The sequence below is a fragment of the Billgrantia sp. C5P2 genome (assembly GCF_051062895.2).
On sequence record NZ_CM128542.1, the window covers coordinates 169,844 to 398,150 of the forward strand.

Genomic DNA, 228,307 nt, shown 5'->3' on the forward strand with positions numbered 1-228,307 from the left:
CATTACCGTCCTCCGGCGCTTCGCCAATTCCGCCGAGGAGAAGGCGCTCTCGCCACTGCCGTGCGCGGCACCGAATTCGCCGCATGCGACCGCGCCACGCCCCTGTCGCTAGCCTCACCGCTTTTCTTCCTCTCGAAACGGCCCGCTCGGCGGGCCGTTTCGCGCCGGGCCGCGATTTCTTTTTCCCTCCTCTGACATAAGTCAACTCCTGGATGCATCAATTGACAGTGGTCAAGTGAGGCGAAAGGCAAAGTTGCTACTAATGGCGACAGGTGGGGGGTGGCTTGAGGCCATGGTCGCTGAGCACGCAGAAGAACAGGTCATGCCGGGCACCCGCCAGCCACACCCGAAGGGGAAACCAAGCGAGGCACGATATGCAGATGAGAGCTTTGAGCAAGGGGATATTCGCCCTCAGCTTCCCGCTGACCGCCATGGTGGGCATGGCCCACGCCGCGGCCCCGGAGTTGACCGCCGAGGAGCAGGAACGCGCCAACACCATCTATTTCCAGCGCTGCGCCGGCTGCCACGGCACCACACGCAACGGCGCCACCGGTCCGAACCTGCTGCCCGACACCACCCAGGAGCTGGGCCAGCGCCGTCTGGAGAGCATCATCACGCTGGGTACCGAAGGCGGCATGAACAACTTCGATGGCATCCTCTCCGCGGATGACATCACGCTGATCTCCAAGTACATCCAGCACGATCCGGTCGATCCGCCCGAGATGTCGCTGGCCGACATGAAGGAGCGCTGGCAGGTCTTCATCGCGCCGGAAGACCTGCCCACCGAGCCCCAGCACGATCTGAACTGGGAAAACTTCATGGTCACCATCCTGCGTGACCGCGGCGCCATGGGCATCATCGACGCCGACACCAAGGAACTGGTCACCGAGGTCGAGACCGGCTATGCGGTGCACGTGGCCAAGGAGAGTTCCGACGGCCGTTTCTGGTACGTCCAGGGCCGTGACGGCCGTCTCTCCAAGATCGACCTGTGGATGGACCCGCCCCAGGTCACCGCCGAGGTCTTCATCGGCTACGACGCGCGCGACGTGGCGGTCTCACACTACGGCGAGTGGAAGGACAAGTACGTTATCGGCGGCTCCTACTGGCCGCCGCACTTCGTGATCGCCGACGCCGAGACCATGGAGCCGCTGAAGGTGGTCTCCACCCGCAGCTACGACACCCAGGGCAACTTCCGCAACGAGGCCCGCGTCGCGGCGCTCTACAACACCCCGCACGCGCCCACCTTCCTGGTCAACGTCAAGGAGTCCGGCCAGGTCTGGCAGGTCGACTACAGCGACATCGACAACCTGCGCATCGACCAGATGGAGACCGCCGAATTCCTGCACGACGGCTTCTTCGACCCCACCGGCCGCTACTTCCAGATCGCCGCCAACATGAGCGACAAGATGGTGTTCATCGACACCGAGACGCGCAAGTTGGTCAGCATGCTGGAGACCGGCACCAAGCCCCACCCGGGCCCGGGCGCCAACTGGATCGACCCCGAGTGCGGCCCCGTGGCCGGCACCACCCACCTGGGCGAAGGCCTGTTGACCTTCTGGGGCAACGATCCGGAAGGGCATCCCGACCAGGCCTGGCAGATCTGCGACCAGATCGAGACCGACGGACCGGGGCTCTTCGTGCGTACCCACCCCGATTCCGACAACGTCTGGATCGACCAGGCCATGCACCCCGAGCCCGACGTCAACCAGTGGGTCATGGTCATGAACAAGGAGACCCGCGAGCTGACGCCGATCCATGTCGCCGACCGTCCGTTGGAGCATGACGCCGTGGCGGTGCACATGGAGTACGACCAGACCGGTACCGAGGTGTGGGTCTCCATCTGGGCGCGTGGCGACGGCCACCAGAACGACGGCGCCATCGTCGTCTTCGACGACAAGACGCTGGAAGTGAAGGCGGTCGTCGAGGGCCTCAACACGCCGACCGGAAAGTTCAACGTCTACAACCGCAGGCATCACGTCGGCTGATCGCCACAGCCGCTACCGCCGGGGGGCCCTACGAGGCTACCCCGGCCCCTTCTCCAGCCACTTCGCGATGCCGAAGCGGCTGGAGAAGGGGCCGACACAACAACCATAAGCAGGGCGGCAGCAGTTCGAGGGCAAGCACTCGCGTCATGACATTTTGGGAGTAAGGATCATGGGGGAGCGTCCACGCAATTGGCGCAAGATCACCATCATGGGGGCATCGCTGGGTGCCGCCGTGTTCTTTTTCGTTGCCGGCATCATCTTCTGGGGCGGCTTCAATACCGTGATGGAAGCCACCAACAGCTACACGTTCTGCAGCACCTCCTGCCATGAGATGAGCTGGGTCCACGAGGAGTATCAGGATCGCCCGCACTACCAGAACGCCACCGGCGTGGGGGCGGCCTGCTCGGATTGCCACGTGCCCGATGCCTGGGGGCCCAAGATGATTCGCAAGATCCAGGCCAGCCGCGAGGTGTGGCACTGGATGCTGGGAACGATCGATACCCAGGAGGAATTCGAGGCCAAGCGTATCCACCTGGCCGAGAACGTATGGCGCTCGATGCTGCGTACCGACTCGCGCGAATGTCGCAACTGTCACGACTGGTCGGCAATGGATCTGGAGCAGCAGGCCGCTCGCGCCTCGCGCGAGCACGCCCGAGCCTTCGAGCAGGGCATGACCTGCATCGAATGTCACCAGGGCATCGCTCACCAGTTGCCCGAAGCGTGGGACGAATCGCCGGTATGGGCGGGTCGCTTCGAAGCCGTCAGCGAGGCGGAGGGTGCCGAGGAGGCCCCCGGCGTGCCGCTGGAGAGCGAGGATCTCGGCGAGGCCGCCACGGTCGAGGAGAACCTGGCCGCGTCGCTCGACTGGGACGCGGTGCCGGCCATCGACCTGACGCTCTTCCTGCCCGGCCAGGCCTCCATCGAATGGATCCAGGACGGCAGCGAGCATGGCGGCGGTCGCGCCTTCAGCTTCGGCGATCGCTGCATCTGGTGTCACCAGGGTGAAGAGGCGGACATCGGCGCGCTGGCCGTGGCCGGCGAGAAGATCGAGACCTTCGACCTGGGCGACAAGCGCGGCCACGTGCCGATGAGCGTCAGGGCCGCCTTCGACGACGACTACCTCTATATGCAGTTCCAGTGGGAGGCCGGCGAGCATGCGCCGTTGCCCTTCGTCGAAGGCGGCGTGATGGACCCGGACAATCCCTTCAAGCTGACCGTGAGCCTCTCCGACGAGCGCGTCGACATGGCCGACCGGGCGGGCTGCTGGGCGAGTTGCCATCATGATTCCGCCTACATGCCGGATGCCCCGGAAGCCGAAGCGCTGGCGGCGAGCGAGCTTGCCGAGCGGCTCGACCTGATGAGCGGCAACGGCGTCACCAAGTACCTCACCGAGAGCCGCACCGAGATCGAGATAAAAGGGCGTCGTGGCGCGGCGCGCGGCGGCTGGGACAAGCTCAAGGAGGAAGCCGAGATCCAGGAGCTCCTCGACGCCGGCGTCTATGTCGACCTGGCGCGCTACAACAGCGGCGACGGTTCGGTCGAGTCGGGCTACATCCTCGACGAGCGCCACTTCAGCGACAGCCAGGCCATCGCGTTCAGCGCCGCAGAGCAGGACGGGGTATGGACCGCCTATCTGACCCGTGCGCTCAAGACCGGCACGGAAGGCGACAAGCCGCTCGACCTGGGGCGCCTCTACAGCCTCAACGTGGCGCTGCACGACGACCATGCCGACTCGCGCTTCCACCACGTCTCCTTCCAGTACGGTCTGGCCTTCGGCGCCGAGACGCCGGAAGAGACCTTCGGCGAAGACATGGTGGAGATCAATGCAACGCGCGTCACCCGCTGACGCGACGACCGGGGAGGAGACGCTCATGAGACAGAGGATCGGACTGACATTCGGCGCGACCGCCCTGGCCACCCTGCTGCTGGGCGGGGTGGTGCAGGCCGGCGATGACGTGATCGAAGTGGAGATGCGCGACTACGGCTTTCACCCCGCCGAGCTCGAGGTAAAAGTCGGTACCACGGTGCGCTGGGTCAATGGCGAGAAGCGCACCAGTCACGACGTCTTCTTCGCCGATGAGGAGTTCGGTTCGGAGCGGCTGTTTCCCGAGGAGAGCTGGGAGCGCACCTTCGGCGAGCCCGGCAGCTATCCTTATCACTGCCGCCCTCATGAAAACCGCGACATGCGTGGCGTGATCGAGGTCGTGGGAGAGTGACCACCAAGCGCAGCAAGAGTGACCTGGAGGAAGGTTCATGATGACGATGCTTCGACCCGCAACGCTGTGTGGTGGGCTGCTGACCACGCTGGTGCTGGCCTGGGCGGGTAGTACCGCGGCGGCCCAGGGACCTAGCGGCTATCGCAGCGCCGAGTTCGGCATGTCCTCCGAGGAGGTGATGGCCGTTCTCGAGCGCGATGGCGTGATCGAGGTCGAGGTGCAGCAGACCGAGGAGGAAGACCTGATCGTCGACGGCGTGCTGCGGGCACCTGACGAGCCGGCGACGGACCTGCGCTATGTGTTCCCCGCTGGCAGTGACCAACTGGCGCTGGTGGTGGCCTTTCATCCCGAGGTGGAGGACTTCCAGGCCGTGAAGGGGCAGCTCGAGGACAAGTATGGCCAGCCGTGGGAGGAGGAGATGACCGAATGGTGGTTCGAGCAGCTCAAGGCGGGCATGCCGCAGGAGCCAAGCAGCCTGACCGTATGGGGCGGTGATGGCAGCGAGGATCGCGAACGCGGCCGCTTCGTTCGCCTGTGGTCGTTCGAGGATTACCTCACGGTGGAATATCTCGACACGCAGCTGTTCCCTAGATGAGCCCCAGGAAGGGCACCAGCGTCAGGGCCAGAATGGCCAGCACCGCCAATGCCACCAGCAGCATCTGAACGGGATGCTGCCACAGGCGCCGCCACAGGGTCGGCGCTTCTCCCTGCGCGACGCGGTCGGCATGCTCCTGCTGTACGCGCGCTTGTCGCTCGCCCTGGTAGCGCTCGAGTACCTCGCGCGCAGCCTCCAGCTGCGCGGGGTCACGCAGCCAGATGGCATCGACCCCCAGGCGCCAGAAGCCGGCCTGGGTCTCGTAGGTGTCGAAGCCGTGCTCGTCGAGCAGCCGGCGTACCTCCCAGGCTTCCTCCTCGGTGACGTTGGCCAGCCGAAACAGCAGCGTCGCCATCAGCCGGCCGCCTCGCACAGCCGTTCGGCACGGGCGATGGCCTCTCCGGCCCCCGCCAGCTCGAAGCTCATGAACCAGTAGTCCTCGTCGCCGCGATCGAAGCGCAGCCGCAGCGTCTCGCCGCTGCGCATCTCGTCGAGCAGGAGTGCCTGGGTGTCGAGGTAGAAATTGACGTAGAAGCCGCGGTCGCCGCGCTGGGTGATGAATTCCGCCATGCCGCTGTGGATGGTCTCGTGGTCGACCCGTAGGTCGCCGGGGACCAGGTTGGCCACGCGGCTCTCGGGCTGGTGCTCCTGCAGTTCGACGCGTACCTCGAGCCACGGCAGGTCGCACACGCCGGCGCTGTAGTTGACGCTCAGGATCGAGTCGCTGTAGCTGGTCTGCTCGAGGGCGCGGAAATGACGCTCCTTGCCCAGCGACAGCACCACGGAGTGCCAGCTGTCGTGCTGCTCGGCATCGCTGACGTTGTAGTTGGTGGCCGCGGCCGGCCCGGCCAATGCCAGGCCGATCAGGACGGGAGCGAGCAGGGCGGTGGAACGCATGCGGGGTCCTCGAAAATCGATGCGCCCGAGCCTAGCACGCCGTGCAACGGCTGTCCCGCTGGACTCAGTGGCCGCCGCCGGTGCCGTGGTCATCTCCGTGGCCGCTGCCATGGCCGGCCATGCCGCCCATCGCCTCACTGCCGCCCAGCTCGCCGCGGCTCAGCCGGGCCAGCAGGTCGAGATCGATGTCGTCGAAGGCATACAGCTCGCCGCCGTGGGTCTCGGCGAAGGCCTCGGCGTGGTGGCGCTCCCTGAACGAAGCCAGGGTGTGGCCCATGGATCCGCGCTGGTCGTGACCCGCCACGTACCACGCCTCGCTGGCGAGGATGAAGGCATCATTGGCCGGCTGGCTCCAGGGCGTAACGGCGACGTCGTGCACGTAGGCATGGGAGAGGCGGGTTTCGTTCTCCGGCTGGCGCAGGAAGGCGAACAGCTCCGCGGTGGAACAGAACTTCAGCGCCGAGCCCTGCTTGTCCAGGAAGGCTTGGCCCTTGGGGCCAGGGTGCTCGTCGATCAGCATGCCGCACACGTGGCAGCTGTCGCCGGACTCGATGGGCTCGGCGGCGGCCAGGGCGACGGGCTCCGATTCGCCGCACCCGGCAAGCAGCAGAGTCAGCAGAAGCAGGGAAAGTAGCAGGAAGCGAGGCATCGGGCACTCCGAAAAGAGAAAGCGGGGTCAGGCCGAGCGATGGCGGAAGCGCAGCAGCGCCAAACCCAGGGGGACCAGCACCCAGGCCATCAGCAGCGGTAGCAGCACGGCGGGGCGGAAGGCGCCGCCTGTGGCAATGGAAGTCAGGCCGGTATAGCTGCGCGCCGCCTCGAAGCCAGCCAGGTTGATCAGGCGGAACAGCTCGGTGGGATTGAGCAGCAGCAGCCAGGGCAGCCAGTCGCCACCCTGCTTGACGCTGACGAGCAGGGCCAGCAGGGCCAGGTCGAACACCAGCACGAACAGGAACCACACCACCAGCGCCAAGCCGGCGGCGCGAGCCTTCTCGCTCACCCACACGCTGATCAGGTAGGCGAAGGCGATGAACACCCAGCCCAGCAGCACGCTGCTGGCGATCAGCAGGCCCATGCCGGCGGCGAGCTCGCCCAGCGCCACGCCCTCGGCGCCCAGCGCGATCACCACGCCTGCAATGCCGAAGCCCAGCGCCGTGGCGCTGCCCAGTATCAAGCCGTGGCCGAGGAACTTGCCCAGCAGCAGCGAGCTGCGGCTGACGGGATAGGTGAGCAGCAGCAGCAATGTGCCCGCCTCCTGCTCGCCGACCACGGCGTCGTAGGCCAGCAGCAGGGCGATCAGCGGGATCAGGAACACCGCCAGGGTGGCCAGGCTCACCAGCGTGGTGGCCAGCGAGGTGAAGCCCAGTCCGCCGCTGGCGGCGGCGCCGAACCAGGCGATGCCCACGGCGAGCAGCGCCAGCACCAGGGTAATGGCCAGCACCCAGCGGTTGCGCATACCGTCGCGGAACTCCTTGCCGGCCAGGGTCAGGATGGCGTTCATTGGGCGTCTCCTCGTTCACGGGGCGCGAGCCCGGCGGAGAAATGGGTGTACAGGTGTTCCAGCGTGGGCGGCAGCAGTTCGACATCCTCGACACCGGGCTGGGCGGTGAGGTGGCGCAGCACGGCGAGCTTGGCATCGGCCGGTACCGAGAGCGACACCTCGTGGCCGTTGAGCGGACGCGCCTGGATGCGCGAGTCGTTCCAGGGCTGCTGCCAGTCGGCGCCTTCCAGCCGGCCGCGGGCGCGAATGGTCGTCGGCAGTGCGGCTTCGGCACGCAGGGTCTCGAGGCTGCCCAGTGCCAGGCGGCGGCCGCCGCCTAGGATCAGCGCGCGGTCGATGTAGGGCTCCACCCCCGGCAGCACGTGGGAGGAGAGCAGCACCGTGCAGCCGCGCTCGCGCAGGCTGCGCACCGTCTCGTAGAAATCTCGGGTGGCGGCGGGGTCGAGCCCGGTAGTGGGTTCGTCGAGCAGCAGCAGGCGCGGCTCGCCGAGCAGCGCCTGGGCCAGGCCGAGGCGCTGGCGCATGCCCTTGGAGTAGGTCTTCACCCGGCGTTTGGCCGCCGCGCCCAGGCCGACCTGCTCGAGCAGGTCGGCCACCTGTCGGCGGTCGACGCGCTTGAGCCGGGCAAAGAAATCCAGCACCTCGCGGCCGCTGAGCTGTTCGTAGAAGCTGACGTTCTCGGGCAGGTAGCCCAAGCGTCGGCGCAGCGTCTCGGCATGGGCACCGTCGGGGGCGCCGCCGAGTACGGAAATCGAACCCGCGCTGGGCGAGAGCAGCCCCAGGATCAGCTTCATGGTGGTGGTCTTGCCGGCGCCGTTGTGGCCGAGCAGGGCGAGCACCTCGCCCTCGCTGACCGTGAGGTCGAGGGCGTCGAGGCGTACCACGTCGCCGTCGCGCCGGGTCACGCCGTGGAATTCGATCACCGCGGTCATGTGTCGGTGTCTCCGAAGTCGGGTTCTGTCATCAGGGGGGCGCTGTCCTTCACGCCCTGGGGGCGGAAGACGGGAAACTGGCGCTGCACCCAGCGCAGGGTCAGCACCGCGGGGCTGTGCATCAGCAGCCGCGCGACGGGGTAGCGCCACAGCAGGCGGTCCATGGCGTCGTTGGGCTCGTAGGCCGTGTCGCCGGTACCGTCACCGGACAGGTCCCAGCCCAGGTAGTCGCTCCAGTAGTTGCCGCGGCCCTCCTCCGACCACTCCTGGGTGCGCGTGGCGACGTACATCACCTGCTGGCGGTTGTCGACGAAGGCGTTGCCTACCACCGTGTTGTCCTCGGAACCGGCGGTGAGGTGGATGCCGATGTCGCTGCCGGCCAGGCGGTTGCCCTCGAAGCGGTTGAACTGGGCGTTGTAGACGAACAGCGCCTTGCCTTCGGCGCCGCTGACCATACCCTCGCCACTGGCGTCCAGCGCTTGGCGTATGCCGCTGATGCGATTGCCGCGCAGCGTGGAGTAGGTGATGTTGTTCATCAGGATGCCGTAGTTGAGGTCGCCCTCGGAGCGGTTGTTCACTACCGTCAGGTGGCGTGACTGCATCAGCGCATAGCCGGTGCGGGTGTTGCGGGTCAGGTTCTCTTCCACGCGGTTGTCGTGGGCGTACATGTAGTGCACGCCATAGCGCAGGTCCTGCATCCGGTTGCCGCGCAGCAGGCTCTGGCTGCTGCTGTCGATGTAGATGCCGTCGCGCACCTCGCGGATGTCGTTGCCCTCGACCCGCGCGTCGCGCACGTTGTACAGGTGGATGCCGTTGCCACGATCCTGCGAGCGCAGCGAGGTGTCGCCGCGAATGACGTTGTCGAGCACTTCCACCTCATTGGCAGCATCGAGCCGGATGCCGAAGCCAGGACCCTCGAGGCGCGAACGGCGAATGACGCTGCCGGTAGCGGTGCGTTCCACCAGGATGCCGGTATCCATGGCGGTGAGGTCGCGGCCCCAGTTCTCGACGGTGAGGCCGTCGATCACGCTAGCGGGGGCGGCGACGATCACGCCATGGCCGTTGCCGCCGGCATCGATCACGGCGCCGGGCTCGGCCTCCACGCTCAGCGTGCGGTCGAGGGTGAGCGGGCCGGGATAGCGGCCCGCGGGCAGCAGCAGGCGATCGCCGTCACTGGCCCGTTCGACCAGCGGCTGCAGCGATTCGCCCGGACTGGCCTGCCAATCGGCGGCCAGCGCCCCGCCCGGCATCATCAGCCAGGCGGTCAGAATCAGGATCAGGACGCCGAGGATCGGTCGTCGGGTCATACGTTTCTCCGAAAACTCGGGGCCGGGCTTGCCCGGCCCCGAGGGCTATCAGGCCTTCTCGACCAGCATGCGGCCGGTCATTTCCATGTGCATGGCGTGACAGAACCAGTTGCAGTAGTACCAGAACACCCCGGGCTTATCGGCGACGAAGGTGACGCTGGCGGTCTGCTGCGGGCCGACTTCCATCTGCGCGCCGTGGTTGACCATGCAGAAACCGTGGGTCAGGTCCTCCACCCGGTCGAGGTTGGTGACCACCACGGTGACTTCGTCACCCTGCTTGACCTTGAACTCGGTCAGGCCGAACGTCGGCGCGACGGAGGTCATGTAGACGCGCACCTTGTTGCCATCGCGAATCACCTTGTTCTCGCGCTCGACATCGACGCCATCGGCCTGGGCCATGGCGATGGTATCGGCGAAGAAGGGGTCGTCACGCCGCCATACGCGCAGCGGGTCGATCTGGTCGGCGCGCACCAGGATGCAGTCGTGCGGCTCGGCGTAGGTCGGGCCGTCGTGCACCAGCTTCATCTCGTCGCCGCTGATGTCGATCAACTGGTCGTTCTCGGGGCGCAGCGGGCCCACCGGCAGGAAGCGGTCCTTGGAGAACTTGCACAGCACCACCAGCCACTTGCCGTCGGCATCGCGCGACTCGGTGAGGCTGGCGTGGTTGTGGCCGGGCTGGTAGTGCACGTCCAGCTTCTGGCGGATGTAGTTCACCTCTTCGCCGTTGTAGTGGCGAATGGCGTCCTCGATGTTCCACTTGGCCACCTGGCTGTCGATGAACAGCGTGGTGTAGGCATACCCGCGGCCGTCGAAGGTGGTGTGAAGCGGCCCCAGGCCCAGCTCGGGCTCGCCGACCACGGTATCGCGCGGCTCGATGGCGTCGTCAAACAGCTGCGGCAGCCTGTCGATCGCGATGATGGTCACGGTCGGCGACAGCTTGCCGTTGGCCATGAAGTACTTGCCGTCCGGCGAGGTGTTCAGGCCGTGCGGGTTCTTGGGCACCGGGATGTAGCGGGTCAACTGGGAGCCCTTGCGGCCGTCGAGTACCGGCACCGGGGAGTCTCCCAGGGTCTCGTACTGGCCGGCAGCGACGGCGGCTTCGATCGCGTCGACGTCGAACACCACGACCCAGTCACGCTCGGCGCGCATGGTGTCGGCGAGCGTCACGCCCTTCTCGGAGTTGTAGCAGGTCGCGGCGACGAAGCGGCCGGTGTAGTCGGCGTCGGTGTTGTCGAGGTTGCCATCGACGATCACCTGCCAGGCCACGTCCATGCTCTCCGCGTCCACCGCGTTGAACATGGTCCAGTAATTCTCGGGATTCTCCAGGTCGCGGCCGTCGTTGACCTGCGGAATCGGCATCTCGGCGTTGCAGAACACGTACTTGGTGTGCGGCACCTTCTGCAGGCGCAGGCCGTGGATCGCCTGGACGTTGGGGATGGTGGTGATCTTGTCCGTCTTCATGATGTCGAGACGGATGCGTGCCACGCGGGTATTGGCCTTGTCATTGATGAACAGGTACTTGCCGTCGTAGTGGCCGTCGGTCATCGAGACGTGGGGGTGGTGGCTGTCGCCGTTGAGGAAGCGTGCGGACTCGCCCAGGATGCGCTTGGACTCGTTGCTGATGCCCCAGCCAGTGGCACTGTCCGCATTGAACACCGGGATGCGCATCAGCTCGCGCATGGAGGGCACGCCCAGCACGCGCACTTCGCCTGAATGGCCGCCGCTCCAGAAACCGTAGTATTCGTCGAGTTCGCCCGGTGCCACGCTGCCCTCGGCGGCGCCGGCGGCCTGGGCCTGGCGGCTAGCCATCAGCGCGCTGGCGCCGAAGCCGCTGGCCAGGCCGGCCCCGGCAACGCCGGTCACCGCGCTGTTGCGCAGGAAGTGCCGGCGACCGAGGTTCTCGATCTGCTTCTTGTCACTCATGGTTCAGTCCTCTTGGTGGGTCGGAATACGCTGCAGCCGATCGACGGCATTGGCGGGTTCGTGAATCTCGACGCGGCCCTTGTCGCCCGATACGCGCGCCGCTTTCTCGTAGCGCTTGCGGCGCTTGATCATCGGTGGGCAGCGACGGTCGTCGTGGTAGGTGATCTGGCAGTCGAGGCAGTAGTGGCACTCGTTGGCGTTGATGCGGCCGTCGGGATGGATGGCGGCCACTTCGCATTCGTTGGCACAGATCTGGCAGGGCGTGCCGCAGCTGCCGCGATGACGCTTGAGCCAGTCGAACAGGCGCAGGCGGGCGGGGATGGCGAGTCCCGCGCCCAGCGGGCAGACGTAGCGGCAGTAGGCCTTGTGGGTGAAGGCCGAGATCGCGACCAGGCCCAGCGCGTAGAGCAGGAAGCCCCATTCGCGCTGGAAGCGCAGGGTGATGGCGGTCTTGAACGGCTCCACCTCGGCGTAGCGCTCGGCGGTGCCCAGCGAATGCAGCGAGACGGCGAACAGCGCCAGCAGGATGATGTACTTGATCGCCCACAGCCGTTCGTGCAGGCCGAAGGGCAATTCATACTGCCTGACGCCCAGCTTGCGTGCGGCCTTGTTGACCAGGTCCTGCAGTGCGCCGAAGGGGCACAGCCAGCCGCAGAACACACCGCGACCCCATAGCAGCAGGCTCACCGCCACGAACGACCAGAGGATGAACATCATCGGGTCGATCAGGAACGACCCCCAGCTGAAGCCGGTGATCAGCGAGTTGGTGAAGGTGAGCACATTGACGACGGAGAGCTGCGCCAGCGAGTACCAGCCGATGAATACCAGCGTGTAGACCAGGAAACCCAGGCGCAGCGGACGCATGATCCGCGGGTAGCGCACCAGCACGTCCTGGAACAGCATGATGCCGGTGAGTACCACCAGGCCGGCACCAAGGATGGCGATCTGGAACGCCTTGTCGCGCCACACCTGGACCCAGATCGGCTCCTCCTTGGGGGCCTCGGGCCGTTCGATGTAAGACTCGGGCACGCTGTAGTCGGCGCTGAAGCGGCTGAACTCGGTATCCAGCGGGCCGGAGGCGCGGCGCACCAGCAGCTCCAGCTGCCACGGCCGGCCGGGGTCGAAGGCGGCACCCTCGCGAATGATGAAGATGTCGCGCTCGGCGAAGTCGGGCGCGCCTTCGATGCCGAGGCTGCCCAGGCGGATGTGATCGCTGTCGTGGAAGCTGACGGTGGCGTTGCCCTGGCTGAGTTCGAGGCGGTCGAAGATGCCGCCGCGCACGTAACCCGAGCCCTTGAAGGAGTAGTCGCCGCGGCCCATCACGGCAATGGCGTGCTCGCCCTCGCCGAGCTCCGCCATCAGTCGCTCGTAGCCGGTGTCGCCCAGCAGGTTGCGGCCGGCGGTGGGCGGGTTGAGGTAGGTGTAGAACAGCTCGATGAAGGGGCGCTCAGCAGGCTGCGGCGTATGCAGGTAGTGTTCCGCGGGCGTACCGACGAAAGCCTCGTCCACTTCGCCATGAGTCAGTTGAAAACGACGGATGGTGCCGTCGCCGGTGAGCGTCTCCCAATCGGCGGGGGCATAGACGTCCGCGAGTACCCGAGCCACCGGCATGGCGGAGGGATCGGCGATCAGCCCCTGCTCGGCGGCGACCCTGCGCGCGGTGCGCAGGATGGTGTCGCTGACCACGATGACGGTAACGGTGGCGCCGGAGATGGCGTCCAGATTGTCGCCCACTTTCAGGCGGTCGTTGACGTGGGCGCCAACGTGCGCATCGGCGAACCCCTCCAGCTTCGTCTCGGGAATACCCACCAGCATGATGGGCTCCTCATGGGAGAGGATATCCGCCAGGACGATGCGGCCTTCCAGATCGATGCCTACCAGCAGGTTGACCGGCTTGCCCGAATAGGCGGGGATGGGGGCGATATCGACGCTCTCGAAGACGTAGCCCAGCGGCGCATTGGCATCATCCAGCACCGTCATGGTGGGAAGGGTGCCCTCGGCTTCGCTCAACCTGGTCGCCTCGGGAAAGCCGGGGCGAACCTGCTCCAGCTCGATGGCCATGGCCGGCAGGGTGAACAGCAGCATCAGCAGACCGATCAGCCAGGTGTGGGCCAGGGGAGACGGGGCGCTGCGCCGGGTAGGCATGGGCATTCCTTGTTTCCTTACCTGCAGGGCCTCGAAGAGGTGGCTCATTGAACAGGCATGTGAAATATGACTTTTGTTGCTGAGGCCTATCTTGCCAGCTGCTCCTGGCGCTGGAATTGACGTGGGTCATGGCCCGAGTGATGAAAGCCGAAGCTCTGTGGGTAGCCCTAAAGGGGTAGGCGGCGTGACGGAGCGAAAGGCACCGGAACCGGAAGAGCGGGGAGGAAGAGCGGAAGAGATGGCCGAAAAAAGACGGGGCGCCATGCCGCGAATGCGGCATGGCGCCCCTTTATCAGGCTTGCAAGACGCCGAGCCTGAGTGCGAATTGGCTTACAGCACCGGTTCGACCATGTAGTCGACTGCGGCCTGGACTTCCTCGTCGCTCAGGCCCATCTGGCCACCCTTGGGTGGCATGGCGCCGATGCCCTCGATGGCGTGGGTGTAGAGCGTGTCGATGCCCTGCTCCATGCGCGGTGCCCAGGCATCCGCGTCGCCGCGGATCGGGGCGCCGGCGGCGCCGGTCATGTGGCAGGCCATGCAAGCCTGGTTGTACACCGCCTCGCCGTCGGCTTCTGCCTGGGCGGTGGCGGCAAATACCAGGCTGGCGGCACCGGCGAGCAGGGCGGCAGTCAACTTCTTCATGGTTTTCTCCTGATGCTTTCTAGTTCACGGTTAAGCCAGTACAGAGCGAAAGGAGTCCGCTTGGCGTCTGGTCTCGATTTAGAGCCAAAGCTAATCTTGGCACAATCAGGCGGGGCTGGTGGCGATCTGCATCAAGCGGGCGAGCTGTGGCTGTCGCCTGCCGAGCATGTCGGCCAACGTATATTGATCGAGGACGCCCATGAAGGCATCCATGGCCTCATTGAGAATTGGCTTGAGTCGGCAGGCCGGGGTAATGACGCAGTCATTGCTGTCGCGGAAGCATTCCACCAGGCCGAGCTCGTGCTCGGTGTCCCTTACCAGTCCGCCGAGGGTGATCTCCTCAGGTCGGCGATTGAGCAGCAGCCCACCGTTCTTGCCGCGGATGGTGGTGATGTAGCCGCGGTGGCTGAGGTCCTGCACCACCTTCATCAGATGGTTGCGCGAGACACCGAAGCTCTCTGCGATTTCATGGATCGTGGAGCGTTCCTCGCCCTTGACGGCCAGGAAGATCAGCACGCGCAACGCATAGTCGGTATAGCGGGTCAGGTGCATGGCAAGTCCGTTATTGGCTTGATAAGCATCAATTTAAGTATGCTAAAACCTTCTTATCATAACAGTGCTGCTCGCCTCGTGGCGTCCGGCGCCCAGGGGTGTGGCATCGGGTCGCGTCCAGACGAAAGCGGCTACACAGCAGAAGATCGCTGCCGTCGCGCCCAGTACGTAGCCGGATGCGCCGCTCACCCATAGTATCAGCCAGCTCAGGGCCAGCAGTATCGCCGCCATGCGCTTGGCATGCCTGGGAACGGCACGCTGGAGCTGCCAGGCCTGCAGTATCGGCCCCAACCGCGGATGCTGCCACAGCCAGCGCGCCAGGCGCGGCGAGCCCTTGGGGGCCGCCCAAGCAGCGAGCAGCAGGAACGGCGTGGTCGGCAGCAGCGGGAGCACGGCCCCGACGGCTCCCAGGCCGATACAGCCGTAGGCCAGGGTGAGCCAGGCCAGGCGTGAAGCATTGTTCCTCATGGCTCCGTTTCTCATGGCTCCCTCGCGCCGGTTCCCAGCGACGGTACTAAGTAGTATTTTATATACATGTTTAAAGACATTGCCAAGCCCGGTGTCGATGCGACCGGCGCCAACTCTCTCCGGTTACCGGCCTGGCGCTGGCTATTTCCGCTGTCGGCGCTGCATGCCGCCCTGATGGTGCCGCTCTCCCTGCTGGCGCTGTATCACGGCTGGGCGCCGGTGCAGCTGGCGTCGCCGGCCGCCCACGCCCGCGAGATGCTGTTCGGTTTCGCCCTGGCGGTGATCGCGGGCTATTTGCTGGGCCCCGTTCCGCGGCGGCAACTCATCATGCTGGTGGTGCTGTGGCTGGTGGGCCGGCTGGGCGTGCTGGACTGGCCAGGGGCGGTAGTGGCCTCGTTGGCCGACGGGGTCTTCGCTCTGTGGGTGGCCGCACACCTGGTGCCGCGCTTCATCGCCGCCAAGAAGTGGCGCAACCGGCTGCTCTCGCCGCTGCTGGGCATGATCTGCCTGCTGGCCGTGGTGACCCTGACCTGGCGCTACTTCGACGACATGCCCACCACGGCGCCATTGATGCATCAGAGCGTGCTGTGGCTGGTGCTGCTGATGACCTTCATGGGCGGGCGCGTTATCGCGCCGGCGGTCAACGGCTACCTGATGCAGACCTCCCGACAGACTGGCGCCGGCGTGCAGCCGCGGACCGAGGCGGCCTTGATCGTACTGCTGGGGCTGGTGGCCTTCCTGGCGCCGTGGGAGCCGCTGCATCCCCTGGCTGCGGTGACGACGCTGGCGGCGGGACTCCTGTTGCTGTGGCGTATCCTGCGCTGGGAACCGGCGCGGTGCGTGGCGAGGCTCGACTTGCAGGTGTTGATGCTGGGCTACGCCTGGATTGCCATCGGGTTGCTGCTGCTGGCGCGCCGCTGGTGGGCGCCGGAGCACGCCAGCACGGCGCTGCACGCCTTTACCGTGGGGGCGTTGGGCACGCTTGCCAGCTGTATCATGCTGCGTCACGTCATCTCGCGGGCGAAACAGCGCCCCGAACGCGAGTGGGCACTGCTTCCCTTGGCCGGGCTGTTCGCCACCTCTGCCGCACTGCGGCTATGGGCGATCGAGGCGGGCAGCGCCTGGCTGACATTGCTGTGGTGCTCGGCAGCAGCCTGGAGCCTGGGCTGGCTGCTGGTGGCCTGGCGCCTGACCGTTTGGTTGAGCCGGATTCCCGAGCGATTGCCTGCCGGCAGACATGGCGCGGCGCATACACTTGGCCCGAGGCGCTAGACTTGACCCCGGACAATAGAAAGGTGAGCTGTCGAGACGTTGCCTCTCGCCGAATGTCATACTGTCGGGCATGAGGCATGGCTTGCCACGCCGACGTTTCAAGAGGCTGTTCCGATCATGCAAGACGACCTGCTGTTCAATCGCCCGCTGGTAGAGAAGTACGACCGTCCGGGCCCTCGCTATACGTCCTACCCGACGGCGCCCCAGTTCCATGCGGCCTTCGCCGAGGACGACTACCGTGCTGCCGCCGAGCGAAGCAACCGCGTCGCCACGCCCAAGCCGCTGTCGGTCTACGTACACATCCCGTTCTGCAAGAGCCTGTGCTACTACTGTGCCTGCAACAAGATCATCACCCACAACACCGAGCGGGCGGCCGAGTACCTCGAGTGGCTGAAGCAGGAAATCCGCGTGCAGGGCGCGCTGTTCGACGAGAGCCGGCGCATGACCCAGCTGCACCTGGGCGGCGGCACGCCCACCTACCTCAGCAATGCCCAACTCGGCGAGCTGATGATGGCCCTCGACGAGGCCTTTCACTTTGCCGAGGCCTCAGAGCGTGAGTTCTCGCTGGAGGTCGACCCGCGCACGGTCACGCCGCCCCAGATCCACGAGCTGCACGACCTCGGCTTCAACCGGCTGAGCTTCGGCGTTCAGGATTTCGACCCCGACGTGCAGAAGGCGGTCAATCGGGTGCAGAGCGAAGAGCAGGTGGTCGAGCTGGTGGCGGCGGCGCGTGAGGCCGGCTTCCAGTCGGTCAGCGTCGACTTGATCTACGGCCTGCCGCTGCAGACGGTGGCGAGCTTCGATACGACGCTCGACAAGATCATCGCCCTGCGCCCCGACCGCATCGCTGCCTACAGCTATGCCCATCTGCCGGAGCTGTTCAAGGCCCAGCGCCTGATCCGCCCTGAAGACATGCCGCCACCGGAGCGCAAGCTGGAGCTGCTCGAGCTGACCATTCGCCGCCTGACCGCGGCCGGCTACGTCTATATCGGCATGGACCACTTTGCCCTGCCCGAAGACGAGCTGACCCTGGCCATGGAGAACGGCACCCTGCAGCGCAACTTTCAGGGCTACTCCACCCACGCCGACTGCGACATGATCGGCCTGGGCATCACCTCCATCGGCAAGGTCGGCGACAGCTACAGCCAGAGCGTCAAGGAGACCGCCCAGTACCAGGCGCGCCTTGAGAGCGGGCGGCTGCCGGTGATGCGTGGCTACCGCCTCAACGACGACGACCGCCTGCGTCGCGACGTGATCAACGCCCTGATGTGCCACGGCCGCATCGACTTCGGCGCCATCGAAGCGCGCCACGACATCGCCTTCCGCGACTATTTCGCCGACGCCCTCGGCGAACTCGAGGAGATGCAGGCGGACGGCCTGCTGACGATCCGCGACGACGCCATCGAGGTTAAGCCCGCCGGGCGCCTGATGATGCGCAACATGGCGATGGCCTTCGATGCCTACCTCAAGCCCAACGAAGGCCGCTTCTCGCGCACGGTGTGATCCCCCGTTTTAATCCGTTCCGTAACGGGAAACGGCGCCCCGAGGGGCGCCGTTTTCGTCCGACGCGGGACTTAGACGACCCGCTCGAACAGCAGGTTGTTCTCCAGGTGGATGTGCTCCATCAGGTCCTCGCGGAACTCGCGCAGGCCGGTATAGAGAGCGCGCCAGGTGGTGCAGGCGCCTTTGGGCGGGGTGATGTCATTGGTGAGCCGCATCACTTGCTCGAGGTTCTCGCCGTGGTCGTCGTGCTCATGGCGCATCACCGCGATCGGCCCCTGGGCCTGGGCGCCCAGACCGCGGCGCAGCATGGGGAACAGGATCTGCTCCTCCTTCTGCATGTGGCTTTCCATCTCCTGGTAGATCACCAGCAGCAGGTCAGCCAGACCGCGAGGACAGCTGTCTCGCTCGCCATGAACCTGCTCGACCCGGCGCGCCATGCGGATCAGCTCGGGAAGTTGCTCGCGGTGCACGTCGTGATAACGGGTGAGGAGATGGTCGATCAACTCGTCGTTACTGGCCTCGCGCCAGTCGCGCTGTTCACTGCTGACGGCCGGTAGTGCCTCGAGTTCGGCGACCAGCTTGTCGGCAGGCAGGCCGGCTCGTTCGGCGGCCTGGCTCAGGCTGATGCGCCCGCCACAGCAGAAGTCGATATTGTGGACATGGAAAATTCGGGTAGCGCCGGGCAGCGACAGGGCGATGCGGCCGACGGTCTGTTCCAGCAGGCTCATGCGGTGTTCCTCATACGATGGGATGCCTTTCTGTCTGAGCAATCGTCGTGCCAACTCTATTATTTCAATTGGTTAAATCAGTCATGGTGAAAAGCACCCCGGCCAAGTAAGGTTGTTTTTACCTTTTAAGAGGTGATTTTCACCATGCTGGACCACTCGCTGCTTGCCGACCTGACCACCGAACTGCCCAGCGCCGTGCGCCTGCAGCGCCTGGTGCGCACCCTGCGCGAGGGTTTTCGCTGTGGTGCAGTGTGCCTTCTTCGCCTGCAGGACGAAGTCCTGGCCCCGGTGGCGGTGGACGGCCTGGTCCGCGAAGCGTTGGGCCGCCGTTTCGAGGTGGCCCGCCATCCACGCCTGGCCACTATCCTCACCAGCCGGCGCTCGACCCTGTTCCCACCCGATTCGTCCCTGCCCGATCCCTACGATGGCCTGATCGAGCAGCATCCCGGCGAGCCGCTCCACGTCCATGACTGCATGGGCATCAGCCTGCACGTGGAAGGCGAGCCCTGGGGCGTGCTGACGCTGGATGCGTTGCTGGCGGGGACCTTCGACGACGAGGACCGTCTCGCGCTGGAGCGCTATGCGTTACTCGCCGAGGCGGCGGTACGCATGACACGTCTGGAGCAGGAAGTGCGCGCGCTGCGCGTGGCGCGCCATGACGCCGTGGTCCAGGTGGAATCCGGCGATGGGGGCGAGATTCTCGGCCATAGCGCGGTGCTCCAGCGGCTGCTGCGGGAGCTCGACGTGGTGGCCGAGTCCGACCTGCCGGTGCTGCTCAGCGGCGAGACCGGCGTAGGCAAGGAGCTGTTTGCCCGTCGCCTGCACCAGCGCTCGCCGCGCCGTGAGCAGCCGCTGGTTCAGGTCAACTGCGCGGCGCTGCCGGAGACGCTGGCAGAGAGCGAACTGTTCGGTCACGTCAAGGGAGCCTTCTCGGGAGCCACGGCCGACCGGGCGGGGCGCTTCGAAGCCGCCGACGGTGGCACCCTGTTCCTCGATGAGGTGGGCGAATTGCCGTTGATCGTCCAGGCCAAACTGCTGCGCGCACTGCAGAACGGCGAGATCCAGCGCCTGGGCGAGGACACCCCGCGTCAGGTCGACGTGCGTATCATCGCCGCCACCAACCGGCACCTGGCCGACGGTGTGCGTGACGGTCACTTCCGCGCTGACCTCTACCACCGGTTGTCGGTCTATCCGGTGGCGATTCCACCGCTGCGCGAGCGCGACAGCGACGTGCTGGTACTCGCCGGCCACTTTCTCGAGATCAACCGAACGCGGCTGGGCGTGCGCAGCCTGCGCCTCGCGCCTGAGGCCGAGGCGGCACTGCTCGGCTACACCTGGCCGGGAAACGTCCGCGAGCTGGAGCACGTCATCAGCCGCGCAGCGATCAAGGCGCTGGGCCACGGCGCGCAGCGCGACGACATCGTCACCCTCGAGCCGGAGTGGCTCGATCTGCCCATCGGCCGGCAACCGGTTTTCGTGTCGGCGCCCGACGGGCCGCAGGAGACCGAGGCGGGGCCGGCGTTAAAAACGCAGGTGGCCGAGGCGCAGCGTCATGCCATTCGCCGGGCCCTGGCGGCCTGCGACGGCAACTGGGCGAAGGCCGCCCGGCAGCTCGACGTCGATCCCAGCAACCTGCACAAGCTGGCACGTCGGTTGGGAATAAAGTAGCCTTCGGCTTTTCAAGCTCGGAAAAATGGTTATATACTGAACTATCAAGTATTCCATTTTTGTATATATAGTTGTTCCGGACGCTCATATGCAGCTTCAGTTCGAACGGGTCACCAAGTCCTTCGGTGACTTGCGGGTGATCGACACCTTCGACACAACCATTCGCGACGGCGAGATCGTTGCCCTGGTCGGCCCGTCCGGCTGCGGCAAGTCGACCCTGTTGCATATGGTCGCGGGTCTGCAACATGCCACCGAGGGCCAGGTGAAGGCCGGCGGCCGTTCGGTCGAGCGTCCGGCGCCCGAGCGCACCCTGGTGTTCCAGGAGCATGCGCTCTACCCGTGGATGACGCTCAGGCAGAACGTCGCTCTGGCGCTGGAATTCCAGGGGCGGCCAGCGGGCGAGGCTCGCAAGCAGGCCGTGCAGTGGCTGGCTCGGGTCAAGCTCGATGGCTTCGAGGACTACTACCCGCATCAGGTCTCCGGCGGCATGCGTCAACGCTGCGCCCTGGCCAGGGCCTTTATCGCCCGGCCCAAGGTGCTGTTGCTCGACGAGCCCTTCGGCGCCCTCGACGCGCTGACCCGCCTGACGCTGCAGAGCGTGCTCAAGGATCTGATCGAGGAGGAGCGGCCCACCGTGGTGCTGGTCACCCACGACGTCGACGAGGCGCTCTATCTCGCCGACCGCGTACTGGTGTTCAGCCAGCGTCCGGCACGGGTGCTCGAGGAGTTCACGCTCGGTCATATCCCCAAGACCCATGACCTGTCCGCTTTCGCCGATGTTCGTCGGGAAGTGCTCTCGCTGCTCGGCATCGATACGCAGGTCCAGGAAACCGAACGTCAAACCGAGAAAGGAGACGTGCAATGACACGTTGGCTCATCGCTCCCCTGCTGTCACTGCTGCTTGCCGCCCCGCTGTTCGCCAACGAACCGTTCCGGGTCGGCTATGTGCGCGTAATGGACGACGCCCAGGTGATGCTCGCCCAGGAGGCCGGGCTCTACGAGAAGTACGGCCTCGATGCCGAGCTGATCGAGTTCAGCTCGGGCACCGACCTGATCAAGGGCATCGTCGGTGGCCAGCTCGACATCGGCGTGCTGGGCTTCTCCAACGCCTTCACCTGGGCCGACCGCGGTGCCGACCTGCGCATCGTCGGCGGCGCCCAGCGTGGCTACCATGCGCTGCTGGCTCGCGAGGACGCCGGCATCGACGAGGTGGCCGACCTGGCCGGCAAGAACCTGGCGTCGCAGAAGCAGGGCAGTACCGCGGACATCGTGCTCAAGGGCGTGACCCTGGCCGATGCCGGGCTGTCCCCTGACGACCTCAACATCATGGGCGTGGCACCCTCGGTGGCGATCCAGTCGCTGGCCGGCGGCCGCGTGGATGCCGCCTTCCTGTTCGAGCCCTACGCTCGTCTCGCCCAACTGCAAGCGCCGGTCAAGGAGATCTACGAAATCGGTGAGGTGTGGCCGTTCCCGTGCATGGTGGTGATCACTTCCGCCGAAACCCTGGAGAACCGCCGCGACGTGCTGTGGGCGGCGCTGGACGCCCAGCGCGAGGCGATCGACATGCTCGAGAACTCGCCGGAAGAGGCCGCTCCCTACATCACCCGTTATTTCGTCAACGACGATGTGATCGAGGCGCGTGACGGCAGCACCGTTCCCAGCGAAGAGGTCATCGCCCAGGCCATTGCCACTAATGACTTCAGCGCCGAACTCACCGAGGACGACATCGCACGCATGAAGGAGCTGGCCGAGATCATGCAGGCCCAGGGCATCCTCGATGGTGGGGCGGCCTTCGACGTGGATGCGCTGCTGGATCTCTCCTGGCAGGAAGAGCGCGAAATTTGAGCATGGGCAATACCACTACCGGCGTGGCCAGCAAGCGAGCCTATGTGCTGGCCATCGTCCTGATCCTGTTCTTCTGGCAGGTGGCCGCCTGGTTCCTGCCGAGCTTTCTGATGCCCGATGTCCACGTGGCGTTGATGCGCCTGTGGCGAGAGCTGGGCAGCGCCGAGTTCTACCATGGTCTCGGCAACAGCATGGGGCGGCTGGGGGCGGGCTACGGCGCGGCCCTGTTGGCCGGCATCGTGCTGGGGCTGGTAGGCGGTACGTTGAATGCGGTGCGCAGCACCCTCAAGGCGGCCATCATCATCCTGCAGTCGATCCCCTCGATCGCCTGGGTGCCGCTGTTCCTGATTCTGATGGGCTTCGGCAACCTGCCGATCATCGTGGTGGTGGCGGTGGGCGCCTTCTTCCCCACCGCGCTGAGCGTGATGAATGCCACCGAGAGCGTCGAGCGGGTGCATATCGACGCCGCGCGGGTGATGGGGGCGTCGCGCATGCAGATGCTCAAGCGCGTCTACTTTCCCGCGGTCACCCCGGAGCTGATCACCGGCGCACAGCTCGCCTTCGGCAACGCCTGGCGGGCACTGATCTCGGCAGAAATGATCGTCGGCTTCAGCGCCGGGCTCGGCAAGTCGCTGGCCTACTCGGGCGAGATCGCCGACATGACCGGCGTGATGACCAATATTCTGGTCATCGCCGTGCTCGCGGCGGTGATCGACCAGGTCATCCTCGAGCGCATCAAGTACCGCCTTCTTCGCTATCAGTACCTTTGATCAGTTACTGAGATAGAGTCTCTTGCTGGCACGTGCCGGAGCGTCGCATCGCAGCGCCCCGGCTGTTTTTTGTCGTCCCGGCATTTCTCGCGACCCTGCCTTTCGGCCACCTTCGTCAACGTTTCGCTGCCATCCTTGCCCATCGCCGTGCCAGCTTCCCGATACTGGCGCTTGGGGATCAGGCAGTTACCGAAATGCAAGCGCTACCGTTTAAAATAAAGTCTAGATGTGGTGCTTGATCCGTCAGGCTTGGCTATATATGGTAGCCAAGGCCCCGGTCGGGGCGCTGGCACTAGCTTGACGCATATCAGTGCAGACGGGCGGCGTCGGGCTTAGGATGAACGGTTTCGCGGCCTGTGGTCGCGCCGAATCCACTGGTTCGCTCCATCGGAGAGTCGCTATGTTTCCGCTGCCCCTGTCGCGTTTGCCACGTCCGCCCGCCCCGATCCGCCTGATTCGCGCCATCGACCCGCGCGTGCCGCTCACGCTGAAGCGCCATTTGATCGAGCCGCTGCTCAACCGCACCTTCGCCGAGCCCTTGGCCGAGGGCGAGTTCGATGCCCTCGAGGGGCGCCGGATCTCGCTGCATGTGGAGGATCTGGGCATGATCCTGACGCTGACCCTCGAAGGCGAGCATTTCAGGCTCATCCCGGAGACGGGCGAAGCCACCATTCGCGGCGGCTGGCGCGAGTTCCTGTGCCTGGCGACTCGGCGCGAGGATCCCGATGCGCTGTTCTTCCAGCGCCGGTTGGTGATCGAGGGCGACACCGAGCTCGGACTGATGGTCAAGAACCTGCTGGACGGCCGCGAGGAGGGCCTGGCCCAGGGGCGGCTGGGTGAATGGCTGGTGCGCTTCGAGCGTCTTGCGCGCCAGGAACGTTGAACGATTTGAACTTTTGACCCTTACTGGAGATCCCCTGCATGAGTACTTCCACCAAGGCCGTCAAGACATCCCTCGAGGTGCCTATGCAAGTGCCCTCACGCGATATCTGGGACTCCAAGTATCGTCTCAAGGATCGTCACGGACGCCCCGTCGACAAGGACGTGGCAGCGACCTGGGAGCGCGTCGCGCGTGCCCTGGCCGCGGTGGAGGGCGAGCGTGCCGAGGAGTGGCTGCCCAAGTTCCGCTGGGCGCTGGAGCACGGCGCCATTCCCGCCGGGCGCATCATGTCCAACGCCGGTGCCGAGGACTACAAGCCGGCGGTCAGCCTGATCAACTGCACCGTCTCGCGCACCATCCGCGACTCCATGCACGACATCCTCTCCTCGGTGGTGGATGCCGGCATGACGCTCAAGGCGGGCTGCGGCATCGGCTACGAGTTCTCGACCTTGCGCCACAAGGGCGCCTTCGTGTTCGGCGCCGGTGCCGGCACCAACGGCCCGCTGGCGTTCATGGATATCTACGACAAGATGTGCTTCACGGTGGCCTCGGCGGGCGGTCGCCGCGGTGCGCAGATGGGCACCTTCGACGTCGGCCACCCCGACGTGCGCAGCTTCATCGAGGCCAAGCGTGAAGCCGGCCGGCTGCGGCAGTTCAACCTCTCGCTGCTGATCACCGACGAGTTCATGGAAGCGGTGAAGAACGACGCCGACTGGCCGCTGGCCTTCCCACTGCACGCCGGCGAGAAGGATGACGTCAAGCCCGAGGACCTGATCTACCGCGACTGGCCGGTGGTCGAGGAGGGCTATAGCGTCGACGCCGAGGGACGCGTGGCCTGTCGCATCGTCGAGGTGATCAAGGCGCGCGAGCTGTGGGACACCATCATGAGCTCGACGTACGACTTCGCCGAGCCGGGGTTCATCCTGATCGATCAGGTCAACCGCATGAACAACAACTGGTTCTGCGAAGAGATCCGTGCCACCAACCCCTGCGGCGAGCAGCCCCTGCCGCCGGAAGGCGCCTGCCTGCTCGGCTCGGTCAACCTGACCCGCTTCGTCATCGACCCCTTCGGCAAGAAGCCGCGTTTCGACTGGGAGCGCTACCGCCAGGTGGTGGCGATCTTTACCCGCATGCTCGACAACGTGGTCGAGATCAGCAGCCTGCCGCTCGAGGGCCAGCGCCGCGAGATCGAGGCCAAGCGTCGTCACGGCATGGGCTTCCTCGGCCTCGGTTCGACCTTGACCATGCTCAAGATCCCCTACGGTTCGCCCGAGTCACTCGCCTTCACCGAGGAGGTGAGCCGCAACCTGGCAATCGAGGGCTGGAAGCAGGCACTGGAACTTTCCCGCGAGAAGGGCATGGCGCCGGTTCTGGCAGAGGATTTCGAGATCACGCCGAAGATGATGCGCGAGCGTCCCGAGCTGGCGAAGGACGGTTACGAGATCGGTGACAAGGTGCCCGGGCGCATCCTGCACGCGCGCTACAGCCGCTACATGCAGAAAGTCGCCGAGGTGGAGCCGGAGCTGGTCGCGGCACTGGCAGAGCACGGTGCGCGTTTCACCCACCACAGCTCCATCGCGCCGACCGGTACCATCTCGCTGTCGCTGGGTAACAACGCCTCCAACGGCATCGAGCCGTCGTTCTCGCACCGCTACTTCCGCAACGTGATCCAGTCGGGCAAGAAGACCAAGGAGCAGGTGGAGGTGGTCTCCTTCGAGCTCGCCGCCTACCGCCACTTCATCGCCAGCGACGCGGTGGAGAGCGACCTGCCCGACTACTTCATCACCGCCGATTCGGTGACCCCGACGCAGCATGTGGCGGTGCAGGCGGCGGCCCAGGCCTGGGTCGACTCGGCGATCTCCAAGACGGTCAACGTGCCCACCGAGTTCCCCTTCGAGCAGTTCAAGGACCTCTACCTGGATGCCTACCAGAGCAAGCTCAAGGGCTGCACCACCTTCCGCTTCAACCCGGAAGCGTTCCAGGGCGTGCTGGTGCGCGAGGACGACCTCAAGAACACCACCTATGTGTTCGAGCTGGAGAACGGCGAGACGCTGGAGCTTGCCGGCGACGAGAAGGTGGTCTACGACGGCGAAGAGCACAACGCGGCGAACCTGTATGACGCGCTGAAGGAAGGCACCTATGGGAAGTGGTAAGCCAGAGCACTTCCAACTGCCGGCAGCGAGGGGCGCCGGGAACACGTCGAAGAGGAGGTCCTACGCCATGGATGGCGTAGGTAGCGTACAGGGAAGTATTCACAGCGCCTCCTCGCAGATGTGTTGCCGGATTAGCCCCGAGCGAGTGGAGCTGCGCGCCTTTGAATCCTTTTCCGCAGGAGCCTGCTGATGGCCGTCGAAATCAAGTCCAAGATCGTTTCCTACAGCGTCAAGAAGGCGGTGCAAGAGGTGCCGCTGGCCGACGAGAACCCGCTCACGGTACGCATCCCCTCGCGCCCGGAAGGGACGCTGGAGGCCGTCTCCGAGAAGATCTCCTACGTCGGCGCCGAGGGCCGCAAGAAGGTCTACCTGCTGGTCTCCTTCATGCCGGTAGAGGGCGTACTCGACGGCAAGCGCGTGGTGATCGAGCGCCCGGTGGAGTTCTTCTTCCCCTCCGGCCAGCTCTCCAGCGAGCACCAGTGGATCACCGCCACCATGCGCAGCCTGTCGCTGGCCGCCCGCGGCGGCTACGTCACCCAGGCGGTGGCCGACCTGCGCAAGGTAGCCTGGGACAAGGGCCTGGTGCGCTGCGGCATGAACCGCTGGGGCAAGCCGATGTTCCACGATTCCGAGGTCGCCGCCATCGCCTGGTCGATCCAGCAGATCCTCTACCGCCGCGGTTTCCTCGACCAGGACGGCAACCAGGTGCCGGTGGAGGACCTGGTCAGCCGCTACGCCCATCGCCTGGCGCACGGCCACCCCTGGCAGCCACCCACCCTCGAGGAGGAGGCCCAGGCCGAGCAGCAGGCCCAGGCCCAAGCGTCGGAGGCGGACAAGGGCGACGGCCCCACGGTGGTCGGGCACTGCCCCGAGTGCCGCGGCGAGCTGATCATGATGGACGGCTGCCCCACCTGTTATGCAGGTTGCGGCTGGTCCAAGTGCGGCTAGGCTTGGATGAAAACTGGCTGCGCTCGGCCATACTGCGTTAAAAATCGGCTCAAGGTACTCATTTACAACACGTAAACTCCGTCCTTTCGCCGATTTTTGCCTTGTCTGACCTTCGCTCGCCGACTTTTCGTTTAAAGCCTAACTGGCTGCGCTCGGTCATATCTCCACCGAAGCCGGACTTGTTCCGGCTTCGGTGCGTCTGGGCGTCAGGCGGCGACGATTCTGGGGCCGCCGTTGGCCTGCGGCAGTGCCATGTCGCCGTCGGTGATCACCACGTCGAAGTCGTCGAGCCGGGCGAAGTAAGCGGGGCGCACCTGGCCGACCTTGCTCTCGTCGACCACCAGCAGGCGCTGCTCGGCACAGGCAATGGCGGCCTGCTTGGGGGCGACTTCGTGGAAGTGGAAGCAGCTCACGCCGCGTTCGGCGTGCACGCCGGCAGCCGAAATGAAGGCGCGATTGATGCCCAGGCGCTTGATCGCCGCGCTCATGTCGTCGCCGCCGAAGGACCGAGAGCTGGCATGATAAAGTCCACCGAGAAGTACCAGGCGCACCTCAGGCAACAGGCTGACAGCATTGGCCACATTGAGGGCATAGGTCACCACGGTGAGCCGCTCAAAGGCAGCGAGCCTGCCTACCAGGGGCAGCAGGGTGGTGCCGCAGTCCATGAACAGGGTGTCGCCGTTCTCGATGAAACCGGCGGCCCGCTCGCACAGCCGGCGCTTGGCCAGGGCGTGGCTATCCTTTTGCCGGTCTAGGTCGTAGGCAGACGAATAGTGAGGGTTGTTGGCCATCACCAGGCGTCCGCCGAGCAGGGTCATGGCACCATCGCTTGCGGCCACGTCGCGGCGAATGGTCATCTCCGATACACCGCAGAGGCGGGCGGCCTCGCGAAGATGGATGGTACCGGCGGCGACGAGCGCCTGCTGCAGGCGGGCCAGGCGCATGGCGCTGCGGTCATTCATTTACTGCTCCCCACCTTGTCATGGTTTCCAAGAACCTGGCTCGAAGATCACTTTGGCTGGCTCTATGCTGAGCCAGCCGATGCCGTTTTTCCACTCCGACCGAAAAGCGTTCGTCGCCCGGGCGTAGCGCCGTGTGACTTGCAGCGGGTCGGGCGGTGCCCGAATGGCGGTCAATGACTGAGGTCGCTCATTCTCGCCGGAGGCAGAGTCAGTTTTTTTCTTCAGCGCTTCTTGCTAGTCGATTTTCAGCACAACGCTGACGGCAAAATCAGGCAGCACGTCAACCCACCCAATGTAACCTGAACGTCCTTTGCCGAATTGACGTCTGCTGGAGCAGGGAATGATTTGGTATGCCTTTGATATCGGTAGTGATACCCGTCTATAACGAAGCGCAAAACCTGAAAACGTCCCTCCCGTCCCTGTTCCGCCAGGTGTTCAAGGGTTACGAGGTGATCGTGGTCGACGAGGGGTCCACGGATGGCTCCCTGGAACTCCTTCACCATCATGAGCGCGCGGGTCGGTTGCAGTTGTTGCACTCCTGTTATGACGAAGGTCCTCTCGTGGCGTGTAATGGCGGAGCGCAGGTCGCCATGGGTGGTTGGCTGATGTTTTTTAACGCCCGGGATCTGCTGCTCTTCGATCATTTGTCACGCATGGCCGAGGCAATAGCCCGTCATCCCGAGATAGAACTGTTCATCAATGCCTATCAGTGCATGAGTGAACAACGAGGCTTGATCAAGGTGGCCCCGCTCCCACAAGGCGTCCTGGGCCGACTGGATGCGCTAGCAGCCTATGCCCATGGAGATTTCATCCATCCCCATGCTGCGTGTCTGCGCCGGCAGCGTTTCCTTGCCATGGGCGGATTTCCCGAGCGGTACCCCTACGGGGGGGAAGACTATTTTTGGCTCAAGGCGCTCTGCGAAGTCGAAGCGATCCATTACGACGACACCGTAACCAGCTTGTGGCAGGAGCCCGAGGGAGACCCGGCCAGTGGCGATGTCCTGCCGCCACATCCGGCTCAGGATCTTCTCGACCCGTATCGGCAGCGACTTTCCCGCCGTGAGAGGCGTCAGCTTCTCGCGGCGGTGAATCGTAAGCTGCTCGAGTGGGGAATGGAGAACAAACGGCGAGGGCATCCCACGCGCCCCACGCTCGCGGCGCTGCGCCTCACGGGCATGACATCGGAACTCTTGCCATTACTGTTGCGCCTGGCCTTGCCGCAAGCCTGGTCCCGGCGGTTGCTGGACCGCTCGAAGTAAACTTCCGGCTGGAGAAGCCCAGTAGTTCTGGCACGTCTTCTGCGCATCGACGAAGCCGCCACGCCAACGCGTGGCGGCTTCGTTGTGTCTGGCGCCTGGATGTTGGAATTGTCACAATGGATGTTATAGATTTAACATTTCGCGTCACATCAGTGCATTTCCTACTATAACCAGGTGCGCCCCAGTCGCGGCCACCCAGCACGAACGGAAGGACCCTCCATGACTGCCATCATGAGCCTGGTCGGCATGGCGACGCTGATCGCCATCGCCCTCGTCTTTTCTACCAACCGGCGCGACATCCGCCTACGAACCGTGGGTGGGGCCTTCGCCATCCAGGCCGGTATCGGCGCCTTCGTGCTTTACGTGCCGTTCGGCCAGGCGGTGCTGCAGACAATCTCCGCCGGCGTCAGCCAGGTGGTGCTCTACGCCAACGACGGCATCGACTTTCTCTTCGGTGGTCTGGCCGATACCGGCAATGTCGGCTTCGTCTTCGCCATCAAGGTGCTGCCGGTCATCATCTTCTTCTCCTCGCTGATCGCCGTGCTCTACTACATCGGCATCATGCAGTGGGTGATCCGCATCCTCGGCGGCGCGCTGCAGAAGGCGCTGGGCACCTCGCGCACCGAATCGCTCTCGGCCACCGCCAACATCTTCGTCGGCCAGACCGAGGCGCCGCTGGTGGTGCGCCCCTTCATCGCCCGCATGACCCCCTCGCAGCTGTTCGCGGTGATGTGCGGCGGGCTGGCCTCGGTGGCCGGCTCGGTGCTGGCCGGCTACGCGGCACTGGGCATTCCCATGGAGTACCTCGTCGCGGCCTCGTTCATGGCCGCCCCCGGCGGGCTACTGTTCGCCAAGCTGATCATGCCCGAGACCCAGGAGCCGGTGGACGACACCGAGGAGGCCAACCAGGTCATCGAGGAGGAGGACAAGCCGGTCAACATCCTCGATGCGGCGGCGACCGGGGCCACCTCGGGGCTGCGCCTGGCGGCCAACGTGGGCGCCATGCTGCTCGCCTTCATCGGCCTGATCGCGCTGATCAACGGCATGCTCGGCGGCGTGGGCGGCTGGGTCGGCGTCGAGGAGCTGAGCCTGGAGCTGATCCTGGGCTGGCTGTTCGCGCCGCTCGCCTTCGTGCTCGGCGTGCCCTGGGCGGAAGCGACGCTGGCCGGCTCCTTCATCGGCCAGAAGCTGGTGGTCAACGAGTTCGTCGCCTACATCAACCTGGCGCCCTACATCGACGGCGATTCGCTGGTGGCGAATACAGGTCAGGTCATGAGCGGGCATACCGTGGCGATTCTCTCCTTCGCCCTGTGCGGCTTCGCCAACCTCTCGTCGATCGCCATCCTGCTCGGCGGCCTGGGCAGCATCGCTCCCAGCCGGCGCCACGACATCGCCCGCTTCGGAGTGAAGGCCGTGCTGGCGGGCACGCTCTCCAACCTGATGTCGGCGGCCATCGCCGGGTTCTTCCTCGCCTTGGGGGGAGTGATCTGATGGCTGCTGCCAACGACTTCCTGATTCGACAGGTAATACCATGACCGAACTGCAGCAGGCCGCACGCCAGGCCCTGGCGCTGATGGACCTCACCAGCCTCAACGACGACGACAGTGACGCCGTCATTCGTGAACTGTGTGCCCGTGCCAATACGCCTGCGGGTCATCCAGCGGCGGTGTGCATCTACCCCGCCTTCATCGCCACTGCGCGTGAGGCGCTGGACGGGCAGGGCCTGGCCGGCCAGGTCAAGATCGCCACGGTGACCAACTTCCCCCACGGCGAGGCCAACGTCGAGCGTGCCGCAGCCGAGACCCGCGCGGCCATCGCCGCGGGGGCCGACGAAGTCGACGTGGTGTTTCCCTATCGGGCGCTGATGGCGGGCGACGCCGAGGTCGGCCAAGAGCTGGTTGCCGCCTGCAAGCGCGAGTGCGGCGATGCCGTGCTCAAGGTGATCCTCGAGACAGGTGAGCTCAAGGACGCCGGGCTGATCGACCGTGCCGGCATGCTGGCCATCGACGGCGGCGCCGACTTCCTCAAGACCTCCACCGGCAAGGTGACGGTCAACGCCACCCTGGACGCCGCCAAGATCCTGCTCACCGCGATCAAGGCGAGCGGGCGCGACGTGGGCTTCAAGGCCGCCGGCGGTGTGCGCACCGCCGAGGACGCCGCCGCCTACCTGCAGCTTGCCGAGCAGGTAATGGGAGCGGATTGGATCACCCCGGCGCACTTCCGCTTCGGTGCTTCGGGCCTGCTCGGCAGCCTGCTGGAAACCTTGGGTGTCGGGGAAGACAAGGGCTCGACGGAGGGCTACTGATGCCGGCACGAGCACTGCCCCAGGAGTTGATCCGCGCCAAGCGCGACGGCGAGGCGCTCTCGCCCGAGGCGATCCGCGAGCTGGTGGGCGGCATCAGCGACGGCAGCCTCTCCGACGCCCAGGTTGGGGCGCTGGCCATGGTGATCTACCTCAACGGCATGAATGCCGCCGAGACGGTGGCGCTGACCGAGGCGGTGCGCGACTCCGGCGAGGTGCTGGCGTGGCGCGGCTTGGGCCCTGATCTGGACCTGCCGGGGCCGGTGCTGGACAAGCACTCCACCGGCGGCGTGGGCGATCTCGTCTCGCTGGTGCTGGGGCCATGGGTCGCTGCCTGCGGCGGCTTCGTGCCGATGGTCTCCGGCCGCGGCCTGGGCCACACCGGCGGCACCCTGGACAAGCTCGAGGCGATTCCCGGCTACGACATCGCGCCCTCGCGAGAGCGCTTCCGCACCCTGGTGCGCGAGGCGGGCGTGGCCATCGTCGGCCAGACCGCCGAGCTGGCGCCGGCCGACCGGCGGCTCTACGCCATCCGCGACGTCACCGCCACGGTGGAGTCGCTGCCGCTGATCGTGAGCTCGATACTGGGCAAGAAGCTCGCCTGCGGCCTCGACGCCCTGGTAATGGACGTCAAGACCGGCAGCGGCGCCTTTATGCCCACCCATGAGGCCTCGTTCGAACTGGCGAGTACCATCGCCGAGGTGGCGAGCCGTGCCGGTACGCCCACCACCGCGTTGCTCACCGACATGAGCCAGCCGCTGGCGCCCTGCGCCGGCAACGCCGTCGAAGTGCGCGAGGCCATTGACCTGCTCATCTGCAAAAAGCGGGGCGGCCGCCTGCTCGAGGTGACCCGTGAACTCGCCGCCGAGCTGCTGTTGGCCGTCCGGCTGGTCGAGAGCCGTGATGCAGCCCTGGCCCTGTTGGACGACCGGCTTGCCAGCGGCGCCGCCGCCGAGCGCTTCGCGCGCATGGTGGCGGGCCTGGGCGGCCCCGCCGACCTGCTTGAACGCCACGACCGCTATCTCCCCCAGGCGCCCATCGTGCACCCCGTGCATGCCGAGCGTAGCGGCCGCATCACGCGGATGGATACCCGCGCCCTGGGCCTCGCCGTGGTGGCGCTGGGCGGTGGGCGGCGTGCGCCGCAGGACGCCATCGACCCCGCGGTCGGGCTGACCGGTATCGCCGCTCTCGGCGAGGCGGTCGACGGCGAGCGACCGCTGGCCTGGGTGCATGCGGCAAGCGAAGCCGATGCCGAGCATGCTGCTGCCCAGCTCAAGGCGGCCATCGAAGTGAACGACGTCACCGCTGGCGACGTCCCATTGCCTACACTCATTCAAGACGTGATTCGTCGGGAGGCGCCATGACTCGCGCCATCGTGCTGGTACTCGACTCCTTCGGCATCGGCGGCGCGCCGGATGCGGTGGACTTCGGCGACGCCGGGGCCGACACCCTGGGCCATATCGCCGCCGCCTGCGCTCGCGGAGAGTGTGACGGTGCCGGTCGCCAGGGCTCGCTTGCCCTGCCCCACCTGGGCCGGCTGGGGCTGTTCCACGCCCACCGCGAAAGCACCGGCAGCTGGGCCAAGGGCGTTGACGTGCCAGCCGAGGTGATCGGCGCCTACGGCCATGCCCGCGGGATCTCCTCGGGCAAGGATACCCCCTCGGGCCACTGGGAGATCGCCGGCGTGCCGGTGCGCTTCGACTGGGGCTACTTCTTCGACCTGGAGGACAGCTTCCCGCCCGAGCTGCTCCAGGCGCTCGAGCGCGAAGCCGACCTGCCCGGCGTGCTGGGTAACTGCCACGCCTCGGGCACCGAGATCATCGCCCGACTCGGCGAGGAGCACGTGGCCAGCGGCAAGCCCATCGTCTATACCTCGGGCGACTCGGTGTTCCAGATCGCCGCCCACGAGGAGGCCTTCGGCCTCGAGCGGCTCTACGCGCTGTGCGAGACCGCCCGGCGACTGCTCGAGCCCTACAATATCGGTCGTGTGATCGCGCGGCCCTTCGTCGGACAGAGCGCGGCGGACTTCGCCCGCACCGCCAATCGCCGCGATTACAGCGTCGAGCCGCCCGCACCCACGGTGTTGCAGAAGCTCGAGAGTGACGGCGGAGAGGTGATCGCCATCGGCAAGATCGCCGATATCTATGCCCACTGCGGCATTACTCGAACGATCAAGGCCAGCGGTCACGACGCGCTGATGGACGCCACCCTGGCCGCGCTGGATGAGGCCGGCGAGCGCTCGCTGGTGATGACCAACTTCGTCGACTTCGACACCCTCTACGGCCACCGCCGCGACGTGGCCGGCTACGCCGCAGCTCTCGAAGCCTTCGATGCGCGACTACCCGAGCTGCTGGCCAAGTTGCGCGATGACGACCTGCTGATCCTTACCGCCGACCACGGCTGCGACCCCACCTGGCACGGCAGCGACCACACCCGCGAGCGGGTGCCGGTACTGGCGCTGGGCGTGGGACTCGAGCCCGGCTCGCTCGGCGCGCGCGACACCTTCGCCGATATCGGCCAGAGCCTGGCGGTGCATCTGGGGCTTGCGCCCATGGCCGATGGCACGAGTTTTCTGCCCGAGCCACTACCCACCGACCCTCTCGCTGCATAGGAGCCTCGACATGGCGACTCCCCATATCCAGGGCGAACGCGGCATCTTCGCCGACACCGTGCTGATGCCCGGCGACCCGCTGCGCGCCAAGTACATCGCCGAGACCTTCCTCGAAGAGGCGCGCGAGGTGAACAGCGTGCGCAACATGCTCGGCTTCACCGGCCGCTATCGCGGTCGCGAGATCTCGGTGATGGGACACGGCATGGGCATTCCCTCGGTCTCCATCTACGCCAAGGAACTGATCACCGACTATGGCGTGAAGCGTTTGATCCGGGTTGGTTCCTGCGGCGCGGTGCGCGACGACGTGGCGGTGCGCGACGTGGTGATCGGCCTCGGCGCGAGCACCGATTCGGCGGTCAACCGCACCCGCTTCATGGGCCACGACTTCGCCGCCATCGCCGACTTCGAGCTGACTCGCCACGCGACGGACGCCGCCACGGCCCAGGGCGTGGCGGTCAAGGTCGGCAACCTGTTCTCGGCGGATCTGTTCTACAACCCCCAGGCCGAGCTGTTCACGCTGATGAAGCGCTACGGCATCGTCGGCGTGGAGATGGAGGCGGCGGGGCTCTACGGCGTGGCGGCGGAGTTCGGCGGCCGGGCGATGACCATCTGCACGGTGTCGGACCATATTCTCAAGGGCGAGTCGCTGCCCAGCGAAGCCCGCGAGCGCAGCTTCAACGAGATGGTCGAGGTGGCCCTCGAAGCGGTGCTGCGCGACGACGCGGCGGGGGCGGCATGAGTGACATCGATCCGGCCATCGTCGCTGCGCTGATCGCGGCGCGTGGCAACGCCTACGCGCCCTATTCGCAGCATCCGGTAGGTGCCATGGTGGAAAGCGCGAGCGGGGCGCGCTACTTCGGCGCCAACGTCGAGGTGGCCCACTACAAGGGCTTGTGCGCCGAGGCCTCAGCCATCGCCGCCATGGTCAGCGCCGGCGAGCGGCACCTGCGCCACGTCTACGTCATCGGCCCCGGCGAGCACCTGTGCTCGCCCTGCGGCGACTGTCGCCAGCGCATCCGCGAATTCGCCGACGCCGAGACCCGCATTCACGTGGTGAACGCCGAGGGCAAGCTGCTCAAGCGCTACACCATGGAACAGCTCCTGCCCGATGCGTTCGGGCCGGAGAATCTCAGCCACTGATTCAATCGCGCAGCTCGATGCGTTCGAAATGAGGGGAAAGGCGCCTGACCAGCCCGGCGAGCATCGCCCGCGGCGGCGCGTTCTCCACCGGCTGACAGTAGGCCGGGTCGAGGCACTGTCGGGTGCGCGCCACCTGAATGGCGTAGCGGCGCACGCCGCAGTCGGCCAGGGTCAGCGCCAGGCGCTCCACGTCGGCCAGGTCGAAGTCGCGCCAGTGCACGGTGGTACGGCACTCGAAGTCGATGCCGCTGTCGAGCAGCGCCATCAGGCTCTGACTGTTGCGCTGCCAGATGCCGGGGCGCCCGCAGATACGGTCGAAGTCGCGCCCGCGCCCTTTCACGTCTAGCCCCACCCAGTCGAGATTCGGCAGCAGGCGAGAGAGCCGCGCCGGGTAAGGCCCGGCGGTGTGCAATCCCACCTTGAAACCCATCGCCTTCGCCTCGGCGACGGCGGCCGGCAGGGCGTTGTGCAGGGTCGGCTCGCCACCGCTGAACACCACCGCTTCGAGCAGCCCCCGGCGTTCCTCGAGAAACTCCCGAACCGCCTGCCACTCCCGCTCGTCGCCACGCCGTGGCGGCATCATGTGCCCGTTGTGGCAGTAGCCGCAGCGCAGCGGGCAGCCCTGCAGAAAGACTACGCAGGCCAGGTGATCCGGATAGTCCAGGGTGGTCATCTGGGTCATGCCGGCGATGGGTAGCCGGATACCGTCCAAGGGCGCGAAGGCGGGCGGGTCGAGATCGGTGGCGATCATCTGAAGGCTCCAGTGCCGGGCGCAGAGGCCCGGCAGCTCAGTCAGGCAGTGGCGTGTTTCAGGACGTCAGGGCGGCGGCCCGCTCGGTGAAATGACGTCGCTCGCGGTGCTCGGAACGCTTGCCGACGTTGAACTGGCTGACCGGGCGGTGGTAGCCCATCACGCGGGTCCACACCTCGCAGCGCTGGCGTTGTTCGGTGGGCAGGGTGTCGATGTTCGTCATCTTCTTGGCTCCTTCCAGTGGTGGGTAAAACAGCGGATTGAAAAGCAGAAAGTTGCAAAAACGCTCAGGCCGAAACGGCCGCGGCGCGTCTTGCCAGCAGTGCCTCGTCGCACTTCGGGCAGAACTCGTGTTCGCCGGCCAGGTAGCCGTGCACCGGGCAGATCGAGAAAGTCGGCGTCACGGTGATGTAGGGCAGGCGGAAGCGCGACAATGCGGTGTGCACCAGCTTGCGGCAGGCGGTGGCGCTGGAGAGCCGCTCGCGCATGTAGAGGTGCAGCACGGTGCCGCCGGTATAGCGGGTCTGCAGCGGGTCCTGGTGGATCAGCGCCTCGAAAGGATCGTCGGTATGCCCCACCGGCAGCTGGCTCGAGTTGGTGTAGTAGGGCGCTTCCGGCGTGCCGGCCTGCAGAATGCCGGGGAAGCGCTCGGCGTCGGCGCGGGCGAAGCGGTAGGTGGTGCCCTCCGCCGGGGTCGCCTCCAGGTTGTAGAGATGGCCGGTCTCGGTTTGGAATTCCTGCATTCTTGAACGTACGTGGTCGAGCACTTCCAGGGCGAGCTGGCGCCCCTCCGGGGCGGTGATGTCGTAGCGGTCGTCGGAGAAGTTGCGCACCATCTCGTTGAGCCCGTTCACCCCCAGCGTGGAGAAGTGGTTGCGCAGGGTGCCCAGGTAGCGCTGGGTGTAGGGGTAGAGCCCTTCGTCCATCCACTGCTGGATGCAGCTGCGCTTGAGCTCCAGGCTGTCGCGGCCCAGCGCCAGCAGGCGATCGAGCTCAGTGAACAGGCCCGCCCGGTCGCCGGCGAAGCGATGGCCGAGCCGCGCGCAGTTGAGCGTCACCACGCCCAGCGAGCCGGTCTGCTCGGCGCTGCCGAACAGGCCGTTGCCGCGCTTGAGCAGCTCGGTGAGGTCGAGCTGCAGGCGGCAGCACATGGAACGCACCATGTGCGGCTCCAGGTCGGAGTTGAGGAAGTTCTGGAAGTAGGGCAGGCCGTACTTGGCGGTCAGGGCGAACAGCCGCTCGGCGTTGTCGCTCTCCCAGTCGAAATCCGCGGTGATGTTGTAGGTGGGAATCGGGAAGGTGAATACCCGCCCCTGGCGGTCGCCGGCCTCCATCACCTCCAGGTAGGCGCGGTTGATCAGGTCCATCTCCGCCTGCAGCTCGCCGTAGGTGAAGGACTGCTCCTCGCCGCCGACGATTGGCACCTGGTCGCGCAGGTCCGCCGGGCACACCCAATCGAAGGTGAGGTTGGTGAAGGGCGTCTGGCTGCCCCAGCGCGACGGCACGTTGAGGTTGTAGATGAACTCCTGGATCGCCTGCTTCACCGCGGCAAAGTCGAGGGCGTCGCGGCGCACGTAGGGCGCGAGATAGGTATCGAAGGAGCTGAAGGCCTGGGCGCCGGCCCACTCGTTCTGCAGCGTGCCGAGGAAGTTGACCATCTGCCCCAGCGCGCTGGAGAGATGCCGCGGCGGATCGCTCTCGGCGCGCCTGGGCACGCCGTTGAAGCCTTCGATCAGCAGCTGGCGCAGCGACCAGCCGGCGCAGTAGCCGCACAGCATGTCGAGGTCATGGATGTGCAGGTCGCCCTCGCGGTGGGCGGCGCCGACCTCCGCCGGGTAGACCTCGTCGAGCCAGTAGTTGGCGATCAGCTTGCCCGAGACGTTGAGAATCAGCCCACCTAGGGAGTAGCCCTGGTTGGCGTTGGCGTGCACGCGCCAGTCGGCGCGTTCGAGGTATTCGTTGACGGTCGAGGCGACGTCGATGCGGCGCGGGCTGGCCTGGCGGGTGGGGGCGTTCACCGTTATCTCCCTATATGTGCTGCCAATTGGTGTTTCCATACACAACATATGGTGTGTAAAGGCTAGTGTCTTCGGCAGCGGGGGGAAATGACCCAGGTCAGAAAACGGCCATTTGGAACGCCGGGGAACGACGAACCCCGCCGGTCGGCGGGGCTCGAATACACAAGCTAAAGCGCTCATAGCGGGGGTCAGACGGGCAGCCGGGTGTTGTCCATGCCCGGGCGGCCGTGCCAGTAGCCGTCGCACACCTCGGCCTCGACCAGCGCCAGCGGGTCGGGGGCAGGCAGCTCGCCGCGGCGCGCGGCATCGAAGGCGGCGACCACCTCGGCCATGCCCTCGGCCCGCGGGCTCAGCCGCGCTACCGCCACGCCCATCGCGACCATGTCACCCACTTCGTAACGCAGATCCTGGCAGGCCCCCGAGAGGGTCTGGATGCCGTTGAGGGTGAACACCTCCTTCGACTCCTGCGAGCGCAGCGCCAGGCCCTCGGGGTACTTCTGGCAGACGAACTGGCAGCGGTCCTTGGGCTTCTGGTGACGCCGTGCGGTGAAGCAGCGCGACGACCAGGCCAGCGGCAGGTGGCCGTAGGCGAATACCTCGCAGGGCCGGTCGAGACCCTCGGCGGCGCAGTCGGCGAGCAGCCGGGCGAGATCGTCGCGCGACATCTCCACCGGCGCCTGCCAGCGGCGCATGCCGGCGCGGGCCATCACGCCGATGGCCGCCGGGTTATAGAGGTTGAGCGCGGCCCCGGCGACGAAGGGCAGGCCCGCGGCGGCGAGGCGTTGCAGCGCGCTCTGGTCGTTGGCCTCGACGGTGAACTCGCCGTTGTCGCACAGCTTTCGCAGGTCGCGCAGATCGGCTTCTGACTCGATCAACGTCTGGCTCGACAGCACCACCTGCTTGCCGCTCTGGGCCAGCTCGCGGCCGATGCCGAGCCAGTCGTCGAGCTTCATGTCGCGCCGTCGCGAGCAGACGGACTCGCCCAGATAGACGCTCTCCACCGGCCAGTCGGCGGCCTCGCGATAGAAGTCGGCGTAGCGCTCGCGGGTCCAGTAGAACAGCACCGGGCCCAGGGCGAGCTGCAGGGAATCGGATGACATACGGACTCCTATTTCCAGCGGCGCTCATAGGCGCCCAGGGTGGTAGTGGCGCCCTCGGAGACCTCGCCCAGGCCGGCCATCCAGGCGGGGTCGGGGTGGAAGCGCTCGGGTGCTCGCTCGAGGCGATCCAGTGCCTGGCGCCAGATGCCGGCCACCTTTGACACGTAGGCCGGGCTGCGCTGCCGGCCCTCGATCTTCACCGCGCTGATGCCCAGCTCGCGCAGCTCCGGCAGCAGCTCCAGGGTGTTGAGGCTGGTGGGCTCCTCGATGGCGTGGTAGGTCTCGCCGCCGACCTCGAAGCGCCCCTTGCACAGGGTGGGGTAGCCGGCGCGCTCGCCTTCGCCGTAGCGATCGATCAGCACGCCGTTCAAGCGCGACTCCAACCCCTGCGGCGTCTCCTCCCAGCGTACGTGGGCCGCCGGCGAGCAGACCCCGCGGGTGTTGGGCGACTCCCCGGTCAGGTAAGAGGAGAGGTAGCAGCGCCCCTCGGCCATGATGCACAGGCTGCCGAAGGCGAACACCTCGAGTTCCACCGGGCTCTGCTTGGCCAGGTCGCGGACCTGGGTGATGGAGAGCACCCGCGGCAGCACGGCGCGCTTGATGCCGAACTGGTCGTGATAGAAGCGCAAGGCCTCGTGGCTGGTGGCCGAGCCCTGCACCGAGAGGTGGCGGGCGAGATCCGGGTAGCGCCGCGCGGCGTAGTCGAGCAGCCCCATGTCGGCCATGATCAGGGCGTCGACGCCGAGCTCGGCGGCCTGGTCCACGGCGCGGGTCCACTGGGCCCAGCCGTCGGGCTGCGGGTAGGTGTTGATGGCGCAGAACACCCGCTTGCCGCGGGCATGGGCGTAGTCGATGCCTTCACGGGCGCGACTGTCGGTGAAGTTGAGGCCGGCGAACTGCCGGGCGTTGGTGGCGTTCTGGAAGCCGAAGTAGACGGCATCGGCGCCTTCATCCACCGCCCGCTTCAGGGCCGGCAGGTTGCCGGCCGGGCAGACGAGCTCCATGTCGCTCTCCTCGCAGTCTGGGTAAACCCGACCATGCTAGTCGACTAAGGAGAGGCGTCTTTTGATGAGGGTCATGGCGAGGTGGGTTAGTGCTGGCGGTACGAGAGAGTGCGGCATAAGATAGTAATCGATTACTATCTTTTGGAGTCGCTGATGTCGACCAAGCGCAATCTCACCGCCGAAGCGCGGCGTGAACTCACCGTCAAGGCGGTCATCGAGCTGAGCGCGGGCGACGATCCGGCGACGATCACCACGGGCGATATCGCCAAGCACATGGGGGTCACCCAGGGCGCGCTGTTTCGTCATTTCCCCAGCAAGGACGCTGTCTGGGAGGCGGTTATCGGCTGGGTGGGCGAGCGGGTGATGCAGCGACTGGACGCTGCGGCCGCCGAGGCCGACGGCCCCCTCGCCGCGCTGGAGGCGATGTTTCATGCGCATATCGCCTTCATCGTCGATCACCCCGGCGTGCCTCGGTTGATGATGGGGCAGTTGCAGCATGCCCGGCCGACCCCGGCCCGGCGACTGGTCCGCTCACTCCTGTTCCGTTACCGCGAACGGGTCGAGCTGCTGCTGAGCCAGGCCCAGGCCGCCGGTGAACTGCGCCAGGGTCTGAACATCGAGGCGGCAGCCACGCAGTTCATCGGCACCATCCAGGGGCTGGTCATGCAGTCGTTGATGATCGGCAACATGAACCATGTCGCCCAGCAGGCCCCGGGGGCATTCGAGCTTTACTGTCATGGCATCCACCCCGATGGCGAGGTGCGCCAATGATTCGTCCAACCCGGCGCCTGGGGCGCGCGCTAGTGGTGCTTGCCGGCGTGGCCGTGGGCGCGGCCCTGCTGGTGCTCTTCGTGGTCAACCGCCAGGCCCCCGAGCGTAGCGAGGCGGCGGTCACGCCAGCGCGCGTGGCGTTCATCGAAGCGCGCCCGCTGGCGTTTCGCCTCGAAGCGCGTGGACACGGCGTGGCGCGACCTGCCGAGACCTGGCAGGCGATAGCCAACGTGAGCGGGCGGGTCGTGGAGCGCCATCCCGGGCTGGAGAACGGCTCCCTGCTGGCCGAGGGGTCCCTGCTGGTGGCACTCGACCCGAGCCGCTACGAGCTGGCCATCGCCGAGGCCGAGGCGGAACTGGCCAGCCTGACGGCAGAACTCGATCAACTGGAGACCGAAGCGGACAACGCCCGCCGCTTGCTGGCGTTGGAGCGAGAGCGGCTGAGCCTTGCCGAGCGCGAGCTGGCGCGCATCGAGCGGCTGGCCGAGAGCGGTTCGGTCTCCACCTCGCAGCGCGACGAGCAGCGTCGCAGCACGCTGGCCCAGCGTCAGGCGGTGGCGTCGCTGGAGAATACCCTGGCATTGATGCCCTCGCGGAGCGACGTTCTCGCCGCCCAGCGCGAGCGAGCCGCTGCGCGCCTGGGTCAGGCCCGGCGCGATCTGGAGGACACTCGCTTTCTGGCGCCCTATGACCTGCGCCTGGGCGAGGTGGCCGTGGAGCAGCACCAGTTCGTGGCGACGGGGCAACGGCTCTTCGAAGCCGACAGCCTGGCGACGGCCGAGGTGGAGGCGCACATTCCCCTCGCCATGATGCGGCGCCTGTTGGCTGGCGTAGTGCCCGACGAGCCGCCCCGCAGCGCGCTGGAGCTGAGCGAGCGCCTGGAACTGGCGGATATAGAGGCCGAGGTCGCGCTGGTCGGCGCCGAGGGCGTGGGCTGGACGGGGCGGCTGGTGCGTGTCGCCAGCGGCCTGGACCCGGCCACGCGCACCGTGCGAGCGGTGGTCCGCGTCGCGGATCCTTATCAAGACGTTCTGCCGCCCGACCGGCCGCCGCTGCAGCGCGACATGTATACCCGCGTGCGCCTCTCCACGCCGAGCCGCGAGCCGTTGCTGGTGGTGCCGGCGAGCGCGGTGCATCAGGGCGAGCTGTACCTGGTGGACGACGAGGACCGCCTGGTACGCCGCGACGTTGACGTGAGCTTCGAGCAGGGCGGCATGGCGGTAATTGCCGCGGGCCTCGTGCCGGGCGAACGGGTGGTGGTAACCGGCCTCGCCAGCGCGATACAGGGCATGGCGCTGGCTCCCCGGCGTGACGCGGCGCTCGAGCGCCAGCTTGCCGAGCAGGCGGCGGGAGAGCGGCCATGATCCGCTGGTTCTCCGGCCACCCCACGGCGGCCAACCTGCTGCTGGTGCTGCTGATCGCCGCCGGCCTGTTCGCCTTGCCCCAGCTCAAGCGCGAGACGCTGCCTGACTATCGCGCGGTCGAGGGTAGCATCGAGGTGACCTACCGCGGGGCCAGTGCCGCCGACGTCGAGGACGCCGTCTGCCGACGCCTGCACGACGCGATCAAGGGCGTCGAGTATCTCGATGAGTTCGAGTGTATCGCCCAGGACAACCTGGCCAGTGCCACCGCCACCATGGCGGCGGGTGGTGACGCCATTCGTTTTCTCAACGAGCTCGAAACCGAGGTGGACGCGATCAGCGATCTGCCGTCGCGCGCCGAGCGGCCGGTGGTGCGCGAACGCCATCGCAGCGACCTGGTGGCCGCGGTGGCGGTCTCGGCCGACATGCCGGGGCGCCAGATCGAAGGCTATGCCCTGCGCCTGGAGGAGCGCCTGATGGCCCTGCCGGGCGTGGCGGACGTGACGATCCACGGCATGTCCCAGCGCCAGTGGCAGGTGGAAGTATCGCGCGAGATGCTGGGGCAGCACGGCTTCTCGGTACGCCAGCTTGCCGCCCGTATCGCCAGCCAGAGCCTCGACCTGCCGCTCGGCACCCTGGAGACTCGCGAGCGCGACATCCTGCTGCGCTTCAGCGATCAGCGCCGCTCGCTGGAGGAGCTCGCCTCGCTGGTGGTGCTTTCCGATCCCAAGGGCGGCGAACTGACCCTGGGTGAGATCGCCACCCTGCGCGAAGTGGGTGAGCGCCCCGAGGAGAAGATCCGCTTCGAAGGCGAGCCGGCGCTGGTCCTGGAGGTGAGCAAGTCGCTGCGTGCCGATGCGCTGTCGGTGAAGGATTCACTGGAACGCCTGCTGCAAGCGGAGCGACAGCGCTTCGACGGCCGGCTCTCGCTCACCCTGACCCAGGACATGACCGGCATCGTGCGTGATCGCCTGCGGATGCTGGTCGTCAACGGCATCATGGGCTTGGCACTGGTAGTACTGGTGATGAGCCCGTTCTTCCGACCCCGGCTGGCGCTGTGGGCGGTATTGGGGCTACCGGTGGCCTTCATGGGTGCTTTCGCGGTGATGGCGCTCCTCGGGCTGTCGCTCAACATGATCACCCTGGTGGCGCTGCTGATGGCCATCGGCATCGTCATGGACGACGCCATCGTCATCACCGACAACGTCGCCGCCCACGCCATGCAGGCGGCCACGCCGCTGGAAGCGGTGGTGACCGGCACGCGGCAGGTGCTGCCGGGGGTGTTCTCCTCCTTTCTCACCACGGTCGCGGTATTCGCGCCGCTGTCGTTCCTGGCAGGCGAACTGGGTGCTGTGCTGGAGGTCCTGCCGGTGGTGCTGATTGCGGCGCTGACGGCCAGCCTGGTGGAGGCGTTCTGGATCCTGCCGCATCATCTCAAGGGCAGTCTCAAGGGCGGCGCGTCGCGGTTGCACGAGCGGAACGACTCCCGTTTCCGGGCGGCCTTCGAGCGCGGCTTCGACACCTTTCGCGAGCGGGTCGGGAGGCTAGCCGACGGGGCGATCCGCCGGCGTCATGCGGTGCTGGGGGCAGTATTGACCGTGATGCTGGGTTCGCTCGGCTTCATGGCCGGTGGCCATATCGGCAGCGAGGCGATGCCCGATATCGACGGCGACGTGCTGGAGGCGCGCATCCTCATGCCCCAGGGCACGCCGCTGGCCCGCACCGAGGCCGTGGCCGAGCACGTCGAGGCGGCCATGCGCGAGCTGGACGCGCGCTATTCACCCGAGCAGCCCGACGGCGCCTCGCTGGTGGAGGCGATCCAGGTGCGCTTCAACCACAACGCCAGCGCCCGGGAAAGCGGCCCGCACGTGGCCACGGTAATGGTCGACCTGCTCACCGCCGAGCGACGCCGTGTCACCCTCGATACGCTGACCGAGGCGTGGCGCGAGGCGATCGGCCAGATCGAAGGTATCGAGCGGCTGATCATCCAGGAGCCGGGGCTCGGCCCCGCCGGCATGCCGATCGAGGTGAGGCTTGTCGGCGAAGAGCTGGATGCGCTGAAGGCGGCCGCCACGGAACTGGCCACCCAACTGGAGAGTTACGACGCCGTCTACAACGTCATCGACGACCTGCGCCTGGGCAAGCCGCAGCGTGCCTACACCCTGGCCGAGGGCGCCCACGGCCTCGGCCTGAACGCCGAGGAGGTGGCCGTCCAATTGCGTGCCGCCCTGCTTGGCGAAGTGGCCGATACCCAGCGCATCGGCGAGCTGGAGGTGGAAATCCTGGTGCGCCAGGCGCAAGCCGATCGCGACGATCTGAATGACCTGGCCGATCTGACGATCACCCTGCCCGACGGCAGACGGGTACCGCTGGAAGTGGTGGCGAACATGCACGAGCGGCGTGACTGGGCGCGCATCACGCGTATCGACGGGCGCCGTACGGTGAGGGTGGAGGCCAATGTCGACGCGCGCCACGCCAGCGCCCAGGCCATCGTCGACGACCTGCGCGGCGGCTGGCTGGACGACTTCGAGGCGCGCCATCCCGGCGTGACGGTCGCCTTCGAAGGGCAGGTGGCCAGCTCCGCCGAGACGGGCGGCTCGATTCGCCGCGGCCTGCTGATCGGCCTGCTGGGCATCTTCCTTATCTTGTCGTTCCAGTTCCGCAGTTACGTGGAGCCGCTGATCGTCATGCTGACGATCCCCCTGGCGTTCATCGGCGCGATCTGGGGTCATGTACTCATGGGCTACTACCTCTCCATGCCCTCGCTGATCGGGGCGGCGTCGCTGGCCGGTATCGTGGTCAACAACGCCATCCTCCTGATCCAGTTCATCAATACGCATCGCGAGTACGGCCTGGATGCCGCAGCGGCGGCGGGGCAGGCCAGCCGCGACCGGCTGCGTGCCATCCTCATCTCCTCGACGACGACCATCGCTGGGCTGCTGCCGCTGCTGGCGGAAACCAGCACCCAGGCGGCCACCATCAAGCCGCTGGTGATCTCGGTGGTATTCGGCCTGCTCAGCGCCACCGTGCTGGTGCTGGTGGTGATTCCGGCGCTCTACGTGCTGTTCGACGACTGGGGCTGGCTGCGTGGGAAGGGATCTACAGCGCCCACACCAACGCCAGCAGAACCCCCCAGGCCATGAGGCCGAAGGCGATGATCGTGTAGGTGGCGGACATGACCATGATGTCGTCTTCTTCGCGCTCGGCGAGCGCCTGCAGGCCGTGGTAGACCAGACCGCATGACAGCATCAGCGCCAACAGCACGCCGCAGACGATGAAGACCATGTCGGGAACGAACAAGGTCAGCGAGGAGAACCACAGCGGCAGCGGCACCATGGCGGCCAGGAAGTAGGCATCGCGATGGTTCAGGCGCAGGCGGTGGGCGTCCGCCACGCCGTGGATCAGCCAGCCCATCACCAGGAAGGTGAGTAGCTCGGCGGTGAACAGCGCCGGAGCGATGATGGCCCAGGGTCGTTCGGCCAGGCCCGGCAGCAGGGCATCGCCGTGGTGATGGATGGCGTAGTACAGCATCACCGGCGGCAGCAGCGACAGCGGCAGCACCACGCGCAGGATCAGCGCATTGAGGGAAGGCCGGCTCTGGCGTAGCTGCTGCCAACCGCCTTCATGTGTGAAGGGTAGTTGCAGGATATGATTGATATCCATCAAGAGGCTCTCGCGTCAGGGAAAAAATTATTGTTTTCCTTGATTTAGCCGCGAGGCGAGAGCCTGTCAAGAGTCCCATTCTACAACCCGATGCGATGCGCTCTGTTCGTGAAGAAAATCCCGCTGGGCGACTGCGCCGGCAGCCGCGCCAGCTCCTCGAAGGTGCGGGTGTCGTAGACCACGACCTGGTTGCTGTCCCGCGCCGAGATCCAGATGTGCTCGCCGCGGGGCGTGAACTCCTTGTGCAGGATCGACTCCCCCGGTGCCAGGGTCTCGATCACTTCGAGACTCTGGGTGTCGATCACCTGCACCCGGCCGTTGTCGGGGTGGGCGAAGGTGACCCACACCTGGCGCTCGTCGGGGCGGCTCATGACGAAGATCGGCTGGCCCTGCACCGGGATGCGCCCCACCAGCGACCAGTCGTCGCTGTCGGCGACCAGTACCTCGTGGCGCCCCACCGCGGGGAAGAAGGCCAGGTCGCCGGCCATCGCCCAGCCTTCCAGGTGCGGCATCTTGTAGACCGGCAGGCGCTCTTCGCCCTGGCCGTAATCGGGCAGGATGCGCTGCACGCCGTGCTCGGGATACCACAGGTCGAGCAGCGCCATGCCATCCTCGCCGAACAGCCCGGCGATGTAGTAGCGCCCGTTGGCGGTAATCAAGGCGTCGTACGGCTCGCGTCCCACGTCGCGATGCTTGTCGAGCACCGGTTCGTCGCCGCTCATGTCCAGGGTCCAGATCTCGCCGGCCTCGAACAGGCTGAAGACGAAGCGATTGCCGGGAGCATCGACCACGCCCACCACCTTGGCCTGGGTGATGGTGCCGTCGGCTTTCTCGTAGTCCGCGGGCACGTCGACCACCAGCTCCATGGTCTCGGTATCGAACACCTTCACCCCGCCCGGCTCGTAGTTGCCAACCGCCACGAAGCGGCCGTCCTGAGAGATGGCGCCGCCGATGCTGTTGCCCGATTGGACGACACGCCCGTCGATCTCGCCGGTGAGCAGGTCGAGCTTGGTCAGTCCGCCGTCGCGGCCGAAGACGAAGGCATGGCGCGCATCGCGGGTGAACTTCACCGAGGCGTGGGAGAGATCGCCGAAGCCTTCGACATGGCGCAGCACCGTCCTTGCCGTGGTGTCGACCAGCGCCACGCTGCCGGTAGCACGCTCGATGACTACGCCGAGGTCCCCGGTGCCGCGCAGTTCTCCATTCTGACCCGTCGTCTCGGCCAGGGCTTGCCCGGTGGAAAGTAGGGCCAGGGCGCCGGCGGCAAGCAGTGTCTTAAGCGGGTGAGCAATGGGCATGGCGGGTCTCCGGGGTCAGTCCTGCTGCAGCGATTCCAGGCGGTTGTCGGTACGCAGATGCTCGGCCAGCCAGCGCGCGTCCGCTTCGCTGAGCAGCGCCTTCCAGCCCGGCATGGCGCTGCCGGGAATGCCGTGCTGGATGATGTGGGCGAGCGCCTCGGTGCTGAAGCCTTCCATGCGGTCGCGGGGCAATGCCGGGCCGAGTCCGCCGCGCAGGGTCATGCCGTGGCAGGAACCGCAATCCTGGTAGAGCAGGGTTTCCAGCTCGGCCTTACGCTCGGGGTCGAGCGCGTCGCCGGTCGCCAGGGCCGGCAAGACCAGGGCAGCGCAGAACAGCGACCTCAGAACCGACGGTTTCATGGGAACCTCGTGCACAGCGTAACGGTGTGGCCCCACGGGGAGCGGGCCGTCACCGCAGTGTCCTGCCCCGGGCAGGGTGTCGCCTTGACCGTCATCAAGCTCTTGGCAAGTCGCCTGGGTCTTTTGACTTGCGTCAACGGCACGGCCGATGGCGGCTTGCAGGACTGATGTGGCATGTAAGATACCGCTTAAGATCATGCCTCCATCGACCTCCGGTGACTGCCCATGGCCGCACTCGACGAACTCGACCGCCGCCTCATCGACGCCTACCAGCGCGGCCTGCCGCTTTGCGAGCGCCCCTTTGCCGCCATGGCCGAGCGTCTTGGCGCGAACGAGTCCCAAGTGATCGAGCGCCTCCAGGCCTTGCAGCAGTGTGAGGTGCTCAGCCGGGTGGGGCCGGTATTCGACCACGCCCGCGCCGGTGCCAGCCTGCTGGCGGCGCTGGCGGTGCCCGAGGCCGAACGTGACGCGATGGCGGCGGCGATCAATCGCTCGCCAGGCGTCAATCACAACTACGCAAGAGAACACGACTACAACCTCTGGTTCGTGATGACGGCCGCCGACGAGGTGCAGCTCGAGGCGCGCCTGGAGGCACTGGAAGAGGAACTGGGCCGGCAGCTGCTGCGCCTGCCGATGGTCGAGGGCTACCACATCGACCTCGGCTTCCCCATTCCCTGGGCCGAGCTGGAGGCGTCATGAGCCTGACGCTTCCCCTTCCCGCGACCCATGGCGACGCTGCCGCGAAACGGCTGCGGGCCCTGCTCGAACGCGGCCTGCCGCTGACCGAACGGCCCTGGCAAGTGTTGGCCGTGCAGTGCGGCATGAGCGAGGCCGAAGTGCTGGCCTGGGTCGAGCGCTGGCAGCGCGAGGGGCTGATCAAGCGCATGGGCTTGGTCGTTCGCCATCACGCCCTGGGCATCCGCGCCAATGCCATGGTGGTGTGGGACCTGCCCGACACTGCCGTGGCCGAGGTCGGCAGGCGCCTGGCCGCGGAGCCCGCCGTGACGCTCTGCTACCGCCGTCGGCGTCAGCAGCCCGAGTGGCCCTACAACCTGTTCTGCATGATCCACGGTGCCCGGCGCGAGCGCGTGCTGGCCGCGCTCGACGACATTGTCGAGCGTCAGGCGCTGCAGGACATACCTCGCCGCGTGCTGTTCAGTCTCAAGGCCTACAAGCAGTGCGGTGGCCGCTATACCCGCGAGGATTCGCCATGAACGTTGCCCATGCCCACCGGCCCGAGCCGGCCGAACTGGACGCTGCCGACCGCCGCATCGTCAACCGCCTGCAGGAAGGGCTGCCGCTGGTGCCGTCGCCCTATGCCGTGGTGGCCGCCGAGCTCTCGCTCTCCGAAGGGGAGCTGCTCTATCGCCTCGAGCGGCTGCTGGAGGCCGGCGTGCTCAGCCGCTTCGGGCCCATGTACCACGCCGAGCGCCTGGGCGGCGGCCTGACCCTGGCGGCCCTCGAGGTGCCGGAAGCCGACTTCGACCGAGTGGCCGAGACGGTCAACGCCTTCCCCGAGGTGGCCCACAACTACCGCCGCGAGCATCGCCTCAACATGTGGTTCGTGCTGGCCACCGAAACCCCGCAGCGCATCGCCGAAGTGATCGAGGCGATCGAGGCCGCCACCGGCCTCGCCGTATTCAACATGCCCAAGCAGGAGGAATTCCATGTCCGCCTCTACCTGCACGCCTGAGCCGGTGCCCGCTACAGGCCTCGTGGATGGCCTGGATGCGCTCGACCGCGACATCGTCCTGGCCACCCAGGCCGGCCTGCCGCTGGTGCCGGACCCCTGGAGCGCGGTGGGCAAACCGCTTGGCCTTGCCGGAAACGAGGTGCGCGCCCGCATGCAGCGCATGATCGACAGCGGCGTGATTCGTCGTATCGCCGCGGTACCCAACCACTACCGCCTGGGCTACGTGGCCAACGGCATGACCGTATGGGACGTCGACGACGCCCATGTCGAGCGCCTGGGCCGCGAAGTGGCCGGGATCCCTGGCGTGAGCCACTGCTACCGGCGCCCGCGACACCTGCCCGAATGGCCCTACAACCTGTTCGTCATGCTCCACGGGCGCAGCCAGGGCGAAGTGGAGCAGCAGGCCGAGGCGCTGCGCGAGCGGCTCGGCGATGCCTGCCGCGACCATCGCATCCTTTACAGCTCACGCATTCTCAAGAAGACCGGCCTGCGGCTTGCCCGCTCGTCCGGCCGGCCGCGCTGAGGCTGGCGCCGCGCCCAGAGGAGGTTTCCATGTTCCGTGTCACCCGCTACGTCAAGTCGCTGCTCGACCCCGCACCTTCCGGTCATGAAACGCTGGGGCCGGCCCGCAAGCCCCCCGGCCCGGTGGTGATCTGGAACCTGATCCGGCGCTGCAACCTGACCTGCAAGCACTGCTACACGGTGTCGGCGGACATCGACTTCAAGGGCGAGCTTTCCACCGGGGAGGTCTTTACCGTCCTCGACGACCTCAAGCGGTTTCGGGTCCCGGCGCTGATCCTCTCCGGCGGCGAGCCGTTGATGCGACCCGATATCTTCGAGATATCCCGGCGTGCCAAGCAGCTCGGCATCTACACCGGTCTCTCCACCAACGGCACCCTGATCGACGAGAGCAACATCGCGCGCATCGCCGAGTGCGGCTACGACTACGTGGGTATCAGCATCGATGGCCTGGAAGCGACGCATGACGAGTTCCGCCGCCGCCAGGGGGCATTTCGCGAATCGATGCATGCCGTCAAGCTGTGCAAGCAGCACGGCATCAAGGTGGGGCTGCGCTTCACCCTGACCCAGCAGAACTACGAGCAGCTCGACGCCATCCTGGCGCTGATCGACGAGCACGACGTCGACAAGTTCTACCTCTCGCACCTCAACTACGGCGGGCGCGGCCACCGCCACCGCAAGCAGGACGCCTGGTACCAGATGACCCGTGACGCCATGACCCGGCTGTTCGACCACTGCCGGGCCGAGCTGGAACGCGGCGTCGAGCGCGAGTACGTCACCGGCAACAACGACGCCGACGGCCCCTTCCTGCTGATGTGGGCCCGCGAGCATTTCCCCGACCGCGCCGATGCGCTGGAACGGCGCCTGATCGACTGGGGCGGCAACGCCTCGGGGGAGTACATCGCCAATATCGACAACCTGGGCACGGTGCACCCGGACACCTTCTGGTGGGATCACGACCTCGGCAGCGTGCGCAACCGTCCGTTCTCGGAGATATGGCGCGACAGCCAGGACGAGCTGATGCAGGGCTTCCGCCAGCGCCCCAGGCCGCTCAAGGGCCGTTGCGCGGAGTGCCGCTTTCTCTCCATCTGCAACGGCAACACCCGCGTGCGGGCATGGAAGGTCACCGGCGACCCGTGGGAGGAGGACCCCGGCTGCTACCTCAGCAACGAAGAGATCGGCGTCGAAGCAGGCCGGCAGCGTCGCGTGGCCGCACCCTGCGCCATCCAGGCCATTGAGCTCTGATGCCGCAAAGCTCCGACAAGAAAGCTTAGCCACAGAAAAAGACTGCAAGAGCGCGTTGACGCTTCGGGGAGAGGCCGACCATGACCATACATAGCCATTCGCGACACCTTAGCTTCGCCCTCGACGAGGCGCCGCTGGCGCCCGGCGAGGTCGCCATCGTCGGCGCCGGCCCCGGCGACCCGGGCCTGCTGACCCTGCGTGCCCTGTCGCTGCTGCAGCAGGCCGACTGCCTGGTCTTCGACCGGCTGGTGTCACAGCAAGTGTTGGCCATGGCGCGTCCGGAGGCGAAGCGCTACTACGTGGGCAAGGCCTCGAGCCATCACTCGCTGCCCCAGGAGGAGACCAATGCCCTGCTGGCCAAGCTGGCCCGGGAAGGCCGGCGCGTACTGCGGCTCAAGGGCGGCGATCCCTACATCTTCGGGCGCGGCGGTGAGGAGGCCGAGCACCTGATCGAGTGCGGCATCGGCTTTCGCGTGGTGCCGGGCATCACCTCGGCTTCGGGCTGCTCGAGCTATGCGGGCTTCCCATTGACCCATCGCGACCACGCCCAGAGCGTGACCTTCGTCACCGGCCACGCCAAGGCCGACGGCGAGCTGGCGCTGAACTGGTCCGCGCTGGCGGTACCGCACCACACCGCGGTGTTCTACATGGGCCTGGCCAATGCCGCGCTGATCAGCCGCGAACTGCAGCGCCACGGACTGCCGGCGGAGCATCCGGTGGCGCTGGTGGAACGCGGTACCACCCCCGAGCAGCGTCATGTGCTGACCACACTGGGCGACCTGGAGGAGGCGATCGAGCGCGAAGCGCTCAAGCCGCCGACGCTGATTGTGGTAGGCGACGTGGTGCGCCTGGCCGATACCTTGGCACCGGGCATGACGCGGCTCACTCGCCACGATGCCGAAAGCCTCGACGCGAGGAGGCTGGCGCTGTGATGCGATCCGCTCTGTTGCTCGGTACTTTATTCGGTACTCTATTCGGTTCTCTGCGCCGTGTTCTACTCGCTACCCTGCTGGGTCTTGCTCCTCCGGCCTGGGCCGACGCTACCGACCCCGCCATGCTCTACAACCAGCACTGCTCGGCGTGCCATGGCGTCGGCCGGCTGGGTGGCATCGGCCCCGCGCTGCTGCCCGACAACCTCTCGCGCCTGAAGCAGGCCGAGGCCGTCGAGGTGATCCGCGACGGCCGCCCGGCCACCCAGATGCCGGCCTACGGCGAACTGCTCGGCGAGGCCGAGGTCGAGGCTCTGGCGGGGTGGATCTATGAACGCCCCGAAGTCGAGCCGAGCTGGACCGACGCGGACATCCTGGCCAGCCACATCGTTGATCACTATTACGGCGCGCTGCCCGACGAACCGGTGTTCGAGGTCGAGGACCTCAAGAACCTGTTCCTGGTGGTGGAGATCGGCGATCACCACGTCAGCCTGCTCGATGGCGACAAGTTCGAGCGCATCGCCCGCTTCCCCAGCCGCTACGCGCTGCACGGCGGGCCCAAGTACTCGCCGGATGGCCGCTACGTCTACTTCGGCTCCCGCGACGGCTGGGTGACCAAGTACGACATCTACAACCTCGAGGTCACCGCCGAGGTGCGCGCCGGTATCAACATGCGCAACATCGCCGTCTCCGCCGACGGGCGCTACGTGCTGGCCGGCAACTACCTGCCACACTCCGTCGTGCTGCTCGATGCACGCAACCTCGAATTGATCGCATCCATTCCGGTAGAGGGGCTCGACGGCGAGACCTCGCGGGTCAGCGCCGTGTATACCGCCCCCCCGCGCAACAGCTTCGTCGTCGCGCTCAAGGACATCCCCGAGGTGTGGGAGATTCGCTGGCCCGAGGCGCTGGCCGAGGGCGACGAGCCGCTGGTCGGCGACTTCGCCCTGCATCGCATGGCGGCGCCCGACTACCTCGACGACTTCTTCTTCGACCCCGAATACCGCTACCTGGTGGGCGCGGCCCGTGGCGGCCAGGGCGGGCAGGTGTTCGACCTGGACAGCGAAGCCAAGGTCGCCGACCTGCCGCTGGAGGGCATGCCGCACCTTGGGGCCGGCATCACCTGGGAGCTCGACGGACGCCGGGTGATGGCGATGCCGCATATCGACCGCGGCCTGGTATCGGTGTTCGACATGAGCGACTGGTCGCCGATCGCCCAGATCGAGACCGATGGCCCCGGCTTCTTCATGCGCAGCCATGCCAACTCGCCCTATGCCTGGGTGGATGTCTTCTTCGGCCCCAACCACGACCGCGTTCACGTGATCGACAAGCGGACCCTGGAGATCGTCGAGACGCTGATCCCCGAGCCCGGCAAGACCGCCGCCCACGTCGAGTTCGACCGCCGCGGCGAGACGCTGCTGCTGAGTATCTGGGACGACGACGGCTACCTGCTGTGGCTCGATGCCGATACGTTGGAGGAGCTGGGGCGGATGCCGATGAACAAGCCCTCGGGCAAGTACAATGTTTGGAACAAGACCCAGTACGAGGAAGGCACCAGCCACTAGTAATCATTGGCTTCGTGGCCATTAAAAAGAAGCATTCTTGATACGCGTCATGAAGCCGCCTGGTGTGAGCCCGCATAATGGCTTTGTCCAAGCATTCAAGTCGGGTATACGCCATGAACACTTCTCCTCCCGTCGACCGCCAGCCGCGACTGCCCATCGCCCGGCTGGCCTTTCGCCCGTTCTTCCTGCTGGCCTCGCTGTTCAGCGTGCTGGCGATGGTGGTGTGGTTCGCGTTCTGGCACGGCGATATCCTGCTGCGGCCCCACGGCGGGCTGATGTGGTGGCACCAGCACGAGATGATCTTCGGCTTCGGCGCCGCCGTGGTGGTCGGCTTCCTGCTGACCGCGGTGCAGAACTGGACCGGCCGCAAGAGTGTGAGTGGTGCACCGCTGCTCGGCCTGGTGGCGCTGTGGCTGGCGGCGCGGCTGCTGCTGGCGTATCCCTCAGGCCTGCCGGCTTGGCTATTGGCGACCGTTGACCTGGCGTTCCTGCCGCTGGCCGCGCTGATCATGGCGCGCCTGGTGGTAGCCGCGAAGCTGTGGCGCAACCTGATGTTCGTGCCGGTACTGCTGCTGCTGGCCACGGCCAACCTGGCGATGCATGTCGGCGTTGCGCAGGGCAAGGTCGAGCTGATCCGCGAGGGGGCCTACCTGGCTGTGCTGCTGATCGCCGTGCTGATGGTGCTGCTGGGCGGTCGGGTGATCCCTTTCTTCACTTCGCGCAAGTTGGGGCGGCCGCAGCCAGCACCCATCCCGAAGCTGGAGAAACTGACCCTGGCTTCGGTACTGGCGGTGGTGCTCTTGCAACTGCTGACGCTTGCCGGCGTGGCGGTGCCCGCCGCGCTGCTTGCGGCGGTGATGCTGGTGGCTGCGGTGGCTGGCTTCGTGCGGCTGGCGCGCTGGGAAGGGCATCGTACGCTGCACGAGCCGCTGCTGTGGGGGCTGCACCTCAGCTACGCCTTCGTCCCGGTCGGGTTGGCGATGTGGTCGATGGCGCTGCTGGGTGCCTTTCGCATCGAACTTGCCGTGCATGCGCTGGCCATCGGCGGCATCGGTTCCATGATGCTGGCGATGATGGCGCGAGTGTCGCTCGGCCATACGGGGCGCGTGATTCGTACTCTGCCGGGAATCGGCGTGGGCCTTGGCTTGATGTTCGCCGCCGCCCTGCTGCGCTCGCCGATACTTGCCCTCTTCCCGCAGATCACCCACTGGATCTACAACCTGAGCATCATCTTCTGGTGTATCGCCTATCTCATCTTCCTGTTTCACTATACGCTGCCGCTATTGAGTGCCCGCCCAGATGGCCAGGAGGGATAGGCGGGCGAAAGGGATAACCGGAGCCAGTCGATGATCGAACACTATGCACTGATCAAGCACCTGCACATGACCACCGCGGTGCTGAGCATCGCCTTCTTCATCGTGCGGGCCTGGTGGTCGGTGCGCGAGGTCACGTTGCTGCAGCGGCGCTGGGTCAGGATATTGCCCCACGTGAACGACACCCTGCTGCTGGTGCTCGGCCTCACGCTGATGATCATGCTCTCGATGTGGCCGCATCAGCACCCCTGGCTAGCCGCCAAGTTGCTGGGCCTGTTCGGCTACATCCTGCTGGGCACGGTGGCGATCAAGCGCGGGCGTACGCCTGTCACCCGCGCCCTGGCGGCCCTGGCCGCTGTAGTCGTGTTCTGCTACATGCTGGGTACGGCGCTGACAAAAGATCCTCTTTTCCTTTTGCCGACTTAGCGCATCCCATGCCACGAATGCCCCTTTCCCTGCCGCACTGAACTTCTATACTGAGGCGCACGTGTAGAAATTCAGCGATAAGAACGAGGAATGGCAGCATGGCCAATCAAGATCTCCCCTCCGGCGCCGGCAAGGTGGCCGATGACTATCCCGAGGTATGGCGGGCATACGCCTCGCTTGGCAAGGCGTGCGCCGAGTCCGGCCCGCTTGACGACCGCACGCGGCGCCTGGTCAAGCTGGCGCTGGCCGTGGGCGGCGGCTCCGAGGGGGCCGTGCATTCGCACATGCGCCGCGCGATGGAGGAGGGCATCGAGCCCGAGGCCTTGAAGCAGGTGGCCATGCTGGCGATCCCGACCTTGGGGTTGCCGGCCGGGGTGGCGGCACTGACCTGGATCGAGGATATCACCGACGCCAAGCGCTGATACCAACCCCGACTCACCCGGCGGGCGCCTCGGCCCGCCGTGCGACATTCCGACACAGGCTCGCCGAGCCCGCCATCTCTGCCGTTTTCCCCTCTCTTTACCCGCGTATTGACCGACATCAATGTTTGCAACGGCCCGCTGCTGCTAATCTAAACATGTATTGGAGATGCATCTTTATAAGGGGTGGGACGCCGACCTCGGTCGCAGGTCCCGTAGGCAAGCCAAAACTAGCAAGGGGGGATGGCCATGACCGAAGGCCTCACCAAGGCGGCGGCCCGTAATATCTTCTATGGCGGTTCGCTGTTCTTCTTCCTGTTGTTCACCGCACTGACGGCACATAGCCACTGGTACATGGTGACCAAGTCCACCGACAAAGGGGGGCTCACCGAGTCCGTCGAGCTCGGCAAGCACGTGTGGGAAGAGAACATGTGCATCAACTGCCACAGCATCATGGGCGAAGGCGCCTATTTCGCTCCCGAACTGGCCAACGTCTGGGAGCGCTATGGCGGCCATACCAACCCGGATGGCGCACGCATGGCAATAACTGCCTGGATGCGCGCCCAGCCGACCGGAGCACCAGGGCGTCGCCAGATGCCGTACTTCGATCTTACCGATGAGGAGATGACCGCGCTGATCGATTTCCTCGAGTGGACCGATTCCATCGACGACCAGAACTGGCCCCCGCACCCCGCCGGTTGATGCGGTGAATCCGGGATGAGGCAAGGAGAACGATACCGATGAAATACGAAACCCAGAAGGTGGCCCTGCCATTCTTCGCCGTGGCCATGGCGCTGTTCGCACTGCAGATCGTCTTCGGCCTGCTGGCGGCGACGGTCTATGTGTCCCCCCACTTCTTGGCCGAGCTGATGCCGTTCAACATCATGCGCGTCAGCCATACCAACCTGCTGATCGTGTGGCTGTTGATCGGCTTCATGGGCTGCACCTACTACCTGATGCCGGAAGAGGCCGAGCAGGAGATCCACAGCCCCGGCCTGGCCTACCTGCAGCTGGCCATCTTCGCCTTCGCCGGTGCGGCGGCCCTGGTGGGCTACCAGTTCGGCATCCACGAGGGCCGCGAGTTCCTCGAGCAGCCGTTCTGGGTCAAGGTGCTGATCACCATTTCGTACCTGATCTTCCTGTTCAACACCAGCATGACCCTGCTCAAAGGGCGCAAGACGGCCATCAACCTTGTGCTGATGCTGGGCCTGTGGCTGGCGGCGGTGTTCTGGCTGTTCGCCTTCTACAACCCCTCCAACCTGGCGGTGGACAAGCTCTACTGGTGGTGGGTCGTGCACCTGTGGGTCGAGGGCGTGTGGGAGCTGATCATGGCATCCCTGCTCGGCTACCTGTTGATCAAGATGTCCGGCGTCGACCGCGAAGTCATCGAGAAATGGCTCTACATCATCGTCGGCCTGTCGCTGTTCTCCGGCCTGCTGGGCACCGGCCACCACTACTACTGGATCGGCGCGCCGAGCTACTGGCAGCCCATCGGCAGCATCTTCTCGACGCTCGAGGTGATCCCGTTCTTCGCCATGGTGGTGTTCGCCTTCTACATGTTCTGGAAGGGCAGCCGTAACCATCCCAACAAGGCGGCCATGCTGTGGGCTCTGGGCTGCCCGACCATCGCCTTCTTCGGTGCCGGCGTGTGGGGCTTCATGCACACCCTGTCGTTCATCAACTACTACACCCACGGTACCCAGCTCACCGCCGCGCACGGCCACCTGGCCTTCTACGGCGCCTACGTGATGCTGATCCTCGGTGTGATCACCTACGCCATGCCGCAGATCCGCCGCAGCCAGCCCTACAACCAGGTGCTGAACATGTGGGGCTTCTGGATCATGACCTCGGCCATGTGCTTCATGACCTTCACCCTGACCTTCGCTGGCGTGGTACAGACGCACCTGCAGCGGGTGCTGGGCATGAACTACATGCAGGTGCAGAGCCAGCTCGACCTGTTCTACATCATGCGCCTGGGTACCGGCGTGGCCGTGACCGTTGCCGCGGTGATGCTGATCTACTCGTTCTTTGGTCCCGTACGCGAGCAAGTGCCCGCTTCCAGCCGGCCCCTGGCCGCCACTGAGTGACCGTTACTCGATGGGGCGTGCAAGCGCCCCATCGAGCCTTCCCCGGAGTGACGCCCATGTCCCATATCGCTACCGCTTCCGCCCAGCAATTCGAGCAGGAGCTGCCCTACTACGAGCCGGTCGGCAACGAGTGCGCCCTGTTCGAGCAGGCCTACCGGCAGCGCCTGCCGCTGCTGCTCAAGGGACCGACCGGCTGCGGCAAGACGCGCTTCGTCAGCCACATGGCGGCGAAGCTCGGCCGGCCGCTGTTCACCGTGTCATGCCACGACGACCTGACCGCCGCCGACCTCACCGGGCGCTACCTGCTGCAGGGCGGCGAGACCCGCTGGGTCGACGGCCCGCTGACCCGCGCCGTGCGCGAGGGCGGTATCTGCTATCTCGACGAGGTGGTCGAGGCGCGCAAGGACGTGACCGTGGTGCTGCATCCGCTGACCGACGACCGCCGGCTGCTGCCGCTGGAGCGTACCGGCGAGCTGCTCGAGGCACCCGACGATTTCATGCTGGTGGTCTCCTACAACCCCGGCTATCAGCACATTCTCAAGTCGCTCAAGCCGAGTACCCGCCAACGCTTCGTGGCGATGTCGTTCGATTTCCCGCCGCCCAAGGTGGAGTGCGAGATCGTCGCCCGCGAAAGCGGCCTGGCCTACGAGCGCTGCGCCGCGCTGGTCAACCTGGCCGCCAGCCTGCGCGCCATGAAGGGGCAGGACCTGGAGGAGGGCGTCTCCACGCGCCTGCTGGTCTACTGCGCCACGCTGATCAACGCCGGCATGCCGATTCTCGACGCCGCCTGCGCCACCCTGGTCGAGCCGCTGTCCGACGACCAGGACGTGCAGCAGGGGCTGATGGAAGCAATCAAGGCCACGTTTGGTTGAGGAAACCCTGACCTATTACTGCGCTCGTGACATGTGTCAGCGCTTCCTCCAAGGAGGACACCCATGCTGGACTTTCTTGAGGTCGAGGAGTTCGTCGGTCGCCGCTGGCATCGCTGGGCCTCCAGTGCAGTCAGCTACCCGGACCACCCCGAGGCAGCGGTACGCCTCGACGACCTGCGTGCCCTGCTTGGCGTGTTCTTCCGCTGCGGTGGCGGCGAGGCCGGCGTCGAGGTGGCAGCCATCGCCCGGCGCAACTCCAGCCACCGGCTGTCGCTGCGCCAGCGGTTGGGCCTGGACGAGGAGCCGCTGGACCAGGCCCGCCGCGACGAGGAGCACCTGCTGCTGCCGCCGCGCATCGCCCTGTTTCCCAGCGCCGAACTCAACCGCGACCTCTACCTGTGGCTGACCGCCTACCTCGCCCTGGGCGAGCTTCCGGCCAGGCTCGACGACCCGCTGCAGCGCGACCTGCAGGCGCTGCGCGTGTCCCGCCGCACCACCCAGGCGGTGCTCGAGCGCTTTCCGGGCCTGAGCGAACGCTATGCTCGCCTGTGCCGGGCGCTGCTTGAGGTTCGCCCGCAGCGCAAGCGCCTGCCGCCCATGGAGGCCGCCCTCGAATCGGCCCTGCTCGCCCAGCTCGGTGGCCCGACGCCCCAGGCGGGCTGGGCACTCGCCATGCACGACGCCATCCTCGACCCGGCGCTGCCGCTGGAGAACTTCCACGCCCCGCGCGGCTATCGCCCGCCGCTGCCGGTGCCGCTGTGGGGCGATGTGGTGGCGCTGGGCACCCGCGACGGTGAGCGCGAAGCCATCGACGACGATTCCGACGTCGCCGTGCGGCGCGACCAGCAGGCCGACGACGGCGGCAAGCGCAAGGCCGAACGCCGCGAGCAGGACCAGGCCGACCGCGACGACCCGCTGATGCTCAACGCCTCGGAGAAGATGCTCTCCTGGGCCGAGATGGTGAACCTCAACCGTCACGTCGAGGACGAGGAAGAAGAAACGGCCAAGGAGGCCGCCGACCAGATGGAAGAGATCGTGCTCAGCCCCAACCGCAAGCAGGCCGCCTCGCGGCTCAAGCTCGACCTCGACCTGGCGCCCGACGAGGCCTGCGGCGGGCGCCTGAGCGGCCGCCATACCTACCCCGAGTGGCACCATCGCAAGCAGATCTACCTGCCCGACCACTGCGTGGTATTGAGCGACGTGCAGAGCGAAGAGGGCGAGCAGTGGGAGCCCGACGAGGCCACGCGGCGCCGCATCCGCAAGGTGCGCCGCGAATTCGAGGCGCTGCGCCCTCGGCGCGAGATCCTGCGCGGCCAGCTCGATGGCACCGAGCTCGACATGGACGCGGTGATCCGCTCGCGCTGCGACCTGGCGGCCACCGGCGAATCCAGCGACCGGCTCTACATGGCGGCGCGCCAGCAGGCCCGCGACCTGGCGGTATCGATCCTGATCGACGTCTCGCTCTCCACCGAGGCCTGGCTCGAGGACCGGCGTGTCCTCGATGTCGAGAAAGAAGCGCTACTGGTGCTGGGGCATGGCCTGGCCGGCTGCGGCGACGACTATGCCATTCACTGCTTCACCTCGCACCGCCGCCACAAGGTGTGGGTCAATACGCTGAAGAGTTTCGACGAACCCATGGGCGACCGGGTGGGGCGGCGCATCGCCGCGCTCAAGCCGGGCCACTACACGCGCATGGGGCCGGCGATCCGCCACGTGACCCAGGAGCTCGCCAAGCGCCCCAACCGCCACCGGCTGCTGCTGGTGCTGACCGACGGCAAGCCCAACGACACCGACTACTACGAGGGGCGCTACGGCATCGAGGACACCCGCCGGGCCGTGCTCGAGGCGCGTCAGCAGGAGGTCCGAGTGTTCGGCGTCACCGTCGACAGCGAGGGGCACCGTTACGTGCCGCACCTGTTCGGCCGCGGCAGCTATGCCATCGTCAACCGGCCCGAGCACCTGTCGCTGGCGCTGCCGGGCATCTATCGTCAGATCATCGGTTCCTGAGGAGACTTGGCCATGACCAACCCGCGCCTCACCATCGCCGTCGCCGTTGGGCTCGCCATCGGGCTGGCGGTGGTGCTGCCGATCGCCTGGCTGATCAACAACCGCGACTGGGGGGTAGGGCTGATGCTGCTCGTCCCCTTCATCGTCTACGGGATGATGCGCCTGGCCCGGGTGCTCGAAGCCTGGGCGCGCAACCCGCCGCCGCTGCCGCACTCGTCGACTCGCGACCGGCCTCCCCGCTAGCTGCAAGCGAAAGCCAGTAACGCATCGCCCGGCCGAATGGCCGGGCGATTTCGTTCAGCTCCACTGCGGCTCAGATCAGTCGCGGCGCTGCATAACCGGTGCCGATCAGCGCCAGCGTCAGCAGCACCAGCCCCACGAAGGTGCCCTTCCAGGCCGGGGTCGCCGCGCGCAGGTTGAGATAGACCATCAGCAACCGCTGGGCCTTGAACCCGGTGGCGACGAGCACCAGCAGCGCCGAGGCCAGCGGCAGCGGCTCCCAACTGGCCTGGTCCAGGCGCGCGGAGAACATCGCCACCAGCGTCAGCGCCATCAGCGACAGCCAGGTGACGATCAAACGGTGGGTGCCGGGGAGTGCGGTCATGGTTACCTCAGGAGAGAGCCTTCAGCGTAAGAGATAGATCAAGGGATAGAGCAAGATCCAGATCAGGTCGACCATGTGCCAGAAGGCGGCCGCCGTCTCGACGTTCTCGGTCGAGGTGCGCCAGCTCACCAGCGCCAGCAGCCCCAGGCCGAACAGCACATGGGCGAAGTGAAAGGCGGTCAGTCCGTAGTAGTAGCCGAAGAAGAGATGGGTCTCCGGCGTGATGCCCACGGCGAACTTGCCGCCATATTCGACCACCTTGATGACGCAGAACAGCACCCCGAGCCCCATGCTCGCCGTCAGCCACTGACGTGCCCGGCGGCGACGGGAAGCACTGATCGCCTCCACGGCGAGCGCTACGCACAGCCCGCTGGTGAGCAACACCAGGGTGTTGAGCCCGCCCATCAGCGGGTCGAGCTCACGCTGGGCGGCGTTGAAGCCGGCGACGTCGCCGGCCCGATGCCAGGCATAGAGCGCGAAGAAGGCGGTGAAGACCACCACCTCGCTCAGGATCAGCACCCACATCAGCGGGTTGCCGGGCAGTGCGGAGAGCGGCCCCCAGCCCGGGTTGGGCAGGGGGCGGGAGGGGCTGGCTTCAGTCATGCAGGCTCACGCTGGCGCCGCCTAGCCATAGGCTGCGCGGGGCGTCGATGGGGCGACCCGCCATCAGCCGATGAATGCCCACGCCGCAGCGGCCCACCATCCAGATAAGGCAGGCGGTGAAGAAGGCGTAGCCGAGTGCCCACGGCGCCCAGGCGGACACACCGACCAGCCCCAGCACATGCCAGGCCGCCACAAAAAGCGCCGCACCGACGATACCGAGCCAGAAGGTGCGGATCTGGAACTGCAGATGGGTGGCGACCCAGTCGGCCACGCTGTGACGGCGCAGATGCGCCAGCAGCACGCCCACCGGGGCCGTGACCACGGCCAGCACGCTGCCGAGAAAGAGAACGTAGATCACCGCGGCGAGCTTGGTGCCACGCTCGTCGGCCTGGGCAGCGCTCGGGGGGAAGGTCGCGGTATTCGAGGTCATGGCCACCTCCTGGTGTGATTGGTTGGCCGGCGTATCGCTTCGCCCGCCTGGTCTGTTCCACTGTGCCGCACCCTGGCGAAAACATCCTTGTCGTAGATCAATGCCCGACCGTTTCGGTAGGGAATAGGGGCGGTGGAGTGTCGCAGGTGAGTGTACGCAAAAAAAGCGGCGACCGAAGTCGCCGCCCTTTGATGAAGCCCAGCCGGCTCAGCCTTGCTGCGGCTTGGCCTGGTTGGCGGCCAGTTCCTGCTCCTCGATGGCACGGTCGACGGAGGAGACGTAGTACTCCTCGTCGAACGCACCTTCCGGTTCCTTCAGCCACACCAGGCAGATCAGCCAGCTGAGGAAGGCGCCGGTGGCGATGATGTAGAAGAACTGGGTCGGTGTGACGAAGGTGAAGATGGTCAGGTAGACCACCGCCCCCACGTTGCCGTAGGCGCCGGCCATGCCCGAGATCTGGCCGGTGATGCGGCGCTTGATCGAGGGAATGATGCCGAAGGTGGCGCCTTCCGCCCCCTGCACGAAGAAGGAGGTGAAGATGGTGATGGCGATGGCGATGATCAGCGGCCAGTTGGAGTTGAGCATGCCCATCAGCACGAAGCCGATGCCGATGCCGAACATGTAGCTGAGCATCACGAAGCGGCGGTTGCCCATGCGGTCCGAGACCAGGCCGCCCATGGGGCGTGCCACCAAGTTGACGAAGGCGAACGAGGAGGCGATCAGGCCCGCGGCGGCGGCGGTGAGACCCCAGGTCTGTTCGAAGAACATCGGCAGCATGGAGACCACGGCCAGCTCGGCACCGAAGTTGGCGAAGTAGGTGCTGTTGAGCGCAGCCACGCTGTTGAACGAGTACTTGTCGTCCTCCGGCACGCCCTTCTTCAGGATCGGCACGTTGACCCGCAGGATCTGCACGACCTGATAGACCACCACGGCGGCGATGACCAGGTAGGCAATCATGGCGCCGGTAGTGGAGAGGTAGCCCAGGTTCTGGATGCGCCACACCAGGATGCCCAGCACGCCGACCAGCGGGATGGTCCACACGATCAGCTTGACCATGTCCGCCCAGCTGCTGACTTCCATGGCCATTGCCTTGCGCGCCTTGCGGTGGGCGCGGGCATCGGGGCCGTCGGTGATGGCGAACCAGTAGTAGACGCCGTAGGCGGCCATGACGATGGCGCTCTGGGCGATGGCCCAGCGCCAGCCGTCGGCGCCGCCGTACCAGGTGAGGGCGATGGTCGGCAGGGTCATGGCGGCGGCGGCGGAACCGAAGTTGCCCCAGCCTGCGTAGAAGCCCTCGGCGAAGCCGATGTGCTTGGGCTTGAACCACAGCGCGGTCATGTGGATGCCCACCACGAAGCTCGCGCCCACGGAGCTGAGCACCAGGCGGGCGACCAGCAGCTGGGTCATGGAGTCGCCGAAGGCGAACACCAGGGCGGGGATCGACATGGTCACCATCAGCACCGAGAACACCCGGCGCGGGCCGAAGCGGTCGAGCGCCATGCCGACGATGATGCGCGCGGGAATGGTCAGCGCCACGTTGCAGATGGCGAACAGCTTGAGATCTTCCGGTTTCAACCAGTCGACGCTCTTGAGCATGCTCGAGGCGAGCGGCGCCATGTTGAACCAGACGTAGAAGGTGATGAAGAACGCAATCCAGGTCAGGTGCAGCGCCCGGACCTCGGGAGTGCGGAACTTGAATAGGTCGGCGACTTTCATGGTCGTATCATCCTGAAGGAAGAACTGGGGCAGCCACGGGAAACGGGATCGCCGTTCATGGGCTTGGCAGGATCAGCAGTGGGCACTCGACGCGCCGGGCCAGGAAGGAGCTGACCTTGCCGAAGGTCATGTAGTCGAGTTCGTCGACGAAGTAGCTCAACGACTGCGCGATGATGCCGCCGTCGGGCTTGCTGCTGTGGCGGGCGATGACCAATACGTCCGGTTGGTGCTTCTGGGTGGCGTGCAGCAGCATCTTGCGCGCGTCGCCCTCGGCCAGTACCCAGTCCACCTCGAAGCCCTCCTGGTGGGCGAAATCGGCGCCCTCCTTGAGTGCCGCCTTCATCTCCTCGTACTCCTGCTGGAACAGCGTCTCGTTGGCGTCGGTGGCGTCGCCGGGGTTCTCGGCTACGCCGACCAGGACCAGCGTGGGTGCGTTGCAGCGAAACAGGCTGACGGTCTGGGCCAGGGCCAGCTTGGCGTTGCGCGAGCCGTCATAAGCGATCATGACTTTCATGACATCCCTCCGAAGAAGGCAAGGTAGTGGGGTGTGCTCTGGCTTCACGCCAGAGCACGGTCGACGGCATCAGGGGTTTTTGACGTAGGCATTGGGGCGCAGGTAGAACCACCAGTTGATCACCAGGCACACCGCGTAGAAGATCGCGAAGCCGTACATGGCGAGCTCGGGGGTACCGGCCTGGATCTGCTCGCCCATCACCCGCGGGGCGATGAAGGCGCCGTAGGCGGCCACGGCGGAGGTCCAGCCGAGTACCGGGCCCTTCTGGTGCTGGTCGAAGATCACGCCGATGGTGCGGAAGGTGGAGCCGTTGCCGATGCCGCTGGCGGCGAACAGGATCACGAACAGCAGCATGAAGATCGCGAAGTAGCTGTTGGGATCGGTGGAGTTGTAGGCCAGCATCATCACGTAGCCGGTCACCGCCGAGGCCACCACCATGACCACCGAGATCACCTGAGTAACGATGGAGCCGCCCACCTTGTCGGAGATCCAGCCGCCGATGGGTCGGATCAGCGCGCCGACGAAAGGCCCGATCCAGGCCCAGGTCAGGGCGCTGGGGCCGGCGGGGTTGGCCACGCGGGTGACGCTGCCGTCGGCGGCCACTTCCATCATGTTGCCGAAGATCACGTTGATCGAGAGCGGCAGGGCCGCGGAGAAGCCGATGAACGAGCCGAAGGTGAGGATGTAGAGCACGGTCATCGACCAGGTGTGCTTGTTCGAGAAGATGGCGAACTGCTTCTGGATGTTGGGCTTGATCTCGCCCGGCAGCAGGCGCATCAGCACCAGGGTCAGCACGATGGTCAGCGGAAGCGCGAGCCACATGCCGAGCAGATTGAGCGCGAACATGCCGGCGATGCTGGTGGCGGCGCCCACGGCGTAGAGGCCGAGGATCTTGCCGAAGGCCTGCATCGGCGTGCCCGGGTTGGGCGTGATGGTGCGCAGGTTGTTCATGCCGAACCAGCCGAGGAAGGCCAGCGGCACCAGGAAGACCAGCCACACGAAGCCGGCATTCTGGATCCAGGTCGGTGTACCCGCTTCGATGCGGCCGATCAGCGTGCCGCTGGCACTCTGCAGCTCCATCGGGGCGCCGGCGATGACGCCGAAGATTCCAATGGTCATCACCAGCGGAATCAGGATCTGCATGGTGGTGACGCCGAAGTTGCCCAGGCCGGCATTCATGCCCAGTGCGTAGCCCTGCTGCTTCTTGGGGAAGAAGGTCGAGATGTTGCTCATCGAGGCGGCGAAGTTACCGCCACCGATGCCCGAGAGCAGCGCCAGGGCCTGGAATACCCACAGCGGCGTGGCGGGGTTCATCAGCGCAAACCCCGTGCCGAAGGCGGGGATCATCAGCAGCGCCGTGGTGAGAAAGACGGTATTGCGCCCGCCGGCGATGCGAATCATGAACGAGGCGGGAATGCGCAGGGTGGCGCCGGAGAGCCCGGCCAGGGCGGTGAGGGTGAACAGCTCGCTCACCGAGAAGGGAAAGCCGAGGTTCTGCATCTGGGTGGTGATCATGCCCCACATCATCCACACCGCGAAGCCCATCAGCAGGCTGGGTATGGAGATCCACAGATTGCGCGAAGCGATGCGCTTGCCCGTTTGTTGCCAGAATTGGTCGTCTTCGACGTCCCAATGCTCGATGTCGGCATTCTTTGGTCTGCCGGCGCCGAGTTTGCCGATATCGGCACTCGTTTTAGCCATGACGTTTCCCCTTGTGGTTCGACTGATCCCGCCTTGCGACATCCGTCCTGACCGGGATCAATTCAGGTTCGGTTGAGGCAAAGATACGTCGGGTCGGTAACCGGGGAAACTGGCCAAAAATGCCGGGAAAACAGTGAAATACCTCTTGAGGGGTAGCAGGGGTATTAAGCTAACCCCTTGTTTTTCTGTGCTGGGTTACAAAGGCGGGGTATGAAAAAGGCGCCTTGCCGGCGCCTCGAAGTCTTTGGAGGTATCCACACAGAACCGCGGTTACCTATCCCCTCTTATCTGCCGTCAATTCCCTCTTGCACGGCCCAAACCGCCGCCTCTACTCGCGAGCGCAGGTTGAGCTTCTTCAGCAGATGCTTGACGTGCACCTTCACCGTGCCTTCGGAGATATCGAGCTTGCGCGCGATCAGCTTGTTGGAGAGCCCGGCGGCGAGTTCGCGCAGGATCTCGCGCTCGCGCTGGGTCAGGCTGTGGATGTCGGGCGTGGCCGGTGCCGCGCGCTGGTTGCGTAGCGCCTCGGCGAGCAGTGCGGTGAGGTTCTCGCTGACCACCATGCGGCCCAGAGCCGCCTGGCGCAGTTGGCGCACCATCTCCTCGGGTTCCATGTCCTTGAGCAGGTAGCCGTCGGCGCCGCCGCGCAGGGCCGCCAGCAGGTCCTCCTCGTGGTCGGAGACGGTGAACATCACGATGCGCCCGGCGAAGCCCGACTCGCGCAGCGCCTTGAGCGTCTGGATGCCGTCCATGCCCGGCATGTTGAGGTCGAGCAGGATCATATCCGGGTCGAGCTCGGCGGCCAGACGCACGCCCTGCTCCGGCTCGCCGGTGTCGCCGACAAGCTGGAGGTCGTCCTCCAGTTCGAGCAACTGGGCCACGCCGCGGCGCAGCAGCGGGTGGTCGTCGATGATCAGGATACTGGCGGGGGTCTCGCTGACTGACTGGCCCATGGTGTCTCAGTTTCCTTGGTCGTGAAGGGTGGATTCGATCGCCGGCTGGCGGGAGATCAGGCGCGCCATCTGCGGCGTGAAGACGACTTCCACGCAGGTGCCGCCCTCTGCTCGGTTGGCCAGGCGCAGTTCGCCTCCCAGGGTATGGGCGCGGTCGCGCATGATGATCAGGCCGTAGTGCATCGGCGGCGAGTCGTCGTTCTCGAGCCCGACGCCATCGTCCTCGATGCGCAGCACGATGCGCGCCTCCTGGAACTTCACCGTGACGGCGGCCCAGTGCGCTTCGGCATGCTTGTGAATATTGCTCAGCGCCTCGCGGGCGACCTGCAGGACGTGGATCTCCTCGTTGGGATTGAGCAGGTGGGGCGGCACGTCGTAGTGCAGCTCCACCGGCGCACCCATGCGCTCGGAGAACTCTTCGGTGGTTTGCAGCAGGGCGGTCTGCAGGCCGGGCCCCTCGAGCTTGAGGCGGAAGGTGGTGAGCAGTTCGCGCAGCTGACGGTAGGCGCTGTTGAGTCCGGTGCGCAGCTCGTCGAACACCGCCGCCTGCATTTCGCGGGGCGCCTCCTTGGCCTGCATGCGCTCCAGTCGCGCCACCTGCATCTTGAGGTAGGAGAGCGACTGGGCCAGCGAGTCGTGCAGCTCGCGGGCGATGATGGTGCGCTCGTTCATCAGCGAGACCTGCTGCTCCTCCTCGATGCGCTGCTGCAGGTAAACCGCGGTGGCCAGCTGGTCGGCCAGGGCGTTGAGCAGGCGCCGCACGCTGTCGGAGAGGCGTTCGTCTTTGGGATGCCACACTTCCAGCGTGCCCAGCATCTCGTCGCCCACGCTCACCGGCAGCAGCACGCAGTCGCCATCCTCGGTATCGGAGAGGCGCAAGGGGCGAGGGGCGATCAGGCAGGCGTGGCAGTCGTGGTCGCGGCAGTAGTCCGGCCGTCGTGCGGCGTGGGTAGCGAGAATCGGTACCTGGCGATCGGCGTGAGGGTCGTTGAGAGACAGCCGGATGGGGCCGATGTCCAGCAGCTCGGCCACCCGGCGCAGCATGGGCGCGGCGCTGGTGCACAGGTCGTTGCCACCGCCGTAGAGCGAACGGCTGCCGTCGTGGAGCACCTGCATCACCTGGCTACTGCGCTCGAGCTCCCGGGTCTTGCGCTTGACCCGCTCTTCCAGGTCCGCGTAGCTGGTGCCGAGTTCCTCGGCCATGGTGTCGAAGGTGTGGCCGAGCAGGGCCAGCTCGTCCTCTCCCTTGAGCCGGGTGCGAACGGTGAAATTGTGCCGCGCCGCTTCACCGGCCAGCACCATCAGCTGGCGCAGCGGTGCCACCAGGTTGTGGCGGATGTCGTAGAGCGCGATGGCTACCACCACCGCCGTCAGGCCCAGGAACAGGATCTGCAGCGCACTGAGCAGGCGGATCTTGGCCTCGCTGTTCTGCTCGAGCTGCTTGACCATGGTGTCGATGTCGGCGACCAGGCCGTCCAGCGTACGGTTGAGCGACTCGATGTTCACCGAACGGCTGTCGACGGCCTCGTTGACTTCGGGGGCCAGGTCGTTGTGCCAGCGCGACAGCACCAGGCGGTACTGGCGCCGCAGGTCGTGGGCTTCGGAAACGGGGATGGCGCCGGTCAGCTCCTCGCTCGCCAGGCGCTCCTCGAAGCGGCGCTTGAGTACGTGCACCGCCGCCTGATGCTCCATCGAGGGGACGCGTTCGTAGCGCTGCAGGGCGGCGACGATCTGGTAGGTATTCATGCGCAGCGAGCCGGCGACGTTGATCGCAGCGGCATCGCCGCGGCTGCCGCCGGCCACCGCCATGGTCACCACGATGCTGATCAGGGCCATGGCGCTGATCGCCAGCAGGGAGGCGACGATGCGGGCCACGAGGGAGCGTTGCAGCAGTTTCATCGGGGGTGGGCAACTCCAGCAGTGATGCGGGGCATAACGACACTATAAACCCTCGCCGACACTATACCCCAGCGAGTGGTGGCGCATCCTACCGGGAGATGCGGCAGGCTGCTACCAAAGAGGTACCTCGTATGCCCTTTTGACGCTGGTTGGTGGCTAATCGAGAATCACTTTTGACTACGCCACGAGACCCGCCGTCATGACGTCCGCCGAAACAGCCCCGGCCGCGGACCTGCAGGTCGACTATCGTTCGCTGGTGGTCGTGCTGCTGTCGCCGCTGGCCTTCGCCCTGGTATTTGCCAGCTGGACTATCTTTGCCGTGCTCGGCATCGAGCTGAAGCAGGGGCTGGGCTTCGGCGAGGTTCAGTTCGCCGTGCTGCTGGCCATGCCGATGTTTACCGGTGCACTGGCGGCGCTGCCGCTGGCGGCTTTGGCGCGCCTGGTGGGCGGCCGGCGGGTGATGATCGGCTGCCTGCTGTGGATCTGTCCTCTGCTGTGGGCCATCGCCCACGCCGACGATTACTGGGAATTCCTGCTCGCCGGCGCCGGCCTGGGAGTGGGGGCCGGCTCGCTGGCCGCGGGGCTGGTCTACGTGGCAGCGCTGTGTCCGCGGCGCCACGCCGGCCTGGCGCTGGGGCTCTACGGTGCCGGCATGCTCGGTGCGGGGCTGACCTATTTCCTGCTGCCGCTGATCAGCCAGGCCTACGGCTGGCCCATGGCGCCCAAGCTCTACCTGCTGCCGATCCTGCTGGTAACGTTGTTGCTGTGGCTGTTCGCCGAAGACGACCCGCTCCGGCGCGGCGGGCTTCGCGACGTGCCCGCCCAGTTGATGATGCGCTCCGGCGGGCTGCCGCCGCCCGCGGTGTGCCGCCTGGCGCTCTACTACAGCTTCTTCTATGGCGCCTTCGTGGCGCTGGCACTGTGGCTGCCCGCCTATCTCATGGCGCAGTACGGTCTTTCGCTGATGGCAGCCGCGCTGTGGGCGCTGGTCTTCACCCTACCCGGCGGGCTGGGGCAGATCCTCGGCGGGGCGCTGGCCGACCGGCGCGACTTCCGCGAGCTGCGCTGGTGGGTCAGCGCCTGCGTGATGGCCTGCCTGTTCCTGCTCTCCTACCCCGACTTCACCATGCAGATCCACGGCGTGTACGGCGATCTGACGCTGGATTTCTCCATGCCGCTGGCCGGCTTCGCCGCGCTTCTCGCGGTCATGGGCCTGTCCATGGGCATCGCCAAGGGCAGCCTGATGTGCTTGATCCACCGCGACCATGGCGACGACATGGTGCGCTCTGGTGGGCTGGCGCTGGCCCTCGGCGGGCTGTTCGCTGCTCTGCTGCCGCTGATGTTCGTGCTCGGCAACGAGTGGGTTGGCGTGCGCACCGCCGGCTTCATGTTCCTCTACGCCGCGCTGGCACTGTGCATGCTGGTGATGCTCTGGGAAGTAAGCAGCCGCGCCCGCTCGCGGCGCCTTGCCAAAGGGGATTAACCCCTTTCTTCGGGCCGCCTATCACCTTGTGGGTAGACGAGGTGTATATGGAGGTAACCGGGCAGTAATCCGCGTTTCGATCCTCCAGAATCCTTTTCAAGCACCTGCCTGACGATCGTGTCGAACACGTCGCGCGACACGGCAGGCGGGGTGGCCCGGGCGGCCACGCATCACATCAAGGAGCCTGGAGATCGACCATGAGTCACTTCTTAGATCGGCTGAATTTCTTCCGCAAGGCGCGCGAGCCCTTCGCCAATGGCCATGGCGAGACCCGCGAAGAATCCCGTGGCTGGGAGGACGGCTACCGTCAGCGCTGGCAGCACGACAAGATCGTGCGTTCCACCCACGGCGTGAACTGCACCGGCTCCTGCAGCTGGAAGATCTACGTCAAGAACGGCCTGGTCACCTGGGAGACCCAGCAGACCGACTATCCGCGCACCCGCCCGGACCTGCCCAACCATGAGCCGCGGGGCTGCCCGCGTGGCGCCAGCTACTCCTGGTACATGTACAGCGCCAACCGCCTCAAGTACCCGCTGATCCGCAAGCCGCTGCTCAAGCTGTGGCGCGAGGCCAAGCAGCAGCACGGCGACCCGGTCGATGCCTGGGCCTCCATTGTTTCCGACCCGGCCAAGACCAAGCAGTACAAGCGTGCCCGCGGCATGGGCGGCTTCGTGCGGGCCAACTGGGACGAGCTCAACGAGCTGATCGCCGCCTCCAACGTCTACACCGCCAAGCAGTACGGTCCGGACCGCATCATCGGCTTCTCGCCGATTCCCGCCATGTCGATGGTCAGCTACGCCGCGGGCAGTCGCTACCTGTCGCTGATCGGCGGCGTGTGCATGAGCTTCTACGACTGGTACTGCGACCTGCCGCCGGCCAGCCCACAGACCTGGGGCGAGCAGACCGACGTGCCGGAATCGGCCGACTGGTACAACTCCGGCTACATCATCGCCTGGGGTTCCAACGTGCCCCAGACCCGTACCCCGGACGCCCACTTCTTCACCGAAGTGCGCTACAAGGGCACCAAGACCGTCTCCATCACCCCGGACTACGCCGAGGTCTCCAAGCTCACCGACGAGTGGCTGTCGGTCAAGCAGGGCACCGACGCCGCGCTGGGCATGGCCATGGGCCACGTCATCCTCAAGGAGTTCCACCTCGACAAGCCCAGCACCTACTTCACCGAGTACGTGCGCAAGTACTCCGACATGCCCTTCCTGGTCGAGCTGGAAGCCCGTGAAGACGGCAGCTTCGTGCCCGGCAAGCAGCTGCGCACCAGCGACTTCGAAGGCAACCTGGGCCAGGACAACAATCCCGAGTGGAAGACCGTGGCGTGGGACGAGCTGTCCGACCGCCTCGTCGTGCCGAACGGCTCCATCGGTTTCCGCTGGGGTGAGAAGGAAGAGGTCCAGGGCAAGTGGAACCTCGAGGAGCGCGATGCCGACGGCTCGGAGATCAAGCCGCTGCTGACCCTGGCCGAGCACCACGACGACGTGGCCAAGGTGGCATTCCCCTACTTCGGCGGCATCGCCCACGAGCACTTCGACCACGTGGCCGGCAACGAGCTGCTGTTCCACAGCCTGCCCGCCAAGCGCCTGAAGAAGGCCGACGGCACCGAGGTGCTGGCCGTCACCGTCTTCGACCTGATGTGCGCCAACTACGGCATCGACCGCGGGTTTGGCAAAGAGGGCGAAGACGACGGCGCCACCTCCTACGACCAGGTCCGCCCCTACACCCCGGCCTGGCAGGAGAAGATCACCGGCGTGCCCGCCGAGCAGGTCGCCCGTATCGCCCGTGAGTTTGCCGACAACGCCGACAAGACCCGGGGTCGCTCCATGGTCATCGTGGGTGCCGCGATGAACCACTGGTACCACATGGACATGAACTACCGCGGCCTGATCAACATGCTGGTCATGTGCGGCTGTATCGGCCAGAGCGGCGGCGGCTGGGCCCACTATGTCGGCCAGGAGAAGCTGCGCCCGCAGACCGGCTGGACCCCGCTGGCCTTCGGTCTCGACTGGCAGCGCCCTCCGCGCCACATGAACTCCACCTCGTTCTTCTACAACCACTCCTCCCAGTGGCGCTACGAGAAGCTCGAGATCAAGGAAATCCTGTCTCCGCTGGCCAACCCGGCCGACTACAGCGGCAGCTTGATCGACTTCAACGTGCGCTCCGAACGCATGGGCTGGCTGCCCTCCGCGCCGCAGCTCAACGCCAACCCGCTGCGCCTGGCCGAAAAGGCCAAGGCCGCCGGCCTGTCCACCAAGGACTACGCCGTCCAGCAGCTCAAGAGCGGCGAGCTGGCGTTTGCTGCCGAGGACCCGGATAGCGAGCAGAACTTCCCGCGCAACATGTTCATCTGGCGCTCCAACCTGCTGGGCAGCTCCGGCAAGGGCCACGAGTACATGCTCAAGTACCTGCTGGGTACCCGCCACGGTATCCAGGGCAAGGACCTGGGCGAATTCGGCGGCCAGAAGCCGGAAGAGGTGAAGTGGCACGACGAGGCGCCGGAAGGCAAGCTCGACCTGGTGGTCACGCTCGACTTCCGCATGTCCTCCACCTGCCTCTACTCCGACGTGGTGTTGCCGACGGCCACCTGGTACGAGAAGAACGACCTCAACACCTCGGACATGCACCCGTTCATCCACCCGCTGACCGCGGCCACCGACCCGGCGTGGGAGTCGCGCAGCGACTGGGACATCTACAAGGGCATCGCCAAGGCGTTCTCCGAGGTGTGCGTGGGTCACCTGGGCGAGGAGACCGACCTGGTCACCCTGCCGCATCAGCACGACTCCCCGGCGGAGCTGGCCCAGCCCGAAGTGAAGGACTGGAAGAAGGGCGAGTGCGAGCCGATCCCCGGCAAGACCATGCCGGCGCTGATCGAGGTCAAGCGCAACTACCCGGAAACCTACGAGCGCTTCACCTCCATTGGGCCGCTGCTCGAGACCATCGGCAACGGCGGCAAGGGCATCGCCTGGAACACCGAGTCCGAGGTCGAGCTGCTCGGCAAGCTCAACTACCGCAAGACCGAAGGGCCGCACAAGGGCCGGCCGAAGATCGAGACGGCCATCGACGCCGCCGAGATGATCCTGACCCTGGCGCCGGAAACCAACGGCCAGGTGGCGGTCAAGGCGTGGGGTGCGCTGTCCAAGATCACCGGGCGCGACCACACCCACCTGGCGATCAACAAGGAAGAGGAGAAGATCCGCTTCCGCGACATCGTCGCCCAGCCGCGCAAGATCATCTCGAGCCCGACCTGGTCCGGCCTGGAGGACGAACACGTCTCCTACAACGCCGGCTACACCAACGTCCACGAGCTGATTCCGTGGCGCACCGTCAGCGGCCGCCAGCAGTTCTACCAGGATCACCCCTGGATGCGCGCCTTCGGCGAGAGCCTGCTGGTCTACCGTCCGCCGATCAACACCAAGACGATCACCGGCTTCACCATGCCGGAGGACAACGGTAACCCGACCAAGGCGCTGAACTGGATCACGCCGCACCAGAAGTGGGGCATCCACTCCACCTACAGCGACAACCTGCTGATGCTGACGCTCAACCGCGGCGGCCCGGTGGTGTGGATGTCGGAGACCGACGCCCAGGAGATCGGCATCGAGGACAATGACTGGATCGAGCTGTTCAACGCCAACGGTGCGATCACTGCGCGGGCCATCGTCAGCCAGCGGGTCAAGGCCGGCATGGTGATGATGTATCACGCCCAGGAGCGCCAGGTGAACGTGCCGGGCTCCGAGGTCACCAAGACCCGCGGCGGCATGCACAACTCCGTGACCCGGGTCTGCCCCAAGCCGACCCACATGATCGGCGGCTACGCCCAGCTCTCTTACAGCTTCAACTACTACGGAACCGTTGGCTCCAACCGCGATGAATTCGTCCTGATCCGCAAGATGAAGAGAATCGACTGGCTGGACGGCGAGGGCAACGACAGCGTTCAGGAGGCCGTGAAATGAAGATTCGTTCCCAGGTAGGCATGGTCCTCAACCTCGACAAGTGCATCGGGTGCCACACCTGCTCGGTCACCTGCAAGAACGTCTGGACCAGCCGTGAGGGTCTGGAGTACGCCTGGTTCAACAACGTCGAGACCAAGCCCGGCATCGGCTATCCCAAGGAGTGGGAGAACCAGGACAAGTGGAAGGGCGGCTGGATGCGCCGCCGCGACGGCAAGATCGAACCGCGTATCGGCGGCAAGTGGCGGGTGCTGGCGAACATCTTCGCCAACCCCGACCTGCCCGAGATCGACGACTATTACGAGCCGTTCGACTTCGACTACCAGCACCTGCACACCGCCAAGCAGGGCGACCACCAGCCGGTGGCGCGTCCTCGCTCGCTGGTCTCCGGCGAGCGCATGAACAAGATCGAGTGGGGCCCGAACTGGGAGGAGATCCTCGGTACCGAGTTCGCCAAGCGCCGCAAGGACAAGAACTTCGAGCAGGTCCAGGCCGACATCTACGGCCAGTTCGAGAACACCTTCATGATGTACCTGCCGCGCCTGTGCGAGCACTGCCTCAACCCGGCGTGCGTGGCCTCGTGCCCCAGCGGTGCGATCTACAAGCGCGAGGAGGACGGCATCGTCCTGATCGACCAGGACAAGTGCCGCGGCTGGCGGATGTGCATCTCCGGCTGCCCGTACAAGAAGATCTACTACAACTGGAAGACCGGCAAGTCCGAGAAGTGCATCTTCTGCTACCCGCGCATCGAGGCGGGCATGCCGACCGTGTGCTCCGAGACCTGTGTGGGCCGCATCCGCTACCTCGGCGTGCTGCTGTATGACGCCGACCGCATCGAGGAAGTGGCCAGCTCGCCCGACGTGCGCGACCTCTACCACCGCCAGCGCGAGATCTTCCTCGACCCGCACGACCCCGAGGTGATCGCCCAGGCCAAGCGTGACGGCATCGCCGACAACGTGATCGCCGCGGCCCAGGCCTCGCCGGTTTACAAGATGGCCATGGACTGGGGGCTGGCGCTGCCGCTGCACCCCGAGTACCGCACCCTGCCGATGGTCTGGTACGTGCCGCCGCTGTCGCCGATCCAGTCGGCCGCCGAGGCCGGCAAGGTCGAGTACGACGGCGTACTGCCCAAGATCGAGTCGCTGCGCATCCCGGTGCGCTACCTCGCCAACATGCTCACCGCCGGTGAGGAGGAGCCCGTGGTGCTGGCGCTCAAGCGGCTGATGGCGATGCGCGTGTTCATGCGCAACCGCCACGTCGAAGGCAAGCACGACACCGAGGTGCTCGACGCGGTGGGGCTCTCCGAGGCCCAGGTAGAGGAGATGTATCGGTATCTGGCCATCGCCAACTACGAGGATCGCTTCGTGGTACCGACCAGCCATCGCGAGATGGCCACCGAAGCCTTCCCCGAGCGCGGCGGCTGCGGCTTCAGCTTCGGCGACGGCTGCCACGGCGAGAGCAAGCCGAGCCTGTTCAACGGTCGCAAGCAGACCAGCGCGCTGGTCAAGCCGGTAGACGTCTTCGATCCGAAGACGGGCGCCAAGGAGACTCACCATGGCTGATGCAGCACTGCAAATGACACACGACGACGCGGTTCGTCCCGAGCTCGGCATGCGCAGCCTGCGCGTGCTGGCCCGGCTGCTCGACTACCCGACCGAGGCGCTGCAGGAGGCTGCGGCCGACCTGATCGAGGCGCTCGACGCCGAGCGCCGCCTGCCGGCGGCGCTGCGCGGCGACCTGATGAGCTGGTGCCAGCGCATCAGTGAGGCCGACCTGCTCGAGCTGCAGTCCGAGTACGTGGCGCTGTTCGACAAGGGCCGCGCCCACTCGCTGCTGCTGTTCGAACACGTGCACGGCGAATCGCGTGATCGCGGCCAGGCCATGGTCGACCTGATCGAGGAGTACAAGGCCGCGGGCTTCGAGCTGGATGCCCGCGAACTGCCCGACTACCTGCCGCTGTTCCTGGAGTACCTCTCCACGCGCAGCGACGAGGAGATCGGCCGCTGGCTGGGCGAGATCCGCCACATCCTGGCGCTGCTGACCGCGCGTCTGGAAGAGCGCGGTGCCGACCAGGCCCTGGTCACCCGTGCGCTGCTGGCGCTGATCGGCGCCGAAGACGACGTCGAGACGAAGCGGGAAGCCGTGGTCAGCGAGACACGCGACGACACCCCCGAAGCGCTGGACGCGGTATGGGAAGAGGAGGCGGTGCGCTTCTCCGCCAAGTCCGACGAGGACTGTGCCCTGCAGTCCGCCGAGGGCCGGCGCCTTGCCGAACGCAAGCGGGCGATCCAGGGTGAGGCGGTTCGCATCCTCGACCCTGTCGATGCCGCCAAGAAACACTAACGGAGACCTGTCATGAACTACATCGATTCCCTACTGTTCGGGCTCTACCCCTACTTGGCCGGCAGCGTCTTCCTGATCGGTAGCCTGATGCGCTACGACCACGGCCAGTACACCTGGAAGACCGGCTCCAGCCAGATGCTGACGTCGAAGAACATGCGCATGGCCAGCAACCTGTTTCACGTCGGCATCCTCGTGATCTTCTTCGGCCACCTGGTCGGCCTGCTGACGCCGCACTGGCTCTATGGCCCCTTCATCAGTGCCGGCACCAAGCAGGTGCTGGCGGTGGTGGTCGGTGGCATCGCCGGTGTCATGTGCCTGGTGGGCGGCGCCATGCTGTTCTACCGCCGCCTGACCAACCCGCGGGTGCGCGCTTCCTCCAGCGCCATGGACACCGTGATCATCGGCCTGCTGGTGCTGCAAGTGACGCTGGGGCTGCTCACCATCCTGCCCACCCTGGGCCACCTGGACGGCAGCGCGATGCTGCAGTTCTCCGGCTGGGCACAGTCCATCGTCTACTTCCAGGGCGGCGCCGCCGCGCACCTGGAAGGTGTGAACTGGATCTACAAGCTGCACATCCTGGTCGGCCTGACCATCGTGCTGGTGTTTCCCTTCACCCGCCTGGTGCACGTGTGGAGCGCGCCGATGGGCTATGTCACCAGGCGCTACCAGATCGTTCGCCGCCGGGCTTGAGGTAAAGCTGGCTGCGCTCGCTCGGCTTCACAACCTCGGTGCCAGCGTGAGGGGCGCCGGGGGCAGGCCGAAGAGGAGGTCTTTTGCCATGGATGGCAAAAGTAGCGCCCAGGGATGGGTTCACAGCGCCTCCTCGAAGGCCTGCCGACGGAACAGCCCCGAGCTTGTATAGCCGCTTATGTCATGTATTAGAGGATCAGCACCATGCAAATGATCGAGATCGAACAGCTGCCGGGCCGTGCCGTTCCGCCGCCCATCAAGGTCGGCGGCAAGGCCATCGACGAGGACAGCATCGCCCGCGAGATGCAGTACCACCCGGCGGCGACAGCCGGCGAGGCGCAGCTTTCTGCCGCCCGCGCCCTGGTGGTTCGCGAGCTGCTGCGCCAGCGCGCCGTCGAGCTCGGTCTGGTGGCCGATACCGACGACGAAGGCGACAACGATGCCGCCATCGCTGCCCTGCTGGAGCAAGAGTTGGACGTGCCGGAGCCGGAAGAGGCGGCCTGTCGCCGCTTCTTCGACGCCGAGCCCGAGCGCTTCAGCGAGCCGACCCGCATTGCCGTGCGTCATATCCTGCTCGCCGCCGCCCCCGACGATACCGAAGCGCGCGATGCCCAGTACCGCCTGGGCGAGACGCTGATCGAGGAACTCCAGAGCATTCCCGAGCGCTTCACCGAGTTTGCCATGCGCCACTCCGACTGCCCGTCGAAGAGCGAAGGCGGCGAGCTGGGCTGGCTGGCGCCGGGGCAGACCGTGGCTGAGCTCGACCGTGCCCTGCAGCACCTGCCGGAAGGCCTGCACGACCGTCCGCTGGCCTCGCGCTACGGCTGGCACCTGGTCAGCATCGACCAGCGCAGCGGCGGCCAGCGCCTGCCCTTCGAGCAGGTGGCCGAGCGTGTATTGCATACCCTGCGCGAACAGGCCACCCGCCGCGCGCTGCGCCACTACCTGCTGGCGCTGGAAGAAGAGATCGGCGTTGAGGGGCTCGAGCTCGATGACAATGCCGCCGGCAGTTTGATGCAGTAGAAATGCCTGCGCGGGCGAATCGCTGTGTTGCGCGGTGCTCGCACTCCTCACCTAGAACCCACTAGGCTCCGGGTGCTGCGCTCCGTGCGCCTTGCGCTTCATCCCGCTCGGCGATTTCTCCACGTTTAATACGCTGCCTGCATGGCGGCAGTGAGGAGAACATCATGTCCCATGTTCACGCCAACGCCCGCTTCGTGCCGCTCGGCATTGCCGTGCTGACCGTCTCCGATACCCGCGGCTTCGACCGCGACGGCAGCGGCGACCTGCTCAGCGAGCGTCTCTCCGAGGCCGGCCATGCGCTGGTGGAGCGGCGCATCGTGCCCGACGACATCTACCGCATCCGTGCGGTGGTCTCCAAGTGGGTGGTGCGCGACGACATCCAGGTGATCCTGGTCAACGGCGGTACCGGCTTCACCGTACGCGACACCACGCCCGAAGCGTTGATGCCGCTCTTCGATCGGGCGATCGATGGCTACGGCGAGCTGTTCCGCCAGCTCTCCTTCGACAGCATCGGTACCTCCACCGTGCAGTCGCGGGCGGTGGGCGGCGTGGCCAACCGCACCCTGATCTTCGCCATGCCCGGCTCGCCCAAGGCCTGTGCCACCGCCTGGGACGGCATCCTTGCCAGCCAGCTCGACGCGCGCACCCGGCCGTGCAACTTCGTTGCCATGGTCATGCCCGAGCAACAGGCATGCGACTCGCGTGAGGCGGCTAAGGTGCCTGATCACGGTCAAGGAGTGCATGCATGAGCTGTGGCACCCTGGCCAAGGGTCTGCTCGACATAGAGGTGGCGAGGGCGCGCATGATCGCAGCGGCCGAGCCGGTGCGGGGCGAAGAACCCATCGCCTTGGAACGGGCCGCCGGCCGGGTGCTGGCGCGGGACCTCGAGGCGAAGCTCGACATGCCCGGCGTCGACAACAGCGCGATGGACGGCTACGCCTTGCGGCTGGCGGAGCTCAGCGATACCGGCCTGCCCGTCGTCTTGCGAGTGCCGGCGGGGGCCGGTGTCGCGGTTCTACCCGAGGGCGGCTGTGCGCGGATCTTCACCGGCGCGCCGGTGCCCGAGGGCGCCGACTGCGTGGTGCCCCAGGAGCGGGTGCGGCTGGACGAGGCGGGACGCGTGCATGTCATCGGCGAAGCGAAGCTCGGTGCCAACATTCGCCGCTGTGGCGAGGAGTATCGCGCAGGCGATCCCCTGCTACCGGCGGGCTGGACATTGGATGCCGCAGCCTTGGCGCTGCTGTCGAGCCAGGGTATCGCCGAGGTTCCGGTACTGCCGCGCCTCAAGGTGGCGTTGATCTCCACCGGCGATGAACTGATCGAGCCGGGCGAGCCGTTCGCACCGGGGCTGGTGTACGACAGCAACCGGGTGATGCTGAAGGCGCTGCTTGAACAGGCCGACTGCGACGTGCTCGATCTGGGAGTCATCGCCGACGACCCCATGGCCCTGCGGGAGGCGTTCAGCGCCGCCCGCGACGGCGCCGACCTGGTGGTGTGCACCGGCGGCGTCTCGGTGGGCGAGGAGGACCATGTGCGGCCCGTGCTCGATGCGCTGGGTGGGCTCTGGTTCCATGGCGTGGCGATCAAGCCGGGCAAGCCGTTCGCCTTCGGCTACCTGGACGACGGCTCGCCCGAGGGCGTGCCGCTGATCGGCCTGCCGGGCAACCCCGTGGCCTCACTGGTGGGTTGGCACCTGCTGGCCAGGCCCTTCGTGCAGGGCTGCCAGGGTCGCAACGTCGGGCCGTTACAGCAATATCGCGTCCGCGCCGGTTTCTCGCGGCGGGGTAGTCCGGGGCGGCGCGAGCTGCTGCGTGTCGTCATCGACTGGCAGGCTGGTCAACCGCTGGCCCTGCTGTCCGGCGGGCAGGGCTCCCACATGCTGCATGCCGCCAGCCAAGCGCACGGCTATCTGATGATGGCCGCCGATACCGACGTGGAGGAAGGTCATGAATACCACTATCTGCCCGCCGGACAGTTTGTCGACTGACCTGCTGTTCAAGCCCAAGCAGCTCCGCGAGCTGGTTCACGGCGTGCCCTGGTTGGGCGAATTGAACGATGATGAAGTCACCGAGCTGCTCGAGGATACCGAACTCAAGACGCTCAAGACCCGAGAGTGGCTGTTCCGCCAGGACTCCCCGGCCCACTGGCTCTACATCGTCATCAACGGTGCGGTGCGCCTGGCGCGTGGTGCCGGCGACGGCCGCCTGGCCACCATTCGCTGCGTCGAGCGCGGCGGCACCCTGGGCGAGCTGAGCATGGTCTCCAGTGCCGGGGTTTATCTCTACTCCGCCGAGGCGCTGCGCCGCACCCACGTGCTGGCGATTCCCGCCAAGCGCTGCCGCGAGATCATGGACCGCCAGCCCGCCTGCCGCGCCGAGTTCATGAGCCGCCTGGCGCTGGAGCTCACCGAACGTCTCGAGGACCTGGCGCTGCTGACCCAGGCCGACGCCATGTCGCGGCTGGTCAGCTACATCCTGCGCCAGCTGCCGGCGGGGCGCAGCAAAAGCCCGCGGGTGGTGCGCCTGTCGATCCCCAAGCGCTGGCTCGCCGCCCAGCTCGCCATGACGCCCGAGACCCTGTCGCGGTTGCTGGCCAAGCTACGCGACGGCGGCGTGATCGGCATCGATCGCCAGCGCCTGACGGTACTCGACGAACAGAAGCTGCGCGACGCCATGCTGGCCGACGACTGAGCCAACGGCACGTCGCGCCGCCAAGTCGTACATAGGGAGGTTTCATGTCCCGAACCGCGAACAAACCGCGCACCCTGGTCTACTCCTGCTCCGGCTGCTCCGACGTGGCGCAGCTGGCCAACGACGTGGCGGTGAGGCTCGACCACACAGGTGTGGCCGAGATGTCCTGTATCGCCGGCGTAGGCGGCGGCGTGCCCGGCCTGGTGCGCACTGCCCGCTCCGGGCGACCCATCGTCGCCATCGATGGCTGCCAGATGCACTGCGTGACCCACTGCCTGGACAGGGCGGGCGTAGTCGCCACCGAACACGTCAAGCTCTACGAGCAGGGCTTTCGCAAGCGCCGTGGCCAGAGCTACGACGACGAAATCGTCCATGAGGTGGCCGAGCAGGTCGGCGAGCTGATCGCCCGGCTGCCGATGGATGCCGAGGAAAACGCATGAGCCTGATCGACGGCTTCGGCCGCACCGTGCGCTACGTTCGCCTGTCGGTCACCGACCGCTGCGACTTTCGCTGCGTCTACTGCATGGCCGAGGAGATGACCTTCCTGCCTCGCGCCAGGCTGCTCACCCTGGAAGAGATCGCCACGCTGTCGCGGGCCTTCGTCGAGCTGGGCGTGGAGAAGATCCGCCTCACCGGCGGCGAGCCGCTGGTACGCCGCGGCATCGAGGAGCTGGTGGCCGAACTCGGCGCGCTGCCGGGCCTGCGTGACTTTGGCATGACCACCAATGGTGCCGGGCTGGTCAAGCATGCCCGCGCCCTGCGCCAGGGCGGGCTCAAGCGGCTCAACGTCAGCCTGGATTCGCTGGTGTCCGAGCGCTTTCGCGCCCTGACCCGCACCGGCGACCTGGCCAAGGTCATCGACGGCATCCGCGCCGCTCATGACGCTGGCTTCGAGCGTATCAAGCTCAACGCGGTGATCCTCAAGGGACGCAACGACGACGAGGTGCTCGACCTGGTCGCGTTCGCCCGTAAGGAGCAGGTGGACATAAGCTTCATCGAGGAGATGCCGCTGGGCCAGAACATCGGCCACGACCGCGCCGAGACTTTTTGCTCCAGCGATGACGTGCGCGCCGCCATCGAGGCGCGCCACACGCTGCTGCCCACCACCGAGACTACCCTGGGGCCGTCGCGCTATTTTCGGATGGTTGACTCGGACATCCGGGTCGGCTTTATCTCGCCGCACAGCCACAACTTCTGTGCCGCCTGCAACCGCGTACGCGTCACCGCCGAAGGCCGCCTGCTGTTGTGCCTGGGCAACGAGCACTCGGTCGACCTGCGCGCCGTGATGCGCCGCCACCCCGGCGACCTCGAACGGCTCAAGGCCGCCATCGTCGTCGCCATGCAGAAGAAGCCCGAGCGGCACCACTTCACTACCGACGGCGACGTCCAAGTCGTTCGCTTCATGAACATGACCGGGGGCTGACGGCGACTGGCCCCGTCGGTTCGTTTTGCTGGCTTGACCAGCACGGGCGTCAAGGGCAATGTCGGGGTAGAGTATCGAGCCCTGCCCAAAGGTCGTTCCCCATGAACCCGGTCGCCCAGCAAGAGCCGCTCTCGGTCGGCTTCGTCCTGCTGCATCGCTTCACCCTGCTGCCCTTCGCGGCCTTCGTCGACTGCCTGCGCCTGGCGGCCGACGAGGGCGATCGCAGCCGTCAGTTGCGCTGCCACTGGACCTTCATGACCAGCACCGGGGAGCCGGCGGCCTCCAGCTGCGGGGCCTCCATCACGCCATGCCAACCCTTCCAGGACCCGCAGGAGTTCGACTACATCGTGGTGATCGGTGGCGTGCTGGACGATGCCGACCGGGCCGATACCACGGCGCTGGCCTACCTACGCCGGGCGGCGAATGCCCAGGTACCGCTGGTGGGGCTGTGTACCGGCGTTTTCGCCCTGATCCAGGCCGGCCTGATGAACGGGCGGCGCTGCTGTGTCAGCTGGTACCACCATCGCGACATGATCCAGCGCTTTCCCACCATCGAGCCGGTGGCCGACCGGCTGTTCGTCGACGATGGCGACCGCCTGACCTGCGCGGGTGGTTCGGCGGGGGCGGACCTGGCCGCCTATCTGGTCGAGCGGCACCTGGGCAAGGCCTGGGCGATGAAGAGCCTGCGCATCATGCTGCTCGATGAGGCGCGTATCGGTGCACACCCGCAGCCGCAGCCGGTGGTGTTCGGCAAGATCGAGGATCGCCTGGTGCGCCGCTCCATCGCCGTGCTCGAGCAGCATCTCGGCGAGCCGATATCCATGGAAACGCTGGCGGAGCGGGTCGGCACCTCGCGGCGCAACCTGGAGCGGCGGTTCCGCGAAACCCTGGGTGTCGGGCCGCAGAAGTTCGCGCGCGATCTGCGGCTGCGCTATGGGCTGTGGCTGCTGCACTACACCGGCAAGAGCGTCACCGAGATCGGCGAGCGCTGCGGCTTCGCCGACACGGCCCATTTCTCGCGTCATTTTCGCAGCGCCTTCGGCATGCCGCCGTCGGAGATGCGCAAGCGTGCCGAGGAGCCAGGCAGCGACCGGGTCGACCCTTTCTTCCTGCATATCGAGTCCCGGCCTGCGGTCTGATCGTCATGTCGCTATCTCCCGCCTCACGGGTGCTCTGGCCGTATGAGCGTCACCAGAAGGGTGGCGTTCGCCTAAAGTGGTAGGCCAACCCCGGCGGTGCCTGTCGTTCAGCAAAGCTGTCGCATTTATTCAATCTTTCTCTCTCTTGTGGGCCTTTAATCGGAGCATGAGCCGAAACCCTCCGCGCCCCCTGCGGGTAGCCGATAGATTCAACAGCCAGAACAACAGGAGCCAGTCATGAACCAAGCCGGACTCGCGTCATTCGATTCCCAGATCGCCGCCGCCATCGCCGAAGAGGTGGCGCGTCAGGAGGCGCACGTCGAGCTGATCGCCTCGGAAAACTATGCCAGCCGCGCGGTCATGGAGGCCCAGGGCACCCAACTGACCAACAAGTACGCCGAAGGCTACCCGGGCAAGCGCTACTACGGCGGCTGCGAGCACGTCGACGTGGTCGAGAAGCTCGCCATCGAGCGTGCCTGCGACTTGTTCGGTGCCGACTACGCCAACGTCCAGCCCCACTCCGGCGCTCAGGCCAACGCCGCCGCCTTCATGGCGTTGGTCAAGCCGGGCGACACCGTGCTCGGCATGAGCCTGGCCCACGGCGGCCACCTGACCCACGGTGCCGCGCCCAACTTCTCCGGCAAGCACTACCATGCGGTGCAGTACGGCCTGAACCCCGAGACGGGCGAGATCGACTACGAAGAGGTCGAGCGCCTGGCGCGTGGCCACAAGCCGAAGCTGATCATCGCCGGCTTCTCCGCCTACTCCCGTGTGGTCGACTGGCGGCGCTTCCGCTCCATTGCCGATGAAGTCGGCGCCTGGCTGATGGTCGACATGGCCCACGTAGCGGGCCTGGTCGCCGCCGGCCTCTACCCGAGCCCGATTGCTCACGCCCATGTGGTCACCACCACCACCCACAAGACCCTGCGCGGCCCGCGCGGTGGCCTGATCCTCTCGGCCCACGGCGACCCGGAGCTGTACAAGAAGCTCAACGGCGCGGTCTTCCCTGGCCAGCAGGGTGGCCCGTTGATGCACGTGATCGCGGCCAAGGCGGTGGCCTTCAAGGAGGCCATGAGCCAGAGCTTCGTGCAGTACCAGCAGCGAGTGATCGACAACGCCCGCACCATGGCCAAGGTGTTCTTGGACCGCGGTTACGACGTCGTCTCCGGCGGCACCGACGACCATCTGTTCCTGGTCTCGCTGATCCGCCAGGGCGTGACCGGCAAGGATGCCGATGCGGCGCTGGGCCGCTCGCACATCACCGTCAACAAGAACGCCGTGCCCAACGACCCGCAGAGCCCCTTCGTTACCTCCGGCCTGCGTATCGGCACCCCGGCGGTGACTTCGCGTGGCTTCGACGTGGCCGACTGCGAGGCGCTGGCCGGTTGGATCTGCGACATCCTCGACGTGCTGGCCGAGCAGGGCAACACCGATGCCGTGGAAGCCGAGGTGCGCGAGAAGGTCGCCGAGCTCTGCCTGCGGCACCCGGTCTACGGTGCCGCCCCGGCAGCGGCGCAAGAAACCGCTACCGCCTGAACCCGTATGGGCCGGCCCTGCCTGGCAGGGCCGGTCGAGGAGAGAGAAGATGCAACGCTATTCAGGTTTCGGGCTGGCCAAGCACGCCCTCAGTCACCACGAGAACTGGGAGCGCCAGTGGCGCAACCCCACTCCCAAGAAGCAGTACGACGTGATCATCGTCGGCGGCGGTGGCCACGGCCTGGCCACTGCCTACTACCTGGCGAAGGAGTTCGGCGTCAAGAACGTGGCGGTGATCGAAAAGGGCTGGCTGGGCGGCGGCAATACCGCTCGTAACACCACCATCGTGCGTTCCAACTACCTGTGGGACGAGGCGGCGGCCCTCTACGAGCACTCCATGAAGCTGTGGGAGGGGCTCTCCCAGGACCTGAACTACAACGTGATGTTCTCCCAGCGTGGGGTGCTCAACCTGGGCCACACCCTGCAGGACATGCGTGACATCCAGCGCCGGGTCAATGCCAACCGTCTGAACGGTATCGACGGCGAGGTGCTGGACGCCAAGGGCGTGCAGGAACTGGTGCCGATCATGGACTGCTCCAAGAATGCCCGCTACCCGGTGCTGGGAGCCTCCTGGCAGTCGCGCGCCGGTGTGGCCCGCCACGACGCCGTGGCCTGGGGCTATGCCCGCGGCGCCGACGCCCATGGCGTGGATATCCTCCAGCAGACCGAGGTCACCGGCTTCAAGATCCGCGACGGTCAGGTCTATGGCGTACACACCAACCGTGGCGACATCGAGGCCAAGACCGTGGGCTGCGTGGCCGCCGGTAACTCCGGTGTGCTGGCCAAGATGGCCGGCTTCCGCCTGCCGCTGGAATCGCACCCGCTGCAGGCCCTGGTCTCCGAGCCACTCAAGCCGATCCTCGACACCGTGGTGATGTCCAACCACGTGCATGGCTATATCAGCCAGTCGGACAAGGGCGACCTGGTGATCGGCGCCGGCATCGACGGCTACAACGGCTACGGCCAGCGCGGCAGCTACCCCACCGTGGAGCACACCCTGCAGGCCATCGTCGAGATGTTCCCGATCTTCTCCCGGGTGCGCATGAACCGCCAGTGGGGCGGCATCGTCGACACCTGCCCGGACGCCTGCCCGATCCTCTCCAAGACCCCGGTGAAGGGCCTGTTCTTCAACTGTGGCTGGGGCACCGGTGGCTTCAAGGCCACCCCGGGCTCGGGCCATGTGTTCGCCGCCAGCCTGGCCAAGGGCGAGATGCATCCCATCGCCGAGCCCTTCTCCATGTTCCGCTTCCATAGCGGGGCCCTGATCGACGAGCACGGCGCCGCCGGCGTGGCCCACTGAGGAGAATTCGCCATGTTCTATATCTACTGCCCCTACTGCGGCGAACACCGCGAGGAAGAGGAGTTTCACCCCAAGGGCCAGGCGCATATCGAGCGACCCAAGGACCCCGAGGCGTGCAGCGACGAGGAGTGGGGCGACTACCTCTTCTTCCGTGACAACCCCCGTGGTGTGCACCACGAGCTGTGGGTGCATGCGGTGGGCTGTCGCAAGTTCTTCAACGTCACCCGCCACACCGTGACCTACGAGATCCTCGAAACCTACAAGATGGGCGAACAGCCCCGTGTCACCGCCGAGAGCCAGCAAACGCAAGGCAACGTGCAGGTGGCCAGCGGCGGGCAACAGACCGTGGGTGCCACCAACGCCGCAGCGCCATCGGTCAAGGGAGAGCAGGTATGAGCCAGTCCAAGAAACAAGTGCACCGCCTGGCCAAGGGCGGTCGGATCGATCGCTCCCGCACCCTGAGCTTCACCTTCAATGGCCAGAGCTACCAGGGGCACCCGGGGGACACCCTGGCCTCGGCGCTGCTGGCCAACGGCGTGGACATCGTCAACCGCAGCTTCAAGTACTCGCGGCCCCGGGGCATCGTCGCCGCCGGCGCCGAGGAGCCCAATGCCGTCGTCCAGCTGGGCAGCACCGAGGCGGGCCAGGTGCCCAACGTGCGCGCCACCCAGCAGGCGCTGTTCGCCGGCCTGACCGCCCGCAGCACCAACGGCTGGCCCAATGTGCAGCGCGACCTGATGGGCCTGGTCGGCAAGGTGGGCGGCAAGTTCATGCCCCCGGGCTTCTACTACAAGACCTTCATGGCCCCGGCCTCCCTGTGGATGACCTACGAGAAGTACATCCGCAAGAGCGCCGGCCTGGGGCGCAGCCCCATGGAAGCCGACCCGGACACCTACGACCACCTGCACCAGCACTGCGACGTGCTGGTGGTGGGTGGCGGTGCCGCCGGCCTGGCCGCGGCCCTTGCCGCCGCGCGCAGCGGGGCCCGGGTGATCGTCGCCGACGAGCAGGAGGAGATGGGCGGCTCGCTGCTGGATAGCCGCGAGACCCTGGACGGCAAGCCGGCGGACCAGTGGGTGGCCCAGGTGCTCGAGGAGCTGGGCGGCTGCGAGAACGTTACCCTGCTGCCGCGCACCACCGCCAACGGCTACCACGACCATAACTTCGTCACCCTGCACGAGCGGCGCACCGAGCACCTCAGCGAAACCGCTCCGCTGGTGAACGGCCATCGTCCGGTCCGGTCGCGGATGCACCGCGTGCGTGCCGGCCAGGTGATCCTGGCTACCGGGGCTCACGAGCGTCCGCTGGTCTACGCCGGCAACGACGTGCCGGGTAACCTGCTGGCCGGCGCCGTCTCCACCTATATCCGCCGCTACGGCGTGGCACCTGGCAACAAGCTGGTGCTCTCCACCAGCAACGACTACGGATACCGCGCCGCCCTCGACTGGAAGGAGGCGGGTCGCGAGGTGGTGGCCATCGTCGATGCCCGCCAGGCTCCGGCCGGCGACTGGGTCGAGGCCGCCCGTGCCCAGGGCATTCGCATCATCGCCGGCAGCGCCGTGATCGAGGCCAAGGGCGGAAGCCGCGTCAGCGCGGCGCGGGTTGCCCAGATCGATATCGACGCCTTCAAGGTGACCGGCCAGGCCGAGACGCTGGCCTGCGACACCATCGCCAGCTCCGGCGGTTACAGCCCGGTCATTCACCTGGCCTCTCACACCGGCGCCCGGCCCACCTGGCGCGACGACCTCCTCGGCTTCGTGCCGAATCTGGTGAAGGGCGTGCAGGCCTGCGGCGGTGCCAATGGCACCTATGACCTGGGCAAGGTGCTCGCCGAGGGCGTGGAGGCTGGCGTCAAGGCTGCCGCCGCCACCGGTCATGCCGCCCCGGCGGTCAGCCTGCCCCAGGCCAAGACCTTCGAGCAGGGCCCGGCGGCACCGCTCTTCCAGGTGCCCCACGAGAAGCCGACCCTGCGCGCGCCCAAGCAGTTCGTCGACCTGCAGAACGACGTCACCGCGGCGGGCATCGAGCTGGCCACCCGCGAGGGCTTCGAGTCCATCGAGCACGTCAAGCGCTACACCGCCATGGGCTTCGGCACCGACCAGGGCAAGCTGGGCAACATCAACGGCATGGCCATTGCCGCTCGCTGCCTGGGCCGCTCGATCCCCGAGGTGGGTACCACGGTATTCCGCCCCAACTACACGCCGGTGACCTTTGGCGCCATCGTCGGCCGTCACTGCCGAGACCTCTTCGACCCCGAGCGTTACACCGCGCTGCACCAGTGGCACGTGGAAAATGGCGCCGAGTTCGAGGACGTGGGCCAGTGGAAGCGCCCCTGGTACTTCCCGCAGACGATCAACGGCAAGAAGGAGACCATGCACGAGGCTGTGGCCCGCGAGTGCCTGGCAGTGCGCGAGAAGATCGGTATCCTCGATGCCTCCACCTTGGGCAAGATCGACATCCAGGGGCCGGATGCCCGCGAGTTCCTCAACCGCATCTATACCAACAAGTGGTTGAAACTCGAGGTGGGCCGCGTGCGCTACGGCCTGATGTGCAAGGACGACGGCATGCTGATGGACGACGGTACCACCAGCTGCCTGGGCGAGAACCACTTCCTGATGACCACCACCACCGGTGGCGCCGCCGGCGTTCTGGAGTGGCTGGAACTGTGGCACCAGACCGAGTGGCCGGAACTGCAGGTCTATTTCACCTCGGTAACCGACCATTGGGCCACCATGACCATCACTGGCCCCGATGCACGCAAGCTGCTGGCCGAGATCACCGATATCGACCTCGATCGCGACACGTTCAAGTTCATGGACTGGCGCGCAGGCAAGGTGGCTGGCGTACCGGCGCGGGTGTTCCGCATCTCCTTCACCGGCGAGCTCGCCTACGAGATCAACGTCCAGGCCAACTACGCCATGCACGTCTGGAAGACCCTGTTCGAGCATGGCGACAAGTACGGCCTGACGCCCTACGGCACCGAGACCATGCACGTGCTGCGTGCCGAGAAGGGCTTCATCATCGCCGGTCAGGACAGCGATGGTTCGGTCACCCCCGAGGACCTGGGCATGCAGTGGGCAGTCGGCTACGACAAGCCCTACTCGTGGGTCGGCAAGCGGGCGCTGTCGCGCTCCGATACCCGCCGCACGGACCGCAAGCAGCTGGTGGGCCTCAAGCCGAAGGACCCCAAGGTGGTGCTGGAGGAGGGTGCGCAGATCGTCTTCGATCCCAAGCACGCCATTCCCATGCCGATGGTCGGGCACGTGACCTCGAGCTACTACAGCCCGACCCTGGACTCCGGCTTCGCCCTGGCGGTGGTCAAGGGTGGCCACAACAAGCTGGGCGAGACCGTCTACCTGCCCATGGGGGACGGCCGGACCCATGAGGCCGAAATCGTCAGTCCGATCTTCTACGACCCCAAGGGAGAGCGCCAGAATGTCTAACGCGGCTACCTTCGATACCCGTACCGATGGCGCCATCCCGGTGGAGTCATCGCTGGCCTACAGCTACCACCGCAGCGGTACCCCAAGGGTCGGCCCCCAGAGCCGCGTGATCCTGCGCGAGCGTGCCCTGCTGGGCCACCTGATCCTGCGCGGCGGTGCCATCGTCCTCGACGAGGCGGTACGCGAGGTGCTGGGCCTGGGCCTGCCCGGCCAGCCCCAGGGGCTGGTCGTGGATGTCAGCGGCGAACGCTCGATCCAGTGGCTCTCTCCGGACGAGTGGCTGGTGATCGTGCCCGGCGGCGAGGAGTTCGAGCTGGAGACCCGGCTGCGCGAGCACCTCGCGGATGCCCACTATGCCATCAGCGACGTCAGCGGCGGCCAGACCCTGTTGGAGCTTTCCGGCGAGGCGGCCCGTGAGCTGCTGATGAAGTCGGCGATCTACGACGTCCACCCCAGCCACTTCCCGGTGGGCAAGGGTGTGACCACGGTCTTCGCCAAGGCCACCGCCATCATCCGCCGCCCCTCCGAGGAGCGCTGGGAACTGGTGATACGCCGCAGCTTCGCCGATTATCTCTATCGTTGGCTGCTGGATGCCGGTGCAGAGTACGCCATCGGCGTGGAGAAGTGACTCGGCGTCTCGTTTGCCAGGCGCGTTTGGCCGGGGTTTCCCCGGCCTTTTTTCCATACGGGCCTTAATTGCGCTCGCCGCCGGAGGGGCAGCATGAACCGACACGATGACATCTGGATCATGGCCGCACAGTGTCCCAGCCGCCTGGGCACCGTGGACGTGGTGACTCGCTTTCTCAAGGAGCGGGGCTGCTACATCACCGAGCAGCAATCCTTCGACGACCGCCTGAGTGGCTGCTTCTTCATTCGCACCGAATTCCGTCCCGAGGAGGCCGGCTTCGATGCCGGCGCCTTCCAGACGGCCTTCGCCGAGCGCGCCGCCGAGTTCGAGATGAGCTTCGAGCTGACGCCGCCAGGGCGGCTGATGCCGGTAGTGATCATGGTCTCCAAGGCCGACCACTGCCTCAACGACCTGCTCTACCGCTATCGCACCGGCCAGCTACCGATCGAGATTCGCGCCATCGTCTCCAATCACCCCGACCTGGCGTCGCTGGCGGAGTGGCACGGCATTCCCTATCACCACTTCCCGATCACGCCGCAGACCAAGGCCGAGCAGGAAGCCCAGGTGCGGGAGGTAATCGATGCGAGCGGGGCGGAGCTGGTGATCCTGGCCCGCTACATGCAGGTGCTCTCGAGCGAGATGTGCACCAGGCTCTCCGGCCGCGCGATCAACATCCACCACTCGCTGCTGCCCGGCTTCAAGGGTGCGCGCCCTTACCATCAGGCCTACGAGAAGGGCGTAAAGCTGGTCGGCGCCACCGCCCACTACATCAACGACGACCTGGACGAGGGGCCGATCATCACGCAGGGCGTGGAGCCGGTCGGCCACGCCGACTACCCGGAGGATCTCGTTGCCAAGGGGCGCGACATCGAGTGCCTCACCCTCGCTCGTGCGGTGGCTCTGCACGTGCAGCGGCGCGTCTTCCTGAATGACAGCCGCACGGTCATCTTCGAGCGCTGATTTCCCCTCCGCGCTCGATACCATTGAGCCCGCAGCCGGGGCAGGCTAGCTTGGTGGGCAAACCACGCCCACCAGGAGATCCGCATGGCTGCCCCTCACGACGAACACGACCCCCATCTCTGGCTGGAAGAGGTCGAGGGCGAGCGTACCCTGGCCTGGGTAACGGAGCGCAACGCCGAGAGTCAGGCGCGGCTGGCCGATTCCCCGGGTTTTGTTGAGCTGCGCGATGACCTCCAGGCGATCCTCGAGGCCGACGACCGCATCCCCTTCGTGGTCAAGCGCGGCGAGCACTTCTACAACTTCTGGCAGGACCGCGACCACCCCCGCGGGCTGTGGCGGCGCACTACCCTCAAGGAATACCGCAAGGCGCGGCCCGAGTGGGAGGTGCTGATCGACCTCGACGCGCTCAACGCCGAGGAGGGCGAGAACTGGGTGTGGCACGGCGCCCACTGCCTGCGCCCCGCATCGCCCGGAGAGCCCTGGCGTCACTGCCTGGTGTCGCTCTCCCGCGGTGGTGCCGATGCCGACGTCACCCGCGAGTTCGACCTGGTCGAGAAGCGTTGGGTCGAAAACGGTTTCTTTCGCCCCGAGGCCAAGGGCAGCCTGGGCTGGATCGACCGCGACATGGTCTACGTCCAGACCGACTTCGGCGAGGGCTCGATGACCAGCTCCGGCTACCCGCGCATCGTCAAGCAGTGGCGGCGCGGTATGCCGATGGCCGAGGCCACGACGGTATTCGAGGGCGATCCCGACGACATGGCTGTGGGTGCCGGCCACGATTCCACGCCGGGCTTCGAACGCGACTTCGTCAGCCGCGCCCGGGCCTTCTACGACAATGAGCTCTACCTGCGCGAGGCCGACGGCAGCCTGCGCCGCATCGAGGTGCCCAACTCGGCGCACAAGCAGGTGCACCGCGAGTGGCTGATGGTCGAGCTGCGCGAACCCTGGGAAGTGGAGGGCACCACCCACCCTGCCGGCGCACTGCTGATCGCCGACTTCGACGCCTTCATGGCCGGTGAGCGCAACCTGCGCGTGCTGTTCACGCCCACCGAGCGCACCTCGCTCTCGGACGCCACCTGGACCCGCCACCACCTGATCCTCAACGTGCTCGACGACGTCAAGCACCGGCTCTACGTAATTACGCCGAGCGAGGGCCAGTGGCAGCACGAGCCGCTGGCGGGCGTGCCGACGATCGGCAGCGTCAGCGTGAGCGCGGTGGACGACGAGGAGAGCGACGACGTGTTCTTGATCGTCAGCGACTACCTGACGCCGACCACGCTGCTGCACGGTCGGGTCGGCGAGGCGCTGGAAACCCTCAAGCAGGCCCCGGCGCTGTTCGACGCCGAGGGCCTCGAGGTCTCCCAGCACTTCGCCACCAGCGAGGACGGCACGCCGGTGCCCTACTTCCAGGTGTCGCGGCGCGGCCTCGAGCCGAGCGGCGATCATCCGACCCTGCTCTACGGCTACGGCGGCTTCGAGGTACCACTGCTGCCTGGCTACAGCCCCGGCGTGGGGCGCGCCTGGCTCAGCCAGGGTGGCGTCTACGTGGTGGCCAACATCCGCGGCGGCGGCGAGTACGGCCCGCGCTGGCACCAGGCGGCGCTGCGCGAGAAGCGCCACAAGGCCTTCGAGGACTTCGCTGCGGTAGCAGAAGATCTGATCGAGCGCGGCGTCACCTCGCCGAAGCGGCTGGGCATCCAGGGCGGCTCCAACGGCGGCCTGCTGGTGGGTAACATGTTGACGCGCTACCCGCAGCTGCTGGGCGCGGTGGTGTGCCAGGTGCCGCTGCTCGACATGCGCCGCTACCACCTGCTGCTGGCCGGGGCCTCGTGGATGGCCGAGTACGGCGCCCCCGACGGCGACGACTGGGAATTCCTGCGCGATGTCTCGCCCTACCACAACCTCGACCCCGCGGCCGACTACCCGCCCATGCTGCTGATGACCAGCACCCGCGACGACCGCGTCCACCCGGGCCACGCACGCAAGATGATGGCACGCATGCACGAGCAGGGGCACCAAGTGCTCTATTACGAGAATATCGAAGGCGGCCACGGCGGCGCGGCTGACAACCGTCAACGCGCCCATATGCAGGCGCTGGCGTTCATCTTTCTGAGTCAGACTGTAATAGAGAAGACCACTGGTTCTTAGCCTGTAACTGATTTGTTCTAGTTGTTCTGTTCGGCATCTGAATGGCTGCGCCATGATGATGCCGAAAGCCCCTTGTTGCGCACTATGCGTGCGCAATGAGGCGGCTGGCGGTCGAGTGGTTTATCCAATTCGGGCTGTCCTTTCCCTTATTCGAATCATGCAGATGGACGGAAAGCCGTGCAGGATGGCACGCGCTCTGCAAATCAATGGGTGAAGGTAATGACCAGATAGTACAAGTACAACCCATTCTGACCGAAGGTGACTGGACATGAAGAACCGGAACCGATCTATAGCCCTTTGTTTATTCGGCTCACTGCTTCTTATGAGTGGCCACGCCCTGGCGGAGCGAATTTCCATCGGCATAGGCCACCAGAGCATGGTCACCAACACAGTGGCGGGCGGTATCGTGTTGGAAAAGCTTGGCCTCATCGAGAAGTATCTGCCGACGGAGGGCGACTATGCAGACGCCGAGTACGAGATCGTCTTTCGCGACTACGATTCTGGGCCGCCCATCACCAACCAGATGATGGCGGGCAACCTGGAGTTCGGCGTGATGGGCGACTATCCGCTGATCGTCAACGGCGCCAGCTTCCAGGCCACCGGACGCAACGAGACCCGCTTCATCGCCGTGACCGGCTACAACCGACAAGGGACCGGCAACGGCATCGTGGTGCCGGTGGCCTCCGACGTTTATTCCCTGGAGGAGTTGGCCGGCAAACGCATCTCCACGCCGGTGGGCAGCGCTTCCTGGGGCATGACGCTGAAGGCACTGCGCGATGCGGGGCTGGACGGTGAGATCGACATCGTCGACCAGAGCCCGCCCGTGGGCGTCGCCAACATCGCCGGCAACCGCATCGATGCCCATGCCGACTTCGGCCCATGGTCGGAGGTAATGGAGTTTCGTGGTACCGGGCGCAAGATCTTCGACGGCAGCGAGGCGGGCGTGCCGACGTTCCATGGCATCGTCGTGCGCAAGGACTTCGCCGACCGCTATCCCGAGGTAGTCGACGCTGTGCTGCAGGCCACGCTGGAGGCGCAGCAGTGGATCGAGGAAGACCCGATGCGTGCTGCCACCCAACTGAGCGAGTGGACCGGGGTGGCCAAGGAGGTGCTCTATCTTTATTTGGGAGAAGGGGGCATCAGCACCCTGGACGCCACCATCAAGCCCGAGTGGGTCGAAGCTTTGAAGTACGACCATGCTCTGCTGCAGGACGAACGCAACATACCCGATCTCGATTTCGAGGCCTGGATCGACGACAGCTACCTTAACCGTGCCTATGCCGCCTCCGGGCTGGATTATGCCGCCGACCTGGAGCGGATGGTCATCCCCATCGCCTCGAATCCCGAGCTCGAGCCGGCCCAGGTGTGGTTTGCCGACAATGGCATCGTCGGGTACGACAGCGTGGCCGAGATGATAGCGGCCTTTCGAGACGCCAGCGCTGAAGGACGGGAGATATACGCCACCTACGTCTATGACCAGTTGAGCGGCATCAAGATGTTCGGCAAGGCGGCGTTTCTTTCCGAAACCCCCGATGGCGAAGTGGTGGCCTTCATGAAGCGTGCCGACTCCGAAGCGTTCATTGCCGACAATGATGGCAGGATGATCGCTTTGTCCGCTTCCGACGAAGAAGCGCTTGCCATGAAGTGAGATAAGTCTTCGTATTCATCTGGCTTGCAATATCGAGGGGCGCGGTATTTTTTACCGTGCCCCTTTTTATTTGTTTCTTTTCTTGTTCTGTCGGCTCTTGCCCGATTTGTTCGCTAATGACTTGTTCTACTTGTCATAGAGGCTTCAGTTTCATGAACTGGAAAGTGCATCAGTGTGAGGCCTTTCAATGACTCCATGCACCATGCAGGCGCGCTGATTATTACCAAAGGAGTCCGTTGATGATGAGGAGAAAAGTGAAAAATACCCTTTCGGATTAAAGTCTTGAGAAATAAAAAAGGAAAATTGGCACGTCTGATGCAACTTACTGAGTAAAGGATATGACCTGATAGTACAAGTTTCGATTTAGACAACGCTTTCCATAACAAGACTGCCGGCAACAACGACACAACAAACGCCGGACTTCATTACCCATGGCATTGGCGCTGACTGCGCTCCCGTGACAAGAGGTGACACCATGAGCTTGAACCCCAGGCCCCGCCCTCCGCTCTCTGAGGCCGTCCTGTCCGGCCCGTTCGAAACTGCCGAGCGATCACTGGCCGAGGCCAGCCCCGCCACGGTGGTTCCTGCCGAGGTGGATCCCGGCGCACCTCGTCGCCTGCTGCCCGTGAACTGGGATCGCTACCTGGTGCGCGTCGGTGCCCTGCTGGTGGCGGCGCTGGGTTGGCATCTCGCCTCGACCTACGGTTTCGACTTCTTCGTGCGCTTCGACAACGTACCCGGCCCGCTGGTGGTGGGGGCAGAGTTCCTGGCCCAGGCTTCGAGCCAGCAGTTCTACCTGCACATCCTGCACAGCATGCAACGCATCGCCATCGCCTACGGGCTGGCCGTGGTGCTCGGTGTGGTGCTGGGCGTTCTCATGGGGCGCTCGCGCTTCGCCGAGGACGTGATCCTGCCCTACATCGAGATCCTGCGGCCGATCCCGGCGGTGGCCTGGATTCCGCTGGCGATCCTGATGATGCCCAGCGAGCAGTCGAGCATCGTCTTCATTACTTTCCTCGGTGCGCTGTTCCCCATCGTGATCAACACCGTGCACGGCGTCGAGCAGACCCCCAAGGTGCTGGTGCGCGCGGCGCGCAGCCTGGGCGCGAGCAACGCCGCCATCCTCTGGCACGTGGTGCTTCCCGGTGCGTTGCCAAGCATCGTCGCGGGGCTCGCCATCGGCATGGGCGTGGCCTGGTTCTCGCTGCTGGCCGGCGAGATCATCAGCGGCCAGTACGGCATCGGCTACTTCACCTGGTCGGCCTACACCCTGGTCGAATACCCCAAGATCATCATCGGCATGCTGGTCATCGGCGGGCTGGGCTCGCTGTGCACCCTGCTGGTCCGCAAGGCCTGCGCGCCCCTGCTGCGCTGGCAGGCCGAGGGGGGCAAGTCATGATGTCCGCTACTCGACCCAACCGTGCCGCCGTCGTCGAGCACCCGCACAGCTATCGCCCACGTACGGCGGGGGGCAAGGGCAGGATCAGCGTGCGCGGCCTCGACATCGTCTTCGCCACCGCCAGCGGCTCCCACCGTGCGGTGGAAGACGCCAGCCTCGAGATCCAGCCGGGTGAGTTCGTCTCGCTGCTGGGCCCCTCCGGCTGCGGCAAGTCGACCCTGATGAACAGCGTGGCCGGCTTCGTCGAGCCGACCCGGGGCGAGGTGCTGCTCGATGGCCTGGCGGTGAACAAGCCCGGCCCCGACCGCGGCATGGTGTTCCAGCAGCACTCGCTGTTCCCGTGGAAGACGGTGAAGCAGAACGTTGCCTTCGGCCCGCTGATGGCGGGCGTGGGCTCGCGGGAGGCCGACAGCGTGGCCAGCACCTTCCTTTCGCTGGTGGGGTTGTCGCGCTACGCCAACGCCTATCCCACCACGCTCTCCGGCGGCATGCAGCAGCGCGTGGGGATCGCCCGGGCGCTGGCCAACTACCCCAGCGTGCTGCTGATGGACGAGCCCTTCGGCGCCCTGGACGCCCAGACTCGCAGCATGATGCAGGAGAACCTGCTCGAGATCTGGAGCGAGTTCAAGAACACGGTGCTGTTCGTCACCCACGACATCGACGAGGCGGTGTTCCTCTCCGATCGCATCGTGGTCATGAGCGCGAGTCCGGGACGAATCATCGCCGACATACCCGTGCGGCTGGCGCGCCCGCGCACCCAGGAGCTGCTCACCACGCCTGAGTTCATGGCGCTCAAGCGCGAGTGTCTGGCCCTGATCCGCGAGCAGACCCTGCACGCCTTCGAGCAGCAGAACCAGGCGGGCTGAACCGATACCCGGCATGACCGTGCGGCTTCGAGTCGACATGACATGTCATGACAAGAGGTGACGACCATGAAGAGCCAGGAACTGAAGCTGCAGCCGGGCGACTCGCCGCAGCCGCTCTACGTGCAGATCCGCGACACCCTGCGGCGCAACATCCTCGAGGGCGGCTACTCGCCCCACGAGCGGTTGCCGTCCGAGAACGTGCTGATGAAGAGCTTCGGCGTGAGCCGCATCACCATCCGCCAGGCCCTGCGTGACCTGCACAACGAGGGGCTGGTGTTTTCCGCCCAGGGCAAGGGCACCTTCGTCAGCAAGCCCAAGGCGGTGCAGAACGTGCAGCGCCTGCAGGGCTTCGGCGAGGCCATGGCGGCGCAGGGCTACGAGGCCACCGCGCGGCTGCTGTCGATCCAGGAGTGCAAGCCGGGCAAGGCCGTGGTCGCCGCCCTCGGGCTGCGCTCCGGCGATGCCGTGGTGGAGGTGAAGCGGGTGCGCTACCTCAACCGCGAACCGGTCTCGCTGGAGAGCAGCTATTTCCCCATCGACATCGGCCGGCGACTGTTCGGCCAGGACCTCTCCGGCGACATCTTCCCGATGCTGGAGAACCGCTTCGCCATCCCGCTGGGCGCGGCGAACATCGCTATCGATTCCACCCTCTGCGACGAGGAGACCCGGCAACACCTCAACCTCGGGATGGGCGAGCCCATTCTGCGGGTCGAGCGGCTGACCTACGACCGGGCGGGTCGGCCGGTCGACTTCGAGTACCTCTGCTTCCGCGGGGACGCCTTCAAATACCAATTCCGAGTGGATCGGAAATCGGAGGAATCATGAACGCAAGCGACATTCCCGTCATCGACACCGACGTGCTGGTCATCGGCGGCGGAACCGCCGGCCCCATGGCGGCCGTGACCGCCAAGGAGCAGGACCCGAGTCTCAAGGTGATGCTGCTGGAGAAGGCCAACGTCAAGCGTAGCGGGGCCATTTCCATGGGCATGGATGGGCTCAACAACGCCATCGTACCCGGCCATTCGACCCCCGAGCAGTACGTCAAGGAGATCACCATCGCCAACGACGGCATCGTCCACCAGCCGGCACTGATGGCCTATGCCCAGCGCTCCTTCCCGATGATCGAGAAGCTCGACTCCTGGGGCGTGCACTTCCAGAAGGACGAGACCGGCGACTACGACATGAAGAAGGTCCACCACCTCGGCACCTACGTGCTGCCGATGCCGGAGGGCCACAACGTCAAGAAGATCCTCTATCGCCGCCTGCGCCGCAACCGGGTGCAGATCGAGAACCGCTACCAGGCTACCCGCCTGCTCAAGGACGCCGATGGGCGTATCGCCGGCATGATCGGCGTCAACACGCGTACCGCCGAGCCGATCATCATTCGCGCCAAGGCGGTGATCATGGCCACCGGCGCTGCCGGGCGCATCGGCCTGCCGACCTCGGGCTACCTGTTCGGCACCTACGAGAACCCGGCCAACAACGGCGACGGCCACGCCATGGCCTACCACGTGGGGGCGGACCTGGCGAACCTCGAGTGCTTCCAGATCAACCCGCTGCTCAAGGACTACAACGGCCCCGCCTGCGCCTACGTCACCGGTCCGCTCGGCGGCTTCACCGCCAACTCCCAGGGCGAGCGCTTCATCGAGTGCGACTACTGGTCGGGCCAGATGATGCTGGAATTCTTCAAGGAGCTGGAGGGCGGCAACGGCCCGGTGTTCCTCAAGCTCGACCACCTGGCCGAAGAGACCATCCAGGAGATCGAGACCGTCCTGCACACCAATGAGCGGCCCTCGCGCGGTCGTTTCCACGACGGCCGCGAGACCGACTATCGCCAGCACATGGTGGAGATGCACATCTCCGAGGTCGGCTTCTGCTCGGGACACTCCGCCTCGGGGGTGTGGGTCGACGAGACCGGCGCCACCACCGTGCCGGGCCTGTATGGCGCCGGCGACATGGCCTCGGTAGCCCACTCCTACATGCTCGGTGCCTTCGTCTACGGCCAGATCTGCGGCGAGAGCGCAGCCGCCTTCGCCAAGGAGCGCAGCGAGATGCCGAGCCTCGACGAGGCCTTCATCGCCGCCGAGCTCGAGCGCATCCAGGCGCCGCTCAAGGTGGCCGATGGCATCCCACCGTCGCAGATGGAGTACAAGGTGCGCCGCCTGGTCAACGACTACCTGCAGCCACCCAAGGTGACCAAGAAGATGGAGATCGGCCTCGAGCGCATCCTCGCCGTGCGCGAGGACCTGCCCCGGCTCGCGGCCGCCGACCCCCACGAGCTGCTGCGCGCGCTGGAAGTGCAGTCGATCATCGACTGCGCCGAGATGGCCGCCCGCGCCTCGCTCTACCGCACCGAGTCGCGCTGGGGGCTCTACCACTATCGCGTCGATTGTCCCGAACAGAACGATGCCGACTGGTTCTGCCACACCCGCCTGTACAAGGACGAGAACGGCAACATGGCCCACGGCAAGCGCCCGGTGGCGCCCTATCTCGTCGAACTCGGCGAGGAGAAGGACGCCTACCAGAAGCTGCGTGTGCAGAAGGCCGCCAACGCCTGAGCCCAGGTGAGACGAGAGAATTCGAGGAGAGAGACCATGCCGACTGCAACACAACGCACCAGCGTCCCGGTGATCGTCGACGAGGACAAGTGCATCGCCGACAAGGGCTGCACCGTGTGCATCGACGTCTGCCCGCTCGACGTGCTGTGGATCAATCCCGACACCGGCAAGGCGCACATGCGCTACGACGAGTGCTGGTACTGCATGCCCTGCGAGGCCGACTGCCCCACGGATGCCGTGAAGGTCGAAATCCCCTACCTACTCCGCTGAGGTGCGCCCCATGAAGCATTACGACGACCCCGAGCTGCAGGACATCGCCGAAAAGCTCGCCGACCCGGACCCCGGCATTCGCCGCGTCGCGGTGCTGGCGCTGGTCGATTCGGGCGAGCCGGAAGCGGCCGAGCTGCTGATCCAGGCACTCAAGGACGAGGACCCCGCGGTGCGCCAGGAGGCGGCCAAGGTGGTCGATGAGTTCGACGCCGAAGATATCGCCGACTCGCTGCTGGCGGCATTGAGCGATGGCGACGAGGTGGTGCGCAACGCCGCCGCCCACGCCCTGGCCGACCTCAAGGATCCCAGCGTCGCACCGCCGCTGCTCGCCGCACTGGAGCGCAGCGACGATCCATTCGTGGTGGCCGGCATCCTGCGCGCGCTCAAGCCGCTTCGCGTGGCCGCAGCGCAGACCCCGGCGCTACAGCGCCTGAGCGATGAGGATGCCCGCGTTCGCCGCGAGGCGGTGGGCGTGCTCGGCTGGCTCAAGGCCGAGGAGAACCTGCCGGCGCTGATCGATCGCGCCAAGGGTGACGCCGACCCCGAGGTGCGTCGTGCCGCTGCCGGTGCCCTGGTCTATGCCGCGCGTGAGCGGGTGGGGCCGCCGCTGGTGGCGATCCTTGGCGACCCGCACTGGCAGGTGCGCTGCGAGGCCGCCACCGGCATCGGCAAGCTCGACTACCAGGCCGGGCTCGAGTCGCTGATCGTTGCCAGCCGCGACGCTACCTGGCAGGTGCGTGAGAAAGCCGCCGAGGCCATGGGCAAGCTGCGCGTGGCGGCGGCGGTGCCGGCGCTGGGTGAGTGCGCCCGGGACCCGATGAGCAATTTGCGCAAGGCGGCCATCGGCGCGCTCGGCGCCATCGCCGAGCCGGAGTGCCGCCCGTTCATCGAGCGGGCTCTCGACGATCCCGACCCGGACGTGCGCAAGCTGGCGCGCTGGGCGCAGTCGCAGCTCGACAACGCCGCCTAGCAACCCGTCTACAAGCGTCTCGCTCGATTGTAGACGGGTTCTGTGACCGAACCCTGTAGAGGCATACGACCATGACATACGTCGTCACCGAAAACTGCATCCGCTGCAAGTACACCGACTGCGTCGAGGTGTGCCCGGTGGACTGCTTCCACGAAGGGCCCAACTTCCTCGTCATCGACCCGGTGGAGTGCATCGACTGCTCGCTGTGCGCTCCCGAGTGCCCGGCGGATGCGATCTATGCCGACGACAAATTGCCGCCCGACCAGGCGCACTTCCTCGAGATCAACGCCGAACTCGCCCAGGTGTGGCCGGTGATCAGCGAGACCCGGCTGCCGCTGGGCGAGGCCGATCTCTGGGTCGACCAAGGCGAGAAGCTGCAGTATCTGGAGCGCTGAGGCATGCGCCAACTTGTCATGACGAGTTGCCGTGCACGCTTCGCGCTGCTGGCCGTCGTGCTGGGTGCCAGCGTCAGCGACAGCGCCCGGCCGATGGTCGACGTGGCCGTGCCCGCCCCGTTCCCGGAAGTGCCGATGCTGTGCCTGCGGGACCGGCTGCCCAACGACTCACGAACCTGATCGCCAGGAGGTTGCCATGATCGCCACCACCGACCCACGCGAGCATTTGCGCCATACCATCGCCCCGCCCGACGGCGTGCACTTGAACCGAAGCACGCGGGAGGTGGAGATCCGCTGGCCGGATGGCCGCACGGACACGCTATCCTGTCTCGCGCTGCGGGCCGCCTGTGCCTGCTCCAGCTGCCTGCATGCCAAGCGCAGCGGCCGCCTGGCGCTGTACGACGCCGACATCACCGTGGTCGACGCCAAGCCCTTCGGCGTCAGCGGCTTGCAGCTGTTCTTCTCCGACGGCCACAGCCGCGGCGTCTTCCCCTGGGCCTATCTGCGCGAGCTGGGCGAGACGCCGTGATGAACGCGCCGCTCCCTCTCGCCCTGGCGCCTTCCTGGGAAAGGCTCAAGCGCTTCTATCCCGGCGTGGCGCTGTGCACGGTGCTGGCGCTGGCCGGCAGCTTCCTGGCCGAGCACTACGGTGCCCCGGCACTGCTGCTCGCGCTGCTGCTGGGCTTCGGCTTTGCCAGCCAGGCCGGTGAGGTGCGCATGCAGGCGGGCGTCGGCTTCTGCGCCCGCCGCGTGCTGCGCGTCGGGGTGGCCCTGCTCGGCGCGCGTATCGGCCTGGACCAGTTGCTGGCCGTAGGCTGGCTGCCGCTGGCGGTGGTACTGATCAGCGTGCCGCTGACCATCGGCGCGGCGCTGTGGCTGGGCCGCTGGCTGGGGCTGCCGACGTTGCACAGCCTGGTGGCCGGCGCGGCGGTGGCGATCTGCGGTGTGTCGGCGGCAGTGGCGGTGGCCGCCGTGCTGCCGGCCGGGCGCTTGGAGGAGCGGCGCCTGCTCGGCGTGGTGGTGTGCGTCACCGCGCTGGGCACCGTGGCCATGCTCGGCTTGCCGCCGCTCACCGCGCTGCTCGGCTACGGCGACATCGCCAGCGGCCTGTTCCTTGGCGCCACCATCCACGACGTGGCCCAGGCGGCAGGGGCGGGCTATCTCGTCTCGGATGCCGCCGGCGACGTGGCCACGCTGACCAAGCTGCTGCGCGTGGCCCTGCTCGTGCCGCTGGTGTTGCTGCTCGGCGTGCTGCTGCGGCGAGGCGAGAGCGGCAGCGGCGAGTTTCCCTGGTTCCTGCTCGGCTTCGTGGCGCTGTTTGCTGCCAACAGCCTGGGGTTGATGACCCCGGGTCTACGCGAACTGCTGGTAAGCGCCTCTCAGTGGTGCCTGCTGGTGACCATGGCGGCACTGGGCATGCGTACCTCGGTGCGCGACCTGCTGGGCCAGGGTTGGCGCCCACTGTCGCTGCTGTGTGCCCTGAGCGCGGGGCTGGCACTGACGGTCATGGGCCTGCTGGCGCTGCTGCCGGTGGCCTGAAGTCAACGACAAGCGTTTTATCCCCGCATCGCTCGCGATGCCTGACTGGAGGAAAACCCATGGCTGCTGCTATCGGAACCGCCGACGTACTGAGCGTTCACCACTGGAACGACACCCTGTTCAGCTTTCGCACCACCCGCGACCAGGCGCTGCGCTTCGAGAATGGCCATTTCGTGATGATCGGCCTCGAGGTCGCGGGCAAGCCGCTGATGCGTGCCTACAGCATCGTCAGCGCCAACCACGACGACTACCTCGAGTTCCTCAGCATCAAGGTACCCGACGGCCCGCTCACCTCGCGCCTGCAGCATCTCCAGGTGGGCGACCAGATAATGGTCAGTCGCAAGCCGGTGGGCACCCTGGTGGTTCACGACCTGACCCCGGCCAAGCATCTCTACCTGCTCAGCACCGGCACTGGCCTGGCGCCGTTCATGAGCATCATAAAGGACCCGGAGGTCTACGAGCGCTTCGACAAGGTCGTGCTGGTGCATTGCGTGCGCTACGTCAGCGAGCTGGCCTATCACGACCACATCACACGGGAGCTTCCCGAGCATGAATTTCTCGGCGAGGAGATCCGCGACAAGCTGATCTACTACCCCACGGTGACCCGCGAGCCGTTCCGCAACGAAGGGCGCATCACCACGCTGATCGAGAGCGGCAAGCTGTGCGCCGACATCGGTCTGCCGCAGCTCAACCGCGAGACCGACCGGGTGATGCTGTGCGGCAGCCCCGGCATGCTCGTCGACCTCACCGCCATGCTCGACGACCTGGGCTTCGAGGCCAGCCCGCAGCAGGGCGAGCCGGGGGACTATGTGATCGAGCGGGCCTTCGTCGAGAAGTGAATGGCAGCCAGGAGAGAACCATGAAGATCCTCGTCGCGGTCAAACGCGTCATCGACTACAACGTCAAGATCCGCGTCAAGGCGGATCACTCCGACGTCGACCTCACCAACGTCAAGATGGCCATGAACCCCTTCTGCGAGATCGCCGTGGAAGAGGCGGTGCGGCTGAAGGAGAAAGGCGTGGCCACCGAGGTCGTCGCCGTGACCGTCGGCCCCAAGGCCGCCCAGGAGCAGCTGCGCACCGCGCTGGCGCTGGGCGCCGACCGGGCGATTCATGTCGAGACCGAGGAGCGCGTCGAGTCGCTGGCCGCGGCCAAGCTGCTGGCCAAGGTGGTGGAAGAGGAGCAGCCGGGGCTGGTGATCCTCGGCAAGCAGGCCATCGACACCGACAACAACCAGACCGGCCAGATGCTCGCCGCCCTCGCCGGCCTGCCCCAGGGCACCTTCGCCTCCGAGGTCGTGGTCGACGGAGACAAGGTCCAGGTCACCCGCGAGATCGACGGCGGCCTGCAGACCGTCGAACTGACCCTGCCGGCCATCGTCACCACCGACCTGCGCTTGAACGAGCCGCGCTACGCCAAGCTGCCCGACATCATGAAGGCCAAGAAGAAGCCGCTCGACGTCAAGTCGCCAGCCGACCTCGGCGTCGACGTCGCCAGCAAGCTCACGCTGCTCAAGGTCGAATCGCCGGCCGAGCGCAAGGGCGGCATCAAGGTGGGCTCCGTCGACGAGCTCGTGGACAAACTCAAGAACGAAGCCAAAGTGCTTTGAAGGGAGCCGATTTCATGAGCATCCTGGTTTTAGCCGAACATCACGATGGCCAGCTCGCCGGCGCCACCGCCCACGTGGTCGCCGCGGCCCAGAAAGTGAAAGAGACCATCGGTGGCGACATCGACATCCTGGTCGCGGGGGAAAACGTCGGCGCCGTGGCCGACGCCGCGGCCAAGCTCGACGGCGTGAGCAAGGTCCGGGTGGCCGACCATGCCGTCTACGCCCACCAGCTGGCCGAGCCCCTGGGCGCGCTGCTGGTCGAGCTCGCCGGCGACTACAGCCACGTGCTCGCCGCTGCCTCCACCACCGGCAAGAACGTGCTGCCGCGCCTCGCCGCGCTGAAGGACGTCAGCCAGATCTCCGAGATCGTCGAAGTGGTCGACGCCGACACCTTCAAGCGCCCCATCTACGCCGGCAACGCCATCGCCACGGTCAAGAGCGCCGACAGCCTCAAGGTGATCACCGTGCGCAGCACCGGCTTCGATGCGGTGGGCGAAGGAAACAGTGCCGCCATCGAGAGCGTCGATACGGTCGTCGAGAACAGCCAGTCCACCTTCATCAAGCAGGAGCTGGCCCAGAGCGACCGCCCCGAGCTGGCCGCCGCCAAGGTGGTGATCTCCGGCGGCCGCGGCATGGGCAGCGGCGAGAACTTCAAGCTGCTCGACGGCATCGCCGACAAGCTGGATGCGGCCATCGGCGCCTCGCGCGCCGCGGTGGACGCCGGCTTCGTGCCCAACGACATGCAGGTGGGGCAGACCGGCAAGATCGTCGCCCCCGAGCTCTACATCGCCGTGGGCATCAGCGGGGCGATCCAGCACCTGGCCGGCATGAAGGACTCCAAGGTGATCGTGGCGATCAACAAGGACGAGGAGGCGCCGATCTTCCAGGTCGCCGACTATGGTCTCGTCGGCGACCTGTTCGAGGTGGTGCCGGAACTGGAGAGGAGGCTGGATCAGTGACCCGCAGTGCCTGACGCCGCTTGGGTGCCTTCCCGCGTATAGCCATGCCGGGCCTGGAAGCGCTGCAGCTCTCGGGCTTGCGGCGCCTGGCCGGTGAAGATCTCGACATAGGCGGGGATGCGCCGCATGCGGACCTCGAGCGCTTCCTGGGTCTTCATCGAGATGTAGCCGATCTGGGTGAGGTAGATGGTGCGGCCACGCACGTTGGCCGCCAGCGGCTCATAGCCGAAGCGTTCGAACATGCGCGTCAGCGCCTCGATGCGCGCCTCGTCGGCGGTATCGATCTCCTTCGCCACCTCTTCCGACTGAAGTGCCCAGCTGCGCATCGCGAACTCCAACTGGGAGTCGAACAGCTCGGGGTCCAGCCAGCAGTCGAAGACGTTGAGAATCGCCTCGACGATGGTCTCGGCATAGGCCTGGGTCTGCCGCACCAGGCCCTGGGTATTCTTCTCCCGCCAGCGCTCGACCAGGGCCTCCAGCAGCGCTTCGCGATCCTTGAAGAACCAGTAGAAACTGGTGCGCGAGACGTCGAGCCGCTTGGCCAGCGGCAGGATCCGCACGCTATCCACACCGGAGTCGAGCAGCAGGTCGAAGGCGGCGTCGAGCCAGGCTTCGCGGGAGCCTTTCCATTTGGTGTCGCTGTTACTACCTGTCGGCATCAAGAGGGTCTCGCTGTTTCGGGGGCTCGGCCACTATATATCCTTCACCAGCCGCAGGGCGTCATAGATCGCCGCATGGGTATTGCGCGACTCGACGGCATCGCCGATCCGGAATAGCTGGAAGTTGCCGTCCGGCTTACGGACAACCGCCTGGGGCCGGCCGGCGATCAGCTCGTCGTAGTCTACTTCGCCGCCATTGCTCGAGTGCGGCTTGAGCGCGAAATAGACGTCGGCCATCGGTGTGATGCCGTAGTTGACCACTACCTGATCGATGCGCCGTTCGTGGTTGAGATCCAGATAGTCGCTGGTGATAGTGGCGAGCAGTTCGCCGCCTTCCCGCCGCACGGACTTCAGTCGGTAGGTGGGGGTGAAGGTGACGTTGGGGCGCTGCAGGGCGCGCATGTAGGGCACCAGGTTCATGGCCATGATCTCCGCCGAGAAGGTGCGGTCCGGCGTCATGATTTCCAGTTCGGCCCCGGTGGCGGCAATGATCTCCGCCGCCTGCATGGCGGCATGGTCGCCGGCATCATCGAACAGTAGCACGCGCTTGCCCGGCGCCACGTGCCCGGAGAGGATGTCCCAGGTATTGACCACCAGCTCGTGCCCGACCTCGGGCTGATCCTCCATGGGGTAGCCGCCGGTGGCCACGATCACCACGTCCGGCTTTTCGGCGAGTACGTCCTCCACCTCGGCCCAGACGTTGTAGCGAATCTCGACGCCGAGCGCCTCGCAGCGCGCCAGGCGCCAGTCGATGATGCCCATCATCTCGCGGCGCCGCTCGCTCTGCGCCGTGAGGCGCACCTGGCCACCGGCATCGCTGGCGGCTTCCAGCACCACCACGGAATGGCCCCGTTCGCCGGCGACCCGGGCGGCTTCGAGCCCCGCGGGTCCGGCGCCGACGATCACCACCCGACGCTGCTGCGCGGCCCTGGGAATGGTGTGGGGCATGGTAGTTTCCCGCCCGGTGGCGGCGTTGTGGATGCAGTAGGCGGCGCCACCCTGGTAGATGCGGTCGAGGCAGTAGTTGGCGCCGACGCAGGGGCGAATCTCCTCCTCGCGACCTTCCATGATCTTGCGCACGATGTGCGGGTCGGCCATGTGGGCGCGGGTCATGCCGATCATGTCGACCTTGCCCGAGGCGATGGCATGGCGGGCGGTAGCCACGTCCTGGATCTTGGCCCCATGGAAGGTGGGGAAGTCCACCTGGCGCTTGATCTCGCCGGCGAAGTCCAGGTGCGGGGCGCTGGGCATGCCCTGGATGGGAATCACGTCGGTGAGCCCGGCGTCGGTATCGATATGCCCGCGCACCACGTTGAGGAAATCGACCAGGCCGCTCTCCTTCAGGCGCCGTGAGATCTCCATGCCGTCGCTGGCCGTCAGCCCGCCCGGCAGCATCTCGTCGCCGGTGTAGCGCACGCCGACGATGAATGCCTCGCCGACTCGCTGACGGATGGCGCGCAGCACGTCGAAAGTGAAACGCAGCCGGTTGTCGAGATCGCCCCCGTAGGGCCCCTCGAGGGTATTGGTCAGCGGCGACCAGAACTGATCCATCAGGTGGCCGTAGGCCTGCAGCTCGATGCCGTCGAGGCCGGCGGCATGCATGCGTTCGGCGGCGTCGGCGTAGTCGCGGATCAGGCGCTCGATGTCCCACTCCTCGACCTGTTTGGGGAAAGCCCGGTGAGACGCCTCGCGACGATGAGAGGGCGATACCGCCGGCAGCCAGTCGCCCTTGTCCCAGCGGGTACGCCGGCCCAGGTGGGTCAGCTGGATCATTACCGCGGTGCCGTGTTCGTGGCAGGCGTCGGTGAGCTCATGCATCCAGGGCACCACCTCGTCCTTGTAGGCCAGGATGTTGTTGAACACTGGCGGGCTGTCCTTGGCCACCGCTGCTGATCCGGCGGTCATGGTCAGACCCAGGCCGGCCCGGGCTCGCTCGACGTGATATTCACGATAAAGCGCCTTGGGCATGCCGTCCTCCGGGTAGGCAGGCTCGTGGGAGGTCATCATGAGCCGGTTCTTGAGGGTGAGATGCTTGAGCTGGAAAGGCTGCAGCAGCGGGTCGTTGGCCATGATCGGGGCTCGCTCTTGTTATATGTTTGTCAAAGACAGTCGTGTATGTACATGGTAGTCATTGCAATGTACAAGAGTGTACATGAATGGCAAGGTTTTCCGATGCGAGGTTGATCAGGACTCCTCGACGGCGAGGCGTCGGCCTGACAAGAGGAGGTGGAAACATGTCGCAAGATGCTGTGATCGGCATCATCGGCGGGCAGGGGTGGATGGGGCGTGCGCTGGGAATGGCTCTGCTGGAGCAGGGTATCGTGACCGCCAGCCAATTGGTCATCTCCGCGCGCTCCCGAAGCCACCAGGCCTACCGCGACTGGCCCGAGGTGCGCTGCGTCAAGGACAACCGTGAGCTGGTCTCCCAGGCGGATGTCGTCGTGCTCTCCGTGCGCCCGGAGGATCTCGCCGGCATCGATATAGACGCGGACGACAAGCTGGTCATCTCCCTGCTGGCGATGGCTTCTTCGCAGGAAATCGCCCACCAGGTGGGAAGCCGTCGGGTGGTTCGGGCCATGCCCAACGCCGCGGCGGAGATCCGCCGAGCCTATTTCCCATGGTTCGCCTCATCGCAAGTCACTCGAGAGGACAAGCAGCTCGTCCAGACCCTGCTGGCGAGCTGTGGTACGGCCCGGGAGCTTCCCAGCGAGCGCGATCTCGATTACCTGACGGCTCTGAGCGGCGCCGGGCCCGCCTACCCAGCGTTGCTGGCCCAATCGATGCTGGAACATGCCAAAGGAGCGGGACTCTCTGACGAGATTGCCCGCGAGGCCGTCATGCTGACCCTGGTGGGTGGCAGCCTGCTGCTGGAAAAACTGGGAACCGACCCCGGTGACATGGTGGAGCGGCTGGTCGCCTATGACGGCACCACGGCCAAGGGACTGAGAACCATGATGGACGAGGGCATCGGCCAGGCGATTCATCGCGGGCTCGATGCGGCTCACCGCGCAGCAAGCGGCTCACGGTAGGGAGCGGGGAATGCCGATACGCCGGCCGGCAGCCTGGGGCCAGTCGCCTTCTTCTGCGTGGGGCAGGGCATCGATGGCCTCGATCACGGCGGGCGGAAACGGGGCGGGGCGGTGACTTCGCGTGTCGATGCCCATCAGCATCTGTTCGCTGGTGGCAAGCAACTCGCCGGCCTCATCACGCATCGTGAAGAAGACGTGCAGCCGCTTGGCGTCGCGGTCGAGCAGCAGCACCTCGACCGCCAGCGCCTGCCCCTGGTGGGCCTCGCGCCGGTAGCAGAGATGGGTCTCCAAGGTGAAGAGGGTATACGCCAGGCTCTTGCGCCCCTCGGCATCGAGCTCGATCCGCTCCATCAGCGTATCCACCGCCAGCGAGAAGACCCTGGCGTATTCGGCATCGTTCATATGGCCGTTGTAGTCGACCCACTCCGGGGCGACCCGGGTCGTCAGCAGTGTCATGGGTGTCTTTCCCCTTGATTCGGTATTTGCGTCTATTGTCAACGAAGCGAAACCGACCGAGCGGTTTCCCAAGAATCGGTTTCAATACAATAAATGCAACTGCCCATAGTCGAAATATCGCTGAAAAGCATTCCTAAGGTAATTCTGGCTTTCTTGGCTAAGGTATGGGAGAACCCTCTCCAGGGCGCATGCCCATCAAACGCTTGATTGAGGACATAACAAGATGCTACCCAAGAAGACCCTTCTGGCCACCGCCGTGATCGGCGTCATGCTGGCCACCGCCGCGAATGCCGAAACCCTGCGCTGGACCCGCTCCGCGGACAGCCTGACCATGGACCCCCACTCCCAGAACGAGGGGCCGACCCACTCGGTCAACCACCAGATCTTCGATACTCTGCTGTTCCAGGACATGGACGTGGAGTATCAGCCGGGCCTGGCCACCGAGTGGCATGTGAAGGAAGACGATCCCACCGTCTGGGTGTTCAAGATCCGCGAGGGGGTGACCTTCCACGAAGGCCAATCGTTGACCGCCGACGACGTAGTGTTCTCGATCGACCGCGCTCGCCGCGAGCCGGCCGACATGCGCGGCCTGCTCACCTCGATTTCCGAGGTGCGTGCCGTCGACGACTACACCGTCGAGATCGAGACCCACGAGCCCAACCCGCTGCTGCCGAACAACTTCACCAACCTGTTCATCATGAGCCGCGAGTGGGCGGAAGAGCACGGGGTGGAAGAGGCACAGAACTACTCTGCCGGCGAGGAAACTTACGCCGTGCGTAATGCCAACGGTACCGGCCCGTTCCGTGTCGAGAGCCGCGAGCCGGACGTGCGTACCGTGTTCGTGCGCAACGACGACTACTGGGGCATCGACGAGTACCCGATGGAGATCACCCGCCTGGTCTTCACGCCCATCGAGTCTGCCTCCACCCGCGTGGCGGCGCTGCTTTCCGGCGAGGTCGACTTCCTGCAGGAAACCCCGGTCCAGGACATCGAACGCCTGGCCAACGCCGAGGGAATCAAGAACGAGCAGGGCGCCGAGAACCGCACCATCTTCCTCGGCATGGACATGGCCTCGGCCCAGCTGCGTACCGCCGATACCGACGATAATCCCTTCGCCGACCGCCGCGTGCGCGAGGCGATCAACCTGGCGGTGGATGCCAACACCATCCAGCGCGCGGTGATGCGCGGTAACTCGCAGCCGGCCGGCATGATCGCGCCGCCGTTCGTCAACGGCTACAGCGAGGAGATGGATGAGGTCCTCGAGGCCGATACCGAGCGCGCCCAGGAGCTTATGGAGGAGGCCGGCTACGGCGATGGCTTCCGCGTCACCCTGAATTGCCCCAACGACCGCTACGTCAACGACGAGCAGATCTGCCAGGCGGTAGTCAGCATGCTGGCGCGCATCGGCATCACCGTGGATTTGGTAGCCCAGACCCGCTCGCTGCACTTCGCCGAGCTGGCGCGTGAAGAGTATGACTTCTACCTGCTGGGCTGGGGCGTGCCCACCATGGATTCGGAGTACATCTTCAACTACCTCTACCACACCAAGGACGGGAACCACGGCACCTGGAATTTCACCGGCTATTCCGACGAGCGGGTGGACGAGCTGACCGTGGCCATGGGCCAGGAGGTCGACGAAGAAGCGCGCAACGAGATGATCGCGGAAGCGTGGGATATCGTTCACGACGAGATCCTCTACATCCCGATCCACCACCAGATGCTGACCTGGTCGATGCGCGACGATATCGACTTCAAGGTGCAGAGCGAGAATACACCGCACTTCAAATATATGAAGTTCAACAAGTAAGCGTCAGGCTCTGTCCGGAAGTCGGCAAGTGCAGACACTTTCCGGGCAGGCCTGAAGACCCGGCTCCCGGCTGCCACAAGCAGCCGGGGGCATCGTCGTATTTGGTGATCCCATGCTAGCGTTCCTCATCCAGCGCGTGCTGCAGGCCATCTTCGTGATGTTCGTGGTCGCGCTCATTTCCTTCTCGCTGTTCCACTACGTCGGCGACCCGGTACTCAACATGCTGGGGCAGGAGGCCACCGAGGCCGACCGCGCCGCGTTGCGTGCCCAGTTGGGCCTCGACCAGCCGGTGGTGGTGCAGTTCTGGAATTTCATTGTCAATGCCGCCCAGTTCGAGTTCGGCATTTCCTATCGTTCGGCCCGCCCGGTAACCGACCTGATCCTGGAGCGGCTGCCCGCCACCCTGGAGCTGGCCATCATCTCGGCAATCTTCGCTGTGGTCATGGGCATCGTGCTGGGCATCTACACCGCGCTGCGCCGGCGCAGTTGGCTGGCCAACTTCATCATGACCGCCTCGCTGATCGGCGTATCGCTGCCAACCTTCCTGATCGGGGTATTGCTGATCTACATCTTCGCCGTGGAGCTGGGCATTCTGCCGGCCTTCGGTCGAGGCGAGACGGTGCGCATCGGCGACTGGTGGTCCACCGGCCTGTTGACGGCAAGCGGCTTGCGCTCGCTGATCCTGCCGGCGATCACACTGGGGCTGTTCCAGCTCACGCTGATCATGCGACTGGTGCGCGCCGAGATGCTCGAGGTGCTCAGCACCGACTACATCAAGTTCGCGCGGGCACGAGGCTTGTCGAAGCGGGTGGTGAATCTGCGCCATGCGCTGAAGAACACCATGATCCCGGTCATCACCATCATCGGCCTGCAGCTCGGCACCATCATCGCCTTCGCCATCATCACCGAGACGGTGTTCCAGTGGCCCGGCGTCGGGGCGCTGTTCATCACTGCCGTGCGCTTCGTCGACGTGCCGGTGATGGCCGCCTACCTGATGATGATTGCGCTGGTGTTCGTGATCATCAATCTGGTAGTGGATCTGCTCTACTACGCCGTCGACCCACGGCTGCGCGCACAGGGAGGTGGCAAATGAGTCAGGACATCCAGACCCGGGAGGGCACCGCACCCGTGGTGGTGCGCAGGCCAGGCAAGTGGCGCACCTTCCTCGAGAGCGACATCGTCTACTCGTGGAAGCGTCAGCCCGTGGTGATACTCGCCACCCTGGTCACGCTGATCATGTTCGCCGCGGCGCTGTTCGCCCCGTGGATCGCGCCGCAGAACCCGTTCGACCCGCGTCAGTTGGAGCTGATCGACGCCTTCGCACCGCCGCTGACCACCTCGGATTTCACCGGCAACTTCTACCTGCTGGGCAGCGATAGCCAGGGCCGCGACGTCTTCTCGGCGATTCTCTACGGCTCGCGCATCTCGCTGCTGGTGGGCTTCGCCGCGGTGATCTTCGCCCTGGTGATGGGCACGGCCCTGGGCTTGATGGCGGGTTTTCGCGGCGGCTGGCGCGACGCGCTGATCATGCGCATTGCCGACGTGCAGCTCACCTTCCCGTCGATCCTGATGGCACTGCTGATATTCGGTGTGATCCGCGGCTTCCTGCCGCGCTCGATGCATGCCGAGGTGGCGATCATCGTGCTGATCATCGCCATCGGCCTTTCCGACTGGGTGCAGTACGCCCGCGCCGTGCGCGGTGCCACCATGGTGGAGAAGAGCAAGGAGTACGTGCAGGCGGCGCGGGTGATCGGCCTGCCGGCGCGCAAGATCCTGTTCCAGCACATCCTGCCCAACGTGCTGCGACCGGTGCTCGTCATCGGCACCATCGGCCTGGCTCTCGCCATCATCGCCGAGGCCACGCTGTCGTTCCTGGGGGTCGGCATGCCGGCCACCCAGCCGAGCCTGGGCACCCTTATCCGGGTGGGCCAGGATTACATGTTCTCGGGAGAGTGGTGGATCCTGCTCTTCCCCGGGGCGGCGCTGCTGATACTGGCGCTCTCCGTCAATCTACTGGGAGACTGGTTGCGTGATGTCCTCAACCCCAAGCTCCGATAACAAGAGCTCCGTTAACGACGGCGTCGGCCACGAGCCCATCGCCGCGGCGCAGGAGCCTGTACTCTCCGTGCGCCACCTGCGGGTGGAGTTCCCCACCCGCCATGGCACCCTGGTGGCGCTGGACGACGTCTCCTTCGATATCGCCCCCGGCGAGGTGCTGGGCGTGGTCGGCGAGTCCGGCGCCGGCAAGTCGATGACCGGCAACGCCGTGATTCAACTGCTGGAGCCGCCTGGGCGCATCGCCGCGGGCGAGGTGTACCTCTCGGGCAAGCGCATCGACGACTTGCCGGAAGAGCGCTTCGTGCCGCTGCGTGGGCGCCATATCGGCATGATCTTCCAGGACCCGCTGACCAGCCTCAACCCGCTGTTTTCGATTGGCGACCAGCTGATCGAGACGATCCGCGCGCACCTGCCGATGAACGAGCGCGAAGCCCGCGAGGAGGCACTCAAGCTGCTGCGCGAAGTGGGCATTCCCGCGCCCGAGAACCGCCTCGACAGCTACCCGCACCAGTTCTCGGGCGGTATGCGCCAGCGCGTGGTGATCGCCCTGGCGCTCGCCGCGCGGCCTGAGTTCATCATCGCCGACGAGCCCACCACCGCGCTGGACGTCTCGGTGCAGGCGCAGATACTGGCCCTGCTCAAGCGGCTGTGTGCCGACCACGGCACCGCAGTGATGCTGGTGACCCACGACATGGGCGTGATCGCCGAAACCGCCGACCGGGTGGCGGTGATGTACGCCGGCAGGCTGATCGAGATCGGCCCGGTCGATGAGGTGGTGCGAAACCCTCAGCATCCCTACACCAAGGGATTGATGGCCTCGATTCCCGGCATTACGAAGAAGCTCGAGCGGCTCTACCAGATAGAAGGCTCCATGCCGCGGTTGGCAGCGATTCCCGAGGGCTGCGCCTTCAACCCGCGTTGCCCTCATGCCCAGCAGCGCTGTCGCGAAGAACGACCGGACCTGCTGCCGGCCGAGGGCAGCCGCGCGGCATGCTGGCTGCACGACCCGGTGGATCCGCTGCCGCCAAGGCAAGACGTAGAGGGACAGGAGATGAGCCATGTGCGCTGATACGGCACTGAAATCGACAGGCCCGGCCCCGGCGGCGCAGGGCGACATCCTGCTGGAAGCCCATGACCTAGCGCGCTACTTCGACGTCTCCAAGCCTTGGCTCAACCGGGTGATCGAGCGTAGCGAGCGGCTCACGCTCAAGGCGGTGGACGGCGTGGGCTTCTCCATCCGCCGCGGCGAGACGCTCTCGCTGGTGGGCGAATCCGGCTGCGGCAAGTCGACGGTGGCACGCCTGGTGGTGGGGCTCTACGGGCTTACCCGTGGCAGGCTGGTGTTCGACGGCGAGGACATCAGCAACCTGTCGAACCGCACCGGGCGCCAGGCCGCCAGCGTGCGCAAGCGCTTCCAGATGATCTTTCAGGACCCCTACGCCAGCCTCAATCCGCTGTGGCGAGTGGGTACCATCATCGGCGAGCCGCTGCGCTTCTTCCGCCCCGAGATGAGCGCGACCGACCGCCGCCGCCGGGTGGGTGAACTGCTCGAACAGGTGGGCATGTCGCCCATGGACGCCAACCGCTACCCGCACGAGTTCTCCGGCGGCCAGCGCCAGCGCATCTCGATCGCACGCGCCTTGGCCAACGAGCCGGAGTTCATGATCTGCGACGAGCCGACCTCGGCGCTGGACGTCTCGGTGCAGGCGCAGATCCTCAACCTGATGCGCGACCTGCAGGACGAGTACGGGCTGACCTATCTCTTCATCAGCCACGACATGGCGGTGGTCAAGCACATGTCGGACCGCATCGCGGTGATGTACCTGGGGCGCATCGCCGAGATCGCCCCGGCCGACCAGCTCTTCGATAACCCGCACCATCCCTATTCGAAGATGCTGCTGGCCGCGGTGCCGTCTCTGGAGGGCGTGGGCAAGGAGCGCACGGTGATCCAGGGCGAAGTGCCCAACCCGGTGCATCCGCCCTCGGGCTGCGCCTTCCACCCCCGCTGCCCGCATGCCAACGAGCGCTGCAAGGCCGAGGTGCCGAGGCTGATCGCCCGAAGCGACGGCAGCGAAGTGGCGTGCCACGGCGTCGAGGAGGGCAGGCTGGCGTGAGGCACCGTACCAGGCACAGTATCAGGCAATACGACTGATGCTGGAGCTGCTCTCGCCGCTGTCAGCCGGGGTCAACCTGGGCCTGGTGCTGCTCTCGGTGGTGACCTCGGCGCTCTCCGCGGCGGCGGGCATCGGTGGGGGCACGCTGCTGATCATCGCCATGGCCCAGGTGATGCCGGCCACGGCGCTGATCCCGGTGCACGGCATGGTGCAGCTCGGCTCCAACGGCGGCCGCGCGGTGTTGACCTGGCGTCACGTGCGCCGCGACATCGTCGCGGCCTTCCTGCCTGGCGTCGTCGTTGGCGCCCTGGTAGCGGCCTGGCTGTTGATCCGCCTACCCTACGGCGTGCTGGAGCTGTGCATCGCCGCCTTCGTGCTCTACTCCTGCTGGGGGCCGGGACTGCCTCAGCGGGCGGTGGGACGCACCGGCACCGTGATCGCCGGTGCCGTCACCACGCTGCTCTCCAGCCTGGTAGGGGCCAGCGGCCCCATGGTGGCCTCGTTCATCAAGCTTGGCATGAGCGAACGGTTGCCGCGGGTGGCCACCTTCGCCACCTGCATGACGCTGCAGCACCTGACCAAGGCGTTCATCTTCGGTTTCGCCGGCTTCGTTTTCCGCGACTGGCTGGGGCTGATGCTGGTCATGGTAGCGGCGGGCTTCGTCGGCACCTGGTTGGGCTTGCGCCTGCTGCACCGGGTCAGCGACCACCGCTTCGACTTCCTCTTCAAGTGGGCGCTGACGCTGCTGGCGCTGCGCCTGATCTGGCTGGGCGCGGAACGGCTGTTGGGGTTAGGCTGAAGGGAGTAGGGCTGGCTTATCCAGAAAGGAGTCTGTCATGAAGCGCTTGGTGTCCTCTCTGCCATTGATCCTGTTGCTGATACTGGCCGGCTGTGCCGGCACGGGCGATCCACGGGATCGCGCCACCGAGCTGGTACCCGGTCATCCGTCCGAGGTCATGACACCCGGGCATCGCTACTTCACCTTTACCCTGGATGCTCCCGCCCGCGTGGTACTGGAGAGCCATACCTTCCCCGGGGATACGGGCGTTGTAGCACCCGCGGGGCAGTTGCTCGATGCCGATGGGCAGCTCGTGGAGCGCGATTGGAACAGCGGGCTCAACAGTAATTTCAGGATCGAGCGTCAGCTCGAAGCGGGTACTTGGTACCTGCGAGTGACCACGCCGCATGCGAGCCTCGGTTCCTTCGGCATGATGGAGCGCGACTACCGCTACTCGGTGACGCTAAGGGTTGATAGGAATCGCTGAGCTGACGGATAGAAAAGCCCCGGCAAGCCGGACCTTTCCGGTTGCGCAGCGTCGGTCCTGTTCTGTCTCCTTGCTTGTTCCAACGCCGGGTCAGCGCTTGCCCAGGTGGCCGCCAGGGCAGGCGGCCAGCGGCTAGCTCGATAAAGCCGACAGGGAGGTAGGTTTGCCGTGCGGCCAAGGTTTACCGTGTGCCGTCGTTTTGCGATGAAGCGTCTTGCTGCGGCTCGCTGGGTGTGGCTTCGGGGCGCTTGACGAAACTATCCGACTTGCCGGGGAAGCGGCCGTAGGCGTTGACGTCCTTGGGCTCCGCCGTATAGCTATCGCCATAGCCCGGCACGGACTGAGCCATCAAGTCAGGGCGGCTACCCCAGGGGGCGGCATCCACTACCTTGCGGTGCTCTTCTCGCAGTTGCTTCAGTTCCTTCTCGCTGGCCTTGGCATACAGATCGCGCCAGTAGGTTGCCGGGCGGCCGCGCTGGCCGGCCTCATCGAAGGCCTTAGTGGTAGGGTCGAGATGCCGGAAGGGCTCCAGGCAGGGAATATCCGGCAAGGGCTGGCTGACATCCATATAGCGGCATAGCATATCCCACAGCGCATAACGCTCGGCGATGCTGCCACCGGTGACGAAGCTGAACTCGAGCAGGTGCTTGACGCCCGGGTTCGGGTGTTTACTGTGCTGCGGGTAGCGGTGGCGCACCTTGAGAGTGTGGTACTGGCTGCCCTTCATGTCGGCGCTCATCTCAATAACGGCATCGAACTCGTAGAAGGGAAATTCGCCACGAAAGGTCTTGACCATACCTGTGCGCCTGCAGAAGGCGATATCATCCGACCAGTTCCGGTTGCTTTTATAGAAGCGGATATTGTACTTACCATGAAAATGTCTAAAAATCGTTGCCAAGCCACAAAAAGCAAACACCACAAGCGGTACGGCAAGAGCATCGAAGGGAAATGTCTCGCTAGGATCGAACAACTCAGCTCCGAGAAGAAAAAGCAATAAGAATAAGGCTATCGCAGAAAAAAAATACCCCCCCCCCCCGCCAATAAAGCTAAAGCCATAGGAGCAGATTACAAAAATAGAGCGAAAAAAACGATACAGTAGGCTAATATCCTCGTCGACGAATTGCGACCAACGCATTTCATTGATCATCGTGTAATCATGGTAGTCTTCTTCCATATATTGGTAGTTAAAAAACCATGCCTCGTCGACCTCGTATTCGGTGGGATTGATCCCAATATAGTGGCCCCAAGGCAGCCGGGCTACGTCGAAGGCACTGCCCAGCTTGCCGAAAAAGCTCTTATCCGGTGGCGGAGCCTGATGCGGAATGGCGTCGGCGCGAAACGCGGTCTCGGCATAGTAGGATGCTGCCTCTTCCTGCTGACTCATGCTAAGGCTCCTTGTTTCACATTCCATACCCAAGTCAGCATCGACGGTTGAGATTTGAAGGAAACGTTGTCTTCCACTCGTCGGTAGCCTCTCTCGATTGGATCCCAGTATTCGGCATTGCCGGAGCCTTCCAGGTCCCCCAGGCTGACACGGACCAGGTGCCCGCCCTGGTGATATTCACGCTGAAAATCCGGCTCGTGGCGGAAACGTCATTCTGCTCGGCGGCTTGCAGATACTAATTCATAAATTTGGGAACAACCACGATTCAGCAGGCGAGTGGCTTCGCCAAGGTAGTACATGGCCTCTACGTCACCGGCTTCGGCAGCCGGCTCCAGGTAGGGCAGCATCTCGATCCAGTCATAAATGTCCCATAGCCGCATCCCTTCATCCTTGGCGGCCTGCACCTCGGGCTCCAGGGCCCAGGCGCCTATCGGCTGTGCCAGCAGAGCGCTGGCCAACAGTCTTGCCATACGCCTAAGCATGACGGATCAGTAGCCAAAGCGTGGCGGAAAATTCGCAGAGCGAAGGTGAGCAAGCGTAGCATAGGCGTCAGCATGCTTGATCAATAGCCAAAGCGTGCCGGGAAGTTTGAGAGTTGTAGTTCTTTTTCTCGCCAGCTTTCTACTAGAGACTTCGCCTCCTCATGTTGCTCTATAGCTAGCGAGTTCTCATTTTCTTTCATAAATGAATCGAGAAGAGAATTGTTCGTTTTTTCCGCCAAGATGCTCAGCATGGCCCAGCCTTTAACGGGATCCCCTTCTGGTGGACATCTCTCTTCTATTTCAGGATCAAAGTAACACCACCCAACACTTAAGAATCGATCCGCATGACCAGCCTCTGCCGCTTTTAGCAACCAATCCCAAGAAGACGAGTAATTATTCTGTTCATTTAGCACCCTGGCTAGCCCACTCATCCCAGGCACATGTCCTTGCTCCGCTGCTTTGCGGAACCATGACTCGGCGGCACTGAGCCGGCGGCCATTGGTCAGGTACCAGCCGCGCCCATCGAGGATTTGGTTGCCCAGAATGGTTTGGGCCTCGGGCTGGCCCGCCTCGGCAGCCCGCTCGAGCCAGTCGCCGGCCCGGCGCGGCTGGTCGAACATTCGATAGATATCGAACATTGCCAGCATGGCAGCGGGATCACCAGCCTCCGCCTGGGGCTGGGTCACGTCCAGGGCGGCATGATGCCAATCCTCATGCCCATCGGGGCAATGGTCACCGGCGGTGCAGGCACCACCCTGAAACAGGCGCAGCATGGCATGCACATCACCCTGCTCCGCAGCCTGCAGATACCACGCCATAGCCCTTTGGGACAGACCGCGATCCAGCAAGCGAGTGGCTTCGCCAAGGTAGTACATTGCCTCCACGTCCCCGGCTTCGGCAGCCAGTTCCAGGTAGGGCTGCATCTCGATCCACTCGGAAATGCCCCATAGCCTCATCCCCTCGTCCTTGGCGGCTTGCACCTCGGGCTCCAGAGCCCAGAGAGCACTGGGAAAGCTTAAAACCGCCATCAGTAGGCTGGCTTTCACTGTCTGGTGCATGAGTTCAACTGTCCGCATTTGCATAAACGACATAAGTCCCTCTGGGCGATGTACGTAGCTGGCAGGAATTGTCGACCTCTGAACCTAACCGGTTAGCCACTAATAGATACTGCTCACGTGCAAGTCGTGCTGCACCTGAATCGGTTAGTGAGCGTGCCATAAACTGATCCAGCCGATAGCGATTCTGGCAGTAAGCCACACCCCAGCTACGCGTCTCGTCGTAGGTACCGTCAAGAGACATCCGCGCCACCGCGCGCTCGAATAGTTGTTGGGCCTTGGCGAGGTCGTAGTGGCCGCTGGTGGTATATCCCACCTCAAGCCAGTCCAGGCATTTGGCGATGGCGATTTGCTGGAGGTCGGTGCCCTGGCCCCGGTCTAAGCGCACGCCATCGATGGTATAGCCGCGCCAGCCGGGTGGGAATGCTAGGGTATTGAGTAGCGGCCCTAGGGCTTCCGGAGACAAATGTTGTATCCACGCGCGCATTTCATCATCCCGGGGGTCATTGACGATGGCATGGGCAACCATCCCCGCCCGCTCGCTCTGAGTCATCAGGTCGTAGAGGCGCTGGATGCCGTCCAGGCCCCGGGCGGCGAGCAGGCTGACGTCGAGCAGGGTGGTGGCGGCCAAGTAGGCCAGCCGGCTCATGCCCTCGAAGGCATCGCGATCGACCCAGTCGACGAAGCCATAGTCGTTGTCGCGCAGCGCCTGGCTGAGCATCATGAGCCACAAATTCAGTTGCTTGAGGTCCAGTTCCATGGCGATCTGCCCGCCCACACCCTTGCCTGCCACGACCTTGCCCTTGAAGTAGGCGACGAACTTGCCCTGGTGAATGCCCAGGCGCAGGCCGAGCTCGCCGCCGATACCACCGGCCGCTTCCAGGCCCAGCACGGCATGCCCGAGGGTGCGCCACGCGTTGAGTTCGGCCTGCTGACTGCTCAGGGTGAGCCAGTCGCGATCGGCCAATTGGGGCAGTTGTTGGGTGATGTCGGCAGGTGGCTCCCAGCGCATGCTGCAGCGTGTATTGACACCTACTGTGGCGCCGGCAAAGGCCTTCAGGGTGGCCCCTTCGGCCTCGCGCTGAGCCCACTCGAGACCGGTGAGCTTGAGCCCATCGTGATCGAAACCCAGCCCGGCCTCGGCGGTCAGCGCTAAGGAGGCGCCGGCAAACCCCTTGGCAACCGCTGATACCTGCAGTGAGTAACGGCCAAGATTACGTATCTCATTCTGGCGCTGCGTCAGAACCGCTTCAAACGGTAGAGCATCGCTTTCGCTGGGCAACTGCAGCGTACCCAAGCTGATCTCACCGCGAGCCAGGCTGTACGTGCCTTTCAGTTCCAACTGGTACTTGGCGCCAGCTTCAAAGCTCGTGCCGTTATCTCCCTCCGTAGCCTGCCAGGGGCCGCGTCGAGGGCCGCCAAGGTTGCTCTCGTTCGTCGCTTCCCGACGGTGCTTCACTTCCTGCGTTACCGATCCGCCTGCCTCGGTCTCTTGCTCCCATTCGAAGAATGCCAGAGAGGCTTCGCGTTCGACGAGGGTGACCGGCTCGTCGAGGTGAGTACCCAGCGCCTCGTTCAAGGCGGCGTGGGGCATGCCCACCAAGCGTAGCATTTGGGCCTGGGCGCTGGCATCGAACAGGCGCAGGCGCTCCCGGCTGGGGCCGGTGAATAGGATGCGCTGTAGTGTCTCCGCCCAAGCGCTCTTGGCGCTCTCTTGCTGGAGAGACTGCACCTCATACCCTTGAGCATCGAGATAGTCGAAGAATGCGTCGGGAATGAAGAGACCCAGGTGCTCCTCGAACCAGTCGGTGCGCCGTTCGATGCGTTCGCAGCCGCGTCGCGCCAGCCAATTGGAGAGGGCGGTTTCGTTGGCCTCCCACATTGTGGCGGGCAGCACGCCATCCTGTTCGAGGTCGCGCAGCAGCGCTCGGTGGTCCGCTTCACGTACGTCGCGCAGCAGGTGGCGAAGACTGACATGGCTCAACGCCTGCTCGGCACGGGGCGAACTGAACTCGCGCAGCGGAAAGTCCTTGCGGACCAATACGTCGATCGTTTGGCGACGATAGCCCAGGGCATGGCGCTGGTCGTTGATGTCCGCCTGCCAGAACAGCACCCGCTGGGGGCGCATACTTGCCACCTGCGTCTCGGCCAGTTGATAGAGCACATCCAACTGCGCTACCAGCCGGTTGAAGGCCTCGCGCTCTTCCTGGAAGAGGTGAATGGGGAGTGTCGAGCGACGTGCAGTGGCCGTCGCCCACTGGTTGAGCTTGGCCTCTACAGCTTCGAACAGCGTCGAGGCCTGCTGTAGCACACGGTTGTAATGGTCGAACGCCTCGACACCTCGCTCCAGTCCCGCGGGGGATCCGCTCAGCGGTGCACTGGCCAGGGCCCACTCCGGTGTGGCGACGCCCAGGGTGGCGAGGGCGAGAATGCTGTCGCAATAGGCTCGAAGGTCAGCATCGAGCCGTTCAGCTTCGCGACTAACGAAATCGCCAATGACGGCACAGCGTGAGGAGTCTTTGGGCGACATCGATTCACAGTCGGCAAGGAAAGCCTGGTACTCCACCAGGGCCTGTCGTACCGGCAGCAAGGCGCCCGGCTGGTCGACGGAAACATGCTTCTGGATGATGGCGGCCCGGCACTGTCGATAGGTTTCCAGAGCCCGCTCGATCTCCGCCTCCCAAGGGCCGTAGTAGCTATTACCTTCGATCACGTACTCCTCTGCCTTGGCGCGCTCAATGCCCTGGCGATACAATCCGTGGAGTTCTTCTAGCAGGCGGGTTTCCTCGGCATTCCAGACCCGATTCCAGAGACGAGGGGCACCGACAATAAGGGGAGAAACCCAGAACCATGGGTCTTCACTCAGCGGAGTATGATTGCTGACACGTTGAGCCGGATCCGCTTCTTCGTCGCCTCGTTCTCGCATCAGTTCGGCTAGTCGCTTCAGTTTTTCCTTAGCCTGCTCTCGCTCGGCCTCATCTAAGAAATTTTCCGGCCGCGCCGGCAGGAAGCACTCCAACAGCCCGGCGTCCGTATTGAGATGCTCTAGACGCTGGACGGGGTCTTCCACTTTCACCCAGCCGGCAAGCTCCTCGGCGGCATCATGCAGGGCCTTGGCCACCTCCTCGGTGAGCAGCCAGAACGTGCCGGTACCGGTGAGATAAAGAATGTCGGCCCAAGGGGCTGCTTCGCAGGCCATCGGCGTGGGGGCTTCTTGGCCCCCTTCGTAAGGAGGCAACTGGAACTGGGGCAGAAACAACGGAGAATCCAGACTTCCGGGCCGTGAGTTCGAGGTCATGAATGGCGCTCCAGTTCGCTGATTTTCTGCGCTTCGGTGAGGCTCGTATCTAACAGAATGGGTTGTGCGTTATGCCAGGTGGCATCGTCGGCATGGCGAATCAGCGGCAGTAGTCGCTGCCTACCCCGCCAGCTGGAGATGCCGCCTTCGGCGAGCCGCCCAAGCCGCACCAGCCACTCCGGCGGCAGTGCCTGCAGCGGCGTATCGGTTGCCCGGCTCAGCCACCAGGCGCGTGGACTCTCCTTGAGGGCCTGTTCCAGTTCGTGGGACAGGGAGAGTGCCTCGGCGTCGCCAGTGGCTTCGGCAGGCTGCCACGCCTGCCAGTGTGGCAGCGGCGTGGGCGTGACGACCTTCCCCAGGGGCCCGATGAGCTGGGCGTAGGCGGTGGCGCTGCCGGCGGCGAGCATGGCCGTCCAGGCGGTGGGGTCCTGCACGTTGACCAGTGACTGGCCGCCGTGGGGATCGTCGAGCACGAACAGCTGGCGGAGGTGATCGGACAGGCCATCCAGCCGGGCGTCCTGCGCCGGTTGAAAGGCCCAGCCGATACGCTGCTCTTGGCACAGCGCGGTGGCGGCCTGCCAGGCCTGGCTGCCCATTCTGAGTTCGATCAGCCAGGGGCTTGCTTCCAACAAAGGTGCCAAGGGCGTGCCGGCGAACAGGGTCAGGTAATCGTGCCAGCCGGGCTGGCCGACGAGCGCGGCGCAGCGTTCTGGGGCACGGCGCTGATCAAGTACCAGGTAAGCGGGACGATGGGCGGCGAAGCCGCTTGCCAGGGTGTCGACTCGCTGGCTGCGCTCGCCGATACGGGTCAGCCAGCCAGGCATGGGCAATCCCCCCGGCTGCAGGTGGTCTCGCTGAGCTTGCCGCACAGCGGCATCAGCGTCGCTTCGGAGAGCTGGTAGTCCTTGAGCTTGGGCAGGGAGGTGGGCTCTATCGCTTCATGCACCTCCGGCACTGCCCGGCCCGGCAGCAGCGGCGCTTCCACCGCCTGGCCGGAACCGGAGCCGGGGCTGCCGCCGGCGTTGACTTTCACCGTGGGCCCGACCAGGGTCACGCCGCCGCCGTCGAGCTTGAGGAAGCTGCCGCCGGCGTTCAGCGTCATTTCGCTGCCGGCTTCGAGCACCACCTTGTGGCCGGCCTTGATGTGCAGTTCGCGGCCGCATTCGCTGAGCCAGGCCTGACCGGCCTTGACGTGCAGCGTGCCTTGAACCGTGAGGTGCTGGTTGCCGTCGGTCTGCTCATGGCGGTTGCCGCGCACGGTGTGGTGCTCGTCGGCGTCGATCTCGCCGATGCGGTCGTGATGCACGGTGAGGAAGCTGTCGTTGCCGATCTCTTCGGTGCGGTCGTTGTTGGTGAGCAGTTCCAGGTCCTTCTGGGCGTGCAACCAGATCTGCTCTTCGCCGGCCTGGTCTTCAAAGCGAAGTTCGTTGAACCCTTCGCCCTGGTGGCTCTGGGTGCGGATGACGGTACGCGTCTTGTGCGCCGGCAGCGCGTAGGGCGGCGTGTTGACGGCATGGTAGGTGCGCCCGGTGATCAGCGGCTGATCGGGGTCGCCCTCCAGGTAGCTGACGACCACCTCATGGCCGATCCGCGGAATGGCGATGCTGCCGTAGCCGCCGCCGGCCCAGCCTTGGGACACCCGTACCCAGGCACTGGCGGTTTCATTGGGTTCGGCGTAGCGGTCCCAGGGGAATTGCACCTTGACCCGGCCATGCTCGTCGCAATAGATCTCCTCGCCCTCGGGGCCGACGACGAAGGCGATCTGCGGGCCGTCGACGCAGGGCTTGGCGTTGGGCTTGGGGCGCCAGGCGCGGTCGGCGGGGGTCAGCACCAGGGTGTTGTCGAACTTGGTCATCTGCCCTAGCCCTGCCGCATCACCTTGAGTGAAGCCGTCCTCCTCCAGCGCCTGGGGCTGGCTGCCGTGATGGGTGACCTCCACCACCTGCCAGTCGCGGTTGAGCTCACTGAGGTCGTGGTCAGTGAGGGTGAAGCGGCTGCCCGGGGCAAGCTCGGGCAGGTCGCTTTCGGCACGGCAGGTCAGGGCGTCGTTGCGCAGGTGCTCGAGGCGAATGCGGGTGAAGGCCTCGCCGGAGGCGTCGGCCTTGTAGCGGCCGGGGTAGTCGTAGTGCTCATAGTCGTCTCTCTGACCATGGGCCTCGAGCTCATCTCCCGCATGCTCATGCAGTTGGGCGTAGGCCGGGTTCTTGAACGAGTAGTCCTTGAGCGTGACCGAGGCCGGGGCGACCCGGGCGAGCTGTTCGAGCTTGCGCACATGGCGCTGGGGCGGGGTGCCGCCGGCCCGGCCGTGGTAGCTGCGCTCGCCCAGGTGGGCCAGCGCCTGGGGCGCGTCGGCGAACACCAGGCGGTGGGCGGCGCTGGGGGTGTCGCCGTCGGTCTCGAAGAACTCGTGGAAGTAGAACAGTCCCTCCTCGGCGGCCAGGCGCTGGAGGAAGGCGAGGTCCGTTTCGCGGTACTGCGTGAGGTACTCCCTTTCCTGCGGTTCCCGGGTGGCGGCGAAGGCCACGTCGGTGAGGCTGCGCTCGTCGCACAGGGTGTTGATGACCGTGAGCGGCGAGACCTGCTGGAAGATGCGCGAGTTCTGGCGCAGGCCGAGGCGCCACAGCGCCGGGCGGGCGACCAGCGAGTACATCGTGCGGCGGTGGCCGCGGTCGCCGCGGCCGAACTCGCTGACGATGGCGTTGACCCGGCGCAGCACCTCGCCGTCCTGCCAGATCGTCAGGGTCACCGGGCGATCGAGCAGCGCGCTGGCGGAGAGGCTGCCGTCGCGGCTGGCGAAGCGCACCGTAAGGGTGAAGGGCGCCGAGAGCGCTTCTTCCAGGGAGAAGTCGACCACCGCCAGGTCGGCCGAGTCAGCCCCGGCAAGTTCGAGGGTGAATTGGAGTCCGGTTTCAGCGGCCATGCTTCCCTCCTGGAAGACGAATATGCGGTGAGCCACCGCCACGGCGAAAGGTGCCGCGAGGGTAGGTTACGTGCCGTATCCGACAAGACAAGAGCGAAACGGCACGAAAGGGCAATGGCTGACAGCAATTGTCAGCGATGTCTTACACGCCGCGACGCCAGCGCTCGAAGGGAACGCTGGCGTCGCGGTGCGAACCGTCGCCCCCGCCCGGCGAGCCGAGTAGCGGGAGCGAGGACGAAGCGATCAGGCTTCGGACGGGGCGCGCCAGTCGTCGGAACCGGAGGTGCCGGCGACGGTGTGTTCCCAGTCGATCTTGCGGTAGGCCAGGGAGACGTCCATCAGCTGAGTGAACTCGGCCTTGGTGGCGTCCTGGGCATGGGGCATGCGCAGGTTGATGTCGACGATGGTGGCGTCGGTCAGGGTGGTGGTGAAGAAGTGCTCCTGCTTGCCCTCGACGGAGGTGCGGTACCACTTCAGCTCGACGTTGGGCAGCATTTCACCGGACGCCAGGGCGTTGTACATCAGCGGCACGGCCTTGTTCAGGGCCACGGTGAAGACGAACGGCTTGTGGGCGCGCTGGCCGGAAGGCTGGCCGGACTGCGGGTCGGTCGGCACGGTCACGACGTGCTTGAACTCCTGAACCAGCATCTCGTCTTCGTGGCCTTCCACGTAGATGTTGCCGACGGAATCCGGAGTGAAGGCACCCGCGGTGATGTTGCCCTGGGTCTGGCCTTCGATGCTGATATAGCAGGGAGTTGGCATGGTCTGCTCCTTGACGATGTGAATGAATGTCCCGATGGACAGTCCAGTAAGAGCAGGAAACGTGCCTGGAGCTAAAAGTCATAATAAATTCAAATGCTTGTGTTTTTCTTGGCCTCAAGAGTTAATTAGAATTAGGCAAGGTATTGCCCAGGGCGGGCAAGATCTTGCCCGCTGGGCAAGAAGTTGCCTGATTGTAAGGGGGCTTGGAGCTCGGCCAGCTTGGGCATGCTCTTGACGGAAGCGATGCCTCGGCTTTGAAAGAGTTGCTTCGAGGCTTGAATGTTATGTTATAACGTATGTTTTTCAGGAGCCCGTTTCTAGGAGAGAAAGCGCCCATGCAGGCCGACCCCGAGGCGCAGCGTCTGCTGGCCATGCCCGAAGAGACATACATGAACGACGAGCAGTTGGCCTTCTTCCAGGCTCGCCTGCTGGCGGAGCAAGCCGAAGTGGAGGCGCACCTCGCAGAAGTGCGCCAGGCCATTGCCGACAACGAGCACAGTGGCGACGAGCTTGATCGTGCCGCGGTAGAAGAGGAGCTGCGGCTGTTGCTGCGCCAGGCCGATCGCGAGACGCGCCTGCTGCGCAAGATTCGCCAGGCGCTGCGGCGCATCGAAGAAGGCGACTACGGCTACTGCGCCGAAACCGGCCAGCCCATTGGGTTGGCACGGCTGATGCTGCGGCCCACCGCTGAGCTGTGCCTGGAGGCCAAGGAGCGCCAGGAGAAGCGCGAACACCATTACAGCAAGCTACGAGGAGACCAGTGATGCCCCACAATGCCTTGCCCGTTACCGTTCTGTCCGGCTTTCTCGGGGCCGGCAAGACCACCCTGCTCAACCATATCCTGGCCAACCGAGAGGGTCGTCGCGTGGCGGTGATCGTCAACGACATGAGCGAGGTGAACATCGATGCCGCCCTGGTGCGGGGTGGTCCGGGCAGCCAGGAGGGCGAGGTGGCCCTCAACCGGGCAGAGGAGCGCCTGGTGGAGATGAGCAACGGCTGCATCTGCTGCACCCTGCGCGAGGATCTGCTGGTAGAAGTGAGCCGGCTGGCACAGGAAGGGCGCTTCGACTACCTGGTGATCGAATCCACCGGCATCTCCGAGCCGCTGCCGGTAGCGGAAACCTTCACCTTCGAGGACGAGGAGGGGAAGAGCCTTTCCAGCGTCGCCCGGCTGGATACCCTGGTCACGGTGGTCGATGGCGCCAACTTCCTCGAGCAGTACCACGAGGCGAAATCACTGGCGGAAGCGGGCGAGAGCCTCGGTGAGGAGGACCTGCGCAACGTGGCCGACCTGCTGGTCGACCAGATCGAGTTCTGCAACGTGTTATTGATCAGCAAGACCGATTTGATCGACGAGGCGCAGCTGGCCGAGGTGAAGGCTGTGCTGCGCGCGCTCAATCCCGCTGCCGAGCTGATCCCCATGGCCAATGGCCAGGTGCCGCTCGACGCGGTGCTCGACACCGGTCGCTTCAGCTTCGAGCAAGCTCAGCTTTCCCCGGGCTGGCTCAAGGAATTGCGTGGCGAACACGTTCCCGAGACCGAGGAGTACGGTATTTCGAATTTCGTCTACCGGGCCCGGCGCCCCTTTCACCCGCAGAAATTCCACGAGCTGTTGCACGGAAACTGGTTTGGCGGCAAGCTGCTGCGCTCGAAGGGGTTCTTCTGGCTGGCAACGCGACCGGAGTTCGCCGGGCAGTGGAGCCAGGCGGGCGGCATCGCGCATTATGGCTTCGCCGGCATGTTCTGGAAGGCCGTGCCCGAGTCGCGCTGGCCCAAGGATCCGGAGAGTCGCGGCTATATCATGGAACAGTGGGAAGAACCGTTTGGCGACATGCGCCAGGAGCTTGTTTTCATCGGGCAGAACCTCGACGAGGCAAAGATACGCCAAGCGTTGGATGCCTGTTTGATCGGCGATGCCGAACTGGCGGATGGTCCCCAGGCCTGGGTCTCGCTGCCCGATCCCTTCCCGGTCTGGGAGTCGCCTGGCTGAGCGAGGGAGACTCGTTGCCGTTATTCCAGTTGATTAATAAACGAAAGCTTGATGGAAGCAGCCGGTATATCGGTAAAAAAACTCGCTATTCCGGCTGTAAACCGCTCCGTTAGCGGCCATACTGGATTCAGGTCCGCTTTAGAATCGGGCCACAGGGAATTACAAGGGAACCAGAGGTCTTCGTCATGCACACCTACAACCGACATTACCTCGGTGTGGCCATCTTTCTTTTATTCTGCATTCAGCTGTTGTCGATCGGTACGGCGCAGGCCAACCCCCGTTATGCGGCCATCGTCATCGATGTCGAGAGCGGCGACGTGTTGCACGCTGCCAATGCGGACGCCACCCGATATCCTGCTTCACTGACCAAGATGATGACCCTCTACATGCTGTTCGAGGCACTCGAGAACGGCAGCATGCACATGAGTCAGTCATTGCCGGTATCGTCCCATGCCGCTTCCATGCCTGCTTCCAAGCTGTGGCTTTCGGCGGGCAGCAGCATCACGGTGGAAGAGGCCATCAAGGCCCTGGTGGTGCGCTCCGCCAACGACGTTGCCGTGGTGGTGGCCGAGGCGCTGGGCAGCACGGAGTCCGGCTTCGCGCGCATGATGACCCAGCGCGCCAGTGAACTGGGCATGCCCAATACCGTGTTCCGCAACGCATCGGGACTGCCGGACAACGCCCAGGTTACCACGGCGCGAGACATGGCCACCCTGTCAATTCGCTTGATGCAGGATTACCCGCAGTACTACCACTACTTTTCGACGCAGAGCTTCACCTATCGCGGTACCACCCATACCAGCCACAACCGACTGGTGCGCAACTATCCCGGTGCCGATGGCCTCAAGACCGGCTTCATCCGGGCCTCGGGTTTCAACGTGGCGACCTCGGCGATCCGCGACAACCGCCGTATCGTCTCGGTGGTAATGGGCGGCTTCACTGCCGCTTCGCGCGATACCCACATGAGCGACCTGCTCGACCGCGGCTTTGCTCGGCTTTCCATGCTGCAGCGTGGCGACTGGATCGCCCGGGCCGACGTGTTGGGCGACCGCATGGAGCTGCCGGAGAGCCCGCCGGCCTCGTCGCAACAGCTGGCGTCAGCGCCGCAGGCGACCTCCATGCCTGAGGTATCCGACACAGAGCGCCGCCTTTCCTTCCAGTCCGAGATGGACATCGAGATGGGTTCCGCCGACGACCCGATTCGCGCCTTGATTGCCCAGGCCGATGCGCCACGCGCTTCCAGCGGCAACTGGGCGGTACAGGTTGGTGCCTTCAACGACGCCGATCAGGCGCGACACTTGGCGACGCGCGCCGCCGATCAGTTGGCCAGCCTGTTGAACGACGTGCGCGTGTCGGTGGCGGAATCGGGCGGCGAACGGCGTGTCTTCCGCGCCCGCCTGGTCGACCTGCAGGAGAACGACGCCCACTCCGCCTGCAACAGCCTGCGTGCCCAGGGCATGGATTGCATGGTCGTTGCCCATTACTGAGCTATTTTTGGTCAGCTTGTTTTGACAGCTGCAAGAACGACGCCCCGCATATGCGGGGCGTCGTTCGTTTGGGCTTGCTTGCATGACGGCGTTTCAGGCCATGGCAGGATCCAGCACCCGTTCTGCCATGCTGGCAGTGACTCCAAGTGAGATCCGCTTGTCGCAGATCCGCTCGATCAGCGCCGGGTCGTGGCTCACCAGCATCACCCCACAGCGCCGCTCACGGGCCAGCTCCACCAGCAGCTCGAGCGTCTGTCGCTGGGTGATGGGGTCGAGTCGTGAGGTGGGCTCGTCGGCGAACAGGAAGCACGGCTCGAGCAGCAGCACGCGCAGGATGGCGAAGCGCTGCAGCTCGCCGCCCGAGATCTCGCCGGGGCGCCGCCCCAGCAGATTCTCGTCGAGCCCCAGGCGCGCCATCAGCGGCGGGATGGCGGCGCGATCCAGGCGATGGCGGCGCACCAGGTCATCGAGCAGGCGGGAGAGTCGCCAATGCGGTGAGAAAGCCGCCGGCGGGTCCTGGTAGAGCTTCTGAAAGCCCAGCGGGTGTCCTTGGGCACGGTGAATCTCGCCACTATCGGTGCGCGTCACGCCCAGCAGCATGTCGCCCAGGGTGCTCTTGCCACAGCCGGAGGGGCCGACCACGCCGACGATCTCGCCGGGGCTGACCGAGAGCGAAAGGTCGCGGAACAGCTCGCGCCCGCCACGGCGCTTGGCCAGGCCGCTGGCGCTTACCACCGCCGCCTGGCGCTCGCCCAGCGGCTGTGGTCGCGGCCAGCGACTGGGTTCGGCGGCCAGCAGTCGTTGGCCGTACTCACTCTGCGGGTCAGTGAGCACTTGCTGGGCCGGGCCGCGCTCGACCACCTGGCCCTGGCGCAGGATGACCACCTCGCCACCCAACCGGCGGGCCACGTCGATATCGTGGGTAATGGTGAGCAGGGCGCCGGCGGCTTCGGGGGTGCGCGCCAGCAGTTCGACCACCGCGTCCCGGCGCGGCGCATCGAGCCCCTTGGTGGGCTCATCGGCGATCACGATGGGAGCGCCGCCGGCACTGGCGGCGGCAAAGGCCACGCGCTGAGCCATGCCGCCGGAGAGTTCGCCGGGCAGCTTGCTGCCCGCGTCAACCAGGCCCAGCTCGGCCAGGTCGGCCCAGGCGGCCTGATGCGCGGCGCGGCGGTCACGCCCGGCCACGTGGCGGTGGCTCTCGGCGACCTGCGAAACGGCACGCATGGTCGGGTCCAGTGCATGCCAGGGCTCCTGGGGCAGCAGCGCCAGGCGATGGCCCCACAATACGCGACGCGACGTGTTGTCGGCGGCGTCGAACTCCTCGCCATCGATGACGAGCTGGCCCTGGGCAACAAGCCCGCGCGGCAGCGTGCCCATGATGGCCTGGGCGATCAGGCTCTTGCCCGAGCCGGTTTCGCCGAGCAGGGTCAGGCGGCCGCCGGGCACGAGCGAACAGGAGAAGGGCGCGATCGTGACGCCCTCGCCCCGGATCGTCAGGCCCTCAGCTTGAAGTAAGTAGGTACTCATCGTGGATCCCTTCCGGCCAGCAGGTTCAGGCTCAACACCAGCACGAACAGCACGACGATCGGCTGGGCCATGGCCCAGGGCGCCTCGTGATAGTAGGGCAGCAACTCGATCATCATCAGTCCCAGCTCGGCGGTGGGCGGGCGCAGACCGACGCTGACGAAGCCCAGCGCGGCCATGGCGAGTATCGCACTGGCGGCGCCGAAGGCGGCCAGTGTCAGCACCTGCGGGGCGAGCTCCGGCCACAGGTGGCGACGGAACAGGTAGAGTGGGCCGAAGCCGAGCAGGCGGCTCGCCTCGAGCTGGGGGGTGGCGACCAGTATTCGCGTGCGGGCCCTGACCACGCGAAAGTACTCGATCCACAGTACCAGCGAGATGCCGACGTAAAGCGCCCAGAAGTTGCCCGGGGCAATGGCGACCAGCAGCAGCACCAGCAGCAGGCCGGGCAGGGCCAGGCAGGCATCGGCCAGGCTGCCCAGCACGCGATCGAGCCAGCCGCCGCGCCAGCCGGCGATCACGCCGAGGATCACGCCCGGCACGGCGGCACTGGCCACGCTGAGTAGCGCCATGCCGAAAGAGAGTTGTACGGCGGACGCCAGCCGGGCCAGCAGGCTGCGGCCCAGGTGGTCGGTGCCGAGCGGCTCGGCAAGCGACGGCAGCTGCAGGATGCGGGTGAGCTGCTGGCGCGCGGGGTCGGCATCGAAGAGCCAGGGCACCAGCCAGGCGAAGGCGAGCAGCAGGACGAGCAGCGTGGCGCCGAGCCGCTGGCGGCCGTTGAGTGCAGGCAGCGTCCAGCGCCGAGCGGGAGACAGGGTAAGCGTGTTCATGCGCTGCGCCTCCTGGGGTCGAGCCAGTGGCAGAGCAGGTCCACCACGGTATTGAGGGCGACGAACATCAGCCCCATGACCAGGGCGGTGCCCTGGATCATCGGCACGTCGCGGGCGACGATGGCGTGTACCAGGGCATGGCCGATGCCGGGCCAGGCGAACAGGGTTTCGACCACCACCACGCCCTCGATCAGGTAGACGAACTGCACGCCGAGGTAGGCAACCACCGGCACCGCGGCGTTGCGCAGGCCGTGGCGCAGGAAACTGAGGCGCTCGTTCAACCCCTTGGTGCGCGAGAAGGCGTAGTAGGCCGACTGCGACACGTCTGCCATGGCGTTGCGCGCTACCCGGCTGGAGATGGCGGCCAGCGCCAGCGCCAGGGTCAGCGCCGGGAGTACGCCATGCGCGCTGCGGCCATGGCCGGCGGCGGGTAGCCAGCCGAGCGACACCGAGAAGATCAGGATCAGTAGCAGGCCCACGGCGAAGGGCGGCAGGGCGCGCAGAACGCTGGCCGCCACTTCGCTCACGCGGTCAAGCACGCCATTGGGCTTGAGCCCGGCGATCAGCCCCAGCGGTGGACCCAGCAGCAGCGAGAGCAGCACGGCCATCGCCGCCAGGCCCAGGGAGTGGCCGAGCTGATGCCACAGCTCGGCCATCACCGGCTCGCCGCTGACCAGCGAGCGGCCCAGGTCGAACTGCACCAGGTCCCACAGCCAGCCGAAGTAGGCGCTCAGCGCCGGCTGGTCCAGCGCCAGCTCGGCGCGCACTGCCTCGGCGGCATTGGTATTGACCATGTCGTGACCGTAACGCCCGGCGGCGATGCGGTAGGCCATGTCGCCGGGCAGCGAGCGGGTCAGCACGAAGGTCAGGGTGCCGACCATCCAGGCCACCAGCCCGGCCTGGAACAGGCGTTGCAGCAGCAGGCCGCCGAGGCCTGCCGTCCAGTGCGGGGTCGTCCGTGAGGCCAGTGCTACGCTCATTCGCTCCACCTCAGCTCGTCGATGCGGTAGCTGCGCTCCAGCGGGTCGATGGAGAAGCCTTCCAGCTCGGCATTGACCGCGGCGGTCTGCTGGTACCAGGCCACGGGCACGACCGGCATGGCTTCGTTCAGGCGGCGTGCCACCTGGCCCGCCAGCTCGGTACGGGCCTCGGGATCGGCTTCCTGGCGCAGGGTGTCGAGCCAGCCGGCCAGGTCGGCGTCATGCCAGCCCATGGCGCCCCAGTCGCCGCCCATGGACTCGGGGTCGGTGCCGAAGTCGTCGAGCAAGGTGCCGAGCGGGTCGGGCACCAGGCCGTAGTTGCGTGCCATCAGCCCTAGCTCCAGGCTGCCGTCGCGGTGGCCGGAGGGGATCTCGCTGGCGTTGCCCACGGCAACCTCCAGCGCCACGCCGATCTCACGCCACTGATCCTGCAGGGCGGTGGCCACCAGCGGCAGCTCGGGGCGGTCGGAGAAGGTACGCAGGGTCAGCTCGAAAGGCTCGCCGTCGCGTTCCAGCACGCCGCTGCCGTTGGCTTCCCAACCCATCTCGGCGAGCAGCTCGCGGGCCCGCTCCACGTCCTGCGCCTCATCGGCTTCGAGGCCGAGGTGCCAGGGGCCGAGGCTGGCCGGGAACAGCTCGGGCGCGGCGGCTTCGGGATCACGCAGCAGGCCGGCGGCAATGCCTTCACGGTCGATGGCCAGGCTTAGTGCCTGGCGAGCGCGAGCATCTTCAAGCAAGGGATGTTCGGCATTGACCTTGAACACGATGGTGCGCGGTAGCGGTTCGGCATGCATTGCCAGGCGGTCATTGCGCGCCAGCCGCGCGCGGCTCGCCGGATCGAGGGTGAAGACCACGTCGGCATCCCCGCTCTCGGCCATCAGCGCGCGGGTCTCGCCCCGGCCCACCGCCAGGTAGCTGGCGCTGTCGATGGAGGGGGCTTCGCCCCAGTAGTCGTCGAAGCGCTCCACACCGAGCCGCTGCGGCGGCGCCACGCTCTCTACCCGGTAGGGGCCGGTACCGATCACCTGGGTGACTCGCCCTTCGTCGTCGAAGGCACCCGGGGCGAGGATCAGGGTGGTGGAGTGGGCCAGCAGGGCCGGCAGCGGCGCGAAGGGGCTTTCGAGCTGGATTACCACCTCGTTGCCCTCGGCCTCGATGCCGGCGATGGGCGCCGAATCGAGAATGCCCGGCTTGGCCTGGGCATGCTGCAGGCTCGTGGCTGCGGCCTCCGCCGTCAGCGGGCTGCCGTCGTGGAAGCTGACGTCTTCGCGCAGGGCGAAGCGCCAGGTCAGGCCATCTTCGCTGGGTTGCCAGGATGCCGCCAGCCCCGGTGCGGGCTGACCGTCGGCATCGGTGTCGACCAGTGTCTCGGCGACCCGCATGCGGGCGTAGACATAGCCCGAGGTCGACGGGTCGGCGCCGGTGATCTCCCAGGGAGCAACCACCGAGAGCGGCCGATCGGCGGCGGCTGACAGGGGCAGCAGGGCAAGGCCAAGCAGCAGGGAACGATGGGGCAGGGATCGAGAGGGCAGTAGCATTGCAGGATCTTCCTTGCAAAGTTTGATGAAACGGTCAATGGGCGGGGCAGTCGTTTCAGCCCGGGTCCAGCGCCAGCAGCAGGCGGCGCTCACCCGGTGCGGGCTGGGGGCTGCGGTGTATCAGTCCACGCTCTTCGTTGCCGACCCAGCCACAGCCCTTCAGCAGGGCCAGGTCGCCCACGCCGAGCTGCTGGATGGCGCCAGGGGCGGCAACGATATCGGGCTTGTCCGGATGCGGGGCGCCAAGCCCGGCTCGGTTGGCGGCATGTTCGGGTAGCCACTCGCTGGCCGGGCCGGCGTAGGTACTCACGAGACGCACCGGCAGGTTGTCGACGTGGAAGCGCGGGCACATGGCGCCTTCCAGCGTGCGCAGGCGAATGCCGATGGTCTCGGTCGAGAAGAGATAAGCCATGGCTTCGGCGATGGTGCCGATGTCTTCTATCAGCGCTTCACCTGCCTCGGGAGCGGGCAGTCGGCGCGCCAGGTCCTCCTGCATTGCCTGGCCGGGGGCGCCGCGCCAGTGCCACTCGAGGCCGCGCTGGCAGCCGAGCTGTGCCTGGATGGCCAGGGTCAGGGCCGAGTCGAGCCGGCGCTCCATCACCGCCAGGGTAATCTCGTCGTCGAAGATGCGAGGCAGCACCTCGATGTTCTGGCCGAACGCCCAGTGGGCTGGCATTGGCACGCCAAACGGCGTAGTCACCCGAGAGCGGGGAGTCGAGATAGCGGGCATGACGGTAACCTTGATGAGGCAGCATGGCTTAAAAAAGAGACTATATAACATAACGCATGCAGGGCTTGGCAAATCATCTATCCCATGTGCCGAGAAGTGGCGGCTAGGCTCGGCTCCGGTGCGACAGGATCAGGCAATGATTCGCCATTAATGGGCTAATCCGTATGGAAGCGGCCTTTCTATACTCAGGCGTAGCCTCGAGTATCGAGGCGGCAGAGGTGAGGTGGCGCATCGCCACCCAGCATCGTTGCCTATAACCAAGAAAGTATGAGGAATCCCATGGCGACCCTGACCATCAATGGTGAATCCAATCAGCTCGACGTACCCGATGACATGCCGCTGCTCTGGGCGTTGCGGGATGTCGTGAACCTGACCGGGACCAAGTACGGTTGCGGCATGTCCCTGTGCGGCGCCTGTACCGTGCATCTCGACGGAGAAGCGATTCGCTCGTGCGTCACGCCCGTTTCCGCTGCCGCCGGCAAGGAGGTGACGACCATCGAGGCGATCGGTGAAGACCGCATCGGCAAGGTCGTGCAGGAGGCATGGCGCCAGCACGACGTGGTGCAGTGCGGATATTGCCAATCGGGCCAGATCATGTCGGCCGTGGCCCTGCTACGTGACAATGCCGACCCCAGCGACGACGACATCGATTCCGCCATGAGCGGCAATATCTGTCGATGTGCCACCTACGTCCGCATTCGTGCCGCGATCCATGACGCCGCCGAGCACCTGGCCTAAGGAGTGTTGTGATGGGAATTCTCAAGCATGTGCCAGCGCCCGAGCAGACAGCCGGGGGTGTCGTCAACGTCAGCAGGCGTCGTTTCCTGCAGGGTTCTGCCGGCCTGGTGTTGGGACTTTACCTGTCGCCGCTGGTCCTGAACGGTAGCCGGGCCGAGGCGCAAGAAGGTACGGAAGACGATTTCGAGCCCAATGCCTTCGTGCGGATTGCCGCTGACGGCACCGTCGTTGTCCTGGCCAAGCATCTGGAGATGGGGCAGGGCACCTATACCGGACTCGCCACCCTCGTGGCGGAGGAGCTGGATGCGGACTGGAGCCGCGTGAGAGTGGAAGGCGCCCCCGCGGATACCGAGCGCTACAAGAACCTGGCCTTCGGCCTGCAGGGCACCGGCGGCAGCACGGCCATTGCCAACTCCTACGAGCAGATGCGTACGGCCGGCGCCACGGCCCGCGCCATGCTGGTGGCGGCCGCCGCCGAACGCTGGGGCGTCTCCGCTGAGGAGATCAGCGTTACCAAGGGCGTGGTGCGGCATGACGCATCAGGACGCGAGGCGGGCTTCGGTGAGCTTGCCGAGGCCGCTGCCGAGCTGCCGGTACCGCAGGAGGTGACGCTCAAGGATCCCGAGGATTTCACCTTGATCGGGTCGTTGAACACGCCGCGCACGGACAGTGCCGGCAAGACTGATGGCAGCGCCGTCTTTACCCAGGACTTCACCCGACCCGGCATGCTGGTGGCCGTGGCGGCCCACCCGCGTCGCTTCGGTGCCCGTGTCTCTAGCTTCGACGACACCAAGGCCAGGGAGGTACCCGGCGTCGTCGCTGTGGTGCAGTTCGCCGGCGGCCCACATCGCTTCGAGGGCGTGGCGGTGCTGGCGGAAAACACCTGGGCGGCGAGCCGGGGGCGCGATGCGCTGGAGATCGAGTGGGACGATAGCCAGGCCTTTTCGTTGGGCAGCGACGAGATCATGGCGCGCTACCGCGAACTGGCCGGACAGGAAGGGGCAATGGCGGCCCAACACGGAGACGTGGCGGCGGCGCTGGCCGAACCGGCAACCCTGATCGAGGCCGACTACGAGTTTCCCTACCTCGCCCATGCCGCCATGGAGCCGATGAACTGCCTGGTCGAGCTGGGCGACGAACGCTGCGACATCTGGAACGGCGAGCAGTGGCAGTCGATGGACCAGCAATTGGTGGCGGAGCTGCTGGGCATCGCCCCGGAGAACGTCAGCCTGACGCAACTGTATGCCGGGGGCAGCTTCGGCCGGCGTGCCAACCCGCACTCGGATTTCGTGCTGGAGGCGGTCTCGATCGCCAAGGCGGCGCGGGATCAGGGCGTCGAGGCGCCCGTCAAGATGGTCTGGATGCGTGAAGACGATACCCGCGGCGGCTACTACCGGCCGATGAACTTCCACCGCGGACGCCTGGCCCTCGATGCCGACGGCCAGCTGATTGCCTGGCACCAACGGTTGGTCGGCCAGTCGATCATGATGGGGACCCCCATGGAGGCTTTCATGGTGGAGAACGGGGTCGACGCGACCTCGGTCGAAGGTGTGGCGAACCTGGCCTACGACGTGCCCAACCTGCAGGTCGAGCTGCATACGCCGGCGGATATCGGCGTGCCAATCCAGTGGTGGCGCTCGGTGGGGCATACGCATACCGCATTCTCGACCGAATGCCTGATCGATGAAGCGGCGGTGGCCGCCGAGCAGGATCCGGTGGCGTTCCGTCGCGCACTGCTGAGCGAGCATCCTCGCCACCGTGGCGTACTGGATCTGGCGGCGGAGAAGGCCGGCTGGGACCAGCCGCTCGAGCCCGGTAGCGATGGACAGCGGCGCGGCCGAGGGGTCGCCGTGCACGAGTCCTTCAGTTCCTTCGTCGCGCAGGTCGCCGAGGTCACGGTCGAGGAAGACGGCAGCTATCGCGTCGACCGGGTCGTGTGCGCGGTGGATTGCGGGGTCGCCGTCAATCCGGACGTGATCGCAGCGCAAATGGAGGGCGGGATCGGCTTCGCTCTGGCGGCCGCGCTACATGGCGAGATCACCCTGGAAGAGGGGGTCGTGCAGCAATCCAACTTCAACGACTATGAAGTCTTGCGCATCAACGAGATGCCGGCGGTAGAAGTGCACATCGTGCCGTCGACCGAAGCCCCCACCGGGGTTGGCGAACCGGGCGTGCCGCCGCTTGCCCCGGCCGTCGCCAATGCGCTCTTCGATGCGTGCGGCGAGCGGTTGCGCAAGATGCCGTTCGCCCGACGGCTCTCGGTCTAGCCCCATGCAGCATCTCGATCTCGAAGTAATTGAGAGCGGCATCCGCTGGAGCCGGATGGGCGAAACCCTGTGGCTGTGCACGGTACTGGCGACCTATGGTTCGTCTCCCCGTGCGCCGGGGTCGCTGCTGGTGGCGTGCCGGGACGGGCGTCATGCCGGCTCGCTCTCGGGAGGCTGTGTCGAGGAGGACTTCCTGTCGCGGCTTGGGGCCGGCGATTTCCAGGCGCCCCTGCAGGTGGTCCGTTACGGCGAGTCGTCGGACGATCAGCAGCGCCTGAAGTTGCCCTGCGGCGGCATCCTCGAGGTGCTGATCGAGCGCTTGCCGGCGACGTCGGGCACGTGGCAGCACCTGGCCGCGCTGCAGGAGGCGTTGCACGGCCAGCAGCGGTTGATTCGCGAGGTCGACCTGACCACGGGCGAGGTCGACCTGCAGACCGAGGCCCCGCCGGGCGGCAGTCGCGACCAGGAGCGGCCGCGTGTCGAGCGCCAGGGCGAGCGCGTGCGAATCCGTATCGGCCCGTCGCTGAGGCTGGTCATCGCGGGAGTGTCGCCGGTCTCGGTCGCGTGCGCCGAGTTCGCTCGTACCCTGGGCTTCGAGGTCGTGGTCTGCGACCCTCGCGAGGAGGAGATCGAAACCTTCTCCGTCGCGGGTGTCGAGCGACGCCCGGTGCTGCCGTCGATGTATCTCGCTGGCGAAGGCTGCCACGCCTCGACGGCCGTGGTGGCGCTGACCCACGATCCGCGTATCGATGACCTGGCCATGATCGAAGCGGTGCGCACGCCGGCCTTCTATATCGGCGCGATGGGCTCGCGCCAGACCTCCGCGGCACGCGCCGAACGCCTGCTGCGCTCGGGTGGGCTCAGCAGCGAGGAGATCGCGCGCATCCATATGCCGATCGGCCTCGATATCGGCAGCAAGACGCCCGCCGAGATCGCCCTGTCGGTCATGGCCGATATCGTACGTGTCTATCACGGCAAGCCGCGGTAGCGGCTCTGAGCACGACTACACTGGGCTGGCCAGAAGATTGCCCATGGTCGCCTCTCGTTGCTGGGCAATTTCCTGGTTGGGCGGCGCACCGAACAGGCGACGATATTCGCGGCTGAATTGAGACGGACTGTTGTAGCCGACCCGATGGCTGGCCGTCGACGCGTTCAGCCCCTCGCTCAGCATCAGCCGGCGCGCCTCGTGCAGGCGCAGTTGCTTCTGGAACTGCAGCGGCGACATCGACGTCAGGTCCTTGAAGCGATGATGGAGCGTGGACGGGCTCATATGCACCGCTGCGGCCAGGTCCTCGATGCGCAGCGGCTCGGCATAGTGCAACTTCAGCAGTTGAATCACCTCGATGATGGATCTGCCCTGCCCATTGATGCCGGCGAGATCGCGCAAGCGATGTCCCAGTTCGCCGCACAGTACCCGGTAATGGATCTCGCGCAGTATCAGCGGTGCCAGCGCGGGAATGTCGTGAGGCGTATCCAGTAGCCGCACCAGGCGCAGCACCGCATCGGTCATCGAATCGGACATGCGCGCGACGAACAGGCCGCCGCGCTCGTCGCTGTCGTCTATCGGCTCGCCCGGATCGTACTCCAGAAGCAGCTCGCCGAGCATGGCGAGATCGATGTCGAGCCGCGCGCACAGGTAGGGCGCCTGCGGGCTGGCCTCGATGATCTGGCCGGTGACCGGCAGGGCGAGGGATACGACAAGATAGTGGAGCGGGTCGTAAATGAACGGCTGGCTGGCCAGCTCCATGCGCTTGCGGCCCTGTATCGCCACGAACAGGCTGGGTTCGGTGACGCACGGCATGGGAGCCGTCGTCTCGCTGACGCGAATCAGCGTCAGCGGCGCGATGGCGGAGCGGAAGAAGCCATCCTCGGGCGCCAGGCGTAGCGCCCTGCGAGTCAATTCCGACTGATACAAGTGTTCGGACGGGCCGCTCTCCAGACTAGTCTCAAGGGCGTGAACTGAATGATCCGTCATGGTCATGTTCCCTTTCGGCACAGTTTGTACCTTACTCCTTCCATTTGACCATGTGCCAGACCCGGTGATGTCGTTGATGAAACTCTGCGAGAGCGTTATTGGCATCGCCCGGGGGCTCTTAGTCCGCTATGTTAGGCTATGCCCGAAAACTGGCTGCACTCGGCCATACGGCGTTAAAAATCAGCTAAAAGTACTCATTTACACCCCGTAAACTCCGTATTTTCGCCGATTTTTGCCTTGTCTGGCCTTCGCTCGCCGACTTTTTGGACAAAGCCTAGGGTGTCATTTCTTGCACCGATAATGTGCAGGCTAACAGGGAGGAACATATGTCACCGTCGCTGCGGGGCATTCTGTACATGTGTGCCGGCGTGCTGTGCCTCGCCATCGGCGATGCCATTGCCAAGTGGCTGGGCGAAGTGCATTCGCCGCTTCAGATCATCTTCTTCCGCACCCTGGTCTCGCTGCCGCTGATCGCACTGTTGGCCCACTATGGCGGTGGGCTTACCAAACTGCGCACCCGTCGGCCGGGGGTGCATCTGGTCCGTGGCCTGATCTACACCGGCACCATGGGCTGCTTCGTGCTGGGGTTGACTATGCTGCCACTGGCCGAGGCTACGGCCATTGCCTTTGCTGCACCGCTGTTCGTCACGCTGCTTTCGGTGCCGCTGCTCGGCGAGCGGGTCGATCTTCAAGTCGTGGCGGCTTCGCTACTGGGCTTTGCCGGCGTGATGGTGGTGGTGCGGCCGGGCGGCGAGGGTTTCCACCCCGGTGCGTTGGTCATGCTGGCCGCGGCGGTTTTCTATGCTCTGCTGATGATCACCTCGCGGCGCTACGGGGGCCGCGAACACCTTTGGGCGATGGTGTTCTACATCACCCTGGTACCTCTGGTGATCACCTCCGTCACCCTGCCGTGGGTCTGGCAGACGCCCCATCCCTGGCATTGGCTGGGGTTCCTCGGTGCCGGGGTGATCGGGGTGGGTGCCACGGCCTGCATCACCATGGCCTTTCGCTTCGCCCCGGCGGCCATCGCCGCACCCTTCGACTACACCGCCATGCTGTGGGCGGTGCTGCTGGGCTGGTGGTTCTGGGGCGAGATGCCGGATGTCTGGGTGTTCGTCGGCAGTACGCTGATCATCGGCAGCGGCTTGGCGATCGCCTATCACGACCGCCGGACGACCCTGAAGCGCCGCCCCACGTCTTAAACGCGGTTCAATCGCCAGCGCCGCCAGTGGCGGGCCACCAGCCCATGCCGGGGGGCCGCCAGCAGGGCGACGAGGAACAGGCTCGAGGCCACCAGCACGATGGTGCCGCCCGAGGCGACATCCAGTGTCACCGAGAGCACCAATCCCACCACGGCGGAGGTCACGCCGACGGCAACCGAGATGGCCAGCATGGTGGTGAAGCGGTCGGTGAGCAGGTGCGCCGTGGCCCCGGGAGTGATCAGCATCGCCACCACCAGGATGATACCCACGGTTTCCAGGCTGGCGACGATGGTCAGCGTCAGCAGCATGATCAGCCCGTAGTGGATGGCGCCGGTATTGAACCCCAGCGCCTGGGCCTGCTGCGGGTCGAAGGTGTAGAGCAGCAGCGGGCGATAGGCCAGCCAGATCGCCAGCAGTGCCACCAGGCTGGCCATCAGCGTCAGGATCAGCGCCGAGGTCTTCACGCCCAGCACGTTGCCGAACAGGATGTGCATCAGGTGGGTGCTGGTAGCGATCTTGCTGATGATCACGATGCCGAGCGCGAAAGCAGCGGTGAACATCAGCCCCATGGCGGCATCCGACTTGATGCGGGTGTGGCGCTCGATGGCGCCGATGCCCAGCGAGGTCAGTGCGCCGGTGACGAAGGCACCGATGAAGAACGGCCAGCCCAGCAGGTAGGCGATGGCCACGCCGGGCAGCACCGCATGGGAGATGGCGTCACCCAGCAACGACCAACGCTTGAGCACCACATAGCAGGAGAGCAGCCCGCAGATCGCCCCCACCAGCACCGAAGTGAGCAGGGCGCGCTGCATGAAGCGGTATTCGAAGGGGGCGGCCAGGTTATCAGGCAGCAGGTTGACCGCCATCATCAGCAGCGCCGTCAGCGCATCGATCACGCTCAGGGCGAATGGCTCAAGCTGCGACACGCGCACCTCCATGCCTGGCTTCGGGCGCCCCTACCGCCAGGCGTGCCAGCATGGCGTCGCTGAGCATCTCGTCCGGCGTCCCCATGCCGACCAGCATACGGTTGATCAGCAGCACGTTGTCGGCATGGACGCGTGCGCTCGGCATGTCATGGGTCACCATGATGACGGTGCGCCCGGCGTTGCGCTCGCGCTCGAGCGTCTTGAGGATCAGTGCCTCGCTGGGAGGATCCACGCCCGCCAAGGGCTCGTCGAGCAGCAGAATCCTGGCCTGCTGGGCCAGGGCGCGCGCCAGCATCACGCGCTTCTTCTGGCCGCCGGACAGCGCCCCGATGGGGCGTGCGGCGTAATCGGCCATGTCCACGGCCTCCAGGGCGGCTTCCACGGCCTGCCGATGGCTGGGGTTGGCCCAGTGTCGGGGCACCAGGCGCTGCCACAGCGGATCCTGGCGCATCAGGCCGTAGCGGCCGGTCAGCACCGTGTCGCGTACCGAAATGGGAAAGTCCCACTCCATACGCTCTTGCTGGGCCATGTAGGCGATGTTGCCGGCACGGCGCTGAGCGGCGGGGCTCTCGCCGAGAATCCGCAGTTCGCCACGCAGCGGCGCAAGGCTGCCGATCACCAGGTTGAGCAGGCTCGACTTGCCGGCACCGTTGGGGCCGACGATGGCCGTCCACTGCCCCTGTGGCAATGACAGGGTAATGTCCTCGAGCACGGTCTGCTGGTGGTAGGCCGCGCAAAGCCGGCGTGCCTGCAGCGCCGGAACGGAGTCAGTCATGTTCGCCTCCCAGGGTATCGAGCAGCAAACGGGCGTTGTGACGCAGCATGCCGGCATAGTCCGGTGCTTCGCCCTCCGGCTCGCTGAGGGAATCGACATAGAGCGGACCGGCGATCTCCACCTGGGTCTCGTTGGCGACGCTGCGCACGTGGCGATCGGAAATCGTGCTTTCCCAGAAGATGGCGGCCGGACGGCGCTCCTCGATCTTGTCGACGATGCGCATGACCTGATTCGGCGAGCCCTCCTGCTCGGCATTGTTGCCCCAGATGCCGTCGTGCTCGAAACCGAAGGCGTCGGCGAAATAGAGGAAGGCAGCTTCACTGGTGATGAGCAGGCGCTGCTCCTCGGGAATGTCGGCTAGGGTCTGCGTGAGTTCGTCATGCAGGGCGTGCAGCGACTCCTCAAGAGCCTCGGCGCGTGCCTGGAAGGCCTCGGCGGCGTCCGGCCGGGCCTCGGCCAGGGTGTCGGCGATCACTCGCGCGTACTCGGCAGCGGCACGTGGATCCATCCACATGTGCGGGTCGGGCTCGCCGGCGAAGTCGCCGGTGGCGATCGGCTGGGTGGCGTAGCCGCTCTCCTCGGCCAGGGCGATCAACGGCACGCCACTGCCCACCGTGGCCTCGACCTGGCCGATCCACTGCTCGAGGCCGTAGCCGTTGTAGAACACCACGTCGGCTCTCTCGAGGGCGATGAAGTTGCTCGGCACCAGCTCCCATTCGTGCACCTCGGCGCCAACCGGGGTCAATACATCGACTTGGGCATCGTCACCCGCGACCTCGCGTACCAGGTCCCCCAGCACGGAGAAGGTAGCCGCCACTCGCAGCGGAGATTCCTCGGCATGGGTCGCGGTCGGCAGGGCCAGCGCGAGGGCGCTGAGCAGCACCAATCCCTTGGGAACCGGCATCGGTCACTCTCCTTTGGCGGCGGAGCCGTTGAATGTGGGTTGTTTCGTTTCAGTGAGTTTCTAAGTGCATGGCTAGTATTTTAGCCAAGGTTAACTTGTAGGGTAGTAGGAATTCTCTATCGGTGCACGGTTGCTGCCCTATCAGTACTTTGGCTATATTGGCGCGATGACCGACTCCCCGAACGATGTGACGCCGGATCGCCTTAGCAAGGCGGACGCCCTGCCGCCGAGCGACCAGCATGCGCAGCAGTACGCCGCCGTGCGCAACGCCCATGAAACCGAGCTTATCGAAGATTACGTGGAGCTGATTGCCGACCTGCAGGAGCACCAGGGGGAAGCACGTTCGACGGACATCGCTGCCCGCATGGGGGTCAGCCAGGCCACGGTGTCGAAAATGGTGACCCGGCTCAAGGCGCTGGAGCTGGTCTCCAGCAAGCCCTACCGTTCACTGTTTCTGACCGAGAAAGGGGAAAAAATGGCGGCGATGTCGCATCAGCGACACGCCATCGTGCTGCAGTTCCTGCGCGCCCTCGGTGTCAGCGACCGTACCGCACGCATCGATGCCGAAGGCATGGAGCACCACGTCAGCCAGGAAACCCTGGACGTCATGCAGCGCTTTTCTCGTGAGCAGGAGAGCCGAAGCTCCTGAGAGCCGGTTCTCCGCACCCACGCTTCTACTGTTCTTCAGATCTCTTCTTCAATCGGCGAAGAACGCCCGTGCGGCGGCTTCCGGGTCCGGCTGCCCACAGATCGCCGACACCACCGCCGGCCCCTTGGCGCCGGCTGTGCGCACTCGTCCGGCGTGTTCCGCCTTGAGCCCGCCGATGGCCACCGCCGGCAGGGGGCTGGCCGCCACCAGGGCTGCCAGACCCTCGAAGCCCAGCGGCGTGGCGTGGTTCTGCTTGGTCGAGGTGGCGAACACCGGGCCCAGGCCGAGGTAGTCGAGCGCGTCCGGGTCGAGGCGGGCGAGCTGGTCGTGGGTCTGCACCGAGAGGCCAAGAATGGCCTTCTCGCCCAGCTCGGCCCGCGCCGCGGCCACGTCGCCGTCGTCCTGGCCGATATGCAGGCCATCGGCGCCGCTCGCCACCGCCACCGCCAGTCGATCGTTGATGATCAGCGGCACGCCGCTGCCGGCCAGCGCCGCCTTGAGGCGCCGCGCCTGGTCGATCATTTCGCCGTCGGAGGCCTGCTTGTCGCGCAGCTGTACGATAGTCACACCGCCACGCACCGCGGCCACCACGGTTTCCACCAGGCCACGTCGGGCGCAGAGTTCAGGGTCGGTTACCAGATAAAGAGAAAGGTCGAGGCGCATCGAATCACCGATGAGATTGGTGTGCCCTCATCTTACCTCTACCGTGCGGCGAGTTCATGGGGCGGGGCTGGCGGCGCCCAAAAACCTATCCTGCCAGTAGTCGATATGCAGCGGCACACTGGTGACCTTGCGGCCACTGCCCGGGGCGTGAATCATCTGTCCGTTGCCGCGATAGATACCCACGTGAGTGGCCTTGCGCCGGTCGCCGAAGAACAGCAGGTCGCCGGGCTGGGCGCGGTCGACGGCGGGTAGTGAGCGAAACTGCTCGTCGGCGGTGCGCGGTACCTGGATGCCCGCCGAACGGTAGGCCATTTCCACCAGGCCCGAGCAGTCGAGCCCCTCCGCGGAGTTGCCGCCCAGGCGATAAGGAGTGCCCAGGGCGTTCTTGGCGGTGGCGAGTATCAGCGCCCGCTCGATGGAAAGAGCATCCGAGCCGGGCCGCGGGTCATGGGTGGCCAGGTCGCGGCTGGCGCAGCCGGCCATGAGCGCCAGTAACAGCAGCCATACCGCGACGCGGCCATGGCGCCATAGGCAAGACGGGTCGGTGGGACGAAGCCAGGGTCGGGTCGGCATGGGGGTCGCTCGTTGATTGTCTGCGTCCTCCTACTTTAGCGCGCAGCGTAGCGGAGTGGCAGCCGTCTGCGGCTGGAAAAAAACCGGGGCGGGACGCATTATCAAGCGAAGACCGATACGACGACCGAGGAGAGTCGCATGAGTTTCAGGGGCGAACGGCATCCGGGCGTGAAGACGCCCTCCGCGGATTCCATGGGTTTCCGCCTCAATCACACCATGCTGCGGGTCAAGGATCCGGAAAAGTCGCTGGCCTTCTATACCGGCGTGTTCGGCATGCGCGTGCTGCGCCGGCTCGATTTCGAGGAGCTGGGCTTCTCGCTCTACTTCCTGGCCAAGCTGGAGGAGGGCGCGGAGGTACCGGAGGACGAGGGAGAGCGCACGGTGTGGACCTTCCGCCAGACGGGGCTGCTGGAGCTGACCCACAACTGGGGAACCGAGACCCAGGCCGACTTCGCCTACCATGACGGCAACGCCGAGCCCCAGGGCTTCGGCCACATCTGTTTTTCGGTACCCGACCTGGAAGCCGCCGAGGCCTGGTTCGATGCCAGCCGGGTCACCTTCGTCAAGCGCTCGGACCAGGGCAAGATGAAGAACGTGGTGTTCGTCAAGGATGTGGACGGCTACTGGATCGAGGTGGTCCAGGCCGACCGCCTGGCCCAGTTGGGCGACTGACTGCCGCACGCCCTCAGGCGAAGGCGTAGAGGTCCATCGCCAGCACGCCGTGCTCGACGCTGTGGTGCAGGCGGCTGGCCTCGCCGCCCGCGCCCAGCGCCACCAGCAGCGGCTGGAAGTGCTCGGGCGTGGGGTGGTTGCGCCGCGCCTGCGGGGCGGTTTCCCACGCGAGCAGGGCATTGCGCTCACCGCTCGTCAGCTTCTCGTGTATCCAATCGGTGAACTCGCCGACCCAGGCCGGCATCGGCGTACCCGCTGCCTGCATCTCGGCGAGATTGTGGGTCAGGCTGCCCGAGCCAACGATCAGCACGCCTTCTTCCCGCAGTTTTGCCAATTTCTCACCCAGCGCTATCAGATCCTGGTTCGACCAGGTGACCGGCAGCGACAGCGACACCACCGGCACGTCCGCCGCAGGGAACATCAGCGACAGCGGCACCCAGGCGCCATGGTCCAGGCCGCGCTCCACCGGCACGGCATTGAGCTCGCGCGCCAGGCGCAGTGCCAGCTCCGGCTCGCCCGGCGCCGGGTACTGGCATTCGAAAAGCGCACGGGGAAAGCCGCCGAAGTCGTGGATGGTCTCGGGCCGCGCGCTGATGCTCACCAGCAGGCGCTCGCTGGCCCAGTGGGCCGACACCACGACGATGGCCTTGGGCGAGAGCGTCGGACCGAGCTCACGCAGGAAATCGTGCGCCGGCCCCGGGGTGAGGGCCAGCATGGGTGAGCCGTGGGAAAGAAAGAGGCTGGGTAACATGGCGATGCTCCTCGTCGGACGGCGCCGCGGGGCGGCGCCGTCCTGTGAATGATAGGAGGCGGAGGATGGCGGAGCGAACGCCGTTCAGGCGAAGCGACGGTTGAGCACGAAGCTGCCGCTACCCAGCCCTGCTTGTACCACCAGCGCAACGGCCCAGAACACCGGGTACTCCCAGCCGCCGCCCGGGTTGGAGAAGACCCAGCCGTTGCCGGCATGCACCCAGGCGGCGCCGAGCAGCACCGGGATCAACGCCAGGCTCACCCAGCGTGTGTAGACGCCGAGCAGCAGGGCCAGACCGCCGCCGACTTCGGCCAGAATGGTCAGATAGGCGATGAAGCCGGGCAGGCCGATCGACTCGAAATAGCCGACGGTGCCGGGCACGGTGAAGACGAATACCTTGAGCAGGCCGTGGGCCAGGGCCATGACGCCGAGCGACACGCGCAGCAGGGCGGTGGCATGGGCCTGAAGGGATTGGGTCTGTGAGGCGTTGGCCAGCGTGGGGCTGGCTTGCGTGGCTTGTGTCTGCATGGGAAGGACTCCGTTGTTGTCAGGGATGCCTTCACTCTACGCTGCACGCTTGCAGGGATAATCATCGCTAGGCGAACAACATCATTGCGCGAGAGGCGACAATCCCATCTCCCGTTCCCATTCGGGAGGATCTCCCCACGCCTCGGCCAGGAAATCGAGCAGACGTTCGACCTTGGCCGGCAGGTGGCGTCGCGCGGGGTAGACGCCGTGGATACCGATGGTCACGCTGGCTTCCTCGATCAGCAGCGGCACCAGGCGACCGCTCCTGATGCTTTCGTGGATCAGGAAGCTCGGCTGGTGGGCGATGCCCAGCCCGGCCTCGGCGGCCTGGGTCAGCACGTCGCCGTTGTTGCTTTCCAGCGGGCCATGGACCGCCAGGCGCTCACTGCCGAACTGCCAGTCGGTGCCGCTGGCCGTGCGGTAGCGCAGGCAGCGGTGCTCGGCCAGTTCGGCCAGCGTGCGTGGTTCGCCGAAGCGCGCCAGGTACTCGGGCGAGGCGCACGGTATCATGCGGCAGCGCGCCAGGCGCCGCGCTACCAGGCTGGAATCCGGCAGTTCGCCGATGCGAATGGCGAGGTCGTAGCCCTCCTCCAGCAAGTCCACCCGGCGATCGTTGAGGTCGAGGCGTACCTCCAGGGCTGGATGCACGAGCATGAAGCGGGCGATGACAGGGGAGAGAAAGCGCATGCCGAAGGACATCGGGCCGTTGACCCGTAGCCGGCCGCACACCTCGGTGCTACCGGCGCCCAGCTCGGCTTCGGCCTCTTCCAGTGCCTGCAGGATGCCCTGGGCGCGGGCCAAATAGCTCTCGCCGGCCTCGGTGAGGTGCAGGCGCCGGGTGGTACGCTGCAACAGCCGCACGCCCAGGTGGCTCTCGAGCTCCATGATCAGCCGTGAAATCCGTGTGCGCGACAGGTCCAGCGTCTCGGCCGCTCGGGTATAGCTGCCGAGTTCGGCGACGCGCACATAGGCGGTCATGGCATCCAGCAGGTTCATGGTCCTTCCTCGCGTTGCGTCAGTAACCCGTCATTTCCAGATAGCCCATGCCCTTATCTTCCCCGCTATCGGCATCGCGCGCGACCACTTCGCCCTCCCAGTAGGGCACGCTGGTGTCCATCCAGCGTTCGGCGTGGGTTGCCTCGACGATCAGCTCAATGCCGGCGCGGGGAACATCAAGGCGCCAGCGGGTCGGCACCTCGCGCCCCGCGACCTGCTGCGTTTCGAGCGGTCTCATGGCGATCTCGTCCGGCGCCAGTGCGGTGGGCTCGCCTTCGGGCGAGATCCAGGTGCCCGAACGGTAGTCGCCACCGTCCTCGCCGCCACCGCGCAATTGAAAGGCCATCAGCTTGTGGCCGCTCTCCAGGTGCAGCGAGAACCAGTCCCAGCCCTGCTGGCGCTCGTCCAGCAGTTGGCTGCTCCATTCGCGATCGAGCCAGCCGCGCCCGTGCACCGCGCGCATCTCGCCATCCAGCGTCACCTCGCCTTCGATGCGCCAGAACGGCTGGCTGTAGTACATCGAACCCTGGCCGTCGGCCGATTTCTGGCTGAAGCCGGCGTCGCCGTGCAGCACCAGCGGCCCTTCCGCGATCAGCGTCAGGTCATAACCGAAGCCGCCGTGCTTGTCGTTCTGGTGGGCTGTCAGCTGCAGCTCGGCGAAGGTGTTGCCCGCGTTGACCGAGCCTGGCGTTTCGTCTGGTGTTTCCCCATTGCTGGCCAACTGCCAGTGATCGATCCAGGCGCGAAAGGGTTCGGCGACCGCGCCCGCCTGCCCATCCTCGTCGCTCGAATGGCTGCGGGCGAAGCGCTCGGCCACTCGGTGGGTATCGCCCCGGGAGACCGCCATGTGCGCCATCCACAGCTGGTCGGCGGCCCAGGGGGCGGGCTCGGGGCGTGCGTCCGGGGGAGTGAGCGCCTGGCGGAACAGCGTCCACTGCAGGCCCAGCGGTTCGCCGCGCTCGTCCTCGAGGTTGGCGGTGAGGTACCACCATTCGATGCGATAGTCCGGGTGGGCGGCGTGATCCTCGGGAAAGCGCAGTTCGATACGTTTGTCCGCCTGGGCGAAGCTGCCGGCCTCCTCCCCCAGCCCGGCGAAGCCGGCGGGTTCGCCGGGCGGCGTTGCGTCGCCACAGCCGGCCAGCGTCAGCAGCAGGAGCGCGACTACCAACCAGGGCCTCATGTGCCGCCCTCCTCGGCCAGCAGGGCGCGGGGCGGCGTGCGCCACAGGCGGACCGCGGGCAGTGCCGCGGCGAGCAGCGCCACCGCGCCGGCGGTCGCCAGGGTCAGGACGATATCGCCAGGGAAGACGTGCAGCGGCAGGCGCCAGCCGAAGGCGGCCACGTTGATCACCGCCACCAGCCCCAGCGCGAGCAGGCTTCCCAGCGGCACGGCGAGGGTGCCGACGGCCAGCGCCATGCCACCCAACTGTGCCAACTGTACCGTGACCAGCCGGGCACGCGGTACGCCCAACGCCCACAGCGGGGCGAGCTGACGCCGGCGCTCGCCGGCCTGAGCCAGGAGACTCGCAAGCAGGGCCAGGGCGGCCACCGCCAGGGTCAGCACGCTCAGCGCCCGGGTGATGGTGAAGGTGCGTTCGAAGATTTCAACGGACATGCGTTTCACTTCGCGCTGATCCACCAGCGCATCGCTGCCGAGCTCGAAGCGACCACGCAGTGCGTTACGCAGAGCAGCTTCATCGGCGCTGGCGGCGAGCACGATACCGATCGAACTGGGGGAGGCGGCGAAACGCTCGGCCAGCTGCGGTGTGGCCAGCAGCACCTCGCCGCGGGTGTTGCCGTAGTCGGGATAGACGGCGGCTACTGTCAGCGTCTCCTGCCCACCCGGGGCCGTCAGCGTCAGGCGGTGGCCTGGCGCCAGGCCCTGGTCGATGGCCAATTGCTCGTTGACGAACGCCTCGCCCCTGGCGAACGACTGCCAGGCGGCGTCGCGGCCGGCCTGGGTACTTAGCAGCGGCCAGCTCGGGATCAGCGTCGCGCCGGGGGTGATGCCGTAGAGGCCGACCGGCAGCTGCAGCGAGCGCAACGCTTCGGGGCTAGCGATCTCGAGCAGGGTGGCCTCGGCATGGCGGGTCGGCAGCAACTCGTTGACCTCGGGGCGCTCTGCCAGCCACGCCTGCACCGCATCGAACTGCTCTGGCGCCGGGCGCAGGTAGTAGTCCGCCACCAGGCGCTGGTCGAGCCAGTCGAGGAAGGTGAGGCGAAAGCCGCCGACCATGCTGCTCACGCCCAGGTTGGCGGAGAGTGCGATCAACAGCGCCATCATGGCGAGCGCCAGCCTGGGCAACTGCAGCTGCAGGTCGGCCAGTGCCCATTGGGCCAGCGGCCGGCGCCGAACCAGGCGGCCGAGCCCGGCCAGGATCAGGGCGATCAGTGGAGGCAGCAGCAGGGCGCTGGCCAGCAGCAGCGAGGCGACCAGGCCGAAACCGACCAGCAGCCCCTCTCCGGCGGGCTGGCGCGAGAGCCATATCCACAGCACGAGCCCAACCGTCGCGACGCCGCCTCCCGCCAGGCTCATGCCGCGCAGTTGGCGGTAGAAGCCGGCGCGCCAGGCCTGAGCCTGGCCCAGCCCCAGCACGCTCAGCTTGGCGGCTCGCCACAATACGCCGCTGCCTGCCAGCAGCAGCCCGCCCAGGGTGACGCCGAGCCCGCCGAGCCAGTAGTGCCAGGGCAGATTGAGCGTGACCGCCACATCGGCGCCGTAGAGGCTGCCCAGGGTGGCCGCCACGTCGGGTAGCAGCACGCGCGCCAGCCACACGCCGCTGACGATACCGGCCAGGGCGCCAATGACTCCCAGCAGCAGAAGCTCCAACGTCAGCAGCCCGACCAGGCCGCGCCCCGACACGCCGAGCGCACGCAGCGTGCGCAGCATGCCCAGACGCTGCTCCAATGCCAAGCCCAGCGCCGCCTGGACGATGAACAGCCCCACTACCAATGCCAGCAGCGCCATGGCGGAGAGATTGAGATGGAAACTCTCGCTGAGCTGGCCGGGCGAGACCAGCGTCGCCGCCCGGGTTATTACCAGCCCCTCGGGGGCGCGCTCCAGCGCGCCGGGCGCGGTGACCAGCCGCGACAGCCGCTCGCCGCTATCGAGCAGGGACGCCGCGGCGGCGATATCCATCACCAGGGTGCCGGGGGGCAGTGTGGGGGAGAGCACCAGCGGCGGCAGCCGGGCCTCGACCAGACCGGCCAGGCGCGGCTCGGCGCCGCTTGCCTCACCAGCGCTCAGCCCCAGCGCGGGCAAGGTGTCCGGGGCGATGCGGGTCTGCCACGGCGGGGTGAGAAAATCGGTCAGCTCGCCCTGGCTCGAGGCGGCGGCGAAGGTACTGTCGCCGGGCAGGGTGAAGGGGTCGATGCCGATCACCGTTAGCCGGGTGCCGTCCGGCGCCTCGATGGTGCCTTCGAGCAGCGGCGAGACGGTCAGGCCGGCGCGGCGCAGGCGCAGGAAGTCGTCGCGGGTGAGCGTCTCGCCGTCGCGGCGTTCCAGGCGGTCGAGCCCGGTGGTGAATAGCGCCTCGGCGCGGGCGTAGCTGTCGCGGGCCGAGGCGTTGATCGCCTGTACGCCGCTCCACAGTGCGCCGGCCACCCACAGCCCCAGCAGCAGCATGGCGAGTTGGCCGGGGTGGCGCTTGTAGTGCGAAAGCAGTGTCGTCAGGGCGGTCAACATCAGCGCTGGCTCGCCTCCAAGCCGGAAGGCGACTCGAGCCGGCCGTGGGTCAGGCGCAGGCAGCGGTCCAGCGGGGCAGCGACTTGCGGGCTGTGAGTCACCATCAGCAGGGCGCTGCCGGCCTCGCGCACGAGATCCAGCAGCAGCTCGAGCACCTCCGAGGCGGTGGCCTCGTCGAGGTTGCCGGTGGGCTCGTCGGCGAGCAGCAGGGCGGGGCGCGGTGCCAGCGCACGGCCGATGGCCAGGCGCTGCTGCTGGCCGCCCGAGAGTTGCTCGGGGTAGCGCCGCTCCAGGCCGGCGAGGCCCAGTCGCGCCATCAGGTGCGCTGACCATTCGGCTTGCTCGCGATTGGCCAGGCGCGCCTGCAGGCGCAGGTTGTCGCTCACGTTCAGGCTCGGGACCAGGTGGAACTGCTGGAACACCAGGCCCAGGGTATCGCGGCGCAGCCGGGCACGGGCCGGCTCGTCCAGGGCGGAGAGCGAACGTCCCGCAAGCAGCACCTCCCCGGCATCCGGCAGGTCGAGCCCCGCGGCCAGATGCAGCAGGGTCGACTTGCCGCTGCCGGACTCACCCATCAGCGCCAGGCTCTCACCGGAATCCAGGCGCAGGTCGACCCCCGCGAGCACCGCAAGCGGCCCTTGGGGCGTGGCGTAGGTCTTGTGAACCTGGCGGAGTTCGAGCATGGCGGCTCCCGTCGATGGCGCTACCGATGATCCCTTGGTCGCAGAGCATCTGGCCAAGGCTGCGGGTAACTTACCATGGCGGCCCACCGGGTGCCGCCAGGCAGGAATTTATGGGAGTGGGGCTTGACCGTCACGGTATCCATGCATTTCGTCAACGAGCTGTTCCGCGGCGTGCCCGAGAGCGAAGCGGCGCGCGAGGCGTATCTCGCGCGCGCCGGGATCTCGCCGTTTCTGCTCAGCGCCCCTCACGGCCGGGTGACCGTGGAGCAGTTCGCCACGCTCTACCGCCTGCTGGTCAACGAGCACGACGACGAGACGCCGGGCTTCTTCGCCAGGCCGCTGCGCGGGGGGACGCTGAAACTGCTTTGCCTGAGCGTGCTGGAGGCGCCGACACTCAAGGTGGCGCTGCACCGCTACACGCTGTTCTTCCGCATCGTGCTGGACGACTTCGGCTACGAGTACAGCGTCGATAACGGCTTGGCGCGGGTGGCGCTGGTGGAGCACCAGCCACCGATGGGCAGTCGTATTCTCATCCACGAGCTGATGCTCAAGCTGTTCCACGGCATCAGTTCGTGGATGATCGCGCGCAAGATTCCGCCGCTGATGATGGAGTGTGCCTACGAGCCGCCGGCGCATAGCGCCGATTATCTCTACTTCTATCCGGGCAAGGTGAGTTTCGAACGGCCGCAGACCGCCATCTACTTCGATGCCGCCCTGCTCGAGCAGCCGATCCGCCAGACCAAGCAGCACCTGGGCGCCTTCCTGCGCCGGGCGCCGGCCGACTGGTTCTACGTCTCCTTCGCCGATCGCCTGGTGTCGCACCGGGTGCGGGAACACCTCGCGCGGCACCTGGCCACGTCGGGCTCGGTGCACGACGTTGCACGGGCGCTGCACATGTCGGTACGCACCCTGGCGCGTCGGCTGGCCGACGAGGGCACCCACTTCCAGGCGGTGAAGGACGAATTCCGGCGCGACTTCGCCATCCAGGCGCTGACCCGTTCCGAACGGCCGCTGCCGGCCATTGCCGACGAGCTGGGCTTCACCGACCTGGCCTGCTTCAGCCGTGCCTTCAAGGGGTGGACGGGGAACTCGCCTGCCGCCTATCGGCGGGCAATTGCGGCCTTGCCTCAGCCTGCCTTGGCTTAGTTTTCCTTTCGAAACTGATGCGGTGACCTACCTGTCCAGCGCTTGAAGGCTCTTCGAAAATTCGCACTGTCGCTGAACCCCAATCTCGCGGCTATGTCCTCAGTACTCATTTTCGTGGCCAGCAAGTACTCGGCTGCCAAAGTGCACCGGGCATCATCCAGTATTTCCCTGTAGCTCGTCATTTCTGCATCCAGCTTTCTTCTCAGGGTGCGGGTAGTGATGCATAGCAGGTTGGCGACGGCTTCCATGCTGGGAAAGCTGTTCGGTGACATCATCAAGATTTGATAGACCTCTCCGGTAATCCCCGATGACATCTTGGCCTGTCCAAGAAGCTGGTTACACGTCTCCTGAAGCAGCTTGATGGAGAGCTGATTTCCTAATAAAGGGGATTGATCGAGAATTTCTTTAGGGTAGTGGATTTCACTCGTCTCTTGTTCGAAGTGACAATCACACCCCAGGTGTTTTTCATGTATCTCTACAATGTCGGTTCCTGGATAGGAAAGCAGAGCCCTCATCGGCGTCAAGCTGGGCCCCACCGCGTCACGAATATGTATGATATTTTGCGCTACTTGTTGTTGTATCAAGAAATTGCGTGTCTTGATATTGGTGATGTAAGAATAGGCTTCCCTGAATTCAAAAATGGCAGCCTCGTCAGACTCTCGCCAGGTCATATGCATTGTCGGCGTGGCCAAGGGATGATATTTCACGCCAAAATTGAAGTAGTCTCTTATGGTTGGACTCGTGAGCAGGGCGTAACCGTACATACCGTAAGCGGTCAGATGCAATCTGGCAGCAGTTTCAAATGGAGTCGAAAGATTCGCACCCGCCTCGATGACGTTCGTGCAGGCATCGATGTACTGCTTTATCGAGACCAGGGTGGCGGGGTCCGTGAGGGCTTCCTGGCTCAAGCCCAAACCCCTCAGTACCTCCCCGACAGAAATGCCCTGCTCTGCCACTGCATCCACCAGGGCGGCTATTTTGTATGGGGCATAGATCTTTTGATTCAACAGGTTGGATTGAAAGCTGGGCATGCGGAGCCTCGGCAAGAATGTCCGAAAAAGACCTCATGAAGACCGTTTTCGACCTTCCCTGATCCTAGGATACCTTTGTAAAGTGGCGCTGGACAATACGGCCCGCAGCACGAAAAGGGCTTTCCATGGCCTTACGGAAGCTCATTGCTGGTGGCTTGATGCCTCATAACCTCCTTATGAGGAGTTTTCAAGCAATGAGCTTTAGCAGGGCTTATGTGTCCGGGACGGTTAATAACTCACGACATGAATTCCGCATCAACCCACCGAGCCCCGGTAAATACAAGAAAAATAATCGTTGAAATTCCAAAAGCCGGTTCAAGCTGACTTAATCGAAAGGAAAACAACATGAGACCTCAGCACGCCATTATCCTCACTGGGTTCGCCCTTCTGACTTGCTTTGGCGCAAGTGCCCAAGCCCAGCAAAGCTGGACCATGACCTCCACATGGCCGGACAGCATCGATGCGGTCAAGATCGATCAGCACTGGGTGGAACTAGTCAACAAGCTGGCCGGTGACGAGCTTCAGATCGAGTTCCGCGCCGGCGGCACATTGATGCCCGGCACCGAAGTGTTCGATGCCACCGAGACAGGCAGTATCGAGGCCGCCGGCGACTGGCCCGGTTATTGGGCGGGTCTCAACCCGGCGTTCTCGCCGCTGGCCTCTACCCCCAGCCTGTTCAATGCTTTGGACTACCTCAACTGGATCCAGCAGTGGGGCGGCCGCGAGCTTTACCAGGAGATCTACGGCCAGTTTGGCTTGGTTTACCTACCTTATGGCGTGTTGAATAACGAGTCTGGCTTCATGGGCCGTACTCCCATCGAGAGCCTGGCCGACCTGGACGGCAAACGCTTGCGTATCGCTGGCCGTGACCAAGGGCGTGTGATGGAGCAGTTGGGTGGTTCCCAAGTGACACTTGCCGGTGGTGAGGTTTACCAAGCGATCGAGCGTGGCGTAGTTGACGCTGCTGAGTTCTCCGCACCGGGGATCGACTATAGCGTAGGCTTGGCTGAAGTGGCGGATTATTGGGCCACGCCGGGATGGCATCAATCCGCAACCGTGTTCGGCGTGATGATCAACAAGGACGCCTGGGACGCCCTCTCCGAGGAGACCCAGGAGAAGCTGGAGATCGCCGCCGATGCCACCCTGGCTTGGTCGCTGGCCTGGTCCGAGCGCCAGTCGACCGAGGGTACCATCAAGTTTCAGGAAGCCGGGGTGGAGATTTCCACCTATGGCGCCGAGGACATGGCGCGCATCCAGGAGATTACCAATGAGGTGATCGTGCGCGGTGCCTGTGAGCACCCGGACCATGCCAAGGTCTACCACTCCATGATCAGCTACCTGCAGCACTACGCCAACTGGCGCGATATCTCCGTGCCCTACAACATGAGCCGCACCATGGACAACCTCCCATCCCTGGATGAGCTCGAGTCCTGCATGAACCAATAAGGGCCGCGGGCGGGGCCTGCTGGCCCCGCCCTCCGAGAGAAACGGTGCCTCTTGCGCCGAGCCTCGTGAAGACCTCCAGATTCGAGATCCTCATCATGAAAGTCATTGCCAGGGTCATAGACGCCCTCAACGAAGGGTTCGGACGCCTGATCGCCCCACTACTAGCGGCAATCACACTGATCGTGATCTATGACGTCGCTCTGCGCCTGCTCACCGGGCGACCCAGCGACTGGGCCTTCGACATCACCAAGATGCTGTTCGGCGCTCACTTCATGCTGATGGCCGCCTACGGCCTGCGCCACCATGCGCATGTCGAGGTCGACGTGCTCAAGCGCCTGTTCTCGCGCAGGAAGCAGGCCGCACTCGAGATACTCGGCTATCTGATCTTCTTCGTGCCATTCATCTGGTTGTTGCTTACCTACGGGTGGGACTTCTTCGCGCGTTCATTCGACCGCAGCGAGACCACCTACGGCATGGTATCGATCCCCGTTTATCCGGTGAAAGGCGTTATCGTCCTCACCGCCGTGCTGCTCATGCTTCAAGCCGTTGCCATCGTGATTCGTGCCGTACAGGAACTGAGCGCAAAGGAGGCTGCATGAGCCCCGAAATGCTCACTCTGTTCATGTTCGGCGGCTTGCTCGTCGGCCTGTTCATGGGGCACCCGCTGGCTTTCGTGCTGGGCGGTGTCGCCGTGATGGGCGCCCTGTTCGGCCCTGGTATCAAGGTGCTTGGTACCTTGATCAACAACATCTATGGCAATTCCATGGACAACTACGTCCTGGTGGCCATTCCGCTGTTCGTGCTGATGGCGCGCTTCCTCAACGACTCGGGGGTCACCGAGAAGATGTTCGAGTCGATGCGCCTGCTGCTGGCCAACCTGCGCGGCGGCCTGGCGCTGACCGTGGTCATCGTCTCGGTGCTGCTTGCCGCGACCACCGGCATCGTCGGCGCTTCGATCGCGGTGATGGGCATGATCGCCTTGGTGCCCATGCTCAAGTACTCCTACAACAAGGAGCTCAGCACCGGTGTGATCATGGCCAGCGGCTGCCTGGGCATCCTGATCCCGCCGAGCATCATGCTGATCCTGATGGCGAGCTATTCGCCGGTGTCGGTGGGGGCGCTGTTCGCCGGGGCGCTGGTGCCCGGCGTGATGCTCGGCATGATGTATGCGCTCTACGTGCTGGTGATCTGCTACTTCAAGCCGAGCTACGGCCCGCCAGTGCCGGCTGAAGAACGCGCCAATGTGTCTACTGGCGAGCTGTTGGGCATGTTGTTCAAATACGTGTTACCGCCGATGGCGCTGATTCTCGGCGTACTGGGTTCGCTGTTCCTCGGCATCGCCACGGCCACCGAGGCCTCGGCAATTGGCGTAGGTATTGCTTTCCTGCTGTTCCTGATCTTCGGTGATCGCAAGCTATCTACCTGCTACCGCACCCTGATCGACGCCAGCAAGACCACCACCATGGTGATGCTGGTGCTGGTCGGCGCCACCGCTTTCACCGGAGTGTTCTCCCGCGGCGGCGGCATGCAGGTCATTCATGAGATGGTCATGGCCATGCCCGGCGGCACTACCGGTGCGCTGATCCTGATGCTGCTCCTGGTCTTCGTCCTGGGCATGTTCCTCGACTGGACCGGCATCGTGCTGCTGAGCTTCCCGATCATGCTGCCGATCGTCGCCGACATGGGCGTGGACGTGCTGTGGTTCGTGGTGATGGTGGCCGTGGTACTGCAAACCTCATTCCTCACACCGCCGTTTGGCTATGCACTGTTCTACCTGAAGGGCGTGGCGCCCAAGGGGGTCGAGACCGTCGACCTCTACAAGGCGGTGATCCCCTTCTGCGCGCTGATCGTGTTGGCCTGCTTGCTGATGGCGTTCTTCCCGGTGCTTGTCACCGGTCTGCCTTCTGTACTGGTCGGCAGGTGAATCAGAACGGTTCTGAGTTTCCAAGGAGTAAACGACGATGAGAGTCATCGATAGTCTGATTCCACGCCCGGGCCTCCGGGTGCTGATTACCGCCGGCGCCAACGGCATCGGCTTGGTCATGGCCCAGGCTTTCCTTGAAGCGGGCGCTCGGGTACACGTCTGCGATATCGATACCCAGGCATTGGCGGCATTGCCCGAGGGTATCAGCCACACCCTGGCCGATGTCAGCCAGGAAGCCGACGTCGACAGGCTGTTCCGTGATGCCGCTGCCCTGGGCGGACTTGACGTGGTAATCAACAACGCCGGCGTTGCCGGGCCCACCGCCGGCATCGAGGAGATCGATGAGGATGCCTGGACACGCACCATCGATATCAACTTGAACGGCCAGTACCGGGTCGCGCATCGGGCCGTTCCGCTGCTGCGCGATAGCCAGGGCGTACTGATCAACCTCTCCTCGGTGGCCGGCCGCCTGGGCCTCGCCTATCGCACGCCCTACACGGCCAGCAAGTGGGCCATCGTCGGCCTGACCAAGAGCCTGGCCTCCGAGCTCGGCACCGAGGGGGTACGGGTCAACGCCATTCTGCCCGGTATCGTGCGTGGGCCTCGCATCGAGCGGGTCATTGCGGACCGGGCCGCCAAGTGCGGGCTCAGCTACGCCGAGATGGAGAAGGAGTATCTCTCCGGGGTTTCCATGAAACGCATGGTCGAGCCCACGGACATCGCCGCCATGGCTCTGTTCCTGTCCGCTCCCGCCGGCGCCAATATCTCGGGCCAAGCGCTGAGCGTCTGCGCCAACGTCGAATCGCTGTAAACGACACCTTCAGGTAGCGCCGCCTGAACGCTGGCACCGAGTTTCCGGTGCCAGACGGCTCGCCTGTGCCCTGTTGCAACGCTCCCGATGGCCCATCGCTACTGACCGATCGCATCTGGACCTGACATACCTGGAGAGACCCCATGGCATCGCAACGCAAGGTCATCATCACCTGCGCCCTGACCGGCGCGATCCACACCCCTTCCATGTCACCGCACCTGCCGGTCACCCCGGAGGAGATCGCCGAGGCGGGAATCGCCGCCGCCGAGGCCGGTGCCGCCATTCTCCATCTGCATGCACGTGACCCGCACAGCGGCAAGCCCACCCAGGACCCGGCGGTCTTTGAGCGCATCCTGCCGCGCCTCAAGCGTGCCACCGACGCCGTCGTCAACCTTACGACGGGCGGTAGCCCCCACATGAGCGTAGAGGAGCGCATGCGGCCGGCCATCGAGTTCAAGCCCGAACTCGCCTCGCTGAACATGGGCTCGATCAACTTCGGCCTGTTCCCCATGCTAAAGCGCTACGACCGCTTCCAGCACGAATGGGAGGTGGAGCACCTCGAGAAGAGTCGCGACCTGGTGTTCAGGAATACCTTCGCCGACATCGAGAAGACCCTGACGTCGGGCGCCCAGAGCGGCACGCGCTTCGAGTGCGAGTGCTACGACATCGGCCACCTCTACAACCTGCGCAATCTCATGGATCGCGGCTTCATCGACGGTCGCGTTTTCGTGCAGAGCGTCTTCGGCATCCTCGGCGGTATCGGCCCCCATCCCGAAGACGTGCTGCACATGCGACGTACCGCCAATCGGCTGTTCGGCGACGACTATGAGTGGTCGGTTCTAGGGGCGGGCAGCCACCAGATGCGGATTGCCGCCCAGTCCGCCGCCATGGGCGGCCATGTGCGGGTCGGCCTCGAGGACTCGCTGTGGCTCGCACCGGGCAAGCTGGCCGAGAGCAATGCCAGTCAGGTGACCAAGGTGCGCAAGATTCTGGAAGGGCTCTCCTTGGAGATCGCGAGCCCCGACGAGGCTCGCGAAATGCTGCAGCTGAAAGGCGCCGACAAGGTCGGCTTCTGACGAGATGAGAGGACGACGAATCACATGAAGATCAACGACAAAGTCATTGCCATCACGGGGGGAGCTCGCGGCCTCGGCTATGCCATGGCGCAGCGCCTCGGCAGCCAGGGCGCAAGAGTGGCCCTGCTGGACAGAAGTGCGGAAACCCTGGACGAGGCGGTTTCCGCGCTGACGGCCCAGGGCATCAAGGCCCACGCATTTCCGCTGGACGTTGCCGACGAGTCATCGGTGGTCGAGGCGTTCGCCGATATCGCCCAGCGACTGGGGGCGGTGGCAGGCTGCGTCAACAATGCCGGCATCACCGACGACGCGCTGTTGCTCAAGACGGAAGAGGGTGCAGTCACAAAACGCATGTCGATCGAGTCGTGGAAGCGAGTGATCGACGTCAACCTGACCGGCGTCTTTCTGTGCGGCCGCGAAGCGGCGACGCAAATGGTCGAGACGGGGCAAGGGGGAGTGATCGTCAACATTTCGAGCATCTCCCGGGCGGGCAACATGGGTCAGAGCAATTATGCGGCCGCCAAGGCGGGGGTGCATGCGCTCACGGTGACCTGGGGCAAGGAGCTCGCCAGGTACGGCATTCGCACGGGCACGGTGGCGCCTGGATTCATCGAGACTCCCATGACGGCCGCCATGCGTCCCGACATGTATGAAAAGGTGGCTGCCAGCGTGCCGCTGAAGCGACTGGGCGAGGCCGACAACATCGCCCAGAGCGTGGCGTTCATCTTCGACAACGACTACTTCACCGCAAGAATCATCGAGTGTGACGGCGGCTTGAGACTCTGACACCTCGACTCACCACAATGCTTCCGGCGGCGTGCGGCTATCAGCAGCGTTCGATCAGCAAGGCGATCCCCTGGCCGCCGCCAATGCACAGGGTGATCAGCCCATAGCGGCCGCCGGTACGCTCCAGCTCGGCCAGTGCCTTGATGGTGAGGATGGCGCCGGTGGCGCCAACCGGATGCCCCAGCCCCACGGCGCCGCCGTTGGGGTTGAGCCGCTCGGCGGGAAAGTCCAGTTCCTGGGCCACCGCCATGGCCTGGGCAGCGAAGGCTTCGTTGGACTCGATCACGTCTATGTCGGCGATGGAAAGCCCGGCCTCGTCGAGGCAGCGGCGCACGGCGGGAACCGGACCCAGGCCCATCAGGCTGGGTTCGACCCCGGCAGTGCTGGCGCAGATCAGCCGGGCTCGCGGTGTCTGTCCGCGGCGACTGGCCTCGTCGGCGTGGGCCAGCACCAGGGTGGCGGCGCCGTCGTTGATGCCCGAGGCGTTGCCGGCGGTGACCACCCCCTCCTTGGCGAAGGCGGGCTTGAGCCGGGCGAGGTCCTCCAGCGTGACGCCCTCACGCACGTGCTCGTCACGGTCGAACTGCCGCTCGCTCTTACCTTCGCGCACCGTGACCGGCACGATCTGTCCGTCGAAGCGGCCCTCGGCGATGGCACGGGCGGCCTTGCGGTGGCTCTCCAGGGCGAAGCGGTCGATCTCCTCGCGGCCGAGCCCGCAGCGCTTGGCGATGTTCTCGGCGGTCACGCCCATGTGGCCGCTGCCGAAGGGGTCGCTGAGTACGCCGAGCGTCAGGTCGGTGACGTTGGCGTGGCCCATGCGCAGGCCGTTGCGGGCCTGGGGCGGCAGCAGGTAGGCGCCGCGGCTCATCGACTCGGCGCCGCCGGCCAGCGCCAGACGGCTGTCGCCGAGCACGATCTGCTGGGCGGCGGAGAGTATCGCCTGCACGCCGGAGCCGCACAGGCGGTTGACGTTGAACGCCGCCGCGCCGTCGGGCACGCCGGCCTCCAGGGCAATGTGGCGGGCCAGGTAGGCGTCCTGCGGTCCGGTGGTGATGATATGGCCGTAGACGGCGTGGTCGATCTCGCCGGCCTCGACGCCGGCGCGGGCCAGCGCCTCGCGGGCGGTGACGGTGCCCAGCTCATGGGGGGCGAGCCCGGCCAGGCTGCCGCCGAAGCTGCCGATGGCGGTGCGGGCACTGCCGAGTATGACGACGGAATCGAGCCGCATGGTGTTCTCCTGTCTTCTTGAATTGCCCTTCTGAATTGCCTTGAGCAAGCGATCAGGCGGCGTCGCTCTTGCCGAGCAGCGAGCGGGCGATCACTTCCTTCATGATTTCCGAGGTGCCGGCGTAGAGGGTCTGCACGCGGGCATCCAGGTAGAAGCGCGAGATCGGGTATTCCCGGGTATAACCATAGCCGCCGAACAGCTGCAGGCAGGCATCGATGGTGCGGCACTGCATCTCGCTGAGCTGCAGCTTGAGGATGGCGGCGTCGGTGGCGCTCATCTCGCCGCGGCGATGCTTCTCCACGCACTGCTCGAAGTAGGCGCGGCCCATGTCGATCTGGGCGCGCACCTCGGCCAGGGTGAAGCGGGTGTTCTGGAAGTCGCCCACGGCGCGGCCGAAGGCGCGGCGCTCGCGCACGTAGTCGAGGGTCAGCGCCAGTGCGCCTTCCATGGCCCCCAGCGCCTGGGCCGCCACGCCGAGGCGCTCACGGGGAAGCTCCTGCATCAGGTAGGTGAAGCCGGCGCCGGCCTCGCCGAGCAGGGCGTCTTCCGGCAGGCGCAGGTCATCGAAGAACAGCTCGGCGGTGTCGCTGGCGTGCTGGCCGATCTTCTTGATCGGCTGGCCGCGGGAGAAGCCCGTAAGGGTGGTGTCGACCAGGAACAGCGACACACCGCGGGCACCGGCAGCGGGGTCGGTCTTGGCACAGACGATCACCAGGTCGGCCACCTGACCGTTGGTGATGAAGAGCTTGCTGCCGTCGAGCCGCCAGCCGTCTTCGGTACGGCTGGCGCGGGTCTTCATTGCCGCCAGGTCGCTGCCCGCACCGGGTTCGGTCATGGCGATGGCGCCGATCGCCTCGCCGCTGGCCATGGCCGGCAGCCAGCGTTCGCGCTGGGCCGGCGTGGCGATGTGCAGCAGGTAGGGCATGACGATGTTGGCGTGAATGTTGTAGGCACTGGCCAACCCGCCGAAGCCCTGCCGCGAGGTCTCCTCCAGCGCCAACTGGACGATGGCGAAGTCGGCACCGCTGCCACCCAGCTCCTCGGGCAAATCGATACCCAGCAGGCCGGCCTCGCCGAGCTTCTGCCACAGCGAGCGCGGCATCTCGCCGGCGGCCTCCCACGCCTCGTAGTGGGGCGCCACTTCCTGCTCGAGGAAGCGGCGGATGGTGTCGTGGAACAGCGGCGTCAGGTCGTCTTGCGGTGCCGTCATGGGTCAGCTCAGCTCCTTGCGCAGGTGGCGCTTGAGAATCTTGCCGGCGGTGCTCTTGGGCAAGGCCTCCGCGAACAGGATCCGCTTGGGCGCCTTGTAGGGCGCCATGTGGGCCTTGGCGTGGACGATCAGCTCCTCTTCGCTCACCTCCATGCCCTCCTTGCGCACCACTACGGCAGTGATCGCCTCGATCCACTTCGCGTCGGGCAGGCCCACCACGGCGACCTCGGAGACGGCCGGGTGCTTGAACAGGCCCTCTTCCACCTCACGGCTGGCCACTACCACGCCGCCGGTGTTGATCACGTCCTTGATGCGGTCGACGATGTACAGGTAGCCCGCTTCGTCGAAGTAGCCCACGTCGCCGGAGTGGAACCAGCCGCCAGCGAAGGCCTCCTCGTTCATCTCGGGCTTGTTCCAGTAGCCGGTAAGCAGCTGCGGCGAGCGGTGGACGATCTCGCCGTGCTCGCCGGGCGGCACATCGTTCATCTCCAGATCGACGATGCGTGTTTCCACCGTAAGGATGGGACGGCCCGCCGACGCCGGGCGCTCGGCGTGCTCCTCAGGGCGCAGCACGGTGGCCAGCGGAGCGATCTCGCTCTGGCCGTAGCAGTTGTAGAGCCCTACGCCGGGCAGGCGCTGCTGCAGTTCCTCCAGTACCGGCACCGGCATGATCGAAGCGCCGTAATAGGCCTTCTTCAGCGTGGAGAGGTCGAAGGTGTCGAAATCGGGATGGCGCAGCAGGCTGATCCATACCGTGGGCGGGGCGAAGAACGAGGCGATGCCCTCGCTTGCGATCTGCGCCAGGCAGTCGTCGGGCAGCGGCGCCATGCGCAGGTGCACCGGTGCGCCGAGCAGCAGCGCCGGCATCAGGAAGACGTGCATCTGCGCCGAGTGGTAGAGCGGCAGGGCGGCCAGCATCGGCTCGTCGGCCTTGATGTCGAGCTCCACCATGCAGGCCATGTACTCGGCGAGCAGCGCCTGGTGGGTCATCATCGCCGCCTTGGGGGCTGCCGTGGTGCCCGAGGTATAGAGCAGTTGGGCCAGGCTGGAGGCATCGATTTCGATGTCCGGTTCGCTGTCATCGCTATCTTCATCGAGAGCCACCTGCAGCACGTCGAAGCTTTCCGACGCTTCCGCATGCAGGGTACCGGAGAGCGTGAGGGGGAGACCTTCGCTGGCCTTGGCCACGTTCTCGGCCAGGCTCGTATCGCTCAACAGCCCGGCGGCGCCGGACTGCTCGAGAATGTAGCGCAGCTCGTCGGCGCTCAGGGCGAAATTGACCGGCACGTGCACCAGGCCGGCGCGGGTGGCGGCGAGCCAGGCGATCGCGTAAGCGTCGGAGTTCTTGCCGTAGGCGGCCAGGCGGTCGCCCGGGGCCAGGCCCGCCTTAAGCAGGCGGTTGGCGACCCGGTTGACCGCCCGATTCAGCTCGGCGTAACTCCAGCGCCGGCCCTCGAAGGCCAGCGCCAACTTGTTGCCATGCTTGCGTGCGCTGCGGCTGAGTGCCGTGCCGATGGTGTTCTGCTGGATCCTCATCTCGTCCTCCTGTTCAGGCGCCGTTGACCAAGTGACACTGGCTTTCGGAAAGTGGGCGGAAGGCTTCCTCGGCGGGGATGGTGCGCACCACGCGGAACAGGTCGTCCTCGTTCTGCGACTCTTCCGGGGTCTTCACCTCGACCAGGTACATGTCGTGGACCATGCGGCCGTCCTCGCGGATGTAGCCGCCGGTGGCGAAGATGTCGTTGATCGGGGTTGCCGCCATCTGCCGGCGCACGGCCTGGGCCTCATCGGTGCCGATGGCATCCACCGCCTGGAGATAGTGCAGGGTGCTGGAGTAGAGCCCGGCGTGGACCATGGTCGGCATGCTGCCGGTGCGTTCGCGGAAGCGCTCGGCCCAGGCGCGGGTCTCGTCGTTGAGGTCGTAGTACCACGCCTTGGTGAATTGCAGCCCCTGGGCAGCGTCGAGGCCGATGCTGCGCACATCGGTGCTGAACAGCACCATGCCGGCCAGCACCTGGCCTGCCTGGGTGATGCCGAATTCGCCGGCGGTGGTGATGGCATTGATGGTGTCGGCGCCGGCGTTGTTGAGTGCGATCACGTCGGCCCCGGAGGCCTGGGCCTGCAGCAGGAACGAGGAGAAGTCGCTGCTGGGGAAGGGGTGGCGCGCCTTGCCCACGATAGTGCCGCCGTTCTCCAGTACTACGCGCTCCACGTCGCCCTCCAGCGCGTGGCCGAAGGCGTAATCGGCACTCAGCAGGTACCAGTTAGCGTGGCCTTCCTGGGTGATCGCCTTGGCGGTGCCGTTGGACATCGCCCAGGTGTCGTAGACCCAGTGGATATGGTTGGGCGAGCAACTCTCGTTGGTCACGCCGGAAGAGACCGCGCCGTTGACCAGCCCCAGGCGATTCTCCTCTTCCAGCAGCCGTACGGCGGCCAGGGTGACCGAAGACGCCACCAAGCCGGTGACCATGTCGACGTTGCGCTGGTCGATCCACTCGCGCACCACGCTCGAGCCCACGTCGGGGCTGTTACGGTCGTCGGCGCTGAACACCTCGATGCTGGCGCCGGCCACGCTGCCGCCGACATCCTCGATGGCCATCTGGATGGCATCCAACCCCATGGGACCGATGGGGTCGCGGTAGGGGCCCGACATGTCGGCCAGGTAACCGATGCGGATCTCGCTGTCGGTGATTTCGGCCTGTACCGTCTGGCCGGCGAACAGAAGGGAAGCGGCGAGCGCACCCAGGGCGAAGCGGCGTGTCGTTGTCATTGTGTGGCCTTTGGATTGTTTTCTTGTATTTGGCGTTAAATGCGCGTCTGTGGATAAACCTGTGTGTAATTTGGTGAACTTTTGTGCAAAGGGTGTGGGCTGCCTGTGAGAGGCCTGCTGGCCCTTGGCACGCCCGTTCATGGTAGGAAGAAAGCGATGGGTCAGGTTTACCCATCGCGCCACATTTTTTGCATTTCGTGCCAATCTTTCCTTGCCGCGAAGCGGTTAAGGCATGAGTCGTGGGGTAAAAGGAGGTCGAAGAGGCGTGCTCAGGGTCGAATGACGAAGGAGCCTGATCGTAGCGGTGACGGATCGTGCCAGCTGAGCACCAGGGAGAGGGCAAAAGTAGCGCGCGCAGAACGAGTGGGAAGAGAGCCGAAAAAAGCGGAGGGCTATTCCCTCCGCTCATGTAAGGCATCCGGTGGCGGGAAGGGGTTAGGTGTTGCCGGCCCAGACCGCCACCCCCTGGGTCTCGACGTAGACAGCGTAGAGCGACTGGCTGGCGGTCATGAACAGGCGGTTGCGCCTGGGGCCGCCGAAGCAGACGTTGGCGCAGGGCTCCGGCAGGTGGATCTTGCCGATCAGGGTGCCGTCGTCGGCATAGACGTGAACGCCGTCGTGGTCCTCGGCATCGAACAGGCCGCCGAAGACCGCGCCGCACCAGAGGTTGCCGTCCATGTCCGCAGCCATGCCGTCGATGAAGCCCGGCCCGACCTCGGCGAACTGGCGCTCGTTGGCCAGGCGGGTGCCGTCGTCCACGACGTCCCAGACCAGGATCTGGTGGGGATGGCCGGGGGTGTGGGTGCCACCCGTATCGGATACATAGAGGCGGGAGTAGTCGGGCGAAAAGGCGATGCCGTTGGGCTTCATGACTTCGGCCATCTTCTCCACCTGGCCGCTGTCGGGGTCGATTCGATAGACGGCTTCGGGCAGTTCGAAGTCGGCGATATGCCCTTCGTAATGCATCAGGATGCCGTAGCCCGGGTCGGTGAACCAGATGCCACCATCGGGGTGCACGATGACATCGTTGGGGGCATTGAACGGCTTGCCCTCGAACTCGTCGGCCAGCACGGTGATCGCACCGTCATGCTCGGTGCGGGTCACGCGACGCGTGTCGTGCTCGCAGGAAAGCAGCCGCCCCTCGCGATCCCGCGTGTTGCCGTTGGAGTTGTTGGACGTCTGGCGGAAGACGCTCACCTCGCCGGTGTCCTCGAGCCAGCGCATCTGGCGGTTGTTGGGGATGTCGCTCCAGACGAGAAAGCCGCCGTCACCGAAATAGACCGGCCCCTCCGCCCAGCGGAAGCCGGTGGCCAGGCGCTCGACCGCCGCATTGGCCAGGCGGTAGGCGCCGAAACGCTCGTCGATGACCTCGATGGCCGGGTCGGGATAAGACACCAGAGAGCCGTCCCAGGGGCGCTCCTGGGCGAGTAACTGCCCAGGCTTGAGCACTGCCGCTGTGCTTGCGGCTGCAGCCGCCCCGAGGAAGGTGCGCCGCGACAGGTGAGCGGAAGGCTTCAGTTCCTCGGACGCATATTGAGTATCGTCGTGCATGCTTCATCCTCTTCTGGTTGTTGTGAAAGGATTCAGGCCCCTGGGCGGCGGGTTTGTTGTTATCGGAATAGCGTAGGCATTGCGGTTCCGCCGCAAAGGTAGACAGCCATGGCATAACCAACCAATACGCATTGGCCGGTTGAACGATATACAAGTCGTTATGGATAGGTGATGCGGAGGGGAGCCATGCGACAGCAGGGTGGCGACGGAAGTCGGCAGGCGCGACTAAAGTCGTGCCTGCTGCTGCGCTTTCTAGGCCGTGACGAGCAGCGCCTCGGTTACCTGGAAGGTAACCGAGGCGCTGCATGGCTCATGTCATTCTCTTCCTAGTGATCGTGATCGTGGTCGTCGTGGCCGTGATCGTCGTGGTCATGGTCGCTATGGCCGTGATCATCGTGGCCCGGCTCGGCCAGGGCGTCATGCAGCACCTGGGCGTTGTGGCGCATCATGCCCAGGTAGGTGCTGGCTTCGCCTTCGGCCGCCAGGGCATCGGCATAGAGCGTGCCGGCGATGGGTAGGCCGGTCTCCTCGGCGAGCTGGTTGATCACCGCCGGGCTGGTCATGTTCTCGTGGAACAGGGCGCGTACGTTCTGCTCGCGAATCACGTCGATCAGCTGTGCCATGTCGGCGGCGCTGGGCTCGGCCTCGGTGGAGAGCCCTACCGGCGAGAGGAAGCGAATGCCATAGGCGTTGGCGAAATAGCCGAAGGAGTCGTGGCCGGTGATCACGCTGGTGGAAGCCGGCACTTCACCCAGGAGCTCGCGAATCTCGGCGTCGGTGGCTTCCAGCTCGTTGATGTAGCGCTCGGCGTTCTCGCGGTAGGCGGCCTCGTTGTCCGGGTCCGCCTCGATCAGGCCATCGCGGATATTGCCCACATAGACCTTGCCCGTGGCCAGGTCCTGCCAACCGTGCGGGTCGTCGTCGCCATGGTCATGGTCGTCATGGTCATCGTGACCGTGATCATCGTGCCCATGATCGTCGTGGTCATCCTCATGGTCGTCGTGACCATGGGCATGCGCATTATCCTGACCGTGGTAGTCGAGCTTGTCGATGCCATCGCTGGCCGTCACCAGCGGGCCGCTGTAGTCGCTGGAATCGATCAGCCGCTCCATCCAGCCTTCGAAGAGCAGGCCGTTGAACACCACCAGGTCGGCATCGGCCAGCGAGCGAGCATCACGCGGGCTGGGGGAGAAGACGTGAGTATCGCTGTCGGGGCCGACCAGCGAGGTGACCTCCACATGCTCGCCGCCCACGTTCTGCACCATGTCGGCCAGGATGCTGAAGCTGGTCACGACCTGAACGCGTTCGGCAGCAATGGCGGCAGGCAGCGCCAGCATGGCCGAAGCGCCCAGCATCAGGGCAGCGGATGTAGCGTGTCGCATGGAAAGCCTCCTCAAGTGGTTTGGTTTTTTCATTCAGTGCGGTTCTGGCGTGCCGAGGGGTACGGCATGGCGCTGCAGCTTTGCCCTCAGGCTGTGATGCCGGCCGAGCAGGGCGGAGAGCACGTAGCCAACGCCTGCCAGCAGGATGATGGCCGGCCCCGAAGGAACGCTGAGATGGTAGGAGAGCAGCAGGCCGCCGAGGCTGGCGACAGCGGCCAGCAGGATGGCGACGGTGATCAGCCCCTCCAGGCGCTTGCTCCAGAAGCGCGCCGTGGTGGCCGGCAGCATCATCAGGCCTACGGCCATCAGGGTGCCCAGGGTCTGGAAGCCGGCGGTGAGGTTGAGCACCACCAAGCCGAGGAAGATGCCGTGCACCAGGCTGCCCTGCATGCCCTGGCCGCGCAGGAACAGCGGGTCGAGGCATTCGACCACCAGGGCGCGGAAGATCAGCGCCAGGGTGATCACGATCACGCTGCTGATTGCCGCGATCAGCACCAGCGCAGTGGAGTTCACCGCCAGGATCGAACCGAACAGCACATGGGTGAGATCGACGCTGCTGCCTCCCAGCGAGACCAGCATGACACCCGCTGCCAGCGAGATCAGGAAGAAGCTGGCCATGGCCGAGTCCTCCCGATGCCCGGTCATTTGCGACACACTGCCCGCCAGCACCGCAATCAACAGCCCCGACATCACGCCGCCCAGGCTCATGGCCGGCAGCGAGAAACCCGCCAGCAGAAAGCCCAGTGCCACGCCGGGCAGAATGGCGTGAGCCATGGCGTCGCCGATCAGGCTCATGCCGCGCAGCATCAGGAAGACGCCAATGGGCGGGGCGGCCAGCGACAGGGCCAGGCCGGCCACCGCCGCGCGGCGCATGAAACCGTAGTCGAAGGGCGCGACCAGCCACTCGTAAAGCAGCTCCATCATGCATCGACCCCCGGAATACCCAGCGCCAGCCGTGCCGAACCGACGCTGGCAGGTTGGCTCTGCAGCACGGCCTGGGCGGTGGTCCAGCGGGCGTGCCCGCCCGTCAGTACCACTACCTCCTCCGCCAGGCGGGCCAACTGCTCCATGTCGTGCAGTACCACGATGATGGTGGCGCCTTCGGCCGCCATGTCACGCAGTACCGTCATCAGCACCTCGACGGTTTCCGCATCGACGTTGGCGAAGGGCTCGTCGAGCAACAGCAGTTCGGCTTCCTGCATCAGAGTGCGGCCGATCAGCGCGCGCTGGCGCTGGCCGCCGGAAAGCTCGCCCAGCGGGCGGTGGGCCAGGTGCGAAATGCCCAGGCGCGCCATCACCTCGCGGCCACGGCGATAGTGGCGGGCACAGTAGCCGGTGAGCGCGCCGTGGCTCGGCCAACTACCGGTCATCACCAGCTCTTCCACGCTCATGGGAAAGGTGAGATCGAGCGCCAATTGCTGGGGCAGCCAGGCGCGCCGCTCCTTGGGAACCGAGCAGATCACCTTGCCCTTCATCGGGCGCAGCATACCCATGATGCCCTGGATCAGAGTGCTCTTGCCGGCGCCGTTGGCGCCCACCAGGGCGGTGACCGCACCGTCGCGAAAGCGGCCGCTCACGTGCTCGAGCACGGTGCGGTTGGCCTGGGCTAGCTGCAGGTCGTGAAGTTCCAGGCGTGACGGGGACGTCTCGGCCATCAGCCCCACCACCCTGCCGCCCATGAGACGGCGAGCCAAAGTACGCCCAGCGGCGCGGCCGTCAGCAACAGGCGGCGCTTGGCGGAAAGCGACATCAACGAAAAGTGGCACGGCCCCTCGGGGCGATGCCGATGCGTGCGGTGTGCCATGCGTGGCCCTCGCAAAAACCAATTAAGATATAACATAACAAGACGCCCGACAAAGAGGGAGTCTTCATTGCGACCTAGATGAAAGTCAATCGGCCGATCCAAGGGCGGCAGTATCCAGAATTCAAAATAAAAGGGAACCCTCTCAGCGCAACTGCCCGGCATACCGCGACGACACGACGCGCTTTGGCCAACGGGGGCCTGTTTTCAACCCCCGGTAGGGGCCCAGAACGACCGACGCGCAGTACCCCAGCCCCGCCAGCAGGATAATGGAAGGGCCGGAAGGCAGGCCAGCGTGGTAGGACACCAGCAGCCCCGCCACGCTGGACGCCAGGGCGATGCCGATGGCAATGGCGATCATGCCTTCGAGCCGTTGGCTCCAGTAGCGCGCCGCCGCGGCAGGCAGCAGCATCAACCCGGCCGCCATCAAGGTGCCCAGCGTTTGGAAGCCGATCACCAGGCTGATCACGACCAGTACCATGAAAAGAGCATGCGTCCAGCCGGCGTGGCGCCCCTGAAGCGTCAGGAACAGCGGATCGAGGCACTCGACCACCAAGGCACGAAAGGCAATGGCCAGGCCGACCAGGATCGTGCTACTGCCAAGCGCCACCAGCCCCAGTGTACGGCCATCCACTGCCAAAATGCTGCCGAACAGGACATGGCCGAGATCCAGGGCGTTGCCCGAAAGGCTGACGATGGTCACCCCGCCGGCCATGGCAATCAGGAACAGGCTGGCCATGGCGGCATCCTCCTTGAGGCCGCTGAACTGCGTTACGCCGCCGGCGAGCGCCACGGTGACCAGGCCCGCCAGCACGCCCCCGAACATCATCAGCGGCAGGGAAAAACCGGCCAGCAGGAAAGCGATGGCGACGCCCGGCATGATGGCATGCGACAGCGCCTCGCCCATCAGGCTCATGCCGCGCAGCGTCAACAACACCCCGAGAATCGGTGCCGTGAGGGAGAGCGCCAGGCAGGCTGCCAGGGCACGGCGCATGAAGACGTAGTCGAAAGGTGATGTGAGCCACCAGAGAAGCGTGTCGAGCATGGAGGAGGTGTCAGGTTGCTATTGAAGAGATGTTATATCATAACAAATAAAGGCAGGCCAAGCGCGCACTCATTACCAGTGCCAGGAGGCGTCGCGCCGTTCCGCTCAGCCGTTCTTCTCAGCCGTTCTTCTCAATAGCGCAGCGCGACCCCCAACTGATTGGGCGCCACCAGCAGCGCATATTCACCCTCGAGATGCACGTCGCCGAATGAGACCCGCGCCGGCTTGAAGCGGTTGATGGCCACCGAGGCCTGGCGCGGCTGGGTCTGCAGCTGCAGCTCGCTGATCAGCATGCCGGTAGCGAAGTTGATCGCCCCGTCGCGGCCGCGGCCATCGCCCACGCCGATCAACAGCCCCGAAGCGGCATTTATCGCCAGCGAGCCCAGGCGTGCCTGCAGGCTACGGCGCTGGCGTTCCTCCTCGGCCACCGCATGCAGCAGCCGGCGGGCGCTCTCGATATCGCCATCGCCCTCGCGCAACTCGCGGTAGGCGGCCGGGTGCGGCTGGTCATCCATCAGCGTGCCGGCCAGTGCCAGCGCCGACTTCACCACGCCCACACGGGCATCGTAACGGTCGTCGCGGTCGTCCGCCTCGCTGGCCTGGTAGGCATTGAACGCCAATGAAGTGGCGTAGACCCCGGCCCAGCCGTACTGCCACACATTGGCCTGGCGCTCGCCGCGGGCCAGGGCGTCCTCGTAGGCCTGGTACTCCTGCGTGGGCTGCTGGGCCAAGGCCAACGGTGAGAAGAGCATCACAACAGCGCACGCGAATGGCAGGAAGGGACGACGGGGCATGAGGAATTCCTTGTCGGGTTATCGAGGGTGTGTGGTCGTTGTCATTACAGCACAAGACGAAAGCCGGGAGCGCCGAAATGGCGCACCCGGCAAAGGGCAAGCGCACCCGATTACCGCGTGATGACGACCTCCAGATATTCCGAGGGCACCACCATGGTGCCGTCCGTGGCGAGGTTGTGGGCATCGATCAGAGCGAGGATCTCCGCACGTAGCGCCTGGCCGGCCTCGTTATCCAGCGCTTCAAACGCCTTCAATGTCGGCCCATAGTAGGTGCTGAACACATCCACCCAATGCTGTGGCGACTGATAGCGGAAGGTGAAGTGACGCGGCTGGGCCTCGATCGCCTGCACGTGTGGACCGAAATGCGTGTCGAGGAAATCCCGCGTGCCCCACGCCGCCGGGGAGCTCAGGCCTGCCGGCGGCGCCACGTAGCGGCCGACGATCTTGAACAGTTGGCCGATGAAGCCCCCCGGGGTCCAGTTGGCCAGCCCGATCTTGCCACCGGGCTTGCAAACGCGGAGCAACTCGGCGGCGGCTTGGCCCTGGTTGGGCGTGAACATTACCCCGTAGGTGGAGATCACGTTGTCGAAAGTGCCCTCGGAGAACGGCAGATTCTCGGCATCCGCCGTCTGGTAGTCGATCGCCAGTCCTTCCGCTTCGGCACGCTTGGCGGACTTGGCCAGCAGCGCCTCGACGTAATCGGTGGAGACGACCTTGCAGAATCGTCGGGCCGCGGCAAGCGAGGCGTTGCCGTTGCCGCCTGCCACATCTAGCACGGTCTGGCCGGCACGCAGGTCCATGGCTTCGCAGAGCTGCTCGCCGACGATCTGCAGGGTGACGCCGATGCGGGCATAGTCACCGGCACCCCAAACCGCTTGTTGCCTGGCCTTGATCGCCGCGTAATCGGGACCGGCGACTTGCGATTCGAGAGAGGTAGAGAGGGTCATGGCAAAACTCCTTTGATTGATTGTCATAGTGCTGCCCTCGGCGGCCCTGGGGGTGCTACCGAACGACAAACTCAGCCTATGCAGTGCCGTCGACGGCAGCTTGGGGGCCGGGTGGGAATTTGTGGGGAATTTCGTGGTGAAGACGTGGCGGCCGGCGCTACAGTGCCAACAAACGCATGCCATGCTTCTGCCCGACCAGTGCCACAACCTGCTCGGACGTCAGGTCGGGCTTGATTCGGTAGGCATTGCCCAGCGCCTGGCGTGCAAGGTCATGCCTGCCATCACGTCGGTGGATTGCGGCCAGCACGATGTGGGGCATGTAGCAGCGATCATCCCGCTGGCAGGCCAGTTCCGCCTGTTCGCGGGCGGCGCTGCGATCGCCCAGGAGCAGGTGGCCCATGGCGAGCACAGCGCCCCAGATCGATAGACGACTGTCGAGCGGGCTGATGCGAATGCCGTGGCGCAGGTGGACGACTGCTTCTTCTGGGCGATTTCCGGCCAGGTACGCAGAGCCCAGTGCCGCCCAGGCCTGGGCATTGGTCGGATTGAGCTCCACGGCCTTGCGCAGCATCGGCACGCCACGCTCGGGATAACCGATATCGGCCAACGCGCAGCCGGCGTAACCGAGTACGGTCGAGTCCATGCTGTCGAGCTGCAACGCGCATTCGGCGGCATCGAGCGATTCCGCCCAGGCCTGCTCGCGATCGCTCATCAGGCCGAAGCGGTGCCCCAGGCCACGGACCAACGAGAGGTGGGCGGCCGCCAAGGCGAATCCCGGCTCCAGCCGCCAACTGCGCCGCAGGAGGTCAGCCGCCACCGAAAAGGACTCGTGATGCCAGCCCTTGAGCGCCAGGATGCCGCTGGCCTCGAGATAGAGCTGACGTGCACTATGCTCGCCATCGATGCTGCTTACCGTTTGATAGATGGCACGGTGCAGTTGCGGTTCCAGCTTGGCGATGATCATGGGCACGCCGACATCGAGTGCATCGTACACCGGGCCGTTCAGCGCGAAGGTCTCGGCCCACAGACTAAATCCTGACTTGGCGTCGGTCAGATGTACGGTGACGCGCATGCGCTCCGCGCCTTCATTGGGCCAGGCCTGCACGCTGCCTTCCAGCACGTAATCGACACCCAGCGCCTCGTGAATCTCGCGTGTAGTCGGCGTCACCGGGCGGTCGAGATAACGCCCGCCTTGGGCGCTAAGGCGCAGTAACGGTATCCGTGTGAGGACGGAGCTCAACTCGCCGGTCAGCGCATCGGCAAACCGAACGAGTTCGGGCGTGTCGGCAAGCGCTCGCAGCGGCAGGATGAGCAGAGAGGGGTCGTTGCTGCTGATTTTCGGGGAAGCGGCAGTTGCGAAACGTCTCGGCGGAGCGTCGTCGGTATCGGAGACGTTCGCAGTGAAGCGGAAGCCACGGCCGCGTACCGTCCTGATGTAGGTCTGTGTGTCACCGCTGTCGCCCAGTGCACGGCGCGCCTGCTTGATGCAGGAAGCGACGGTGGCATCCGAGACGATCCGACCTGCCCATACGGCATCGATCAGTTCGTCGCGACTGAAGACCCGATCCGGATGGTGAGCGAAATGCACGATCAGATCGAACACCATCGGCTCCACGCGATGCAGCTCGCCGTGACGACGCAGTTCGTAGAGCGCCGTATCGAGTTCGAAGTCGTCAAACCGGAGGGTCATGGCGTTGCGCCGTCCCAGTCGTTCCTGGATCCCGTTATTCAGGTTTAGAGTATGGTGCAGGGTGCACACAATCGCCTCGTTTCTCTGGCGATACCGAGCCGCAAAGGAGATGCGAAATGACTGTTGCCCGCCACTCGCTGCTGATCCTGTTCGGCTGGCTGCTGCTGGTCGCCCTCGTCGCAATGACCGGTGTGCTGACGCCGCCCGGCGCCTGGTACGCCGCACTCGACAAGCCGCCGCTCACCCCGCCCGACTGGGTGTTCCCGGTGGCCTGGACGACGCTCTACCTGATGATGGCCGTGGCCGCCTGGCGGGCTACGCTTCGGGTGCCTGCCGCGGAGCGCTTCACGGTGCTGTGGCCGTTCGTCGCCCAGCTAGTCGCCAATGGGCTCTGGTCGATCCTGTTCTTCGGCCTGCACTGGATCTTCGTTGCCCTGGCCGACCTGTTGCTGCTGTGGGCCCTCATCCTGCTCACGATCAGCCGCTTCGCTCGCGTTTCGTCACTCGCCGCCTGGCTGCTGGTGCCCTACCTGGCCTGGGTCGGCTTCGCGGGGTATCTCAATGCGGGCATCGGCTGGCTGAACGGGTAGGCGAGCCGCCAGTCGCCATGTCACAGCGGTTCCCGCCGGACCCTGGCGCGAACCTTGTCGAACAAGTCGACTTCGCCCATCTGGCCACCCTTGAGAATGACGGGTAGCCGCTTGCCATCCGCGAAGTGCGCGCAGCAGATGGCGACGCCCGGCGACAGCTGCCCCGTATAGTCGATGCTGCGCGGGGCGAGGGCGTGGATGGCCAGGCTGGAGGTGTCGCCGCCCGCCACCAGCACCGTGCCGGCGGCATGCTCGGCCATCAGGCGTGCCAGCAGCTCGGCAGAGCGCTGCGCCATGGCGGCAGGCGTCAGGCCGTGTTCCAGATCTTCGTCGAGCACCGCCAGCACATGACTGCCCGAAGCCAGGAGATCGCGGAGCTGTTGATAGGGTTCGTCAGGCTGGTGCGCGAGGGAGCCGGCGGGAATGACGACCTTGGCAAATCCGATGGCGGCTGCCACCTGGGCAGCGGTCATGGGCGAACGGCTGCCGACGAACACCAGCAGGGGGCCAGGCAAGGTGTCCGGCAACTGAGGTGGAGAAGCCTCGGGAAAGCAGGTCTCGGCCACGCTGCTGGGCCCGACCCAGAGCTGGGGAAACGGTGAATTCGCCAGCCGCTCCTTGAGCGCTCGCTGGTCGCTTTCGTCCAGTACGTCGCACAGCATCGGGTTGCCGGACAGCGTCTCGCCGCTGCGTAGCGCCAGGAGATCGAGCAGCGCCAGGTTCGGCAGCCCCAGGGCGTCGAAATGGCGGCGCAAGTCCGCTTCGCGCATGGGAGTGACGGGGTGGTCTCGCATGACGGGGTGGCGGTCGATCCGGTGAACGTTGCCATCGCCCCCCTTGGCAAACAGGTTGCCGAACAGGCAATAGCGGCCGAGGCTTGGCTGGCCTCCCAGGATGACCGTGGTAGCCGGGGCCAGACCTTCGGTCAGCACGTGCATGGCAGCGGCGATGTTGCCAACGGCAGCGCTGCTGTCGAAGGTCGAGCATACCTTGAGATGGATGACCTCTGGCGCATGGGGCTTCAGGGCTTCGGCGAGGTGCCGCATGGTCGCGGTCAATTCATCCCGTTCCATGCTGCGAGCTGCCGTCGCGATACCGAAGGCGTCGAGATCGCGCACTTCCGCCAGGGTGGGCGGGGCCAGGTAGAGTCGTGTCTTCAGGCCCGCCCGGCTCAGCGTGGCGAGCGTATCGGACGCCCCGGTGAAGTCATCCGCAACGAATACGTAGCGCATGCCTAGCGTGCTCCGAAGAAGTCGATCGCGGCGGCAAGCGCCGGGCGTCCGGGGGTCTCCAGCGGTTCGCCGGCTTGTATGGCGTCCCAGGCCTCGCGCAGGCTCCTGACCCCCGCGGCGGCTCCGTCGGGATGGGCCAGGATGCCGCCACCGGCCAGGAACATGAAGTCGGCGCTGCCGGTTTCCGTCAGCGTCGTCGGCAAGGTGCCCGCCCACTGCCCGGAAGAGAACACTGGCATCACCCGGTCGTCCGAATGCCCGAGCGGCTGCAGCGAGAGCTTCGCCGCATTGGCCACTTCCTCGGTCAGGTCGGCAAACTTGCCGCCCATGCCGTGGACATGCAGGTGGTCGATTCCCGCCAGCCGGTAGAGTACCTGGTAGGCGGAGAAATCGATTCCCAGCGCGGGGTGACGAGCGAAGGCGCCAAAGCCGTTGCGATGCCCGTGGATGGCCAGCGGCGTCGAGGCGCGCAGGCTCTGCATCGCCGAGAGCCCGCACCAGTTGAGGCTGGCCATCACGCAGGTGCCACCCTCCGCTTCGACGTGGTCGGCATGGTCGCGCATGGCATCCACTTCGTCGGAGATGTTGAAAGCCACCATCACGTCGCGGCCGCTGCGCTGACGCCAGCGGCGCACCCGCGCCATCACCGCGCTGATCCGCTCGCGCACGGGGGCGTGGGGATGGTTGCCGGCGATCTCGTCATCCTTGATGAAGTCGACCCCCGCCTCGCACAGCCGCTCGACGAGATCGGCGGTCTCCTCGGGGGAAAGGCCGATATTGGGCTTGAGAATGGTGCCGAACAGCGGTCTCTCCTGGACGCCCAGCGCCGCGCGCGTGCCGGCCACGCCCAGGCGGGGCAGCAAGTAGCGGTCCCGGTACTCAGGGCGCAGGGTGAGCCCGGTGAGGCGTAGCCCGGTCACCTCTCCCAGGTCGAAGAGGTTGCCGGCCACCGTTGCCGCCAGGTTGGGCAGGTTGAGGCCCACGTTCTCCTCGGGGTAGTCGATCTCCACCGCCACGCGGCGCCATGGGCCCGAGACGCGTTTGCGCTCCAGGTAGGCGCTGTGCAGGCTGGGGTGGTCCTGCTCGTCGATCACCTCGACCCTGGCCACACGGGCACCGAATCGCGTTCGCAGCGCCTCGGTCTCACCTTCGACGCGCACGAAAGTGCCCGAACTCTGCTCCCCGGCCATCATTTCCGCTACCGAGCGAGGGTCAAGCGGGGTTTCCACGAGATAAGAGGCACGGATCATGCGCTGCGCCTGTCGAGCGAAGGGAAGGGACGAACCGGGTCGCTGCCATCCCAGCCCTGCGAGGCCTCGCGTATCAGGCGGAACATGTCGCCCTTGGGGCCACGCACTTCGGAAAGCTCGATCACCGTGCCGGGGTGATGCTCGCGGTCGAAGTAGGCGAAACGCCCGTTCTCGCCGACCTCGCCGCTCATCTTGACATTAAACCCCTGGGCTTCCATGGCGGCCAGGTCGGTATCGTACTCTTCGGTCCAGAAGGCCACGTGCTGGAGCCCGGTGCGCCCGGCCTGGAGGAAGTCGCGATACATCGAGGGCGCATCGTTGCGCGTCTGGATCAGCTCGACCTGGATGAATCCCGAGTTGGCCAGGGCGACCGAGTTGTGAACCTCGTACCGCTGCCCCTCGTAGGTGTAGTTCTCTATCGGCACGCGCGGATTGTAGAAGAACGGGCCGACGCCCATGACCCGGGACCAATGGTCCATCGCTTCCTCGATATCCGTTACCACGTACCCCAGTTGGCGGATCGCGCCGAGATGTCTGCTCATGGAATCTCACTTCATGACAAGGTTGGGCAGCCAAGTGGAAAGGCCGGGAACCAGCGTTACCAGCGCAAGGGCTGCGAAAAGGGAAAGGTAGAACGGGGCGACGCCGCGGATGACCGACTGCAGCGGCATCTTGGTGATGATCGAGACCATGTAGAGGCTCATTCCCACCGGGGGTGTCAGTAACCCGAGCATCAGGTTGAGCACGAAGACCACACCCAACTGCTCGGGCGGAACGCCTGCCTGCAGTAGTGCCGGGGTGACAATAGGCGCAATGATCAAGATGGCCACGATGGCCTCCAGGAACATGCCGACCACCAGCAGCAGCAGGTTCAGGATCAGCAGCAGGACGAGCGGGTTTTCCGACACCTCCAGCAGCCATGCCCCGGCCCGTGCCGGTACCCGGTCCATCGTCAATACCCAGGCGAAGAGCGCCGCCGCCGCGACGACGAACAGCACGTTGGCCGTGGCCAGCACCGTGTCGCGTGTGCAGCCGACAAATCCCTCCAGGGTGAGCGAGCGATAGACCAGCAACCCGATCAGCACGGCATAGGCCACCGTCACCCCGGCCGCTTCGGTGGGGCCGAAGAAACCGCTGATCATGCCGCCTACCAGCAGCACGGGCGCGAGCAGCGCAGGCAGCGAGATCCACGCCTTGCGCCGTATGGCGGGCAGGGTGGGCCGGATGTCGTCGCGCGGCAGGTCATGACGGCGCGCCATCACCGCGATCTGGATCATCAGTGCCAAGGCCACCACCAGGGCCGGCACCACGCCCGCTAGCAGGGCGCGAATGGTCGACACCTCGGCGGCCGTGGCGAAGATGATCAGCGGAATGGAAGGCGGAAAGATCGGGCCGATGGTGGCCGCCGCGATGGTAACGCCCGAGGCGAAGCGCTGGCTGTAGCCCTGGTGCACCATCTGGCGGATCTGGATGCCGCCGAGCGCGCCGATATCCGCCAGCGCCGCCCCCGACATGCCGGAGAATATCAGGCTGACCAGCACGTTCACGTGTGCCATGCCGCCGCGTACTCGCCCCACCAGCATTCGCATGAGGTCGAAGAGATGGGTTGTCACCCCCGTCGCCCCCAGCAGCGAGGCGGCCAGTATGAACATCGGGACCGCCAGCAGCGGCGAGCTGTCGAGGGTGTTCACAGCCCGCTGGGCGAGCACCGTGACCGGCAGGTCGTGAATCAGGATGACGAGCCCCGCCGACAGGCCAAGGCTGACGGCCACCGGGGCGCCGATGAGCAGGCCCAGGGCGAACAGCATGAGCAGGGTAACGGTCATTCCTCGACCTCCCTGCCCGACGCCAACAGACCGAGGCGGTAGGCGGCCACCACCGCGAGAAAGATCAGCCCGACCAGTGCAGGCATGTAGAACCAAAGGTTCGGCATGCCCATGGCCGGTGTGGCGAAGCGCCCCGCACGCAGCAGGAAGCGATAGAAGCCGTACAGCGTCAGAACGCAGAACCCCAGCGTTGCCAGTTCGCCCACCACCAGGCAGAGCCTGCGCCCCAGGCGAGGCAGCAGGTCCACCAGTAGCGTGACCGCCACGTGCTGGCCGCGCAGCAGCAGAAACGGGGCGGCAAGATAGACCATGGCGATGCCGGCAAAGCGGGCGGCCTCATCGACCCTGGGCAGGCCAGTGTCGAACAGGTTGCGTGCCACGACCTGGGTCACGATCAGCACGGCTATGAGGACCAGCAGTACCATCGCCACCCCAAGGCACGCTTGCGTCAGCCAGGTGACCGCTCGCCCGACAATCGGCTTGTGCTCGTTCATGGCTCAGTTAACGGCCGCGATCTGCTCGTACAATTCGCCGTACTGCGCGGTGAACTCCTCGGCAATACGATCACTGACGCGGGTGCGGAACGCCTCGAGCTCCAGGCCATCCTCGGGGCCGACGATGTGCATGCCCGCTTCGCGCAGGGTGGCGAAATCCTCGGCTTCCGCCTCCAGCATGGCGGCCGTGGCGCGCTCGCGAACCTCGGCAGCGGCTTCGGTGATGGCGTCCCGATGCTCGGGCGACAGCGACTGCCAAGTGTCGTCGTTCATGACGATGACCTGAGCGGCGCTGATATGGCCGGTCAGCATCATGTGGCTCTGCACTTCATTCAGCTTCGAGGTGACGACCACGTTGACCGGGTTCTCCTGGCCTTCGACCACGCCGGTTGCCAGTGCCGTGGGTACCTCGGCCCAATCCACGGGAACGGGAACCGCGCCCATCCCTTCGACGGTGGCCATGTAGATCGGGAAGGGAATGGACCGAATCTTGATCCCTTCGAGATCGTCCGGCGACTTGATCTCCTGGTTGGTCGTCAGGTGGCGGGTGCCGAAGTAGAAGGCGTAGAGCAAGCGTACACCGGAGGCGTCCACCAGGCCCTCGTTGAGTTCCTCCATCACGGGCGAATCCACGTCCATCACCGCCATCAAGTGATCGATGTCGCGGTACAGGTAGGGCGTATCGAATGCGGCAAAGGGAGGATAGAGCGAGCCGATAGCGCCAGCCGTGTTGTGGGAGATGGCGATCGATCCCGTCGATACCGCTTCGGCCAGCTCCTGAAGCTTGCCGAGCTGCGAATTGGGAAAGATATCCACCGCGACCTCGCCGTTGGTCTTCTCCGTGATGGCCTCGGCCAGCCACTCGGCCTGCATACCGGCGATCGAGTTCGGCGTATGCATGTGGCCATAGCGCAGGGTGACTTCCTGGGCCGCCGCCGTGCCAACGCTCATGGCCAGCGCACCCGCTACGGCCGTCAGGCGGCCGAGCTTGTTGATCTTGTTAAGCATGACGTTCTCCGGATGATGTTTTTTTATTTATTTGTAGGTAATGATGTTCGTGCCCTACGATTCTCAAGGCTAGGGCAGGATCCTACGCAGGGGCAATGAGGACTTTTTGATGGTTTTTGATGGAAGGCGGCCATTGATACCGGATATTGCCGCCATGGCAGGGGTATCGACGGCGACGGTGGATCGTGTTCTGAACCGCCGCCCTGGTGTGCGGGAGGCAACGTTGCGCCGGGTGCTCGAAGCGGCCGTGCACATCGGCTACATGGACGAGGAGGAGTTGAGCAAACGGCTCGGCCCGCGCTTTGCCAAGGTGGTCTTTCTACTGCCCAGGGGAACGAACCCCTACCTCACGGGGCTCAGTACACGCGTGCGCGAACTGGCGGCTCTCTCGCCCGGGCCGGTCAAGGTCAGGAGCCACTTCATTGAGAGCTTCAATCCCGATGCACTGGCACAGGCGCTGAGGCGCTACGGCAGAAGCGCGGATACCGTCGTGTTCATGGCCATCGACCATCCACGCGTGAGGCAGGCCATCGACGAACTCGTGATGGCGGGAAAACGCATCATCACTATCATTTCGGACCTGCCAAGCTCGAACCGGCACCTCTACCTCGGTATCGACAATTTCGCCGCGGGGCGCACCGCCGCCCAGATCATGGGGCGGTTCTGTCATGTCACCTCGGGCAAGCTGGCGCTCATTGCGGCAAGCCGGGCCTACCGTGCCCACATGGAACGCGAGATGGGGTTTCTGGCCCTGACGGAGGCGAACTTCCCCTACCTGAGCGTGATCGGCCCGCATGAAGGGCACGACAACCGCGACGAGAACTACCAGAACACCTGCCGCCTATTGGAAGCGCATCCCGATATCGTGGGCATCTACAACGTGGGCGGTGCGTCGGATGGCATCGGGCGAGCACTGCGCGAATCGCGGCGTGATACCGATATCTGTTTCATAGGTCATGGACTGACGCCCGATACTCGTAGCATGCTACTCGATGGAACGATGGATGCGGTAATCACCCAGAGTCCCGACCTGATCTATTCGCGAGCCATTGCCGCGGCGACAGGTGAACAGGCGGACATGGCCCCGGTGGCCATGGAAATCTATTTCTCCGAAAACCTGCCCGCAGCGCATCATGTGATGTGATACGAGGCAATCACTTCCAGGCACGGCCATAGGGACAAAAACCCTATTACAGCAGGAGACCCCATGCGACCGCCCCTCGACGACATCGCGCTCGACACCGTCTTCCGCCAAGCGCACACCCACTACGGCTTCCGGCCGGAGCCCGTCGACGAGGCCGCCCTGCGCCGGCTCTACGACCTGCTGAAGTGGGGCCCCACCTCGATGAACTGCCAGCCGGCACGCTACGTCTTCGTGATGAGCGAAGAGGGCAAGTCGCGCCTGCTGCCGGCGCTCTCCGAAGCCAACCGCGACAAGGCCCACGAAGCCCCGGTCACGGTGATCGTCGCCGTCGATACTCGCTTCTACGAACACATGCCCAAGCTGTTTCCCAGCTCGCCCAATGCCCGCGAACGCTTCGCCGCAAACCCCGAAACGACCAGCGATACCGCCTGGCGCAACGGCACCCTGCAGGGCGCCTATCTGATCATCGCCGCCCGTATGCTGGGCCTGGACGTCGGCCCCATGAGCGGCTTCGACAACGCCATGGTCGACGAGGAGTTCTTCCCCGACGGCCGCTACAAGAGCAACTTCCTGGTCAACCTGGGCGCAGGCGACCCCGAAAGCCAGCGTCCAAGGGGGGCGAGGCTGGCGTTTGAAGAGGTGGCGGAGGTGGTTTGAGGGACGTGACGAGCGTCAACATTTGGGATGATAGAGCAACTATCTCTCCACGCACGGGTGGCAGGGAGTAGGAAGGAGTGCTTATATAGTTACTAATTAGATACAAATAATAAGCACGACAGGGAACTCATGGACGACCTATCACCGTCGGATCTGAAGACGATCCTGCACTCGAAACGCGCAAACCTCTACTACCTGCAACATTGCCGTGTGTTGGTGAACGGCGGACGTGTCGAGTACGTCACCGATGAAGGTAGTCAGTCACGCTACTGGAATATTCCCATCGCCAATACCACCTCGCTGCTGCTCGGTACTGGCACATCGATTACCCAGGCAGCGATGCGTGAACTGGCCAAGGCTGGCGTGCTGGTAGGCTTCTGCGGCGGTGGCGGCACACCCTTGTTTGCCGCCAACGAAGTGGATGTCGATGTTGCCTGGCTGACACCCCAAAGCGAGTACCGCCCCACGGAATATCTCCAGCACTGGGTGCACTTCTGGTTCGATGACGAGAAGCGCTTGGCGGCGGCGAAGGCATTCCAGATTGCACGTCTCAATAGAATCGAATCGCTATGGACCGGTCGTCCCTTAAAAGAGGCCGGTTTTTCCATTTCTACGGACGCGCTTCATCAAGCGTTGGCAACGCATCGTGAGGCCATTGGCAAGTCGCCCAACACTACCGATCTGCTCACCCTGGAAGCCCGCCTGACCAAGTTGCTTTTCAAGCTTGCGACTCGTGCCGTGAACTACGGCGATTTCACCCGAGCTAAGCGGGGCAGTGGCACCGATCCCGCCAACCGCTTCCTCGATCACGGGAATTATCTGGCTTATGGCCTGGCGGCCACCGCTACCTGGGTGCTCGGCATTCCGCACGGATTGGCGGTGCTGCATGGCAAGACGCGTCGCGGTGGCCTGGTATTCGACGTCGCCGACCTAGTCAAGGATGCCGTGATTCTGCCCCAGGCATTTCTTTCCGCCATGCAGGGCGATGAAGAGCAGGAGTTTCGCCAGGCGTGCATCGAGCGGCTAACGCGGACGGAATCCCTCGACTACATGATCGATACCTTGAAGGACGTGGCGCTCGAGCTGGGAGGGCCGGCTGCGTGAACGTGCTGCTAGTTTCCCAGTGCAGCAAAAACGCGCTCAAGGAGACGCGACGAATCCTGGATCAGTTCGCCGAGAGGCGTGGTGATCGCACCTGGCAGACGCCGATCACCCAGGCGGGACTCGATACGCTGAGAAAGTTGCTGCGCAAGTCAGCGCGAAAAAACACCGCCGTAGCCTGCCACTGGATTCGTGGGCGCGATCACAGCGAACTGATGTGGATCGTGGGTAATGCTGCACAGTTCAATGCGAGAGGAGGGTCTCCGACTAATACTACACGCCGCAACATCCTGCGTGCCGAGGATGAAAACGATTGGCACAGCGGTCGCCTGATCCATCTTCTGGCTTCGATAGCTGCCCTGCTCCATGACCTTGGCAAGGCGAGCCGTGCCTTTCAGGATCGTCTCCATGGCCGTCTGGAGGGGCGAAATCGGTACCGGCACGAGTGGGTATCGCTGCGTTTGCTTGAAGCCTTTGTTGGTGATGACGATGACGAGACCTGGCTTTCTCGGCTCGAACAGCCTACTCCCGATGACGATGCATGCTGGCTGGGCCGCCTCAAAAGCGATGGATTGGCTGATATCGCTGAAAAGGAGAAAACGCCTTTTATTCAACTACCGCCGCTTGCTGCTGCGATTGGCTGGCTAGTCTTGAGTCATCATCGCCTGCCGGCATTGCCGGCCTATGATGACAACGGCCAGCAAAAGTGGGTCGGGGCCCGTGCCGATATGAACGCCGCTAACCTGCCGGCGCTTCCCGAGGCCATCACGGCTGCCTGGAACGAATGTGTTGAATTTGCTGAGACGAAGGATGTCAGGCCGTACTGGGAATTTCCCCATGGCCTGCCTGCCACGACTGATGCATGGCGACAGCGCAGTCGACGGGTGGCGCGGCAACTGAAAGAAGTCAGGGCAACGGTGCCACCGTTGGAGTCTCCCTACGTCATGCATCTGGCGCGTTTGGCGTTGATGTTGGCGGATCACCACTATTCGAGCCTGACCGACAAAGGGCGGCTCCCTGGTGCCTGGTCAACCGCGCTATACGCCAATACCGCCGTACTGAACGGCACGCGTCAGTTATGCCAGCCATTGGAAGAGCACCTGCTGGGCGTAACCCGGGCGGCGGGCGAAATAGTTCATCGCTTGCCGGACATGTCAAGAGCCCTGCCGCGTATTGCGCGGCACAAGGGCTTTCGCCAGCGCAGCCGCGACCCTCGTTTTCGTTGGCAGGACAAGGCATTCGACTTGGCGGCGGGTTTGCGTGACAGGGCTCGCGAACAGGGATTTTTTGGCGTCAATATGGCCTCGACCGGCTGCGGCAAGACCATTGCCAATGGCCGGATCATGTATGCCTTGAGCGATCCAGGGGAAGGCGCTCGCTTCTCGATAGCCCTTGGCCTGAGAACGCTTACGCTGCAAACCGGGCAGGTCTACCGCGAGAGGTTGGGGTTGGGTAGCGACGACCTGGCGATTAGGGTCGGCGGCAGCGCCAGCCGCGAGCTCTTCGAGCACCATCAGCGTGAGAGCGGCGGCTCGGAGTCTCGTGGTGCACTGCTGGATGAGCAGAGTCATGTCCATTTCGAAGGTCAAGTCGACGAGCATCCGCTGCTGTCGCGGGCTGCGAATGACCCGCATGCCCGAGCGCTGATCAGCGCTCCGGTGCTGGTATGTACCATCGATCACTTGATACCGGCCACGGAGAGCCTGCGCGGAGGGCATCAGATCGCACCCATGCTGCGGTTGATGAGCAGTGATCTTGTGCTCGACGAGCCGGATGACTTCGACATCCATGACCTTCCCGGTCTGACACGTCTGGTGTACTGGTCAGGACTACTTGGCTCACGGGTGCTGCTCTCCTCGGCCACGCTGCCGCCAGCCTTGGTACGCGGCCTGTTTGAGGCCTATCGCGCCGGTCGTGCAGAGTACCAGCGCCATCGCGGCGTTCCCGGCACCCCGCTGAGCCCCTGCTGTGCCTGGTTCGATGAGTATGGCTGCGCCCAGCAGCAGTGCGCAGAGGGTGAGCAGTTCGATGCTGCTCATCGTCAGTTTGCCCAGCAGCGCGCTGCTAGGCTCGCTGATCAAGAGCCGGTTCGCCGCGGCTATCTCGTGCCGTTGTCCGCTCCCACCGCCCATCCGGACGCCGTTCATCAGGCGACCGCCCAGACGATACTCACCCAAGCGTGCTCCCTTCATGAGCGCCACCATTCAGTCGATCCCCATAGCGGTAAGCGAGCCAGCTTCGGCTTGGTGCGCATGGCCAACATCGAGCCGCTGGTCGCTGTCGCCCAGGCGCTCTATCGATCGGACATTCCCGAAGGGCGGCAGATCCATCTTTGCGTTTACCACTCCCAGTTTCCGCTGCTGCTGCGCTCACGCTTGGAAGCGCGCCTGGACCGAACGCTCGATCGACGCAGCGAGGATGCCGTTTTCGATCTCTCCGATATTCGCGCCCGACTCGACAGCGGCTCCGCCCAGGATCACCTCTTCATCGTGCTTGGGTCGCCGGTCACTGAGGTTGGTAGGGACCACGACTACGACTGGGCCGTGGTCGAGCCTTCATCGATGCGCTCAATCATTCAGCTTGCCGGTCGCGTGCGCCGCCACCGTCCTGCCCCCGTTCATGCCCCCAACATTGCACTGCTTGGAACCAACGTGCGACATCTGAAACGGGTCGCGCCGGCCTTCAGCCGACCAGGTTTCGAGACCGAGCGGGACTGGCTGCTGAGGTCGCACCAACTGGCGGAGCTTCTGAGAGAGGTTGAGATCGAGCATATCGACTCGCGCCCACGCCTGTTACCGGGCGAGGTGCTAGAGCCGGCATACAAGCTCGTCGATCTCGAGCATGCGCGACTTGCCGCGCTCATGATCGAGGGGGCCGCTCCTGGTCGTCAGCGACGCAGGCGTCGCGGTGAGCCGGCACAGGTGCATCTTGGGGCCTACCTCTTCTATCGCCCTGCAATGATGACCCTCGGGGCGCTACCGGTACAGCATCACCCCTTTCGGGAGGACAACGAACCGGAGTGCGAATTCGTGCTGCTCCCGGATGAAACAGAGGAAGACTACGGCTTCTGGCGGGTGGAGCAGGAGGGTAGGGAGGAGAGGCTGACACCCGTGGAGACCGAGCTGGATCGGATACCGGAGGACGTTTTTCGCCAGCCTTGCATCGCGCCCTGGAACGAGCCCGACTACATGGTCGCACTGACGGATCAAGCCGAGGCCATGGACATGGAGTTAGAGCGCTGCGCCCGGCGCTTCGGTCGCATCCGCCTGAAAATGAACTACGCCCCGCAGGGATGGCATTTTCACCCGGCCTTGGGATTCGTGAGGAAAAAGTAAGCAGCCGGCCTGGATCGGGCCGGCTGAGGCTGCCTGTGCGGCAGCGGATACCTGTCCAGCACTAGGTGCTATTTCTAAGCGGCCTTTTCGGCTGCCTAGAGAAGTTACCATAGCGTCCCACATGTCAAGTTTATCCAGTACAAGCTGCTAGGTTGTATTTCCGAAAACGGAAGAGTATGTTGATTTCAAGCTTGGCAATGCCGTGTGAGACGCTCGCCCAAGAGTGGCCGCTCAATGGGCGAGCAAGGCATCGATAACGTCTGACCTGCTTTGGGAAGAGCAAGGAGGTGTGTGGATGATTGGTTATCGTCCCGTTAGACGAGACGAATAGTTTGGCCCAACCATGCCCCAAGCGTTACCACGCTTGGGGCTCATTATGACATGCCTTGGGTATGCCACCCAAGTAAGGCAGGGAACCTATGCCAGACCCCCAATACCATGCGTCCCTACGCGACTTGGTTGAATGGTTCATCCATGACCGCTTCGCGAACAAGACGGAAAAGCTCCCAGCGGACGATCCCAAGTATCTTGAACTCCAGCGACAGTTCGAGCCGCAAGCCTGGCTGGCCGATGCGGCTCGTCGCGTCAGCCAGCTTCAGGTCGTCACGCACTCCTTGAAGGCAATCCACCCGGATGCCAAGGGCACGAACCTCTACATCGAACCCGGTCAGCTGAATCAAGGCGGCCTAGTGGGTAGCCACTGTCTGCCTGCCGATTTCCAGGGCGATGTTGTCGGCAATGCGGCAGCGCTTGATGTTTACAAGTTCCTGAAACTGGAGTGGCAAGGGCGTACGCTGCTGGAGCGGGCGCTCGATTTCGACGAAGCACTGATCGATGCCTTGAGCCAAGATCGCGAGGAAGCCGAAAGCTGGGTACGCGCCTTCGCTAGCATCACCGAGCCCAAGGGAGCACCCAGCTCTCATGTGATGGGGAAACAGCTTTTCTGGCTGGTCGGCGACGACCCTGCAGATGATAAAAGCTACCGCCTGCTGGCACCGCTCTATGCTACAGCGCTGACTCACCGCTTCTACGCGCAGGTCAGTCCCAATACCTGGTTCTTTGGCGATCATAACAAGGCGGCGCGTAAGGCGTTGAAGGACAAGGCGCCGTATGAGGGCGGCTATACCAGCTACCCCAATCTGGCAGTGCAGAAACTCGGCGGAACCAAACCGCAGAACATCTCGCAGCTCAATAGCGAACGGGGCGGCCAGAATTATCTACTGGCATCGCTACCGCCAAACTGGGAGTCGCGCGAGGTGTACGCGCCGATGCGGGACGCCTTCCGAGCATTCAAAGGGCGTCCAAACGTCCGACGCATTGTGGGTGAACTCAAGCGCTTGCTGGAAGCGGACCCCACCAAGAACATGCACACCCGTGATCTGCGCGACGACCTCACCGCAATGCTGGTCGACGAGTTGATGCTGTTCACGTTCGATATCCACTCCTTGGCACCTGGCTGGACGGCTGAGGAAAAGTGCCAGTTGGCTCTGGAAGAGCAGTACTGGCTGGATCCGGGCCGGGCCCATGAGGATAGCGAGTTTGCCGAGACGCGCCGACAGTCGAACTGGCACGAAGCCATCAGCGCTCGCGCGGCCAACTGGCTCAATCGTGAGTTGAGCTACAACAGCCCTCTCAGCTTCGGAGATGCAGAACACCACAACTGGAAACGCCGGTTTGAGGGTATCGTGACCGAATTCCGCCGTCAGCTCGACGATCTTCAAGAAGCACTGCGCGATGAAGACGACGATCAAGGAGAGGCAGCATGATCCAGCATCTTCTTCTGCTTCCCCAGCTGCGCATCCAGAACGCTAATGCCATCTCCAGCCCGATGACCTGGGGCTTTCCTGCCATGAGCGCCTTCATGGGGCTGATGCAGGCGTTGGAGCGTAACCTGTCCGATGATATCAAGCTGGTCTTCAACGAGATCGGGGTGGTGTGTCATCGCCTCGACCCACAAGTCACATCGGGAGGCTTCACACGTGCCTTCCATCTCACACGTAATCCTGTAGACAAGACCGGCAGCACAGCGGCCATCGTCGAGGAAGGCCGGGCGCATCTGGAAGTCTCGCTATTGATTGGCGCCGAGGCAGATGGCAGCGATGACCTGAAAAGCGCCGAACGCCGTCAAGCGATTGCTAATAAGCTTTATCAGCAGGTACAGGGCATGCGTGTTGCTGGAGGCAGTGTGATACCGCCCCGCCCCGGTGAGCGGCGCCATCGCCCGGAGCTGATCAGCTTCGATGCCAACGAGGAAGAAGGCACGAAACAGTGGCATCGTCTCAGGCGCCGACTGTTGCCGGGGTTTGCGCTGGTGCTCCGTGATGACCGGCTCGCTGAGCATACCGCCACCCTCAAAGCGAATAGCGAAAGTGCCACACCGCTGGACGCCTGGCTCGACCTATCGCGGCTCAACCACGAGTGCCGGATCACCAAGGGCGAAGACGATAACGGCAAGGAACAAATGAGCTGGGAGGTTCGCCGCCCGTATCCCGGTTGGCTAGTGCCGATCCCGGTGGGCTACGGTGCCATTTCTGAGCTTTTCGACTCGGGCGTGGTGGCTAATGCCCGTGATCCTGAGGTGCCGTTCCAGTTCGTCGAAAGCCTTTACTCGATCGGCGAATGGGTAAGTCCCCACCGAATCAAGCATCCCGAAGCCTTGATGTGGTTCGTGGAGAATGATCTCGAACGTGGCCTCTATCGCTTGAGCAACGCCTACACCGATACCTTGATCAACGACTGATGCAGGAAACCTTTCATGGCCAAGAATGACACACTCAAAACCGCTTCTGTCCTCGCCTTCGAGCGTAAGCTCGATCCGTCCGATGCGCTGTTCAGCGCTGGTAACTGGGATGACCGCACCCAACATGCGGCATGGAGCGGCATCCCTGTTCGCGAGAAGTCCGTTCGCGGCACTATTTCCAACCGACTGAAGGCCAAGGATCAAGATCCGGCCAAGCTCGATGCCGCGATTGAAAACCCTAATTTGCAGACGGTCGACGTCGCAGCGCTGCCGCACGATGTCGATACCTTGGCGGTGCACTTTACCCTACGAGTGCTGGCCGGTGCCGGTACCCCCTCGGCCTGCAACAGCGCCGAATACCAGTACAAGCTGAAACAGACGGTGACGGGTTACCTTAGTGAGCACGGCTTTGGTGAGCTCGCTCATCGCTATGCCTGCAATCTCGCCAATGGCCGCTTCCTGTGGCGCAATCGCGTCGGTGCGGAAGAAATAGAAGTTGTCATCAGTCAGATGAAGGAAGGGCAAGCGGAAAAACAGTGGACCTTCAATGCGCTCGAGCATTCGCTGCGTGATTTTGAGGGGAGCAAGGCCACTCGCGAGCTAGGCGGGCTTATCAACGAGGCGCTGTCCGGCGAGCGTTATTTGCTTTTGGATGTGGTGGCCTTTGCCCGGGTCGGTGCCGGTCAAGAGGTGTTCCCCTCGCAGGAGCTGATCCTAGATCGCAGTCGAGGAGACAAGAGCAAAACCCTCTACAGTATTGGGGCTGAAAAAACCGCCGCTATCCACTCCCAGAAGTTGGGTAATGCCCTGCGTACCATCGATACCTGGTATCCAGTACCGGAAGACGAAAGCGATCTCGGCCCGATTGCCGTGGAGCCCTATGGCTCGGTGACCACTCAGGGCAGTGCCTTCCGGCAGCCGAAACAGAAGATGGATTTTTATAACCTGCTCGATAACTGGTTGCTCAAGGATCAGGTACCCCCTACCGAACAACAGCATTTCGTTATGGCGACCTTTATCCGTGGTGGCGTATTCGGCGATGCGGGGTGAGCCATGGAACACTATATCGATATCCGCTTGCGGCCCGATCCGGATTTCGCGCCAGCGATGCTGATGGGGGCGCTCTACAGCAAGCTGCATCGAGCCCTGTTCGATCTGGAGGCGGATGATATTGGCATCAGCTTTCCCGACCATAAGACTGGCGTGCGCGCACGCACGCCGGGGGATCGGCTGCGGTTGCACGCTGGGCAATCGCGGTTGGAACAGTTGTTGGAGTTTTCGTGGCTCACCGGCATGCGTGACCACGTAATGTTGGATGCCATTCAGCCAGTACCTGCCGATGCGCAGCACCGGATCGTTCGGCGGCGCCAGTTCAACACTGGAAGCCCTAGCCGCGCGAAGCGTTATGCCCAACGGCACAGCATCGGGGTCGAAGAGGCACAGCGCTTGATGGAAACGCCCGCCGCGCGCCAGATCGCTCTGCCTTTCGTGCAGGTCAGCAGCCGCTCCAGTGGGCAACGGTTTGCGCTATTCATCGAGCATGGCCAGCTACAGCCACAGCCGGTCGCAGGGCGATTCAATCATTACGGATTGAGCAGTGAGGCGACGGTGCCATGGTTCTGACCCTTTTTAGGAGGGCCGCATTAGGTTATTGAAAATCAAGATGTTACTGACGCCTCTCTGAAAAGGGAGGCGTTGCTCTATCAAGCTGTTGCTCTTTAACAATCAAGTATTTAACTTGAATATGCTCTAGTGAGCTGCCGCACAGGCAGCTCAGAAATGGTCGACATTTTGTTAGCTCAAAATGACCTCGTGAGCTGCCGCACAGGCAGCTCAGAAATATGTCCATACGAAGGAAGAAGCGGCCAATGCGTGAGCTGCCGCACAGGCAGCTCAGAAACAGGCCAGCGAGACGCGCCATGAACGCCACCTGTGAGCTGCCGCACAGGCAGCTCAGAAAATGACCACTGCGCCGACCGCCGATCAAGAGCTGTGAGCTGCCGCACAGGCAGCTCAGAAAATCGCCGTGCTGCAGAAGACCATGGGGCGCGAGTGAGCTGCCGCACAGGCAGCTCAGAAATACATGCGCCACGGCCACAGGGTTGTCGAGGGGTGAGCTGCCGCACAGGCAGCTCAGAAATGGTCGATGTCATTGAGGAAGCCGGCGATATAGTGAGCTGCCGCACAGGCAGCTCAGAAATCAACGTAGCCATGCGTGAGGCTGACGAACTGGTGAGCTGCCGCACAGGCAGCTCAGAAAACACACTCGTCTCATTCCTTCGATAAGGAACGGTGAGCTGCCGCACAGGCAGCTCAGAAATTCGTGAGACAAAAAGCCCACCCCCTCGGAAAGTGAGCTGCCGCACAGGCAGCTCAGAAATGTGCTAATGCACTTCGTCAGATTGGTCAATTGTGAGCTGCCGCACAGGCAGCTCAGAAAACACACTCGTCTCATTCCTTCGATAAGGAACGGTGAGCTGCCGCACAGGCAGCTCAGAAATCGACACATCGTTGGAAAAAGTTGAGTCGTATGTGAGCTGCCGCACAGGCAGCTCAGAAAACACGTTCAGCCAGGATCGAGCACCGGGACTCGTGAGCTGCCGCACAGGCAGCTCAGAAAAAGCTGCTGAAGAGTTTGGGTCGGGCGTGCATGTGAGCTGCCGCACAGGCAGCTCAGAAACGCTATGTCCAGGCCTGCACCGATCTCGTTGAGTGAGCTGCCGCACAGGCAGCTCAGAAACGACATCCAGCGCGCGGCGCGCTTCTACTACCTGTGAGCTGCCGCACAGGCAGCTCAGAAAAGACCGTTACGCGCCCTCAGCTGGACGGACGTGTGAGCTGCCGCACAGGCAGCTCAGAAAGCCAGGAGTTCGATGTTTCCCATGCGGCGCTGGTGAGCTGCCGCACAGGCAGCTCAGAAATCGACGAGTACTTCTGGATTCACCGATTTCAGGTGAGCTGCCGCACAGGCAGCTCAGAAAATCATGGCCGTCAACGAAGTCGAGTCCCGCGGGTGAGCTGCCGCACAGGCAGCTCAGAAATCGCTCAGCAACCTCTCGCTCTACTGGCAGATGTGAGCTGCCGCACAGGCAGCTCAGAAATCGGTCGCCCACCGGGCGGGGCGCGAAAGGCCGTGAGCTGCCGCACAGGCAGCTCAGAAATTTGTGTGACTGTTCCGTCATTCGCCACCTCGGTGAGCTGCCGCACAGGCAGCTCAGAAACGGCCAAGCAGCTCGGGCACCCGGCTGCCGAAGTGAGCTGCCGCACAGGCAGCTCAGAAATCAAGCGCGCCAGCAACGGCAAGAACCTTTACGTGAGCTGCCGCACAGGCAGCTCAGAAAACCAAGTGGATCGGCGGCATCAAGTTTCGCTTGTGAGCTGCCGCACAGGCAGCTCAGAAAAGGCTTGCACGGACCTCGTTGAGGGCGTCTGCGTGAGCTGCCGCACAGGCAGCTCAGAAATCGCTGAGGATCAGGAGAATGAACAATGTTTATGTGAGCTGCCGCACAGGCAGCTCAGAAATCATCGCCGCCATGCGCGCCATCGTGGCCGCCGTGAGCTGCCGCACAGGCAGCTCAGAAAGTGCAGAACATGGAGGGCGGATCTACGTGCAAGTGAGCTGCCGCACAGGCAGCTCAGAAAGTGAAGCGCGACCTGGAGAAAGCCGGCGCCCTGTGAGCTGCCGCACAGGCAGCTCAGAAAAGGAACATACTCTTTGAGCATACCTCGGTATTGTGAGCTGCCGCACAGGCAGCTCAGAAACAGTAGTCATGAACTGGCCCAGACGGCTCCACTGTGAGCTGCCGCACAGGCAGCTCAGAAAGGCCCGAACGTCAACGTGGTGCGGGCCTTCGGGTGAGCTGCCGCACAGGCAGCTCAGAAAATGCCCATGATGACGTTAAGCCGTAGGCTGCTGTGAGCTGCCGCACAGGCAGCTCAGAAAGCCAGCTTCTCCGCGACCGGCTTGGCGACCGCGTGAGCTGCCGCACAGGCAGCTCAGAAAATGCTCAGGCGCTCTTCTGAACAGCCGCGGGGGTGAGCTGCCGCACAGGCAGCTCAGAAACACCAGGAGAAGAATCTAAGAATCCCTGAACTGGTGAGCTGCCGCACAGGCAGCTCAGAAATGGGGCTCTATGTGGGCGAGGTCAGCGGTAAGGTGAGCTGCCGCACAGGCAGCTCAGAAACAGTCGGCCGAACTCGTCGGCGACCAGCAGCAGTGAGCTGCCGCACAGGCAGCTCAGAAAAGTCGGGCAGGATGTCGAGCAGGCCCGACACCGTGAGCTGCCGCACAGGCAGCTCAGAAAAGTCGGGCAGGATGTCGAGCAGGCCCGACACCGTGAGCTGCCGCACAGGCAGCTCAGAAAAAAGATGAGCAGCAACAGCGCGCAAGGATGGTGTGAGCTGCCGCACAGGCAGCTCAGAAAAGAACACGCGCCCGAGGATCCGCGGGGCTTCCGTGAGCTGCCGCACAGGCAGCTCAGAAAAAGTACGGCGCTCGCGTGTGGATGGAGCACATGTGAGCTGCCGCACAGGCAGCTCAGAAAACAGCATGTCTGTGGCGTCATCTGCTGCCGCGGTGAGCTGCCGCACAGGCAGCTCAGAAAGGCCACCATGCCGGAGCGGAATTGCAAGGCGGGTGAGCTGCCGCACAGGCAGCTCAGAAAATCAGGCGCCGGCTGCGGTGCCTCTCGGCATCGTGAGCTGCCGCACAGGCAGCTCAGAAAACGCTGCTTCGTAATGTAAATAGTCTCTCCATGTGAGCTGCCGCACAGGCAGCTCAGAAAAGAAGGATAAATTGATCGGTATTTCTCGCAATGTGAGCTGCCGCACAGGCAGCTCAGAAACAGCAGGTAGATGCGGTTCAGGTCCTGCTCGAGTGAGCTGCCGCACAGGCAGCTCAGAAATGCTGGGTACCCATGACAACAGCGGGTCGACAGTGAGCTGCCGCACAGGCAGCTCAGAAAAGTGAGATCAACAAGGCCCCACGATTTCCCGCGTGAGCTGCCGCACAGGCAGCTCAGAAAAATAAAAAGGATGCTGATTGCGAAATAGATTTGTGAGCTGCCGCACAGGCAGCTCAGAAATCCTGACGAGGAGATTGCGCCTCCACGACCACGTGAGCTGCCGCACAGGCAGCTCAGAAATTGTCGCTAATCCAGTCCAGCGCCCGCGAGAAGTGAGCTGCCGCACAGGCAGCTCAGAAACTGATGAAGTCGGACGATGGCGGCGAGTTCATGTGAGCTGCCGCACAGGCAGCTCAGAAACCGACAATCCGGTCGGCTCGGCGTCGTCGGAGGTGAGCTGCCGCACAGGCAGCTCAGAAATATATGACGGCGGATGGGAATATTCGTCGTTAGTGAGCTGCCGCACAGGCAGCTCAGAAAAGCTCGACGGATGAATCGCCGGTCTTCGACAGGTGAGCTGCCGCACAGGCAGCTCAGAAATTGGCGGCGTCCAGGGCAGCGCGCATGATGACGTGAGCTGCCGCACAGGCAGCTCAGAAACCGGGCGAGGAGATGGCGCTCGGGTAGGCGGCGTGAGCTGCCTCACAGGCAGCTCAGAAAAGACCGTTACGCGCCCTCAGCTGGACGGACGTGTGAGCTGCCGCACAGGCAGCTCAGAAATAACGAAGGAACGAGATGAGGGTTTCATACACGTGAGCTGCCGCACAGGCAGCTCAGAAAGGGCTGGAGTCGGCCGAGATACAGAGCCGCCAGTGAGCTGCCGCACAGGCAGCTCAGAAATTCCTGTTCGCGGTCGGACTCGATCAGCACCAGTGAGCTGCCGCACAGGCAGCTCAGAAATGCGCGATCTCGACAGCATCCACCGGGATCAGGTGAGCTGCCGCACAGGCAGCTCAGAAATTCGGGCGGTGGGGGCTTTTTGCGTGCGTGGTGTGAGCTGCCGCACAGGCAGCTCAGAAAACCACGACCACCACGGCCAGCGCCGGCAGCGCGTGAGCTGCCGCACAGGCAGCTCAGAAATTCCTGTTCGCGGTCGGACTCGATCAGCACCAGTGAGCTGCCGCACAGGCAGCTCAGAAAACAGCGCCTCCTCGGCGGTATCGTCGGCGCGCGTGAGCTGCCGCACAGGCAGCTCAGAAAATCCTATCAAGGGCTGTTTTTGCCACGCCCAGGTGAGCTGCCGCACAGGCAGCTCAGAAATCCACCTGGTCGCGCTCCAGCAGCCACATGGCGTGAGCTGCCGCACAGGCAGCTCAGAAATTCGTGCGCTTCATCGACAGCGACACCGGCTTGTGAGCTGCCGCACAGGCAGCTCAGAAAAGCTGGTCGATGCAGTAGCGCAGGGCGCTGACGTGAGCTGCCGCACAGGCAGCTCAGAAAATCGAGGTGAACCCAAAGTTTGCGGATTCCGGGTGAGCTGCCGCACAGGCAGCTCAGAAATTTCAAAAAGGTAACGCATTACCTTTCCATCAGTGAGCTGCCGCACAGGCAGCTCAGAAAAAACTGATCCCTAGCAGCGTGCTACCTAGTCCGTGAGCTGCCGCACAGGCAGCTCAGAAATACACCAGCGGGCGCAGCAAGGCGACCGGCCAGTGAGCTGCCGCACAGGCAGCTCAGAAAGTCAAACCTGCTTGTGTGCCAACGTACCCTTGGTGAGCTGCCGCACAGGCAGCTCAGAAAATCTAGTGAGCGAACAGTGAACCTAAGTTTGTGTGAGCTGCCGCACAGGCAGCTCAGAAATTAACGAGCTTCATGCCGAACCGGTTGAACTCGTGAGCTGCCGCACAGGCAGCTCAGAAAGCAGCGGGGCCTACATGGCGCGACGGATCAGCGTGAGCTGCCGCACAGGCAGCTCAGAAATGGCGCAGTCCCAACATAGCCGACACCAACACGTGAGCTGCCGCACAGGCAGCTCAGAAAACGCATTGATGGTAGCCCGCAGCAGAACCGCCGTGAGCTGCCGCACAGGCAGCTCAGAAACCCTCGGAAAGCACCGCCCCGCTGGCCGGATCGTGAGCTGCCGCACAGGCAGCTCAGAAAACGGCGAGACAGCCAGGAACAGCCCCAGGAGCGTGAGCTGCCGCACAGGCAGCTCAGAAAACTTGTCGCCCCACTGGGCCACGGCGACGTGCGTGAGCTGCCGCACAGGCAGCTCAGAAAGCAACCTGTTCATGTACTCCCCCGGGGGTAAGGTGAGCTGCCGCACAGGCAGCTCAGAAACACCAGGGGAACACCGCGTTCCTGGGCGGCCTGTGAGCTGCCGCACAGGCAGCTCAGAAAATGCACAAGAAGTGGCGCCAGACGTACTTTTCGTGAGCTGCCGCACAGGCAGCTCAGAAATCGAGGTGGTCGGCATCGCCCTCGAGGAGATCGTGAGCTGCCGCACAGGCAGCTCAGAAATGAGCGGTGAGCATGCCGTGCACGTCCTCGAGGTGAGCTGCCGCACAGGCAGCTCAGAAACTGGACTGCCGAGAGCGTCACATGGCGAACCCGTGAGCTGCCGCACAGGCAGCTCAGAAAATGGCGCTGCTGCTCTTTAGGGCTCTGCGATGGTGAGCTGCCGCACAGGCAGCTCAGAAATACAACCCGATGCCCATCAGGGCATACGGCCAGTGAGCTGCCGCACAGGCAGCTCAGAAATCGAGCTATCGTGAAGTGGCTGAAGGACGAGGGTGAGCTGCCGCACAGGCAGCTCAGAAATGCCGGGTCTATGTTCAGCGTATTCTGGACCTGTGAGCTGCCGCACAGGCAGCTCAGAAACGACACGGTCAAGGCCCCGGCGCGGCTGGCGCGTGAGCTGCCGCACAGGCAGCTCAGAAATTGAGGCTGCCCAGTGCTTCCCGCAGGCGGTCGTGAGCTGCCGCACAGGCAGCTCAGAAACTGGCGCAGTGTAGGGCGTGCCACCAAAACAGGTGAGCTGCCGCACAGGCAGCTCAGAAATGGCCCTGCGTATTGCTATAATCTGAGCAGTAGTGAGCTGCCGCACAGGCAGCTCAGAAATGACACGGCAGGGACGCTGACCCACGTGCGCAGTGAGCTGCCGCACAGGCAGCTCAGAAAAACAACGCCTCTGCGGAGTCGTGAGCCCCCTGGTGAGCTGCCGCACAGGCAGCTCAGAAAACTGAGACAATAAGCCGGTAGTACTGCACCGGGTGAGCTGCCGCACAGGCAGCTCAGAAATGACGGCCCAATGTTAATTCCTGCCTAATAACGTGAGCTGCCGCACAGGCAGCTCAGAAAAGGCGGAATCTGTCGACGCCGTGGACACATCGCGTGAGCTGCCGCACAGGCAGCTCAGAAAAGGTAGCCATAGAGGCCGTGCACCGCGCCGGCGTGAGCTGCCGCACAGGCAGCTCAGAAAACGCGCAACCCGAGCGCTTCTATCTGGCTGCGGTGAGCTGCCGCACAGGCAGCTCAGAAAACCAGGGGGCAGCGCCAGGGGTCCCACAACGTGTGAGCTGCCGCACAGGCAGCTCAGAAAAGGTAGGCCTCGCCGGTATTGGCGAAGTCGGGGTGAGCTGCCGCACAGGCAGCTCAGAAAAGAACTCGACCAGCCAGACGATATTTTCGATGGTGAGCTGCCGGACAGGCAGCTCAGAAATGCAGGCCACCGACGCGCTTCTGGCTGATCATATGAGCTGCCGCACAGGCAGCTCAGAAATCAATGCATTTGGCGTCGACATGCGTGCCACGGTGAACTGCCGCGCAGGCAGCTAAGAGGTGCTGCTACCAAACTCCTCCGTATCGATCTCCTTCTGCAGCGCTTCGCTGTAGCGGGCGCCGGCTACCTGGTCCGGCGTCAGTAGTTCGCTCAGCCGCGCGAGGGTGGCGGCATCCAGGCGTAGCTCATCGGCTGCCAGGTTTTCGCGCATATGCGCAATGGAGCGGGTGCCGGGGATCGGAATCACGTCGTCGCCCTGAGCTTTGAGCCAGGCGAGGGCCAGTTGGCCGGTGGTCACGTCCTGTTCGCGGGCGATGGCCCGGAGCTTTTCCAGCTGGCGCAGGTTCTGCGGTAGGTTTTCGGCGCTGAAGCGCGGCATGCCGCGGCGCACGTCGTTCTCGGTGAGTTGCGTGGCCTCGGTCACGGCGCCAGCCAGAAAGCCACGGCCCAGGGGGCTGAAGGCGACCATCGCGGTGTCGGCTTCGCGGCAGGCATCGATCAGGGCGATCTCGGGGTTACGGGTCCACAGCGAGTATTCGGACTGCACCGCGGCGATGGGGTGCTCGGCCCGGGCGCGGCGCAGGGTGGCGGCGGATACTTCCGAGAGTCCGATGGCGCGTACCTTGCCCTGTTCCACCAGCCGCCCCAGCGCGCCGACGCTCTCTTCGATGGGCACCTGGCGGTCCAGGCGATGCAGGTAGTAGAGGTCCAGGTGATCGGTGCGCAGGCGCTTAAGGCTCGCCTCGCACTGCCGCTTGAGCGTCTCGGGGCGCCCGTCGATCACCTTCTTGCCAAGCTCAGGGTTTATGGCCATGCCGCACTTGCTGGCCAGCAGGATCTGGTGGCGCTTGCTGGCGAGCGCCTTGCCTACCACCCGTTCGTTGGCCGTGGCGCCGTAGAGGGTGGCGGTATCGAAGTGGCGGTAACCCATCTCGAAGGCTTCATCGAGGGCGCGCAGCGCTTCGGCCTCGGGAACGGGATTGCCGTAGCCGTGGGAGAGGTTCATGCAGCCCAGGCCGATGCTGGGCGCGGCCACTTCCTTGAGGCGAGAGAAAAATGACATGCAGGCTCCGAGGCAGGGGGGACAGGGTCTTTATCATGCCGAGCCCGGAGCTTACATCGCAAGACAGAACATGCCTTACTGCATCAGCGTCCTGACCCGATCCAGATAATCCCTGCCGCTCTCGCGGATGCCTTCCTGCCCTTGGCTATCGGCGCTTGTGCGCACTTCCTGAACCCGGTCACGCATGGTGCCGACCTCTTCCTCGACCTTTGCCAGGGCGTTTTCGATGTCCTCGGTGAGCTGTCGGACGATAGCCAGGTCGCCGTCGGTCAGTTCCTCCTTTTGCATCAATACGTCGAGCAGGTCGTTGCGCAGCTCCAGGGCGTCCACGGCCTGTTGGAGGGTCTCGATGGGTTGGCCTTGGGTCTGTTCGAGTTCCTGCCTGAGTTCCGCTTCGACTCGATCGTCGGCGGGGTCGACGCTGGTGTCTTGCGCTTTGGCATGCATGGCGCCGAGCGTGAGCACGGCGAGAGGGAGGATCAGGGCGCGACGTTTCATGGTGATATCTCTGCGTGGTGTTCGATAGGTATGTCCTCAAGTTAGTTGGGATTCAGTGGGTTACAAGTCAATTTCCAGAGAATGACTAAGGGGAGTTGGGTTGTCGGCGTCACGCCCGGATGCGGTATGCTGTGGCAATAACGACTTGCAAGGATATCCCTATGCCAGATCAAACACCGTTTGAGCGCGCCATTGCCGAGCTCGATACCTTGCACGCCGGAGACCCCCGCCGGGTGGAGGTCGAGGGCCAGTCACTGCCTTTGGAGCTGTGGCATGCGGGGCGCATGAGCGCCTGGCTGGAGCGGGTGGAGGAGGCGCCGAGCGAGCTGGTGCAACTCGCCGTACGATCGCAGCATCTGCAGCGCTGGGAGGTGCCGCGCAGCGAGTACCCGGAGGGGCGCGTGGGCTATCTCACCTGGCGCCGCGACCAGGGCAAGCGGGCCGGTGAGACCACGGCGCGCGTGATGGAGGCGGTCGGCTATTCCGCGGAGGATGCCGCCGAGGTTTCCCGGATGATCCGCAAGCAGGGCCTGGGCCGCGACCCGGGCACCCAGGCGGTGGAGGACTGCGCCTGCCTGGTGTTTCTCGAGAACTACTTCGCCGACTTCTCCAAGCAGGTGGAGCACGAGCACCTGGTGCGCATCGTGCAGATGACCTGGAAGAAGATGTCGCCGCGCGCCCGGGAGCTGGCGCTGGAGCTGCCCATGAGCGACGAGGCGCGGGCGGTGGTGGAAGAGGCGCTGGCGGGCTAGGCGTCAAGCAAGCCGACTGCGCTTGCGGGCACCGGCCGGCGTGCCAGCCAGTGCGCCGCCTGCGGGGTCAGTTCACCAGCGTCTGGGCCGCTTCCAGGTAGTCGGCGCCGTGGCTCTGCACGCGCTCGAAGTCACCTGTCTCGGATCCCAGGTGCACCTCTTCCAGGTTGACCGCCATTGCCTCCGCTTCCTCGTTGATCTTCTCCAGCGCGTTTTCCAGGGTGTAGGTGAGTTCGTGGATGGCGCCGAGATCCTCGAGGCTCAGCTCGTCCTGGGCGAGCAGTTCGGCCAACTGCTGGTTGGTTTCGGAGAAGTTTGCCACCGCCTGGCTCAGGGTCTCGGCGGGCTCGCCCTTGAAGTGCTCGGTGGGGGTGCTGGCATGAGCGGTAGCAGCGACCATCAGGCCGGACAGCAGGGCGGAAAGTAGTAGTTTCTTCATTACTCGTCTCCGTATCAAATGAGAATGGTATGCGTTAGCATGTGTACCACTCCCATCGGGGACGAGCAAGGAAGAAAGGGAACGAGAATGATTTTTCTTCGTAGCATTTGACAGAGGTCAGGGCGAGGACTAGATTCTCCGTAGTTAATGATAATTGTTATCATTAATTGAGCGAACGGAGGTCGCCATGCCGTACTGCTTCAGCACCGCCAAGCGCGGGGCCAACCCCTCACTGCAGATCTGCGATGCCACCTCGGGCTCGGTACGCCTGGCCTGGAAGTATCCGCGCCAGGATACGTGCCTTTCCGAGGAAGAGTGGGCGCTGCTCCAGCTGCGCCGCGAGGAGGCCATTCACGACCTGTTCCGGCGCTCGTTCCTGCTCACTTCCGAGCGCTACCTGAAAGGGGAGCTGCCCGAGTCCGACTCATCCCATGAACGGATAGGGCGTTTCAATTCAAGGTGACAGTCAGGCTGTCGTCGTTTTCACAGGGCTTGCCATGGCGCAGGGTCAGGCGCCGCTCGCTCAGGTTCATCACCACCGAGAACAGGGTTTCCATGCGCTCCTCGGCGGGCTGGTCGGGGTTGAAGTGGCGGCAGATCGACATCGGCGCTCCCTGATGGTCGCTGAGTACGTCGAACAGCCTGGCCTCGTCGACGCCGGCATCCTCCGCCAACTCGTCGTGGAGCAGCGCGTCGAGCCGGCACAGGCGCGGGTGGGAGTCGACGCGAGGGAAGTCCTGCACCGGGCAGGGTGTGTCCTCGGCGTAGAGGTGGTTGGTATGGGTGACGATGCCATTGCGTGGTGTGATGCGCCCCGGCTCGCCGGGTTGTACCTCGAGGCCCACGGCCTGGCCCCCTTCGTTGCCGACCTGAGCGCTGGCGAGCAGGAAATGGGCGGGTGAGCAGACCCGGTCGTAAGTGGCCACGGCGAGCGCGCTCGGCATGTCTTCGCTCTCGAGGATCTTGCGCAGGGCAACGTGGACCGGCAGGCCGGGACCACAGGTCTGCGAACGAATGGCGTTGAGACACACGCCGATACCGCGGGCGTTCAGGCCCACCTTGCCGACCATGCCGGCTTCGCCGATGCTGACCAGCTCGGGGCGCCCGTCGCCCTTGATGTGCAGGGCGACCACGTTGTCGAGCTGATCGTGGCGCCAGTCCCAGTTCTGGGCCAGCCACTGCCGGCCGTGGCGCTGCAGTGAGAAGGCCGAGCAGCCGCCGCTGGCATGGGCCAGGGCGATCTCGCTGCGGCAGTTGAGCGTCAGGATGTCGATGAAATCGACCCCCGCCCCCCAGGCGATGCCATTCATCTCCTCGAGAATCTCGGGAAAGCCCTGACCGATCTGGGCTTCGAAGTGACAGGCCCGGTCGCGCGCCTCTTCCCAGCGGATTCCGACGAAATCGTAGAACAGCTGCCCATAGACCTGGATGCCGCGCTGGATCAGGTGGCGATGGATGCGGCCATGTTCCGCGCCGATCTCATGGTGGCTTCCCGCCAGTTCGGTGATGATCAATGGCCGGGCCTGGTTCATAGCACCTCCTCGAGGAAGGTCTGGAAGGCGGCCCAGGACGCCTCGTCGGCGCGTTCCTGGTAGCGTTCGCTTTCGAACTCCGTGAAGCCGTGTGGGGCGCCGGAGTAGATCTCCATCGTGTAGGTCGCCTCGATGGCTTCCAGCTCCTCCACCAGCCCGCTGACGTCCTCCATGGTCACGCTGGTGTCGGCACCGCCATGGGCGATCAGCAGCGGAGGCACCTCGTCGGGCCACTCCTGGCCCTCCGGCGTGGCCACACCGCCATGGAAGCTGGTGTAGCCGGCCACGTTCTCGGCCTCGCCGGAGCGGGCAATCTCCAGTGCCACGGCCCCACCGAAGCAGTAGCCCATGATCACCACGTTTTCGGCGGCCTCCTGCTCGCGGGCTTCGGCCAGGCCGGCGAGGGTCAGCTCGCGCATGCGTTCGCGGTCGGAGTAGAGCGCCCGGGTGGCTTCCTGGCGATCTTCGGTGGTCTCGGGGCGATTGCCCTGGCCGAACAGGTCGACGGCGAAGGCATCGAAGCCCTGCTCGGCCAGCATGTCGGCTCGCTGGCGTTCGTAGTCGCCCAGGCCATCCCAGTCATGCACGATCAATACCGTGCCGCGGGATTCGCCCTGGGCGGCGCTGTAGTAGCCTTCGAAGGCATCGTCGCCGACCTCGTAGACGGTGTCGCTACCGGCGGGGGTGAAAGCGTGGGCGGCAGTGGCCAGGCCCAGCGAGGCCAGCAGCATGAAGGAGAGAGGTGCAGGGCGCATGGTAGGGCTCCTGTTTGGTGTGCGTGGCGAGTGTTGAAGCCGTAGCGGACTTGAGTATAGGCGATGCCCGGCGGGGCATGACCGGCAGCGTTGAACGCGCCGAGCGTTACCGTGCCGGGTTCTCCATCGCTGATAAGGAGTTGGCGCTGTGCGGCAAGGGTCAAACGTTGGTATGGAGGGCTTGTGTTTTGCCTCCGAGCCTTCCAGATTTAAGGGGTGTCCTTTATTCGTAACCAGGCGTAACTGACCGGGGCGTAGTCAACCAGACGTACGTCACGGACGTACTCAACGAGAGTGAGAAAAACAAATGAAAAAGAGCGTATTGGCGATGGCAATCGCTGCTTCCAGCGTGGCATTCGCTGGCGCGGCGCAGGCGGAAGTGAAGATCGGGTTCATCGGCGGCTTCACTGGCCCGATCGAGAGCTTGACCCCTCCGATCTTCGAGGGCGCGCGGCTGGCGGTGAAGCAGATCAACGAGCAGGGCGGCATCCTGGGCGGGCAGGAACTGGTCATGCCCAATGCCGATACCACCTGTAGCGACGCCTCGGCGGCGTCCAACGCGGCGGACCGCATGGTCAACACCGAGAACGTCACGGCCATCGTCGGGGCGCTGTGCACCGGGGCGACCGTGGCGGCGGCCAACAGTGCCGCGATTCCGGGCGGGGTGGTGATGGTCTCGCCGGCCTCTACGGCCCCGGCAGTGACCGAGCTGGACGATAACGACCTGGTGTTCCGTACCGTGCCTTCGGATGCCTACCAAGGCCAGATCCTGGCCAAGCTGATGCTCGAGAAGGGCTTCGACGAGGTGGCCGTCACCTACGTCAACAACGACTACGGCCGCGGCCTGGCGGAAGCCTTCACCGCGGGCTTCGAGGAGGGCGGCGGCACGATCGCCGAGAACCTGGCCCACGAGGACGGCCGCGCCGACTACCGCTCCGAGCTGGGCTCGCTCTCCTCCAGCGGCGCCGAGACCCTGGTCGTGCTGGCTTATGCCGACGGCTCGGGCCAGACCATCCTGCGCCAGGCTTACGAGAGTGGCGCCTTCACCCAGTATGCCGGCGCCGACGGCATGGTCGGGGCGTCGCTGGTCGACGCGGTAGGGGCGGATGCGCTGGAAGGCATGATCGCCACTCGCCCGGGTAGCCCCGAGCTGCCGGGTACCGATATCTTCGGCCAGGCCGCCGAGGAAGCCGGCTTCGACCCCAGCGCGGTGTTCGCCGCCCAAGCCTACGATGCCGCCTTCCTGCTGGGGCTGGCCATCGAGCAGAACGGCAATGCCGAGCGCGAAGGCCTCTCCCAGGCACTGCGCAGCGTCTCTTCCGCCCCGGGTGAAGTGATCCTGCCCGGCGAATGGGAGAAGGCGCTGAAGCTGATCGCGGCCGGCGAGGAGATCAACTACGAGGGCGCCTCCGGTAGCCACGAGTTCGACGACAACGGCGACGTACCGGGCGTAGTGGTGGAGATGCTCGTCGAAGGCGGCGCCTTCGTCGGCAAGGGCCTGATCCAGGACTAACACTAGCCTGAACTGAAGCAGCAAGTGCAAGCAAAAGCCCCGGCGGATGACCCGCCGGGGCTTTTTTGTTGTCGGTGGGGCTTGTCTAACCGTGATGTTTGGCCTTCTCAGGGAGCAGTCCCTGCGGGGCGAAGCGCAGCACCAGCGTGATCAGCAGGCCGATCACGAACACCCGGGCCTGCAGCGCGCGGCTGTCGAGGTTGCCCGGCGGCTCCCAGCCGAACCAGCCCTCACCGAGGGCGGCGGCCCCGTGCATCACGAACAGCGCCAGCGGCTCGGACATCAGCCAGATGATATAGACCGCCACGGCGCCGAAGATGGTGCCCAGGTTGTTGCCGGGGCCACCCAGGATGACCATCACCAATACCAAAAAGGTGTGGTTCAGCGGCAGGAAGCCGTTGGGGTCGAAGATGCTGTTGAACGAGGCCAGCGCACCGCCGCCGATACCCATCAGGATGCAGCCCAGCACGAAGATCTCCAGGCGCCGGCGGTTGATGTCCTTGCCCATGGCTGCGGCGGAGATCTCGTTATCGCGGATGGCGCGGATCATGCGGCCCCAGGGGGCATGGTAGGCACGGTGCAGCAGGAAGAAGATTACCGCGATCATCACCGCCGTGACCGACAGATATAGCGCTCGGGCCAGGGTGAAGCCCAGCGTGCTGGGGCCCGGCGTGGGCCAGGGCAGCGGCGAGACGGTGGCGGTGCCGCGGGTCAGCCAGTCGGAGTTCTTGAGGAAGGCCTTGATGATCTCGGCGATGCCGAGGGTGGCGATGGCGAGGTAGTCGCTGCGCAGCCCCAGGCAGATATGGCCGATGAAGTAGCCGATGGCGCCGGCCAGTGCGCCGCCGACGATCCAGCCGGTCCAGGCCGGCAGGCCCAGGCCGCCGATGAAGCCGGCGCGGGATTCGATCTCGGCGGTAACGCCGCGCAGCATGCTGATCACCATCAGGTAGAGCACCACGGCCAGCACGATGGCGATCAGCGTGCGCAGCTTCTTCGGCACGCCGATGCGGTCGAGCTTGGTGGCGCCATAGACGACCAGGGTGGCGGCGGCCACGTAGAGCAGTGCCTGGCCCAGTTCGCCGGGCAGCTCGGTGCCCCAGAAGGCGTCGTTGATCGGCACGCTGAAGAACATGGTGGCAAAGCTGCCCAGCGCGACGAAGCCCATCACGCCGGCATTGAACTGGCCTGCATAGCCCCACTGGATCGTCAGGCCCAGGGCCAGGATGGCATAGCAGGCGGCTTCCACCAGCATGCGCGTGCTGTAGGCGGTTCCCATCACGGCGTAGACACCGAGAACCGCCGCCAGCAGGGCGCCGAACAGGATGACTTCGCGCAGCGGGAAACGCGACGGTGCGGCGACGGTATCTTCGCGGCGTTCGGTAGGTTGCGTGCTCATCAGATCACCTTTCCCTTGAAGATGCCGGTAGGGCGCCACACCAGGATCGCCACCAGGATGAAGAAGGGCACCACGATCTTGTACTCGGTGCCGACGAAGGCGAGATTGCCGGCCTGGGCCAGCCATTCTGGCAGGCTGTCGCGGAAGGGGCGCAACAGCACAGCCCAGTTGAATACCGCCAGCGTCTCGGCGAAGCCGACCACGAAACCCCCGGCAATTGCGCCATAAGGGTGCCCCACGCCGCCGACGATGGCCGCGGCGAAGATCGGTAGCAGCAGGAAGAAGCTCAGGTCGGGCTTGAAGGTCACGTCGAGCGACAGCAGCGTACCGGCGATGGCCGCCAGGCCGCCGGCGATCACCCAGGTCACCGCCACGATGTGGTTGGTATTGATGCCCGAGGCCCGCGCCAGGTCGGGGTTGTCGGACATGGCGCGCATCGCCTTGCCCAGTCGCGTGCGGTTGAGGAACAGATGCAGACCAACCACGCAGACGATGGTCAGCACGAACAGGATGACCTGCGGTTCGGTGACGATGATGGGCCGGGCCGCCAGCTCGAACGGCATCTCGAGGCGGTAGATCTCCTTGCGCTCACCGGCCAGGTAAAGGTTCTGCGCGCCGGTACCGGCGAACAGACGGATCAGCCCTTGCAGCATCAGGGTCACGCCCAGCGAGGCGATCACCATGACGATGGGCTTGACGCCGTGGGCGCGCAGTGGCTTGTAGAACGTCTTGTCGATGCCCACCGCGAGCAGGGCGGTGAGGACGATGGCCAGCGGCAGCATGACGATGGGGGTGGGCAGGCCCACCACCCCGCCCACGCCGGGAAAGGCCAGCGTCAGCAGCAGCACCATGAAGGTGCCGAAGGTCATCATGTCGGCATGGGCGAAGTGGGCGAAGCGCATGATGCTGAAGATCAACGTCACGCCAATGGCGCCGATGGCGTAGATCGAGCCGGACACACTGCCGGCGACGATCACGTTGTTGATGAAAAAGACCAGTTCGTTCACGACTCACTCTCCAGTACGGCTCTGGGCTCAACCGCCCAGGAAGCTCTTGGCCACTTCCGGGTCGGCGAGCAGGGCGGCGCCGGTATCGGTGAAGCGGTTCTTGCCGGCAGCCAGCACGAAGCCCTTGTCGGCGATGGCCAGGGCCTGCTTGGCATTCTGTTCGACCATGAGGATGCCCACGCCGGCGGCGTTGATCTGCTTCACGCGCTCGAAGATCTCGTTCATGTAGAGCGGCGAAAGGCCGGCGGTGGGCTCGTCGAGCAGCAGCACCTCGGGTTCGGCCATCAGCGCGCGGCCCATGGCGACCATTTGCCGCTGGCCGCCGGAGAGCTCGCCGGCGGGCTGGTGGCGCTTGTCGTAGAGCGGAGGAAAGAAGTCGTAGACCTGCCCCAGCATGCGCTTGACGTTGCCCGGCTTGAGGAAAGCGCCCATCTCCAGGTTCTCTTTCACCGTGAGACTGGGAAAGACATTCTTCTCCTGGGGCACGAAGCCCATGCCTCTCTGCACGAGCTTGTTGGGTGGCAGGTTGTGGATCGGCTCGCCGCGCAGCAGGATCTCGCCCTGGCTGACGGTGAGCAGGCCGAAGATGGCCTTGAGCATGGTGGACTTGCCGGCGCCGTTGGGGCCGACGATCACGCCGACCTCGTTGGCCTCGATCGACATGTCCACCCCATTGAGGATGTTCATGCCGCCGTAGCCGCCGTACACGTCGCGTGCTTCGAGTAATGGCATCGTGGATTCTCTGCGCTGTCGTTGCTGTTCTTCTTGTCGGTCTCGGCGGGCCTGGCCACCGCCCTCAGGCGGCATTGGACCCGAAGTAGGCTTCGATCACCTGGGGGTTGTTCCGGATTTCCTCGATGGTGCCTTCGACCATCACGCTGCCCTGGGCCAGCACGATCACGGGGTCGCACAGCCGCGCGATCATCTCCATGTCGTGCTCGATGACCAGGAAGGTGTAGCCCATCTCGCGATTGAGCCGTTCGATGTTGCTCACCAGGTCGCCCAGCAGGGTGCGGTTGACCCCGGCTGCGATCTCGTCGAGCAGTACCACACGGGCATCGGTCATCATGGTGCGGCCGAGCTCCAGCAGCTTCTTCTGCCCGCCGGAGAGGTTGCCGGCCAGTTCGTTGCGCACGTGGTGCAGGCCGATGAAGTCGACCACCTCGAGCGCCCGGCGGCGTACCTCGGCCTCCTCGCGGTTTACCAGACCCGGCTTGAACCAGGTGTCGAAGAGATTCTCCCCGGCCTGCCGGGGCGGAACCATCATCAGGTTCTCCAGCGCCGTCAACTGGGAGAACTCGTGGGCGATCTGGAAGGTGCGCAGCAGGCCCTTGTGGAAGAGCTCGTTGGCGGGACGGTTGGTGATGTCTTCACCATCGAGCAGGACCTGGCCGCTGTCGAGGGGCAGGGCACCGGCGATGATGTTGAACAGCGTCGACTTGCCGGCCCCGTTGGGGCCGATCAGCCCGGTGATCGAGCCCTTCTCGACCTGGATCGAGCAGTCGTTGATGACCTTCAGGCCACCGAAGGCCTTGTGGACGTGCCTGACGTCGATAATGGATGGCATGTTGGTTCCTGCACTTTTTATATCTTTGTTGTGCGCCCAGCACCTTCGTATGGCGCGAGGTCGGGCGGCGTATATCGAGCCGCCGCCCGAAGGCGGCGGCAAGGTTTCGTGCTATTGCTCCTGGCGGTTGCCGACCAGGATGGTGCGGCTTGCAGCGAAGGCGCCGACGATGATCAGCGCGCCGATGGCCGGAATCAGGTAACCCTCGACCTGCGGGATGGTGCGCAGGAATACGAAGGCCACTGCCGCCGGCGCCACGAAGCGCACCAGGAAGCGCCAGACCTGGAACCAGGTCTCGCTGGTGCGCATCTCCTTCATCACCTCGGAATGGGTCAATGCCCAGCCGGCGAACAGCGCAATGAGCAGGCCGCCCAGCGGCATGAAGATATTGGTCAACAGCTCGATGAAGTCGAAGGCGCTGCGCCCGAACAGGGTGTGGAAGAGGCTGGCCTCGGCCCACAGGTTGAAGCTGACCACCGTCAGCAGGCCCAACGCCCAGCTGGCCACGACCATGACGAACACCGCCTGCGGACGGGTGAGGTCAAAGCGCTCCACGAGGAAGGCGGCGACCGGCTCGATCAGCGAGATCGAGGAACTGATGGCTGCCCCCAGTACCAGAATGAAGAACACCCCGCCGACCAAGCCGCCGAGAGGCATCTCGGCGAAGGCCAGCGGCAGGGTGACGAACATCAGCCCCGGCCCGGCGTCGGCGTCGAGCCCGGCGCCGAACACCAGCGAGAAGATCGCCAGGCCTGCGACCATGGCTACGGCGGTATCGATGAAGGCGATGGCGAAGGCGGTGCGGCTCAGCGAGGCGTCGCTTGCCATGTAGGCGCCATAGGCCATGATCGCGCCCATGCCGAGGCTCAGGGTGAAGAACGACTGGCCCATCGCCTGCAGCCAGCCTTCGAGGCTCAGGTCGGCCAGGTTGAAGGTGAACAGGAAGCTTGCCGCGGCGGCGAAGTCGCCATTGGCGATGCCGTAGGCGAGCACCACCAACAGGATCACGAACAGGGCCGGCATCATGATGCGTAACCCGTTCTCGATGCCCTTGTGAATGCCCATACCCACCAGCAGGCCCGAGGCGATGATGAACAGCGTGTGGTAGAGCGTGAGCAGCCCCGGCGAGGCCAGCAGCGCATCGAAACCGGCGCCGATGGTGGCGGCATCGGCACCGACCAGCGTGCCGGTGAGCATCAGCCAGGTGTAGTGGATCGCCCAGCCGGCGATCACCGAGTAGAAGCTCAGAATCAGGAAAGCCGAGGCGGCGCCCAGCCAGCCGATCGATACCCAGCCGCGTGAGGCCTTGTGGGTACGGGTCAGGAACTGCATGCCCATGATCGGGCTTCGGCGGCTGGCGCGGCCGAGCATGGTCTCGGCGATCAGGATCGGAATGCCGACGGCGAAGATGGTCAGGGCGTAGATCAGGATGAAGGCGCCGCCGCCGTTTTCACCGGCAAGATAGGGAAAGCGCCATAGATTGCCGAGCCCCACTGCCGAGCCGACGGCAGCCAACAGAAAGGTACCCTTGTGTGTCCAGACGTTGTACGTGCTCATTATGCTTCCGAAGGCTCGTCTTGTGGCCTTGTGGGCCCGCGAATGTCGCCACTGGTGCCGGTTGGGTGGGGCCGGTCGGTGGGCGCGTACACTGTGCGACAAAAACCCGCTTCCTGGCCAGTAGACGATCGTTAAGGATACGTTGGGAGCGGCAGGTGACCGGGGCGCGGGTTCGTGGAAGTCACTGCGGCTCTTCGTCCTCCTTCGAGACGTCGCCCGGACGAGGCTCGAAGGCGCGGCTGGCATCAGGCAGCCTTACGGTATCGCCCACGGCGAGCTTGCCGAGCAGCTTGCGGCGCTTGCCGCTGTGCGGCTCTATGAGAGCCACCACTTCGCCGATGCTGGTGCCGTCGACGTAGGCCTCGACCTTTATCCGCACCACCTTGCCCTGGTAGCGGCCCGAGAGGATATCGCCGCGGCCAGGCTCCGAATAGCCCTGCGGGCTGCGCTCGTAATGTTTCATCACGCTGTCGGCGCCCGGGTCGTCCCATTCCACGTGCTTGTGCATGGCTGCTCCTCGCTTTTGCTGGGTTTGCCTACAGCGTAGCCGCTCATGCGCATGGGCAAGAAAATGCCCACCTGATGGTGGGCATCTCCAGCGGCACCGGTCTCCTGCTCAGGGGGTCTCTTCGGCAAGTTCCATGATCATTCGTGTGGCCAGATAGAGGCGTGGCACCACGCTGTGCAGTTCGACGAACTCGTCACTGCTGTGGTAGCGGCCACCCACCAGGCCCAGCGACTCGAGAACGGCGGGGCGCTCCGCATCGGGTTGATAGGCATAAGCCGCATCGGTGCCGCCGCCGATCTCGACGGCTTCCAGCTCGAGGTCAAGCTCGGCGTAAACCGCCTTGGCGACTTCCGCCAACTCCTGGGTCTGCGGATTATCCGGCAGCGGCGGACGCCCACGCTCAAGCCGGAACTCCACTTCGGTATCCTCGATCAGGCGGCTGGCGATGATTTCGTTGGCCTCTTCGGTCACGCGCTCGTATTCGTCGGCCTCGAAGTAGCGCATGTCGCCCTCGGCTCGTGCGCGTTCGGGAATGATGTTGCGGGTGCCGCCACCCTCGACCACCGTCCAGTTGAGGGTGGTTTCCTTGTCGGGGTCGCCGAGCTCGCTGAGTTGCAGCAGCTGATGGGAGAGTTCCATCACCGCGTTGCGGCCCTCGTCGGGGGCGCTGCCGGCATGCGAGGCGCGGCCGGTCACCTCGAGGAAGGCGTAGTTGATGCCCTTGGTCACGGTGGTGACCGCGTCCATGCCGTCCTCGCCCAGGGTCGGCTCGAAGACCAGTACCGCATCCTGCTCCGCAGCGAGCTGCTGGATCAGGTCGCGGGAACCCAGCGAACCGCGCTCCTCGTCGGGGTTGAAGACAACCGTCAGCGTACCGTAGCCGTCATACTCCAGCTCTTCGAGTATCGCCAGGCTGTGCAGGATGAGCGCGAGGCCGCCCTTGGCATCGCCCACGCCGGGGCCGAAGGCACGGCCGTCCTCGACGCGGTACGGCCGCTCGGCCGCGGTGCCCTCGCCGAACACCGTGTCGTAGTGGATCATCAGCATGATGTCACGTTCACCGCTGCCCTGAAGGGTGCCGACCAGCGTATTGCCGCCGAGCTCCTCGGAGGGGTGGGTCTCGACCTCGGCGCCCAGCTCACGCAGGCGCTCGTCGAGAATCGTTTCTACCTCGGCCAGGCCCGGCTCATAGGTGGTGCCGGAATCGATGTTGACCAGGGTTTCGAGCGTCTCGAGCAACGGCTCCTCGTGGCGCTCGGCGGCAGCGAGAACTTCCTGGTCGGATCCGTTGGCAACGGGCTCGGCGGCGAGAGGGTTGGCGATAACGAGAGCGGCCAGCGCCGCGCCGCAGCAAAGCGGCTTGAGGGGGAGTCCATTCATGGCAGTGTCCCTGTGGGTCTTCTTCGTGATAAGGAGCCTCGGCCCGCGGACGGGCGCTGACGTTGAGTCTAGGCCAGGCCCACGCGAACGCCACTCATCGTCCCGCCAGCTCGATGAGCGGAGGGCTTGGAGGCTTACGTCACGCGAGAGGGCCGCAAAACGACGACACCCGCCGAGTGGCGGGTGTCGATGGGAAGCGAGCGAGGCTTACTTCTTGGCGCGCTTGCGCTCGTGCTCCTTGAGGAACTTCTTGCGCAGGCGGATGTGGTTGGGCGTGACTTCCACCAACTCGTCGGAGTCGAGGAACTCGATGGCCTGCTCCAGGCTGAACTTCACCGGCGGCGTCAGCACGATGTTCTCGTCGTTGCCCGAGGCGCGCATGTTGTCGAGCTTCTTGCCCTTGGTGGGGTTGACCACCAGATCGTTGGCACGGTTGTGGATGCCCACCAGCATGCCTTCATAGACCTCGGTGCCGTGGTCGATGATCAGCTTGCCGCGCTCCTGCAGGGCGTACAGCGCATAGGCCAGGGCCTTGCCGTCGACCATAGAGACCAGCACGCCATTACGGCGTTCGATGGCGGCGTCGGGCTTGAGCGCGCCGTAGTGATCGAAGCGGCTGGTGAGGATGCCGGTGCCCGAGGTCAGCGTCAGGAACTGACCGCGGAAGCCGATCAGCCCGCGCGCGGGGATGATGAAGTCCAGGCGCACGCGGCCCTTGCCGTCGGGGTTCATGTTGGTCAGCTCGCCCTTGCGGTAGCCGAGCTCCTCCATGATCGCGCCCTGGTGCTGCTCCTCGCAGTCGATGATCACCTCTTCGTACGGCTCCTGCCTGACGCCGTCGATCTCCTTGATGATTACCTCGGGGCGGCCCACCGCCAGTTCGAAGCCTTCGCGGCGCATGGTCTCGATCAGCACCGAGAGGTGCAGCTCGCCACGGCCGGAGACCTTGAACTTCTCGGGGCTCTCGCCTTGCTCCACACGCAGCGCCACATTGTGGATCAGCTCCTGGTCGAGGCGATCCTTGATGTTGCGGCTGGTGACGTACTTGCCGTCGCGGCCGGCGAAGGGCGAGTCGTTGACCTGGAAAGTCATGGAGACGGTGGGCTCGTCGACCGACAGCGGCGGCAGTGCCTCGACGGCGGCCGGGTCGCACAGGGTATCGGAGATCGAGAGCTCGTCGACACCGGTGATGCAGACGATGTCGCCGGCGGTGGCGAGTTCGGTCTGCACGCGCTCGAGGCCCATATGGGTCATGACCTGGCCGACCTTGCCCTTGCGGGTCTTGCCGTCGGTGCCGATCACGGTGATCACCTGATTGGGCTTCACCGAGCCACGCTTGATGCGGCCGAGGCCGATGACGCCCACGTAGCTGGAGTAGTCCAGCGCCGAGATCTGCATCTGGAACGGACCATCCTGCTCCACGGCCGGTGGCTCGACGATGTCGACGATGGCCTGGAACATGGGCGACATGTCTTCCGCCAGCGCTTCGGGGTCCATGCCGGCGATACCGTTGAGCGCCGAGCAGTAGATGATCGGGAAGTCGAGCTGCTCGTCGCTGGCGCCGAGGTTGTCGAACAGATCGAAGATCTGGTCGATGACCCAGTCGGGGCGCGCGCCGGGGCGGTCGATCTTGTTGACCACCACGATCGGCTTGAGGCCTTGGGCGAAGGCCTTCTGGGTGACGAAGCGTGTCTGCGGCATGGGGCCGTCGACGGCGTCGACCAGCAGCAGCACGGAATCCACCATCGACATCACGCGCTCAACCTCGCCGCCGAAGTCGGCGTGTCCGGGAGTGTCGACGATGTTGATATGGAAGTCGCGGCCGTTACCGTCCTGCCAGCGGATCGCGGTGTTCTTGGCCAGGATGGTGATGCCGCGTTCTTTTTCCTGGTCGTTGGAGTCCATGACGCGCTCCTGCCCCTCGGCCTTGCGGTCCAGCGTGCCGGACTGGCTCAGAAGCTTGTCGACCAGCGTGGTCTTGCCGTGGTCGACGTGAGCGATGATGGCAATATTGCGCAAACTCTCGATACGAGAGGGGGTTACAGCTGTGTTCATAGGGTGTGACTCATCAACAGGTGCGCACCTATGTACACATCGATAGGACGTACCCTAGGCGCGGGGTAGGGAGTGGTGGCGCATTGTACAGGTAAGCGACGAAGGGGAATAGCACAACCTCGTCATTATACTCTTCTCAGCCCGGGGCGTGGCTCTCCCCATGCGCCCGGGGGTGCCTTGGCAATGTTGTTGTCCGACAAAGCCGGACATGAATTGGACATTCTGTGGGACAAAATTCAGTAGAGGAACTTTATCGACACTTTTGTACACTCAACTACACAGTTTGTAACTTTGCGTGCTGTCGGGTGGCCCTTTTATGCCTTGGTGGAGCCTGAGCCATGAGCCTTGCCAGTGTCATTTTCGATGCCCGGACTGCTGGAGCAAGACTTCCGCGCAGTCTGGTCATCTTCGAGCAGGCTGCCCGGCGCTGGCAGGGTGGGCATGAGCTGCTGTTGGTGGACGACACCGGCGATCGCCGATTGCCGTCCCTGGCTCAGCGCCACCAGGCCGTCCTGCTATCGTGCGGCTCCGCAAGCCTGGGCAGCCGTTTCAACGCCGCGGTGGGTGCCAGCCGCGGCGACATCCTGCTCTTTCCCGGACAAGAGGATCGTCGTGCCGCCGATTGGCTGAGCCATCGGCTGGCCGATGTCGAACTCGCCGGCGACTGGGACGCCGCCGTCCTGCCCATGCGCCGTCACAGCTGGCTGCGCTGGTGGGGGCTGCTCCAGCGCCTCTCGCCGATGGACACCTACTGGGTGGCGCGGTCCTGGTTCGATCGCATCGGCGGCTTCGACCCCCAACTGGGAAGCGATGCGCTGCCCGATCTGCTCGAGCGGCTGCGGGCGTGCCAGGCAAGGGTATCGATCGAGGTCGCGTAGTTCCCACTTCGCATTGCGCACTTCTTTGGTGCGCCCTGGTCACGCTTGCACCAATTTAGTGCCATGTCGGAGCCCTGATGGGGCTCACTGAGGCTGGTCGAGCAGGCTTGGTGCAGCGCGAGACAGAGCGGTGCAAATTCTTTTCTTGTAAAAACAGATGCTTAATTTTTTTCTGGGCTCGCATGGTGCATTTTTGGCATGGCTCCTGCATTTATGTGGGCAGCTCTCCATGCTTGTGCATGGCGACGTGGGCAGCAGGCCCACCGCGTGTTACAACAGGCGCTGCGATGCAACCAGCGCCAGTGGACTTCAGCCAAACGAATCGAGCCACAGCTCAAACGGAGGACACAAATGTCAGCCAAGACTCTCGCCCTGATCGAAGAACATGATGTGAAGTGGGTTGATCTGCGCTTCACCGACACGCGGGGCAAGGAACAGCACGTCACCATTCCGGCCCGTGACGTCGATGAGGAATTCTTCGAGAACGGCCAGATGTTCGACGGCTCCTCCATCTCCGGCTGGAAGGGCATCAACGAGTCCGACATGATTCTGCGCCCGGAAGACGGCACCGCCTTCCTCGATCCGTTCACCGAAGACGCGACCCTGGTGCTGCGCTGCGACATCATCGAGCCAGCGACCATGCAGGGCTACGAGCGCGACCCGCGCTCCATCGCCAAGCGCGCCGAGGCCTACCTGCAGTCCACCGGCCTGGGCGACACGGCTTTCTTCGGCCCCGAGCCCGAGTTCTTCATCTTCGACGAAGTGCACTGGAAGGCCGACATCGAAGGCGCCATGTACAAGATCACCTCTGAAGAGGGCGCCTGGGCCACCGACCGTCAGGTCGAAGGCGGAAACCTGGCGCACCGTCCGCGCGTCAAGGGTGGCTACTTCCCGGTACCCCCGGTAGACAGCTTCCATGACATTCGCGGCGCCATGTGCAACACCCTGGAAGCCATCGGCCAGACCGTCGAGGTGCACCACCACGAGGTGGCCAACGCCGGCCAGAACGAGATCGGCGTCAAGTTCAACACCCTGGTGAAGAAGGCCGACGAAGTCCAGGAAATGAAGTACGTGATTCACAACGTGGCCCATGCCTACGGCAAGACGGCCACCTTCATGCCCAAGCCGCTGGTCGGCGACAACGGCAGCGGCATGCACGTGCACCAGTCCTTCTGGAAGGATGGCCAGAACCAGTTCGCTGGCGACCAGTACGCCGGGCTGTCCGAAATGGCGCTCTACTACATTGGCGGTATCATCAAGCACGCCCGTGCCCTGAACGCCTTCACCAACGCTTCCACCAACTCCTATAAGCGTCTGGTGCCGGGCTTCGAGGCGCCGGTAATGCTGGCCTACAGCGCCCGCAACCGCTCTGCTTCCATCCGCATTCCCTACACGGCAAGCCCCAAGGGCAAGCGCGTCGAGTGCCGTTTCCCCGACCCGACCGCCAACCCCTACCTGGCCTTCGCCGCCATGCTGATGGCCGGTATCGACGGTATCAAGAACAAGATCCACCCCGGCGACGCCATGGACAAGAACCTCTACGACCTGCCGCCGGAAGAGGGCAAGCTGGTACCGACTGTCGCCAGCAGCCTGGACCAGGCGCTCGAGGCGCTGGACGCGGATCGTGCTTTCCTCACCGAGGGCGGCGTGTTCACCGACGACATGATCGACGCCTACATCGAACTGAAGATGGAAGACGTCGAGCGTATCCGCATGACCACGCACCCGATCGAGTTCGACATGTACTACAGCTGCTAAGCTGTCGGGTCCGGCGGTCTTCGCCGGCTCGTACCGAGGGGCTCCGCATCGCGGAGCCCCTTTTTTGTCGTACACTATGTTGCGGATGGTTGCGAGGGAACACGTTACTGGCACATCGGTTGGCCGCCAGCGGAGCCGCGGTCGCCGTCTACGGAGAGTACTCATGGGCAAGGCGATCGTGCTGTGTCTGTTGGGCCTGGCACTCGCTCAGGGTGTGCTGGCCACGACGATCTATCGCACCACCGATGCGCAGGGTAACGTGGTCTTCACCGACGACCCCAACCGTGGTGGCGAGCCGGTGGAGCTGGCGCCGCTGACAGTGATCCCATCGCAGGTCGAGGGGCGCCAGTCCGAGCCGCCGCGGGTCGAGGGCGTTGCCCCACGCATGGGCGAGGCGCCGGGCCAGCCCTTCATGCCCTATGACACCTTCCGCATCCGTTCGCCGGAACACGGCGCGGACCTTCCCGCAAGCTATGCCGGCAACCTGCAGGTGGAGCTGGCCATTGAGCCGGAGTTGCGTCCCGACCACCGCGTGCAACTGCTGGTCGACGGCCGGGTGAGCCAGACGCCCATGCACACCCGCGCCTTCATGCTCAACGATCTCGGCCGTGGCGAATACGTGCTGCAGGCGGAGTTGCTTGATGCCCAGGGGCAGGTGCGTCATCGCAGCCCGCCGGTCTCTCTTTACGTTCAGCGAGCCAACGTGACGTTGCCGCAGGATGGTGGTTGAGCCGAGGCGTCAATCTCAAACTGACCGCGGCGTTTCCCCTGGCTCGCCCTTCCTTGTGCCTCGATGCCCCGAGATGGGGAAGATTGATGCCTCCTGATTTGGCGCTCTCGCCATCGGTGCACCATAATGGTGCATAAGAGTTCGCTGCGGTCGCCCTGAAACGGCGCCCTGCTGCGTCGCCGTGGGTTGGCGCGCTTCTTGCTTGGAATGTTCCATCCAGAGTGCTGCCTGGCTTCGGGGCGGTGGCTGCGGCGATCCCTGCCGATGCGCCATGACGATGCAAGTAATGCTCCATGCACTCTGCGTTCAACGAGGGAAGGTCGTAAATGTATCGACGCCTGATGGAACACCTCACCACGGCGGTGCTGTTGCTCGACCACGAGTTGCGGCTGAGCTGGATGAATCCGGCGGCCGAAGCCTTGCTGGCGGTCAGCCTGGGCCGGGTTAAGGGACTCAGCCTGGCGAGCCTGCTGGCCGAGGACGACGGTATGGGCGGAGTGCTGGCCAAGGCGCGCGACGACCAGCACCCCTTCACCCAGCGCGAGGTCAGGCTGGCGCTGGTCGGTGGTGCCGTGGCCACGATCGACTATACGGTGACTCCGCTGTCGACGGTGGAACTGCTGGTGGAGATGGAGCCGCGCGATCGGCTGCTGCGTATCTCCCGCGAGGAGGCTCTGCTCAACCGCCAGGAGGCGATCAAGGTGCTGTCGCGCGGCCTCGCACATGAGGTCAAGAACCCGCTGGGCGGGATCCGTGGCGCCGCGCAACTGCTGGAGCGCGACCTCGACGACCCCGCGCTGCAGGAGTTCACCCGTATCATCGTCGAGGAGGTCGACCGCCTGCGCGATCTGGTCGACAGCATGCTGGGGCCGAACAAGCTGGTGCGCCACGAGCCGCTCAACATTCACAAGGTACTGGAGCGGGTGCGCACGCTGCTGATGGCCGAGACCCCGTCGGTGGCCATCGAGCGCGACTACGATCCCAGCCTGCCGGATTTCCCCGGCGACGAAGCCCAGATGATCCAGGCGGTGCTCAACGTGGCCCGCAACGCCGTGGAGGCGATGACCGAAGCCGGCACCGAGGCCCCGAGCCTGCTGTTGCGCACCCGGGCACGCCGCCAGTTCACCCTGGGTGCGGAGCGTCATCGTCTGGTCTGCGAGGTGGCCATGATCGACAACGGCCCCGGCGTTCCCGAGGGCCTTCAGGAAACCCTTTTCTATCCCATGGTATCGGGGCGTGCCGACGGCAGTGGACTGGGACTGTCCATCGCCCAGGGCATCCTGCACCAGCACCAGGGGCTGATCGAGTGCGATTCCCGCCCCGGCCATACCGAGTTTCGTCTGCTTATTCCTTTGGAGAGGCGCCATGACTGATGTCGCACGTGTCGCGGTGGTCGACGACGACCGCGCCATTCGCTGGGTGCTGGAGCGCGCCCTGGCTCAGCCCGACCTCGAGGTCGAGTGCATCGACCGGGCCGATGTGGCGCTCAGCCGCTTGCTGGACGACCCCCCCGACGTGCTGGTCACCGACATTCGCATGCCGGGAATCGACGGTCTCGACCTGATGTCGCGGGTGCGCGAGGTTCATCCCGACCTGCCGGTCATCGTGATGACCGCCCACTCCGACCTCGACAGCGCGGTGGCCTCCTATCAGGGCGGTGCCTTCGAGTACCTGCCCAAGCCGTTCGACGTCGATGAGGCGCTGGCCCTGGTGCGTCGCGCGGTGGCCCACGCCCGCGAACGCAAGCGCCCGGTCAGCGTCCCCGAGGGGCTCGACGCCGAGATCATCGGCGAGGCGCCGGCGATGCAGGAGGTGTTCCGCGCCATCGGTCGGCTGTCACACTCACACATCACGGTACTGATCAACGGCGAGTCGGGTACCGGCAAGGAACGGGTGGCCCGCGCCCTGCATCAGCACAGTCCGCGCTCCAGCCATCCGTTCATCGCACTGAACATGGCAGCGATCCCCCGCGACCTGATCGAGTCCGAGCTGTTCGGCCACGAGAAGGGCGCCTTTACCGGTGCCACGGCAAGCCGCCAGGGGCGCTTCGAGCAGGCCAACGGCGGCACGCTGTTCCTCGACGAGATCGGCGACATGCCCGCCGAGACCCAGACGCGGCTGCTGCGGGTGCTGGCCGACGGTGAATTCTATCGGGTCGGCGGTCACACGCCGGTGAAGGTGGACGTGCGTATCATCGCGGCCACTCACCAGAACCTGGAGCGGCTGGTGGAGGATGGACGCTTCCGCGAGGACCTGTTTCATCGCCTCAACGTGATCCGTGTGCACCTGCCCAAGCTGGCGGAACGCCGCGAGGACATCCCGCGCCTGGCGCGCCATTTCCTGGCCGAGGCGGCCAAGGAGCTTTCTACCGACATCAAGGTGTTGACCAAGGACGCCGAGGCGCACCTGACCCGGCTGTCCTGGCCGGGCAACGTGCGTCAGCTCGAGAACACCTGTCGCTGGCTGACGGTGATGGCATCGGGCCGCGAGATCCTGGTCGAGGACCTGCCACCGGAGCTGCGCCAGGGCGAAGGCGGCGAGGTGGCCAACGGCGACTGGCGCGCCGCCTTTCGCGACTGGGCCGACCGCGCCCTGGCGGCGGGCCACACCCATCTGCTGGAAGAGGCCGTACCGGATTTCGAGCGCATCCTGATCGAGACCGCGCTCAAGCATACCGGCGGGCGCAAGGGCGAGGCCGCCGAGCTGCTGGGCTGGGGGCGCAACACCCTGACGCGAAAGCTCAAGGTGCTGCTGCCGGCACTGGCGGATGGCGACTGAGAGTCGGCACTGCTCGAGCTCCTGTAAAGCGCCCGTAAAAGGTAAGCATTAAACGAAAGGCGCATGGCTGCGAAGCGAGTCGGCTTCGTACAGTCGGGGAAACCCTTGCGCGGCTAACCATCATGCTTGACGCGATCCGAGCACCCCGGCAGGTCCATGTCACCGAAGTGGGCCCGCGCGACGGGCTGCAGAACGAGAAGGTATTGCTCTCCACGGCGCACAAGGCCGAGCTGGTGCGCGCCCTGGTCGCCGCCGGGGTCCGCGAATTCGAACTGACGTCCTTCGTCAGCCCCCGCGCGGTACCGGCGCTGGCCGATGCCGCGGAGCTGGTGGCCGAACTACGCGACATCCAGGGCGTGCACTTCTCGGCGTTGGTGCCCAACCTGCGCGGGGCCGAGCGGGCCCTCGAGGCCGGCATCGATTCGGTGGTGCTGTTCGTCTCGGCTTCGGAAACCCACAACGCCAAGAACGTCAATGCCAGCGTCGATGAGTCGCTGGCGAGCTTCGAGCAGGTGGCCCGTCGCCTCGAGGGTAGCGGCATCGAGCTGCGCGGTGCCATCGCCACCTGCTTCGGCTGTCCCTTCGAGGGCGATGTCGATGTCGCCGCGGTAGGCCGCATTGCCCGTCACTTTGCCGACCTCGGCGCCCGCTACGTATCGCTGGGCGACACCACCGGCATGGCCACGCCGCCCCTGGTCGCGGAACGGATCACCCATCTGCGCGAAGTGGTGCCCGACGTGTCGCCGACCCTGCATTTCCACAACACCCGCGGCATCGGCCTGGCCAACGTCATGCAGGGCCTTGCGCTCGGCGTCGATCGCTATGAGAGTTCGATCGGCGGGCTGGGTGGCTGCCCCTTCGCGCCGAAGGCGACGGGTAACATCGCCAGCGAGGACCTGATCTACCTGCTCAGTGAAATGGGCATCGAGACCGGCATCGACCTGGAGCGGATCATCGAGGCCGCTCAGCTCGCCACCCGCCTGATGGGGCGCCCTCTGCCGGCCCAGGTCTCCAAGGCGGGGCCACGACTGGCGCTCAGCGACTGCGCGGCGGTGCCCACGGCAAAAGGATGAACATGACGAATCCAACAGCCCAGGCCGCGGGAAGCCTGGAGGGCATCCGCGTGATCGACCTCACGCGGGTCATCTCGGGGCCGTTTTGCACCCAGATATTGGGCGATCACGGCGCCGAGGTGATCAAGGTCGAACCGCCGGAACGCGGCGATGTCGTGCGCTCCCAGGGCAACATCGTGAACGGTTTCAGCTGGTATTTCGCCCAGTTCAACCGCAACAAGCGCTCTCTGACGCTGGATCTGCGCAGTGAAGAGGGCAAGGCGCTACTGGCCCGGCTGCTGGAGGGGGCGGACGTGCTGGTCGAGAATTTCCGCCCCGGTGTCATGGCCAAGATGGGCTTGGATGACGAGACCCTGCGCGAGCGCTATCCGCGTCTGGTCGTCGGTCGCATCAACGGCTTCGGCTCGACCGGACCCTATCGCGATCGGCCCGCCTATGACTTCATCGCCCAGGCCATGAGCGGCTTCATGGGTGTCAACGGCCCCGCCGACGGCGAACCCATGCGCGCCGCGCCACCCATCAGCGACATGGTGGCCAGTCAGAACCTGGCCTTCGGTATCTGCGCGGCGCTGGTGCGGCGCGAACGCAGTGGGCGGGGCGATATCGTCGAGACCGCCCTGACCAATGGGTTGATCGGCATGATGGGTTACCTGGCGGCGGAGTTCTTCGCTACCGGCCGGGTACCGGCGCGCACCGGTAACGACCATCCCATGCTCTATCCCTACGGCCTGTTTCGCGCCAGCGATGGCGAGGTGGCCATCGCCCCAAGCAACGACATCATGGTCGAACGCCTGCTGAGGGCGCTCGACATGCTGCATCTGCTCGACGACGAGCGCTTCGCCGACAACACCTGTCGCATGCGCAATCGCGAAGCGCTGCGCGAAATACTGACGCGGGTCACCGAGCGGCACAGCGTCGACGAATGGATCGCGCATCTCAACCGGGCCGGGGTGCCCTGCGGACGCGTCCACGATCTGCGCGAAACCTTCGAGGATCCCCAGGTTCAGGCACAGCAAATGAAGATCGAGCTGGACCAGGGGAAATTCGGCCGGATTCCCACTACCGGCTTCCCGGTCAAGATGAGCGAGGCCCCCGCGGCGGTTCACCGTGCCGTACCGGAACTCGGCGAGCATACTCGCGAGATTCTGCGCGAGCTGGGGGTCGAGGAAGTCGAGATCTCGGCCATGCAGGCACGCGGTGTTATATGAGCTAATCTGCAAGAGGCGCCGAGCCGAGGCTTCGGCGTGGCTATACCTACCACAACACGGCACAACAGAGACACAACAACAAACGAGGGACACGACAATGCGCACCATCAAGCACGCTCGCCACGGTCTCGCCGCTTCGGCCCTGCTGGGGCTGGGCCTGGCCATCAGCTCACCGAGCCAGGCACTGCCGATCAGCGAATGCATTGCCCCGGCCGACCCCGGTGGCGGCTGGGACTTCACCTGCCGCTCGGTCGCCAAGCTGCTGCGCGAACTGGAGCTGACCGACCGTGCCGTACAGGTTACCAACATGCCGGGCGGCGTGGGGGCCGTGGCGTTCTCCAACGTCGCCAGCAGTCGCGCCGACGATAGCAACCTGATCGTGGCGACCAGCACCGTGGGCATGACCCAGATCGCCCAAGGGCAGTACCCCGGCGACGCCGACACCATGCGCTGGCTGGCCATGCTGGGCACCGATGTCGGGGTGATCCTGGTCGACGATGAGAGCCCCTTTGAGTCCCTCGAGCAGCTGCTCGACGCCATGGTCGAGGATCCCGCTGCCGTTGCCATGGCCGGCTCGAGTGGCGCCGGCGGCTGGGATCATATCCGGGCGCTGCTGCTGGCCAAGGAGGCGGGCATGCCGGCCGATCAGATGGCCAGCGTGCGCTGGGTGCAGTTCGACGGCGGCGGCCCGGCCGTGACCCAGATGATGGGGGGCCACGTCGACATGGTCTCCACCGACCTCGGCGAGATCGCCGGTTTCATCGAGTCCGGCGACGTGCGGGTGCTGGCGGTGCTGTCCGACGAACCGCTGCCCGAACCCTTCGGCGACCTGCCCACCGCGGTGTCCCAGGGCTATGACGTGACCGGCTACAACTGGCGTGGCTTCTACACCGGAGGAGACGTCTCCGACGAGGACTACGCGGAGATGGTCGAGACCCTCGAGACGCTCTACCAGAGCGACGAGTGGCAGGAGACCGCCCAGCAGAACGGCTTGGTGCCGCTATGGCGTGGCGGCGACGAGTTCATCGACTACGTACACGAGACCATCGACGAGGTCGAGGCTGTCTCGCGCGAGATCGGTGTCATCGAGTGAGTGAACCTGGGCTGAACACGGATCAGGTCTCGGGCGCCGTCGCCGACCGTATCGCCGGCGTCGTGTTGCTGCTGATGGCGGTGGGGGCGTGGTGGTATTCGCACACCTTCCCGGCCGGCTTCGGCCAGGTCGTGGGGCCCGGGGCCTTTCCGCGGCTCGTCAGCGTGCCGATGGGCCTGTTCGCGGCCTATCTGGTGATACGCCCCGGGGTCAATCAGCGCTGGCCGCAGCGCGCCGCCCTGCTCAGGCAGGGGGCGGCGTTGCTGCTGCTCGGCATCTATGCGGGCTTCCTCAAGCCGCTGGGCTTCCTGCCCGCCAGTCTGGTCTGCGTGGTGCTGTTGATTCGTCTGTTCGGCGCGACCTGGAGGGCCTCGCTGGCCTGCGGCGCGCTGCTGACGGTCTCGCTCTATCTGCTGTTCGAATTCGCCCTGGGCATGCCGCTACCCAACATGCCGGGCCTCGACTGGTAAGGCGTCTCGATGGATATATTGGCTTTTCTCGCCCAGGGTTTCGCCGTGGCGCTCGAGCCCCAGCACCTGTTCCTGGCGCTGGTCGGCTGTGCCGTGGGCACGCTGATCGGAGCGCTGCCGGGGCTTGGCCCGGTCAACGGGGTGGCGCTGATGATCCCGTTGACCTTCAATTTCGGCCTGACGCCGACCGCTGCGCTGATCCTGCTGGTCAGCATCTACTACGGCTGCATGTACGGCGGGCGGATCAGCTCGATCCTGCTCAACATTCCGGGCGACGAGCCGGCGGTGATGACCACCCTCGACGGCTACCCCATGGCGCTCAAGGGGCGTGGCGGCGAGGCCTTGGGGCTCTCCGGCGTGGCCTCGTTCGTCGGTGCCACCGTGGCGACCATCGGGCTCACCCTGTTCGCCCCATTGCTGGTGGGGTTCGCAATCCGCTTCGGGCCGGCCGAGTACTTCGCCCTGTTCGTGCTGGCCTTCGCCACCATCGGTGGGGTGACCAGCGGCAGCCTGGTGAAGAGCTTTCTCGCGGCCTGCCTGGGCCTGTTGCTGGGCACCGTGGGCATCGACTCGGTGAGCAGCGTGCCACGCTACACCTTCGGCTGGTACGAACTCTATGACGGCATCGATTTCATCGTCGCCCTGGTCGGGTTGTTCGCGATCTCCGAGTGCCTGGTGTTTCTCGAGGACACCCGCGGCAGCAACAAGCCGACCCTCAAGGTGGGCTCGGCGATACCCGGCATTCGCAGCGCCTGGAAATGCGCACCGACCATCGGGCGCAGCTCGTTCATCGGTTTCGTCGCCGGCGTGCTGCCGGGTGCCGGCGCCGCGCTCGGCAGCTTTCTTTCCTATACCCTGGAGCGCCGCTGGCTGGGACGTCGCGGCACCTTCGGGCAGGGCGACCCGCGCGGCGTGGCGGCGCCCGAAGCGGGCAACAACGCAGCGGCCGGCGGTGCGCTGATCCCCATGCTGTCGCTGGGCATTCCCGGCAGCGGCACCACGGCCATTCTGCTGGCGCTGCTGTTGTCTATGAACATCACCCCCGGGCCGCTGTTGTTCTCGCAGCAGCCGGAAATGGTCTGGGGGCTGGTGGCGGCACTGTTCATCGGCAACGTGATGCTGCTGATCCTCAATATCCCGCTGGTGGGGCTGTTCGCCAAGGTGCTGCAGGCGCCCGGCTGGTTCCTGATGCCGATGGTGGTGATGGTGGCCTTCGTCGGCGTCTATTCGCTGAGCAACAGCGCCTTCGATCTCTACATGATGCTGGCCTTCGGCGTGCTCGGCTACGTGCTGCGCA

206 protein-coding genes, 1 pseudogene and 1 CRISPR repeat array (2 of these 208 cut by a window edge) are annotated in these 228,307 nt (G+C 65.2%); of the genes and pseudogenes, 118 read left to right on the forward strand and 89 right to left on the reverse strand.

What is annotated here, in order from left to right:
• The 5 genes from ACRWQA_RS00770 to ACRWQA_RS00790 all read left to right on the forward strand — a co-directional run.
• Positions 1-112: the final stretch of a Crp/Fnr family transcriptional regulator gene (locus ACRWQA_RS00770; RefSeq protein WP_263582024.1), read on the forward strand. 653 nt of this gene lie to the left of the window's left edge; the window shows 112 of its 765 coding nt (coding positions 654-765); its start codon lies off the left edge, out of view; its stop codon occupies positions 110-112.
• A gap of 268 nt (positions 113-380) precedes the next feature.
• The gene (locus ACRWQA_RS00775) at positions 381-1,985 is read left to right on the forward strand and encodes a cytochrome D1 domain-containing protein (protein WP_263582025.1); all 1,605 of its coding nucleotides are present in this window, start codon (positions 381-383) and stop codon (positions 1,983-1,985) included.
• Between the two features lie 169 nt (positions 1,986-2,154).
• On the forward strand, positions 2,155-3,831 hold the full coding sequence (locus ACRWQA_RS00780) for a NapC/NirT family cytochrome c (RefSeq protein ID WP_263582026.1): 1,677 nt from the start codon (positions 2,155-2,157) through the stop codon (positions 3,829-3,831).
• Positions 3,832-3,856: 25 nt separating this feature from the next.
• Positions 3,857-4,201 (forward strand): cupredoxin domain-containing protein, encoded by a 345-nt coding sequence (locus ACRWQA_RS00785; protein WP_263582027.1) that lies wholly within the window; start codon positions 3,857-3,859, stop codon positions 4,199-4,201.
• Positions 4,202-4,238: 37 nt separating this feature from the next.
• Entirely contained in the window at positions 4,239-4,796 is a 558-nt protein-coding gene (locus ACRWQA_RS00790) for a hypothetical protein (protein WP_263582028.1), read from the forward strand.
• Here ACRWQA_RS00790 and ACRWQA_RS00795 read toward each other — a convergent pair.
• The 11 genes from ACRWQA_RS00795 to ACRWQA_RS00845 all read right to left on the reverse strand — a co-directional run bounded on the left by ACRWQA_RS00795 (position 4,789) and on the right by ACRWQA_RS00845 (position 15,163).
• Positions 4,789-5,151 (reverse strand): DUF6164 family protein, encoded by a 363-nt coding sequence (locus ACRWQA_RS00795; protein WP_263582029.1) that lies wholly within the window; start codon positions 5,149-5,151, stop codon positions 4,789-4,791. The two genes, ACRWQA_RS00790 and ACRWQA_RS00795, sit on opposite strands and share 8 nt — an antisense overlap.
• A complete protein-coding gene (locus ACRWQA_RS00800) occupies positions 5,151-5,693 on the reverse strand; it encodes a hypothetical protein (protein ID WP_434228846.1) in 543 nt (180 codons plus the stop codon). The genes ACRWQA_RS00795 and ACRWQA_RS00800 overlap by 1 nt, the downstream gene beginning before the upstream one ends.
• Positions 5,694-5,757: 64 nt before the next feature.
• Positions 5,758-6,342, reverse strand: coding sequence for a nitrous oxide reductase accessory protein NosL (locus ACRWQA_RS00805; RefSeq protein WP_434228848.1), 585 nt, complete (start codon positions 6,340-6,342; stop codon positions 5,758-5,760).
• Between the two features lie 27 nt (positions 6,343-6,369).
• A complete protein-coding gene (locus tag ACRWQA_RS00810; protein WP_263582032.1) occupies positions 6,370-7,194 on the reverse strand; it encodes an ABC transporter permease in 825 nt (274 codons plus the stop codon).
• The gene (locus ACRWQA_RS00815; protein WP_434228850.1) at positions 7,191-8,126 is read right to left on the reverse strand and encodes an ABC transporter ATP-binding protein; all 936 of its coding nucleotides are present in this window, start codon (positions 8,124-8,126) and stop codon (positions 7,191-7,193) included. The genes ACRWQA_RS00810 and ACRWQA_RS00815 overlap by 4 nt, the downstream gene beginning before the upstream one ends.
• Positions 8,123-9,433, reverse strand: a complete 1,311-nt coding sequence (locus ACRWQA_RS00820; protein WP_434228852.1) for a nitrous oxide reductase family maturation protein NosD — start codon at positions 9,431-9,433, stop codon at positions 8,123-8,125. Before ACRWQA_RS00820 ends, ACRWQA_RS00815 begins: the two co-directional genes overlap by 4 nt.
• Before the next feature lie 48 nt (positions 9,434-9,481).
• A complete protein-coding gene (gene nosZ / locus ACRWQA_RS00825) occupies positions 9,482-11,356 on the reverse strand; it encodes a TAT-dependent nitrous-oxide reductase (protein WP_263582035.1) in 1,875 nt (624 codons plus the stop codon).
• Between the two features lie 3 nt (positions 11,357-11,359).
• Positions 11,360-13,507 (reverse strand): transcriptional regulator NosR, encoded by a 2,148-nt coding sequence (gene nosR, locus ACRWQA_RS00830; protein WP_434228854.1) that lies wholly within the window; start codon positions 13,505-13,507, stop codon positions 11,360-11,362.
• A 324-nt stretch (positions 13,508-13,831) separates the two neighbouring features.
• Positions 13,832-14,143: a c-type cytochrome gene (locus ACRWQA_RS00835; protein ID WP_263582037.1), complete on the reverse strand. Its 312-nt coding sequence runs from the start codon at positions 14,141-14,143 to the stop codon at positions 13,832-13,834.
• A 105-nt stretch (positions 14,144-14,248) separates the two neighbouring features.
• Positions 14,249-14,695 carry an Rrf2 family transcriptional regulator gene (locus tag ACRWQA_RS00840; RefSeq protein WP_263582038.1) on the reverse strand — a complete coding sequence of 149 codons (447 nt, stop codon included), beginning with the start codon at positions 14,693-14,695 and terminating at the stop codon, positions 14,249-14,251.
• 42 nt (positions 14,696-14,737) lie between these two features.
• A complete protein-coding gene (locus ACRWQA_RS00845) occupies positions 14,738-15,163 on the reverse strand; it encodes a YbaN family protein (RefSeq protein ID WP_263582039.1) in 426 nt (141 codons plus the stop codon).
• A gap of 66 nt (positions 15,164-15,229) precedes the next feature.
• On the opposite strand from ACRWQA_RS00845, the gene ACRWQA_RS00850 reads away from it, so the two are divergent.
• Together ACRWQA_RS00850 and hemN are read left to right on the forward strand one after the other, a co-directional pair.
• Positions 15,230-16,435 (forward strand): NnrS family protein, encoded by a 1,206-nt coding sequence (locus ACRWQA_RS00850; protein WP_263582040.1) that lies wholly within the window; start codon positions 15,230-15,232, stop codon positions 16,433-16,435.
• Between the two features lie 117 nt (positions 16,436-16,552).
• A complete protein-coding gene (gene hemN, locus ACRWQA_RS00855) occupies positions 16,553-17,938 on the forward strand; it encodes an oxygen-independent coproporphyrinogen III oxidase (protein WP_263582041.1) in 1,386 nt (461 codons plus the stop codon).
• Positions 17,939-18,009: 71 nt separating this feature from the next.
• Here hemN and ytfE read toward each other — a convergent pair whose 3' ends face one another.
• Positions 18,010-18,666 carry an iron-sulfur cluster repair protein YtfE gene (ytfE, locus tag ACRWQA_RS00860; protein ID WP_263582042.1) on the reverse strand — a complete coding sequence of 219 codons (657 nt, stop codon included), beginning with the start codon at positions 18,664-18,666 and terminating at the stop codon, positions 18,010-18,012.
• A 144-nt stretch (positions 18,667-18,810) separates the two neighbouring features.
• Between ytfE and norR the strand changes: the two genes are divergently transcribed.
• The 7 genes from norR (at position 18,811) to ACRWQA_RS00895 (ending at position 26,930) form a co-directional block, all read left to right on the forward strand.
• On the forward strand, positions 18,811-20,334 hold the full coding sequence (gene norR, locus ACRWQA_RS00865; protein ID WP_263582043.1) for a nitric oxide reductase transcriptional regulator NorR: 1,524 nt from the start codon (positions 18,811-18,813) through the stop codon (positions 20,332-20,334).
• Positions 20,335-20,422: 88 nt separating this feature from the next.
• Complete coding sequence (locus tag ACRWQA_RS00870) at positions 20,423-21,199, forward strand: ABC transporter ATP-binding protein (RefSeq protein WP_263582044.1); 777 nt, start codon at positions 20,423-20,425, stop codon at positions 21,197-21,199.
• Positions 21,196-22,179 (forward strand): ABC transporter substrate-binding protein, encoded by a 984-nt coding sequence (locus tag ACRWQA_RS00875; protein ID WP_263582045.1) that lies wholly within the window; start codon positions 21,196-21,198, stop codon positions 22,177-22,179. Before ACRWQA_RS00870 ends, ACRWQA_RS00875 begins: the two co-directional genes overlap by 4 nt.
• Before the next feature lie 2 nt (positions 22,180-22,181).
• Positions 22,182-22,949 (forward strand): ABC transporter permease, encoded by a 768-nt coding sequence (locus ACRWQA_RS00880; RefSeq protein WP_263582046.1) that lies wholly within the window; start codon positions 22,182-22,184, stop codon positions 22,947-22,949.
• A gap of 400 nt (positions 22,950-23,349) precedes the next feature.
• Entirely contained in the window at positions 23,350-23,832 is a 483-nt protein-coding gene (ubiT, locus tag ACRWQA_RS00885) for a ubiquinone anaerobic biosynthesis accessory factor UbiT (protein ID WP_434228859.1), read from the forward strand.
• A 38-nt stretch (positions 23,833-23,870) separates the two neighbouring features.
• Positions 23,871-25,982 (forward strand): adenosylcobalamin-dependent ribonucleoside-diphosphate reductase, encoded by a 2,112-nt coding sequence (locus tag ACRWQA_RS00890; RefSeq protein ID WP_263582048.1) that lies wholly within the window; start codon positions 23,871-23,873, stop codon positions 25,980-25,982.
• A 189-nt stretch (positions 25,983-26,171) separates the two neighbouring features.
• Positions 26,172-26,930, forward strand: coding sequence for a ribonucleoside-diphosphate reductase (locus tag ACRWQA_RS00895; RefSeq protein WP_263582049.1), 759 nt, complete (start codon positions 26,172-26,174; stop codon positions 26,928-26,930).
• 206 nt (positions 26,931-27,136) lie between these two features.
• Here ACRWQA_RS00895 and ACRWQA_RS00900 read toward each other — a convergent pair whose 3' ends face one another.
• Positions 27,137-27,892, reverse strand: a complete 756-nt coding sequence (locus tag ACRWQA_RS00900; RefSeq protein WP_434228862.1) for a DeoR/GlpR family DNA-binding transcription regulator — start codon at positions 27,890-27,892, stop codon at positions 27,137-27,139.
• Between the two features lie 350 nt (positions 27,893-28,242).
• Here ACRWQA_RS00900 and ACRWQA_RS00905 point away from each other — a divergent pair, with 350 nt between their 5' ends.
• The 7 genes from ACRWQA_RS00905 (at position 28,243) to cdd (ending at position 35,204) form a co-directional block, all read left to right on the forward strand.
• On the forward strand, positions 28,243-29,151 hold the full coding sequence (locus ACRWQA_RS00905) for a glycosyltransferase family 2 protein (protein ID WP_434228863.1): 909 nt from the start codon (positions 28,243-28,245) through the stop codon (positions 29,149-29,151).
• A 219-nt stretch (positions 29,152-29,370) separates the two neighbouring features.
• Positions 29,371-30,642 carry a NupC/NupG family nucleoside CNT transporter gene (locus ACRWQA_RS00910; protein ID WP_263582052.1) on the forward strand — a complete coding sequence of 424 codons (1,272 nt, stop codon included), beginning with the start codon at positions 29,371-29,373 and terminating at the stop codon, positions 30,640-30,642.
• A gap of 40 nt (positions 30,643-30,682) precedes the next feature.
• On the forward strand, positions 30,683-31,456 hold the full coding sequence (gene deoC / locus ACRWQA_RS00915) for a deoxyribose-phosphate aldolase (protein WP_434228865.1): 774 nt from the start codon (positions 30,683-30,685) through the stop codon (positions 31,454-31,456).
• Complete coding sequence (gene deoA / locus ACRWQA_RS00920; protein WP_434228866.1) at positions 31,456-32,817, forward strand: thymidine phosphorylase; 1,362 nt, start codon at positions 31,456-31,458, stop codon at positions 32,815-32,817. The genes deoC and deoA overlap by 1 nt, the downstream gene beginning before the upstream one ends.
• Positions 32,814-34,064 (forward strand): phosphopentomutase, encoded by a 1,251-nt coding sequence (locus ACRWQA_RS00925; protein ID WP_434228868.1) that lies wholly within the window; start codon positions 32,814-32,816, stop codon positions 34,062-34,064. Before deoA ends, ACRWQA_RS00925 begins: the two co-directional genes overlap by 4 nt.
• 10 nt (positions 34,065-34,074) lie before the next feature.
• Positions 34,075-34,803, forward strand: coding sequence for a purine-nucleoside phosphorylase (deoD, locus tag ACRWQA_RS00930; protein ID WP_434228870.1), 729 nt, complete (start codon positions 34,075-34,077; stop codon positions 34,801-34,803).
• Entirely contained in the window at positions 34,800-35,204 is a 405-nt protein-coding gene (gene cdd, locus ACRWQA_RS00935; RefSeq protein ID WP_263582057.1) for a cytidine deaminase, read from the forward strand. The genes deoD and cdd overlap by 4 nt, the downstream gene beginning before the upstream one ends.
• Before the next feature lies 1 nt (position 35,205).
• Here cdd and ACRWQA_RS00940 read toward each other — a convergent pair whose 3' ends face one another.
• The 5 genes from ACRWQA_RS00940 to ubiU all read right to left on the reverse strand — a co-directional run bounded on the left by ACRWQA_RS00940 (position 35,206) and on the right by ubiU (position 40,077).
• Complete coding sequence (locus ACRWQA_RS00940) at positions 35,206-35,955, reverse strand: anaerobic ribonucleoside-triphosphate reductase activating protein (RefSeq protein WP_434228872.1); 750 nt, start codon at positions 35,953-35,955, stop codon at positions 35,206-35,208.
• Positions 35,956-36,013: 58 nt separating this feature from the next.
• Positions 36,014-36,178 (reverse strand): anaerobic ribonucleoside-triphosphate reductase, encoded by a 165-nt coding sequence (gene nrdD / locus ACRWQA_RS00945; protein ID WP_263582059.1) that lies wholly within the window; start codon positions 36,176-36,178, stop codon positions 36,014-36,016.
• 64 nt (positions 36,179-36,242) lie between these two features.
• Positions 36,243-37,973, reverse strand: coding sequence for a ribonucleoside triphosphate reductase (locus ACRWQA_RS00950; RefSeq protein WP_434228874.1), 1,731 nt, complete (start codon positions 37,971-37,973; stop codon positions 36,243-36,245).
• A gap of 188 nt (positions 37,974-38,161) precedes the next feature.
• A complete protein-coding gene (locus ACRWQA_RS00955; protein ID WP_434228876.1) occupies positions 38,162-39,073 on the reverse strand; it encodes a U32 family peptidase in 912 nt (303 codons plus the stop codon).
• A gap of 8 nt (positions 39,074-39,081) precedes the next feature.
• Positions 39,082-40,077: a ubiquinone anaerobic biosynthesis protein UbiU gene (gene ubiU / locus ACRWQA_RS00960; RefSeq protein ID WP_434228878.1), complete on the reverse strand. Its 996-nt coding sequence runs from the start codon at positions 40,075-40,077 to the stop codon at positions 39,082-39,084.
• Positions 40,078-40,230: 153 nt separating this feature from the next.
• Between ubiU and ACRWQA_RS00965 the strand changes: the two genes are divergently transcribed.
• From ACRWQA_RS00965 to ACRWQA_RS00975, 3 genes are read left to right on the forward strand one after another with little or no spacing between them, the layout of a single operon-like run.
• Entirely contained in the window at positions 40,231-40,848 is a 618-nt protein-coding gene (locus ACRWQA_RS00965) for a TetR/AcrR family transcriptional regulator (protein WP_434228880.1), read from the forward strand.
• Complete coding sequence (locus ACRWQA_RS00970) at positions 40,845-42,212, forward strand: efflux RND transporter periplasmic adaptor subunit (protein WP_434228882.1); 1,368 nt, start codon at positions 40,845-40,847, stop codon at positions 42,210-42,212. The genes ACRWQA_RS00965 and ACRWQA_RS00970 overlap by 4 nt, the downstream gene beginning before the upstream one ends.
• Entirely contained in the window at positions 42,209-45,352 is a 3,144-nt protein-coding gene (locus tag ACRWQA_RS00975; RefSeq protein ID WP_434228884.1) for an efflux RND transporter permease subunit, read from the forward strand. Before ACRWQA_RS00970 ends, ACRWQA_RS00975 begins: the two co-directional genes overlap by 4 nt.
• Here the strand turns inward: ACRWQA_RS00975 and ACRWQA_RS00980 are convergent.
• The 3 genes from ACRWQA_RS00980 to ACRWQA_RS00990 form a co-directional block, all read right to left on the reverse strand.
• Positions 45,309-45,872, reverse strand: coding sequence for a YIP1 family protein (locus ACRWQA_RS00980; RefSeq protein ID WP_434228886.1), 564 nt, complete (start codon positions 45,870-45,872; stop codon positions 45,309-45,311). The genes ACRWQA_RS00975 and ACRWQA_RS00980 overlap by 44 nt on opposite strands.
• 80 nt (positions 45,873-45,952) lie before the next feature.
• Positions 45,953-47,170 (reverse strand): cytochrome D1 domain-containing protein, encoded by a 1,218-nt coding sequence (locus ACRWQA_RS00985; protein WP_434228887.1) that lies wholly within the window; start codon positions 47,168-47,170, stop codon positions 45,953-45,955.
• A gap of 15 nt (positions 47,171-47,185) precedes the next feature.
• Complete coding sequence (locus ACRWQA_RS00990; protein WP_263582067.1) at positions 47,186-47,530, reverse strand: c-type cytochrome; 345 nt, start codon at positions 47,528-47,530, stop codon at positions 47,186-47,188.
• A 225-nt stretch (positions 47,531-47,755) separates the two neighbouring features.
• On the opposite strand from ACRWQA_RS00990, the gene ACRWQA_RS00995 reads away from it, so the two are divergent.
• From ACRWQA_RS00995 to ACRWQA_RS01065, 15 genes are all read left to right on the forward strand, one after another.
• Complete coding sequence (locus ACRWQA_RS00995) at positions 47,756-48,229, forward strand: AsnC family transcriptional regulator (RefSeq protein WP_434228889.1); 474 nt, start codon at positions 47,756-47,758, stop codon at positions 48,227-48,229.
• Positions 48,226-48,744: a siroheme decarboxylase subunit beta gene (gene ahbB / locus ACRWQA_RS01000; RefSeq protein ID WP_434228891.1), complete on the forward strand. Its 519-nt coding sequence runs from the start codon at positions 48,226-48,228 to the stop codon at positions 48,742-48,744. The genes ACRWQA_RS00995 and ahbB (ACRWQA_RS01000) overlap by 4 nt, the downstream gene beginning before the upstream one ends.
• Positions 48,741-49,223 carry an Lrp/AsnC family transcriptional regulator gene (locus tag ACRWQA_RS01005; protein ID WP_434228892.1) on the forward strand — a complete coding sequence of 161 codons (483 nt, stop codon included), beginning with the start codon at positions 48,741-48,743 and terminating at the stop codon, positions 49,221-49,223. Before ahbB (ACRWQA_RS01000) ends, ACRWQA_RS01005 begins: the two co-directional genes overlap by 4 nt.
• A complete protein-coding gene (gene ahbB, locus ACRWQA_RS01010) occupies positions 49,198-49,746 on the forward strand; it encodes a siroheme decarboxylase subunit beta (protein WP_434228894.1) in 549 nt (182 codons plus the stop codon). Before ACRWQA_RS01005 ends, ahbB (ACRWQA_RS01010) begins: the two co-directional genes overlap by 26 nt.
• Before the next feature lie 29 nt (positions 49,747-49,775).
• Entirely contained in the window at positions 49,776-50,987 is a 1,212-nt protein-coding gene (gene nirJ / locus ACRWQA_RS01015) for a heme d1 biosynthesis radical SAM protein NirJ (RefSeq protein ID WP_434228896.1), read from the forward strand.
• Positions 50,988-51,067: 80 nt separating this feature from the next.
• Positions 51,068-51,919: a uroporphyrinogen-III C-methyltransferase gene (gene cobA, locus ACRWQA_RS01020; RefSeq protein ID WP_434228898.1), complete on the forward strand. Its 852-nt coding sequence runs from the start codon at positions 51,068-51,070 to the stop codon at positions 51,917-51,919.
• Positions 51,919-53,481: a cytochrome D1 domain-containing protein gene (locus ACRWQA_RS01025; protein WP_434228955.1), complete on the forward strand. Its 1,563-nt coding sequence runs from the start codon at positions 51,919-51,921 to the stop codon at positions 53,479-53,481. Before cobA ends, ACRWQA_RS01025 begins: the two co-directional genes overlap by 1 nt.
• Before the next feature lie 113 nt (positions 53,482-53,594).
• Complete coding sequence (locus tag ACRWQA_RS01030) at positions 53,595-54,797, forward strand: NnrS family protein (protein ID WP_263582074.1); 1,203 nt, start codon at positions 53,595-53,597, stop codon at positions 54,795-54,797.
• Positions 54,798-54,827: 30 nt separating this feature from the next.
• On the forward strand, positions 54,828-55,220 hold the full coding sequence (locus ACRWQA_RS01035; RefSeq protein ID WP_263582075.1) for a SirB2 family protein: 393 nt from the start codon (positions 54,828-54,830) through the stop codon (positions 55,218-55,220).
• Positions 55,221-55,318: 98 nt separating this feature from the next.
• A complete protein-coding gene (locus ACRWQA_RS01040) occupies positions 55,319-55,642 on the forward strand; it encodes a carboxymuconolactone decarboxylase family protein (protein WP_263582076.1) in 324 nt (107 codons plus the stop codon).
• A gap of 246 nt (positions 55,643-55,888) precedes the next feature.
• Positions 55,889-56,341 (forward strand): c-type cytochrome, encoded by a 453-nt coding sequence (locus ACRWQA_RS01045; RefSeq protein WP_263582077.1) that lies wholly within the window; start codon positions 55,889-55,891, stop codon positions 56,339-56,341.
• Positions 56,342-56,379: 38 nt separating this feature from the next.
• Entirely contained in the window at positions 56,380-57,726 is a 1,347-nt protein-coding gene (locus ACRWQA_RS01050; RefSeq protein WP_263582078.1) for a cbb3-type cytochrome c oxidase subunit I, read from the forward strand.
• 56 nt (positions 57,727-57,782) lie between these two features.
• A complete protein-coding gene (locus ACRWQA_RS01055; protein ID WP_263582079.1) occupies positions 57,783-58,598 on the forward strand; it encodes a CbbQ/NirQ/NorQ/GpvN family protein in 816 nt (271 codons plus the stop codon).
• Positions 58,599-58,661: 63 nt separating this feature from the next.
• Positions 58,662-60,605, forward strand: coding sequence for a nitric oxide reductase activation protein NorD (locus tag ACRWQA_RS01060; protein ID WP_434228901.1), 1,944 nt, complete (start codon positions 58,662-58,664; stop codon positions 60,603-60,605).
• Positions 60,606-60,617: 12 nt separating this feature from the next.
• Positions 60,618-60,848, forward strand: coding sequence for a hypothetical protein (locus tag ACRWQA_RS01065; protein WP_263582081.1), 231 nt, complete (start codon positions 60,618-60,620; stop codon positions 60,846-60,848).
• A gap of 70 nt (positions 60,849-60,918) precedes the next feature.
• On the opposite strand, the gene ACRWQA_RS01070 is transcribed toward ACRWQA_RS01065, so the two are convergent.
• From ACRWQA_RS01070 to ACRWQA_RS01105, 8 genes are all read right to left on the reverse strand, one after another.
• Positions 60,919-61,209 (reverse strand): cytochrome C oxidase subunit IV family protein, encoded by a 291-nt coding sequence (locus ACRWQA_RS01070; protein WP_434228903.1) that lies wholly within the window; start codon positions 61,207-61,209, stop codon positions 60,919-60,921.
• 21 nt (positions 61,210-61,230) lie between these two features.
• Positions 61,231-61,812: a cytochrome c oxidase subunit 3 family protein gene (locus ACRWQA_RS01075; RefSeq protein ID WP_434228905.1), complete on the reverse strand. Its 582-nt coding sequence runs from the start codon at positions 61,810-61,812 to the stop codon at positions 61,231-61,233.
• Positions 61,805-62,242: a DUF4870 family protein gene (locus ACRWQA_RS01080; RefSeq protein WP_434228907.1), complete on the reverse strand. Its 438-nt coding sequence runs from the start codon at positions 62,240-62,242 to the stop codon at positions 61,805-61,807. The genes ACRWQA_RS01075 and ACRWQA_RS01080 overlap by 8 nt, the downstream gene beginning before the upstream one ends.
• A 207-nt stretch (positions 62,243-62,449) precedes the next feature.
• Entirely contained in the window at positions 62,450-63,958 is a 1,509-nt protein-coding gene (locus ACRWQA_RS01085; RefSeq protein ID WP_434228908.1) for an MFS transporter, read from the reverse strand.
• A gap of 55 nt (positions 63,959-64,013) precedes the next feature.
• Positions 64,014-64,472: a universal stress protein gene (locus ACRWQA_RS01090; protein ID WP_263582092.1), complete on the reverse strand. Its 459-nt coding sequence runs from the start codon at positions 64,470-64,472 to the stop codon at positions 64,014-64,016.
• 69 nt (positions 64,473-64,541) lie between these two features.
• Complete coding sequence (locus tag ACRWQA_RS01095; protein WP_434228910.1) at positions 64,542-66,173, reverse strand: MFS transporter; 1,632 nt, start codon at positions 66,171-66,173, stop codon at positions 64,542-64,544.
• 284 nt (positions 66,174-66,457) lie between these two features.
• The gene (gene narL / locus ACRWQA_RS01100; protein ID WP_263582094.1) at positions 66,458-67,126 is read right to left on the reverse strand and encodes a two-component system response regulator NarL; all 669 of its coding nucleotides are present in this window, start codon (positions 67,124-67,126) and stop codon (positions 66,458-66,460) included.
• 6 nt (positions 67,127-67,132) lie between these two features.
• Positions 67,133-69,025: a histidine kinase gene (locus ACRWQA_RS01105; protein WP_434228912.1), complete on the reverse strand. Its 1,893-nt coding sequence runs from the start codon at positions 69,023-69,025 to the stop codon at positions 67,133-67,135.
• 199 nt (positions 69,026-69,224) lie between these two features.
• Here ACRWQA_RS01105 and ACRWQA_RS01110 point away from each other — a divergent pair, with 199 nt between their 5' ends.
• From ACRWQA_RS01110 to ACRWQA_RS01270, 33 genes are all read left to right on the forward strand, one after another.
• Positions 69,225-70,508: an MFS transporter gene (locus tag ACRWQA_RS01110; protein ID WP_434228914.1), complete on the forward strand. Its 1,284-nt coding sequence runs from the start codon at positions 69,225-69,227 to the stop codon at positions 70,506-70,508.
• 197 nt (positions 70,509-70,705) lie between these two features.
• Positions 70,706-74,470, forward strand: a complete 3,765-nt coding sequence (locus ACRWQA_RS01115; RefSeq protein ID WP_434228916.1) for a nitrate reductase subunit alpha — start codon at positions 70,706-70,708, stop codon at positions 74,468-74,470.
• Positions 74,467-76,029 carry a nitrate reductase subunit beta gene (gene narH / locus ACRWQA_RS01120; protein ID WP_434228918.1) on the forward strand — a complete coding sequence of 521 codons (1,563 nt, stop codon included), beginning with the start codon at positions 74,467-74,469 and terminating at the stop codon, positions 76,027-76,029. The genes ACRWQA_RS01115 and narH overlap by 4 nt, the downstream gene beginning before the upstream one ends.
• Positions 76,022-76,810, forward strand: a complete 789-nt coding sequence (narJ, locus tag ACRWQA_RS01125; protein WP_263582099.1) for a nitrate reductase molybdenum cofactor assembly chaperone — start codon at positions 76,022-76,024, stop codon at positions 76,808-76,810. The genes narH and narJ overlap by 8 nt, the downstream gene beginning before the upstream one ends.
• A gap of 12 nt (positions 76,811-76,822) precedes the next feature.
• Complete coding sequence (gene narI, locus ACRWQA_RS01130) at positions 76,823-77,500, forward strand: respiratory nitrate reductase subunit gamma (protein ID WP_263582100.1); 678 nt, start codon at positions 76,823-76,825, stop codon at positions 77,498-77,500.
• Positions 77,501-77,704: 204 nt separating this feature from the next.
• Complete coding sequence (locus tag ACRWQA_RS01135; RefSeq protein WP_263582101.1) at positions 77,705-78,523, forward strand: peptidylprolyl isomerase; 819 nt, start codon at positions 77,705-77,707, stop codon at positions 78,521-78,523.
• A gap of 164 nt (positions 78,524-78,687) precedes the next feature.
• Complete coding sequence (moaB, locus tag ACRWQA_RS01140) at positions 78,688-79,272, forward strand: molybdenum cofactor biosynthesis protein B (protein ID WP_263582102.1); 585 nt, start codon at positions 78,688-78,690, stop codon at positions 79,270-79,272.
• On the forward strand, positions 79,269-80,510 hold the full coding sequence (locus tag ACRWQA_RS01145; protein ID WP_434228921.1) for a molybdopterin molybdotransferase MoeA: 1,242 nt from the start codon (positions 79,269-79,271) through the stop codon (positions 80,508-80,510). The genes moaB and ACRWQA_RS01145 overlap by 4 nt, the downstream gene beginning before the upstream one ends.
• Positions 80,470-81,213 carry a Crp/Fnr family transcriptional regulator gene (locus tag ACRWQA_RS01150; protein WP_434228922.1) on the forward strand — a complete coding sequence of 248 codons (744 nt, stop codon included), beginning with the start codon at positions 80,470-80,472 and terminating at the stop codon, positions 81,211-81,213. Before ACRWQA_RS01145 ends, ACRWQA_RS01150 begins: the two co-directional genes overlap by 41 nt.
• Positions 81,214-81,257: 44 nt before the next feature.
• The gene (locus tag ACRWQA_RS01155) at positions 81,258-81,653 is read left to right on the forward strand and encodes a putative zinc-binding protein (RefSeq protein WP_263582105.1); all 396 of its coding nucleotides are present in this window, start codon (positions 81,258-81,260) and stop codon (positions 81,651-81,653) included.
• Entirely contained in the window at positions 81,650-82,636 is a 987-nt protein-coding gene (gene moaA, locus ACRWQA_RS01160) for a GTP 3',8-cyclase MoaA (protein WP_434228924.1), read from the forward strand. The genes ACRWQA_RS01155 and moaA overlap by 4 nt, the downstream gene beginning before the upstream one ends.
• A gap of 101 nt (positions 82,637-82,737) precedes the next feature.
• Positions 82,738-83,775 carry a GlxA family transcriptional regulator gene (locus tag ACRWQA_RS01165; protein ID WP_263582107.1) on the forward strand — a complete coding sequence of 346 codons (1,038 nt, stop codon included), beginning with the start codon at positions 82,738-82,740 and terminating at the stop codon, positions 83,773-83,775.
• Between the two features lie 237 nt (positions 83,776-84,012).
• Entirely contained in the window at positions 84,013-85,311 is a 1,299-nt protein-coding gene (gene glyA, locus ACRWQA_RS01170; RefSeq protein WP_263582108.1) for a serine hydroxymethyltransferase, read from the forward strand.
• 49 nt (positions 85,312-85,360) lie between these two features.
• A complete protein-coding gene (locus ACRWQA_RS01175) occupies positions 85,361-86,611 on the forward strand; it encodes a sarcosine oxidase subunit beta family protein (RefSeq protein WP_434228927.1) in 1,251 nt (416 codons plus the stop codon).
• Between the two features lie 12 nt (positions 86,612-86,623).
• A complete protein-coding gene (locus tag ACRWQA_RS01180; RefSeq protein WP_263582109.1) occupies positions 86,624-87,007 on the forward strand; it encodes a sarcosine oxidase subunit delta in 384 nt (127 codons plus the stop codon).
• Complete coding sequence (locus ACRWQA_RS01185) at positions 87,004-90,054, forward strand: sarcosine oxidase subunit alpha family protein (protein WP_434228929.1); 3,051 nt, start codon at positions 87,004-87,006, stop codon at positions 90,052-90,054. Before ACRWQA_RS01180 ends, ACRWQA_RS01185 begins: the two co-directional genes overlap by 4 nt.
• Positions 90,047-90,682 (forward strand): sarcosine oxidase subunit gamma, encoded by a 636-nt coding sequence (locus tag ACRWQA_RS01190; RefSeq protein WP_434228931.1) that lies wholly within the window; start codon positions 90,047-90,049, stop codon positions 90,680-90,682. Before ACRWQA_RS01185 ends, ACRWQA_RS01190 begins: the two co-directional genes overlap by 8 nt.
• A gap of 93 nt (positions 90,683-90,775) precedes the next feature.
• Positions 90,776-91,642: a formyltetrahydrofolate deformylase gene (gene purU, locus ACRWQA_RS01195; RefSeq protein ID WP_434228933.1), complete on the forward strand. Its 867-nt coding sequence runs from the start codon at positions 90,776-90,778 to the stop codon at positions 91,640-91,642.
• A 78-nt stretch (positions 91,643-91,720) separates the two neighbouring features.
• The gene (locus ACRWQA_RS01200) at positions 91,721-93,790 is read left to right on the forward strand and encodes a prolyl oligopeptidase family serine peptidase (RefSeq protein WP_434228957.1); all 2,070 of its coding nucleotides are present in this window, start codon (positions 91,721-91,723) and stop codon (positions 93,788-93,790) included.
• Positions 93,791-94,166: 376 nt separating this feature from the next.
• A complete protein-coding gene (locus tag ACRWQA_RS01205) occupies positions 94,167-95,438 on the forward strand; it encodes an ABC transporter substrate-binding protein (RefSeq protein WP_434228935.1) in 1,272 nt (423 codons plus the stop codon).
• A gap of 475 nt (positions 95,439-95,913) precedes the next feature.
• A complete protein-coding gene (locus ACRWQA_RS01210; RefSeq protein ID WP_434228937.1) occupies positions 95,914-96,837 on the forward strand; it encodes an ABC transporter permease in 924 nt (307 codons plus the stop codon).
• Positions 96,834-97,703 (forward strand): ABC transporter ATP-binding protein, encoded by an 870-nt coding sequence (locus tag ACRWQA_RS01215; RefSeq protein WP_434228938.1) that lies wholly within the window; start codon positions 96,834-96,836, stop codon positions 97,701-97,703. The genes ACRWQA_RS01210 and ACRWQA_RS01215 overlap by 4 nt, the downstream gene beginning before the upstream one ends.
• Before the next feature lie 66 nt (positions 97,704-97,769).
• Positions 97,770-98,528 (forward strand): GntR family transcriptional regulator, encoded by a 759-nt coding sequence (locus ACRWQA_RS01220; protein WP_434228940.1) that lies wholly within the window; start codon positions 97,770-97,772, stop codon positions 98,526-98,528.
• Entirely contained in the window at positions 98,525-100,261 is a 1,737-nt protein-coding gene (locus ACRWQA_RS01225; protein ID WP_434228942.1) for a fumarate reductase/succinate dehydrogenase flavoprotein subunit, read from the forward strand. Before ACRWQA_RS01220 ends, ACRWQA_RS01225 begins: the two co-directional genes overlap by 4 nt.
• A gap of 36 nt (positions 100,262-100,297) precedes the next feature.
• A complete protein-coding gene (locus ACRWQA_RS01230) occupies positions 100,298-100,531 on the forward strand; it encodes a 4Fe-4S dicluster domain-containing protein (protein ID WP_434228944.1) in 234 nt (77 codons plus the stop codon).
• Between the two features lie 10 nt (positions 100,532-100,541).
• A complete protein-coding gene (locus ACRWQA_RS01235; protein WP_434228946.1) occupies positions 100,542-101,501 on the forward strand; it encodes a HEAT repeat domain-containing protein in 960 nt (319 codons plus the stop codon).
• A 71-nt stretch (positions 101,502-101,572) separates the two neighbouring features.
• Positions 101,573-101,896: a ferredoxin FdxA gene (gene fdxA / locus ACRWQA_RS01240; protein ID WP_411797079.1), complete on the forward strand. Its 324-nt coding sequence runs from the start codon at positions 101,573-101,575 to the stop codon at positions 101,894-101,896.
• A 3-nt stretch (positions 101,897-101,899) separates the two neighbouring features.
• Entirely contained in the window at positions 101,900-102,076 is a 177-nt protein-coding gene (locus tag ACRWQA_RS01245) for a hypothetical protein (RefSeq protein ID WP_434228948.1), read from the forward strand.
• 16 nt (positions 102,077-102,092) lie between these two features.
• Entirely contained in the window at positions 102,093-102,425 is a 333-nt protein-coding gene (locus ACRWQA_RS01250) for a DUF971 domain-containing protein (protein ID WP_434228949.1), read from the forward strand.
• Positions 102,425-103,435, forward strand: a complete 1,011-nt coding sequence (locus ACRWQA_RS01255) for a YeiH family protein (protein WP_434228951.1) — start codon at positions 102,425-102,427, stop codon at positions 103,433-103,435. Before ACRWQA_RS01250 ends, ACRWQA_RS01255 begins: the two co-directional genes overlap by 1 nt.
• 59 nt (positions 103,436-103,494) lie before the next feature.
• Positions 103,495-104,274 carry a ferredoxin--NADP reductase gene (locus tag ACRWQA_RS01260; RefSeq protein WP_434228953.1) on the forward strand — a complete coding sequence of 260 codons (780 nt, stop codon included), beginning with the start codon at positions 103,495-103,497 and terminating at the stop codon, positions 104,272-104,274.
• Positions 104,275-104,294: 20 nt separating this feature from the next.
• The gene (locus ACRWQA_RS01265; RefSeq protein WP_446326239.1) at positions 104,295-105,044 is read left to right on the forward strand and encodes an electron transfer flavoprotein subunit beta/FixA family protein; all 750 of its coding nucleotides are present in this window, start codon (positions 104,295-104,297) and stop codon (positions 105,042-105,044) included.
• Between the two features lie 14 nt (positions 105,045-105,058).
• Complete coding sequence (locus ACRWQA_RS01270; RefSeq protein ID WP_446326240.1) at positions 105,059-106,003, forward strand: electron transfer flavoprotein subunit alpha/FixB family protein; 945 nt, start codon at positions 105,059-105,061, stop codon at positions 106,001-106,003.
• On the opposite strand, the gene ACRWQA_RS01275 is transcribed toward ACRWQA_RS01270, so the two are convergent.
• Positions 105,997-106,662, reverse strand: a complete 666-nt coding sequence (locus ACRWQA_RS01275) for a TetR/AcrR family transcriptional regulator (protein ID WP_434232236.1) — start codon at positions 106,660-106,662, stop codon at positions 105,997-105,999. The genes ACRWQA_RS01270 and ACRWQA_RS01275 overlap by 7 nt on opposite strands.
• 33 nt (positions 106,663-106,695) lie before the next feature.
• A complete protein-coding gene (locus ACRWQA_RS01280) occupies positions 106,696-108,732 on the reverse strand; it encodes an oxidoreductase (RefSeq protein WP_434232238.1) in 2,037 nt (678 codons plus the stop codon).
• Between the two features lie 164 nt (positions 108,733-108,896).
• Here ACRWQA_RS01280 and ACRWQA_RS01285 point away from each other — a divergent pair, with 164 nt between their 5' ends.
• The gene (locus tag ACRWQA_RS01285; protein ID WP_434232241.1) at positions 108,897-109,691 is read left to right on the forward strand and encodes a pyrroline-5-carboxylate reductase family protein; all 795 of its coding nucleotides are present in this window, start codon (positions 108,897-108,899) and stop codon (positions 109,689-109,691) included.
• On the opposite strand, the gene ACRWQA_RS01290 is transcribed toward ACRWQA_RS01285, so the two are convergent.
• Positions 109,683-110,147, reverse strand: a complete 465-nt coding sequence (locus tag ACRWQA_RS01290; protein WP_434232243.1) for a thioesterase family protein — start codon at positions 110,145-110,147, stop codon at positions 109,683-109,685. The two genes, ACRWQA_RS01285 and ACRWQA_RS01290, sit on opposite strands and share 9 nt — an antisense overlap.
• A 223-nt stretch (positions 110,148-110,370) precedes the next feature.
• Here ACRWQA_RS01290 and ACRWQA_RS01295 point away from each other — a divergent pair, with 223 nt between their 5' ends.
• The 7 genes from ACRWQA_RS01295 (at position 110,371) to ACRWQA_RS01325 (ending at position 117,391) form a co-directional block, all read left to right on the forward strand.
• Positions 110,371-111,954: an ABC transporter substrate-binding protein gene (locus ACRWQA_RS01295; RefSeq protein ID WP_434232245.1), complete on the forward strand. Its 1,584-nt coding sequence runs from the start codon at positions 110,371-110,373 to the stop codon at positions 111,952-111,954.
• A gap of 112 nt (positions 111,955-112,066) precedes the next feature.
• Positions 112,067-113,047 (forward strand): ABC transporter permease, encoded by a 981-nt coding sequence (locus ACRWQA_RS01300; RefSeq protein ID WP_434232247.1) that lies wholly within the window; start codon positions 112,067-112,069, stop codon positions 113,045-113,047.
• Positions 113,044-114,012, forward strand: a complete 969-nt coding sequence (locus ACRWQA_RS01305) for an ABC transporter permease (RefSeq protein WP_434232250.1) — start codon at positions 113,044-113,046, stop codon at positions 114,010-114,012. Before ACRWQA_RS01300 ends, ACRWQA_RS01305 begins: the two co-directional genes overlap by 4 nt.
• On the forward strand, positions 113,987-115,081 hold the full coding sequence (locus ACRWQA_RS01310; protein ID WP_434232253.1) for an ABC transporter ATP-binding protein: 1,095 nt from the start codon (positions 113,987-113,989) through the stop codon (positions 115,079-115,081). The genes ACRWQA_RS01305 and ACRWQA_RS01310 overlap by 26 nt, the downstream gene beginning before the upstream one ends.
• Entirely contained in the window at positions 115,071-116,126 is a 1,056-nt protein-coding gene (locus tag ACRWQA_RS01315) for an ABC transporter ATP-binding protein (RefSeq protein WP_434232256.1), read from the forward strand. Before ACRWQA_RS01310 ends, ACRWQA_RS01315 begins: the two co-directional genes overlap by 11 nt.
• A gap of 37 nt (positions 116,127-116,163) precedes the next feature.
• Positions 116,164-116,925 carry a sulfite exporter TauE/SafE family protein gene (locus ACRWQA_RS01320; protein ID WP_434232258.1) on the forward strand — a complete coding sequence of 254 codons (762 nt, stop codon included), beginning with the start codon at positions 116,164-116,166 and terminating at the stop codon, positions 116,923-116,925.
• 37 nt (positions 116,926-116,962) lie between these two features.
• Positions 116,963-117,391: a hypothetical protein gene (locus ACRWQA_RS01325; protein ID WP_263582124.1), complete on the forward strand. Its 429-nt coding sequence runs from the start codon at positions 116,963-116,965 to the stop codon at positions 117,389-117,391.
• Between the two features lie 181 nt (positions 117,392-117,572).
• On the opposite strand, the gene ACRWQA_RS01330 is transcribed toward ACRWQA_RS01325, so the two are convergent.
• From ACRWQA_RS01330 to ACRWQA_RS01360, 7 genes are all read right to left on the reverse strand, one after another.
• Positions 117,573-118,775, reverse strand: coding sequence for a hypothetical protein (locus ACRWQA_RS01330; protein ID WP_434232261.1), 1,203 nt, complete (start codon positions 118,773-118,775; stop codon positions 117,573-117,575).
• Between the two features lie 209 nt (positions 118,776-118,984).
• Positions 118,985-119,179, reverse strand: a complete 195-nt coding sequence (locus tag ACRWQA_RS01335; protein WP_434232263.1) for a hypothetical protein — start codon at positions 119,177-119,179, stop codon at positions 118,985-118,987.
• A 158-nt stretch (positions 119,180-119,337) separates the two neighbouring features.
• Positions 119,338-120,315: a tetratricopeptide repeat protein gene (locus ACRWQA_RS01340; RefSeq protein ID WP_446326241.1), complete on the reverse strand. Its 978-nt coding sequence runs from the start codon at positions 120,313-120,315 to the stop codon at positions 119,338-119,340.
• Between the two features lie 4 nt (positions 120,316-120,319).
• Positions 120,320-123,610, reverse strand: a complete 3,291-nt coding sequence (locus ACRWQA_RS01345) for a hypothetical protein (protein WP_434232268.1) — start codon at positions 123,608-123,610, stop codon at positions 120,320-120,322.
• The gene (locus tag ACRWQA_RS01350; protein WP_434232271.1) at positions 123,607-124,434 is read right to left on the reverse strand and encodes a DUF4123 domain-containing protein; all 828 of its coding nucleotides are present in this window, start codon (positions 124,432-124,434) and stop codon (positions 123,607-123,609) included. Before ACRWQA_RS01350 ends, ACRWQA_RS01345 begins: the two co-directional genes overlap by 4 nt.
• Positions 124,419-126,530: a type VI secretion system Vgr family protein gene (locus ACRWQA_RS01355; RefSeq protein ID WP_446326242.1), complete on the reverse strand. Its 2,112-nt coding sequence runs from the start codon at positions 126,528-126,530 to the stop codon at positions 124,419-124,421. Before ACRWQA_RS01355 ends, ACRWQA_RS01350 begins: the two co-directional genes overlap by 16 nt.
• A 243-nt stretch (positions 126,531-126,773) precedes the next feature.
• Positions 126,774-127,292 (reverse strand): Hcp family type VI secretion system effector, encoded by a 519-nt coding sequence (locus tag ACRWQA_RS01360; protein ID WP_111414347.1) that lies wholly within the window; start codon positions 127,290-127,292, stop codon positions 126,774-126,776.
• A 335-nt stretch (positions 127,293-127,627) separates the two neighbouring features.
• On the opposite strand from ACRWQA_RS01360, the gene dksA reads away from it, so the two are divergent.
• From dksA to ACRWQA_RS01375, 3 genes are all read left to right on the forward strand, one after another.
• A complete protein-coding gene (gene dksA, locus ACRWQA_RS01365; RefSeq protein ID WP_263582129.1) occupies positions 127,628-128,056 on the forward strand; it encodes an RNA polymerase-binding protein DksA in 429 nt (142 codons plus the stop codon).
• Positions 128,056-129,282, forward strand: a complete 1,227-nt coding sequence (gene zigA, locus ACRWQA_RS01370; RefSeq protein WP_434229594.1) for a zinc metallochaperone GTPase ZigA — start codon at positions 128,056-128,058, stop codon at positions 129,280-129,282. Before dksA ends, zigA begins: the two co-directional genes overlap by 1 nt.
• Before the next feature lie 185 nt (positions 129,283-129,467).
• Complete coding sequence (locus tag ACRWQA_RS01375; RefSeq protein WP_263582131.1) at positions 129,468-130,769, forward strand: D-alanyl-D-alanine carboxypeptidase; 1,302 nt, start codon at positions 129,468-129,470, stop codon at positions 130,767-130,769.
• Positions 130,770-130,862: 93 nt separating this feature from the next.
• Here ACRWQA_RS01375 and ACRWQA_RS01380 read toward each other — a convergent pair whose 3' ends face one another.
• The 5 genes from ACRWQA_RS01380 to ACRWQA_RS01400 are packed head-to-tail and all read right to left on the reverse strand — an operon-like array spanning position 130,863 to position 136,317.
• Complete coding sequence (locus ACRWQA_RS01380) at positions 130,863-132,299, reverse strand: ABC transporter ATP-binding protein (protein WP_434229592.1); 1,437 nt, start codon at positions 132,297-132,299, stop codon at positions 130,863-130,865.
• On the reverse strand, positions 132,296-133,123 hold the full coding sequence (locus ACRWQA_RS01385; RefSeq protein WP_263582133.1) for an ABC transporter permease: 828 nt from the start codon (positions 133,121-133,123) through the stop codon (positions 132,296-132,298). Before ACRWQA_RS01385 ends, ACRWQA_RS01380 begins: the two co-directional genes overlap by 4 nt.
• Positions 133,120-134,103 carry an ABC transporter permease gene (locus tag ACRWQA_RS01390; RefSeq protein ID WP_263582134.1) on the reverse strand — a complete coding sequence of 328 codons (984 nt, stop codon included), beginning with the start codon at positions 134,101-134,103 and terminating at the stop codon, positions 133,120-133,122. The genes ACRWQA_RS01385 and ACRWQA_RS01390 overlap by 4 nt, the downstream gene beginning before the upstream one ends.
• Positions 134,100-135,641, reverse strand: coding sequence for an ABC transporter substrate-binding protein (locus ACRWQA_RS01395; protein WP_434229590.1), 1,542 nt, complete (start codon positions 135,639-135,641; stop codon positions 134,100-134,102). The genes ACRWQA_RS01390 and ACRWQA_RS01395 overlap by 4 nt, the downstream gene beginning before the upstream one ends.
• Positions 135,642-135,696: 55 nt before the next feature.
• On the reverse strand, positions 135,697-136,317 hold the full coding sequence (locus ACRWQA_RS01400; RefSeq protein ID WP_434229588.1) for a DUF1826 domain-containing protein: 621 nt from the start codon (positions 136,315-136,317) through the stop codon (positions 135,697-135,699).
• Between the two features lie 333 nt (positions 136,318-136,650).
• On the opposite strand from ACRWQA_RS01400, the gene ACRWQA_RS01405 reads away from it, so the two are divergent.
• Genes ACRWQA_RS01405 through ACRWQA_RS01415 form a run of 3 tightly spaced genes read left to right on the forward strand, consistent with a single transcriptional unit; the run spans position 136,651 to position 140,364 of the window.
• Positions 136,651-137,109 carry a (2Fe-2S)-binding protein gene (locus ACRWQA_RS01405; protein ID WP_434229586.1) on the forward strand — a complete coding sequence of 153 codons (459 nt, stop codon included), beginning with the start codon at positions 136,651-136,653 and terminating at the stop codon, positions 137,107-137,109.
• 11 nt (positions 137,110-137,120) lie between these two features.
• Entirely contained in the window at positions 137,121-139,376 is a 2,256-nt protein-coding gene (locus ACRWQA_RS01410; protein WP_434229584.1) for a xanthine dehydrogenase family protein molybdopterin-binding subunit, read from the forward strand.
• Positions 139,377-139,380: 4 nt separating this feature from the next.
• Positions 139,381-140,364, forward strand: coding sequence for an XdhC family protein (locus tag ACRWQA_RS01415; RefSeq protein WP_434229582.1), 984 nt, complete (start codon positions 139,381-139,383; stop codon positions 140,362-140,364).
• 15 nt (positions 140,365-140,379) lie between these two features.
• Here ACRWQA_RS01415 and ACRWQA_RS01420 read toward each other — a convergent pair whose 3' ends face one another.
• Entirely contained in the window at positions 140,380-141,351 is a 972-nt protein-coding gene (locus ACRWQA_RS01420) for an AraC family transcriptional regulator (RefSeq protein WP_434229581.1), read from the reverse strand.
• Positions 141,352-141,677: 326 nt separating this feature from the next.
• Here ACRWQA_RS01420 and ACRWQA_RS01425 point away from each other — a divergent pair, with 326 nt between their 5' ends.
• On the forward strand, positions 141,678-142,553 hold the full coding sequence (locus ACRWQA_RS01425; RefSeq protein ID WP_263582141.1) for a DMT family transporter: 876 nt from the start codon (positions 141,678-141,680) through the stop codon (positions 142,551-142,553).
• Here the strand turns inward: ACRWQA_RS01425 and ACRWQA_RS01430 are convergent.
• From ACRWQA_RS01430 to ACRWQA_RS01440, 3 genes are read right to left on the reverse strand one after another with little or no spacing between them, the layout of a single operon-like run.
• Positions 142,550-143,422, reverse strand: a complete 873-nt coding sequence (locus ACRWQA_RS01430; RefSeq protein WP_263583900.1) for a metal ABC transporter permease — start codon at positions 143,420-143,422, stop codon at positions 142,550-142,552. The genes ACRWQA_RS01425 and ACRWQA_RS01430 overlap by 4 nt on opposite strands.
• A gap of 43 nt (positions 143,423-143,465) precedes the next feature.
• Positions 143,466-144,254 (reverse strand): metal ABC transporter ATP-binding protein, encoded by a 789-nt coding sequence (locus ACRWQA_RS01435; RefSeq protein WP_263582142.1) that lies wholly within the window; start codon positions 144,252-144,254, stop codon positions 143,466-143,468.
• The gene (locus ACRWQA_RS01440; protein WP_434229579.1) at positions 144,247-145,158 is read right to left on the reverse strand and encodes a metal ABC transporter solute-binding protein, Zn/Mn family; all 912 of its coding nucleotides are present in this window, start codon (positions 145,156-145,158) and stop codon (positions 144,247-144,249) included. The genes ACRWQA_RS01435 and ACRWQA_RS01440 overlap by 8 nt, the downstream gene beginning before the upstream one ends.
• A gap of 166 nt (positions 145,159-145,324) precedes the next feature.
• Between ACRWQA_RS01440 and mntR the strand changes: the two genes are divergently transcribed.
• Positions 145,325-145,807, forward strand: coding sequence for a manganese-binding transcriptional regulator MntR (mntR, locus tag ACRWQA_RS01445; protein ID WP_263582144.1), 483 nt, complete (start codon positions 145,325-145,327; stop codon positions 145,805-145,807).
• 48 nt (positions 145,808-145,855) lie between these two features.
• Here the strand turns inward: mntR and thiE are convergent, their stop codons facing one another.
• Together thiE and ACRWQA_RS01455 are read right to left on the reverse strand one after the other, a co-directional pair.
• Complete coding sequence (gene thiE, locus ACRWQA_RS01450; protein WP_434229577.1) at positions 145,856-146,470, reverse strand: thiamine phosphate synthase; 615 nt, start codon at positions 146,468-146,470, stop codon at positions 145,856-145,858.
• 54 nt (positions 146,471-146,524) lie between these two features.
• Positions 146,525-147,043, reverse strand: coding sequence for a C40 family peptidase (locus ACRWQA_RS01455; RefSeq protein WP_412031187.1), 519 nt, complete (start codon positions 147,041-147,043; stop codon positions 146,525-146,527).
• Between the two features lie 138 nt (positions 147,044-147,181).
• On the opposite strand from ACRWQA_RS01455, the gene gloA reads away from it, so the two are divergent.
• Positions 147,182-147,715, forward strand: a complete 534-nt coding sequence (gene gloA, locus ACRWQA_RS01460) for a lactoylglutathione lyase (RefSeq protein ID WP_263582146.1) — start codon at positions 147,182-147,184, stop codon at positions 147,713-147,715.
• A 13-nt stretch (positions 147,716-147,728) separates the two neighbouring features.
• Here the strand turns inward: gloA and ACRWQA_RS01465 are convergent, their stop codons facing one another.
• The 6 genes from ACRWQA_RS01465 to ACRWQA_RS01490 all read right to left on the reverse strand — a co-directional run bounded on the left by ACRWQA_RS01465 (position 147,729) and on the right by ACRWQA_RS01490 (position 154,357).
• Complete coding sequence (locus tag ACRWQA_RS01465; RefSeq protein WP_263582147.1) at positions 147,729-148,466, reverse strand: DODA-type extradiol aromatic ring-opening family dioxygenase; 738 nt, start codon at positions 148,464-148,466, stop codon at positions 147,729-147,731.
• 84 nt (positions 148,467-148,550) lie between these two features.
• Entirely contained in the window at positions 148,551-148,994 is a 444-nt protein-coding gene (locus tag ACRWQA_RS01470) for a DoxX family protein (RefSeq protein ID WP_263582148.1), read from the reverse strand.
• 81 nt (positions 148,995-149,075) lie between these two features.
• Complete coding sequence (locus ACRWQA_RS01475; protein ID WP_263582149.1) at positions 149,076-149,990, reverse strand: LysR family transcriptional regulator; 915 nt, start codon at positions 149,988-149,990, stop codon at positions 149,076-149,078.
• A 19-nt stretch (positions 149,991-150,009) separates the two neighbouring features.
• Positions 150,010-151,170, reverse strand: coding sequence for a lipocalin-like domain-containing protein (locus tag ACRWQA_RS01480; protein ID WP_434229576.1), 1,161 nt, complete (start codon positions 151,168-151,170; stop codon positions 150,010-150,012).
• Positions 151,167-153,674 (reverse strand): FtsX-like permease family protein, encoded by a 2,508-nt coding sequence (locus ACRWQA_RS01485; protein WP_434229574.1) that lies wholly within the window; start codon positions 153,672-153,674, stop codon positions 151,167-151,169. Before ACRWQA_RS01485 ends, ACRWQA_RS01480 begins: the two co-directional genes overlap by 4 nt.
• Positions 153,674-154,357 (reverse strand): ABC transporter ATP-binding protein, encoded by a 684-nt coding sequence (locus ACRWQA_RS01490; protein ID WP_263582152.1) that lies wholly within the window; start codon positions 154,355-154,357, stop codon positions 153,674-153,676. The genes ACRWQA_RS01485 and ACRWQA_RS01490 overlap by 1 nt, the downstream gene beginning before the upstream one ends.
• 123 nt (positions 154,358-154,480) lie before the next feature.
• On the opposite strand from ACRWQA_RS01490, the gene ACRWQA_RS01495 reads away from it, so the two are divergent.
• Positions 154,481-155,503 (forward strand): AraC family transcriptional regulator, encoded by a 1,023-nt coding sequence (locus tag ACRWQA_RS01495; RefSeq protein ID WP_263582153.1) that lies wholly within the window; start codon positions 154,481-154,483, stop codon positions 155,501-155,503.
• Here the strand turns inward: ACRWQA_RS01495 and ACRWQA_RS01500 are convergent.
• The gene (locus ACRWQA_RS01500) at positions 155,500-156,534 is read right to left on the reverse strand and encodes an AraC family transcriptional regulator (protein ID WP_434229572.1); all 1,035 of its coding nucleotides are present in this window, start codon (positions 156,532-156,534) and stop codon (positions 155,500-155,502) included. The genes ACRWQA_RS01495 and ACRWQA_RS01500 overlap by 4 nt on opposite strands.
• Before the next feature lie 345 nt (positions 156,535-156,879).
• Between ACRWQA_RS01500 and dctP the strand changes: the two genes are divergently transcribed.
• The 6 genes from dctP (at position 156,880) to ACRWQA_RS01530 (ending at position 162,577) form a co-directional block, all read left to right on the forward strand.
• Positions 156,880-157,980: a TRAP transporter substrate-binding protein DctP gene (gene dctP / locus ACRWQA_RS01505; protein ID WP_434229571.1), complete on the forward strand. Its 1,101-nt coding sequence runs from the start codon at positions 156,880-156,882 to the stop codon at positions 157,978-157,980.
• A gap of 95 nt (positions 157,981-158,075) precedes the next feature.
• A complete protein-coding gene (locus tag ACRWQA_RS01510) occupies positions 158,076-158,579 on the forward strand; it encodes a TRAP transporter small permease subunit (RefSeq protein ID WP_263582156.1) in 504 nt (167 codons plus the stop codon).
• Positions 158,576-159,904 carry a TRAP transporter large permease gene (locus tag ACRWQA_RS01515; RefSeq protein ID WP_263582157.1) on the forward strand — a complete coding sequence of 443 codons (1,329 nt, stop codon included), beginning with the start codon at positions 158,576-158,578 and terminating at the stop codon, positions 159,902-159,904. The genes ACRWQA_RS01510 and ACRWQA_RS01515 overlap by 4 nt, the downstream gene beginning before the upstream one ends.
• A gap of 37 nt (positions 159,905-159,941) precedes the next feature.
• Positions 159,942-160,715, forward strand: a complete 774-nt coding sequence (locus ACRWQA_RS01520; RefSeq protein WP_434229569.1) for an SDR family oxidoreductase — start codon at positions 159,942-159,944, stop codon at positions 160,713-160,715.
• 143 nt (positions 160,716-160,858) lie between these two features.
• The gene (gene kce, locus ACRWQA_RS01525) at positions 160,859-161,791 is read left to right on the forward strand and encodes a 3,5-dioxohexanoate:acetyl-CoA acetone transferase (RefSeq protein WP_434229568.1); all 933 of its coding nucleotides are present in this window, start codon (positions 160,859-160,861) and stop codon (positions 161,789-161,791) included.
• A gap of 24 nt (positions 161,792-161,815) precedes the next feature.
• Entirely contained in the window at positions 161,816-162,577 is a 762-nt protein-coding gene (locus ACRWQA_RS01530; RefSeq protein ID WP_263582160.1) for an SDR family NAD(P)-dependent oxidoreductase, read from the forward strand.
• A gap of 40 nt (positions 162,578-162,617) precedes the next feature.
• Here the strand turns inward: ACRWQA_RS01530 and bktB are convergent, their stop codons facing one another.
• The 13 genes from bktB to ACRWQA_RS01595 form a co-directional block, all read right to left on the reverse strand.
• The gene (gene bktB, locus ACRWQA_RS01535; protein WP_434229566.1) at positions 162,618-163,805 is read right to left on the reverse strand and encodes a beta-ketothiolase BktB; all 1,188 of its coding nucleotides are present in this window, start codon (positions 163,803-163,805) and stop codon (positions 162,618-162,620) included.
• Between the two features lie 52 nt (positions 163,806-163,857).
• On the reverse strand, positions 163,858-165,015 hold the full coding sequence (locus ACRWQA_RS01540; protein ID WP_434229565.1) for an acyl-CoA dehydrogenase family protein: 1,158 nt from the start codon (positions 165,013-165,015) through the stop codon (positions 163,858-163,860).
• Between the two features lie 3 nt (positions 165,016-165,018).
• A complete protein-coding gene (locus ACRWQA_RS01545) occupies positions 165,019-166,551 on the reverse strand; it encodes a fatty acyl-CoA synthetase (RefSeq protein ID WP_434229563.1) in 1,533 nt (510 codons plus the stop codon).
• 13 nt (positions 166,552-166,564) lie between these two features.
• Positions 166,565-167,785 (reverse strand): ABC transporter substrate-binding protein, encoded by a 1,221-nt coding sequence (locus ACRWQA_RS01550; RefSeq protein WP_434229562.1) that lies wholly within the window; start codon positions 167,783-167,785, stop codon positions 166,565-166,567.
• Positions 167,786-168,220: 435 nt separating this feature from the next.
• Positions 168,221-169,336 (reverse strand): SMP-30/gluconolactonase/LRE family protein, encoded by a 1,116-nt coding sequence (locus ACRWQA_RS01555; protein ID WP_434229561.1) that lies wholly within the window; start codon positions 169,334-169,336, stop codon positions 168,221-168,223.
• Positions 169,337-169,662: 326 nt separating this feature from the next.
• A complete protein-coding gene (locus ACRWQA_RS01560; RefSeq protein WP_434229560.1) occupies positions 169,663-170,718 on the reverse strand; it encodes a metal ABC transporter solute-binding protein, Zn/Mn family in 1,056 nt (351 codons plus the stop codon).
• A 33-nt stretch (positions 170,719-170,751) separates the two neighbouring features.
• Positions 170,752-171,642, reverse strand: a complete 891-nt coding sequence (locus ACRWQA_RS01565; RefSeq protein ID WP_263582167.1) for a metal ABC transporter permease — start codon at positions 171,640-171,642, stop codon at positions 170,752-170,754.
• The gene (locus ACRWQA_RS01570; RefSeq protein ID WP_263582168.1) at positions 171,639-172,373 is read right to left on the reverse strand and encodes a metal ABC transporter ATP-binding protein; all 735 of its coding nucleotides are present in this window, start codon (positions 172,371-172,373) and stop codon (positions 171,639-171,641) included. The genes ACRWQA_RS01565 and ACRWQA_RS01570 overlap by 4 nt, the downstream gene beginning before the upstream one ends.
• Entirely contained in the window at positions 172,373-172,522 is a 150-nt protein-coding gene (locus tag ACRWQA_RS01575) for a hypothetical protein (protein WP_434229559.1), read from the reverse strand. The genes ACRWQA_RS01570 and ACRWQA_RS01575 overlap by 1 nt, the downstream gene beginning before the upstream one ends.
• A 142-nt stretch (positions 172,523-172,664) precedes the next feature.
• Positions 172,665-173,564, reverse strand: coding sequence for a metal ABC transporter permease (locus ACRWQA_RS01580; RefSeq protein ID WP_434229557.1), 900 nt, complete (start codon positions 173,562-173,564; stop codon positions 172,665-172,667).
• Between the two features lie 131 nt (positions 173,565-173,695).
• Positions 173,696-174,358 carry a hypothetical protein gene (locus ACRWQA_RS01585; protein WP_434229555.1) on the reverse strand — a complete coding sequence of 221 codons (663 nt, stop codon included), beginning with the start codon at positions 174,356-174,358 and terminating at the stop codon, positions 173,696-173,698.
• Positions 174,359-174,468: 110 nt separating this feature from the next.
• Positions 174,469-175,305, reverse strand: a complete 837-nt coding sequence (locus ACRWQA_RS01590; protein ID WP_434229554.1) for a class I SAM-dependent methyltransferase — start codon at positions 175,303-175,305, stop codon at positions 174,469-174,471.
• Between the two features lie 157 nt (positions 175,306-175,462).
• The gene (locus ACRWQA_RS01595; protein WP_434229553.1) at positions 175,463-176,995 is read right to left on the reverse strand and encodes a winged helix-turn-helix domain-containing protein; all 1,533 of its coding nucleotides are present in this window, start codon (positions 176,993-176,995) and stop codon (positions 175,463-175,465) included.
• Between the two features lie 116 nt (positions 176,996-177,111).
• Between ACRWQA_RS01595 and ACRWQA_RS01600 the strand changes: the two genes are divergently transcribed.
• Positions 177,112-177,585: a TspO/MBR family protein gene (locus ACRWQA_RS01600; protein ID WP_263582174.1), complete on the forward strand. Its 474-nt coding sequence runs from the start codon at positions 177,112-177,114 to the stop codon at positions 177,583-177,585.
• 20 nt (positions 177,586-177,605) lie between these two features.
• Here the strand turns inward: ACRWQA_RS01600 and ACRWQA_RS01605 are convergent, their stop codons facing one another.
• The 6 genes from ACRWQA_RS01605 to ACRWQA_RS01630 are packed head-to-tail and all read right to left on the reverse strand — an operon-like array spanning position 177,606 to position 183,395.
• Positions 177,606-178,817, reverse strand: coding sequence for a four-carbon acid sugar kinase family protein (locus ACRWQA_RS01605; protein WP_434229551.1), 1,212 nt, complete (start codon positions 178,815-178,817; stop codon positions 177,606-177,608).
• A gap of 2 nt (positions 178,818-178,819) precedes the next feature.
• Complete coding sequence (locus ACRWQA_RS01610) at positions 178,820-180,067, reverse strand: RuBisCO large subunit C-terminal-like domain-containing protein (protein ID WP_434229549.1); 1,248 nt, start codon at positions 180,065-180,067, stop codon at positions 178,820-178,822.
• The gene (locus tag ACRWQA_RS01615) at positions 180,064-180,609 is read right to left on the reverse strand and encodes a VOC family protein (RefSeq protein WP_434229548.1); all 546 of its coding nucleotides are present in this window, start codon (positions 180,607-180,609) and stop codon (positions 180,064-180,066) included. Before ACRWQA_RS01615 ends, ACRWQA_RS01610 begins: the two co-directional genes overlap by 4 nt.
• A 6-nt stretch (positions 180,610-180,615) precedes the next feature.
• The gene (locus ACRWQA_RS01620; protein ID WP_434229546.1) at positions 180,616-181,893 is read right to left on the reverse strand and encodes a TRAP transporter large permease; all 1,278 of its coding nucleotides are present in this window, start codon (positions 181,891-181,893) and stop codon (positions 180,616-180,618) included.
• Complete coding sequence (locus tag ACRWQA_RS01625; RefSeq protein WP_263582179.1) at positions 181,890-182,387, reverse strand: TRAP transporter small permease; 498 nt, start codon at positions 182,385-182,387, stop codon at positions 181,890-181,892. Before ACRWQA_RS01625 ends, ACRWQA_RS01620 begins: the two co-directional genes overlap by 4 nt.
• A gap of 3 nt (positions 182,388-182,390) precedes the next feature.
• Entirely contained in the window at positions 182,391-183,395 is a 1,005-nt protein-coding gene (locus ACRWQA_RS01630) for a TRAP transporter substrate-binding protein (RefSeq protein WP_434229545.1), read from the reverse strand.
• Between the two features lie 109 nt (positions 183,396-183,504).
• Here ACRWQA_RS01630 and ACRWQA_RS01635 point away from each other — a divergent pair, with 109 nt between their 5' ends.
• The 8 genes from ACRWQA_RS01635 (at position 183,505) to cas6f (ending at position 193,995) form a co-directional block, all read left to right on the forward strand.
• Positions 183,505-184,539: a LacI family DNA-binding transcriptional regulator gene (locus tag ACRWQA_RS01635; protein WP_434229543.1), complete on the forward strand. Its 1,035-nt coding sequence runs from the start codon at positions 183,505-183,507 to the stop codon at positions 184,537-184,539.
• Positions 184,540-184,602: 63 nt separating this feature from the next.
• Complete coding sequence (locus ACRWQA_RS01640) at positions 184,603-185,196, forward strand: malonic semialdehyde reductase (protein ID WP_434229542.1); 594 nt, start codon at positions 184,603-184,605, stop codon at positions 185,194-185,196.
• A 129-nt stretch (positions 185,197-185,325) separates the two neighbouring features.
• Positions 185,326-186,300, forward strand: a complete 975-nt coding sequence (gene cas1f / locus ACRWQA_RS01645; RefSeq protein WP_434229540.1) for a type I-F CRISPR-associated endonuclease Cas1f — start codon at positions 185,326-185,328, stop codon at positions 186,298-186,300.
• Positions 186,207-189,632: a type I-F CRISPR-associated helicase Cas3f gene (gene cas3f / locus ACRWQA_RS01650; protein ID WP_434229538.1), complete on the forward strand. Its 3,426-nt coding sequence runs from the start codon at positions 186,207-186,209 to the stop codon at positions 189,630-189,632. Before cas1f ends, cas3f begins: the two co-directional genes overlap by 94 nt.
• Positions 189,633-190,051: 419 nt before the next feature.
• Positions 190,052-191,398, forward strand: a complete 1,347-nt coding sequence (csy1, locus tag ACRWQA_RS01655) for a type I-F CRISPR-associated protein Csy1 (protein ID WP_434229537.1) — start codon at positions 190,052-190,054, stop codon at positions 191,396-191,398.
• On the forward strand, positions 191,395-192,372 hold the full coding sequence (gene csy2, locus ACRWQA_RS01660) for a type I-F CRISPR-associated protein Csy2 (RefSeq protein ID WP_434229535.1): 978 nt from the start codon (positions 191,395-191,397) through the stop codon (positions 192,370-192,372). Before csy1 ends, csy2 begins: the two co-directional genes overlap by 4 nt.
• A 15-nt stretch (positions 192,373-192,387) precedes the next feature.
• On the forward strand, positions 192,388-193,422 hold the full coding sequence (csy3, locus tag ACRWQA_RS01665; RefSeq protein WP_434229534.1) for a type I-F CRISPR-associated protein Csy3: 1,035 nt from the start codon (positions 192,388-192,390) through the stop codon (positions 193,420-193,422).
• Between the two features lie 3 nt (positions 193,423-193,425).
• Positions 193,426-193,995 carry a type I-F CRISPR-associated endoribonuclease Cas6/Csy4 gene (gene cas6f / locus ACRWQA_RS01670; protein WP_434229532.1) on the forward strand — a complete coding sequence of 190 codons (570 nt, stop codon included), beginning with the start codon at positions 193,426-193,428 and terminating at the stop codon, positions 193,993-193,995.
• A 129-nt stretch (positions 193,996-194,124) separates the two neighbouring features.
• Positions 194,125-201,057: direct repeats of the CRISPR family, unit length 28 nt; unit sequence GTGAGCTGCCGCACAGGCAGCTCAGAAA.
• Between the two features lie 10 nt (positions 201,058-201,067).
• On the opposite strand, the pseudogene ACRWQA_RS01675 reads toward cas6f, so the two are convergent.
• Both ACRWQA_RS01675 and ACRWQA_RS01680 read right to left on the reverse strand, forming a co-directional pair.
• Positions 201,068-202,003: pseudogene (locus tag ACRWQA_RS01675) on the reverse strand (aldo/keto reductase); the annotation flags it as partial.
• A 132-nt stretch (positions 202,004-202,135) separates the two neighbouring features.
• A complete protein-coding gene (locus tag ACRWQA_RS01680) occupies positions 202,136-202,558 on the reverse strand; it encodes a DUF6746 family protein (protein WP_263582184.1) in 423 nt (140 codons plus the stop codon).
• Positions 202,559-202,719: 161 nt separating this feature from the next.
• On the opposite strand from ACRWQA_RS01680, the gene ACRWQA_RS01685 reads away from it, so the two are divergent.
• A complete protein-coding gene (locus tag ACRWQA_RS01685; protein ID WP_263582185.1) occupies positions 202,720-203,310 on the forward strand; it encodes a DUF4202 domain-containing protein in 591 nt (196 codons plus the stop codon).
• A 67-nt stretch (positions 203,311-203,377) separates the two neighbouring features.
• Here ACRWQA_RS01685 and ACRWQA_RS01690 read toward each other — a convergent pair whose 3' ends face one another.
• Positions 203,378-203,749, reverse strand: a complete 372-nt coding sequence (locus tag ACRWQA_RS01690; protein WP_434232335.1) for a DUF6746 family protein — start codon at positions 203,747-203,749, stop codon at positions 203,378-203,380.
• Positions 203,750-203,936: 187 nt separating this feature from the next.
• Between ACRWQA_RS01690 and ACRWQA_RS01695 the strand changes: the two genes are divergently transcribed.
• Complete coding sequence (locus ACRWQA_RS01695) at positions 203,937-204,212, forward strand: hypothetical protein (protein ID WP_263582187.1); 276 nt, start codon at positions 203,937-203,939, stop codon at positions 204,210-204,212.
• Here ACRWQA_RS01695 and ACRWQA_RS01700 read toward each other — a convergent pair.
• Positions 204,199-205,281: a C45 family autoproteolytic acyltransferase/hydrolase gene (locus ACRWQA_RS01700; protein ID WP_434232333.1), complete on the reverse strand. Its 1,083-nt coding sequence runs from the start codon at positions 205,279-205,281 to the stop codon at positions 204,199-204,201. The two genes, ACRWQA_RS01695 and ACRWQA_RS01700, sit on opposite strands and share 14 nt — an antisense overlap.
• Positions 205,278-206,036: a dienelactone hydrolase family protein gene (locus ACRWQA_RS01705; protein WP_434232330.1), complete on the reverse strand. Its 759-nt coding sequence runs from the start codon at positions 206,034-206,036 to the stop codon at positions 205,278-205,280. The genes ACRWQA_RS01700 and ACRWQA_RS01705 overlap by 4 nt, the downstream gene beginning before the upstream one ends.
• A 307-nt stretch (positions 206,037-206,343) precedes the next feature.
• Between ACRWQA_RS01705 and ACRWQA_RS01710 the strand changes: the two genes are divergently transcribed.
• Entirely contained in the window at positions 206,344-207,549 is a 1,206-nt protein-coding gene (locus tag ACRWQA_RS01710) for an ABC transporter substrate-binding protein (protein WP_446326243.1), read from the forward strand.
• An 85-nt stretch (positions 207,550-207,634) separates the two neighbouring features.
• Here the strand turns inward: ACRWQA_RS01710 and ACRWQA_RS01715 are convergent, their stop codons facing one another.
• The 8 genes from ACRWQA_RS01715 to typA form a co-directional block, all read right to left on the reverse strand.
• The gene (locus ACRWQA_RS01715) at positions 207,635-208,948 is read right to left on the reverse strand and encodes a branched-chain amino acid ABC transporter permease (protein ID WP_434232325.1); all 1,314 of its coding nucleotides are present in this window, start codon (positions 208,946-208,948) and stop codon (positions 207,635-207,637) included.
• The gene (locus ACRWQA_RS01720; protein ID WP_434232323.1) at positions 208,948-209,955 is read right to left on the reverse strand and encodes a branched-chain amino acid ABC transporter permease; all 1,008 of its coding nucleotides are present in this window, start codon (positions 209,953-209,955) and stop codon (positions 208,948-208,950) included. Before ACRWQA_RS01720 ends, ACRWQA_RS01715 begins: the two co-directional genes overlap by 1 nt.
• A gap of 27 nt (positions 209,956-209,982) precedes the next feature.
• Positions 209,983-210,687, reverse strand: a complete 705-nt coding sequence (locus ACRWQA_RS01725; protein ID WP_434232320.1) for an ABC transporter ATP-binding protein — start codon at positions 210,685-210,687, stop codon at positions 209,983-209,985.
• 64 nt (positions 210,688-210,751) lie between these two features.
• The gene (locus ACRWQA_RS01730; protein ID WP_434232317.1) at positions 210,752-211,522 is read right to left on the reverse strand and encodes an ABC transporter ATP-binding protein; all 771 of its coding nucleotides are present in this window, start codon (positions 211,520-211,522) and stop codon (positions 210,752-210,754) included.
• Positions 211,523-211,633: 111 nt separating this feature from the next.
• Complete coding sequence (locus ACRWQA_RS01735; protein ID WP_434232314.1) at positions 211,634-213,079, reverse strand: sodium-dependent transporter; 1,446 nt, start codon at positions 213,077-213,079, stop codon at positions 211,634-211,636.
• A gap of 181 nt (positions 213,080-213,260) precedes the next feature.
• Positions 213,261-213,587 carry a hypothetical protein gene (locus ACRWQA_RS01740; protein ID WP_434232311.1) on the reverse strand — a complete coding sequence of 109 codons (327 nt, stop codon included), beginning with the start codon at positions 213,585-213,587 and terminating at the stop codon, positions 213,261-213,263.
• A 108-nt stretch (positions 213,588-213,695) separates the two neighbouring features.
• Entirely contained in the window at positions 213,696-214,967 is a 1,272-nt protein-coding gene (locus ACRWQA_RS01745) for a glutamate carboxypeptidase (RefSeq protein ID WP_434232309.1), read from the reverse strand.
• Positions 214,968-215,174: 207 nt separating this feature from the next.
• Positions 215,175-217,022, reverse strand: a complete 1,848-nt coding sequence (gene typA, locus ACRWQA_RS01750) for a translational GTPase TypA (protein WP_263582204.1) — start codon at positions 217,020-217,022, stop codon at positions 215,175-215,177.
• Between the two features lie 338 nt (positions 217,023-217,360).
• Here typA and ACRWQA_RS01755 point away from each other — a divergent pair, with 338 nt between their 5' ends.
• From ACRWQA_RS01755 to ACRWQA_RS01800, 10 genes are all read left to right on the forward strand, one after another.
• Complete coding sequence (locus ACRWQA_RS01755) at positions 217,361-217,900, forward strand: glycosyltransferase family protein (protein ID WP_434230856.1); 540 nt, start codon at positions 217,361-217,363, stop codon at positions 217,898-217,900.
• 351 nt (positions 217,901-218,251) lie between these two features.
• Entirely contained in the window at positions 218,252-219,658 is a 1,407-nt protein-coding gene (gene glnA / locus ACRWQA_RS01760; RefSeq protein ID WP_434230853.1) for a glutamate--ammonia ligase, read from the forward strand.
• Positions 219,659-219,821: 163 nt separating this feature from the next.
• Complete coding sequence (locus tag ACRWQA_RS01765; protein ID WP_263582206.1) at positions 219,822-220,388, forward strand: DUF4124 domain-containing protein; 567 nt, start codon at positions 219,822-219,824, stop codon at positions 220,386-220,388.
• Positions 220,389-220,714: 326 nt separating this feature from the next.
• Positions 220,715-221,761: a nitrogen regulation protein NR(II) gene (gene glnL, locus ACRWQA_RS01770; protein WP_434230850.1), complete on the forward strand. Its 1,047-nt coding sequence runs from the start codon at positions 220,715-220,717 to the stop codon at positions 221,759-221,761.
• On the forward strand, positions 221,754-223,166 hold the full coding sequence (ntrC, locus tag ACRWQA_RS01775; RefSeq protein ID WP_263582208.1) for a nitrogen regulation protein NR(I): 1,413 nt from the start codon (positions 221,754-221,756) through the stop codon (positions 223,164-223,166). The genes glnL and ntrC overlap by 8 nt, the downstream gene beginning before the upstream one ends.
• A gap of 122 nt (positions 223,167-223,288) precedes the next feature.
• A complete protein-coding gene (locus ACRWQA_RS01780; RefSeq protein ID WP_434230847.1) occupies positions 223,289-224,239 on the forward strand; it encodes a hydroxymethylglutaryl-CoA lyase in 951 nt (316 codons plus the stop codon).
• Between the two features lie 2 nt (positions 224,240-224,241).
• Positions 224,242-225,447 (forward strand): CaiB/BaiF CoA transferase family protein, encoded by a 1,206-nt coding sequence (locus tag ACRWQA_RS01785; protein WP_434230844.1) that lies wholly within the window; start codon positions 224,242-224,244, stop codon positions 225,445-225,447.
• 97 nt (positions 225,448-225,544) lie between these two features.
• On the forward strand, positions 225,545-226,540 hold the full coding sequence (locus tag ACRWQA_RS01790) for a Bug family tripartite tricarboxylate transporter substrate binding protein (RefSeq protein WP_263582211.1): 996 nt from the start codon (positions 225,545-225,547) through the stop codon (positions 226,538-226,540).
• On the forward strand, positions 226,537-227,010 hold the full coding sequence (locus tag ACRWQA_RS01795) for a tripartite tricarboxylate transporter TctB family protein (protein ID WP_263582212.1): 474 nt from the start codon (positions 226,537-226,539) through the stop codon (positions 227,008-227,010). The genes ACRWQA_RS01790 and ACRWQA_RS01795 overlap by 4 nt, the downstream gene beginning before the upstream one ends.
• 9 nt (positions 227,011-227,019) lie before the next feature.
• Positions 227,020-228,307, forward strand: the 5' portion of a protein-coding gene (locus ACRWQA_RS01800) for a tripartite tricarboxylate transporter permease (RefSeq protein WP_263582213.1). 206 nt of this gene lie beyond the right edge of the window; the window shows 1,288 of its 1,494 coding nt (coding positions 1-1,288); the start codon lies at positions 227,020-227,022; its stop codon lies off the right edge, out of view.

Coding starts and splice junctions, on each gene's coding strand:
- ACRWQA_RS00785 (WP_263582027.1), top strand. CDS start 3,857: ATGAGACAGAGGATCGGACTGACATTCGGCGCGACCGCCCTGGCCACC.
- ACRWQA_RS01585 (WP_434229555.1), bottom strand. CDS start 174,358: ATGCCCCGTCGTCCCTTCCTGCCATTCGCGTGCGCTGTTGTGATGCTC.
- ACRWQA_RS01215 (WP_434228938.1), top strand. CDS start 96,834: ATGATGTCCGCTACTCGACCCAACCGTGCCGCCGTCGTCGAGCACCCG.
- ACRWQA_RS01065 (WP_263582081.1), top strand. CDS start 60,618: ATGACCAACCCGCGCCTCACCATCGCCGTCGCCGTTGGGCTCGCCATC.
- ACRWQA_RS01520 (WP_434229569.1), top strand. CDS start 159,942: ATGAGAGTCATCGATAGTCTGATTCCACGCCCGGGCCTCCGGGTGCTG.
- fdxA (WP_411797079.1), top strand. CDS start 101,573: ATGACATACGTCGTCACCGAAAACTGCATCCGCTGCAAGTACACCGAC.
- ACRWQA_RS01385 (WP_263582133.1), bottom strand. CDS start 133,123: ATGAACACGCTTACCCTGTCTCCCGCTCGGCGCTGGACGCTGCCTGCA.
- ACRWQA_RS00890 (WP_263582048.1), top strand. CDS start 23,871: ATGAGTACTTCCACCAAGGCCGTCAAGACATCCCTCGAGGTGCCTATG.
- ACRWQA_RS00990 (WP_263582067.1), bottom strand. CDS start 47,530: ATGAAACCGTCGGTTCTGAGGTCGCTGTTCTGCGCTGCCCTGGTCTTG.
- ACRWQA_RS01635 (WP_434229543.1), top strand. CDS start 183,505: ATGGTTTTTGATGGAAGGCGGCCATTGATACCGGATATTGCCGCCATG.
- nrdD (WP_263582059.1), bottom strand. CDS start 36,178: ATGACGAACATCGACACCCTGCCCACCGAACAACGCCAGCGCTGCGAG.
- ACRWQA_RS01560 (WP_434229560.1), bottom strand. CDS start 170,718: ATGCGACACGCTACATCCGCTGCCCTGATGCTGGGCGCTTCGGCCATG.
- moaB (WP_263582102.1), top strand. CDS start 78,688: ATGTCCCATGTTCACGCCAACGCCCGCTTCGTGCCGCTCGGCATTGCC.
- ACRWQA_RS01440 (WP_434229579.1), bottom strand. CDS start 145,158: ATGCCGGTTCCCAAGGGATTGGTGCTGCTCAGCGCCCTCGCGCTGGCC.
- ACRWQA_RS00835 (WP_263582037.1), bottom strand. CDS start 14,143: ATGAAGAAGTTGACTGCCGCCCTGCTCGCCGGTGCCGCCAGCCTGGTA.
- narH (WP_434228918.1), top strand. CDS start 74,467: ATGAAGATTCGTTCCCAGGTAGGCATGGTCCTCAACCTCGACAAGTGC.
- ACRWQA_RS01515 (WP_263582157.1), top strand. CDS start 158,576: ATGAGCCCCGAAATGCTCACTCTGTTCATGTTCGGCGGCTTGCTCGTC.
- ACRWQA_RS00895 (WP_263582049.1), top strand. CDS start 26,172: ATGGCCGTCGAAATCAAGTCCAAGATCGTTTCCTACAGCGTCAAGAAG.
- ACRWQA_RS01310 (WP_434232253.1), top strand. CDS start 113,987: ATGTCCTCAACCCCAAGCTCCGATAACAAGAGCTCCGTTAACGACGGC.
- ACRWQA_RS01470 (WP_263582148.1), bottom strand. CDS start 148,994: ATGCAGACACAAGCCACGCAAGCCAGCCCCACGCTGGCCAACGCCTCA.
- deoD (WP_434228870.1), top strand. CDS start 34,075: ATGGCGACTCCCCATATCCAGGGCGAACGCGGCATCTTCGCCGACACC.
- typA (WP_263582204.1), bottom strand. CDS start 217,022: ATGAACACAGCTGTAACCCCCTCTCGTATCGAGAGTTTGCGCAATATT.
- ACRWQA_RS00815 (WP_434228850.1), bottom strand. CDS start 8,126: ATGACCGCGGTGATCGAATTCCACGGCGTGACCCGGCGCGACGGCGAC.
- ACRWQA_RS01155 (WP_263582105.1), top strand. CDS start 81,258: ATGTCCCGAACCGCGAACAAACCGCGCACCCTGGTCTACTCCTGCTCC.
- ACRWQA_RS01600 (WP_263582174.1), top strand. CDS start 177,112: ATGACTGTTGCCCGCCACTCGCTGCTGATCCTGTTCGGCTGGCTGCTG.
- ACRWQA_RS01005 (WP_434228892.1), top strand. CDS start 48,741: ATGAACGTTGCCCATGCCCACCGGCCCGAGCCGGCCGAACTGGACGCT.
- dksA (WP_263582129.1), top strand. CDS start 127,628: ATGCAGGCCGACCCCGAGGCGCAGCGTCTGCTGGCCATGCCCGAAGAG.
- ACRWQA_RS01390 (WP_263582134.1), bottom strand. CDS start 134,103: ATGAGCGTAGCACTGGCCTCACGGACGACCCCGCACTGGACGGCAGGC.
- ACRWQA_RS01500 (WP_434229572.1), bottom strand. CDS start 156,534: ATGCCCAGCTTTCAATCCAACCTGTTGAATCAAAAGATCTATGCCCCA.
- ACRWQA_RS01340 (WP_446326241.1), bottom strand. CDS start 120,315: ATGCACCAGACAGTGAAAGCCAGCCTACTGATGGCGGTTTTAAGCTTT.
- ACRWQA_RS01570 (WP_263582168.1), bottom strand. CDS start 172,373: ATGGCCGAGACGTCCCCGTCACGCCTGGAACTTCACGACCTGCAGCTA.
- ACRWQA_RS01205 (WP_434228935.1), top strand. CDS start 94,167: ATGGTCACCAACACAGTGGCGGGCGGTATCGTGTTGGAAAAGCTTGGC.
- ACRWQA_RS01565 (WP_263582167.1), bottom strand. CDS start 171,642: ATGATGGAGCTGCTTTACGAGTGGCTGGTCGCGCCCTTCGACTACGGT.
- ACRWQA_RS00795 (WP_263582029.1), bottom strand. CDS start 5,151: ATGGCGACGCTGCTGTTTCGGCTGGCCAACGTCACCGAGGAGGAAGCC.
- mntR (WP_263582144.1), top strand. CDS start 145,325: ATGACCGACTCCCCGAACGATGTGACGCCGGATCGCCTTAGCAAGGCG.
- ACRWQA_RS00780 (WP_263582026.1), top strand. CDS start 2,155: ATGGGGGAGCGTCCACGCAATTGGCGCAAGATCACCATCATGGGGGCA.
- ACRWQA_RS00905 (WP_434228863.1), top strand. CDS start 28,243: ATGCCTTTGATATCGGTAGTGATACCCGTCTATAACGAAGCGCAAAAC.
- ACRWQA_RS01485 (WP_434229574.1), bottom strand. CDS start 153,674: ATGTTGACCGCCCTGACGACACTGCTTTCGCACTACAAGCGCCACCCC.
- ACRWQA_RS00875 (WP_263582045.1), top strand. CDS start 21,196: ATGACACGTTGGCTCATCGCTCCCCTGCTGTCACTGCTGCTTGCCGCC.
- ACRWQA_RS00790 (WP_263582028.1), top strand. CDS start 4,239: ATGATGACGATGCTTCGACCCGCAACGCTGTGTGGTGGGCTGCTGACC.
- cdd (WP_263582057.1), top strand. CDS start 34,800: ATGAGTGACATCGATCCGGCCATCGTCGCTGCGCTGATCGCGGCGCGT.
- ACRWQA_RS01070 (WP_434228903.1), bottom strand. CDS start 61,209: ATGACCGCACTCCCCGGCACCCACCGTTTGATCGTCACCTGGCTGTCG.
- ACRWQA_RS01180 (WP_263582109.1), top strand. CDS start 86,624: ATGTTCTATATCTACTGCCCCTACTGCGGCGAACACCGCGAGGAAGAG.
- ACRWQA_RS01075 (WP_434228905.1), bottom strand. CDS start 61,812: ATGACTGAAGCCAGCCCCTCCCGCCCCCTGCCCAACCCGGGCTGGGGG.
- ubiU (WP_434228878.1), bottom strand. CDS start 40,077: ATGGAGCTCGTCTGCCCGGCCGGCAACCTGCCGGCCCTGAAGCGGGCG.
- ACRWQA_RS01415 (WP_434229582.1), top strand. CDS start 139,381: ATGCAGCATCTCGATCTCGAAGTAATTGAGAGCGGCATCCGCTGGAGC.
- ACRWQA_RS01725 (WP_434232320.1), bottom strand. CDS start 210,687: ATGCCATTACTCGAAGCACGCGACGTGTACGGCGGCTACGGCGGCATG.
- ACRWQA_RS01400 (WP_434229588.1), bottom strand. CDS start 136,317: ATGCCAGCCCACTGGGCGTTCGGCCAGAACATCGAGGTGCTGCCTCGC.
- ACRWQA_RS01060 (WP_434228901.1), top strand. CDS start 58,662: ATGCTGGACTTTCTTGAGGTCGAGGAGTTCGTCGGTCGCCGCTGGCAT.
- ACRWQA_RS01225 (WP_434228942.1), top strand. CDS start 98,525: ATGAACGCAAGCGACATTCCCGTCATCGACACCGACGTGCTGGTCATC.
- ACRWQA_RS01405 (WP_434229586.1), top strand. CDS start 136,651: ATGGCGACCCTGACCATCAATGGTGAATCCAATCAGCTCGACGTACCC.
- ACRWQA_RS01175 (WP_434228927.1), top strand. CDS start 85,361: ATGCAACGCTATTCAGGTTTCGGGCTGGCCAAGCACGCCCTCAGTCAC.
- nirJ (WP_434228896.1), top strand. CDS start 49,776: ATGTTCCGTGTCACCCGCTACGTCAAGTCGCTGCTCGACCCCGCACCT.
- ACRWQA_RS01290 (WP_434232243.1), bottom strand. CDS start 110,147: ATGACACTGCTGACGACCCGGGTCGCCCCGGAGTGGGTCGACTACAAC.
- ACRWQA_RS01700 (WP_434232333.1), bottom strand. CDS start 205,281: ATGAACCAGGCCCGGCCATTGATCATCACCGAACTGGCGGGAAGCCAC.
- gloA (WP_263582146.1), top strand. CDS start 147,182: ATGAGTTTCAGGGGCGAACGGCATCCGGGCGTGAAGACGCCCTCCGCG.
- ACRWQA_RS01395 (WP_434229590.1), bottom strand. CDS start 135,641: ATGCTACTGCCCTCTCGATCCCTGCCCCATCGTTCCCTGCTGCTTGGC.
- ACRWQA_RS01375 (WP_263582131.1), top strand. CDS start 129,468: ATGCACACCTACAACCGACATTACCTCGGTGTGGCCATCTTTCTTTTA.
- ACRWQA_RS00965 (WP_434228880.1), top strand. CDS start 40,231: ATGTCGACCAAGCGCAATCTCACCGCCGAAGCGCGGCGTGAACTCACC.
- ACRWQA_RS01455 (WP_412031187.1), bottom strand. CDS start 147,043: ATGCCGACCCGACCCTGGCTTCGTCCCACCGACCCGTCTTGCCTATGG.
- ACRWQA_RS01540 (WP_434229565.1), bottom strand. CDS start 165,015: ATGACGGCACCGCAAGACGACCTGACGCCGCTGTTCCACGACACCATC.
- ACRWQA_RS01230 (WP_434228944.1), top strand. CDS start 100,298: ATGCCGACTGCAACACAACGCACCAGCGTCCCGGTGATCGTCGACGAG.
- ACRWQA_RS00910 (WP_263582052.1), top strand. CDS start 29,371: ATGACTGCCATCATGAGCCTGGTCGGCATGGCGACGCTGATCGCCATC.
- ACRWQA_RS01030 (WP_263582074.1), top strand. CDS start 53,595: ATGAACACTTCTCCTCCCGTCGACCGCCAGCCGCGACTGCCCATCGCC.
- ACRWQA_RS01465 (WP_263582147.1), bottom strand. CDS start 148,466: ATGTTACCCAGCCTCTTTCTTTCCCACGGCTCACCCATGCTGGCCCTC.
- ACRWQA_RS01380 (WP_434229592.1), bottom strand. CDS start 132,299: ATGAGTACCTACTTACTTCAAGCTGAGGGCCTGACGATCCGGGGCGAG.
- ACRWQA_RS01305 (WP_434232250.1), top strand. CDS start 113,044: ATGAGTCAGGACATCCAGACCCGGGAGGGCACCGCACCCGTGGTGGTG.
- ACRWQA_RS01135 (WP_263582101.1), top strand. CDS start 77,705: ATGCAAATGATCGAGATCGAACAGCTGCCGGGCCGTGCCGTTCCGCCG.
- ACRWQA_RS01715 (WP_434232325.1), bottom strand. CDS start 208,948: ATGAGCACGCAACCTACCGAACGCCGCGAAGATACCGTCGCCGCACCG.
- ACRWQA_RS01320 (WP_434232258.1), top strand. CDS start 116,164: ATGCTGGAGCTGCTCTCGCCGCTGTCAGCCGGGGTCAACCTGGGCCTG.
- ACRWQA_RS01640 (WP_434229542.1), top strand. CDS start 184,603: ATGCGACCGCCCCTCGACGACATCGCGCTCGACACCGTCTTCCGCCAA.
- narI (WP_263582100.1), top strand. CDS start 76,823: ATGAACTACATCGATTCCCTACTGTTCGGGCTCTACCCCTACTTGGCC.
- ACRWQA_RS01690 (WP_434232335.1), bottom strand. CDS start 203,749: ATGAAGAAACTACTACTTTCCGCCCTGCTGTCCGGCCTGATGGTCGCT.
- ACRWQA_RS01695 (WP_263582187.1), top strand. CDS start 203,937: ATGCCGTACTGCTTCAGCACCGCCAAGCGCGGGGCCAACCCCTCACTG.
- ACRWQA_RS01315 (WP_434232256.1), top strand. CDS start 115,071: ATGTGCGCTGATACGGCACTGAAATCGACAGGCCCGGCCCCGGCGGCG.
- csy1 (WP_434229537.1), top strand. CDS start 190,052: ATGCCAGACCCCCAATACCATGCGTCCCTACGCGACTTGGTTGAATGG.
- ACRWQA_RS01530 (WP_263582160.1), top strand. CDS start 161,816: ATGAAGATCAACGACAAAGTCATTGCCATCACGGGGGGAGCTCGCGGC.
- ACRWQA_RS01260 (WP_434228953.1), top strand. CDS start 103,495: ATGGCTGCTGCTATCGGAACCGCCGACGTACTGAGCGTTCACCACTGG.
- ubiT (WP_434228859.1), top strand. CDS start 23,350: ATGTTTCCGCTGCCCCTGTCGCGTTTGCCACGTCCGCCCGCCCCGATC.
- ACRWQA_RS01755 (WP_434230856.1), top strand. CDS start 217,361: ATGAGCCTTGCCAGTGTCATTTTCGATGCCCGGACTGCTGGAGCAAGA.
- ACRWQA_RS01480 (WP_434229576.1), bottom strand. CDS start 151,170: ATGAGGCCCTGGTTGGTAGTCGCGCTCCTGCTGCTGACGCTGGCCGGC.
- ACRWQA_RS01680 (WP_263582184.1), bottom strand. CDS start 202,558: ATGAAACGTCGCGCCCTGATCCTCCCTCTCGCCGTGCTCACGCTCGGC.
- ACRWQA_RS01620 (WP_434229546.1), bottom strand. CDS start 181,893: ATGACCGTTACCCTGCTCATGCTGTTCGCCCTGGGCCTGCTCATCGGC.
- ACRWQA_RS01785 (WP_434230844.1), top strand. CDS start 224,242: ATGACGAATCCAACAGCCCAGGCCGCGGGAAGCCTGGAGGGCATCCGC.
- ACRWQA_RS01610 (WP_434229549.1), bottom strand. CDS start 180,067: ATGATCCGTGCCTCTTATCTCGTGGAAACCCCGCTTGACCCTCGCTCG.
- deoC (WP_434228865.1), top strand. CDS start 30,683: ATGACCGAACTGCAGCAGGCCGCACGCCAGGCCCTGGCGCTGATGGAC.
- ACRWQA_RS01025 (WP_434228955.1), top strand. CDS start 51,919: ATGCGATCCGCTCTGTTGCTCGGTACTTTATTCGGTACTCTATTCGGT.
- ACRWQA_RS01615 (WP_434229548.1), bottom strand. CDS start 180,609: ATGAGCAGACATCTCGGCGCGATCCGCCAACTGGGGTACGTGGTAACG.
- narL (WP_263582094.1), bottom strand. CDS start 67,126: ATGGGCCAGTCAGTCAGCGAGACCCCCGCCAGTATCCTGATCATCGAC.
- ACRWQA_RS01765 (WP_263582206.1), top strand. CDS start 219,822: ATGGGCAAGGCGATCGTGCTGTGTCTGTTGGGCCTGGCACTCGCTCAG.
- ACRWQA_RS01730 (WP_434232317.1), bottom strand. CDS start 211,522: ATGCCATCCATTATCGACGTCAGGCACGTCCACAAGGCCTTCGGTGGC.
- ACRWQA_RS01300 (WP_434232247.1), top strand. CDS start 112,067: ATGCTAGCGTTCCTCATCCAGCGCGTGCTGCAGGCCATCTTCGTGATG.
- ACRWQA_RS01545 (WP_434229563.1), bottom strand. CDS start 166,551: ATGAGGATCCAGCAGAACACCATCGGCACGGCACTCAGCCGCAGCGCA.
- ACRWQA_RS01235 (WP_434228946.1), top strand. CDS start 100,542: ATGAAGCATTACGACGACCCCGAGCTGCAGGACATCGCCGAAAAGCTC.
- ACRWQA_RS00870 (WP_263582044.1), top strand. CDS start 20,423: ATGCAGCTTCAGTTCGAACGGGTCACCAAGTCCTTCGGTGACTTGCGG.
- ACRWQA_RS01780 (WP_434230847.1), top strand. CDS start 223,289: ATGCTTGACGCGATCCGAGCACCCCGGCAGGTCCATGTCACCGAAGTG.
- ACRWQA_RS01055 (WP_263582079.1), top strand. CDS start 57,783: ATGTCCCATATCGCTACCGCTTCCGCCCAGCAATTCGAGCAGGAGCTG.
- ACRWQA_RS00925 (WP_434228868.1), top strand. CDS start 32,814: ATGACTCGCGCCATCGTGCTGGTACTCGACTCCTTCGGCATCGGCGGC.
- hemN (WP_263582041.1), top strand. CDS start 16,553: ATGCAAGACGACCTGCTGTTCAATCGCCCGCTGGTAGAGAAGTACGAC.
- ACRWQA_RS00995 (WP_434228889.1), top strand. CDS start 47,756: ATGGCCGCACTCGACGAACTCGACCGCCGCCTCATCGACGCCTACCAG.
- ahbB (WP_434228891.1), top strand. CDS start 48,226: ATGAGCCTGACGCTTCCCCTTCCCGCGACCCATGGCGACGCTGCCGCG.
- csy3 (WP_434229534.1), top strand. CDS start 192,388: ATGGCCAAGAATGACACACTCAAAACCGCTTCTGTCCTCGCCTTCGAG.
- ACRWQA_RS01575 (WP_434229559.1), bottom strand. CDS start 172,522: ATGGCACACCGCACGCATCGGCATCGCCCCGAGGGGCCGTGCCACTTT.
- ACRWQA_RS01050 (WP_263582078.1), top strand. CDS start 56,380: ATGAAATACGAAACCCAGAAGGTGGCCCTGCCATTCTTCGCCGTGGCC.
- ytfE (WP_263582042.1), bottom strand. CDS start 18,666: ATGAGCCTGCTGGAACAGACCGTCGGCCGCATCGCCCTGTCGCTGCCC.
- ACRWQA_RS01145 (WP_434228921.1), top strand. CDS start 79,269: ATGAGCTGTGGCACCCTGGCCAAGGGTCTGCTCGACATAGAGGTGGCG.
- moaA (WP_434228924.1), top strand. CDS start 81,650: ATGAGCCTGATCGACGGCTTCGGCCGCACCGTGCGCTACGTTCGCCTG.
- ACRWQA_RS01115 (WP_434228916.1), top strand. CDS start 70,706: ATGAGTCACTTCTTAGATCGGCTGAATTTCTTCCGCAAGGCGCGCGAG.
- ACRWQA_RS01210 (WP_434228937.1), top strand. CDS start 95,914: ATGAGCTTGAACCCCAGGCCCCGCCCTCCGCTCTCTGAGGCCGTCCTG.
- ACRWQA_RS01580 (WP_434229557.1), bottom strand. CDS start 173,564: ATGCTCGACACGCTTCTCTGGTGGCTCACATCACCTTTCGACTACGTC.
- ACRWQA_RS01625 (WP_263582179.1), bottom strand. CDS start 182,387: ATGAACGAGCACAAGCCGATTGTCGGGCGAGCGGTCACCTGGCTGACG.
- ACRWQA_RS01510 (WP_263582156.1), top strand. CDS start 158,076: ATGAAAGTCATTGCCAGGGTCATAGACGCCCTCAACGAAGGGTTCGGA.
- ACRWQA_RS01090 (WP_263582092.1), bottom strand. CDS start 64,472: ATGAAAGTCATGATCGCTTATGACGGCTCGCGCAACGCCAAGCTGGCC.
- ACRWQA_RS01105 (WP_434228912.1), bottom strand. CDS start 69,025: ATGAAACTGCTGCAACGCTCCCTCGTGGCCCGCATCGTCGCCTCCCTG.
- ACRWQA_RS01740 (WP_434232311.1), bottom strand. CDS start 213,587: ATGCACAAGCACGTGGAATGGGACGACCCGGGCGCCGACAGCGTGATG.
- ACRWQA_RS01250 (WP_434228949.1), top strand. CDS start 102,093: ATGATCGCCACCACCGACCCACGCGAGCATTTGCGCCATACCATCGCC.
- ACRWQA_RS01685 (WP_263582185.1), top strand. CDS start 202,720: ATGCCAGATCAAACACCGTTTGAGCGCGCCATTGCCGAGCTCGATACC.
- ACRWQA_RS01285 (WP_434232241.1), top strand. CDS start 108,897: ATGTCGCAAGATGCTGTGATCGGCATCATCGGCGGGCAGGGGTGGATG.
- ACRWQA_RS01255 (WP_434228951.1), top strand. CDS start 102,425: ATGAACGCGCCGCTCCCTCTCGCCCTGGCGCCTTCCTGGGAAAGGCTC.
- ACRWQA_RS01630 (WP_434229545.1), bottom strand. CDS start 183,395: ATGCTTAACAAGATCAACAAGCTCGGCCGCCTGACGGCCGTAGCGGGT.
- ACRWQA_RS01550 (WP_434229562.1), bottom strand. CDS start 167,785: ATGACAACGACACGCCGCTTCGCCCTGGGTGCGCTCGCCGCTTCCCTT.
- ACRWQA_RS01745 (WP_434232309.1), bottom strand. CDS start 214,967: ATGAATGGACTCCCCCTCAAGCCGCTTTGCTGCGGCGCGGCGCTGGCC.
- ACRWQA_RS01425 (WP_263582141.1), top strand. CDS start 141,678: ATGTCACCGTCGCTGCGGGGCATTCTGTACATGTGTGCCGGCGTGCTG.
- nosR (WP_434228854.1), bottom strand. CDS start 13,507: ATGCCCATGCCTACCCGGCGCAGCGCCCCGTCTCCCCTGGCCCACACC.
- ACRWQA_RS01595 (WP_434229553.1), bottom strand. CDS start 176,995: ATGACCCTCCGGTTTGACGACTTCGAACTCGATACGGCGCTCTACGAA.
- cas1f (WP_434229540.1), top strand. CDS start 185,326: ATGGACGACCTATCACCGTCGGATCTGAAGACGATCCTGCACTCGAAA.
- ACRWQA_RS01410 (WP_434229584.1), top strand. CDS start 137,121: ATGGGAATTCTCAAGCATGTGCCAGCGCCCGAGCAGACAGCCGGGGGT.
- ACRWQA_RS00850 (WP_263582040.1), top strand. CDS start 15,230: ATGTTTAAAGACATTGCCAAGCCCGGTGTCGATGCGACCGGCGCCAAC.
- ACRWQA_RS01270 (WP_446326240.1), top strand. CDS start 105,059: ATGAGCATCCTGGTTTTAGCCGAACATCACGATGGCCAGCTCGCCGGC.
- ACRWQA_RS01265 (WP_446326239.1), top strand. CDS start 104,295: ATGAAGATCCTCGTCGCGGTCAAACGCGTCATCGACTACAACGTCAAG.
- cobA (WP_434228898.1), top strand. CDS start 51,068: ATGACCATACATAGCCATTCGCGACACCTTAGCTTCGCCCTCGACGAG.
- kce (WP_434229568.1), top strand. CDS start 160,859: ATGGCATCGCAACGCAAGGTCATCATCACCTGCGCCCTGACCGGCGCG.
- ACRWQA_RS01705 (WP_434232330.1), bottom strand. CDS start 206,036: ATGCGCCCTGCACCTCTCTCCTTCATGCTGCTGGCCTCGCTGGGCCTG.
- ahbB (WP_434228894.1), top strand. CDS start 49,198: ATGTCCGCCTCTACCTGCACGCCTGAGCCGGTGCCCGCTACAGGCCTC.
- purU (WP_434228933.1), top strand. CDS start 90,776: ATGAACCGACACGATGACATCTGGATCATGGCCGCACAGTGTCCCAGC.
- ACRWQA_RS01350 (WP_434232271.1), bottom strand. CDS start 124,434: ATGCCTGGCTGGCTGACCCGTATCGGCGAGCGCAGCCAGCGAGTCGAC.
- ACRWQA_RS01085 (WP_434228908.1), bottom strand. CDS start 63,958: ATGAAAGTCGCCGACCTATTCAAGTTCCGCACTCCCGAGGTCCGGGCG.
- ACRWQA_RS01185 (WP_434228929.1), top strand. CDS start 87,004: ATGAGCCAGTCCAAGAAACAAGTGCACCGCCTGGCCAAGGGCGGTCGG.
- ACRWQA_RS01710 (WP_446326243.1), top strand. CDS start 206,344: ATGAAAAAGAGCGTATTGGCGATGGCAATCGCTGCTTCCAGCGTGGCA.
- ACRWQA_RS01045 (WP_263582077.1), top strand. CDS start 55,889: ATGACCGAAGGCCTCACCAAGGCGGCGGCCCGTAATATCTTCTATGGC.
- deoA (WP_434228866.1), top strand. CDS start 31,456: ATGCCGGCACGAGCACTGCCCCAGGAGTTGATCCGCGCCAAGCGCGAC.
- ACRWQA_RS00970 (WP_434228882.1), top strand. CDS start 40,845: ATGATTCGTCCAACCCGGCGCCTGGGGCGCGCGCTAGTGGTGCTTGCC.
- ntrC (WP_263582208.1), top strand. CDS start 221,754: ATGACTGATGTCGCACGTGTCGCGGTGGTCGACGACGACCGCGCCATT.
- ACRWQA_RS00800 (WP_434228846.1), bottom strand. CDS start 5,693: ATGCGTTCCACCGCCCTGCTCGCTCCCGTCCTGATCGGCCTGGCATTG.
- cas6f (WP_434229532.1), top strand. CDS start 193,426: ATGGAACACTATATCGATATCCGCTTGCGGCCCGATCCGGATTTCGCG.
- ACRWQA_RS00805 (WP_434228848.1), bottom strand. CDS start 6,342: ATGCCTCGCTTCCTGCTACTTTCCCTGCTTCTGCTGACTCTGCTGCTT.
- ACRWQA_RS01435 (WP_263582142.1), bottom strand. CDS start 144,254: ATGACTGACTCCGTTCCGGCGCTGCAGGCACGCCGGCTTTGCGCGGCC.
- ACRWQA_RS00955 (WP_434228876.1), bottom strand. CDS start 39,073: ATGTCATCCGATTCCCTGCAGCTCGCCCTGGGCCCGGTGCTGTTCTAC.
- ACRWQA_RS01295 (WP_434232245.1), top strand. CDS start 110,371: ATGCTACCCAAGAAGACCCTTCTGGCCACCGCCGTGATCGGCGTCATG.
- ACRWQA_RS00820 (WP_434228852.1), bottom strand. CDS start 9,433: ATGACCCGACGACCGATCCTCGGCGTCCTGATCCTGATTCTGACCGCC.
- ACRWQA_RS00985 (WP_434228887.1), bottom strand. CDS start 47,170: ATGCCCATTGCTCACCCGCTTAAGACACTGCTTGCCGCCGGCGCCCTG.
- ACRWQA_RS01790 (WP_263582211.1), top strand. CDS start 225,545: ATGCGCACCATCAAGCACGCTCGCCACGGTCTCGCCGCTTCGGCCCTG.
- nosZ (WP_263582035.1), bottom strand. CDS start 11,356: ATGAGTGACAAGAAGCAGATCGAGAACCTCGGTCGCCGGCACTTCCTG.
- ACRWQA_RS00980 (WP_434228886.1), bottom strand. CDS start 45,872: ATGGATATCAATCATATCCTGCAACTACCCTTCACACATGAAGGCGGT.
- ACRWQA_RS01420 (WP_434229581.1), bottom strand. CDS start 141,351: ATGACGGATCATTCAGTTCACGCCCTTGAGACTAGTCTGGAGAGCGGC.
- ACRWQA_RS00810 (WP_263582032.1), bottom strand. CDS start 7,194: ATGAACGCCATCCTGACCCTGGCCGGCAAGGAGTTCCGCGACGGTATG.
- ACRWQA_RS01735 (WP_434232314.1), bottom strand. CDS start 213,079: ATGAGCACGTACAACGTCTGGACACACAAGGGTACCTTTCTGTTGGCT.
- ACRWQA_RS01190 (WP_434228931.1), top strand. CDS start 90,047: ATGTCTAACGCGGCTACCTTCGATACCCGTACCGATGGCGCCATCCCG.
- ACRWQA_RS01040 (WP_263582076.1), top strand. CDS start 55,319: ATGGCCAATCAAGATCTCCCCTCCGGCGCCGGCAAGGTGGCCGATGAC.
- ACRWQA_RS01355 (WP_446326242.1), bottom strand. CDS start 126,530: ATGGCCGCTGAAACCGGACTCCAATTCACCCTCGAACTTGCCGGGGCT.
- ACRWQA_RS01590 (WP_434229554.1), bottom strand. CDS start 175,305: ATGACCCTCTCTACCTCTCTCGAATCGCAAGTCGCCGGTCCCGATTAC.
- ACRWQA_RS01220 (WP_434228940.1), top strand. CDS start 97,770: ATGAAGAGCCAGGAACTGAAGCTGCAGCCGGGCGACTCGCCGCAGCCG.
- ACRWQA_RS00940 (WP_434228872.1), bottom strand. CDS start 35,955: ATGATCGCCACCGATCTCGACCCGCCCGCCTTCGCGCCCTTGGACGGT.
- ACRWQA_RS01430 (WP_263583900.1), bottom strand. CDS start 143,422: ATGATGGCGGTCAACCTGCTGCCTGATAACCTGGCCGCCCCCTTCGAA.
- ACRWQA_RS01275 (WP_434232236.1), bottom strand. CDS start 106,662: ATGCCGACAGGTAGTAACAGCGACACCAAATGGAAAGGCTCCCGCGAA.
- ACRWQA_RS01360 (WP_111414347.1), bottom strand. CDS start 127,292: ATGCCAACTCCCTGCTATATCAGCATCGAAGGCCAGACCCAGGGCAAC.
- ACRWQA_RS00775 (WP_263582025.1), top strand. CDS start 381: ATGAGAGCTTTGAGCAAGGGGATATTCGCCCTCAGCTTCCCGCTGACC.
- ACRWQA_RS01095 (WP_434228910.1), bottom strand. CDS start 66,173: ATGGCTAAAACGAGTGCCGATATCGGCAAACTCGGCGCCGGCAGACCA.
- ACRWQA_RS01490 (WP_263582152.1), bottom strand. CDS start 154,357: ATGCTCGAACTCCGCCAGGTTCACAAGACCTACGCCACGCCCCAAGGG.
- norR (WP_263582043.1), top strand. CDS start 18,811: ATGCTGGACCACTCGCTGCTTGCCGACCTGACCACCGAACTGCCCAGC.
- ACRWQA_RS01345 (WP_434232268.1), bottom strand. CDS start 123,610: ATGACCTCGAACTCACGGCCCGGAAGTCTGGATTCTCCGTTGTTTCTG.
- glyA (WP_263582108.1), top strand. CDS start 84,013: ATGAACCAAGCCGGACTCGCGTCATTCGATTCCCAGATCGCCGCCGCC.
- ACRWQA_RS00975 (WP_434228884.1), top strand. CDS start 42,209: ATGATCCGCTGGTTCTCCGGCCACCCCACGGCGGCCAACCTGCTGCTG.
- ACRWQA_RS01150 (WP_434228922.1), top strand. CDS start 80,470: ATGAATACCACTATCTGCCCGCCGGACAGTTTGTCGACTGACCTGCTG.
- narJ (WP_263582099.1), top strand. CDS start 76,022: ATGGCTGATGCAGCACTGCAAATGACACACGACGACGCGGTTCGTCCC.
- ACRWQA_RS00845 (WP_263582039.1), bottom strand. CDS start 15,163: ATGAGGAACAATGCTTCACGCCTGGCCTGGCTCACCCTGGCCTACGGC.
- ACRWQA_RS01555 (WP_434229561.1), bottom strand. CDS start 169,336: ATGCACGACGATACTCAATATGCGTCCGAGGAACTGAAGCCTTCCGCT.
- ACRWQA_RS01605 (WP_434229551.1), bottom strand. CDS start 178,817: ATGCGCTACGTATTCGTTGCGGATGACTTCACCGGGGCGTCCGATACG.
- ACRWQA_RS00900 (WP_434228862.1), bottom strand. CDS start 27,892: ATGAATGACCGCAGCGCCATGCGCCTGGCCCGCCTGCAGCAGGCGCTC.
- dctP (WP_434229571.1), top strand. CDS start 156,880: ATGAGACCTCAGCACGCCATTATCCTCACTGGGTTCGCCCTTCTGACT.
- ACRWQA_RS00840 (WP_263582038.1), bottom strand. CDS start 14,695: ATGCACCTGACCCGCTATACCGACTATGCGTTGCGCGTGCTGATCTTC.
- thiE (WP_434229577.1), bottom strand. CDS start 146,470: ATGCGCCTCGACCTTTCTCTTTATCTGGTAACCGACCCTGAACTCTGC.
- ACRWQA_RS01245 (WP_434228948.1), top strand. CDS start 101,900: ATGCGCCAACTTGTCATGACGAGTTGCCGTGCACGCTTCGCGCTGCTG.
- ACRWQA_RS01035 (WP_263582075.1), top strand. CDS start 54,828: ATGATCGAACACTATGCACTGATCAAGCACCTGCACATGACCACCGCG.
- ACRWQA_RS01165 (WP_263582107.1), top strand. CDS start 82,738: ATGAACCCGGTCGCCCAGCAAGAGCCGCTCTCGGTCGGCTTCGTCCTG.
- csy2 (WP_434229535.1), top strand. CDS start 191,395: ATGATCCAGCATCTTCTTCTGCTTCCCCAGCTGCGCATCCAGAACGCT.
- bktB (WP_434229566.1), bottom strand. CDS start 163,805: ATGCGGCTCGATTCCGTCGTCATACTCGGCAGTGCCCGCACCGCCATC.
- ACRWQA_RS00880 (WP_263582046.1), top strand. CDS start 22,182: ATGGGCAATACCACTACCGGCGTGGCCAGCAAGCGAGCCTATGTGCTG.
- ACRWQA_RS01330 (WP_434232261.1), bottom strand. CDS start 118,775: ATGAGTCAGCAGGAAGAGGCAGCATCCTACTATGCCGAGACCGCGTTT.
- zigA (WP_434229594.1), top strand. CDS start 128,056: ATGCCCCACAATGCCTTGCCCGTTACCGTTCTGTCCGGCTTTCTCGGG.
- glnA (WP_434230853.1), top strand. CDS start 218,252: ATGTCAGCCAAGACTCTCGCCCTGATCGAAGAACATGATGTGAAGTGG.
- ACRWQA_RS01080 (WP_434228907.1), bottom strand. CDS start 62,242: ATGACCTCGAATACCGCGACCTTCCCCCCGAGCGCTGCCCAGGCCGAC.
- glnL (WP_434230850.1), top strand. CDS start 220,715: ATGTATCGACGCCTGATGGAACACCTCACCACGGCGGTGCTGTTGCTC.
- ACRWQA_RS01280 (WP_434232238.1), bottom strand. CDS start 108,732: ATGGCCAACGACCCGCTGCTGCAGCCTTTCCAGCTCAAGCATCTCACC.
- ACRWQA_RS01110 (WP_434228914.1), top strand. CDS start 69,225: ATGACGTCCGCCGAAACAGCCCCGGCCGCGGACCTGCAGGTCGACTAT.
- ACRWQA_RS01475 (WP_263582149.1), bottom strand. CDS start 149,990: ATGAACCTGCTGGATGCCATGACCGCCTATGTGCGCGTCGCCGAACTC.
- ACRWQA_RS01325 (WP_263582124.1), top strand. CDS start 116,963: ATGAAGCGCTTGGTGTCCTCTCTGCCATTGATCCTGTTGCTGATACTG.